The following is a 189,317-nucleotide window of genomic DNA, read 5'->3' on the forward strand; positions in this document are numbered from 1 at the left end:
AATCAATATCAAAATCAGGTGGATTTTGTCTAAAGAGATTAATGAAACGCTCAAAATAGAGGTCAAGTTCAATAGGATCTACATCTGTAATACGCAATAAGTAGGCAATGATACTATTGGCGCCACTACCACGGCCAACATAGTAATAGTCCTTGTTACGTGCATATTCTAAAATCTTCCAGTTGATTAAAAAATAGGACACAAAGCCTTTTTGCTTTATAATACTGAGTTCTTTTTCTATGCGGTTGTAGATTTTAGAATCCACACTGTTTCCATAACGGTAAGGAATCCCTTTATAGGTGAGCTTTTCTAAAAGTTCATAATCAGAATCTGCATTTTCAGTAAGGAACCGTTGATTTTTAGGTATTGGATTTTCAAAATCGAATGTAATTGAACAATTATCCAATAAGTCCTCTGTATTATTGATAAGGCTTGGAAATTCTGAATATTGGTCACACAGCTCATCATAAGGCAACATTTTATCATCTTCACTGCCTTCTTCAGATTTAGGAAGCTTGCTCAATAAGGTGTTATTGTCAATAGCGCGTAATAAACGATGTGTATTAAACCCTTTTTGATTTTGAAAAGACACGGTTTTTAAAATCACTAATTTTTCCCGGTGTGTATTCCATTTAGAAAATTTTAATTGGTTGAGGTCTTTAGGTGTAATGCCTAAAAATTCGTTTTGCTTAAGTTCAAAATGCTTCCCTTTTTGGTATGGGTAAATCACAAAACAATCTTCTAAAATGTCATCTGGTCGTTCAGGGATTTTTAAATCGTGATTATGAAGAAATTGAGACAGATAATTATTTATATTTTGAAAACCGTCGTTGTTTTTTGCAATTAAAATAAACTCTTGTTGTGCTTTGTTTCTAAAATCCACGCCAAGAACCGGTTTTACCTTGTATTTTTTTGATAAGCGGACGATATCCAAGCATGCTGAGGTTGTATTAATGTCTGTCAATGCTAAGGTTTGCACGCCATTTTCCGAAGCAATAGCAAGCAATTGCTCAGGTTTTATGGTGCCGTAACGCAGGCTGTAATATGTATGACAGTTTAAATACATGGGACTAACAAAATTAGCTACTATTTGTAGTATTAATTGCTTATATTTGTAGCAAATGATGTTAAAATTATTTTGAATGAAACTCCATAATGGGCATTTGGCAGGAAACGGTCAATACCCATCGAGACAATTAAATTGCTAACCAATAAGTTATAGTGAAACTTTAAATAGATGAAACCCATCCAATCTAATATTAAGCATCTCAGAGCTTTAAAGAAACTGTCTCAAGAACACTTTGCGGACGACTTGGGATGGTCGCGTTCTATGGTTGGCTCTTATGAAGAAGGACGAAGCGAACCACCAATTGAACGCCTTATAGATTTATCGAATTATTTTAATATTCCTATAGATATCTTGGTACGTAAAGACTTGCGAAAGGCTAAAGATACCTCGTTTATAGAGATAGGGAATAAGCGTGTTTTGTTTCCGGTAACGGTTAATGAGAATAATGAAGATCTGATAGAGATTATACCTGCAAAAGCTTCAGCAGGTTATTTATCTGGCTATGACGATCCGGAATATATAGAACAGCTTCAAAAGATAAAATTACCGTTTCTGCCTACGGGAACGCATCGTGCCTTTCCTATAAAAGGGGATTCTATGTTGCCTGTTAAAGACGGTTCGTTTGTTGTGGCAAAATTTGTTGAAGATATTAACGACATCAAAAACGGAAGAACATATATTGTTTTAACTAAAGACGACGGTTTAGTATACAAACGGATTTACAGTACAGAGGATAATAATGCGCTATTGTTAAGTTCGGATAACAAAGCTTACAAACCGTATTTGGTTTCTAAAGACACTATATTAGAGCTTTGGGAATTTACCTGTTGCATTAATACGCAAGAGTACGATGAAAAAGAGTTGAAACTAAGCAGTATCATGACCCTATTTCAAGAACTTAAAGTAGAATTGGAAGCCGTAAAGCAGTTGTAGTATGAAACAGACTATAAAATGGGGAATTATTGGATGTGGCGATGTTACCGAAATAAAAAGTGGACCAGCCTATAAAATGGCAGAAGGCTTTGAATTGGTGGCTGTAATGCGTAGAAACCTTAAGTTGGCTAAGGACTATGCAGAAAGACATAATGTACCGCGTTTTTATAATGATGCTGATGAATTGATTAACCATCCTGAAGTGGATGCTGTTTACATCGCGACACCACCAGACACACATCGTTATTATGCATTGAAAGTAGCAAATGCTGGCAAAATATGTTGTATTGAAAAACCTATGGCACCGAGTTATGCAGAATGTCTAGATATACAAACTACTTTCGAAAGACAAAACCTTCCTCTATTTGTAGCCTATTACCGTAGATCATTACCACGATTCAACAAAGTGAAATCCCTTTTAGAAGAAAAAGCGATTGGTGATGTAAGACATGTGAGTTGGTATTTAAGTCGTACACCAAGCACTTTAGATACATCTGATACCTACAATTGGCGAACCGATGGCAAAATTGCACCAGCAGGTTACTTTGATGATTTGGCTAGCCATGGGATAGACCTATTTGCCTACTTATTTGGGAATATTACATGTGCTAAAGGAGTGTCAGGAAACCAACAGAATCTATATACTGCCAAAGATATTATTTCAGGATCATGGGAGCATGAGTCTGGTGTAGTTGGAACAGGCATGTGGAGTTTTGGAACGTATAAAAGAGAGGACAAGGTGCGAATCATTGGAAGTGAAGGTGAGCTATCATTTTCAGTTTTTGGAGAAGTACCGATTGAGATAATAACCAAAAACAAAACCGAACAAATCACCATAGAAAACCCAAAGCATATTCAGAAGTTTCATGTTGCGAATATGGCTAAACATTTAAGTTCCGATTTTCAACATCCTTCAACTGGTGCAACCGCAACTCATACAGCTTGGGTTATGGATAAGATATTAGGTTAATTTTCTGATTAGATTTATCGGATCTAAGGGAAAAACGGGTGTCTAATTAAACAATAGTATTATGTTACGTGCAGTTATATTAGATCTGTTTTTTTAAAATACGAATAGAGATTAGCAGGTTTGGTCAATGGTAAACATTTGGTAATCAATCAAAAAAATTACATATGTTAAGGAAAAGTTAAAAAAAATTGGTATATTGGAGTCAACTAACTAATCATCTAATATTATGAAAAAGCTAAACCAAGATTTTCGATATTCCAGATTTTTTGATTTTATTACTCTATTAGCCATTGTTTTGTTTCTTGCATTTTTTGCACAATCAATTATTTCAGTAATGGGTGCATTTGCAACAGAGACCTATACAAATACTATGGGACAAATGGCTTCAACCATGCCAGTGCCATAAAAAAAGCGCATGTTAGTAACATACGCTTAGCTTTTACAAAACCTCAGGGATTATTTAATCTGCGAGGACAATTACCTTATTGTCTTTCATTTCGATTGTACCTGAATTTATAGCTAACCAGACACCACGGTCTGACTTAGTAAATTTATTTTTGATATCTTCTTTTAGTTGAATGTCCTTACTATTTACCTTTACATGACCTTTTTTTAGAATGGACACGATTGGTGCGTGATCTTGTAACATTTCAAATTCACCATTAACACCAGGAACAGTAACAGAATCTACTTCTCCACTAAATAATGTTGCCTCAGGCGATACAATTTCTAAGTACATAAGCTCAAAATTTAAGATTAAGCTTCAGCAAGCATTTTCTCTCCAGCTTCTATAGCTTCTTCGATAGAACCCTTAAGGTTGAACGCTGCTTCTGGTAAGTGGTCTAACTCACCATCCATAATCATATTAAACCCTTTAATGGTTTCTTTAATATCTACTAGTACACCTGGTATACCTGTAAATTGTTCAGCAACGTGGAAAGGTTGCGATAAGAAACGCTGTACACGTCTAGCTCTAGATACAGCCAATTTATCTTCTTCAGACAATTCTTCCATACCAAGAATTGCAATAATATCCTGTAATTCTTTATAACGCTGTAACAACTCTTTTACACGCTGTGCGCAACTGTAATGTTCATCACCCAAAATTTCTGGAGTAAGTATACGAGATGTTGAGTCTAATGGATCCACAGCTGGGTAAATACCAAGCTCAGCAATTTTACGAGATAATACTGTAGTTGCATCTAAGTGAGCAAAAGTTGTAGCAGGAGCAGGATCCGTTAAATCATCTGCAGGTACGTAAACCGCTTGAACCGAAGTAATAGAACCTTTTTTAGTAGATGTTATACGTTCTTGCATCGCACCCATTTCTGTCGCTAAAGTAGGTTGGTAACCTACCGCAGATGGCATACGACCAAGTAATGCAGAAACCTCAGAACCCGCTTGCGTGAAACGGAAGATATTATCTACGAAGAATAATACATCTTTTCCTTGTCCGTCGCCAGCACCATCACGGAAATATTCTGCAATGGTTAGACCAGATAATGCTACACGAGCACGTGCTCCAGGAGGCTCATTCATCTGTCCAAAAACGAAAGTTGCTTTAGATTCTTTCATCACCTTTTTGTCAACTTTCTCGAGATCCCATCCGCCTTCTTCCATGGAATGCATAAAATCTTCACCATATTTAATAATACCAGACTCTAACATTTCACGTAATAAATCGTTTCCTTCACGTGTTCTTTCACCAACACCAGCAAATACAGAAAGACCACCGTGGCCTTTTGCAATGTTATTAATTAACTCTTGGATTAATACTGTTTTACCTACACCTGCACCTCCGAACAATCCAATTTTACCTCCTTTAGCATAAGGCTCAATTAAATCAATTACTTTAATACCCGTGAATAATACTTCAGTAGACGTTGATAAATCTTCGAACTTAGGTGCTTGTCTGTGTATTGGAAGTCCATCTTCGTTAGTTTTTGGTAAATTTCCTAAACCGTCAATGGCATCACCGATTACGTTGAATAAACGCCCATATACATCCTCGCCAATTGGCATTTGGATTGGTGCACCTGTCGCAAGAACTTCTGTACCTCTACTTAAACCGTCTGATGAGTCCATTGCAATAGTACGTACTGTATCTTCACCAATGTGAGATTGTACTTCAAGTACCAATATTGAACCATCTGGTCTTTTTATTTCTAATGAATCATAAATCTTTGGAAGTTCTGATCCAGAAGCGAATTCTACATCGATTACCGGACCAACAATTTGTGCAACTTTACCTGTAACTTTTGACATTACTTAATTGTTTTTGTTTTGCTATGTTTTAAATCTGAAAAACAACGTGTTTTTCGCGCTGCAAAGATATAGTTTTATTCTAAAAAACTGTCGATTTTGAAATAAAAAAAACACGCTTTCATAAAGCGTGTTTATTATAAAAATATTTAGCCAAGGTTATTGCAATAAAGGCGAATAATTAGTTATATAATCGTCTGCCTTTGCCAGGTTACCAGATGCCTCAAAATTTGACCCATAGGTTGTATCAATAGCTTGTAAAAATGCATTAGCCATTAAAGCATAACCGCGAGATGTAAGATGTATTCCGTCTAGACTTACAAGTCCGCCAAATACTAAATCAGTAGTATGAATAAAATCATCAAATATAATACCTGTACTTGCTGCTTCTTCTAAAATAGCATTTAAGTCAACTAAAGCTAAGCCATTTGTACTAGCCACGGAAGATATGGTTGCGTTATAGGCGTCTGTAGCAACAGCTATTTCCATTTGCTCTTCAGGTACTAAAGACCATTTGTCCTCAAGCGGTAATGTTACGCCTTCTGCAGCAAACTGGTCTGCAGTTGCGGCCGGAATACCTTGAGATTGCAAAAACAATGAAAATTCAGAATTGACAGTCCCAATTACAGATGAGCTAGGCAAAACAAAAAGATCATCAGGAGTTGCTTGTCTCGCCTGTCCATAAACTAAACCTAGTAATCCTGCCACTTGAGGCGCTGCTGCTGCTGGTAAACCAAATTGAGTAATAAATGCTGGAAATTGAGGATTACCAAGCAAGGTCTGCGTAATTAATGCCGAGATATTATCAAGATTTTCATCGACAATAACAACTGCATTAGCCTGGCTGTCTGAAAATACCACAGTACGTGTGGCCGCATCGTCAATAGCACCTTGAAATTCTAAAAACGCATAGACATCATTAAGCGCGCCATATAAAGTGTTCAAAGTTGGAATTAACGGTCCAAAGGCTGGGTTTGATGGTTCTAATGGATTGTGTGGCACTGTTGTAAAATGTGATAGACTCGTTATGTCTGGTAAATTACCAATGACACCCTTTGCACCGTTGGCTGTCATACCAGCTACTATTGCATTTAGTGAAGCATCAAATGTTGCCGAATCCGTAATTGGATTTGTTCCGTCTCCACCAGATGTAGCGTATCCCAAAACATCATTTCCTCCTATTTCAGAAATTGAAAAGAAAGAAGGGTTTTGCGCAAGTGCTAATTCCAAGATTGTTGCATTTGGTGCATTACCAGTAACACGTACTGCATATGGATTTGCAGCCGCAGGGAAATTAGAAATGTTTCCGTAACCAGGAGCTACTAAATGGAAACTTTTTGCACCAGGTATACCCAAGTTGTTAAAAGGTCCAGTAGGGTTATTTAAGACAATATCAGTACCAACGGTTACAGGCCCAATAATTGATTCTAAACCCACCGGTCCTGCACCACCAAAAACCAATCTTGGATCTGCAATTCTCGTACCACCAGCTGCTAAGCCACCAAAATTGTCGCTAACTAATGGTTGTGTAAATGTTCCTCCTCCAGTCAATGCAAATTTATCAGCCATTATCTTTGGGAATGAGTTTTCTTGAGCGGCAAGAAACACCGTGCCATCACTAAATCCCGCCGTAAATGAAGCACCCAGAGCTACATAGTTCGTAAAATCTGCACTTCCCGCCGTTAATTCGGGTAATGGCTCAGTATCTGTATTACCTCTATTTCTAAGATCATCTAAAGTATCATTCTCACACGCTAAAATACCAATAGCTAAGAACGAAAGTGCTATATATTTTAAGTTTTTCATTTTCATTTTAATTATAAGTTATTGATAGTTATGGATGCGTAGTACATAGATCCTATGAAACCCGTTCCAAATGCTGTAAAATACTCATCTTGTAGCAAGTTTGTAGCACCTACTTTTAGAGTCGTTTTTAAGCTTGGAATTCTGTAGTTTATTTGTGCATCTAATACACTATAAGCAGGGACTTCACCATCTCCAAAAGATGCTTCCCAGAAGAAATTGTCACTCCATCTCCAAGATGTGTTAAATCCAAAGTTTTTGAATAATTCAGTTTTGCCAAAAGATAATTTAACCTTGTGCTCTGGCGTGTTAAAGTTTGTTCTAAAATCTGGATTTGCAGCTGTATCAAAATCTAATCGTGCATAAGTGTAGTTAGCGCTTAAATCAAAACCATCCAATACTTTAGTCGAAACTTGTATTGCTGCGCCATATGAATTTACTTCTTCGTCAGCATTTGTATACGTTTGGTATGCTTGGAAATCACCATTTGCAATTGCTGCTACGGCTAACGGCACACCATTTGGAAGGGTTTGTGTCAATTCTACATCTCCGTAAAGTGGTGCAACTACAGTTTCGTTTGCTAGGAAATCTTGATACGAGTTATAGTAAGCAGATGCATCTACAATAATATCGTCAAACTTACCTCTATATCCTAACTCGAAAGAACTTACCTGCTCTGGTTGTGCAAGGTTTGAATTTGCAATTTCTAAATCTGCAGGATTGCCTGAATTTGCAAAACCATTTAGAACTGAATTTGCAAAGAACGAGTTATTATATGCTGCGGAGGCATCTCTAGTTATAGTCTCGGTACCTGGCGCAAGACCCAATATCTGAGCACCAGCAGCGCTAATATCATAATTTCTAATATCTCTTTCAGGATTATCAAAAGCACCACCCACTAAAATGGCTCGACCAACATTTAAACCGATGTATAAATCTTGTGTGGTTGGATTTCTAAATCCAGTCTGGAATGAGGCTCTAATGTTGTGGTCTTCATTTATGGTGAAACCGGCAGATAATCTTGGCGAGAAGAAGCCATCAAACAATTCGTTTTTGTCGTAGCGTACAGAACCTGTTAATTTAAGTTCTACACTTTCAGAGAGTTCTAAAGATCTTTGTAATTGTGTGTACAATCCAAATTCATCATAATTGATTGGTCCATCAACATCAGTGTAAATTGTTCCAAAAGAGTTAAGGCTGTATCGTCTAACCGATCCACCAACCTGAATTTCTGCAAAATCCACTAAATCACCAAAATTGTAATTGAAGTCTCCATGATAAATTTTAGAATTATCTTGGAATCTAGAGCCTGTGGTCAAATCAGGATCGTTTGTCACTCTATCAAACACACGTTGAAATTCTGGTGTGCCAGGTAAAAGGCGACCCGTATCTGCAGCCTGTCTGGCAGCCACATGCGCCGCTTCGTTTGTCGCACCACTTAACGTGGCGCCAGCATATGCAGCGACATACTCACCAAACCAAGTGTTGTTGTCTTTCCATGCATTGTTAATATTAATACCAGTAAAGACCATGTCGTAAGAATCACCTGCTTTATCTTCAGTGATGTAACCTCTTACGAAGAAGTTGTCATTTCTAATTTCTAATTTATGCTGTTGTAAGAAGAAATTCTTAATGTTGTAGCGGTTAGCACCTTGGTATATAGTATTACCAGAACCAATTTTACCTACATATTGAATTTCAAAATCATTTTCCCACGGACGGAAATATAATCCCCAATCTGCTTTGATACTTTCAGCATTGTAGTTTGTAAGATCTCTTTCATTATAACCTGTTCTACTTACATCTACAGACGGCACTAGGCCTGAAATACCAGCAGGTGCCAAGCCTAAACTCTCGAGTGTTTGGGCAACATCATTAATATTTGTACTTACTTCATCACCATAAACGTTTATACCGTCATAATCGATATCTGCTCTGGTAAGTCCACGATTTAATTTATCTTCCTCACTCACAGCAGCCCAATCGGTTCCTTTTAAATAACCAAAATTAACTTTAGCCGCAAATTTCTCGCTGAACTTGTATGCCATACGAATTCCTAAATCGGTATATTCATTATCTCCGGCAGCCTCTTGCGAAGTAATCCCTCGTTTAACATAACCGCTTATACCTTGAAAATCAAATGGGTTTTTACTACGCATAAAAAGAATACCATTGAATGCGTTCGCACCATAAAGTGCAGAGGAAGCTCCTGGAAGTAATTCCACGCTTTGTACATCTGTTTCGGTCATACCTAATAAATTACCAAGAGGGAAGTTCAATGCTGGAGCAGAATTATCCATCCCATCTACAAGTTGCATAAAACGTGTATTTGCGAATGTTGCAAATCCTCTGGTATTTATAGATTTAAAGGTTAAACTATTTGTGTTTATGTCAACCCCTTTTAAATTTTCGAGGCCATCATAAAAATCTACTGATGCAGTGTTTTTGATTTCTTTTAGACCAAAACGTTCTACAGTAACCGGTGATTCAAAAATACGCTCTGGAGTTCGAGAAGCAGATACAACAACTTCATCTAATTCGTTACCTTCAACTAATGAAACATCAATTGTTAGATTGTTTGCGGTAATTTCAATAGTTTGATCTTGAAATCCAGTATATGTTACACGGATTGAAAAAGGAGGGTCTTGATTTACAGTAAGTACATAGTTACCGTCAAAATCCGAAGATGTACCGGTAGATGTTCCTACAACAACAATATTGGCTCCGGGTAGGGGTAGGCCAGTATTGTCGGTAATTTTACCTTTTACTGTGGTTTGCGCAAAAGAAACCACACAAAAAAGCATTGCAAAAAGCTTTAGAGTTGTCTTCATTTTAGAGAATTAGTTAATTATTTAGAGTATTGATTGGGCAATTTAAATAAATCTGTTTAAATGCAATAAAAAATTCTTAAAAATATGTGCCTGTATTACATGTTTAATGAACAAAAGGCCTCTAATTTTGAATAATTCTTAAAATTAGAGGCCTTTTTTAAATCTATTGTATATCATTTACTCCACAGTAACAGACTTTGCTAAGTTTCTAGGTTGATCTACATTTTTACCTAGCATCACAGCAATATGATAGGATAACAATTGAAGTGGAATTGTTGTGAGTAATGGTGTTAAACATTCAATAGTTTCAGGTACTTCTATGACATGATCAGCAAGTTCCTTAACACTTTTATCACCTTTTGTAACTATTCCTATTATTTTACCTTTTCTTGACTTTATTTCTTGAATATTACTAACTACTTTTTCATAGTGTCCTTTTTTGGTAGCAATAACAACAACTGGCATTTGTTCATCAATTAAGGCAATTGGTCCGTGTTTCATCTCGGCTGCAGGATATCCCTCAGCGTGGATATAAGATATTTCTTTAAGTTTCAGTGCGCCTTCAAGCGCTACGGGAAAATTAAAGCCGCGTCCTAAATAAAGGAAGTTTTTGGCATCCTTGTAAATTTCAGAAATTGCTTGTACATAACCATCTGATTTAAGAGCTTCCTCTACCTTGGAAGGAATGGTCTCCAATTCAATTAAATGATGTCTAAATTCCGAGCTTGAGATTGTTCCTTTTGCTCTTGCCAATCTTAAGGCCATTAATGTAAGAACTGTAATCTGCGTTGTGAATGCCTTTGTTGAAGCAACACCAATTTCTGGACCTGCATGTGTATAAGCACCAGCATTAGTTTCTCTTGCGATGGATGAGCCGACAACATTACAAACACCAAATACAAAGGCGCCCTTGGACTTAGCCAATTTTATTGCTGCTAGCGTATCTGCTGTTTCTCCTGATTGGGATATTGCAATAACAATATCTTTCTCCGTAATTACAGGATTTCTATATCTAAATTCCGATGCGTATTCAACTTCAACAGGAATCCTAGCAAGATCTTCGAAAATATACTCTGCAACTAAACCAGCATGCCATGATGTACCACAAGCTACAATGATGATACGATCAGCGGCTAAGAACTTTTTCATGTTATCCTCAACACCCGCTAATTTTATCATGGCTTCATTTGTTAGAAGCCTACCTCGAAAAGTATCTAATATGGCACTTGGTTGCTCATATATCTCTTTGAGCATGAAATGGTCATAACCACCTTTTTCTATTTGCTCGAGATTTAATTTTAGTTCTTGCATGTAAGGATCAACAAGTGTGTCGTCCTTTATTTTACGCACTTTGACTTCTTTATTTCTTCGGATAATCGCCATTTCTTCATCTTCAAGATATATGGCATTTTTTGTATATTCTATAAAAGGTGAAGCATCACTAGCAATGAAAAACTCGTCCTCACCAATACCAATGGCAAGTGGGCTTCCGAGTCTTGCAACTACAATCTCATTAGGTTTACTCTTATCAAAGACCGCGATGGCATAAGCTCCAACAACTTGATTTAAAGCAATTTGTACAGCCTTACCTAGCTTTATATCTTCATTTTTCTTTACGTCTTCAATAAGATTTACTAGTACTTCAGTGTCAGTATCAGATTTGAAAACGTAGCCTCTTTTACTTAACTCTTTTTTAAGTGTATCATAATTTTCGATTATTCCGTTATGAATAATCACAAGATCACCTGAGTTCGAATAGTGTGGGTGAGAATTAATATCATTTGGAACACCATGTGTAGCCCATCTCGTATGGCCAATACCCAAAGTTCCTGAAGTAGATATTTCGTCTTCTAGTTTATTTCTTAAGTCTGAAACTTTCCCTTTTGTTTTAGAAAGTTTAATATTAGTGCCGTCGTATAGTGCAATACCAGCACTATCATACCCTCTATATTCAAGTCGTTGAAGGCCTTTAATTACAATGGGATAAGCATCTCGATGCCCAATATACCCTACAATTCCACACATAGGTTAAAGATTTAGTTATTTGGTTCCGTGTAATATATTTCTAAATACACTTTTTTGGTTTCATCCTCAGTATTATTACCATGTAAAACTGTGCCACGCGGACTTAGAACCGAGCTGAGAGGTGAAGTTAAATTTTCTTCTTGAGAAATGATTTCTCTTTGCGGAAAGTTCTCTTCTAAATTTACGTTTAAGGATACAGACAAACCTAAATCCACATTAGTAGAATCCCTTAAAAGCAGATTATTAATATGCTCAGTAATTTCAAGTTTATATTTAATGCCATCTCCTTCAGGTTCGTCATCAATACGTTGCAACGGTCCTAAATGGTTTAATACTGATATCGAAGGTATTGCATTTACTATTCCATCTAAAAAATAATCTACTAAAGGTATTTTATTCTCTATGTCATACAAATAAATACGATTTGGTTCATTGCCGTTTACAATATTTTGATCAACATGAAATATTAAATTGGCCTCGTTGACCAATCGTTTTGACTTTACAAAATTTCCTTCTTCATCTGTTTCGACAAAATCATTTTTCCAAATTTCGAACGCATTGAAAGTATCATTGTCATCATCAATATCAGTACCATTAAATAATTTTATTCTCGCAATGGCGCCATCACCACCTTTAAGGTAAAGTCGACTATCACCATTTGTGTCATCACCATCATCAATTGCAAAATTAAAATCATTCTGTAAGAAATTAACACGTGTTGGACCGAAAGACAATTGATAAGTTTCTTGAACAGTTTGAACCTCATCATCATCGTCAGCAGTTTCATCATCCCTCGTATAGTACAGTGTAATATTAGTAACAGCGGTACCTATATTAAGAATTAAAAAACTACCTTCATCATCTATGGGTTCTGCTTTGAAATACAGACCTCTGAAATATTCTGACAAGTTGTTTTGGCTACTTAGAACCGATTCCCCTTCCTGATTAATAATTTTTTCTTGCCAAAATTCTGGTTTCAACATTAATCTTAGACCAGGTGTAAGAGTCTGTACTACTTGAGGATCTTCATCCTCATCTTCATCTGTATCTGGTGTTGTTAAAATAATAGCCTTATTTGATATAGTAACAATATTTTCAGTATTTACTGTACCATCCTCATTGAGATACTCTATTGGAGTACCTTCTAACAAGGATTCTGGTATTGTAGATGAGTCATCAAGTGTTTTATTTGAGAAATAAGCCACGGTTTCATTAAACTCGCCATCAGGCACAAAATCCCTTAAAAAATAGTTGCTTTCAAAAATGCTCAACTTAAACGGTTTGTCACCAAATACAGAGTCATTGGTGTAAATCAGCTCGCCATCATCGTCAAAGTCTGTGGCTCTTGAAAAAAATGGGATATATAAAGCAACAGAGTCTAGGACCACATTTGTTCCAAATGTAGGTGAGAATGTAGATGTGGTTATTTGAGAGACAAAACTAGCTGTTGTCCTACCGTAGGCATCATCATAGATACCAAGTAAGTTAACATTCAACCCATCAGATTGCATTGGGCCAAGTCGTTTTGTATAGGTGATAATATCAAAACTATCTTTCTTTATATTAAAATCAGTTGCTGTGTCTGGACTAAGGACATCAGAGTCTATTGTTGCAAAATCTTTATCGCACGCTATAAATGACAGCAGCAGGAAGCTTAAAGTAAGAAGGTTAAGCGCAATTTTAGTGTTTTTCATGGGTTTTTTTAGCCGTTAAGAACTGTATTTTTGTAAAATTCAGTGTATGGTTCAGCAAATTCCTCTATTGTGTGATAATCTAGTACCGGTTTTTCAAGGCCGTTAATATAGTCATCTATATCTTTCGGCAGCTCTGCAGACGCTTTGATAACGGCATCAGAATTGTCTATAGCAATTTTCATTAAACTACTATAGTCAGGTTTACTTAAAGGTTCTATAGCTCCATCATCTAGACCATCAAATTTTACTTTTGTTATCATATCTTTATCTAACGTACCATCAAAGCTTTGATTGTATACTGATGTAATTATTTTGCTCTCTGTAAAGAGAGGTTCAGTTTTGTAAAACTCCTTAAGATATAATGGTAATAAAGAAGCTAACCAACCGTTTACATGGATTATATCAGGAGCCCAGTTTAACTTCTTCACGGTTTCTATTACGCCTTTTGCAAAAAAGATTGCTCTCTCATCGTTATCTGCAAAAAGGTTTCCATCCTCATCTGTTAATGTAGCTTTTCTTTTAAAGTATTCTTCGTTATCAATGAAATAAACCTGAATTCTTTCTTTTGGAATTGATGCTACTTTGATGATCAAAGGCATATCCAAATCGTTTATGACAAGATTGATACCAGATAGCCTAATTACTTCGTGTAATTGATGCCGTCTTTCGTTTATGTTTCCAAAGCGAGGCATGAATATTCGTATTTGCCCTCCTTGCTTATTTACCATTCTAGGTGCTTCAAATGACATTGAAGAAATTTCTGTTTCTGGTAAATATGGAACTACTTCCGAAGACACATACAATATTCGCTTATCTTTCATAAATCAGATGCTTTTAAAATTAAAAGTAAAAAACATGCAAAATTACAAAATTTTGTGCAGATTGCCAGTAAAATATTAAGTTTGCACGCGTTAAATTTTTAAAACGGAATTGAAATTATATCATAAAAAAAACGAGCTGTCGCTTTTTATTGAAGAGGCTAAAGCTGAAAACAAGTTGGTTGGATTTGTACCAACAATGGGAGCGCTTCATGATGGCCATTTATCTCTGGTCAACAAGGCGTTGATACAGAATGATGTTGTGGTTATTAGTATTTTTGTTAATCCTACACAATTTGATAAACAAGAGGACCTTAAAAAATACCCAAGAACATTAGAAGCTGATGTCTCACTATTAAAATCTTTGAAAGCAGAGAATATCGCTGTTTATGCGCCAAATGCAGAAGATGTTTATGGTGATAAAATAATGTCCATGTCATTTAATTTTGATGGACTAGAAGATGAAATGGAGGGTGCGTTTAGAAAAGGTCATTTTGATGGTGTTGGAACAATTGTTAAGCGATTGTTTGAAATCATTAAACCAGATAATGCTTATTTTGGAGAAAAGGATTTTCAACAATTACAGATAATTAAAAAGTTGGTTGAAAAGCACAAAATGCCCGTAAATATTGTTGCTTGTAAAATCCATAGAACAAAAGACGGATTAGCAATGAGTTCTAGAAATACGAGATTAACTAAACAACAAAGAAAAGTGGCCCCATTTATTTTTAGAATCTTAAAATCTGCCAAAATAAAGTTTGGCACAAAAAGTGCTAAATATGTAACGGAATGGGTTGAAGCTCAATTTAGGAAACAGCCACTCTTAGATTTGGAATATTTTACTATTGCAGAAGCATCTTCCCTAAAACCAGTAAAAAGAAAATCCAATAAAAAGTCATATAGGGCATTTATTGCTGTATATGCAGGTGATATAAGACTAATAGATAATATCGCATTAAATTAATTATTTTTGCCTCATGCAAATTCAAGTAGTAAAATCTAAAATTCATCGCGTTAAATGTACTGGTGCAGATCTTAATTACATCGGAAGCATCACTATTGATGAAGATCTAATGGACGCAGCTAATATTATTCAAGGAGAAAAAGTTCAAATTGTAAATAATAACAATGGGGAGAGACTAGAAACCTACTGTATTCCAGGTCCACGAAACAGCGGTGAGATTACGCTGAATGGCGCAGCCGCAAGAAAAGTTGCTGTTGGTGATGTTTTAATACTAATCACTTATGCATTCATGGATATTGAAAAGGCCAAGGTTTTTAAACCCTCCTTGGTATTCCCAGACGAAGAAACAAATCTTCTAAAATAGCCTTTTGACTAATTCAAAGTCCATTTATAAAATTGTACTTCCGCTTTTGTTAGGAGTGCTTTTAGTTTGGTATTCACTATCTCAGATATCAGTATCAAAGTTGCTTCAATACTTTAAAGAAGCAGAATATATTTGGATAGTTATTGGCGTTGTTCTTGGTATTCTCAGCCATACTTCAAGAGCATATAGGTGGCTTTACATGGCAGAACCGCTAGGCTTTAAGCCAAGACTAGCAAATAGTTTTATGTCGGTTTATTCAGCATATTTAATAAACTTTACAATTCCACGAGCTGGAGAAATCGCCAGGGCATCTATACTCACAAATTACGAGGGAATACCTTTTGAAAAAGGGTTTGGAACAATTGTCGCAGAACGCGTGGCAGACACAATTATGTTGTTAGTCATAATTTTTATCGCACTGTTTTTAGAATATGATTTTATACTAGGCTTTTTTCTTGATAAGTTTAAACCAATCACTCTCGTTATATTAGGTTCAATAGTAATTTTAATTGGTTTAATAGTTTATCTTTTTGTTAAAAGAAGTGAGACTACACTCGCATTAAAAATTAAAAATTTTGTCAACGGATTAGTTGAGGGGGCGCTAAGTATTTTTAAAATGAAACGAAAATGGGCGTTCATTTTTCATACAATTTTCATTTGGACTATGTATTTGTCCATGTTTTATGTAACAACGTTTGCCTTACCTGAACTAAATGATATTTCAATTGCACCTGTTCTAATCGGTTTTATTTTGGCCAGTTTTAGTATAGCCGCCACAAATGGTGGTATTGGATCTTTTCCTGAGGCCATAGTTATTGCTTTTATGATTTTTAATCTTCCAGAGGACCCAAGCAGAGCATTTGGTTGGATAATGTGGTCTTCTCAAACATTTGTAATAATATTACTGGGTGGCCTATCACTTTTATATTTACCCCTTTACAACCGAAAGCAAAAAAGAGTATAGAAATATTTTTTACCTTGCTTTACCTTTAACTTATTTGTCAGATGAAGAAATTATTTACTTTCATTTTACCAATCCTATTTTCATCTCCATTGTATTCTCAAGCCATCTATAAAACTATAGATTCTGAAAAACTTGATGATGCTAGGGAATTAAAAATTCAATTACCACGTAATTACGATTCAGAAAGTAAAAGAACCTACCCACTAGTTATAGTTCTAGATGGAGATTATCTTTTTGAGCCCATTGCAGGAAATATTGATTATCAAGCCTATTGGGAAGACATACCGGATTGTATTGTTGTAGGTGTTAATCAGGCAAATACGCGTGAAGATGATTTTTTGTACGATGACGATACTTATTTGCCAGTTAATGAGGGAGCCAATTATTATGAGTTTCTGGCTTCAGAACTTATTCCGTTTCTTGAGAATAACTATAAAGTTTCCAGTTTTAGAGTAATTGCTGGACACGATTTAGGCGCAAATTTTATAAACTACTTTTTATTTAAAGACAGGCCATTGTTTAGGGCATACATTGCTTTGAGTCCCGATTTGGCACCGGAAATGGCAACGAGGCTTAAAGACCGACTATCTGAGATAGAACAAGAAACATTTTATTACATGGCAACGGCAGATGCTGATATAAGCTTTTTAAGAAACGCCATCATAGAATGCAATGCAATGCTTAATACTATTGATAATCAGAACCTAAAATATAAGTTTGATAATTTTGAAGATGCCAATCATTACTCCCTCGTTGGCAGAGGAATTCCCAAGGCTCTAAATGAAATCTTTTCTTTATACAAACCCATAACTGGGAAAGAGTACAAGGAACAAATTATTCCGTTTGAAGGGTCACCATATGACTATTTAGTTAAAAAGTACAAGGACATAGAATACTTTTATGGATTTGAAAAGCAGCTTATTGAGAATGACATACGAGCAATAGCGGCTGCATGCAATAAAAAAAATGACTTAGACGCATTAGAAAATCTTGCCAAAATGGTTAAAAAGGAATTTCCTAATTCAATGCTTAGCGCATATTATATGGGAATGTTTCATGAAAAAGAAGGAGATTATAAAAGAGCATTATTACGCTATAAAGCTGGATTATTGCTTGAGCCCTCACAATACATTGATAAGGATATTATGCTAGACAAAATGTATGAAGCCCAAGACGCTCTAAAAAATTAGTGCATTTCGTCGAAAAAAGTTTACAACTTGACGATTAATTACTATGTTTGGATATCCAAATCTTAACCTACTAATTAATGCAAAAGACTATTCTTTTAGTTTTTTTTAATGTACTTTTTTGTCAGTTATTTGCTCAAATTACCTATGATGAAATTGCATCGTCAAAACTAAACGCTGTTCGTCAGTTAAAAGTAAAACTGCCGGCTAACTACAATCCAGAATCAGAAATAATCCATCCTCTTATTATTGTTTTTGATGGTGATTATTTATTTGAACCAGTGGTTGGCCAGTTGCAATTCCAAACTTATTTTGATGATATGCCTAGTTCTATAGTTGTTGGAATCGTACAGGCAAATGAAAGATTTTATGACGGATATTGTGATGAGGTAACAGGCCTTCCAAAAGAATCAGGATTGCGGTTTCATGAGTTTGTTGCTGAAGAATTAATTCCATACCTCGATAAAAAATACAAGACAAGTAAGTTCAAGGTTGCTGTAGGTCATGACCTTATGGGTAATTTCATAAACTCCTTTTTATTTAAAGAAGAGCCGTTGTTTAACGCTTATGTTTGCCTAAGCCCTGACCTGTCGGGTACTGTTAAAGATTATTTAGGCGAACGTTTGGAATTTTTCAAGGACGATATCTTTTATTATTTAGCAACTTCAGATAAGGATTTACCATACATTAGAAACGCTGTACTTACTGCAAATAGTCAAATTTCACAAGTAAACAATCAGTATTTAACATATTACTTCGACGATTTCAACAACGATACCCACTATACGTTAGTAACAAGTGCGATAGCAAGATCTTTCGATAAAATCTTTGAACTCTATAAGCCCTTAAGAGAGAAAGAACTAAGAGAAAAAGTTTGGCCTTATGAAGGCCCATTAGATAAGTATTTGGTAGACAGGTACAAGAGGATTGAAGATTTATTTGGGATTAAAAAACCAATTACTGAAGAAGAATTTGAAAAAGTGGTTAAAATAGCCGAAGAACGCGAGGATATTGAATCTCTTGAACGCATTGGTAAATTGGCAAAAAAATTAGAACCAGAATCCTTATTAGGTACTTATTACCTCGCACAGCATGCAGAGAAAATCGGAAAAACAAAGAAAGCTAAAAAACTATATGAGTCTGCATTAACACTTAATGATGTAAGTCATATAAATAGAGAATTTATTTTTTCAAAGATTGATGAACTAACAGTTGTAGATACAGATAACCAAAAAGGAGAGGAGGAAGACGATGAGGACAACTAAAAAAAGAACACCTTCAACAGATTACTATTTTGAGGCGTTGTATGACAAGGCTAAACTATTCATTACAACAAAATTATCATCAAAATTTACGGCACTAAAAATCTTCACAATTATAAATTGGTTTAAAGACATCAATTAGAAAAGAGTTAACTTAGCCAAGTTCGAAAACATAAACATTGAATCGTTAATGGGTTTTTAGGTATGGCTAAGATAAAGACATCATTTTTTTGTCAAAACTGTGGCACTCAATTTGCAAAATGGCAAGGCCAATGTACCTCTTGTAAAGAATGGAACACAATTGTAGAAGAGGTTATTCAAAAACCCGAAAAGACCAGTTGGAAAACCAATGATACTAAATCCTTAAGAATTTCAAAGCCATTAAAAGTATCAGAAATTGATACGTCCAAAGAAGCTAGGATAGACCTGCGAGATAGCGAGTTCAACAGGGTTTTAGGAGGTGGAATGGTAAAGGGTTCATTGATCTTGTTAGGAGGTGAGCCAGGAATAGGTAAGAGCACTTTATTGCTTCAAATTGCTTTAAGGGTTAAGCATAAAATACTTTATGTTTCTGGTGAGGAAAGTCAAAAGCAAATAAAAATGCGTGCGGAGCGCATAAATCCAAATAGTGATAATTGTTATATCCTAACCGAAACAAAAACACAGAATATTTTCAAGCAGATTGAGAATTTACAACCAGAGATCATAATTATAGATTCAATACAAACACTGCACAGCGATTATATTGAATCTTCGGCAGGTAGCATCTCTCAAATAAAGGAATGTACTAGCGAGCTTATTAAATTTGCTAAGGAAACTGCTACACCAGTTTTGTTAATTGGTCATATAACAAAGGATGGTAATATTGCAGGGCCAAAGATTCTTGAGCATATGGTTGATACTGTTTTGCAATTTGAAGGGGACAGGAACCATGTGTTTAGGATATTAAGAGCCAATAAAAACAGATTTGGGTCTACTAACGAGTTAGGTATTTATGAAATGCAAGGCTCTGGCCTTAGAGAGGTTTCTAATCCTTCTGAAATATTAATATCGGAAAAAGATGGCGAATTATCAGGTAATGCCGTTGCCGCAACTTTAGAGGGATTACGACCACTGATGATTGAGGTTCAAGCATTGGTCAGTACAGCAGTTTATGGTACACCACAGCGCTCAGCTACTGGGTTTAATGCAAAGCGCTTAAATATGTTATTGGCAATTCTCGAAAAAAGAGCTGGTTTTAGATTGGGAGCAAAAGATGTCTTTTTAAATATTACAGGTGGAATTACAGTAGATGATCCTGCTATAGACCTAGCTATAATTGCGGCGATTTTGTCGTCTAATGAAGATGTACCAATTCAAAGTGATTATTGTTTTGCTGCAGAGATTGGATTATCGGGTGAAATAAGGCCAGTTCAGAGAATAGAACAACGCATATTAGAAGCCGAAAAATTGGGATTTAAGGCTATTTTTGTATCAAAATATAGTAAACTACCAGAGAGCTCGTATCAATTAGGCATACATAAGATTTCCAAAATTGAGGATTTAGTTGAAATTATACTGTAACTACCTTAAATACAGTGTTTTTAAACGATATTTTATTACCTTTCAACTTTTGTAAAACACACTTTATCGATAAATATAAGCATTTAATCGAAAAAAAATCCCTGTTTTCTTGTCAGGTTAGTTGTTTTAGCTTACTATTGTATTAGTGATTAGCTCTATCCCTCCTTTTATTTCCCTCATTTGGATTAATCTTCTTAATTAGATCCTGTTCTAAAGAAAAATTTGAGTACATAATTATAATGTCCCAAACAGTTATTAATTATGAAACCAAATTTACTGTTCCTATTTGTTGCTATACTTTTACAGCAAATTATAACGCAAAAAATTGAAGCACAAACGTGCGAGTCATACTCATTTAATCCACCGTCTGTTCCTTCATGTACATATACCTATACTTCTTCTGGTTGGTTTGATAGTGTTGGTAATCCTATTAGTCCACCCTCTACTGTCAACAGTTCTGATACTGTATGTATCTTAGCAGATAATAACGATACGTTAGCTTCTTCCGGTTTTAAAGGAAACCTATATGTCGCTTCTGGTGTAACCTATTCTGGTAATATTTCGAGTATAAATGGTGCAACAGTTTATGCTGAAGGGACCTTGTCATTTCCAATCAATCCATCTTTTCAAAATGCAACAGTTTATGTTTATGACACTGGAGAAGTAAGTGTGCCTGGTACATTTAATCCATCGGGTTCCTCAACGATATTTAATAATGGCGTTTTTAATATAGGTGATGAGTTACAAATGGGCGGTAATGCAACATTTATAAACTTTAATGGAAGTAAAGTTAAAGTTCAAAATAATGCAAGTGTAGCTAGTGAGTTTGCCAATTGCGGGATTTTGGAAGTTGTTGGATCATTATCCTCTGGAGGATCTAGTGCCTTGGTTAATAATTGTTCGCTTTACGTACAAGGTGATATGTCATTAAATTCTGATTATACAAACAATGGATTGTTTGTGTTGGATGGTAATTTATCATTTGGGACAGCAACTTTCTATAATTATGGAACCATGTTGGTCAATGATATAAATTTAAGTAATGATAATATTATTGGTGATGACATTAATTCGGTTTTAATAGTAAGAACAAATTCGGCATTAGCAAGTGGTGGCGGTATAACAGGTCATATGTTTTATGATGTTGATGATGGTGGAGGTTTTGATTCGAGCTGTGGATCTTGTACGGAAGATATCGATGTACTTTTAGATGTTACCATTCCATCTTCAACAGATTTGATTTTGGAAAACTGTGGAGCTAATATTGAAATTAATCCTTTTTTAGTAGAATCTAGACTTGATTTTGACGGGATAGATGATTATTTATCTACACCAGAATTTATAAATGGTCAAAATCAGGTTTCTATAATGGCTTGGGTTAAATCAGACTCAGGTAATACAAGTAATATGACGATTGGTGGTGAGGATACAGGATGTAAATTATGGTTGCAAAGTGGTAATGTGCCTTCTTTTACTATATCTACTGTTGGTAATTCGCCAGCTACCATTTCAACTAGTGCAATAAATTTTGATGAATGGCATCATATTTCAGGGACCTATACGAGTGCAACGGGTAAATTGAATCTCTATATAGATGGGGAATTAGTTAACTCAGGAAGTGTTGGTGGTAGTGGAGCTGTAATTCAAAGCAGTGGTACAGCTAATGGAAATTTTGAAGTAGGTCGAACATCTGCCGTAATCGCTAACCGACAATACTTTAAAGGAGATATTGATGAAGTAAGAGTTTTTGATAAAGCTCTTACTGATTCGCAAATTCAGCAAATGGTATATCAAGAGATTGAAGAAGGGTCTGGGAATGTACAAGGAAAATCAGTGCCTAAAGCCATTGAAGACGATATGGATTCTCAAAAAATTTCATGGAGTTCTTTGTTAGCTTATTATCCAATGACAGACATTATTTCTTATGAGAGAACAACTGATTTCTCTCAAAGTGATAGGTTAACAAAACTTCACAATATTACTTCCATGCAACAACAGACGGCACCCATGCCATATGAGACTGTCAATGATGGAGATTGGAGTGCTGAAGGTACTTGGGCTCATGGTAATGTTTGGGATATTGAGGATATTTCTAGTAATAAAGATTGGAGTATAGTTAAGATTAAAGATAATGTCACCACATCAAGCTCTCACACAAATCTTGGTCTTATCATTGATTCAGGTGCTGAACTGGTTGTAAACGGAGACTATAAAATTGAGAACACCTATTATCTAGAGCTTAACGGCACATTAGATCTTATGGGTGATTCACAACTTATCCAAGGCTCAAGAAGTGATTTGGTAACATCATCAGACGGTAAAATTAAAAGACGACAAGAAGGTACTTCAAGCCATTACTGTTACAACTACTGGGGCTCGCCTGTGGGCAGCCTAGGCGCAACACCGTTGGCGGACAACAACGCCACGGGCAACAACCCGAACAACGGTACTTACAACCTCGGTATGCTCAGGAAGCCAGACGGCACGAGCTTTGAGTTTACCGGGGCTTTGCAGGAAATGGGTAAAATCAGTGTTTTCTGGTTGTACACCTACATAAACGGTGTGACCTACAACGACTGGGGCTCTATGGACGCTAACACGCCGCTTCCTACGGGAGTTGGCTACACCCAGAAGGGAACCGGTATTGCGGGCACCGAGCAACAGTACCTTTTCGAGGGCAAGCCCAACAACGGTACAATCGTCATTGACGTTACCGATACAGGTGGAAGCGGTTCTGTACCTGCTGTATCAAAGACCGATTATTTGATGGGCAATCCCTATCCGTCGGCATTGGACCTTCACCAATTTATTGACGACAACGTAGGTGTCATTGATGGTACGATCCAACTTTGGCAGCAGTGGAGCGGCAGTTCGCATATTCTTAACGAGTACAATGGTGGTTATGCCCAGGTTAACAAGACGGGCTCGGTAAGGGCCTACCAGTTTGTGGGTCTCGAGGGCGCCAACAACGGCAGCCAGGACGGAACGAAGAAGCCATCACGCTATCTACCAGTTGGTCAGGGCTTCATGGTAGAAGTAATAGCGGACGGTCAGGTAAGGTTTAACAATGGACAAAGGCTTTTCATTAAAGAATCAGACCATGACGGTACTTACAACAACGGTTCGATTTTTTTCAAAAATGGAGTAACAGGAGGGAAGTCACAAAATGAAGAGGAACTTATGCAAACCATACGTTTAGAGTTTACTTCGGTGGACGGTCCCGACACGAGACGTGAATTATTGCTAGGTTTCAGCAACTTTACCACGGAGGATTTCGACTACGGTTACGAGGCCAAGAATACGGATGAGGGGAACGACGATCTTAACCTTGTCTTTAACGATGAACTAATGACCATACAGGCCTACAGTGCGATATCGGAAGATAAATCCGTACCTTTAAAACTCACAGCTTCCGGTAACTACAACTACGCAATAAGGTTGACCGAAATGGAAAATATCGGAGAGGACCAGGAACTATATTTGAGGGACAACCTGACAGGTACATATTATGACCTAAGAAACAGCGAACAGCCTTACGAGTTTACTTCCGAGTCGGGCGAGTTTGCGGACAGGTTCGAGGTGGTGTTTTCGCAACAATCTGAAACACTTTCACAGACAGAGCATAAAATAGAGGAACTTAAGCTTTACTACGCTATGGGCCGGAAGAAGATTGTTGTACTTAACCCTAATAGTGCTGAAGTATCAAATATTAGTGTGATAGACATATTGGGTAAGACGGTTTATAGCAACAACAATCCCTACCCGGGATCTTACGGCGAATATGATATGCATGGGCTGGTTGCTGGGACATACATTGTACAGTTAATAACGGCTGATGGTTTTAGTGTGGCAAAAAAAATCATTGTAAAATAGCCAATAGTATATCAGTGATACTCACTTAATTGCACAATTCGTCTAAATAAATTACATATTAAAGGGTATAATTTGTATCTCTTGGAAAATATTTAGAATATTAGAGTAATTTAAATTTTGAATCATTGAATCATTGAATCATGGGTGACCCTAACTTTGATTATCTAAAATCAAAATTCCATGTTTCTGAAGATACTTACAAGATCCTAAAGAATATTGCTTTAATTCGGAGTCTTAATGCTGGAGAGAAACTGGTGGAACAAGGAGGGAAAAGTAATAAAGTGGCTTTTTTGTCCAAGGGATTAATGCGTGCATATAGTACTTTGGAATCTGGTAAAGAAATAACTAAAAACCTCTTTACTCCGATTAGTTTCGTTGGAGCACTTTCCTCTCTCATAAATGATAGACCTTCAACATATTGCTATGAAGCTTTGGTTGACTCTTTGATTTTTGAAATTAATTTTCACGAGTTTATTGAAATTTCAAAACACAACATTGACATTAGTAATTTGTACAATAGGGTATTGGAGTATGTATTCATTATATATGAACAAAAGCAGTTGCATCTTGTTGCTTTAAATGCTACAGATCGCTATTTAGATTTAAAAAGACGTATACCAAACATCGAGAAACTGATACCACAATATCAAATAGCGTCGTATCTAAATGTTTCACCTGTTCAATTAAGCCGGATAAGAAAAGCATTAAAGTAATTTAACATATGTTAATTTATAGTTGAATTATTCCTCCTAACTTTGTTTTAGATTAATTTTTTACCAACAAGATTAATTAATTACCCTAACAAGAAAAAGCAAACCAATAAGGTTTGCTTTTTTTTATTTAAAAATCAATCCTTTAAAGAGAAATTCTTAATTTCGCGATTCCTAAAGAAATTTGATAGAATGAGTAAAAAGTTCACTGAATATAAAGGACTTGACTTACCGAAAGTTGCACTAGAAATTAGTAATTATTGGGATGCCAATAATATTTTTGAAAAAAGCGTAACGACTAGGGAAGGTAAGAAACCCTTTGTGTTTTTTGAAGGCCCACCTTCAGCGAATGGCTTACCAGGTGTTCATCACGTCTTGGCACGTGCTATTAAAGACATTTTTCCGCGTTATAAGACTATGAATGGGTATCAGGTTAAGCGAAAGGCAGGCTGGGATACACATGGTTTGCCAATAGAGCTTGGTGTTGAGAAAGAATTAGGCATTACCAAAGAGGATATTGGCACAAAAATTTCCATCGAAGAATACAACGAAGCTTGTAGAAAAGCTGTTATGCGTTACACAGATATTTGGAATGACCTCACAAAAAAAATGGGTTATTGGGTAGATATGGATGACCCATATATTACCTACAAGTCCAAGTATATGGAAAGTGTATGGTGGTTACTCAAACAGATTTTTGATAAAAATTTATTGTATAAGGGCTATACCATTCAACCCTATTCGCCAAAAGCAGGCACAGGTTTAAGTTCGCATGAGCTCAATCAACCAGGAACGTATCAAGATGTTACGGATACTACGGTTGTGGCACAATTTAAAGCAATACAAGAAACTTTACCCGATTTTCTTAAGGAGGAAGGAGATGTTTACTTTTTAGCTTGGACAACCACACCATGGACGCTACCAAGTAATACCGCACTAACGGTTGGCCCTAAAATAGATTATGTTTTGATTGAAACGTATAATCAGTATACCTATCAACCAATTAATGTAATATTAGCAAAGGGGTTGGTAAACTATCAGTTTGACGCTAAATTTAACAGGGTTGAAACTAAACCAGAGTTACTTGACTATATAAAAGACGACAAAAAGATACCGTACTACGTTATAAAGGAATTTAAGGGTAAAGACCTAGTTGGTATAAAGTATGAGCAATTATTAAATTATGCACTACCAAACGACAATCCTGAAAATGCGTTTAGAGTAATATCTGGAGACTTTGTTACCACTGAGGATGGTACAGGTATTGTACACACGGCTCCTACCTTTGGTGCAGATGATGCTTTGGTAGCTAAACAAGCAACACCAGAAGTACCACCATTACTGGTAAAAGATAATAATGACAATTTAGTGCCACTTGTGGATTTACAAGGGCGTTTCAGACCAGAAATGGAAGAATTTGCAGGGAAATACGTAAAAAATGAATATTATGAAGATGGTGAAGCACCTGAGAGGTCTGTTGACGTAGAACTTGCTATTAAGTTAAAAATTGAGAACAAAGCCTTTAAGGTTGAAAAATATAAGCACAGCTACCCAAATTGCTGGAGAACTGATAAACCAATTTTATACTACCCATTAGATTCATGGTTTATCAAGGTGACGGAGGTAAAAGAACAAATGGTAGCGCTTAACGATACTATTAATTGGAAGCCAAAATCAACTGGAACAGGTCGTTTTGGAAATTGGTTGGCTAATGCTAACGACTGGAATTTATCGCGTTCCCGCTTTTGGGGAATTCCCTTGCCAATTTGGAGAACGGAAGATGGAAAGGAACAATTATGCATCGGTTCAGTTAAAGAGTTAAAAGCTGAAATGGTAAAAGCTGTAGAAGCTGGTGTAATGTCTGAAGATATTTTTGCAGAGTTTGAAGTCGGTAATATGTCTGATGAGAACTACGAAAAAATAGACCTTCATAAAAATATTGTAGATAAAATTGTTTTGGTATCACCTTCAGGACAATTAATGAAACGCGAAAGTGATCTGATAGACGTATGGTTCGATTCTGGTTCTATGCCTTATGCACAATGGCATTATCCATTTGAAAACAAAGATCTAATTGATAAGAACGAAGCATTTCCTTCAGATTTCATCGCAGAGGGAGTTGACCAAACACGCGGATGGTTTTACACGCTACATGCTATTGCTACAATGGTATTTAATTCTGTAGCCTATAAGAATGTAGTCTCCAATGGATTGGTTTTAGATAAGAACGGACAGAAAATGTCTAAGCGTTTAGGGAATGCTGTAGATCCTTTTGAAACACTTGCTACTCACGGAGCAGATGCTACACGTTGGTATATGATAAGCAATGCCAACCCTTGGGATAACTTAAAGTTTGATTTAGATGGTATAGAAGAAGTTAAGCGTAAATTCTTTGGGACATTATACAATACGTATTCATTTTTTAGTTTATATACCAATTTAGACAACTTTAATTATAATGAAGCGGATATACCTTTAGAAGAAAGGCCAGAATTAGATCGATGGATTATTTCAGAATTAAACACTTTAATTGAAAAGGTAGACAGTTACTATGATGACTATGAGCCAACCAAAGCAGCACGAGCAATTTCGGACTTTACACAAGATTATTTAAGTAATTGGTATGTTAGATTAAGCAGAAGACGTTTTTGGAAAGGTGATTACCAAACAGATAAAATATCGGCATACCAAACACTTTATACTTGTATGAATACAATTGCAAAGTTGGGAGCTCCAATTGCACCTTTCTTTATGGATCGTTTGTATCTAGATCTAAATTCTGTGACTAATAAGGAGTCTTATGAGAGTGTTCATTTAGCCGAGTTTCCAAAAGCAAATAAAGAAGCTGTAGATAAAATACTTGAGCGAAAAATGGAAAATGCTCAAACAATATCATCATTGGTTTTATCGTTACGGGCTAAAGAGAAGATTAAAGTAAGACAACCGCTTCAAAAGATTATGATTCCTGTAGATACCAAAGCACAAAAGCAAGAAATAGAAGCTGTTTCAAATTTAATTAAACATGAAGTTAATATTAAAGAAATAGAACTTTTAGAAGATGCATCTGATATTCTTGTGAAACAAATTAAACCTAATTTTAAAGTTTTGGGTCCAAGATTTGGAAGGGATATGAAATTGATAACGAGTGAAATAGCTAAACTAACTTCTGACGACATTAAAAAAATAGAACAGAATGGTTCTATTGAGCTCGATATTAACGGAAAAAACGTTACATTAGGATTAGATGATGTTGAGATAACCTCTCAGGATATAGAAGGATGGTTAGTTGCAAACGAAGGTTCATTAACAGTTGCTCTAGATGTAACCGTAAGCGATGAACTAAGGAGAGAGGGTATAGCAAGAGAGTTAGTAAATAGAATTCAAAATTTGAGAAAAGATTCTGGATTTGAAGTTACGGACAGAATAGTCGTGCAACTTCAAAAGGACGACAATATTCTCGAGGCTATAGCATCTAATGAAGCATATATTAAAACAGAAACACTAACAGAAGAATTACAAATAAAAGAAACAGTAAACAATGGTATAGAAATTGCTTTTGATGATGTAAATACCAAATTGTTTATTCAAAAACATTAATACATATGGCAGCAGAAACTACAAACAGATACTCAGACAAAGACTTAGAGGAATTCAGAGTATTGATTCAAGAAAAAATAAATAAGGCAGAGCACGATTTGGAGCTTATAAAAAGTGCTTATATGAACGATCATGATAATGGTACTGACGATACATCACCGACTTTTAAGGCTTTTGAAGAAGGAAGCGCAACGATGAGTAAGGAGGCTAATTCAGCCTTGGCTATTCGTCAGGAGAAGTTTATTCGAGATTTAAAAAATGCGATGATACGCATTGAGAACAAAACGTATGGTGTTTGCCGTGTAACAGGAAAGCTAATCAAAAAAGAGCGATTAAAATTGGTGCCTCATGCTACGCTTAGTATTGAAGCAAAAAACATGCAGAAATAAATTCTGTTTACTATGAGACCTAGTCTCTAATGCAATCGTATTTTGGATAGAAAAAAAATTACAAAGCCTTGGAAAATCTATTTCAAGGCTTTTTTTGTGTTTCTATTTGTGAATATGTCATTGGGACAGAATACTGTGATTAAAAATATAGATGCAGAAACCATATCTACAATAAGTATTGATGGTAATCAAATTTTTGACATCGATATTACAACATCAAACACAAATTACATTTCGTGCAAATCCGTTGTAGACGGAGAATATGAAAATATGTTTCAAGTAATAAGCAACATCAATGGAGCTAGCTTAGAACTTAAATTGGAGCAATACCAATACACAATTATTAATGATGATAAAAGAAATGCCCATAAAGTAGTTGCAGTTAAATTAATTCTTGATATACCGGAAAACATTAATCTTAGTATTGTCAGTGATATTGCTAATATAAAACTTAAAGGAAATTTTGATTCTGTTAATGTTAGGTTAGAAGAAGGGTTTTGCAATCTGTCTGGGCAAGTAAAGGAAGGTATTATCCAGACGATTAATGGTGATATAATTGTGACAACAGATAATGCAGAAATATACGCTCAGTCTAATAAGGGTAAAATTACTTTATTCCCTTTTAAAATATTTAGGTCCAAGTTGAATTTAAAATCTATAAAAGGTAATATCAATGTAAGGCAATCTCAATGATATGTACAATTACAAATCTTAGCCTATGACAAGTAGAAAAGCACTATTCGTTATCATTCTCATTTTACTTGTTGATCAAGCCAGTAAAATATATATCAAAACCAATTTTATTTTAAATGAAGATGTTCCTATCTTTTCTTGGTTTAAAATCGCATTTGTAGAAAACGATGGGATGGCTTGGGGTACTAAAATAAGTGATTTTATTTCTGTAATCTCAGATAGAAATGCAAAGCTTTTTTTAACCTTATTTCGAATTGGAGCTGTTACAGGCATAGCGTTTTGGTTGATAGATGTTGTAAAAAAAAGGAAATCAAAAATACTAACCTATGCTATAGCAATCATCTTTGCTGGCGCCCTTGGTAATATTGTAGACTCTGTTTTTTATGGAATTCTTTTTAGTGATAGTACTATGGAAGTAGCTAAATTTTTACCTGAAGAAGGCGGGTATGCAACTGTGATGCACGGAAAGGTTGTTGATATGCTACACTTTCCTATTTGGAGTGGTGTTTTGCCAGAATGGCTACCGTTTTTTGGAGGTAAGTACTTTTCATTTTTTGATCCAGTTTTTAACATTGCAGATATTGCAATTAGCTCAGGAATCGGTATATTGATAGTGTTTAACAAAAAAGCATTTACAGAAAAGGTAAATGCTTAGTTGGTAATTATGCACAAAAAATACGGTCTAATTTATTTTTGCATTCTTTTACTTGTATTGTCTTCATGTACGAGCAATGATATTAATACGACTAATAATTCCTATAAAATACACGGTAAATCAATTTTATATAACAAGGAACCAATTCAATTTGTTGGAGCAAATGCGCTTCATTCCTTTGCTGTCGGCAGTGCAGATATGGTTTCTTGGAACCTTAATATTTCACGCGAATTTATAGGGAATATGAATGAAAATCCGATTGTAGGGTCACCCATTCAAGATTCTAATGGCCAATTTTTGTATTCTTTGCAATCAATTGTAGATGATAACAGGTCAAATAATTTGGTTACAATTCTTACACCATTCGGCTGGGATGGTACAGAAGAAAAACTTTTAACGGGAAAGTTTCCAACAGAAACAGCCTTTTGGAGCGATTTTAAATTGAAATTAGAATTATGGTCTACTCATTTCAAAGATCAATCCGATGTGTGGATAGAAGTTTGGAACGAACCATTTATCTACGACAGGTCAGATGGCTATACGGATAGTATTTGGAAATCTACAATGAACGAGCTTTATACTGTCGTAAGATCTACTGGCAACGATAATATTATATTGATTCCTTGTGCAGAGCAAGGCCAGGACGAAAGTGTGCTTTTACATTCTGGAGCAAATTTTTTGGTCAATAAAAAGAATGTGCTTTATGATATACATGCCTATGAGAAATGGCTTTTAGATACTCCAAATAATATCAATGTGCGCATAAATGCTTTAATTGAACTGAATGTGCCTGTCTTTTTTGGAGAAGTTGCTCCTGTTAATAGTGGTGTTTTAATGAATCCGCAATACTTTTTAAATGTTATTCATGCACATAATATGTCATTTGCAGCATGGTTATGGAAATATGATGAGTCAGACCAAGACGCATTATTGACTGCCGAAGGCTTGCCGAATAACTATAATAACAACAATTGGGGAAGTTTGTACAATGAGATTGCCCTTAGAGCGCGATAGATGCTTTATCATTTACTCAAATTTGTAAATAGAATTTGGTGTAACACAATAATCTAATGTTATATCTTCTATTGTTGTGTTTATTATTTCTTTTTCGGGATTAAAAAGGGATAATCCAATTTTTATGATTTCCGGTTTGCAACTTGCCAAAAACCTATCGTAAAAACCTTTGCCATATCCAATACGGTTTCCCATCACGTCGTAAGCTAGTAGAGGAATAAACACCACATCTATTGATTTACTTTCAATTGAAATCCCACTGATGGGTTCAGGTATATTGTATTTATTTTTTTTAAATCTCGTGTTATCAGTTAGAAGAAAGTGAGACATTGAAATGTCACTAAAATTGCTTTTAGAAACAATAATATTCTTATCCTTTCCAGCAAGAATATTCAAAATATATTCTGTATTAATTTCGTTTTGTTCTTCAATAGGAAGAAAAATATGATAAAAGGAGTAATCCCATATAGCTGATTCTAAAAGTTGGTTAGCAATTGCAAGACTCTTTTCCTCTATTTCATTTTTTGTGAGGTTTTGACGTAGTTGTTTGTATTTTTTTCGTAGTTCTTGCTTTGTCAAGATTCAATTTTTGTAGAAATATGAAAAATAGCATCACCTTGGTATATGATAGGCGACTCGTTTACATTAAAAATATAACCATCGCTAGGCGCTTTTACAAATTGATTAAAACTACCATAAGGATCAGTAATGTGGCCAAGCAGATCGTTCTTTTTAACAAATGTGTTTACTGAAACTCTAGATTTAAACATTCCGGAATGACTTGCTCTAATCCATTTGCTATCTAATATTTTAATCGCATTTTTTTTCGGGTTAGATACTTTAAACTTGCTATTAAGCATTTCAAGATGATTTAACACACGCTTTATGCCGTTAACTCCAGTATTTGTAACGGTTTTGTCAATGTTAAAGGATTTGCCTCCTTCAAACAACAACATGGGTATACCAAGTTTGTAACAACTATTTCTGAAAGATTTATTGAGGTTTTTTGTATAAAAAATAATAGGTGCACCAAAAATTTCAGCGAGTTCATCTAGAACCACTTCGTTTTTTACAATCCTAATTTGAGCCGCATTAAATCGGTCTGCACCACCTGTATGAAAATCTAGAATTAAATCGGCATGTGGTACAATTTCTGTCATGAGCTTATTGGCAACTCTACTTGCTAATGAACCACTTTTGCCACCTGGGAAAACCCTATTTAAGTCACGGCCGTCCGGAAACTCACGATCCATATGAATAAAACCAAAAACATTAATTACAGGAATACATATTATTGTCCCTTTTTTGGGTTTATTTATTCCTTTAGCAATTACTTGCCTTACAATTTCAACACCATTTATTTCGTCACCATGTATTCCTGCAGTAATTAACACAGTAGGACCTGGTTTTTTAGATCGCTCAATAATTACAGGTACGTCAATTTTATTCTGCGTGTGTAGTTTGGCAACATTGAAGCTTACCTTAGCGCTTTTTCCTAGTCCAACTTTGACACCTAAAATTTCAAGTACTTCTTTATCGCTCATAATTATATTCCGTGCAACTTTTACTCCTAGTCCTTAACGTCTGTTTCTCTCAATAAATGTAATTATTGCTCTAGCAATATTTTTTTTGGTAGCACCTTCTATGCCTTCTAGACCTGGAGTTGAATTTACTTCCATAATTAGCGGCCCACGTCTAGATTGTAACATATCTACACCACAAACAGGAAGTTTTAATGCCCTTGCCGCCTTTATCGCAAGTTTCAGCTCATCTTCTGTAAGCCTAACTAAATTAGCCTGACCGCCACGATGAAGATTAGACCTAAATTCACCTTCTTTACTTTGCCGTTTCATGGCACCAACAACTTGTCCATCTACAATTAAAGCTCTTAAATCTGCTCCTTTCGCCTCTGCAATAAACTCTTGAACTAAGGCTCTTGCTTGTAAACCATTAAATGCTTCTAGTACAGACTCTGCCGCATTTTTAGACTCTGCCAAAACTACTCCTAATCCTTGGGTACCTTCCAGTAATTTTATGATAACCGGTGGCCCTCCAACATGATTTAAAACTTCTTCTACATCGCGAGAGTAGTTTGTAAATACGGTTTTTGGCATACCTACACCTGCCTTGGATAAACGTTGAAAACTTCTTAGTTTATCTCTACTTCTAATTATAGCATCTGATGTTACAGTGGTAAAGACATTCATCATTTCAAACTGGCGGACAACAGCACATCCAAAAAAGGTAACAGATGCGCCAATTCTTGGGATAATTGCATCTACATAGTCTAGATATCTGTCCTTATAGTAAATTGTAGGCTTTTCCTTTTCAATAATTATATCACATTTAAGAGGGTCAATGACTTCCATCTCGTGTCCTCTGTTTTCACCTTCCTCGATAAGGCGTCTTGTAGAATATAATTGTGAATTACGAGAAAGTATAACTATGTTCATTAACGGTATGCTTAAACGATTGGTTTTCTAAATCGACATCAACCAAAAATTTTTGTTTCAAAAATTGGCGCCCTATTAAAACAGGATATTTCATGTCGTCTCTAGTGCTTAAAGTTAAGTTAATCTTATAGGTTTTTCCAAAGAATACTGCCGTAGTTTTGATTTTATAACGATTTTCTTTGAAACCGTTACTGCTCTTTACATCGGTCAGGGAATAGTTAGTAAACGTGACAGATTTTCCATTAAAGTTGGAATGTCCCTTGCTCTCAAATACGCAAAATAGTTTACCACCCTCTTCTTTAATTAAAGCGCAATGTATGGCAGATGTGTATGCCCCTGTATCTATTTTAACATCAATATCTTTTAAATGTAAATCAGGAAAGTCAATTACATCGGTACGTCCCAAGATTTTTTTCATAATCAATTTTTTTTCTAAAAAAGTGGCGCAAGATAGTCATAAAGTTTTTTGAATTGATATAATTTTTTTTCACAATTCTTACCTTTGATTTAATGCCAGAAACTGCCTTAGATATTCAAATAAAAACCTTACCTCATCAGCCCGGTGTTTATCAATATTTTGACCAGGACAAAAACTTAATTTATGTTGGTAAAGCCAAGGATATTAAAAAACGGGTAAGTAGTTACTTTTCTAAAAACCATGAGTACGGTAAAACAAGAGTCCTTGTAAAAAACATTTCTTCAATTAAGCATATTGTGGTTGAAACTGAAAATGACGCGCTTCTATTAGAAAATAATCTCATCAAAAAGTACCAGCCTAAGTACAATGTAATGCTTAAGGACGATAAATCTTATCCTTGGATTTGTGTAAAGAACGAAAGATTTCCTCGCATTTTTCCCACGAGACGGGTAATAAAAGACGGGTCTGAATATTTTGGACCATATACAAGCATGAAAACTGTTAAAACACTTTTGGGTTTGATAAAGGGTCTTTATCAATTACGAACGTGTAATTATGATTTGTCCGAAACCAAAATTGAAACCGGAAAATATAAAGTTTGTTTAGAGTACCATTTGGGCAATTGTAAAGGTGCTTGTGAAGGGAAAGAAAGCGAGGTAGAATATCATTCTAATATAACAGCAATAAGAGAAATTCTTAAAGGAAATTTTAAAGATTCTTTACAACAATTTAGAAAACAAATGAAATTGTTTGCGGAGAACATGCAATTTGAAGATGCTCAGAAGATCAAGGAGAAATTAGAAATCTTAGAGAATTATCAATCAAAATCTACTGTCGTAAATCCAAAAATTAGTAATGTAGATGTGTTCACTATTGTGAGTGACGAAACTTACGCATATGTTAATTTCCTTCAACTAAGTTACGGATCTATAATACGTTCTCATACCTTAGAATTAAGAAAGAAACTCCAAGAATCTGATAAAGACCTTTTAGAGTTGGCTATTACAGAGATAAGGCAACGTTTTAATTCCAATTCTAAAGAAATTTACGTCCCATTTAAGGTAAATCTTGGACAGGATATTAAAGTTACCGTACCTAAACTTGGAGATAAAAAAAGTATTGTAGACCTATCTAGGCGAAATGCCATGTACTTTAGAATGGATAAGCTAAAACAGATAAAAATTGTTGATCCGGATAGACATGCCAATCGTATTATGGCTCAGATGAAAGCAGATTTACGATTGCAGGAAGAACCAAGGCATATAGAATGTTTTGATAATTCAAATATCCAAGGTACCAATCCTGTAGCGGCTTGTGTTGTGTTTAAAAATGGTAAACCAAGCAAAAAAGATTACAGGCATTTTAATATTAAAACAGTTGAAGGTCCTGACGATTTTGCCTCAATGGAAGAAGTTGTACACAGGAGATACAAAAGGCTGTTAGAAGAGGATGAACCACTGCCACAACTTATAATTATAGATGGTGGAAAAGGTCAATTGTCCTCTGCTCTCAAAAGTTTAGAACTGTTAGGCTTACGTGGAAAAATTGCAATAATCGGAATCGCAAAACGATTAGAAGAATTATTTTACCCAGATGATCCAATTCCACTATATTTAGACAAGAAAAGCGAAACGCTTAAAATAATTCAACAGTTACGTAATGAAGCCCATAGATTTGGTATAGAACACCACAGGAATAGACGAAGTAAAGGAGCGCTTAAGACAGAGCTTGAAAATATTTCAGGTGTTGGTGAGCAAACAATAATTGATTTAATGAAGCATTTTAAAACAGTTAAGCGTATTGCAAATGCCAAATTAGATGAGCTGGAAGTTGTAGTCGGAGTTTCAAGGGCAAATAAAATTTATAACTATTACCATCAGGAATAACTTGGCTAGATTTAGACCATATTGTAAATCAACTCGGCAATTTATATGTATTGCCACATTTTTAATAAGCTATTTTTTTTGCTTCCAGTCCTCTGCTCAAGAGAACGAAGAACCAAAAGTAGGACTCGTATTAAGTGGTGGTGGCGCGAAAGGTTTTGCTCATATTGGTGTACTTAAGGTAATTGATAGTCTTGGGATAAAGGTAGACTACATTGCTGGTACAAGTATGGGTGCTATAATTGGATCGCTCTATGCTACCGGCTATTCTGGGGTACAGCTAGAAACTTTTTTTAATAGTATAGATTTTGATGTGTTAATTAACGATGAGTTTGAACGTTCATCAAAAACATTTTATGAAAGAGAAAATGCTGAAAAATATGCGGTGAGTCTTCCTTTTGACAATTTTAGTGTCAGTTTGCCATCAGGGCTTTCACGAGGTCAAAATGTTTATAACCTATTGTATCAATTAATGCTTCCTGTAAGTGATATAAAAGATTTTAGCAAACTGCCAATTCCATTTTTTTGTATCGCAACAGACATAGAAACAGGTGAGTCGTTGATAATGGATAAAGGAAGCTTGGCTGAGGCAGTTACCGCTAGTGGTGCATTACCGTCTTTATTTCAACCGGTAGTAATAAATAATAGAATTCTAATTGATGGAGGTGTAACCAATAACTTTCCGGTTCAAGAACTAAGAGCGAAAGGTATGGATATAATTATTGGAGTAGATGTACAAGATGCATTAAAAGACAGGGAATCTCTAAAGACAGCGCCAGAGATTTTAATACAGATTAATAATTTCCGCACAATAAATGCAATGAAAGAGAAGGTTTCATTAACCGATATTTACATAAAGCCAGACATTACTAATTTTTCTGTAATCTCATTTGATGAAGGCCGAAACATTATTGAAAATGGAGAGATAGCGGCAAAGAATAAGATAACCCAATTAATTGATATCAAGAATAGACAACAAGTTACTGTGTCAACACCGCCAATAATGCCTTTAGATAGTCTAAGAATTGCTTCGGTTGAAATAAATGGGAATAAACGATTTACGCGGTCTTATATTTTGGGTAAGTTCAAATTTAGAGACGATAGAAAAATAAGTTATTCAAAATTTAAAAAAGGAATTAACAACCTTATTGCAACAAATAATTTTGAGACGTTTCGATATCAACTTGAGACAGCAGATAATGAGGATGCTTATCACTTAAAGGGTAATATAAAAGAGTCTGAAACATCTACATTTTTGAAACTAGGTGTGCATTATGATGGTCTTTACAAAAGTGCTGCCTTGGCAAATCTCACAAAGCAACAACTACTCTTTAAAAATGATCTAGCGTCATTGGATATTATTTTAGGGGATAATTCAAGGTATAATTTTGATTATTTTATTGATAAGGGATTTTATATTAGCATTGGTGTAAAATCAAGATTTAACCATTTTAGCAAGGGTATAAATCCAGCTATTGCCTTGGGAGACGATTCGCCATTGCTGGGGACCTTGAACAGGATTGATGTAGATTTAAATGATTTTACAAACCAAGTATATCTTCAAACTATTTTTAGAAAAGATTTTGCATTGCGACTAGGCGGTGAGTACAAACGTCTAAAAATTACATCTGAAACTCTTTTCGAAGAAAACCAAGATCAAGAAGTAACATTTGACAATACCGACTATTTTAGTCTTTACGGAAATTTGGTTTTTGATGACTATGACAATCCCTATTTTCCAAAAAACGGATTTTATTTTAATGGTGATTTTCATTGGTATGTAGGTGTAGCTGGTTTTAATACAGATTTTGAACCATTTTCAATTGCAAAAGCGGATATTGGTTATGCTTTTAGTTTATCTGATAGAATGGCATTTAAGGCTGAAACAAGTGGCGGATTTAATATTGGTGAAGGTGCGACAAACACATTAAACTTTGCTTTAGGTGGCTATGGTCGAAATTTTATAAATAATTTCTTTTCATTTTATGGCTATGATTATTTAGATCTTACAGGTGATAGTTTTGTAAAAGCTTGTTTTACAATAGATTATGAGCTGTTTAACAACCATCATTTGCTATTAGCAGCTAATTACGCAAATGTTGAAAATGGTCTTTTTGAAACGGGTAATTGGCTTTCTGCTCCTGATTTTACGGGATACGCGTTAGGATATTCCTTAGAAACTTTCCTTGGTCCATTGGAAGGGAAATACACCTACTCTCCAGAAACGGGGAATTCCTACTGGTTTTTTAATCTGGGATTTTGGTTTTAAATTTAAAATTTTGCAACTTTAGCTCAATTATGAAACTATTCTGGGCAGACATAAAACTACATTTACATTTCCTCATCAAAAGGAATCCAGAATAAATACGCATTTTTTGTACCTTTAAAACAGTGTCGTTGTATCCTAAAATATGGGATAATTCAATCAACTTTTAAACTATAAGAAAATGCCATTTTATCATAAACTCGGAAAAATTCCACCAAAAAGACATACACAATTTAAAAAGCCAAATGGTGACTTTTATTATGAGCAGTTATTTGGGACTATAGGTTTTGACGGTATGTCTACCAACAGCTATCACGAGCAACGTCCTACGCAGGTCAAAGAAATTAAAGCACAGTATAGTATTGCTCCAAAGGTCGCTAAAGCCAATAATATGCAATCCTATCGGTTTCATGGGTTTAAGGTTAACCAAGAAGACGATTATTTAGATAGCAGAAAAATTGTACTAACTAATAGCGACTGTAATATAATTTTGGCAGCGCCTAGAAAATCAACAGAAGATTATTTTTATAAGAACACGGATGCTGATGAGTTAATATTTATACATCGTGGTACTGGGAAATTACGAACACATCTCGGGAATCTCGATTTTAAATATGGCGATTATCTCTTGGTGCCAAGAGGAATTATTTATAAGATAGATTTCGATACGGTGGACAATAGATTATTCATTGTTGAATCTTACAGGCCTATATACACACCAAAGCGTTACCGAAATTGGTTTGGACAGTTATTAGAGCATTCACCATTTTGCGAACGTGACCTAAGACAACCACAAGAATTGGAAACCTACAATGAATCAGGTGATTTTCTTATAAAAATTAAAAAGCAAGATGAAATAATTGAAATGGTGTATGCATCCCATCCGTTTGATGTGGTTGGCTATGATGGCTATAATTATCCGTATGCGTTTTCAATTCACGATTTTGAGCCAATAACAGGTAGGGTACATCAGCCGCCTCCAGTACATCAAACTTTTGAGACAGATGCTCTTGTAGTATGCAGTTTTGTGCCACGTTTATATGATTATCATCCACTAGCTGTGCCTGCACCATACAACCACAGTAATATTGACAGCGATGAGGTTTTGTATTATGTAGATGGTGATTTTATGAGTAGAAATGATATTGATGCAGGGCATATATCATTGCATCCAGCTGGGATACCTCATGGACCGCATCCTGGTGCAATGGAGCGGAGTATTGGTAAAGTAAAAACAGATGAATTGGCTGTGATGGTAGATACCTTTAAACCTTTAAAGGTAACGGAAGAAGCTTTGAAAATCGCAGACAATGATTATTACAAATCGTGGTTAGAATAACATTGATTTTTATAAATGCACTCGAGTAAATTAGCAGCAGATCCGTTAGCATTAGTACTAGGGATATTATCATTAGTGCTTGGTATCGCTGGATGTTGCTGTTATGGCATTACAGCAATTATTCCACTAGTATTGGCAATCGTTGGGCTCGTGTCTGCAAACAAAAGTTTGCGAGAATATCGTGAAAATCCTCAAGCTTTTTCACCACAATCGGCCAGTAATGTCAATACGGCTAAGGTTTTAAATATTATTGGAATTGTTATCAATGGTTTTGTTGTGTTAATTTCGGTAGTAATTATTGCATTTTACGGCACCATGCTTTCATCAGAAATTTTTGAAGAAATTAGAAATAATTCTAGGACTACTGATGATTATTATGAAATTGAAGTAGATACCTCTAACACCAAGGGCCATGAAAATTATTTTAAGGAAGAACAAGATTCAATCAATATAGACGATTTATTGCAAAAACAAACAGAAAAAGTAACACTAGAAATCAATTAATATTATGGCAAAAGAAGTAAAAAGCGTTAATTATGGCTTAGAGAAAATATTTGAGGAGGCACAGGATTTTTTACCGCTCTTAGGTACCGATTATGTGGAGTTTTACGTGGGCAATGCAAAACAAGCTGCGCATTATTATAAAACAGCATTTGGCTTTCAATCATATGCCTATAAAGGCCTAGAAACGGGTTCAAGGGACTCAGTAAGCTATGTGTTAAAGCAAGATAAAATAAGGCTGGTTCTTACAACACCATTAAATAGCAAATCCCCAATTAACGAGCATATTGTTAAACATGGTGATGGCGTTAAGGTAATAGCACTTTGGGTAGATGATGCAAGAAAATCTTATGAAGAAACGACCAAGCGTGGCGCAAAATCTTATATGGAACCAATGGTCGAAAAGGACGAATACGGTGAAGTGGTTAGGTCTGGTATTTATACCTATGGTGAAACAGTTCATATGTTTATTGAGCGAAAAAATTATGAAGGTGTTTTTATGCCAGGATTTGTAGAATGGAATAGTGATTATAATCCAGAACCTGTTGGCCTTAAGTTCATTGACCATATGGTAGGTAATGTAGGTTGGGGACAAATGAATAAATGGGTAAAATGGTATGAGGAGGTTATGGGATTCGTGAACTTCTTATCCTTCGACGACAAGCAAATACATACCGAATATTCAGCGCTTATGAGTAAGGTTATGAGTAACGGTAATGGAAGAATTAAATTTCCAATTAACGAACCTGCTAAGGCAGCCAAAAAATCACAGATAGAAGAATATTTAGACTTCTATGAAGGGTCTGGTGTACAGCATATTGCCGTTGCCACAGATGATATCATTAAAACCGTTGCACAATTAAAAGCGAGAGGCGTGGAGTTTCTTCCGCCACCACCACAATCCTATTACGACATGATTCCAGAACGTTTAGGTGATCATATGGAAATGATGAATGAAGACATCAGTGAATTACAAAAACTTTCTATCCTTGTTGATGCTGATGAGGAAGGGTATTTGCTTCAGATTTTTACTAAACCTGTCGAGGATAGACCAACACTATTTTTCGAGATAATTCAGCGTATGGGAGCCAAAGGGTTTGGAGCAGGTAACTTCAAAGCACTTTTTGAGTCTATTGAAAGAGAACAAGCCAAAAGAGGTACACTTTAGAAGCTTTTAGTTATTGTTTTGCATCCATAATTTAGATTTGTAATTTTGGAATGGTAATTGTAAATATGCTTGGTATTAACACATATTAAGACAATTGTAACACATTGGTAACGTTACATTATTTACATTTATACTAAAAGCGTTATGAAATATATTTTTGTATTTATACTGTTTTTTACTGGCCTTAGTACTACCGGAGTCCAAAATGATTCATCTTTTCAAAAGGGAGAATGGTTTAAATTTAGAATGAGCTATAGTGGTTGGTTCAAAGCAGGTGAGGCCACATTGAAGATGGATGAGAAAGAGCTTAATGGAAAGCCTGTGTTTCACGTTGTTGGTAAAGGAAAAACCACGGGATTAATTAATGCTTTTTTCAAGGTGAGAGATCGCTATGAAAGTTACTTTGATAAAACAACAGGTGCCCCATATAAATTTATTAGAAAAATTGATGAAGGCGGTCATACTAAGGATATTGAGATTAAGTTTGATCACGAAGAACAAAAGGCGATCGTAAACAATAAAAAGCGCAATAAGATTACTACACATACTACGGAGCAAGATGTTCAAGATATGGTTTCTATGTATTATTATTTGCGGAACAATTTAAATACAGACGGCTTAAAAATTGGAGATGAGATTAGAACCAACATGTTTTTTGATGAAGAAAACTATGGATTTAAACTTAAATATTTAGGTAAAGAGACCATAAAAATAGAACTGAACGGATCCAAGGTACGCATTAAATCACTAAAGTTTAGACCTTATGTAATGGCTGGTAGAGTTTTCAAAGAAGAAGAAAGTTTAACCTTGTGGGTCAGTGCAGATAAAAACAAAATACCTTTAAAAATTAAGGCAGACCTTGCAGTAGGTTCTCTAAGGGCAGATCTAGAAGCATTTAAGGGGCTTAAATATTCTTTTCCCGTGGAATTTGATAATTAAATTATGGACGACCAACCTAATTTCGACGCTATTTTAAAACAGCTTCAAGAGAAGTATAATCAAATAGACCAAGATACTGATGATCATTTATACGGCTTGCTATACAGCAAGCCGATTACATATTGGGACTATATACAAACAGATGCGCTTTTAAACCTTCAGATTCAGCGTACTACCTTACCAGATGAAATGGTGTTCATAGCATACCATCAAATTAATGAGCTTATTTTTAAAATGATTCTTTGGGAGATTGAGCAAGTTGCAGATAGCAAATCACTCGATGTTACATTTTTTGAGAATAAAATAATGCGAATAAGTCGCTATTTTGATATGCTAACCACTTCATTTAACATAATGAGAGAGGGAATGGAGATAGAGCAATACATGAAATTTAGATATACATTAACACCTGCCAGCGGATTTCAAAGCGCACAATACAGATTAATTGAGTTTGCTTCTACAGAATTAATAAACCTTATAGATTATAGATTTAGAGCAACAATTAATCGTGAAACACCATTCACGCACGCCTTTGAACATTTGTATTGGCAAGCCGCTGGAAAAGATCATAAAACTGGAAAAAAATCAACACTTTTAATTAATTTTGAAAACCGTTATAAAGAGGAGTTTTTAAGATTTATGCAAACCTATAACACCAAAAATCTTTGGACGCGGTTTAAGGAATTACCAGAGGAAGACCGTAAGGATAAAAATCTGGTAAAAGCCATGAGACATTATGATTATACGGTAAATGTTACTTGGGTAATGGCGCATTACAATACTGCGGTACATTACATTGAAAGTGGTCTTGGAGATGGAGAAGCAACCGGTGGTAGCGATTGGAAAAAGTATATGCATCCAAGATACCAAAGGCGCATTTTCTTTCCGGAATTGTGGACAGAGGAAGAATTAAAAAATTGGGGAAACAACATATAATAAATGCATTAATGCACTTAAAAAGATTAGTAGCAATAGCTGGAATAGCAGTGATTTTTTTCACCTGTAAGAATGAAGATCCAGCCAAAGCATATGAAAAAGAATTTGCTGAGATTGTAGAAGAAGAGAAAATCCTAGAATTTGGTTTTAACCTAAAGGATTATATTGTAAAGCGCGATACCATTAAGAAAGGTGATAGTTTTGGAGAAATAATGGAGCGCAATAAAATAGGATATCCTAAAATCTTCGAAATTGCAGAAAAAGCAAAAGACACTTTTGACATCGCAAGACGACTCATGCCAGGAAGACCATATACCTTACTGTGTTCTAAGGATAGTCTAGAAATACCATCAACATTCATTTACCAGCCTAGTGTAGAAGATTACGTTGTAATTAATTTTAAGGATTCAGTAGAAGTTTATACGAGTAAAAAGCCTATTAAATATGTAGAAAAAACGGCTACCGGAATTATTGAGAATAATATATCTCAAACATTAGATGAAAAAGGATTAAGTCAAGTTCTTGCTAATAAAATGGCAGACGATATTTATGCGTGGACGATAGATTTTAGGAGACTTTATCCTGGAGATCGCTTTAAAGTTATTTATACAGATAAGTATATTTCAGATTCTATTTATGCAGGTGTTCATGAAGTTAAAGCGGCCTATTTTGAACATAATGGTGATTCGCTTTATGCTTTTCAGTTTGTAACGGATACGTTAAAAGGAATTAAGGACTACTTTAATGAGGATGCCAAAAATCTGAGACGTGCCTTCTTAAAAATGCCGGTTAAATTCGGTAGGCTTTCATCAAGATATAATCTTAAGAGGCGTATAGCTTACTATGGTTACAAGGTTAGACCTCATAAAGGAACAGATTTTGCTGCTCCTGTTGGCACACCAATTATGGCAACAGCTAATGGTACTGTTATAGAATCTACCAGGCGAGGTGGTAATGGCAAATATGTTAAGATTCGCCACAATGATACTTATACCACCCAATACTTGCACATGAGTCGTCAAGCAGTAAAAAAAGGAGAATATGTAAAGCAAGGGGATATTATTGGTTACGTTGGGATGACAGGGAATACAGGTGGTCCACACGTTTGTTATCGTTTTTGGAAAAATGGTAGACAAGTAGATCCCTTTAAACAAAAATTACCGGAAGCTAAGCCTATTTCAGATAGTTTAAAGGAAAGATTTTTAGTTCATATCAAGCCAATAAAGCAACAACTAGATAACATATTCTTCTTGGAGGCAGAGCCTAAAAAAGTTGAAACCACTATAACCGAAGATCCAATTTTATAAAAATGGCATTAAAATCAACCAATCCTACCAAGACAGAATCTTGGAGCAAACTACAATCACATTTTAATTCAATTAAAGACAAACATCTTAAAGACCTTTTTTCTGGTAATCCTAATAGAGCAAACCAACTTACAATAGAGTGGGAAGATTTTTTGGTTGATTTCTCAAAGAACAGGATAGCGACAGAAACAATTGATTACCTCATTGAACTTGCTAATGAGGTTGATTTAAAAGACGCGATTAAAAAATATTTTCAAGGTGACATTATCAATGCCACCGAAGGAAGAGCTGTATTGCATACAGCACTGAGAACAAAACAAGATTCAAAAGTACTTGTGAATGGCGAGAATGTTGTGCCTGGTATTTTTGCTGTTAAACAAAAAATTAAAGATTTTACAGAAGCAGTCATAAATGGCACACACAAAGGGTATACTGGTAAAGCGATTACCGACATTGTAAACATTGGAATAGGAGGATCGGACCTCGGGCCAGCAATGGTGGTTGATTCATTGCAATTTTATAAAAACCATCTCACTACGCATTTTGTAAGCAATGTTGATGGAGATCATCATAAAGAGATTATCAAAAATTTAAATCCAGAAACCACTTTGTTTGTGATTGTTTCAAAGACATTTACAACACAGGAGACGCTATCTAATGCAAACTCAATTAGGGCGTGGTTTTTAGAAGCACTTCCAACTGAAGCTGTTTCTAAACATTTTGTTGCTGTTTCTACCAATATAGGAAGTGTTAAGGCCTTTGGTATAGATGAAAACAATATATTCCCAATGAAAGATTGGGTAGGAGGACGCTTTTCCCTATGGAGTTCTGTTGGCCTTTCAATAAGCTTGGCTTTAGGATACCAAAATTTTGAAGATTTGTTGAAGGGTGCGCAAAAAATGGACGAACATTTTAGAGCAACAGATTTCAAAAAAAACATTCCTGTTATAGCAGCACTTTTGACAGTTTGGTATAACAATTTTTTTAAGGCAGAAAGCGAAGCAATTATTCCTTATACCCAGTACTTAAATCAGTTTGCAACCTATCTCCAACAAGGAATTATGGAGAGTAATGGAAAAAGTGTTGATAGGTCAGGGAAAAGAGTAGATTACCAAACTGGAACATTGATTTGGGGTGAACCTGGAACAAACTCGCAACATGCTTTTTTTCAATTAATTCATCAAGGCACTAAATTGATACCTACTGATTTTATAGGATTTGTTAAGTCATTACATGGTAACACCGAGCATCATGATAAGCTTATGTCAAATTATTTTGCCCAGACAGAGGCTTTAATGAATGGGAAAACAGAAGATGAGGTTTTAGCTGAATTAAATAGTCAAGGATTAGATGAAACAGAAATCAACAAACTACTGCCTTTTAAAATATTTGAGGGAAATAAACCAACGACTTCAGTTTTAATAAATAAACTCACTCCTGAAAGTTTAGGAAAGCTTATAGCCATGTATGAGCATAAAATATTTGTTGAAGGGATTATTTGGAATATCTATAGTTACGACCAATTTGGTGTAGAACTAGGCAAACAACTGGCAAAAACCATATTAAATGAGCTAGATGATAGCTCTGTTAAACATAATCATGATGCTTCAACCCAACATTTGATAGATTTTTATAGAAAGAATAAATAAATAGTGTTAAAAAAATTAAGAATACATTATTTATTAATTCTATATTTTGATAATACCACAATTAACGTGCATTTGCATCATTTCTTAACATTTAGTTAATGTTTTAATTAGAGTTATACGTAATTTTGCACCACTAATAGAAACCAATTAACTTAAATTTTATATGAAAAAATTTAACTATTTTTTATTGACAGCTGTATTAACGTTGTTTACTACAGTAGCTTTTGCTCAAAGTACAATTACCGGTAAGGTGATTGACGGCGAGATGAATGCACCACTGCCTGGAGCAAACATAATTGTGAAGGGTACTACAAATGGCGCAACTTCAGATTTTGATGGTAATTTTACTATCACAGCACAATCAAATTCTGGAGAATTAGAAATTTCTTATGTTGGATTCGCGACACGAGTATTAAAATTTAATGGAGACACAAACTTGGGTAACATCGTATTAGAATTGGATAATTCTTTAGAGGAAGTTATCGTTGTTGGTACAGGTGTAATTGATATCGCTGAAGCGAGACAAACACCAGTGGCTGTTTCTACTATTAAAGGAAAAGACATTCAGTTGAAAATTTCAGGTAACACTGAATTTACTGAGTCTATGAAAAATACTCCTTCTGTTTACGTTTCTAACCAAGCAGGTGGTTTCGGTGATAGTAGAATTTTTCTTAGAGGATTCGATGATACAAACACTGCTTTCTTATTAAATGGTCAACCAATTAATAGTGTTGAGGACGGTAGAATGTTTTGGTCTAACTGGGCAGGTATGGCAGATGTTGCTAATGCTGTTCAGGTACAGAGAGGTCTAGGGTCTTCTAAACTTGCTATTTCATCAGTAGGTGGTACGGTTAACATTGTATCTAAAACGACTGAACAAAGAGAAGGAGGATTTGTTAGATTTATGGGAGGTAACGATAGTTTCGCAAAAGGAACATTTGCTTACAACTCAGGCGTTAATGACAAAGGATGGGCTTTTTCTGTATTAGTAGATCACTGGCAAGCACATAGAAAGTACTCAATTGGTACTGCTGGGCAAGGGCAAAACTACCTTTTTTCTGTAGGTTATAAACCAAACGAAAGAAATACGTTTAACTTCTTAATAACAGGTGCACCACAGTGGCACGATCAAAACTTCTCAAGTGATTTAGAAGAGTTTGAATTATATGGTGAGAAGTACAACCCAAATACTGGTTTTAGAGATGGTGAGCGTTTTACAGAAAGACGTAACTACTACCACAAGCCTGTTGCAAACCTTAACTGGGATTTTGATATAAACGATAATTTAGATTTATCTACTGTGCTCTACGCGTCTTGGGGCCGTGGTGGTGGAACCGGAATGTTAGGTAGCAGTGGAAACAGAGTTAGATTAGAATCTAACGGACAAATTGATTTTGACCAGATAGTTTTAAATAACCAAGCTGCTGCAGATTCTAATGGATTTGCTGGGTTCAGCGATGGATTTGTAAGACGTTCATCTGTAAATAACCACAACTGGTACGGTTTATTATCTAACTTAAATATTGAGTCTGGTGAAAACTGGAACTTTAATGTTGGTTTTGATGGTAGATTATATCGTGGTGACCACTGGAGACAAATTAATGATTTAATGGGTCTTGATGGTTTTACTGATAACTTTAGAACAGATCGTCCTGACGACTATGTATTTACTAATACATTTGAGGCTAACCCATGGTCCGCATTATTTGATTTTGCGGATGAAGCAGAAAGAACCCAGTTTGATTATTCTGAGAATATTAACTATATCGGTGGATTTGGACAGGCAGAATACGCAACAGAGGATTTCTCAGTCTTTGTTCAAGCTGCATTATCTACACAATCGTTCCAGAGAACAGGTAGATTTACAGGTAGAACTGTAAATGGTATAGATGGTCTTGGTGAATCTGAGAAAGTAAATAAAACAGGGTATCAAATTAAAGGTGGTGCATCTTACAACCTTGATGAAAACAACACATTATTTGCTAATATTGGAACATTCTCAAGACAACCGTTCTTAGATAACATCTTCGCAGACATCAGAAACTCAAATGCTTTAGTAGAAGTTGAACAACCTGATGGATCTACTAGTGGAATTGACAATGAAGAAATCGTAGGGTTTGAAGCTGGTTACAGATTTAAAAACAGTACTTTCAGATTTAATATAGACGTATATAGAACAGAATGGGGTAACCGTTTCTTAACTTTTGGTACTGCGCTACCAAACGATGAATTTGGTATTTATCGTTTCACTGACGTAACGCAAATTCACCAAGGTGTTGAATTTGATTTTGAGTACCGTCCTGTTAGTGGTAATATATCGTTTAGAGGTTACGGTTCTATTGGTAACTGGAAATACGAGGGTACAACACCATTTACATTGCAAAATGATGATACACAGCAGTTCTTAGAAGATGCTGGTACAGTAGATATCACTGACGTAAAAGTTGGTAATGCACCTCAAACATCTTTTGGTGCAGGAGTAGTATGGAATATCACAGAAGGTTTATCTGTAGATATGGACTATAATATCTTCGCAGACCTTTACGAGTTTGTTGATGTAGATGAAGCAGTAGAAGATGCCCTTAATGGAAGAGTTTACGAATCTCAAAGATTACCATCTTATACTTTAGCTGATGCAGGTTTGACTTACAGATTTTCTTTAGGAGACAACAGAATGACTTTTAGAGCAAACGTTAACAACTTGTTTAATACACCTTACATTAGCCAAACAGATAACTTTGGTACATTCTTAGGAATTGGAAGAATTTGGAACGCAAGTTTACGTTACAACTTCTAATTTTTAATAATTATAATACTAAAAAAGCAACCTTAAATGGGTTGCTTTTTTTGTTTAGTATATATGGTTTCTGATTGCTATTGTTTCCAAACAAGAGTTTCCATAAGTCGTTTAATATCCTTTTTTAAATACTCTGAGGCAGGATAAATAGAATCATAATTGGGTTTGGCATAAAAGTATAAAGAACCACTTATAAAGTGACTTATACTGTCTGTTAAGTAAAATTGAGATTGTGAAGCAGCATCGCCACCAATTTCATATAGCATGCCGTACACTTTATTTTCTGGGCTTAAAAATTCCTTTGGGAGAATCTCATCTGCTTTTATAGTGTGTGTTTGGGTTAGGTTTTGCGCATCTCTCAGCAAACTATCCAAGTTGTTATTTCTTATTTTTTGATACGTGAGATATATCGTAGCCTTCATTGAAGGATATTTTATATCAATACCTTTTATTTCGCCAGTTGTTTTGATGTTTTTAATTGGCTCTGACATTTCATTTTTATCAAATTCAAACGGTAAGGGAATTTTGGACTTGTTATATTTGGCGGTAGGGTAATCTAGTCTAAGGTAGCCATTTGGTTTAGGAAGACTGTCGTCACCACAACTGAATAATGTCAGGAAAAATAATGGAAATAAAACTTTTTTCATTCCAATGGGTTAAGTAGGGTTAATTTAATCTGTTTAATGCGTTTACGCTCAAGTGCTTCTACTGTAAAAACGTAATTTTTGAAATTTATTTTGCTCCCTATCCTTGGAAAACCTCCTGATATTTCTAAAACAAATCCCGCTAGTGTTTCGGCGTCTCCTTTCTTAGCTTCAAAATGAACTATATCCTCTTCGATTCCAACTATTTTGTAAACATCCTTTAAAGGTGTTTTACCTTCAAAACTATAGTTGTATTCGTCAAGTTTTGTAAATATTAAATCTTCATCGTCATATTCGTCACTTATGTCACCCACGATTTCTTCAATAATATCTTCTAACGAAACAAGTCCTGAAGTGCCACCATATTCATCCACGACGACAGCGAGATGAACTTTTTTTTCTTGAAATTCATCCATAAGATCATCAAGCTTTTTATTTTCAGGCACAAAAAAAGGTTCTCGTAAAAGTTTGGTCCAATTGAATGTTTTTTTATTGAGATGAGGTAAAAGATCTTTCACGTAAAGTACGCCTTTTATGGTATCAATATTTTCTTCATAAACAGGTATTCTCGAGTAGCCGTTTTCAATGATGTCGTCAATTATAGATTCAAATGGCGTATTAATATCTAATGCAAATAAATCCATCCTGGGGCGCATTACTTGTTTGGTGTCAGTATTGCCAAAAGAGACAATACCCTTAAGTAGTTTCTGCTCCTCTTGAGTTGTCCCATTGTCATGTGTTAATTCTAATGCTTGGGATAATTGATCTACACTTAGATTAGATTTTTGTTTGCCTAAAGTGTTTTGCATTTTAATAGTCACAAACCGCATAGGAAGACTAATTGGAGAAAAAATTACATCCAATACTTTTAACGGTTTTGCCATGAATGAAGAGAATTCAACACTATTGCGACTTGCATAGATTTTTGGTATTATTTCGCCAAACAATAAAATTAAAAAGGTAGCGCTAACCACTTCAAGCAGAAATCTTACAAGTGAACTTGAAATATTTTTAAATATAGTCTCGCCTATGTAGGCAAACAATAAAACAATAGCTATGTTAATAAAATTGTTTGCTACTAGAATAGTGGCTAATAGCTTTTTTGGACGTTCCAATAAATTGGATATAATCTGCATTCTTGCAGATTTGTTTTCGATACCCTCATCTATTTTTGCTTTCGTTAATGAGAATATAGCCACTTCTGCACCAGATACCATGGCGGAACAAGCAAGGAGTATTATTAACAATACGATGCTTGTTATGAAAGATGTGTTACTTGCTATTAGGGATATAATTAAAACCGTGGGTTCTGGATCCAAGTTTATTTATTTATAGTATTTAGAATGGTAAATCATCATCCTCGTCAGGTACTACGCTCTTAGCTTCTGGTTGCTGTGCTTGTTGCGATGTCATGGTATTTGTTGAAGACTGATTTGGTTGCTCATTCTTGTTAGTCAAAAATGTAAAATCAGTACATTGAATTTCCGTAGAGTAGCGTTCCATACCCTTGTCATCAGTCCATTTTCTAGTTTTTATACGTCCCTCAATGTAAACTTTGTCACCTTTAGTAAGGTATTTTTCGCAAATTTCTGCAGCTTTGTTCCTAACTACAATATTATGCCATTCTGTATTTGTTATACGTTCGTTGGTCGTTTTGTTAGTATAGGTTTCGTTAGTTGCCAGAGGAAAGCGGCCTACGCAATTTTTATCGTCAAAATAATGCATTTTCACTTCATCCCCTAAATGCCCTATTAGCATTACTTTATTAAGCGTTCCTGACATAATGGTGTTTTTTAAATAATTTTGTGTTTTTAGTTATAAATAAAGGTACTAAAAAAAATGTGATGTTATACCGTCTCAAAATTGAACTCGTCTATAAAATTACTTATCAAAACAGGCGTAGGATAGTCTGTTAAGTCTTTAATAGATATTGAATCTTTTGGCAATTCATCCAATTCAATTATCCAAAATTTAGTAAATAGATGTTGATGGGATAATTTATGGATTTTATCTTTCTCATTATACAAACTATAATCAAATTTTAAATTTTTTAAAAATGAATGTTTTAAGACCAATTTATTAAATGACTCAGCGGTGATACTTTCATTGGATTCAATCATGGGAAACTGATACAGATTTCTCCAAATCCCTTTTTTTGTCCGTTTTTCTATTAATGTTCTGCCTTTTTTATCAAAGCAAACTAAAAAGTTTATATAGCGCGTTTTAATCTTTGTTTTTTTAAGTTTAACTGGTAACTCACTCACAATATTCCTGCGATGTGCTTCACAACTGTTAGTTAATGGACAACTGTTACAATCTGGATTTTTGGGACGGCATTGTCTCGCTCCGAATTCCATAATTGCTTGATTATAATTTCCGGGATCGTTAACATTAATTAGATCTGTTGCTAACGCTTTAAACTTTTTTATACCATCTGAAGTGTTAATTGGCGTATCAATACCAAAATATCGAGAAAGAACCCGGTACACGTTACCATCGACAACAGCATGCGACTCGTTAAACGCTATAGAGGCTATTGCACTTGCGGTATAATCACCAACCCCTTTAAGCTTGAGTATATTTTTATGGTTTTTAGGAAAAACACCATCAAGCTCGTACGCAATATGTTTTGCTGTAGTGTGGAGGTTACGCGCCCTTGAGTAATAACCTAGTCCCTGCCATAGTTTTAGGACATCTTCTTCAGAAGCTTTTGCTAAATCAAAAACAGTTGGATATTTGGTAACAAATCTTTCATAATAGGGTAATCCTTGTTTTACTTGAGTTTGTTGCAAAATAATCTCAGAGAGCCAAATATTGTATGGGTTCTTGGTATTACGCCAAGGCAAATCTCGCTTATTTACTGAATACCAGTTAGTTATTTCTTTTTGAAAAATCATTGACAAAAAAACAGATTTGGCAAAATTAAATCTTTATCGTGTTAAATTTTAATTAATTACGCTTGAATTATTGAAATTAAATTACCTATATTTGCAACCCTTAGAATTTATAGTAACCCTAAAACTAATAACAATGACAAAAGCCGATTTAGTAGCTAAGATCTCTGATAAATTAGGTATGGAAAAAGGAGATGTACAGGCTACAGTTGAAACTTTTATGGAAGAAGTTAAATCATCATTAGAAAGTGGTGATAACGTATATTTAAGAGGTTTCGGAAGTTTTATAATTAAAACAAGAGCTGAGAAAACAGGTCGTAATATTTCCAAAAACACAACGATTAAAATACCGGCACACAACATACCTGCTTTTAAGCCTGCTAAAGTATTTTTAGAAGGTGTAAAATCTAATGTTGAGGTTAACTAAAAGTAGGAAACAAAAATATTAACTAAAAAGCATTACAAACTATGCCAAGTGGTAAAAAAAGAAAAAGACACAAGGTAGCAACGCACAAGCGTAAAAAGCGAAGACGCGCTAATCGTCACAAAAAGAAATAAACTGAAAAAAGTAGTTTTAAAACTACTTTTTTCAGTTTAAAAGAAACGTTCTTTGATATAGAATTTATGAAGCATTTTTAATAGATGCCATAGATTTGTTGGATATTACATCCTGTGTCAAAAAATTTAGTAGAATCCATCCCGATATTATTGGGATTTAAATTAATATTATGAACAAGGAATTAATCGTAAGATCGAGTTCTGATATTGTTGATTTTGCCTTATTAAAAGATGGAAAACTTGTTGAATTACATAAAGACGAAGAGGATAATAACTTTGCTGTAGGTGATATATTTATTGCCAAAATACGTAAGGTTGTACCAGGTCTAAATGCTGCGTTTGTTAACGTGGGTTACGAGAAAGATGGTTTTTTACACTATCATGATCTTGGACCTCAATTAGCTTCTCTTTTAAAATTCATTAAACGTGTAAGCACAGGAAAATTAAGAGACTATAGACTCAAAGACTTTCCGTTTGAAAAAGATTTAAATAAGCACGGTAAAATTGCCGACGCACTTAAATCCAATCAATCTATTTTAGTACAAGTAGTAAAAGAGCCAATTTCTACCAAGGGGCCTCGCATTAGTTCAGAATTGTCTATCGCAGGTAGATATATCGTATTAGTGCCTTTTTCAAATCGTATTTCAATCTCTCAAAAAATTGAATCGCAAGAAGAAAAAGATAGATTAAAACGACTTGTTAAAAGTATCACACCCAAAGGATTTGGAGTAATTATTCGTACTGTAGCAGACGGTAAAAAAGTCGCTGAGCTTGATAACGATTTACAAAATTTGCTGAGTAGATGGACAGCAATGTGTAAAAAATTGTACAAAGCACATCACCCAACAAAAGTACTTGGAGAAATGAATAAAGCATCCTCTATATTAAGGGATATTTTTAATGATTCGTTTTCTGGTATTATTGTAGATGATGAAGAATTGTACATACAAGTAAAAGATTACGTGCAACAAATTGCACCGAAAAAAGAGTCAATTGTTAAGTTTTACAAAAACGGAGTGCCAATTTTTGAGAAATATGGTATCGAGCGTCAGATAAAAACATCATTTGGACGTACCGTATCAATGGCAAAGGGAGCATATCTAGTAATAGAACACACAGAAGCTATGCACGTTATAGACGTAAATAGTGGCAACCGTTCTAATAAGGAAAAAAACCAAGAAGATACAGCTCTAGAAGTGAACTTAATCTCTGCAACAGAAATTGCCCGACAATTGCGATTGCGTGATATGGGTGGAATCATTGTAATTGATTTCATTGATATGGGTAGAGCAGAGAATAGGAAAAAACTTTACAATCATCTTAGAGATGAGATGAAAGACGACAAAGCAAAGCATAAAATATTGCCGCCGAGTAAGTTTGGTTTAGTGCAAATAACCAGACAACGCGTTAGGCCAGAGCGCAATATTAAAACTAAAGAAGAAAATCCTAACCTAGTTGGTGGAGACGAAATAGAAGCACCGATTAAGGTTGTAGCTAGAATAAGTCAAGACCTAGAACGGATTTTTAAAAAAGACTACAAAAAGGTAACCTTAAATGCACATCCTTTTATAGCAGCCTTTTTAACCAAAGGGTTTCCATCAGTACGTTCAAAATGGTTTTTTGAATACAAAAAATGGGTAAAAGTCTTGCCCAGAGATGCTTACACTTATCTTGAATATCATTTTTTTGATAAAAATGGTAACAAAATCAAATAATATCTATTAAAAAAAGCCCTTCCAATTTGGAAGGGCTTTTTTGTTTTTTATGTCGCCGGGTTTGGAATAGCGGCATGCACCTTGTCAATTTCTTTCATGACTTCATTTGAAAGCGAAATATATATGCTATCAATATTTTCTTCTAATTGTTCCAAGCTAGTAGCACCAATAATGTTACTCGTTAAAAAAGGTCTTTCATTAACAAAAGCTAAGGCCATTTGTGCCAAGGATAAGCCATTATCTTCTGCAATTTTCAAATAACGTCTTGTAGCTTCAGTAGCTTGTTCACTACTGTAACGTGCAAATCTCGGAAACAATTTTAGTCTGGCATTATCTGCGGCAGTTCCTTTTATGTATTTACCGGAGAGTACACCGAATGCCATGGGTGAATAGGCTAACAAGCCAATATTTTCGCGATGTGCTATCTCGGCAAGATCGCCTTCAAAAGGCCGACATAACAAAGAATAAGCGTTTTGAATGGTTATCATTCGAGGTAAATTATGATGTTTAGATTCTTCTAAATAACGCATAGTTCCCCACGCTTTCTCATTTGATAATCCAACATGTCTTATTTTTCCGGACTCAATTATTTCATTAAGAGTATGTAGTATTTCATTAAAATTATCTTCCCAGCCATCATCAGGATTATGTGTATAATCTCTTACCCCAAAAGTATTAGTTTGACGCTCTGGCCAGTGCAATTGGTATAAGTCGATATAATCTGTTTGTAAACGTTTTAGACTATTATTTACGGCATCATGTAGCGCTTGCTTACTGAAACCAGTAGTTCTGATATGTGCTGTGTAGTCTCCTGGTCCAGCAATTTTTGTAGCTAATATAACTTTGTCTCTATTACCAGTTTTAGTAAACCAGTTACCAATGATGCGTTCTGTATCGGCATAGGTCTCTGCGGTTGCAGGTACTGGATATAATTCTGCAACATCAAAAAAGTTTACACCTTTATCTAATGCTAAATCCATTTGAGCAAACCCTTCTTCTTGGGTGTTTTGATTTCCCCAAGTCATAGTTCCAAGACATATTTTGCTCACTTTTATATCGGTGTTGGGAAGTGTAGTGTATTTCATATTCATTTCCCACGAAAGTGGGAATCTTTTTAATTATACTTAAGTTTCTATTACTTAGATTGCCACGCTTCGCTCGCAATGACATTAGAATAGCAAAAATAAGAAGACCTTTCAGGTCAATACAATAGGAAAGGTCTAAATATATGTTAAGTTTTATTGACTAAATATCATTGAGCAATTTTGAGATTTCATCTAGTTTTGGTGTTAAAATCACCTCAATTCTTCTGTTTTTTGCTCTACCTTCTGAAGTATCATTAGGAGCAATTGGCGCATATTGACCACGACCAGCTGCAGTCAGATTCTCAGGATTAATTGCGCCATTTTCTCTTAGAATATTAACAATAGCCGTAGCACGTTTTGTAGATAAATCCCAATTGCCACTAAGTTGGGCGTTGCCTTTGTAAGGCACATTATCAGTATGTCCTTCGATTAAAATAGCTATATCTGGATTTTCCGCAAGGACATTTGCCAATTGTTGAACTGCCTTACGTCCTTCTGATCCAACAGACCAACTTCCAGACTGAAAAAGTAATTTGTTCTCCATTGAGACATAAACCTTGCCATCGCGTTGCTCTACGGTTAAACCCTTGCCTTCAAAATTAGTTAGTGCTTTTGAAATAGCATCTTTCAATGCTCTCATATTTGCATCTTTAGTTGCTATAACACTTTCTAATTCCGAAACGCGTTTAGATCGGTCTTCTAATTCTTTTTTTAGTTTTTCTAATCTTGCATTTTCACTTGCGAGCGCTTGCTCTTTAGCTTCTAGTTGTGCTAATAACTCTCTATTCTTTTTTGAGTTTTTTGCAATTTCCGCTGAGCTGTTTTTTTCTAAGGCCTCATAGGATGCTTTGAGGTTGTCAAAATTAGATTTAGTGGCTACTAATTCTGATTTTAAGGCACCAAGTTCTTCAACTGCTTTATCATACTGAGACTTTAAAGTATTGAGGTCGTTTAGCATTGCATTGTTTTCACCATCAAGTTTCTCAACCTGATCATTCAGGCTCCTATTTTCTTTCTTGAGGTTTGCGTATTTATCCTCTAGGTCTGTATAGATTTTCTTTGATACACAAGAGCTAAATAAGCTAACTATTAGTACTAACAAGCAAATTTGTTTTATCATTTTTTACGTTTTATTGATTGAAAATTAAACTATAGATTCAATTCTAATAGAATAGGGCAGTGATCACTATGAACTGCTTCGGTAAGTATAACGCTACGTTTTATTTTTTCTTGTAATGGTTTGCTAACCATTGCATAATCTAAGCGCCAACCCTTGTTGTTTGCTCTGGCATTGGCGCGATAGCTCCACCAAGAAAACTCTTGTTTTTCTGGATGTAAATATCTAAAACTGTCTATGAATCCGCTATCTATAAAATTGCCTAACCACTCACGTTCTTCAGGCAAATAACCAGAGACTCCTTTCATTTTTGGATTATGAATATCTATAGGCTCATGACAAATATTATAATCGCCACAGACTACTAAATTTGGTAATTTTTTCTGAAGTTTATTAAGGTAATCATGTATTAAATCCATGTACTCAAACTTGTGCTCCAATCTTGCATCATTTGTTCCAGAGGGCAAATACATACTCATTACGGATACCTTATCGTAATCTACTCTTATGTTTCGGCCTTCAAAATCCATTGACTCTATTCCGGTACCAAATTCAATATGCTTTGGTTCGTTTTTACACAGTATTGCGACGCCACTATAACCCTTCTTTTGAGCGCTAAACCAGTAGTTGTAATCATACCCGATTTTAGTGAATAAGTTTAAATCTAACTGTTCTTCTAGTGCTTTAATTTCCTGTAGACAAATAACATCTGGACTGGTAGCATTTAACCACTTTATAAATCCTTTGTTTATTGCTGCGCGGATTCCATTTACGTTATACGAAGCGATTTTCATCTTTCAATATTAAGGTTTAAGCGAAATTAAATAATACCCTACTTTTACACTATTGTTTTGAGCCTATTTTAACAATAAAATATTTTGCTGTTTAACTAGTTATTAGTCTACATGAAGCAAGCATTGGTCTTATTTTTACTACTATTTTCTTTTCTTGGAAAAGCCCAGGAAAATAGAGGGAATTATAGGACCAAGAAATTGGCGGTTAGAGACTCCATTAAAATCGATACAGTAAGTATAAATCCTTCCTATTTGGTGGTGAAGAATAAAACAGGTGCTGTCTTAGATTCTACTCTTTATAGTATCGACTTTTCTAAGGCGACAATGAGTTTAAGAGCCCCAATTTCTGCCGATACCATTGTAATAGATTATTTACGCTATCCAAACTTTATTACAAAAGAATATAAGCAGTTAGACGAGAGTATTATTGTAAGCCGAAGTTCTAGCTTAAGAAAACTCTATCAGCTTGAAAATACTAGTGGAAAAGATATTTTTACGCCTTTTGACGGATTAACGACCTCTGGAAGTATCTCTAGAGGTGTAACTGTTGGTAATAACCAAAATTCTGTTTTAAACAGCGAATTAGATTTACAGATTTCTGGGAAGTTAAGCGATAAGGTTTCACTGAGAGCTTCCATACAAGATGCCAATATTCCATTACAAGAAAGTGGCTATTCACAACGATTGGACGAATTCGATCAGGTGTTTATTGAGTTATTCAGTGATAGTTGGAATATAAGAGCAGGAGATATTGATCTTATTAATAATGAAAGTTATTTCGCGAAATTTACCAAGAGAGTTCAGGGCTTGCTCGTAAATGCCAATATAAATGAAAAGATTAATGTATTCGCTTCTGGTGCATTGGTAAGAGGGCAATTTACAACAACTCAGTTTGTTGCTCAGGAAGGAAACCAAGGGCCATACAAATTAAGAGGGCCCAATAATGAACTTTTTGTACTCATAGTTTCTGGTAGTGAAACGGTCTATGTTAATGGCGTACCTTTGGAGCGTGGCGAGAATAGGGATTATATTATTGACTATAATGCTGGTGAGATAATCTTTAATTCTACCTTTCCCGTAACCTCAGAAATGCGAATTACGGTAGACTATCAGTTTAGTGAACGTAATTACAGCAGATTTACTGTTTTTGGTGGAGGAAGTTATACATCTGAAAAGTTCAACCTTAATGTGTCGGTATACTCTGAGAGTGATGCAAAGAACCAACCTTTACAACAAAATCTTTCTACTGAGCAGACTCAAATACTTGCAGACGCTGGTGATGATAGGGATTTAATGGCTGCCCCATCCGCTGTGTCACAGAGCTTTTCCGAAAACAGAATTTTATATCGTAAAGAGTTAGTAGGGACAGAAGAAATATTTGTTTTTTCAAATGATCCAAGTGTTGAGTTGTTTAGTGTGAATTTTACCTTAGTTGGACCCAATCAAGGAAATTACGTATTAAGCAATGATAATGCAGTAACCAACATTTTTGAATATGTTCCTCCAGTTGCTGGAGTACCACAAGGTAATTATGAACCCATTGTACAATTGGTGGCGCCAGAACGATTACAAATTGCAGTGCTAAATGGTCGTTACAAACCATCTGAAAAAACAAATGTCTTTTTTGAACTTGCTGGAAGCAAAAATGATCTAAATCTATTTTCTAGTTTAGATGATGATGACAATGATGGTTTTGCAGGTAAACTGCGAGTAAACCAGAGTATTATAAAATCAGATAGTCTATGGAATTTAGAGGCACTAATAGATACCGATTTTATCCAAAAGGATTTTAGAACAATACAGCGACTTTATAGAGCAGAGTTTAATCGTGATTGGAATTTGGAAGATCAGAGAGATGACCAAGGCAACTTTAATCTTGGTGATCAACTTCTTTTTACCTCAGGCCTTCAACTTTCTCATTTAAAAAAGGGTAGAGCGTACTATAATTTTGAATATTTAGACTATGCCAGCAATTTTAATGGCAATCGTCACAATTTTGGAGCTAATCTCAGATTGGGAAATTTTACAGTTTTTTCAAATACAAGTTATCTCAATGGGGAGAGTACTATAAATAGTTCCACTTTTTTGCGGTCATTTAATCGTGTGGTATATGGTAAAAACAATAAATGGGCTGGTGCAAAATTAGCATTGGAGGACAATGAACAAAGTGTCTTGGCAACAGACTCCTTAACGCCATTGAGCCAAAAATATAAGTCTTATGAGGCTTTTGTAGGTGTTGGCGACAGTACAAAGGTCTTTGTTGAGCTTGGTTATATAAATCGTGTAAATGATAGCGTTAGAAATAATCTTGTACAACGTGTAAACCGTTCAAACACCTATTATTTAAAGTCAAGACTTATCCAAAACAAGGCAACCAATTTGCAATTGTTTGTTAACTACAGAGCTTTAAAAGCTAATGTAGAGGATTCTCAAAACGAACAAAGCTTGAATAGCAGGTTAAACTTTAACCAAAAACTATTTAAGAATATCCTTATTTGGAATACTAATTTTGAGACCAACTCAGGAACTTTACCGCAACAAGATTTTACTTATGTTGAAGTAGAAGCAGGTCAAGGTGCTTATACGTGGTTTGATTATAATGAAAATGGCGTGCAAGAACTGGATGAATTTGAACTGGCGCAATTTGCAGATCAAGGTAATTACATACGTGTACTTTTACCAAATCAAGTCTTCGTGAGAACTCATCAAAACAGATTAAGCCAAACAGTTACAGTTAACTTACAACAATTAAGTACTTCAAAGGATAAATGGAATAAATTCTTTTCGCATTTTTACAATCAAACGTCATTTTTAATTGATCGAAAAGTGAGGCGTGACGGTAACAATTTTAACTTAAATCCATTTGAATCGAATGAGGATAATGAATTAGCATTGAATAATAGTATTAGAAATGTTCTTTTTTACAACAGAGGTAAACAGCGTTTCACAACGTCATATACGTTCTTAACAAATACGAGTCGTAATTTACTTTCAATTGGCTTTCAAGAAAACAAACTGAATAATCACCAATTTAACTTTAACCATAAGTTCGCCACAAATTGGCTCATTAATGCATTAGGAAGTTTTGGTACAGAAGAAAGTTTGAGTGAAAATTTTGCGAATAGAAACTTTAACATACAAGAAGAACGATTTCAACCTAAATTGTCTTATTTATTTAACGAAAACGCGCAGTTTGATCTTTTTTATCAGTATACCTCCAAATCTAATACCATTGGTAGCCTAGAATCACTATCACAGAACAATTATGGTTTATCATTTACGTATAACAATGCACAAAAAATAGCACTTACTGGAGCGTTTAATTATTTTCAAAACGACTTTGAGGGTAATCCAAATACTCCTGTAGCCTACCAAATGCTCGAAGGATTACAGCCTGGAAAGAACTTCACTTGGAATTTATTAGCACAAAAAAAGTTAACAAAATTCTTGGATTTAAATTTGTCTTATTTTGGTCGCAAAACCGAAACAGCTAGGACCATACATACGGGCACAGTACAATTAAAGGCTTATTTTTAAAACAATTTAATTTCTTACGCAACCAATTAGTAATAATTGCATCTAAAGGTATATTGTTACAACTAAAATCAATCTTAAATGAAAAAACAAATTATTGTAATCCTTTTGGGGCTATTTTTATTTAGTAGCCACGCTCAAGATACTAATAATACTGAGCCAACTAAGAATAACGAGATTTCTTTAAATCTTTTAGATCTTGTAGTTGCTGGAACCTTGGGCATTAATTACGAACGTATTTTTGAAAACAACCAATCGCTGTTTTTAAGTGCAAATATTTTTGACACATATGGTTACTATGATGTAGGTTATATTGAAGATAATTCTGCATTTACCCTAAGAGCTGCTTATCTTGTTTATTTTTCCAAGGAGAAGGATCATCACGGTTTTTTCTTTTACCCACAATTTAAATTTAGAACAGGAGAAATAACCACCGAGGATTATTATTTCTATGATATAGCGACAGAATCAGAAATTACAGAAGAATTTACCTATGACATTGGTGGTGCTTCGGCAGGATTTGGCATTGGTCATAAATGGATGTTTGATAACAAATTTACCTTGACTTTAAATGGAGATATAGCTAGGAACTTAGGAAACTTCAAGGATGATTATCTCGAAAATATAGAGCTAAGATTTGCAGTTAATTTTGGTTATAGATTTTAGTCTGCTTAAGCGTTTTACTCAGGTGTAGATTCGTCGGGCCAATCTTTTTTAAACTTATCCCAGTAGTCTGCCACAGTTTGCTTCATATCTTTACGCAACATAAGGATTCCAAATAAATTTGGTAAAGTCATTAAGGCTATTGTTATACCCGATAATGTCCAAATAACAGTTGTATCTGCAAAGGAAGCAATAAAAAAGGCTATGACATATACGATGCGATAGTATACAACAGATTTAGAACCTAACAAATAGGTCATTGCTCTTCCTCCATAGTAAGACCAGCTTATAGCTGTGCTAAATGCAAACAACAAAAGACCAATGGAAACAATATACTGGCCATACTTTCCAAAATAACTTCTTGTAAAGGCTTCTGCAGTTAAAGGCGCGCTATGAACTAAAGATAGTCCTTCAAATGAGAGTGAGGTATCATTTGGTTTGCCGTTTACAATTTTGATTTCTTCCGTTATTGGAATTAAATCTCGTTTTACAACTACTTTTTCAGCCAGAGACCTTGCATTAATTATAGATATATCATTTTGAATAACGCCGTCAACAACTTTCAAATTTCCGTTAAATAATGGAAGCGTTGCTACTTCGCTAATGTGATTAGCAAGCATTATTTTACCTTCACCAGTCTTATCTGTGTAGCTTTCTGCAAGTATTTGCATATCTACATAGTCAAATTTGTTCTGTAATTTTTCAGTCCAGACTCCAGAAGATAAAAGAACAAGAGCGGTAAGCGTACAAATAAAAATAGTGTCAATAAACGGCTCCAGGATAGCTACAAGACCCTCCGAAACTGGTTGATTTGCTTTTGCTGCCGCATGTGCTATGGGAGCACTACCTTGTCCTGCCTCGTTTGAGAAAAGGCCTCTACCAACACCTTTGTTAAAAGCAAAAGCTATCGAAGCACCAAGAAAACCACCTGTCGCAGCAGAACCAGTGAATAAATCTGCAAAGATAGAAATGAATGAAGGTATGATATTATCATAATTATAAAGAATTACTGCTAAGGCACCAACTAAATAAATAAATGCCATTGCAGGGACCAATCTTGATGTAACCGCAGCAATTCGCTTTATGCCACCAATTATTACCAAGCCTAACAAAACAGCCAGTACACCTCCAACAAGCATTTCATTTAAACCAAATGTTGCATTAAGAGAAGCCGAAATACTATTTATTTGAGGTAAGGAACCAGTACCAAAAGAGGAAAGAATAGTTGCAAAAGCAAAAATCCCAGCAAGCCATTTCATGTTTAATTTATTTTTCATGTAATACATGGGGCCTCCTGCCATAGAACCATCTTCTGCTTTTTCACGATATTTGTGTGATAGGGTCACTTCCACAAATTTTGTACACATACCTAATGCTGCCGTCATTAACATCCAGAAAACAGCAGCTGGGCCACCAATATGCACTGCCAGTGCAACACCTGCTATATTCCCTGTGCCAACTGTTCCAGATAGTGCTGTGGTAAGTGCTTGAAAGTGATTGGTATCGCCCTCATTGTCAGCTTTATCGTATTTACCGCTTACAACACGTAATGCAAATCTGAAATATCTTATTTGAGGAAACTTTAGGTAAATGGTAAAAAAGAGACCTGTACCTAAAAGAACATAAGGAAACCAAATAGAACTTCCTATATAACTATCTATAAGAGATAAAAAATCATTAATCTCTCCCATTTATTTTTGGTTAGTGTTTAAATGTTGAGTTGCAAACATAAAAATTGTCAAAGCAAAAAAGCACCATTTGGTGCTTTTATATTTTTTAATTGGATTTTCGAGCTACATTTTTTTGAGCCAATGTTTCATGTCAACCTCTGCTTTAATTAGATTACTGAGCTCTTCAATTTTTACACGTTTTTGTTCCATAGTATCCCTATGGCGAATAGTTACTGTATTATCTTCTAAGGTATCATGATCAACAGTGATACAGAATGGTGTGCCAACAGCGTCTTGTCTTCTGTAGCGTCTTCCAACCGCATCTTTCTCATCATAATCTATATTAAAATCCCATTTTAGTTCTTCAGCAATGCGCCTTGCTATGTCAGGTAAACCGTCTTTTTTAACCAATGGTAGAACGGCTGCTTTTGTTGGTGCTAAAACAGCAGGCAGTTTTAAGACAGTTCTTGTCGTACCATTATCAAGTTGTTCCTCTTGTAAGGAATTTGAAAAAACAGCTAAGAACATCCTATCTAATCCTATTGATGTTTCAAGTACATAAGGGGTGTAGCTTGAATTGTCTTCAGGATCAAAGTATTGTAATTTTTTACCTGAGTATTCTTCATGCTGACTTAAATCAAAATCAGTACGAGAATGGATGCCCTCAAGTTCTTTAAAGCCAAATGGGAACTTAAATTCAATGTCAGTAGCAGCATCCGCATAATGTGCTAATTTCTCATGGTCGTGAAAACGATAATTTTCGTTGCCCATGCCCAAAGATTTATGCCATTTAAGCCTGGTTTCTTTCCAATAATCAAACCATTCTTTCTGAGTACCTGGTTTAATGAAAAATTGCATTTCCATTTGTTCAAACTCACGCATTCTAAAAATAAACTGCCTTGCTACAATTTCGTTTCTAAATGCTTTACCTGTTTGAGCTATACCAAACGGAATTTTCATTCGGCCAGTTTTCTGGACATTCAAAAAATTAACAAATATTCCTTGGGCCGTTTCCGGTCTTAAATATAAGTCCATCGCAGATTCTGCAGACGCTCCAAGCTTGGTTCCGAACATGAGATTAAATTGCTTTACCTCGGTCCAATTACGGCTACCAGTCAACGGATCTGCTATTTCCAGTTCCTCGATCAATGCCTTTACATCTGCTAAATCCTCATTTTCAAGAGATTTTGCAAGACGTTTTAATGTGGTTTCAATTTTTTCTTTGTATCCAAGAACACGACCATTAGTGTTTACAAATTCGTGTTCATTAAAATCATCGCCAAAACGCTTTGCCGCCTTAGCAATTTCCTTGTTAATTTTGCCTTCTAGTTTTGCGCAGTAGTCTTCTACTAAAACATCTGCTCTATAGCGCTTTTTTGAGTCTTTATTGTCAATAAGAGGATCATTAAAAGCATCAACGTGACCTGAAGCTTTCCATGTCGTCGGATGCATAAATATTGCGGCATCTATACCTACAATATTTTCGTGCATTTGTACCATAGCTTTCCACCAATAGTTGCGGATATTATTCTTTAACTCAGCACCATTTTGAGCATAGTCATAGACAGCACTAAGTCCGTCGTAAATCTCACTGCTTTGAAAGACATAACCATACTCTTTTGCGTGAGATATTACCTTTTTAAATGTATCGTCGTTTGCCATGTCACAAAAATATAAAACCACTCTAATTTTTAGAGTGGTTTTAGGAAAATTATGTTTTCGTATTTACTTTAATTTTAAGCGCGTGTTTCCAAGTTTGATATTTTCATGAAATACATTGATAAAATAATCGCCTTTTTGAAAAGGTTTATCATCTTCATCTGCAACAATTGCAACACAAATCTCCAGGGTTTCGTTATTGTATTCTATAACTTCTTTTTCACTGTATATAAGAGAAAAATCTCCAAAAAATACTTCGCTTTTATCAGCGATAATATTACCGTCAGGGCTTACAATTTGGATATAAATATCTTTTTCACCTTTTTCCGTTAATGGATTTTCTGCTAGTAAAACACAAACATCGATGGCATTTGCTCGTCTGGCTTTTGTTGTAAACCTTTTTTTAGAGCCACTTAGTTTATAAGATTGTGCTTTGACATCGCTTGCTTTTAGTATGGCCGCATTGTCAATCACTTTGTTTAATAAATCATTTTTTGAGGCTAAATCATTCAAGGCGAAGCTTTTTCTTTCAATGGTATCCAAAGCATCTTTATTCTCTTTCTGAAGCTTCTTGTTGGCAACATTTAAAGAGTCTATGGTACTTAAAAGTATTTTATTCTTAGATTTAAAAATTATAAGTTGCTCCTTGAATTTAGTGATTATCGATAAATCACTTTTTAATAACCTTAAGGAATCCAAAGCGTTTTTAGTTTCCAGTTTTGCCTCTTGGAGCTGAGAAGCCATAAGATCATAGTCTTGGCTCAGTTCGTCATAACTTAGAATCATTTCTGATAATTCTTGCTCTATCAAAAACTTTTCTTGCTCTAGGAATTCTTCGTAGGATTTTATGGATTTATAATTTGTAAAGCTATAAATACCAAGAGCAGTTAAAACAACTAATAAAGAACCTATAATTAATCTGTAGTTAAATAATTGAGGGTTAACTATCATAATTAATTGCTATTTTCAATGCAAAATTATGGCTAATTGAATGGGCATTTTATTTTAATCGATTAAGTGGTAAAAAATTTGTTGAATTTGTTTTTCCCTCAAGTGTGTGAAGCTTGTTACAACATCTTGAAAGATAGGGAGACTACAGTGTGCATTTCATGTAGGCATCAATTGCCGGTAACAAATTACCATTATGATAATAACGATGCTGTAAAAAAAGTACTTTACGGAAGAGTACAATTACAAAATGCAACAGCACTTTTGCACTTTACAAAAAAAGGAATTGTACAACAACTAATGCACAATTTAAAATACCGTGGCCATGAACAAGTAGGTGGTTTTTTTGGAAAATGGCTTGGGGGCGAATTAAAAAATATCGATGCATATAAATCCATTGATGTTGTGGTTCCAGTACCGTTGTACAAAACTAGATTAAGAGAGAGAGGTTACAATCAAGTGGAGAAATTTGGTAGAGCAATTGCAAAGGCTTTGGATGCGGAATATAACGACAGGGTGTTGATAAAGACAAAAGCAACAAGAACACAAGTTTTTAAAGGCAGGCTAACACGCTCTGACAATGAAAAATCTGTTTTTGATCTTAGTCAAAATCATGCATTGTCAGGTAAGCATATTTTATTAGTTGACGACATCATTACTACTGGTGCAACGGTTGAATCCTGTGCGTCTGTTTTGTTAAGAATTGATAATATTAAGTTAAGTTTAGCAACAATGGCAATTGCAGATTAAATTTTTCGTTGATAACTATTAAAATTGTTTCTTTGTCTTAAATTCTTCTTTCTTAATGTATTCAACTTTGCAACGCATATTTATTGGCTTATTTTTTATCGCTTTAATTGCAAGCTGTGCCAATAGAGGTTCACCATCTGGTGGGGAAAAAGATACCGAGCCACCAATAATCCTTAAATCCGAACCTGAAAATTTTTCCACAAATTTCACAGGAGATGAAATAAAAATTTACTTCGATGAGTATGTAAAGATAAAGGATTTGCGAAGGCAATTAATTATTTCACCTCCCATGGATACTGAGCCTACTATTATTCCAATGGGAGGTGCAAGTAAATATATTTCAATAAAGATTAATGATACATTAAAGTCTAATACAACTTACGCTTTTAATTTTGGAGAAAGTATTGTCGATAACAATGAAGAAAACCCTTATCCATATTACAGATATGTGTTTTCAACTGGCGAAACTATAGATTCCTTATCAGTAACAGGCTATGTCGAAGATGCATTATTGGAAAAACCAGATGAATACATTACCGTAATGCTTTATGAGGTCGATTCAAGCTATTCAGATTCTCTGGTGTTTAAAGAAAAGCCACGTTATGTTACAAATACACTTGATAGTTTAACAACCTTCAGAATTGATAATATCAAAGCTGGAACCTATAAACTCCTTGCTCTTAAGGATAAAAATTCTAATTTTATTTTTGATCAAAAAAATGACAAAATAGCCTTTAAAAATGAATTTGTCACTATTCCTTCAGACACCTCCCATAGACTGACACTGTTTAAAGAAGAACTAAATTTTAAGGCATTTTCAACTAAACAGGATGGCGAATATCGTATTATGTTTCCTTATGAAGGCAACTATAAGACTATGAAAATTGAACTTTTAGGAGACAAGCCTGAAGGTTTTGAGCACAGAATTACCAAGGATAAACAAGCAGACACGCTTTATTATTGGTATAAACCAAAAATTGAAATTGATACGGTACTTTTTGAGATTACAAACGAAAAGTACGTTGATACGGTTAAGCATAGATTTAGAGCTTTAGAAACAGATTCGCTCACCATTAGGGCGGTAAATTCTGGCACATTAAATTTTGATCAGGATTTTTCACTAGATGGTAATATACCGTTTGTAAAAATTGATAAATCAAAAATTAGTTTGATCAAGAAAGATTCTTCTTCAGCTGATTTTGAAGTAGAATACGATTCTCTTCTAAACAAATACACCTTTCCGGTTGAAAAGGAAGAAGGCCAGAGTTATGTGTTTACAATGTTGCCAGAGACTTTTGAAGACTTTTATGGTGGGGTAAATAAAGACACTCTAAATTTTTCTTTCAGAACTAAAATGAAGTCAGAGTTTGGTAACTTAAGAGTGCAATTAAGAAATGCCGAATATCCGTTAATTGTCCAGCTTGTTAATAATAATGGTGTAGTAATATACGAGCGTTATACAACAGGTAACCCAGTGGTGGATTTTAGGGATGTTGCGCCACGAAAATATGCCTTAAGGGTTATCTATGATACCAATGCAAATGGCAAATATGACACAGGAAACTATCTATTAGGGATTCAGCCAGAGCGTGTAAGTTACGCACCTTCTGAAGATGTGGAAGAAATAAGAGCTAGCTTTGATTTTGTTATTGACTTTACGCTTTTAGACTAAATGTATCTCTATCATTTAAAAAATTGAGCTTATTTCTGTATCGGGCTATTAAAGTTTTTTCAAGTTTTACAACCTCTACAATCTCCTCATCGGGTTTTATGTGCTCTATTTTGTGTCCTAGCACATCATATGCACCAGAATGTCCAGGATATTCATGGTCAAGACCATCCAAACCTACACGATTTACACCAATACAGTAGCACATGTTTTCAATGGCTCTGGCCTTAAGCAATGCGTCCCAAGCATTTATTCTAGGTTTTGGCCAATTTGCAACATAGATTAGAAGGTCGTAGTCTTCAGTATTTCTAGCCCACACAGGAAAGCGTAGATCGTAACATATTAAGGGACAAATTTTCCAACCAAGGTAATCAAAAACTACTTTTTGAGTACCTGCAGTATAGACCTTGTCTTCACCGGCCAGGGTGAAGGTATGTCTTTTGTCGTATTCTATTAATTCGCCATTTGGTTTTACACAAACCAAACGGTTATAAAAGTTATTGTTTTCAGAAATGACTAAACTTCCAATAATTGCAACGTTTTTATGATTTGCAATTCGTTTGAGCCAATTTATGGTTTTACCATTCATGGATTCTGCAACCTTAATAGCGTTCATTGTAAACCCTGAAGTAAACATTTCTGGTAAAACAATCATGTCAATATCCTCTGTGACTGTATTGATTTTCTCTTCAAGATTTTCCCGATTGCTTTCTGGATCTTCCCAAAATAATTTGGTTTGGACTATCGCGACATTTAAGTTGCCTTTGGTCATTACAGTTTCTTTTTTGCCTTTGTTAATTTAGATTGAAGTTTCTCAATTTTTTCTAGCCATTTTTGTTCATCAACTGGAGAAAGCTTTCCTTTTTTCTTGAGCTTATTGTATTTTTTTTGTGTTTTGTCAAGGCTACTCTGTAGTTGTTTAACACGATTTTGATTTTTCTCCTTTTTGTTTAAAGCTTCTTCAGCTCGTTTTTGACCTTTTTCAGCTTTTTTCTGTGCTTTTTCAGCCTTTTTTGCTTCTTTTTCAGCTTTTTTAGCCTTTTTTAAGGTCTTTTCTTTAATTTTTAATTCTTCAGAAATGGCATTGGCTTGTTTAATAATAGCCTTATTTTCTTCAATATTTAAGATGTCGGTTACATCCTTCCCATCCAAAAAAATCCGGTCTTTTTTAACTTGGTATACTTTCCCATCTTTTTTGACTTCTTGTGCATTAATTGAAAATGAAAGAGCGAAAATTAGAAGAAAAACAAATTGTTTCATCGTATAAAGTTTTAGTTTAAATATGAGACACAGAAATTTACAAAAAGTAACTCATATTTTACAGAGAATCTCTGCTGCCTTTATTAACGTTTCATCAGTTTTTGCAAAACAAAATCGTAAGGCCTTATCATTCTTCTTTTTATCATAGAAAACAGATAAGGGTATCGATGCGATTTTATCTTCTTTTGTTAAGCGCTTTGCAAAATCTACATCATATTCATCTGTGATATTAGAATAATCCAAAACCTGAAAATAAGTGCCTTGAGAGGGTTTGAATTTGAATCGAGAATTTTCAATTAAGTTTAAAAACAAATCTCTTTTTTGTTGAAAGAATTCAGAGAGTCCCAAATAAGTGCTTTCGTCTTCCATATAATCGGCAAGGCCTTTTTGAGCGGGATGATTTACCGAAAACACATTGAATTGATGCACTTTTCTAAACTCTTCCATGAGTGCTTTGGGTGCACAGCAATAGCCTATTTTCCAACCTGTGTTATGAAAAGTCTTACCAAAAGAAGCTGTTATAAACGAACGCTTTTTTAAATCTTCAAACAGACAAACACTATAATGCATTTCATTATCAAAAACAATATGTTCATAAACCTCGTCACTAAGTATTATAATATTCGTATTTTCTGTTAGCGATTGTAATTGCAGTAAATCTTCTTTTGACCAAATTGAGCCTGTTGGATTGTGAGGCGTATTAATAATTATCATCTTGGTTTTAGATGATATTTTGGTTGCTACTTCCTCCCAATCTACATTATAGTCAGGAGCGTTCAATTCTATACCAATAGGTTTACCTCTGTTTAATATGACCGCTGGTTCGTAGCAATCATAAGCGGGTTTAAACAGGATTACTTCGTCATTTTCATTGATAAATGTTGAGATTATAGTAAAAATGGCCTGGGTGGCACCTGCAGTTATAGTGATTTCATTTTCAGGATGATAGGTGCTGTCGTAAATAAGGTTATACTTATGGGTTATAGCTAATCGTAAGTCTAAATTACCAGCCATAGGCGCGTATTGGTTATAACCATTGTTCATAGCCTGTGAGACAAGATCGTTTAGCTTGCTATCACTAGGGTAATTTGGGAAACCTTGAGAAAGATTCAGTGCATTGTATTCGTTAGCAAGGGTACTCATAATCGTGAAAATGGTAGTGCCAGTATTAGGGAGTTTGGACTGATGTTTCATGTCTTACAAGTTACTTTAAAGCCTGAAAATACTAAAGTTTTGCACCCTCTTTTTTATATTTACACTAACCAAATAAAATTAATAATATGCGACTCATTAAGATTTTAATTCTGTTTATTGTATTTCAAGTTTCTGCCCAGCAAGGCGGTATGTGGATTCCTTCACTCTTAGAAGGAATGAACGAAAAAGAGATGCAAAATCTTGGAAGTAAACTAACTGCAAAAGACATATATGATGTTAATAATTCTAGTCTCAAAGATGCTATTGGACATTTTAATGGTGGTTGCACCAGTGAAGTTATTTCTCCCAAAGGTCTGTTATTGACCAATCATCATTGTGGTTACAGCCAAATACAATCACATTCATCCTTAGAAAATGATTATATAACAAATGGATTTTGGGCCATGTCACTAGAGGAAGAAATTCCAAACGAAGGTTTGTTTGTAGAATTTATTGTTAGGATTGAAGATGTAACTGAAGCAATGTTACGCAATGTATCAGACGCAATGAGCCCAAGGGAAAAACAATCTCAAATAGACAGGAACAGAAATGTAGTTGAAAAGAATGTTCAAAAAGAAGAATGGCAAGGTGTAAAAATTACTCCGTTTTATAGCGGTAATCAGTATTATTTGTTTGTTACAGAGCGGTTTGAAGACGTACGATTAGTAGGTGCTCCGCCAGTAGGTATCGGAAAGTTTGGAAGTGATACGGATAATTGGGTCTGGCCAAGACACACTGGCGATTTTTCATTGTTTAGAATCTATGCGGATAAAAATAACCGACCAGCAAAGTACAGCACAGACAATGTGCCATATAAACCTAAACATTTTTTACCTGTGTCCTTAGATGGTATTGAAGAGGGAGATTTTACGATGGTATTTGGATTTCCTGGACGTACTAATGAGTATTTGCCAGCTGTGGCCGTAGAGCAGATTACCCAAAAAGTTAATCCTGTCAAAATTGCTATTAGAGATGCAGCACTTAAAGTAATTGATGCTTATATGAAGTCCGATGATCAAATAAGAATTCAATATGCATCAAAACAGGCCAGAATAGCCAACGCTTGGAAAAAGTGGATTGGCGAAAATCAGGGTATTCAGAAAAGTGGTGCCATTGATATAAAGAGACAATTTGAAGCTGACTTCACAAAAGCATTAAAAGCCCAAGGTAAAGAGGGTCAGTACGGGAACCTTCTTTCAGAATTCAATAGGCTATATAGTGAATTTGAACCTATAAACGTAGAGCGATCAAAGTTTATCGAAGTCTTTTTACGGACCAGTGAGCTAATGCAAATGATGTTGCGGTTAACACAACTTGAAATGTCTGCTAGGCAAGGCGATGAAACATTTAATCAGGCAAAAGAAAACACTATTAATTATTTGACGAGACTTCATAAAAATTATAACAAAGATGTAGATAAAGGCGTTTTTAACGCAGTAATTCCTTTGTATAAGAAAACCTTTGATGATAAAATTTATGATAAAACCGCATTTACAGACTTAGAAAGCGCTTTGAAGCTATTGGAAGGAGATACAAATGAAGTTATCACCAAACTCAATGAAGATGTTGCTTATCAATACGCAAAACCATTAGTCATAGAGTTTTATATGACTTTAGAGCCAGAATTTCAACGCCTTAACATTGAAATTAATGATCTTCAGACTAAATATATGAAAGCTTTAATGGAGGTAATGCCAGAAGAACGCTATTTCCCGGATGCTAATAGTACGCTCAGAGTTACCTACGGTAAAGTTAATGGTTATGCACCAAGAGATGCGGTATATTATAATCCGGTGACCTATCTGGAAGGTGTTATGGAGAAATATGTTCCCGGAGATTATGAGTTTGATGTGCCGCAAAAATTGAGGGAGTTATACGATACAAAAGACTTTGGTCAATATGCAGCCGAAAACGGAAAACTTCCAGTATGTTTCCTAGGGACTAATCATACTACTGGAGGGAATTCTGGAAGTCCAGCTATCGATGCTGAAGGTAATCTGGTAGGCTTAAATTTTGATAGAGTTTGGGAAGGGACAATGAGTGACATATATTACGATCCAGAAATTTGTCGCAATATCATGGTAGATATGCGTTATGTCTTATTCATAGTCGATAAGTATGCAAATGCCCAGCATTTAATTAATGAGATGAAATTAGTACATCCAAAGAAGTAAACTAATTCTTTAAACCTTCCATGTACAGATAAAGCATTACATCATTAAGACATGTGTTGAGTCTATCTTTTACTTCGTGTGCCCAAAAACGAAAGACTGTATAGCCCAAGTCATTTAGCTGTTGCGTAACCTCTTTATCACGTTGCATGTTGCGCTCAATTTTAGGAATCCAAAATCGCCGATTGGTTTTTACTTTAGGCTTGCGTTCATCCCAATTATAACCATGCCAATATTCACCATCTATGAAAATGGCAAGCTTATATTTTTTTATACTAACATCTGGTTTTCCTGGTAATTGTTTATTGTTAATTCTATATCTAACACCTTTTTTCCATAGTGCACTACGGAATACTAATTCTGGTTTTGAATTTGTACCGCGAATTTTGCTCATCATTTTAGAGCGTTTTTCGCTGGTGTAGAAACCAGCTTCTTCACAAAAACGAGGGACTTTAATTTTTTCTTGTGTATATGACATTGTTCTTATAAAGATAAGTCAACTTATTTGCAAAAAAAATCCCAAGCGAAAAGGCTTGGGATTTTCAGTATTATTTCTGATAATATTAATATCTGTAATGTTCGGGTTTAAAAGGACCTTCAACTGTTACGCCTATATATTCAGCTTGGTCTTTCTTTAACTCGGTTAATTCAACACCAATTTTTTCAAGGTGTAATTTTGCCACTTTTTCATCAAGATGCTTTGGTAACATATATACCTTGTTTTCGTAGTTCTCTGAGTTGTTCCAAAGCTCAATCTGTGCTAAAGTTTGGTTTGTAAACGAATTACTCATCACAAAACTAGGATGACCAGTTGCACAACCAAGATTTACAAGTCTGCCTTCCGCTAATACAATTATATCTTTACCATCTATGGTATATTTATCTACCTGAGGTTTAATTGTGTTTTTTGTATGGCCGTAATTTTCATTTAACCAAGCCATTTGTATTTCATTATCAAAATGACCAATATTACAAACTATGGTTTTATCCTTCATTGCTTTAAAATGCTCAGCTCTTACGATATCCTTATTTCCCGTTGAGGTAATAATAATGTCAGAGTTGCCTACTACTGTTTCTAATCGCTTTACTTCAAAACCGTCCATTGCAGCTTGTAACGCACAAATGGGGTCTATTTCAGTAACTGTTACAATACTTCCTGCTCCTTTAAATGAAGCTGCAGTTCCTTTACCCACATCGCCATAACCACAAACAGTTACACGTTTGCCTGCTAACATTACGTCCGTAGCTCTTCTAATTGCGTCTACTGCAGATTCTTTACAACCGTATTTATTATCAAATTTAGATTTGGTCACAGAATCATTCACGTTAATTGCAGGCATTGGTAAAGTACCATTTTTAAAACGCTCATATAAACGGTGTACACCAGTAGTTGTTTCTTCAGATAGTCCTTTTATTCCTGCTGTTAATTCAGGGTATTTGTCTAAAACCATATTGGTTAGGTCTCCACCATCATCTAGAATCATATTAAGTGGCTTCCTGTCCTCACCAAAAAACAAAGTTTGTTCTATACACCAGTCAAACTCTTCTTCTGTCATGTTTTTCCAGGCATAAACAGCAGTGCCAGCTTCCGCAACGGCAGCAGCAGCTTGATCTTGTGTTGAAAAAATATTACAAGAACTCCAGGTAACCTCGGCGCCTAATGCCTGTAACGTTTCAATTAAAACTGCTGTTTGTATTGTCATGTGTAAACAACCTGCAATGCGAGCACCTTTTAAAGGTTGCTCATCTTTATATTCTTCTCGCAAGCTCATTAAGCCTGGCATTTCTGCCTCAGCTAATTCAATTTCTTTTCTTCCCCACGCTGCAAGCGACATATCCTTTACTTTATAAGGAACATATGCAATTTTCGTACTCATCGTTGTATTTACTTTTAAAGTTTTATTTGCCTTTGGGTTTAAGCCTTAAATAACTAAATTCGCTAAGTCAAATAATACCATATTGACCTAAGGCGATGCAAAGGTAAACAATAGGTTTTAGATTATTAAATGCCGCTATACAAATCCATTAGTGTAAACTCACAAACCTGTGTTAAAATCTGGAAGATTGAAGAGTCCTACAATGATTTAATGAAACCTCTAGACTTAAAACCAAATAGTCTGGAACGTGTTTTAGGCATGAAAAGCGAATTACACCAACGAGGATTTTTAAGTGTTAGACATTTGCTTCGAGAATTCGGTTACACAGATCAGGACTTATATTATGATAACTACGGTAAACCACACCTTAGAGACGGTAAACACATATCAATAACGCATTCATTTACATTCTCAGGCGTAATTATTAGTGACCATAAAGTAGGTATAGATATTGAAATGCAAAGGGATAAAATTGCCATTATTGCAAAAAAGTTTGTGGATTATGAATTTAATTATCTTAAATCTGATTCGGAAGATTACATTAATAAATTGACTGTAATTTGGGGCATTAAAGAATCGTTATATAAACTTTTTGCTACACCTGGAATGCTATTTAAGAAACATTTTTTAGTTATTCCTTTTATGATTGAAGATGGCCAAACCGTAGCATGGATAGATTATGACAATAAAAAATATAGATATAATACTGCTTTTTTTGAATTTGAAGGATTCACCTGTGCATATGTAGTACCTTAATGAATAGTTTGTATCAAAATATCATAATAAACTCAGAAGTTGGTAAAACACAACTGGCCGTATTAATTGATCCTGATAAAATCGAAATCGAAGAAATTCCTTCATTTATCAGAAATATAAACCGGACAATTGCGACTCATATTTTTGTTGGCGGAAGTGATGTAAAAATTGATAACCTCGATGAATTAATTTCAAACATTAAACTACACACTAAACTTCCTGTTATTCTCTTCCCTGGAGATGTAAACCAAATATCAAATAAAGCAGATGGCGTTTTATTTTTATCTCTTATTTCGGGGAGAAATCCAGATTATCTAATAGGCAAACAAGTTAAAGCAGTAGAAAGATTAATTCAATCTAATTTAGAGGTTATCCCAACGGGATATATTTTAATTGAAAATGGAAAAAAGACTTCTGTAGAAAGCGTAAGTAACACTAGCCCAATTAATAGAACAGATATTGAGCTCATTAAGCATACTGCAAAAGCTGGCGAATTTCTAGGCATGAAATTAATTTACCTTGAGGCCGGGAGTGGTGCTCTAAACCCGATTTCAGCTAAAATAATTGAACAGGTAAAACAAGCTCTTAATATACCACTTATTATTGGAGGCGGGATTAGATCTAAAGTGGCCTTGCAGACTGCTGTGAAAGCAGGTGCTGATTTAGTTGTAATCGGTAATGCTTTTGAAAATGATAAGCTGTTTTTTGAGTGTTTACTTAACCCCAATTCTAAGATTACAACAAAATAAAAATTGCAATGAAAGTATCTGTAGAGCTGACACTAACACCACTAAAAGACAATTACGAATCTCATATAATAGACTTTATTAAGGACTTGAGAGCATCAGAATTTACCGTTTTAGAAAACCCTCTAAGTACTCAAATTTACGGTGATTATGATGCGCTAATGCCTTTCTTAACAAGAGCAATTAAACGTTCTTTTCTGGATATAGATATTGCTGTCTTGAATATGAAAGTTGTTAAGTCAGACCGAAGCGACTATGAACCACATTTTTGATTTCTTTTTTGGTCAATACGCAGATTATCAAACGGTGGATATCGTATTAGAGATTATTGCTGTAGTTTTTGGTTTCTTATCTGTTTGGTTCTCAAAACAGAACAATATTTTGGTCTTTCCAACAGGTATGATAAGTACAGCAATCTTTGTTTACCTATTGTTAAAATGGGAATTGTTGGGCGATATGATGATTAACGGTTATTATTTCGCCATGAGTGTTTATGGTTGGTACGTATGGACACGAAAAGTTGATGCCACGCATGTTACGCCAATAACCACTACCACAAAGAACGAGAGACATATAGGGTTAATCATATTCTTAGCTACATTACTTTTTGTTTTTATAGTTTATGAAGCATTTGATAAATGGGTAAGTTGGGTTGCCTATGTAGATACCTTAACTACCGCTATATTTTTTGTTGGCATGTGGCTTATGGCAAGGCGAAAAATAGAAAACTGGATATTTTGGATAATAGGAGACGTCATATCTGTACCTTTGTATCTTTATAAAGGACTCACCTTTACCAGTTTACAATATTTAGGTTTCACAGTAATTGCCATTTTTGGATACCTTGCATGGAAGAAGCACTTAAACAACAACCTTCAGGCTGCCTAAAAGTAGTTTTGTTTGGGCCTGAATCTACAGGCAAAACCACCTTATCTAGACAATTGGCTCGTCACTATAATACGGTTTGGGTACCAGAGTATGCACGTGACTATTTACAAAACAAATGGAATAACGAACGTAAGACATGCGAGCCTAAAGATTTAGTGCCAATCGCAAAAGGTCAGATGAGGTTAGAGAATGAATTAGCAAAAAAAACAGACACTGTTTTAATCTGCGATACAGATCTACTAGAGACTAAAGTTTATAGTGAAGCCTATTATTCAAATACATGTGACCCGATTTTAGAGTACTATGCTCTAAAAAATTCGTATGACCTCTATTTTTTAACTTATATTGACACACCTTGGGAACCGGACGACCTAAGGGATAAACCCAATGAAAGAGAACGCATGTTCAAGGCCTTTGAAAATGCATTAATTAGATACAAAAGACCTTATGTGCTGTTAAAAGGGGATAAAAACGAACGTCTTAAATCAGCAATTAAACACATCGATAACCTACTAAAAAATCAATCATGACATTTACTGAAAGTGATTTGCAGCAAATTAAAACTAAAGGATTGTCTGCAGATCAAGTTAATTCTCAAATCGAACAATTTAAATCTGGTATTCCATTCACTAATATTTATGAGGCAGCTACTATTGGAAATGGAATAGTAGCACTAAACCATGATAATATTGCGTCTTCAGTTTCTTATTTTGAAGACAGAAGACATAGTTTGTCTTTAGTAAAGTTTGTGCCAGCTTCTGGTGCAGCAACGAGAATGTTTAAGTTTCTTTTTCAGTTCTTAAAAGAGTACAATCCAGAAAAAGAATCACTTAATTCATTTATAAATAAAAATAAGCTCAAGGATTTTTCTCTATTTAGAGTTGGCTTAGAACAATTCCCATTTTATAAGATGGTAATGGAAAAAATCAAAAATGGTACTGTTGATTATGAAAATTTGTCCTCTGGTGAGAAGGCTATTGAATTTGTCAATACCATGCTTAACGAAAAGCATCTCAATTTTGGAAATAGCCCAAAAGGTTTGTTGCCGTTTCATGAGTATAAAAACAATCATATTTCCACGGCTTTTGAAGAGCATTTGTATGAGGCGGCTTTGTACGCATCAGATAATAAGGAGGCCAAGCTTCATTTTACGATTTCAGAACAATACAAGGATAAATTCAAGAAAGAGTTTCAGCGTATTGAAGAATTTGTAGAAAACAAAACAGGTGTATCTTTTGATATTTCTTTTTCATATCAACAACAATCAACGGACACGATCGCGGTAACTTTGACTAATGAGCCTTTCAGGGAAGAGGATGGTTCGCTTTTGTTTAGACCTTCAGGACATGGTGCTTTACTTAAGAACTTGGACACCTTGGACGCCGATATCATTTTTATTAAAAACATTGATAACGTTGTGGTTAAGCAGTATAAAGATGAAGTCGCAACATATAAAAAGGTACTTGCCGGCATTCTGTTACAGTTACAGGAAAAAACATTTAAATATCTTAATGACCTAGAATCTGATAATATCGCAGAAGAACACTTGGTAAAAATAGCGGAATTTTTGACCAGAGAACTTAATGTTAGAATTTCTGAAGAATTTGAAAAGTATTCTGAAAAGTACAAAATTGAATATTTGACAGAAAAATTGAATCGTCCAATACGTGTTTGTGGGATGGTTAAGAATGAAGGAGAACCTGGAGGTGGCCCATTTTGGGTTAAGGATCAAAACTCAAATATCTCACTGCAAATAGTTGAGTCTGCTCAAATTAATCAAAAGGATAAAGGGCAGAAAGATATTTTAATGAATGCGACACACTTTAACCCTGTTGATCTCGTTTGTGGTGTTAGAAATTATAAAGGCGAAAAGTTTAATCTTGAAGATTTTGTAGATCATAAGGCTGCATTTATCACTAAGAAAACCAAATTTGGGAAAGACTTAAAGGCATTGGAATTACCTGGACTTTGGAATGGAAGTATGGCATTTTGGAATACGATTTTTGTAGAGGTGCCTGTAAGAACATTCAACCCTGTTAAAACGGTTAATGATCTTTTAAAAGACACTCATCAAATTAAATAATAGTGAATGAAAAAGGATTAATATCTGAACTTACCTTCAACGCAATTCGTAGCTCTGGCAGTGGCGGTCAGCATGTAAATAAAGTTGCGACAAAAATTGTACTTTTTTTTGACTTAAATAATTCTAGTTTCTTAGATGAAAATGATAAGAGACGCTTACACTCATTTCTAAGCAATCGAATAAACAAGGAAGGTATATTAATATTAAGTTCAGGCCAAAGTCGCAGTCAACTAAAAAACAAAACTTTGGTTACGCGTCGGTTCATAAGTCTTATAAAGCAGGGGTTAAAAGAAGAGAAACAGCGAAAAAAGACTAAGGTCCCTTTATCAATTAAACGAAAAAGATTAGAAACTAAGCGTCGTGTATCAGAGAAAAAAGCAAACAGAAAACCTCCTCGACTCAATTAAAAAATTATTTCTTTATCATTTGTCGTTAAGAATTAGTAAACTATCTTTGCATCGTTCTCATTAAAGGGGTGCCAATAAATGGCTGAGATCATACCCATTGAACCTGAGCAGGTAATGCTGCTAAGGAATCGAGCTTCTGGCTCAAATAAATCAAGTATCAACAAAGAATAATTACCTCTTTTTATTCGATTAGTATATAATCGTAATGAAAACTTTATTCACAAATTGGATTAGATTAAACAAATTACTGTTCTTGTTATTGGCTTTATTAAATTTTAGTGCAATAAGCGCTCAAGAGAAGCAACAGGATACCACAGAAGTAGAAAAGTTGGATGAAGTCCTTGTAAAAGCCGTGCGAGTAGACGCAAAGTCTCCTATAACTCACACCAACGTAACAAAAAAGGAAATTGCAAAACGAAATCTGGGACAAGACATTCCAATTCTACTTAACTTTTTACCTTCGGTTGTTACGACATCAGATGCTGGCGCAGGTATTGGCTATACAGGAATAAGAGTAAGAGGTGTAAGTCCACAATCAACAAACATCACAATTAACGGGATTCCCTATAATGATGCTGAGTCACTAGGAACGTTTTGGGTCAATTTGGGTGATTTTGCATCTTCTGTAGAAAGTTTGCAATTGCAACGCGGTGTAGGTACTTCTACAAACGGTTCGGGTGCATTTGGAGCGAGTATCAATATTTTAACCGATGCTGTTACTAAGGAAGCGTCAGGAGAAATTTCAAATTCATTCGGAAGCTTCAACACAAGAAAGCATACTGTTAAATTTAGCACTGGTCTGATAAATGATCATTTTGAAATTGCTGGTCGTTTATCTAACATTGCTTCAGACGGTTATATTGACAGGGCATCTGCAGACTTAAAATCTTATTTTCTACAAGGGTCTTTCGTAGATGATAACACATTAATAAAAGCTATAGTTTTTGGCGGAAATGAAGTCACTTATCAGTCCTGGTTTGGTATCGATAAGGAAACTTTGGAATCTGACCGAAGGTTTAATCCAGCAGGTATTTATACAGACGATGACGGAAACACGCAATTTTACAATAACGAAGTAGACAATTACAGTCAGGATCATTATCAGTTACACTGGAACCAGCGCTACAACAATTATTGGTCTACCACAGTTGGTTTAAATTATACCTATGGAAGAGGCTATTTTGAACAGTTTAGAGAAGATGACGATTTTGCAACCTATGGATTTGAAGAACTAGTGGTTAATGGTGAAACGGTTAATACTACAGATTTAATTCGTCGTCGTTGGTTAGATAATGATTATTATGTCATAAATGCCAGTGCAAACTATAAAAATAATGGTTTAGATATGATTTTTGGTGGTTCATTCAGCCATTACGATGGTGACCATTTCGGTGAAGTTATTTGGGCAGAATTTTCAAGTCAATCCGAAATTAGAGACAGGTATTATGAGGGAAACGGAAAGAAAAATGATTTTTCAACCTTCGCAAAAGCTAATTATAGATTGAATGACCAAATTCAATTGTATGCTGATTTACAAATAAGAAATGTTAATTACGAAACTTCTGGTATCAACTCAAACCTTACACAATTTAACGTTGACGAAAATTATACGTTTTTCAATCCAAAAGCAGGTATTACCTATCAAGTAAACGACAATAACGATTTCTATTTCTCTTATGCAAGAGCAAATAGAGAGCCGACCAGAGATGAATTTGAAAATGACCCTGATATTGAACCTGAGCAACTAAATGATTTTGAATTAGGGTGGCGACATAGAAATGGTAATTTTAGTTTTAATGCCAACGGTTTTGTCATGTTATATAATGAACAACTTGTTCTAACGGGAGAAATTAATGATGTGGGTGCCCAGCTAAGAAGAAATAGTGGTGAAAGCTATCGCGCGGGTGTGGAACTAGAAGCGATAATTCCTGTAACCCCGAAGCTAACCTTACAACCAAATATGACAATAAGCACTAATAAAAATAGAGAAACCATAGTTTCTCTTAATGGTGAACTGCAAAATTTAGGTAGCACAGACATTTCATTTTCACCAGATTTAGTTGCTGCGAATGCCATAGTTTGTCAACCTTTGGATAACCTTCAAATGTCACTGCTAAGCAAGTTTGTTGGCGAACAGTATATGGGCAACACTGAAAATCCTGAATCTAAATTAGACAGCTTCTTTGTTAACGACTTTAATATAACGTATACACTAGAAACAAAAACCATCTTTGATTCGATTGTATTTACAGGATTGGTAAATAATATTTTTAATGAAAAATATGTTTCTAACGGTTACTTTGGATCTTTTGATTTTGAGGACCCTAATAGCCCAACGGGAATTACGACAGGGTTTTTTGCTGGGTTTTACCCTCAGGCAACAACCAACTTTTTATTAGGTGTAACCTTAAACTTTTAGTTAGAGATAAAATACGTTTCATTGCCCAGTAATTCTACCCTGTATGGTTTTAACGTGCATGGGCTGGAGTTTCCTTCTAATCCTTGGCCAGTGAGTAAACTGTATTGGTTGGCATCATCACAGCCAGATTCCACAATACCTCCACCGACATCAGTTAATGTGGAACAAGGTGCGGGTGGCCGACTGGGATCTGCGGCATCCCAAGCTAACAATGTAGCAGAATTTAATCGCCATAACCAAATCCCATTGTTGCCTTGACCAGACACATATACGCCATTGCTTGGAAATTGTAATTGACTAAATTGAGGTAGATTTGTATTAACGGTTAAGTTTACACCAGCGTCAAACAAAAAGTTACAATTGCTATTAATGTCGTCATCTCTATTACACGACAATAAAACCAAAGTAATTATTAGTAAGAGTTTTTTCATATTAATTTTTGAATCTCAATTTACGATTATTTCAGCTATGCCGTAAATATTTTATATATTTGCAACGTAATCTTTTTTTAAGGATTTTGAAATAACGCTGAACTTAGTTCGGCGTCTTTTTGTATATACAAAAACGAATGAATTATGAGTAAAGTATCTTATTATACACTAGAAGGACTTAAAAAATTGAGAGAGGAATTAAATCACCTCAAAGATGTTGAGCGTCCAAAGGCATCCCAAGCCATAGCTGAGGCCAGAGATAAAGGTGATCTGAGCGAAAATGCTGAGTATGATGCGGCAAAAGAGGCGCAAGGCATGCTAGAAATGAAGATCTCAAAGATGGAAGAGACTTTGGCGAATGCTAGAGTTATAGACGAGTCGCAATTAGATACTTCGAAGGTTCTTGCTTTATCTACAGTAAAAATAAAAAATCAATTGAATGGTATGGAGATGACCTATACGCTCGTTGCCGAAAGTGAGGCTGACTTGGCTTCAGGTAAAATATCGGTAAACTCTCCTATTGGTAAAGGATTACTGGGTAAGTCTGTTGGAGATATCGCGGAAATACAAGTGCCAAGCGGTATTATGAAGTTTGATATCTTAGAGATTTCAAGATAAAAACTATAATTTTCACTTTTCAATTGTAATAGTGAAAAACAGGTCAATAAAAAGATTCCTAGCTATGGGAATCTTTTTTATATTTATAATATGGCAACATTGTTTACTAAAATAATTAAAGGCGAAATACCTTCCTACAAAATTGCAGAGACTGACCGGTTTTTCGCATTTTTAGACATTAATCCAAATACAAAAGGCCATACGTTATGTATTCCTAAAAAGGAGGTAGACAAGATTTTTGAATTGGATAAAGAAACGTATTTAGGATTAATGGAATTTTCACGCAAGGTGGCACTAGCAATTGAGAAAAGTGTTCCTTGCCAACGCGTTGGCATGACAGTTATTGGATTGGAAGTTCCGCACGTACATGTCCATTTAATACCGCTTCATAATATGGAAAGTGCCCGTTTTACTACAAAACAACAATTATCGCCTGAAGAGTTTGAGACCACAGCAAAATTAATTGCATCTCATTTTGAAGACAATGATTAGAGCGTTCTCAATGTAATTTGAATCGTTGTTCCTTTGTCAATCTCAGAGTGCAAAACTTTTATTTTTCCTTTGTGATAATCTTCAACAATGCGTTTCGCTAGTGATAGCCCAAGTCCCCAGCCACGCTTTTTAGTTGTAAAGCCAGGCTCAAAAATTTTTTGAAACTGACCTTTTGAAATACCTTTTCCTGTATCAGAAATATTTACAAAAACCTGTTTGTCATCTTGAATGATATCTAAGGTTAATTTGCCTTTACCTTTCATAGCATCAATCGCATTTTTTACCAAGTTTTCTATGGTCCAACTGTAAAGCTGAGAATTTAGATTAACGTGCAATTCTATATTGGGTTTGTTTAATTCAAAATCCACTAATTTTGAAGAACGTGATTGCAAATATTCAAAAGACAAAGTTGTAGCCTCAACAATATTGGTTTTCACTAATTTTGGTGCAGAACCAATTTTACTGAAGCGTTCCGTAATGGTTTGCAATCGGCTTATGTCTTTTTCAATCTCTGAAATGTATTCTGGTTTAATATTTTCTGATTTTAAAATCTCTGTCCAGCCCACTAAAGACGATAAAGGTGTTCCTATTTGATGTGCAGTTTCCTTGGCCATTCCTGTCCAAAGTTTATTCTGTTCGGCATTTTTAGAACTTCTGTAAAAGAAGTACACTACCGCTGCAAAAAGCAGAATTATTAACAATAGTGCTAAAGGATAATATTTTAATTTGTTAAGCAATGGGGAATTGCCATAATATATGGTTTGAATGGTCTCTTGGCCAACCTTTACCTCAATGGGTTGATTTTCGTTTGAAAATTTTGTTATTAAACGCTGAACTTTTAAAGAGTCGCTTAGTCTGGAATCTTCAATATTTATGTAATTATTCACATTCCCACTAGCATCAATAACCAACATTGGTGTACTTGTGGTCATTTCGGTAAGGACATGAGAGGTAACGTTATTTACATCTTTATCTAAATCGTCTATATTTTGTAATAGATCTATTTGGGCAACCGACCATGTATTCATTTTTACGCGTTCCTCTGCCTTAAATTTTTGAAAAAAGGTATAGGTATTCCAGAGTATAAGTGATATTATAATAAAGGAAGAAAGTATTATAATCCATCGGATTACATTTCGATTTAAACTTAACATTGGTTAGCGCAATTTCATTTTTAAATATAATGGAATTCTGTTGATAATATTGTGTTTCAATATGCATAAAATGCTTCGTGTAGCATAACAATATACTTATCTTTGTTGAAAATCAGAGTGCTATATGATTTCGATAAATCCACAAGATCTTTCAACTGCAAAATTGCATGGCTATCTATTAAGCGCAGTTGCGCCAAGGCCTATTGCATTTGCTAGTACAATTGATGCTAACGACAATCCTAATTTATCACCTTTTAGTTATTTCAACGTATTTAGCACTAACCCTCCAGTTTTGATTTTCTCGCCTGCTAGACGCGTTAGAGATAATACCGTGAAACATACACTTACTAATGCCGAAGAAGTTAAGGAGGTCGTAATTAATGTGGTTAACTATGATTTAGTGCATCAAATGTCACTAACGAGCACGGAATATCCTGAGGGTGTGAATGAGTTCGAAAAAGCTGGATTGACCATGTTGCCATCAGAAGTTGTAAAGCCATTTAGAGTTGCAGAATCTCCTGTGCAATTTGAGTGCAAAATAAATGATATCGTTTATTTGGGAAAAGAAGGTGGTGCAGGCAATTTAATTGTATGTGAAGTTGTAAAAATTCACATTACCGATGAGGTTTTAAATGGCGATGGATCAATTAACCAAGAGGCATTAGACCTTGTGGCCAGGGCAGGAGGCAATTACTATAGTAGAGCCAGAAAAGGGTTTTTTGAAATACCAAAACCTCTAAAAACAATGGGTATTGGAGTAGATGCCATGCCTAAACATGTAAAAAATAGTATGATACTTACGGGCAACAACTTAGGGATGCTTGCCAATGTTGAAGCTTTACCGTCAAAGAAGGACGTAAACGATTTTATAAATCACATAAGTGAGCGTTACCCGGATATTAAAATTGCCTCTCATAGAAAAAAGCATAAACTCGCCCAAAATTATTTAAGCTATGGCGATGTAGAAAGTGCATGGAAGTTATTACTTTCGTAATGTCAAACAAGAATCAATATTTAAATAACATAGATTAAACAAAAACATGGAAGTACAAGGAAGAATTAAGGTGATTGGAGAAACACAGACTTTTGGAAATAACGGCTTTAGGAAGCGTGAGGTAGTCGTAACTACTGAAGAGCAATACCCTCAGCACATTATGATAGAGTTTGTGCAGGATAAATCCGAATTACTAAATAATTTTCAAGTAGGACAACAAGTAAAAGTAAGTATAAACCTTAGAGGTAGAGAATGGGTAAATCCACAAGGGGAGACCAAATATTTTAATTCTATCCAAGGATGGCGAATAGAAGCGTTACAGCCTGAAGCTGGCAACGCAGATATACCACCAGTACCTCCAACTGATGCTTTTGAGCCAGTAAGTGAATTAAACGAGGAAGATCATGATGATTTACCGTTTTAAATAGCCTATTTCAAATAGATTTTAGAAGACTTGTTTTTATTTAAATCAAGTCTTTTTTATTTTTAGTCCATAAAAAAAGTCCTGATGGTTAATCAGGACTTAATATTGTGGTTTTAGGTTTGACCTTTACAAACAAACTTAAAAAAAGCAATGATGAACAAAAATTTATACATAAAAGTCAAGTCAAATATCAATAAAATTAAATTACTGACAAAACCAAATAACCGATTTAACAACTAAATTGTCTAAAAAATTACTGCAGAAGCCTCTAAAATGCATTTTTTAAGCAAAAAAATCGAATTTCCAGATGTAAGTGAAGCGACCTCAGATGGTCTTCTCGCCATGGGTGGCGATTTATCTTCTGAGCGTTTAATACATGCCTACTCAAATGGTATTTTTCCATGGTATAGTGAGGAAGAACCGATATTATGGTGGTCTCCAGACCCGCGTTTTGTACTATTTCCTCAAGATTTAAAAATTTCAAAAAGCATGAAACAAGTGCTTAACAAAGGTCAGTTTGAAGTGACATATGATAAGGCCTTTGTTGAGGTTATTAATAATTGCGCTGAGGCAAAGCGCGAAGGTCAGCGAGGCACTTGGATTACTGATGAGATGATTGATGCCTATATAAAACTTCATAAACTAGGCTATGCAAAATCAGTAGAAGTGTGGAAAAATATGACTTTGGTTGGAGGACTTTACGGTATTGATCTAAAGAATAAAGTCTTCTGTGGAGAAAGTATGTTCGCAAAAGAAAGTAATGCAAGCAAGCTGGCATTTATTACACTTGTGAAATATGGTGATTATAAGCTGATTGATTGCCAATTACATACCAAACATTTGGAAAGCTTAGGTGCAACAAATATTCCAAGAACTGAATTTTTAAGATTTTTGAGGTAAGGGTTTATACTTCATTATACCTAAAGCACGATACCTCATGGTCATTAACCATTCCTGTTGCTTGCATATGTGCATATACTACGGTGGTTCCAACAAATTTGAAACCTCGCTTTTTAAGGTCTTTACTAATGGTGTCGCTAAGTGCTGTATTTGCGGGTGCTTTTTTGTAATCTATTAATTTGTTCTTAATGGGTTTTCCATCAACAAATTGCCAAATATAACTTGAGAAAGTACCAAATTCCTCTTGAATTTTGATAAATGCTTGAGCGTTAGTTACTGTCGCCTTAACCTTCAATTTATTCCTTATTAATCCAGCATCTTGTAGGAGCTCATCAATTTTAGACTGATTGTAATGTGCAATTTTTTTATAATCGAAATTATCAAAGGCTTTTCTAAAGTTTTCGCGCTTTCGTAATATAGTAATCCAACTTAAACCTGCTTGAAATGTTTCTAAAATTAAAAACTCAAACAACTTGTCATCTTCATAAAGTGGGACTCCCCATTCTTCATCATGATAGGTTTCATATAAAGGGTCACCAATGCACCAGCCACATCGAGAAATTTCCATTCTGTAAGGTTTTTAATTCTGTGCTACTAATGTAACAACTGTTGCAGTAAAATCAATAGCTTAACCTTAAGTTTGCATCATGAAAATACAAGAGAAAGTAATGATTAAAGATATAATTTCAGATAGCTTATCTAAAAGCATAAGTTATTCAGAATATAGAGCCCTCGTTGGTCAACTTGTAGAAGATAAGTCTACAACCGGGAATGAAAAAACAGAAGCGCTAAGTAATTATACCATGCTTAATGACCGACGAATGAAGCGTTGGGATAAGACAGTTAAGTTGTCTGATGAAGCTATTTCTAACATAAAGTCGTTTGACAAAAACACAACATGGCTAGTTATTACGGAGAGTTGGTGTGGTGATGCCGCACATGTAATGCCTGTAATTAATAAGGTTGCTGAACTCAATGATAAAATTGACTATAGAATTGTGATGCGCGATGAAAATGATGCACTTATGGATTCATTTTTAACCAATGGCGGACGTGCTATACCAAAGTTGATTATGATTGATAACGCTACAAATGAAGTTCTGAATACTTTTGGTCCAAGGCCTTCAGTTGCCACGGAAATGGTAAATGAATACAAGAGTCTTCATGGTAAATTAACACCAGAATTTAAAGAAGATTTACAGCGTTGGTACAATAAGGACAAAGGCCAATCAACTGTAAGTGATTTGGTCAATTTACTTAAGTAATCTAGCTTTTTCCCTTAAACAAAAAAGTAATGGTTCCGAGCTGGTCCTTTCGATCTGAAGTATCAAATTGAACCGACTTGGCATAATCTATAGCATGATCAATTAGACATTGATTTGAGGAGTTGGAAGAGCCATTAATATAGGCATCGAAGACATTCCCATCCTCGTTAACCCTAATAGAAACCACTATTTTCCCTCCGTACTCACAGAGATATCTTGGTATTTTGTAATAGCCTAAAGTACGTCCTTTCAAGGAGTAGGTTAAGGTACTCCTACTCTTGGCGTGCTCGTCTGCTATCTTTTGATTTTCTAGCCGTTTATTCAATCGATCTTGTAATGCTTTAAAAGATTCGGTTTCATCCTTATTTAGACCAAAAGCCTTATTTCCAATGACAGATTTGTTTAAGCCAGTTTCCTCAGTAAGTTCTTTTTTATCCTCAGCTTCTTCTAACTGCTCTGTAGTTGTCTTAAAATCATTTGAGGCAAGTGTTTTAAAGTTGCGCATCATTTCCTTAAACTCTTGGTCTTCGTTATAGGCTTTATTTGTTGATGGTTGGTTTAAGTCGGTCAACTCTTCGTAGATTTTTTCGGCCTTTTCAGGTTCTGGTTCAATCTCATAGTAGCTTTCAGAAATGAGATTACCCTTTTGCTTTAATTGAATTGTAAACAAAAGTAGTATTACAATCCCTGAAATTAGAAAAGTGATTATAGCTGCTTTATGTTTATCGATTAATTGCATTTATTAATTTCTCTAGTATTGAATATACGAAAAATACCTTGAGTTGGTTGTTATGGTTAGGATTGTCTAGAGTCTTGGTGGTAAATTTTTAATAAATTTTTCTGGGGATATTGCGTCCTCAATTTTAAAATTACCAATTCTTGTCCTGCGTAGTTCGGTTAAGTGTGCACCTGAATTTAAAGCCTTACCAAAGTCATGCGCTAACGATCTAATATAAGTGCCCTTACTACAGACTACTCTAAATGTTAAGTTTAAACCATCAATTTTTGTAATTTCAAATGCTTTGATTTTGATTTGTCGTGATTTAATTTCTACTTCTTCGCCAGCCCTTGCAAATTCATAGAGTCGTTTACCTTCTTTTTTTACTGCTGAAAAAATAGGAGGGTATTGTTCAATTTCTCCAATAAATTTTTTCGTCGTTTCATGGATAAATGATTCCGTGATGTGTTCCGTAGAGTAAGTTTGATTAATCTCAGTTTCAAGATCGTAAGATGGTGTAGTACTACCTAGTTTTATTGTGCCTGTATATTCTTTTTCTTGACCTTGAAAGGTGTTGATTTGCTTGGTCATTTTGCCGGTGCAAATCACCAATAAGCCGGTTGCCAAAGGGTCTAAAGTGCCAGCATGTCCTACTTTGATTTTTTTAATATTGAATGTTATTCGTATAGCCCAACGTAATTTATTTACAACCTGAAAAGAAGTCCATTCAAGAGGTTTGTCAATTAACAGAACTTGTCCGTTTTTAAAGTCTTCTGCTGTAAACATCACACGAGTTTAATTTATTGACTCATGGCCCAAATAATAGCAACAAGCCCAACAATAGCACAATAGATGGAGAAATAGGTGAGTTTACTTTTCTTTACGAGGGCAATCATCCAAGTGCAGGCAAATAAGCCTGCAATAAAGGCCGCTACAAAACCGATGCTTAGTGGTAAAAAGTTAGAGCTCTCATAAGTTAATTCGCCACTGAGAATGTCTTTGGCAATTTTCCCAAAAATTAAAGGAACGACCATTAAGAAAGAAAACCGTGCAGCTTTGGTCTTATCATTACCCAATAATACTGAAGTAGAAATTGTTGCACCAGATCTGGAAATTCCTGGTAATATTGCTATGGCTTGTGATACCCCAATGACAAAGGCGTTAGAAAAAGATACGCTCTTTTCAGTGTTTTTCGCTCTATCTGCTAGGTACAAGAGTAAAGCGGTAATGATGAGCATAAAACCAACTAACGCTATTTGGCCGCCAAACAAAAGTTCTAGTTCTTCTTCAAAAAACACACCGATTAATGTTGCTGGAATCATGGAAACAATAATTTTTGTTAGAAACTTCATGTCCTCGTTCCATTCAAATTTTAATATCCCTTTGATGATGTCGAGAATGTCTTTTCTAAAAACAACAATCGTACTTAGTGCAGTTGCAAAATGAAGTACAACTGTAAACAAAAGACTTTCCTTTGGAACAGAATTATCACCTAAAATGGCTTTACCAAGTTCTAAATGACCACTTGAAGAAACTGGCAAGAACTCAGTAAGTCCTTGTATTATTCCTAAAATAATTGCATCAATAACTTCCATGGAGCAAAAGTATCAATTAGAAACAAGTTTCAAAGCAAATGGCATTAAAATCGTATTTCCTAAATTTTGTTTTAAATTTATAACATACTAACTAACAAAACTCACATCATTTAATTTTCCATGGACAAACAAAATTTGATTAAAGGTGCCAAAGCGGTCCTTAATTCTAATTTTAATGAAGACAAAGGTTTTACCATTCCATGTGAAGGTTTATATCCTTTTCAGTGGCATTGGGATTCGGGATTTATTGCGATTGGTTATGCACATTATGATATGGAGAAAGCTAAGCGAGAAATTGAGTCCTTACTCAGTGGTCAGTGGAATAATGGGTTTATACCTCATATAGTATTTCACAATCATAGTGATACTTACTTTCCTGGGCCAGATTATCATAGATCAGATTTACATCCTGCGGCTCCAAAAGATATAAAGACGACTGGGATTACACAGCCCCCAGTACTGGGTTTTGTTTTAAAGGAGATTTATGAAATAGCTCAAGATAAGACAGAAATACTAGAATTTATTAAACGAAATATTGATAAGGTTTATAAAAACCATCAGTATTTTTATACCCATAGAGATCCATACAATGAAGGATTGGTTTATATATATCATAACTGGGAATCTGGAACAGATAATTCACCAATTTGGGATGAAATATGGCAAACCATGGATCCACCAAAGTATAAATATGAACGAAAGGATACCACTCATGTAGATGCCTCTCAACGTCCAACAAACAGTGAATACGACTGTTATTTACACCTTTTGGAAATTGCAAAAGCACATAATTATAGTGATAAAAAAATTGCTGAATTATCTCCATTTTTAGTACAAGACCCTCTGTTTAATGCAATACTTATTAAATCCACCGAAGCACTCATAGAATTATATGAAATAATTAGTGGTCATTCAGAAAAAATCGAATCACTAAAGAACTGGCTAGAAAAGGCTAAAAAGAGATTTGAAGAAAAACTTTTTGATATACATTCCAATTCATATGTATATTACGATTTACGCAACCAAAAGCACATAGTTCATACAACATCTTCCTCATTTACACCACTTTTTGCTGGTATACCTAATCAGGAACGCGCAAATCAATTAGTAAAGCAGTTAGAGACTGTTTTTGGTAGTGATAATTTATTTCTCTGTGCGTCATTTGATCCAACCAGCAAGCATTACAGTCCAATGAAATATTGGCGAGGACCTATTTGGATTAACTTAAATTGGTTGATATACAAAGGTCTTAAACGCTATGGATATTTTGACTTGGCAAGGCGGATTAAGGCAGAAACTATTAATTTCATAGAGAAACATGGTTTTTATGAATACTTTGATGCTAGAAAACAGAAGTTTGAAACTGCCGCTTATGGAGGTAATAATTTTTCATGGAGTGCAGCGTTGATTTTGGATTTAATAAAGGAATAAACATATGAATTGGTTAGACTATACCGTAATCGCAATTTATCTCATTGGGTTCATTGCTATGGGCTATTTCTTTAAGGACAATAAAGATTCAAAAGATTATTTTTTGGGAGGTAAGAGTTTGGGCTGGTTTCCCTTAAGTCTATCTACAATGGCAACGCAGCTTTCGGCAATTAGCTTTATTTCTGCCCCTGCTTTTGTTGGTTTGAAAGCCAATGGTGGTATGAAATGGTTAACCTTTGAATTCGCCGTTCCATTGGCTATGATTGGAATTATGTTTTTCATCATTCCACCTTTATATAAATCTGGAATAGTCAGTATCTATGAATATTTAGAGCAACGTTTTTCAAAAACTACACGAAAATTAATAAGTGTTGTATTTCAAATTAGTCGAGCTTTAGGTACCGGCGTAATGGTGTTTACAATGGCCTTAATTATACAAGCTGTTGTTGGGATTAGTTTTCATTATACATTGATAATTATTAGTGTTGTTACACTAATCTACTCATATCAAGGCGGTATGAAAGCTGTAGTTTGGGGTGATGCCATACAAATGATAATTTTATTTGCTGGTTTAATTATTTGCCTGCTTGTTGGATATTCTATGCTCAAGGACACAGGAACCTTTAACGGGTTTGATGCGGAAAGGTTGCAGGTAATTGATTTAGATAATTTCGGAATTTTTAATGGTGACGAATATGGCTTTTGGCCAATGCTTTTAGGAGGTCTGTTTTTGTATTTATCTTATTATGGAACTGATCAGACACAAGCGCAACGCCTACTTTCTGCAAGAGATGAAGGCACCATTAAAAAGCTATTAATGGCCAATGGATTATTACGTTTTCCTGTAGTATTAGTGTATTGTATAATGGGATTGATTATAGGATATCTTGTAAGCAGTATTCCTGAGTTTTATGAAAGTATAAAAGAGACAACAAGGCTTCACTATCCCGGAGAATATGCAAAATCAGGTATAAAACCAGACCTAATGATTCCTGTCTTTATTACTAATTATTTGCCAAACGGTTTGATAGGAATTCTTATGGTGGGTGTAATGTCTGCGGCAATGTCTTCCTTAAGTTCAACCATTAATTCATTAAGTGCTGTAACCATTGAAGATTTTTTCAATAGTGGTGAAAAGAAATTAACCGGAAAGCGGTATATGTTTATATCAAAGGGATTAGTTGTTTTTTGGGGTTCCGTATGCATATTGGCGGCCTATTTATTTGGGAACAGCGAGAGTACGGTAATTGAATTGATTAATGCAATTTCGTCCTTGTTCTTTGGACCAATATTGGCTGCATTTATAATTGCTATTTTCTTTAAAAGGGTAAACCACATAGGTATGAATGTTGCTATCATTACCTCTGTTGTTGTTAATTTGGTATTTAAGTATTTACCGGACCTAGTCTATTTTTTTAACAAAGGAAGTTTTTTCAATGGAGATACGTCTATCCATAGTGCTTTAGCGGACCTTGGGATTACAAATGTTCCTGATTTGTTTTGGATTTGGTATAACCTTACAGGTTTTCTTATTGCAGTTGCTTTGGCTGTTGTTGTAAGTAAACTTTCAAGTAAAGTGCCAGCGAAAACAATGGAATTACAATACACATTTAACTCGAGAGAGTTTTTACAAAAAGAGAGTATCATATTGCTATCATTCTTTGTACTCATTCTTGTTTTTAGTTTCTTCTTACCAACTATTCTGGGTTAACGAATGCAAATAATATTAGCACCAGATAAATATAAAGGTTCGATTACGGGAATGGAATTCTGTGATATTGTAGAACCAATTCTGCATGAAAAACTCGGTGCAGATGTTTTAAGATTGCCGTTGGCTGATGGTGGTGATGGAACCATTGAGGTCATTAATTTTTACCTAAAAGGGATATTTAAAATTGTTGAGGTTAACGATCCATTATTTCGTCCTATAAAGGCATCCTATTTGTATTCTGAATCTACCAAAATAGCATTTATTGAAATGGCTGAAGCTTCAGGCATAAAGCTTCTAAAATCTAAAGATCAAAACTGTATGAACACCACAACCTTTGGCACAGGAGAATTGATTTTGAGCGCGATAAGTGAAGGTGCAAATCATATCATTCTGGGTATTGGAGGCAGTGCAACTAACGATTGTGGTATTGGTATGGCAACGGCTTTAGGCTATGAGTTTTTTGATAAAAGGGGTAAAATCTTAGAACCTGTAGGTCGAAACTTAATACATATTACCAAAATTAGAGCTGATAATGTTGATAGTAGGATAAGAGATGTCAAGGTTCAAATTGCTTGTGATGTTAAGAATCCGCTATATGGGCCAAAAGGCGCCGCACATGTCTATGCGAAACAAAAAGGTGCAAATCCATTAGAAATTGAATACCTAAATGCAGGATTAAGACATTTTTCCGGTCTTTTAGATGATTATTTCAATATAAAAACCCAACAAGTTGAAGGTTCAGGTGCTGCTGGTGGAATGGGAGCTGGTACCGTTGCGTTTTTAAATGGTGAATTGTTACCTGGTATTGAATTGATTATGCAGATTGCCAATTTTGAGGAAAAAACAAGAAATGCAGATTGGATAATTACTGGAGAAGGCCGATTAGATGATCAAACCCTTTCAGGCAAAGCCATAAGCGGTATAATTGAAGTGGCCCAGAAACACAATATTAAGGTAGCTTCTTTTTCGGGGAGTTCTGATTTAAGTGCTGTTGAAATAAAAGGTATGGGAATAGACTATAGCTCCACGATCATGGACAAAGCAATAAGCTTAGATGACGCTTTAAAAAACACTGAAACTTATTTAAAGCAATTAGCAATGGATTTTACTTCTTCTTTTTAGAGTCTGTTTTGTCTGGATTAAGCAGAATGGCGTAAACCTGAATACCAAATCCAATAAGAACTAAGGTTGGTGCTAAACGAATACGTCTCCAACTGAAGATTGATGGATCAAAAACATTAGGATCATCACTACCACCGCCAGCCATCAAAATGAAACCTAAAGCAATAAAACCCAAACCTATAAATAGCCACTTATAATTTTTTTTGCCGAAAATAAATTCAGCTTTAGCGTCTTCTTTACGTTTTTTTTCTCCCATTAGTTGTCAAATTCAGTAAAAATAATCTCGTCTCCAAGCGCGAGTTGCGAAATATGTTCGGATGTAATACCTCCTAATACTTTAGCCAAGTGCAAAGTAACAGTTTTATTTAATACTATTCTCTTAAGAGAATCTAAATTTAAACCTTGTTCTAAACCACGATTGATGTAATAAAAATCAGTGCCATCATCATGAAATACAATATCGTAGCTACTACCTTCAGTAATTCTAGTAATTTTTACATCAATTACTACACAATCCTCTGGTTTTGGATTATAAATAATGCAGGAGCTAAAGAACAAAAGATAAATAACCAATAGGAGAGAAGGCGTTTTTTTCATGATTGGTAATTTTTTGATGAAACGAATCAAACAGGTATTTATTATAGCTAGGATCTAATAATACAATTGATCTGTCTTCAGGTTAAGGAAACGCTGTGTGGCAATAAACGTACTTATCCACGTAATGACAATCCCTAATAAAAATATACCAACAAATAATCCTATAATCAGAATAGTATTTCTAAGAAGTTCTAATTCTGGGAAAGTTAAATCTAAATAATAAAGTACAACAGCCATTCCTATTAAAGCAACAAAAGCACCAATAATTCCAAGTTGTACACTCTTCCAAATAAAGGGTTTTCTAATAAAACTCTTTGTCGCTCCAACCATTTGCATGGTTTTAATGATAAATCGCTTAGAGTACACGGCCAATCGAATAGAACTATTAATAAGAAGTACGGCAATTAGGGTAAAAATACCACTGATAATTAGCACCCAGAAGGTAATTTTTTTGACGTTATCGTTCATCAGCTCCACTAAATCATTGTCATATCGAATTTCTTCTATAAAGGATTTATTAGACAAGCCTTCCGAGATTTCTGAAAGACTTTCGGTAGTAACATAATCTGCCTTTAAATATACATCTATAGAATTTTTTAAAGGATTGTAACCAACAAAATCCATAAAATCTTCTCCAGTTTCAGCTTTCATAATTGCAGCAGCATCTTCTTTTGATACGTATAGTGCTTCTTTAGAATAATCTGCCATTACCAAGCTTTTTTTCAGCTGATTCACCTCAACATCTTTCGCTGTATCATTAAGGTAAATGGTCATTACAACCTGTTCCTTAAAATGATCGGCAACTTTTTTGGCATTGATAACCAATAAACCCAAACAGCCTAATAAAAATAGAACTAAAGCAATGCTTATAACTACAGAAATATAAGATGAAATAAGTTTTCGCTTTTGGTATTTGTCAAATGATGAGGCCATTCAAAAATTGGATTAATGCAGTAAAAATAAAAAACAATTTAGTTATCTCGAGTAATACAACGTTTAGTTTTTAATTGTGTTGTAATACCACTAAATTTGCACCTTATTTCAAGGGTATTGCTATAATGAGATACGATTTTAACAAGATTGAAGCCAAGTGGCAAAAGTATTGGGCCGATAATCAAACTTTTAAAGCTGAAAACGATTCGGATAAACCAAAATATTATGTCTTGGATATGTTTCCCTACCCAAGTGGTGCAGGTTTACATGTTGGTCATCCATTAGGCTATATTGCTAGTGATATTTATGCGAGATATAAGCGTCACAAAGGCTTCAATGTGCTTCACCCTCAGGGTTATGATAGTTTTGGTTTACCTGCTGAACAATATGCCATTCAGACGGGTCAACATCCGGCTATCACTACTGAGGCTAATATAAAAACCTATAGAAGGCAATTAGATCAAATAGGATTTTCATTTGATTGGACTAGAGAAGTGCGTACCTCAGACCCTAAGTATTACAAATGGACACAGTGGATTTTTATTCAACTTTTTGAGTCATGGTATAATTATGATAGTGACAAGGCAGAGGATATTGATGCCCTGATTAAAATATTTGAAGCTGAAGGAAATGCAAATGTAAATGCAGCCAGTGATGACGATGTTACTGTATTTTCAGCTGACGATTGGAAAAGGTTTTCTTCTGAAGAAAAACAAGGACTTTTATTAAAGTACAGGTTGACCTATTTGGCAGAAACTGAAGTTAATTGGTGTCCAGCATTAGGTACCGTATTGGCGAATGACGAAATCGTAAATGGTGTATCAGAGCGTGGTGGGCATCCTGTAATTAGAAAAAAAATGACACAATGGAGTATGCGAATTTCTGCCTATGCAGAGCGACTGCTTCAAGGGCTAGAAACCATAGACTGGACAGATTCACTTAAGGAAAGTCAACGCAATTGGATAGGGAAGTCGGTTGGTGCCTCAGTGACCTTCAATGTAATAAATTATGATGCTAATATTGAAGTTTTTACCACGAGACCCGATACTATTTTTGGTGTTTCATTTATGACTTTAGCACCAGAACATGAATTAGTGTCAAAGATTACCACAGATGACCGAAAGGAAGAAGTCAATGCTTATATCGATGCCACAGCAAAACGCTCAGAACGGGATAGGATGGCGGATGTCAAGACTATTTCAGGAGTGTTCACGGGTGCTTATGCCGAGCATCCATTTACAAAGGAAGCTATTCCAATATGGATTGGTGATTATGTTTTGGCAAGCTATGGTACAGGAGCTGTAATGGCTGTACCATGTGGTGACCAACGCGATTACGATTTTGCAAAACACTTTAATATTCCTATTCCAAACATTTTTGATGGTGTTGATATTTCGGAAGAGGCTTTTGCATCGAAGGATAATGTAAAAATTGGGAATAGTGATTTCCTTGATGGTTTAAACTATAAGAAGGCAACCAAACGTGCTATTTATGAGTTAGAACAAATAGGCCAAGGACAAGGTAAAACCAATTACCGACTGCGAGATGCTGTGTTTTCACGTCAACGCTATTGGGGCGAACCCTTTCCAGTGTATTACAAGAATGGCTTGCCACAAATGATTGATGTGGAGCACTTGCCCTTAAACCTTCCTGAGGTTGAAAAGTACTTACCAACTGAAACAGGAGAGCCTCCTTTAGGAAATGCAAAAGTTTGGGCTTGGGATACGACTACTAATGCTGTAGTAGAAAATGATAGAATTGATAATGAGACGGTCTTTCCTTTAGAATTGAATACTATGCCAGGTTGGGCAGGCAGTTCTCAATATTTTAATAGGTATATGGATCCTCATAATGATGAGGAGATTTTCTCGAAAGATGCTATAAACTATTGGCAACAAGTGGATTTATATATAGGTGGAAGCGAGCACGCAACGGGTCATTTATTGTATTCACGTTTCTGGCAAAAATTTATGTTTGATAAAGGCTATGTGCCACACGACGAATATGCCAAGAAGTTGATTAACCAAGGCATGATTTTGGGGACAAGTTCATTTATATTCAAGTGGAATACAAGTCTCAAGAAGAATGACAAGCCAATTCTTATATATACTAACTTTGAAATAATTGACGAAATTATTCACAAAAACATGAGATTTGAGGAGTTGTTTTCTGGTGAGTTAAAAGAATTGTTTGATACCAATTTTCATATTTCTAGTAAGGCTAAATATGAAAATTTTTCTCCAATGCATGTGGATGTTTCATTAGTAAATAGCAGCAGTTTAGTTGAAATAGACGATTTAATAAAATGGAGACCAGAACTAGAAAAGGCACATTTTATTGGGATAGAAAATGGCTGTATTAAGGTTAAACATGATGTCGAAAAAATGTCTAAGTCTAAGTACAATGTTGTTAACCCAGATGAAATCTGTGAGCAATATGGTGCAGATAGTTTGCGCTTGTATGAGATGTTTCTTGGGCCATTAGAGCAATACAAACCATGGAATACGGCTGGTATTACAGGCGTGCATAGTTTCCTCAAAAAACTATGGAAATTGTACGTTGGCCAAGATGGTTTAAATGTCACTGATGCAGAGCCAACGAAAGATAATTTAAAAACGCTACATAAAACCATAAAAAAGGTTGAGGAAGATGTTGAGAACTTCTCGTTTAATACTTCGGTTTCTACCTTCATGATTGCTGTTAATGAGTTAACCGCCCAAAAATGCACGAGTAAGAAAATACTAGAGCCTTTATTGATTTTGATTTCACCTTATGCACCACATATTGCTGAAGAATTATGGGAAACATTGGGGCATACCAAATCTATATCAACAGCGCCTTTCCCAATATTTGATGAAAAGCATTTGGTTGAGAGTAGCAAGAATTATCCAATTTCTTTTAATGGTAAGATGCGATTTACTCTAGAATTACCTTTAGATATGAGTAAGGAAGATATTGAAAAGACGGTATTAGCTTACGAAAAAACTCAAGAGCAACTGCAAGGTCGCACTCCAAAAAAGGTAATCGTTGTGCCTGGTAAGATTGTAAACATAGTTGGATAATTTATGGGTAGTACGCTAGATAGAATTAAAAAAGTAAGCTTCATATTCTTTCTAGCAATTTTAATTGGTTTGTCACTAATTTGGATGTTTGAGGATGATTTTGATGCAAATCAGTGGCGAAGTAAACCGGATGAGCGCTATAAAATGGCCAATGATATAATTGAGCACAATTTACTTGGTGAAAAATCAAAAGAAGAAATCATTCAAATTCTGGGAATTCCAAGAACTTCAGATTCAAATACGTTAATTTATGACTTAGGCACACCGCCAAGTTTTTTCGATTCAGAACCACAGCGTCTCGTTATAAAACTTAGAGATGAAAAAGTTGTCAGGGTGACTGTAGTACAGGATTAATAGTCAAGATGTTTTAACCATATTTCCATTTGTCGATGCAATTTTACCTTCGTCTATTGCTGTATTTCTTTGAAAATGAAATTATTATTGAAAAAAGTTTAAATAAGTTTCCTTTATTTATTAATTCCGTAAAAATTGGCCTCAATTCAAAACGAAATTTGGATAGCTCAATTTTTTGATAGTAATTGACATGGCTATTAAACTCAAAATCTAATACTATGAATATTGGCGTTCCTAAGGAAATCAAGAACAATGAAAACAGAGTTGGTATGACACCTGCTGGCGTTTTCGAACTCATTAAAAACAATCATACCGTTTACGTTCAAAAAGAAGCTGGTTTAGGAAGTGGTTTTTTTGATGATGATTATCGAGAAGTTGGTGCAGTAATATTAGAAACAATTCAAGAGGTTTACGCTTCTGCAGATATGATTGTGAAAGTTAAGGAGCCGATTGAAGAGGAGTATCCCCTAATAAAATCGCATCACGTGGTTTTTACCTATTTCCATTTTGCATCTAGCGAACCGTTAACTAAAGCCATGATAAACAGTAAAGCGGTATGCATTGCTTACGAGACTGTTGAAGATGAAGACGGTACGTTGCCCTTATTAACGCCAATGTCTGAAGTTGCTGGCAGAATGGCAATTCAACAAGGTGCCAAATATCTAGAAAAACCAATTAAAGGTAAGGGTGTTCTATTAGGAGGTGTTCCTGGCGTGCCTCCAGGTAAGGTTCTCGTACTTGGAGCAGGTACTGTAGGAATCCAGGCGGCTAAAATGGCCGCAGGTTTAGGTGCGCATGTAACGATTATGGACATTAATATGAAGCAATTGCGCTATGTGAATGATATAATGCCAAAACATGTGGTTACAGAATTTTCTAGTGAATTCAATATTAGAAATAGAATAAAAGATCACGATTTAATTGTTGGAGGCGTTTTGATTAAAGGTGCAAAAGCCCCTAAATTAATCACAAGAGACATGCTTAAAGAAATGCATCCAGGAACTGTGATTGTGGATGTAGCAGTGGACCAAGGTGGTTGTATTGAAACAACTAAAGCAACCACACATGAAAATCCTACATTTATTGTCGATGATGTTGTACATTATTGTGTTGCCAACATGCCAGGGGCAGTGCCATACACGTCGACCCTAGCGCTAACAAACGTCACATTGCCATATGTTTTGCGACTTGCAAATCAAGGTTGGGAAGTTGCATGTGCAAAAGACCAATCTTTAAGAAAAGGCCTCAATATAGTTAATGGCAAGATTGTGTATGAAGAAATTGCAGAAGCTTTTAATTGGTCATTGGAAGCGATGTAATTTGGGGATTAGTAAATCAAAAACTGACATTATTTCTTAACTCAAATTTGGCTTATTTTTTGCTGTTCATTTCGTAATTTTACAATAAAAGTAACGATAAAATTATGTTTGGATACTATATATTAATTGGTGCAATTGCACTAGTAAGCTGGTTAGTAAGTAATAAACTCAAAAAGAAATTTGCCTTCTATTCAAAGCGTCAACTTCAAAATGGTATGAGTGGACGGGAAATTGCCGAGAAAATGTTGTCAGATCATGGAATTTATGATGTAGAGGTAATTTCTGTAAGAGGTCAATTAACAGATCATTACAACCCAAAAAATAAAACTGTAAACCTTAGTGAAGCTGTTTATAATCAGCGTAATGCCGCTGCCGCTGCTGTTGCAGCACATGAGGTTGGGCATGCCGTACAGCACGCACAAGCTTATGGTGCGTTACAAATGCGCTCTGCATTGGTGCCTGTTGTGAGTGTTACATCTGGTATGTCTCAATGGTTGGTTATTGGAGGTCTTATTATGGGAGCTGCCGCAGGAGTAGGCATGGGCTACTGGATTGCCGTTGCCGGACTTGTTTTCATGGGAGCAGCAACCTTATTTAGTTTTATTACTTTACCTGTTGAGTACGATGCAAGTAATAGAGCCTTGGTTTGGTTAAAGAATAAACATATGGTTAGCCAACAGGAATATGAAGGTGCGGAAGACGCCTTAAAATGGGCTGCTAGAACTTATCTAGTCGCCGCAGTAGGTGCATTGGCATCACTTCTATATTGGGCACTCCAAGTTTTTGGAGGAAGAGATTAAGAAACAATATTTATATGGAAAGCACCGTATTTCACACGGTGCTTTTTTAAGATTATATTTTTATTTGTCTATCTATCTGTTGTTGTAAGGATATAAAGGTTTCAGTTCTGGAAACACCTTTAATGGTTTGAATTTGAGAATTAAGAACATGCATTAAATGTTCATTGTCTTTTGAAAGTATCTTTATAAAAATACTCCATTCTCCTGTTGTATAGTGGCATTCAATTACCTCTGGCACCTTTTGTAATTGTTTAACAGCATCAGGATTACTTACCGCTTTATCCAAGTATACACCAACAAATGCCATGGTAGTATAGCCTAGTACCTTTGGGTTAATAATAAATTTTGAGCCTGCAAGCAAACCAGATTTTTCAAGTTTTTTTAGTCTTTGATGTATTGCAGCGCCGGAGATGCCGACATTTCTGGCTATTTCTAGAATAGGCGTTCTAGCATCTTCCATTAGAGCCCGTAGTATCTTTTTATCAATACCATCTATAAAAATGCCCTTTTCATTAACTTTCATGAATGTTTCTATTTATAAATGAAAGTTAAAAATAAAAAAAGGATTTCAAATTGTAATTATTCTAGATTTAATGGATTATAGCCAAAGTATGGCACTTTTTTCTCAATGAATTTTACACCATAGTGTTTTAACTCTTCAAGGAGAGGTGTATAGATTTCTTTGGATATGGGTATTTGTACACCGGGAGTAACAATTTTTTTATTTAGGATATCAAGTGTTGCCATGGCTACGGGTAGTCCTACTGTTTTTGCCATAGCGGTATAGGTTTGGTCTTCTCCCAAAACAACCATTGTAGAATCAATCTGTCGTTTTTCGCCATTAATTGCGTATCCAAACTTATGATACATTACAATCATATCTTTATCATCTTCATCAAGTGTCCAACTGTCCATCAATATTTTTTGTAATATTTGGGCTGGTGTAGCTTTTTTAAGTCCTACCATTTTTATTGAACTAAATAAGTCTAATTCCAAAAACTTGTCCCAGACAATGTCGTCTTGATCAATTTTTAGAGCGTGTCTAAACTTAAGTTCAACAGAATCAGTTGGGCTATAGGGTAAAAATGAATTGACAAAATCGCGATAGCTCATATTTTCACTATCATCAATGGTATAACTATCATCGGTCATGCCTAACTGAACAAAAACATGCCATGCTTTACTAAAACCTACTCTTCGCATTGTGCCACGGTACAAGGTTTTAATATTATCTAAACCATAGGCATGTTGGTATTTGAGCGAATCTCTATTAGCATAAGCTTCAAATCTACCATAGCCTTCAATATCCAAGAATTCTGTGCGCCTAAAGAGCCTATGGTAAGGGATATATTTGAACTGATTTTCCTGTAAAAATTTTGCCGCACCACCTTGACCAGCTACGACTACATTCCTTGGGTTCCAAGTAAATTTATAATGCCATAGATTAGTATCGCTTTCGGGAGCGATTAAGCCTCCTGTAAAAGATTCAAATAACAACATTTTTCCACCGTTGTCTCGAATTCGATCTATAACCTGCATTGCGCTCATATGGTCAACACCAGGATCTACTCCGATCTCGTTCATGAAAATCAATCCATTTGCTTTTGCTTCTTCATCTAGTTGTTGCATTTCTTTGCTCACGTAAGAAGCTGTAACCATATGCTTACTATAAGTAATACAGTCTTTTGCAACTTCAATATGCATTCTAGCAGGAAGCATTGAAATAACAATATCAGCATTTTTAATAGCCTGTTGTCTAGAATCGGAATTAAAAACATCCAAATGAATGATATGCGTATTTTTTGTCTTTTCTCCCAATAACTTAGAAGCATTATCAACATTTATATCACCTATTGTAATTTCAAGATTTTCTGAAACAGATTTGTCTTTGAGATATTTTATAAGGTATGATGAAGACTTACCAGCACCGATAATTAAAATCTTTCGCATAGTGGCTTTATATGACTAATTTTGTATTGCACGAATGTAATAAATAGTACATTTAAATTGAACTTAAATGAATGTTTACTTATGAACAAAACAATATTAATTGTTGCCACAATATTTGGGATTTTAGCCATTATACTTGGGGCTTTTGCCGCGCATGGTTTAGAAGAGTTAATCGATGAAGATGCTATAAAATCATTTGAGACTGGAGTAAGATATCAAATGTATCACGCCTTTTTACTCTTGATTCTGGGAGCTACAAATATGGTCAGCCCAAAGGCTAAAAAACAAGTATTTTTCTTTGTGATTTTGGGCCTAATTTGCTTTTCTGGTTCAATCTATGGTCTTGCAACTAATGACCTTACAACTTTTGATTTCAAGAAAATAGCTTTAATAACGCCTTTTGGAGGTGTGTTCTTAATTATAGCCTGGGTAACGCTACTAATTGGTATTATAAGAAATAAGGCCGATTAATGTTTTAGTTCCTTCCTATTATAAAATATATGTTTTAATTTTGCGCCTTAAACAATACAAAAATTATGACAAACCATACCAAATCAACGAAATCGATTTCGTTGGAAAAATATGGCATTAATAATGCTCAAATCCACTATCAATTATCACCTGAAGATTTACAACAAAAGACCCTGGAAGGCGGCATGGGCAAGGAAACTAAAAATGGAACGCTAGCCGTCAATACCGGTAAATTTACTGGTCGTTCACCAGAAGACCGGTTTTTAGTCAAGGACGATTACACTAGCGATAAGATATGGTGGGGCGCTTCTAACAAACCTATTTCTCCAGAGAATTTCGATTTCCTTCAAAATGAGGTTGAGAATTACTTAAGTGGTAAAGAACTATATGTTAGGGATGGATATGTTTGTGCCGACCCAGACTATAAAATGAATGTTAGATCAATCACTGAATACCCTTGGTCTAATATGTTCATTTATAACATGTTTTTGAGGCCAGATGATAATGAGCTTGATAATTTCCAAGAGGAATGGTTGGTTTTATGCGCACCTGGATATGTTTGTCCAGATCCAGAGGCACATGGTTTGCGTCAAGGAAATTTTTCGATATTAAATTTCACTAAGAAAATAGCACTAGTTGCTGGTTCTGCCTACACAGGAGAAATGAAGAAAGGTATTTTCACGGCCTTAAACTTTATCCTTCCAGTCGAGAAGAATGTGTTACCAATGCATTGTTCGGCAAATGTTGGTGAAGACGGGGAAACTGCAATTTTCTTTGGGCTATCTGGTACTGGAAAGACAACATTGTCTACGGACCCGAACAGGAAGTTAATAGGAGATGATGAGCATGGTTGGACAGCAGAAAATACCATTTTTAATTTTGAAGGTGGTTGTTACGCAAAGGTTATAGATTTAAGTGAGGAAAAAGAACCTGACATTTACAGAGCCATTAGGCCTGGAGCCATTTTAGAAAATGTAATTTTCAAAGAAAATGGTGAAGTAGATTATATGGATAGTACAATAACGCAAAACACACGTGTTAGTTATCCTATTTATCATATCGACAATATTAAGCAGCCATCTTATGCTTCAAATCCTAAAAACATATTTTTCTTAACAGCTGATGCATTTGGTGTGTTACCTCCAATTTCTAAGTTAACACCTGCACAAGCAGCTTATCATTTTATTTCTGGCTATACTGCAAAGGTGGCTGGTACTGAGGCTGGTGTTGTTGAGCCCCAACCTTCATTTTCCGCTTGTTTTGGGGCGCCGTTTATGCCGTTGCATCCTACAAAATATGCGGATATGTTAAGCAGAAAAATGAAAGAAGCAGGTGTAAATGTTTGGTTGGTTAATACCGGATGGACAGGTGGACCATATGGAGTTGGAACACGAATGAAACTTAAGTATACACGCGCTATGATTACCGCCGCCTTAAATGGCGAATTAGGAAACTATACTTATGAAGACTATCATATTCATTCCGTTTTTGGAGTAGCACAGCCGCGAACATGTCCTGGTGTACCCACAGAAGTTTTAAGCCCAAGAACAACTTGGAATGATGATGAGGCCTATTACAAAATGGCCTTTAAATTATCCAATTCATTTAGGGAAAATTTCAAAAAGTTTGAATCGTATGCATCAGAGGAGGTTAGACGCGGAGGGCCTCAACGCTATGCATTTTAGACATAATATATCCATTTAAAAGCGATTCATTAGAATCGCTTTTTTTATGCCCTAATCATTTGATTGCAAATTATTTATATATTTAGGACTGATAACAAGACTTTTAACATTCATATCTACTATGAAAAATAGCTTGCTTTTAGTTCTTTTTTTGGTCTCAATTCAATTGTCATTTGGGCAGTTAAAAAAGAAATATTCAATTTTTCTCAATTTTGACGCCTCCAAGAACGAGATGATTGTCTCTGAAAAAAAGATGAGCGATTCTATCTGGGTAAGAACTTACAAATTTTCAAAAGATACATCCAAAGAAAGTTGCAAGTTTGCGTTACAAATCAATCAAGAAGGTGAACTCATTAAAAGAGGTGAAGCTAATAAACTCATTAAAGCGGAAGAGACTGTTACCTTATACCATTATTCTTACAGAAATAGGGTTGAAGAATTAGATAAAATGCCAAATAAAAATGTCATTAACTACAACGACTTTATTAATTCTGAGTTTAAGAGTTTTAATAAAGTCCTTAAAAATGCTGAACATATCTATGTTATTGACAAGAGCTTTACTTCAAAGAATACAGGAAAAATAAAAGCGTACCAAATTGTATTTTAGGGCATAAAAAAACCCAACAGAAGATTGGGTTTATCAGTTTAGTAGGTATTCTATTACTTACCCTTATTTACAGAGTCAATATATTTTTGCAAAGCCATTGTCATTGAAGGTGTTTCTGGCGTTGGTGCTGCAATATCCACACGCAATCCCTTTTCTTTTACAGCTTTAACAGTAGTGTTTCCAAAAACCGCAATACGCGTGTCATTTTGTTTAAAATCTGGGAAATTATGGAACAATGATTCGATACCTGAAGGACTAAAGAATACTAATATATCATAGTAAACATCAGCTAAATCAGACAAATCGCTGATTACGGTTCTATAAAATGTGGCTTGTGTCCAATTAACACCTAAATTATCCAAAATTTCAGGGATAATAGGTTTTACTTTATCTGTTGTTGGTAGCAAGAATGCCTCTCCTTTGTATTTTTTTATTAAAGGACTAAGGTCTTCAAAGTTTCGTTTACCAACATAGATTTTGCGCTTTCTGTAAACGACGTATTTTTGCAAGTAATAAGCAACAGCTTCAGACTGGCAGAAGTATTTCATTGAGTCAGGGACCTTAAAACGCATTTCCTCGGCAACTCTAAAAAAATGATCTACCGAGTTTCTACTTGTAAGTATAATTGCAGTAAACTTGCTTAAATCTACTTTTTGTTGTCTTATTTCCTTTGCGGATACGCCTTCAACATGAATAAAAGGTCTAAAATCTACTTTTACCTTTTGTTTTTCTTGAAGATCAAAGTATGGAGAGTTCTCTATTTTAGGCTCAGGTTGCGATACTAAAATTGTTTTCACTTTCATACGTCTATCTTTGTTTTATACGTTATAGTCCCTAATTACCTTATATAAAATAATATATGGTCCAATTTCGAGAGCGCAAAGATACAACAAAAAATAAAATATATTAACATAAATTAAGTTTTGATACGTTTTAAACGAACTGAAAAAACCAATAAGATTAATAAGACAAATTAGACCTATTGTTGCGATAATAACAATGTTTTTAGGAATAACAGTGTATAATAAAAATACGTTTGAAATCAATAAGATTAGACCTGAATAGTTTTTAAAGGTAGTTTTCTGGAAAAGGTAGGTGTCAATGATTGCATCTATCTCAAAAAGACTTGCAACTAATCGCTCCACAAGTACCTTTATGATTAAAATAGTGGCAATTGCAAAACTTATTTTTAGAAAGGTAATTAAATCAAAGCTTAATGTCTGTATATAATTGGAATAGGCTAGATAAATAAAAATACTAAGAGAAACGGCAAAGTTGACAAATAAAAACCCATCGAATATATCCACGAACTTTTGATCTCTTGAGTAGATTTTGAGATACTTAGAGTTTCCGATAACGAAAATAAAATCGTTAAAACGCAGGGCGTTAAGAGATTTTGCAATTACCACACAAATAAAGGCTAGAATTAAAAAAACAGTAAACCATTCGTTAGTGACAAATTCTCTCATATTGCTAAATTAAAAAGAAATAAGGGCATTTTAGAAATTTGTAATTACTAAGAATCAAAAAATTAATAACATAATTTAATCGGTTAAAAACTTTACTTTTGTCGAAATTTATCAATCTATAAAACTAAAATAGTCACCTTAATGTCTGACTCCTTAGTCATTATACCCACATATAACGAAATAGAAAATATTGAAGCTATTGTAAGAGCTGTATTTTCTCAAGAAAAGGCATTTCATATTTTGGTTGTTGACGATAAATCTCCGGATTATACAGGTAAAAGAGTAAGACAATTACAAGAAGAATATCCTAATAATCTTTTTTTGCTAGAACGAAGGGACAAAAAAGGTCTAGGCACTGCTTATCTAGACGGATTTAAATGGGCACTTAATCACTCCTATGAGTACATTTTTGAAATGGATGCCGATTTTTCCCATAATCCTAATGATTTAATTAAGCTGTATAACGCCTGCGCCCTTAATGGAGCGGATCTTGCTGTTGGTTCTAGATACGTCAAAGGTATTACAGTTGTTAACTGGCCAATGTCCCGCATCTTACTTTCTTATGGAGCTTCGAAATATGTGAGAATTATAACCGGTATGGACGTTAATGACTCAACAGCAGGTTTTATATGTTATAAAAGAGCTGTTCTAGAGCAAATAGATCTTGATAAAATAAAATTTGTAGGATATGCTTTTCAAATAGAAATGAAGTTTAAAGCCTACAAAAAAGGATTTAAAATTGCAGAAATACCAGTTATCTTTAAGGACAGAACAAAAGGAAAATCAAAAATGAGTAGCAGTATTATTTCTGAAGCTGTTTTTGGAGTAATAAGTTTAAAATTAAAAAGTTTATTTGTTAAGCCACAATAATATGAAACGAAATACCCTCATAAAAAATGCGAAAATCGTTAACGAAGGCAAAATTACTGAAGGCGATATTCTAATTGAAAACGATTTGATAGCAGAAATAGATTCTTCTATCAGCGTGAAGTCCGCAGACGTGACCGTTATTGATGCAGAAGGCAACTATGTAATACCTGGTTTAATTGATGATCAGGTGCATTTCAGAGAGCCAGGTTTAACCCATAAAGCAAACATTGAAACCGAATCTAAAGCTGCCCTTGCAGGCGGGATTACGTCATTTATCGAAATGCCAAATACGAATCCTCAAACTACAACTGTAGAAAAACTAGAAGAGAAATTTGCTATCGCGGCAAAATCATCACATGCCAATTACTCATTTATGTTTGGTGGTACAAACGATAACTTGGAGGAGATACTTAAAGTAGATACAAAAACAGTAGCAGGTCTCAAATTGTTTTTAGGATCTTCCACAGGTAACATGCTTGTTGATGATCCGCAAGTACTCGAAAAAATATTTTCTAGCACGGACATGGTAATTTCTGTTCACTGTGAAGATGAATCTACAATCCGAAAAAACTTAGCAAAGTATAAAGAACAGTATGGCGATGATATTCCTATGGAACTACACCCTATCATACGTAGCGAGGAGGCGTGTTATTTATCGTCTTCTAAGGCAATTGAATTGGCCAAAAAAACGGGTGCGAGATTACATGTATTTCATCTATCTACGGGAAAAGAAACGAATTTATTTACAAATAAAATTCCACTTAAAGAGAAAAAGATTACATCCGAAGTATGTATACACCATTTATGGTTCTCGGATGAAGATTATAAAACAAAAGGGAGTCGTATAAAATGGAACCCAGCAGTAAAAACGGCTAAAGATAGGACGCAACTATGGGAAGCGTTACTTGATAACAGAATTGATGTTATAGCTACAGATCATGCGCCACATACAATTGAAGAGAAAAATAATCCATACACAAGTGCACCATCAGGAGGGCCTTTGGTACAGCACGCCTTAGTTGCTTTGCTAGAAACACATCATAAAGGTAAAATTTCGCTTGAAAAGATTGTAGAAAAAGCTTGCCATAATCCGGCGATACTATTCGATGTAGAAAAGCGTGGCTATATTAGGGAAGGCTATTTTGCAGATTTGGTAATTGTAGATTTAAATAGTCCATGGACTGTAAATAAGGCCAATATCCTATATAAGTGTGGTTGGTCTCCATTTGAAGGCAATACATTTAAAAGTAGGGTAACGCATACATTTGTAAACGGACAACTGGCTTATAATAATTTCAAAGTATTAGATGTTAAAGCTGGAAAAAGGCTCACCTTTAATAGATAGCATGTTAAAAAACCTAATAATAGTATTGGTATTTGGTGCATTTTTGTGGTCTTGTAGCAAAGATGATAGACCACCAAAGCCTAACAATCTTATCACAAAAGAAAAGATGGCCGATATTCTATTTGATCTTTACATAATTAATGCAGCTAAAGGAGTAAATCGAAAAGTTCTAGAACAAAGTAATCTCGTCCCAGAATCCTATCTTTTAACTAAATATGCTATTGATAGCACCCAGTTTGCGGAGAGTAATAACTATTGGGCTTTTAACACAAAAGATTATAACGCAATTGTAGAATCGGTGAAATTTAAATTAGCAAACAAAAAGAAACAATTAGAGGATTTACAAATAAAAGAACAAGAGGATGCAAAACGCAGACGTGACTCACTAAGGCGTAATAATAACCAAAAAACCAAGAAAGATTCTTCTTCTATTGGTTAGCCTAGGCTTCTAAATCCTGAAGATAGAGATTACAGACCTCATTTATGGATTTGTCAATGGCCTTGAATTCAAAATTCAGGGTTTCTTTAATTTTAGAATTGTCATATTTGGTAACACTCACAGCAGATTTGGCAGCTTGCTTAGATAAACTTCTACGTTGGCCAAATAATTTATGCTTTAGCCAATCTAAACGCCACGCTATTTGGAGCAACCATGGTTTTGCCTCCTTTTTTGGAGGATCCACACTCATTGCTTTGGCAACTTTGTTTTGAAATTCCTGAAAGGACAAGTTTTCTGATATCAAAATAAAGCCTTCTTTTGAAATGTTGCTTTTCATTAATTGAAGCATTGCTTCTACTACATCAAAAACATCAACATAACCTACAACTCCTTTTACGTAATAACGCATCCCGTTATAGATTTGTCTAAATAAATTACCGCTACTGCCACCGTTCCAGTAACCAGCACCAAGTACTATACCTGGATTAACAATAACTGCAGTTAGACCTTCTTGTGTTCCACGCCAAACTTCGAGTTCTGCACCATATTTGGTAATAGCATAAACACTGTTGTCTTCCTCAGGATTCCAAGCTGTTTTCTCATCAATTAGTTCATCTGGGTTTTCATTATGGCCCAAAGCCGCAATTGAGCTAACATAGCAAAGCTTTCTAACATTGTTGCTCAGTGCAAGATTTACAATGTTTGCCGTGCCTTCTATATTGATTTTCCTAAGTAGTTTGTATTTGTCAGGTTCAAACGAAACAAAAGCAGCACAATGATAGATATGAGTAACACCGTGAAAGGCGTCTTGTAAAGCTGGAACATCATTAATATCAGCTTTAATCCATTCAATCTTATTAAATAATTCTTCTGGATTATCCGAGAAATAGGTAAAAACATGTTTGACGCGACCAAGTGTTTTTTCACGTCTGTAAACAGCTCTTACTTTTTCACCATTTGAAGTTAGTTTATAAAGCAAATGAGAGCCTATTAAGCCAGTACCACCAGTAACTAATATCATAATGCTAAATTACGTTTTTTAGAATTGTCTTTTGTCTTTACTACTGGAAACATATCTTTGCTAAAATTTTTAAAAAGACTACAGCATAATGGGACAAGATTTTGTTGAGGAATTAAAATGGCGAGGTATGTTGCATGACAGTATGCCAGGTGTAGAAGAGCACTTAAATGAGGCAATGCGTAGCGCATATGTTGGTTTTGATCCAACCGCAGATTCTTTACACATTGGTAATTTAGTTCCAATTATGTTGCTAGCGCACTACCAGCGTTGTGGTCACAAACCTATTGCTTTAGTTGGCGGTGCTACGGGTATGATTGGCGACCCTTCAGGTAAGTCTACCGAGCGAAATCTATTGGATGAGAAAACCTTACGTCACAATCAAGAAGCCATTAAAAAACAGTTGTCTCATTTTTTGGATTTTGAGAGCGAAGCACCAAATGCGGCCGTATTGGTTAACAACTACGATTGGATGAAGGACTTTTCATTCTTGGACTTTATAAGAGATGTTGGAAAGCATATATCCGTTAACTATATGATGGCCAAAGACTCGGTTAAAAACAGGATTTCTGGTGAAAATTCCAATGATGGAATGAGTTTTACCGAGTTTACTTATCAGTTAGTTCAAGGGTATGATTTTCTCCATCTTTTCAGAGAAGAGAATTGTACAATTCAAATGGGAGGGAGTGACCAATGGGGAAACATCACAACAGGCACAGAGCTTATAAGGCGTATAGGTAATGGTAAAGGTTTTGCTATTACGTGTCCTTTAATTACTAAAAGTGATGGTTCTAAGTTTGGTAAATCTGAAGGTGGCAATGTTTGGCTAGATGCTAATAGAACGTCGCCTTACAAATTTTATCAATATTGGTTGAACTCGAGCGACGAGGACGCTGCCAAATACATTAAAATTTTTACATTTTTATCTCAACAAGAAATAGAACAGCTCATAAAAGAGCATTCTGAAGCACCTCATTTGCGCTTGTTGCAGAAAAAACTAGCAGAAGAAATCACCATTTTGGTCCATTCTCAAGAAGAGCTTGAAAATGCGGTTAAAGCGTCTCAGATTTTATTTAGTAAAAGCTTTAAAGACGATATTGTTACTTTAAATGAAAAGACATTTCTAGACGTTTTTGAAGGTGTAAAGCAGGCCGAAATTTCAAAAGCTGAATTTGAAGAAGGTTTAGATATGATTGGTGCACTTGCGGCAAAGACCAATTTTTTAAGTTCAAATGGAGAAGCTAGACGAGCGTTAAAGGAAAATGCAATAGCGGTTAACAAGGTTAAAGTAAATGAAGCGTATCAGCTTACCTCAGAGGATCTAATAAATAATAAATACATCATCTTAAGTAGGGGTAAAAAGACCAACTTTATCATTAAGGTAAACTAAAATAAGCAACGCCCAAATATTTTAGGCGTTGCTCATCTAACCAATCAATCAACTTATGAAAAATCTACTTGTCATAAGTATTTAATTAGTCGTAAAATTGTTTAATTACTTACAATACCATTAAATTACAACCTCTTATATCTGAATTGTCAAATCTGCCAATAACTTCAAAGGAACCATCGTGGTTAACGCGACCTAAATCCTGTGTTGCAATGAAGGAACACGAGTTAATATTAGCAAGATCAATAATATTCAATCCACCGGTTTTTTGATTGCTTTGAATTGTGAGTGCATCTTCGGTGTCACGCGTAAAAACACGCATCCATGGTGGTGTTTTAAAAACTCCATGACCATCGGAATAAGCCTGACTTAACAACTCTGTCATTCCATATTCGCTGTGAATATTTGCAACTCCTAAGCCTTGTTTTAAGATGCTATGAAGTTCCTCTCGGATTAATTCTTTACGTCTACCTTTCATACCTCCAGTTTCCATTACAATGGTATTTTTTAAATTAAATTGGAAAGACTCAACCAAGTCGAGAAGCGCAAAAGATACGCCAATTAATAATGTCTTTTGTCCTATATTTTCAAGGTACTCAAGAGTTGTAGCTAATTCATTTCGATTGTTTAAATAAAAAGCACTTTTCGGATGGTTGGAGCGTCTTATTAAATAATCAACCATATAGATAAGTGAGGATCCTTCCCGCTCAAGGTAAGACGGTAATAATCCAAGAATGGCATATTCTCCAATGTCACCATAAAAGAACTCAAAAGCCTTTTTGAAACTAGTTTCATAAATACTTAAGTCCGTTACATAATGTTTACTTGTAATACTTTCTGTTGTTCCTGAACTTGTAAATAGTTTTTCAGGGTCCTTGCAAGAACTTAAAACCCTATGGGATTTAAAAAACTGGATAGGTAGAAAAGGAATTTCAGAAATGGATTCTATATCTGAAGGATGTTTGTATAATAAGTCGCAAAAGGACCTGTAGACAGGATTATTTTCAAACTGAAACCGAAATATCTGGAGTGCAACAGCCTCAAATTCTTCTTGCGTTTTAATATTGAAAATTTCGTCCTTTAGTAGCATCATGCAAAAATATGGAAAATAAAAAAGCGCAACTTGACTTTTCAAGTTGCGCTTTCCATTAAAACAATGCTCTTATTTTATAACGAGCTTTTTAGTAACTGACGCATTGTTTTGCATAATCCTTACAATGTATAAACCAGATTTAAGGTTAGATACATTTAGGTTATTATTTGTAATTCTTTGATTAATCACTTGCTTACCTAAAACATCAAATACCTGAACATCAATGGCTTGACTAGTTGTAGAAGTAATTGTTACACTTCCAGTATTTGTAGGGTTAGGATAAATTGAAAAATCAAATATAAATTCTTCAGTAATAGACAACAGATTTCCAGAAGGATAAGGACTAGTTGAGTTATTGTTTAATGTACCATCTAATTGTCCAGTACCACTAAAACTCCAGTTGGCCAGCACAAATGTAGAACCGTCTGGACCTGTGCCAACATTGCGGTATGCCCAACCATCTACATAATCCCATGGCTCACCAGTACCATCTACGTTTATATCACCAAAAACATCAATTACCTGTCCATTTTCAAAAAGTTCTATTGCGTCATCACCATTGATGAAGGCTGCACTTGATTCATATGGGGTAAGACTTACGCCAAAGAACGTGTTGAAATCAGCTGATTGCCCAGAACCTACTATGTAAAGCAGATCTCCGGTTAATGCTGATACCGCTGGGAATGTAAATTCCTCTCCGTCTGTTCCTCCACCATTATTGGCGCTGCCAACACCAAAAATACTAAGATCGGCAATATCACTTAAAACTTCTATCTCAATTCCTTTAGGACTACCGTTAGTTAATACATCAAATACGCCAGAAATCTTTAGAGCATTGGTCAATGCAGCAAAAACGGAGCCACTTAGACTTACAGTTCTATCAGTTGCTCCAGGACTGGTAACAAGTACATCCTCATTATAATTACCAATAGCAAGACCAGATATTAATCTTGTATAAATAGTTGTAGATGCAACAGTACCACCTGTTTGAGTTAATACTATAGGCGTAGTTACATATCCACTTCCAGAAGTAGTTGAAATCTCATAGTTAGTTGGTGGAGTAACAGTAATATCATCAGTAAGGTCCGCTCCCTCAACTGTAAAGGAACCCTCAGCAGATGGACCAGCATTAAATTCATAATTTAATCCTGCCACATCTGGTCCCGCTGTGATATTTGGTGATGCCGCAAAACCGTCAACAACTCGAATATTATCCACTGCAATATCCTCGTCACCAGAATTGAATGTAAAAGTTAATCTTATATCTAAAATAGTACCAGAGGAAATAGAAGCAACAAACTCTTGAAATGTTGATGTTATAGCAGTCCCATCGCCTGTCCCATCAAAATCAGAATCTATAGCTGGTTCAGAATTGGAAGCTCCAGTTCCTTCAACAGCAATAATCGGAGTGTAACCTCCTGCATCAACTTGAACTTCAATAATTAAATTATCTGTTTCGTCCCAATCTTGATTTGTTCCATCATCATCTTCGGCAAGCAAAATGGCCAATGAGAGATTAGAAAAGCCATTAATATTAATACCAGTAATTTCAAGCGTTTGAGTTGCACTTCCGCCGGATCCAGTCGCATTGGCTGCATCTAAATCCATACCGGCAAAACAAAAATCTCCATCAGTACCAGATAGTGTATAGATATTGCCAACTATTAAATCCGCAGCATCCTCCGCTGTATCATTAAGGTTGGTTCTGCCAAAAAAATCACCAAATCCATCACTGAATTCTACCTGACTTGTGGTGTATCTGGAACCATTACCATCAGTTTCAAATGACTCTTGAAAGACTGTTGTCTGTCCAAATGACAAACTACACAGTAATAATAAACTAAAAAGTAAAAAGTAAAGTTTTTTCATAATTGATTAAAAATTTAATTAGACCTTAAATATAATAACAAATGATGAGTATGAAGAATACTTTTTATCAACAAAGGTCTATTTTACAATAACATAACATAAGGGTGCCATTCCAAACTTAGCAATTAGGGAATCATATAGTTTAATGTTAGCGAATTGTTATCAATTTATTATTATACCAATGATAAAAGAGATAAATTTTATATTTACAAAACTTAATAAACTCAAACTGTGAAGAAAAAGGATATTAAAATTCTCTTGGTTGACGATGAGCCAGATATTTTAGAAATCGTTGGTTATAATTTGTCTTCCGAAGGCTATCAAGTGATTACGGGTGAAAACGGTGTTGAAGCCATAGAAAAAACCAAGAAACACAAACCCCATCTTATAATTTTGGATGTCATGATGCCAGAAATGGATGGTATTGAAGCCTGTGAGCGAATTAGAGAATTACCGGACCAGGACAGTACAATAATAGCTTTTCTAACAGCACGAGGCGAAGATTATTCCCAGGTTGCCGGTTTTGATGCTGGTGCAGATGATTACATTGCAAAACCAATAAAACCCAAAGTACTTGTTAGTAAGGTAAAAGCACTTTTAAGACGATTAAAGGATACTGAAGATTCTGGGGACACCACAGTAAAAATTGGCAATCTTGTAATTTATAAAGATGAGTATAAAATTACCATCAAAGGCAAAGAAATCACATTACCAAGAAAAGAGTTTGAATTGTTATCTTTGCTTGTAACCAAGCCCGGTAAAGTATTTAAGCGTGAGGAAATCCTGGATAAAGTCTGGGGGAATGAAGTCGTAGTGGGAGGAAGAACGATTGACGTACATATTAGAAAACTTCGTGAAAAAATTGGCGATAAATCCTTTAAAACCGTAAAAGGCGTTGGTTACAAGTTTGTTGACTAATGCAAAAAAGTAACTTAAAGAATACTTATAAATTCGCTATAAGAACATCGCTCTACGTGACGGTGTTTACCACACTCCTAGTGAGTGTTTTTTTATGGTATTATCATAGTTTTAGTTGGCACTTAATTTATTTTGTACCAGTTTGTTATATTCTATGCTTCATTATTATCCAATATCGAGTTGAGCGTTTTATCTACAGAAGAGTTAAAAAAATATATGATGACTTAACACTTCTCGAGTCGACTAGCCTGAGACAACAGCCCATAACAACAGATATGGGTACACTGACAAAAGAAATTGATAAATATGCCAAGGATAAAAAACTCGAAATTGAAACACTTAAGGTAAGGGAGGAATACAGAAAAGAGTTTATGGGTAATGTGTCTCATGAGTTAAAGACACCTTTATTTACTGTACAAGGTTATATTCTCACGCTTTTAGACGGAGCAATGAATGATGAAAAACTTAGGAAAAAGTATTTAACAAGAGCTAGTAAGGGTGTAGAGCGACTCATATACATCATTAAGGATTTAGACATGATTACCAAGCTAGAGGTTGGAGATTTAAGGCTAAATAAGGAGATTTTTGACATAGTTGCTGTTGTTAAAAGTGTTTTTGACCTATTTGAGATGAAGGCTGCCAAAAAGAAAATTACCCTGACCTTTGATATGGATTACAACGATCCTATAATGGTTAATGGTGATAAGGAGCGCATTCAACAAGTATTAACCAACCTTATTGTTAATTCCATTAAATACGGTCACGAGAAAGGAACTACAGAAGTAAGCATTGAAAATCTAATTAAAAATAAAGTTATTGTCCGTGTAACCGATAATGGCGAAGGTATTGACGAGAAAGATTTACCTCGTTTGTTTGAGCGTTTCTACAGAGTTGACAAAAGTGGTTCCCGTAAAGAAGGTGGCTCAGGTCTTGGGCTCTCAATTGTTAAGCATATTATTGAGGCGCATGAAGAGAGAATATATGTAGAAAGTCAACTAGGTGTGGGTAGTGAATTCTCATTCACATTAGAAAAGGCTGAATAATTTCCTGTAATTTATTTCAAACGCATCTGTTTTGAATCCTGTAAAATCAGAAACCGTATTTAGCATTTCAATTTTAAAATTATCTTGATGACTATAGGGCGTAATGCCTTTTGCGTATAATATTTTAGCTAAATATTCTTGTTCAAATTGCCCAGGTGTTGGAATAAAAAATGCTCGCTTTTGTAACTTCGCCAAATCCATTATGGTGGTATAACCGGATCTGCTTAGTACAAGGTCACTTTTATTTATAGCATCTTCAAGTTCACCACTGGTCATGTAGTTATAAATGGTTATATTATTTTGAACATCTTTCTGTTGTTGTGCTTCGAACTTACCTCTAACAAAAATTACTTTACCTGTGTAAGATTCAAGATCTTTAAGTAGTTTATTTTCAAGATATGTACGTTGTGGTTCTGGCCCTGAGAGCAATACCATTAAATTGAAGGTTGGTTTATGATAAGTATTGTTAAACCTACTTAAAGGGCCAATATATTTTACATTTATTTTGTCAAACTTACAATGGCCTAATGCACCGCTTAGATTATTTTCACCTCCATGATCGGGTACCCAACACTCATCAAATTTCGAAATTATTTTTTGATGTAATTTGGTGCTTAACCAAGTTGTATTACCACTTAAAACCTTCAATTGATGGGTAATAAAAACTGAAGGCACATCTTTGTGTCTCACTCCAAATCTGTTGTCTGAGATAATACCTGAAATATTTTCGGATTCAACAAATTCCTTAATTGCTTTTTTTTCGTTTTTGATTGTTTTTAAAAGATGCGGGGAATCTTTTATTAGTTTTCTTTTAAAATTACTTCCTTTTTTGGAGTAAGTAATGTTATAGGATGGCAACTCAAAGTGCTTTTGTCTAGGAAATTCTTTCCTTAATAAAGTCAAAGCTTCACCATCACTTGCAATAATTGGTTCGTACTTATTTTGAATTAGGGCATTGACAATTGGGATGCATCTTGTGGCATGTCCAAGTCCCCAATTTAATGGCGCTATTAGTATTTTTTTTGTTGTTTTAGAATCCAATTATTTTCAAATTATAAATTAGTACGAAACAACTCCAGTTTGCAAAGATAAACCTAAAATGTTTCCTTAATTTTACGGCAGTATTAAACTACTGGATTAAAGTGGGAAGTAAAAATAAACTTAAACGATTTAAAGAAAACGAAACGTTTCCAAATGTGTTTCAGCCTTCTCGTGACGAATTATTACAAGGTCTATTTGAGTATAAAGGAAAGTGGAGAGAAAAGATATTTAAGAATGACAAACCCATTGTACTTGAACTTGGTTGCGGGAAAGGCGAATATACTGTCGGATTGGCAACAAACGATACATCAAAGAATTACATAGGAATTGACATTAAAGGAGCTCGATTTTGGCGCGGTGCAAAGACAGCAATGGAGGAAAATTTAGATAATGTTGCTTTTTTACGAATACAAATTGAGTTAATTGAATATGCTTTTGCAAAACATGAAATAGACGAAATATGGATTACTTTTCCAGATCCTCAAATAAAGTATAAACGCACAAAGCATCGGCTTACAAACTTGGATTTTTTGAAACGATACAATAAGGTACTTAAGCCAGAAGGAATTATTCACTTAAAAACAGACAGTGAGTTTATGCATGGCTATACCTTAGGGTTGCTTCATGGTCGTGGTTACGACGTGTTGTATGCAAATCATAATGTTTATAAATTAGAAGGAAGTCCTGAGGAAGTTACTGGGATTCAGACTTTTTATGAAAGCCAGTATTTAGAACAAGACAAAGCAATTACGTATATTAGATTTAAAATCAACTAAAATTTGAGTATTACCGTTGTTTTTTTCCTCGGGCTTTTCGTAGCATTAATTGGTGTAGTACCGCCTGGGCTTCTAAACATGACAGCTGCAAGAATAAGTTTAAAAGAGGGGCCAGGTAGAGGGATCACTTTTTCTTCAGGCGTTTGTTTAATCGTTTTTATACAAACTTATATCGCAGCAATTTTTGCGAGATATTTATCCAATAGACCTGATATTGTCGAAATTTTGCAGCGAGTTGCTTTTGTCATATTTGTTCTGATTACAGTTTACTTTTTGGTAATTGCCAAAAACCAAAAAGAATCGAAAATAAATCCAGATATTCGAAGTAAAAAAAGTCGTTTTTTTCATGGTATGTTTTTGTCGGCCTTAAATGTATTCCCAATACCATACCAAGCATACATGACAATAACATTAGCTTCTTTTGGTTGGATGAATTTTGAACGTCTAAGTATAATTACATACGTTACAGGAGCTGCAATGGGAACCTTTGTGATGCTGTATTTTTACATCTTCTTTTTTGACAAGATTAAAGACAGATCGTTTACCTCACAAAAAAGCATGAATTATAGTATCGGTATCATTACAGGTATTGTTGCTCTTATTACCTTCATTAATATTTTAAAGGAGTTGTAATGAAGCCGGAAACTTTAGGTTTTTTTGAAAAGGTATATGATGTTGTAAGAGAAATCCCCTATGGTAGGGTAACAAGCTACGGCGCCATTGCTAAGTATCTAGGCGCCATAAAAAGTGCCCGAATTGTAGGTTATGCCATGAACGCCTCACATACCAAAGATGTTCCGGCTCATCGTGTGGTTAATAGAAATGGTCTTTTAACAGGTAAGCATCATTTTGAAGGGAGCAACTTAATGCAACAGCTTTTAGAAAATGAAGGTGTTTTGGTAGAGGAAAATCAAATTCAAAATTTTAAAGCAATTTTTTGGGATCCTTCCAAGGAACTTAACTGATATTCTGGTTATTATCAAATTAAATCCTACTATTATTCATTTCAATTTAAGGGTTAAAGAATCTAAACTTTTCGCAGTATCTTTGCATTTAGATTAAATCTAGATAACAGTGAAACTTAACAAACAAGATATCATTAATGCTCTGAAAACTATTACGGTTCCTGGAGAAGGGGAGAATATGATTGATAGCGGAGCAGTAACCAACGTTGTAACCTTTGCAGATGAGGTTATTGTAGATATAACCATAAAGAATCCAAGTTTACAGGCTAAAAAGAAAACTGAGGTAGAAATTCTTCAGACCATTCATAAACAGGTATATGAGAAGGCTAAGATTAAGGTAAATCTCAAGGTTGATGCGCCTACAAAAGCACCAGTAAATGAAATAAAGGGAAAGCCAATACCAGGTATTCAGAATATAATTGCAGTTGCATCTGGTAAAGGTGGCGTAGGAAAATCTACAGTAACAGCTAATTTAGCTGTCTCATTAGCAAAAATGGGTTTTAAGGTTGGTGTGTTAGATGCCGATATTTACGGACCTTCCATACCTATAATGTTTGATGTTATTTCAGAACGACCGCTGTCAGTTGCAGTTGATGGGAAGTCTAAAATGAAACCCATCGAAAATTATGGCGTGAAAATATTGTCTATAGGATTTTTTACAAAACCTGATCAGGCTGTGATTTGGAGAGGGCCAATGGCATCCAAAGCTCTTAATCAAATGATCTTTGATGCTGCTTGGGGTGAATTAGACTTTTTGCTGATTGACCTGCCTCCTGGAACCGGAGACATTCACTTAAGTATAATGCAGGCCTTACCAATTACTGGAGCTGTGGTAGTCAGTACGCCTCAGAACGTTGCACTTGCAGATGCAAGAAAAGGTGTAGCAATGTTTCAACAAGATACGATTAACGTACCAGTTTTAGGTATTGTTGAAAACATGGCTTATTTTACTCCTGAAGAACTGCCAGAAAACAAATATTATATTTTTGGTGAAGGTGGCGCAAAATATTTAGCAGAAGACTTAGAAGTGCCATTTTTAGGCGAAGTGCCAATAGTTCAAAGTATTAGGGAAGCGGGTGATGTTGGTAGACCTGCGGCATTACAAACGGCAACGCCAGTAGAGGAAGCTTTTGAATCAATTACTAGGGAAATGGTACAACAAGTAGTTTATAGAAATGAAGCACTACCTGCTACAGAAGCAATTAAGATCACAACAATGGCGGGTTGTTCTGCTGTTAAAAAGAAATAAATGAACTCAGAAGAATTAATATTAAATGTTGAAAAGGCACTAGATGAAATCCGTCCTTTTTTGCAAAGCGATGGTGGCGATATCAATTTACTTTCTATAGAAGAGGGTAAATTTGTTAAAGTACAACTTGTTGGGGCTTGTACGGCTTGCAGTGTTAACCAAATGACATTGAAATCGGGCGTAGAAATGACTATAAAAAAATACGCACCACAAATTGAACGAGTGATTAATGTAGAGTAATAATGTGCAAAAAGCCACATTAAAATGAAATTGCAGTATCTGTATTGCATCCAATTCTTAATTCATGATTACAACTGATATACTAATTATAGGAGCTGGTCCTACGGGATTGTTTACGGTTTTTGAAGCAGGTTTGTTAAAACTGAGATGTCATCTTATTGATGCGCTACCACAACCTGGAGGGCAATGTTCTGAATTGTACCCTAAAAAGCCTATTTATGATATTCCTGCTTATCCAGAGATTCTAGCAGGTGATTTAACAGATAAACTTCTTGAGCAATGCAAGCAATTTGAGCCAGGATTTACTCTGGGTGAACGTGCCGATACTATTGAAAAGCAAGATGATGGTAGTTTTGTTGTTACTACCAATAAGGGTACCAAGCATAAGGCACCTGTTGTAGCTATTGCCGGTGGCCTTGGAAGTTTTGAACCTAGAAAACCATTGATTGACAATATTGCAGCATATGAAGATTGTGGGGTTGAATATATGATTAAAGAACCAGAGATGTATCGTGACAAAAACGTAGTCATTGCTGGTGGTGGTGATTCAGCTTTAGATTGGAGTATTTTCTTAGCCGATGTAGCAAAATCTGTAACTCTTGTTCATAGGCGTAATGAGTTTAGAGGTCATTTAGATTCAGTAGAGAAAGTACAGGAATTAAAAAATCTTGGGAAAATAGATTTAATAACTCCAGCTGAGGTTACTGCAATACATGGAAAAGGCAAGGTAGAAAGTGTTGATATAACCAAAATAGATGAAGAACCTGTTTTAATTGAAACAGATCATTTTATTCCATTATTTGGGCTATCTCCCAAACTGGGTCCTATTGCAACTTGGGGTCTAGAGATTGAAAAGAATGCTATTAAAGTTAATAATGCCTTAGATTATCAAACTAATATTCCAGGCATTTTCGCTATCGGTGATGTTAATACTTATCCAGGAAAGCTAAAACTTATTCTTTGTGGTTTTCATGAAGCAACCTTAATGTGTCAAGCAGCGTTTCAAATTATTAACCCAGGCAAAAAAAACGTTTTAAAGTATACTACAGTGACTGGTGTAGATGGATTTGACGGAACTCGTAAAGAAGCACCAAAACAGGTTGTAAAAACAATAAATTAATTTTAGTATATATAAAAGAACAGCTATCTCACAAAAAGATAGCTGTTCTTGTTTACATCAAATTTAAATTTACATATTTCTGAAAAGTTCTAGTCTTTCCCATTTGGTATTGACTTCCTCTTGGGCTTCTTTGAGAAGTGCAGCACCAAGTTCTTCGTTGTCTTTGGCAACTCGTGTAAATCGAGTTTCATTATACATAAATTCTTCAATTGGTATACTTGGCTCTTTAGAATCTAATCTAAACTTCTTGCCTTTAGGTTTAGATGGGTCAAACCTGAATAAAGGCCAATAACCAGACTTAACAGCTTTTTCTTGATGTAATGCACCATCTTTTAAATCGTAGCCATGTTCCCCACAATGGGAATAAGCTACTATTAATGAAGGACCAGGATAAGCTTGAGCTTCTTCTATAGCCTTAAGGGTTTGAATATCTTTACTACCCATAGCCACTTGAGCTACATAAACGTTACCATAAGATATAGCTTGTAAGCCAAGGTTTTTTTTGCCTGTTCGTTTACCGGATACTGAGAATTTCGCACTTGCTCCCAATGGTGTAGCTTTAGAGGTTTGCCCTCCTGTATTAGAATATACTTCTGTATCTAGCACCATTATATTGATATCCTCTCCAGATGCCAAAACATGATCTACACCACCATAGCCAATATCATAAGCCCATCCGTCTCCGCCAACAATCCATACAGATTTTCTGCGGAGGTATTCAGTTAATTGGCTCAGCTTTTTAGCTTTTTCTAAATGAGTTAGATCTAAAAGCTTCTCTTTTAATATAGCGAGGTCATCATCTTTCTGTTTTTTCTCAGCCTCTGTTTGCTCTGGATTATTAAGAATTGAATCAACCAATTCACTACTAACCTCTTTTTCCAATGATTTTAATAAATCAACAGCTATTTCCTGTTTCTTAGATAATGCCAATTTCATTCCTAAACCAAATTCAGCATTATCTTCAAATAGTGAATTTGCCCAAGCGGGTCCTCTTCCTTGTTTATTCTTTTTGTATGGAGTCGTTGGTAAATTGCCACCATATATTGAAGAACATCCTGTTGCATTAGCTATTAGGATACTGTCACCATAAAGTTGAGTTAACATTTTAATGTATGGTGTTTCGCCACATCCTGAACACGCTCCTGAAAATTCAAATAACGGTTCTAAGAATTGTGAACCCTTAACATTGGTTATTTGCAGTGCTGTTCTATCGTAATACGGAAGCTTAGTAAAATAGTCCCAATTGGTATTTTCCTTGTCTTCAACATCAAGTTTCTTCCTCATATTGATAGCTTTGAAATCTTCGATTTCTTTGCTTTCCGCTGGACATACAGCAACACATAAATCACAGCCGGTGCAATCTTCTGGTGAAACTTGCAATATGTAAGATTCAGTGGCACTTGTGAATGGTCTTCCTTTTGCCGCAACTGATTGTAATGATGAGGGGGCATCCGCTAATATGCTATTAGGAACAACTTTAGCTCGTATAGCTGCATGAGGACAAATAGCAACACACTTATTACATTGTGTACACAGATTTATGTCGTCCCAAGTAGGTATAAAATCTGCAATACCTCTTTTTTCGTATTGTGTAGTTCCTGTTGGGAATGAACCATCGACAGGGAAAGCACTCACTGGTAAATCATCTCCTTTTCCTGCAAGTATGTTGCCTAGTACTTCTTTTACAAATGGATCGTCTGTTCCAGTCATCATAGGTTCTAATTCCTTATCGCTTGTAATAGTCTTAGGATATTTTACGCGTTGGAGATTACTAAGTGCCATATCAACGGCCTTAAAGTTCATCTGTACAATTTTATCTCCTTTGTGTGAATAGGACTTAACAATAGCATTTTTGATTTTTTCAATTGCCTCTTCTCTAGGTAAAACACCTGAAATAGCAAAGAAACATGTTTGTAAAACCGTATTGGTTCTTTTACCAAGGTTAGCTTTTTGAGCTACTTTTGAGGCATCAATGACATAGAATTCCAATTCGTTTTCGACAATTTCTTCTTGCATTTTTTGTGGGAGTCTATCCCAAATTTCTTCATTGGAGAATGGAGAGTTAAGCAAGAATGTACCACCCTTTTTGATATTTTTCAATATGTCATATTTCTCGATGAAGTTAAATTGATGACACGCAATAAAGTCTGCTTTGTGTATGAGATAAGTAGAAAAAATTGGTTCAGGTCCAAATCTTAAATGCGATACGGTCTGAGCACCTGCTTTTTTTGAATCATATACAAAATAGCCTTGAACATAGTTGTCCGTGGTCTCACCAATAATTTTAATAGAGTTTTTGTTAGCACCAACTGTACCGTCAGAACCTAGACCATAAAACATACAATTGAAAGTAGATTTTACTGTTTTTAGGCGATTTCCAATTTCTAAACTTGTATTTGAAACATCGTCATTAATACCAATGGTGAAATGATTTTTAGGGTTTTCTTTGTCCAATTCGTCATAAATAGCCTTAACCATTGCAGGGTCAAATTCTTTTGAAGATAAACCGTAACGCCCACCTATAATTTTTGGTGTTTCCCTTGGGCTTTCAACAAAGGCTGAAACTACATCTAAGTATAATGGCTCGCCAGTACTTCCAGGTTCTTTTGTTCTATCAAGAACAGCAACAGATTTTATAGTTTCCGGTAGTACACTAACAAAATGTTCTATAGAAAATGGTCTATATAATCGTACGATTAAGGCACCAACTTTCTCTCCATTTTTAACCATAGTATCAACTGCCTCCATAACTGGTCCTTGACCAGAACCCATTATTATGATTAGCTTTTCCGCTTCTGGATGTCCTATGTAATCAAATAATTTGTACTGTCTTCCAGTATGTTTGTAAAACTCATTCATTGTTTCTTGAACTATTTCAGGAACTTTACTATAGTACTGATTGGCAGCTTCTCTAGCTTGGAAAAATACATCTGGATTCTGTGAAGTACCTCTCACCAAAGGATGGTCTGGATCCAAAGACCTTTTTTTATGCTCCATTACTTTATCGTCTGGAACCATTGCTTCAATAATATCATCTGGAATTGAATCAATTTTAGAAATTTCATGAGATGTTCTGAAACCATCAAAAGCATTTAAAAAAGGAATTCTAGATTTTAATGTGGCAACTTGAGCGATTAATGCAAAATCTTGAGCTTCTTGAACAGAGCCACCAAATAAAATGGCAAATCCCGTTTGCCTTGTGGCCATTACATCCGAGTGATCTCCAAAAATAGACAGCGCATGAGTTGCTACTGTTCTTGCTGCCACATGAATAACCGAAGGTAATAACTCACCGGCTATTTTGTACATATTTGGAATCATCAATAATAATCCTTGCGATGCAGTGAACGTTGTTGTGAGAGCACCTGCCTGTAAAGAACCATGAATAGCTCCGGCAGCACCACCTTCACTCTGCATTTCTACAATTCTAGGAATGTTGCCCCAAATATTTTTTTGACCATTTGAACTAAATACGTCTACATGCTCACCCATTGGTGATGCTGGGGTTATTGGATAAATAGCACAAACTTCATTTGTCTTATGAGCTATTCTAGCGACGGCCTCATTAGCATCACATATCAGTTTTGGAAATTTAGTTTTCATAATGCATAAATTACTGTTAAGGCCATTCCCATAAGTACTTACAGGTGGTCTAAACGTTGTGAATTATATAAAACAGGGTTACTAGGCGTGTTTATTCGCCATGTAACCATGCCTTTTTCTCTAATAGTTGTTCTTCCGTTTCCACATTATTGTCGTCATCTACACAACAATCAACAGGACAAACCGCAGCACATTGAGGTTCGTCATGGAATCCTTTACATTCGGTACATTTTTCTGGTACGATATAGTAAAATTCATCTGATATTGGGTCGTTTTGAGCGTCTGCATCAATTTCTTCGCCGTTTAAGCCTGTTACTGTTCCGCTTAAGGCAGTCTCATCTGCATAGGACCATTCCTGATCTGGTTCATAAATTGCGTTGTTTGGACATTCTGAAATACAAGCATCACAGTTGATGCATTCGTCTGTAATAATAATAGCCATAGTTGCTTGATTTTACAATATTTGTTTTTAAAAGTAATCATTCCCTACTATTATTAATATGACAAAAATCATGTTACATATTTGCTCGAGAAACTATATTTGATAGTTCGGCAAATAGTCCGTTTTATTTATAAAAACTAGAAGGATTCAAACATGGATATGATTAAGAAAACGATGCAACCCGAAGTACTAGAAGCGGTTGTTATTAGGTTTGTTGGTGATTCCGGTGATGGAATGCAATTAACTGGAACCCAATTCTCAGATACCTCAGCAATGTTTGGGAACGACGTTGCAACATTTCCAAATTTCCCATCAGAAATTAGAGCGCCTCAAGGAAGTCTATATGGTGTTTCCGGTTTTCAAGTCCATATAGGCAGTGTAGAAATTAGTACCCCAGGAGATGAGGTAGATTTATTGGTCGCGATGAATCCTGCTGGTTTAAAAACCAACTTGTATGCTGTAAAACCTGGGCAAACAATTATTGTAGATATTGATGCTTTTAATAAAAAGAACCTGCAGAAGGCACTGTACGAAACAAATCCACTTGAAGATGGTAGCCTACAGAACTATAGAGTTATTGAAGTATCTATTTCATCATTAACCAAAGAAGCTTTAAAGGGCGTTGAAGGTTTGGATAACAAAAGCATAACCCGAAGCAAAAACATGTTTGCTCTGGGCATGGTTTATTGGATGTACCATAGATCTACCGAATATACCATAGCTTTCTTTGAAAAGAAATTTGCTGCAAAACCTGAATTAATCGAATCAAATACAAAAGCACTTAATGCGGGCTATTATTATGCTGAGACGCTTGAATTAATACCCAGTTCATATTCCATTTCTCCGGCAAAAATGCCGTCTGGCACTTATAGGATCATAAGTGGAAATACAGCTACAGCTTGGGGCTTTTTGGCAGCCGCAGAAAAATCGGGCATAGAATTATTTTTAGGTTCGTATCCAATAACGCCAGCAACGGATATTTTACATGAGCTTGTAAAGCATAAGCATTTTGGAGTTAAAGCCTTTCAGGCAGAGGATGAAATTGCAGGAATCACATCGGCGATTGGCGCGTCATTTGCTGGTGATTTAGCTATTACAACTACTTCTGGTCCTGGCCTATCCCTAAAGGCAGAAGCGCTAGGGCTAGCCATGATGATAGAGTTACCTTTAGTTGTTGTGAACGTTCAACGTGGAGGCCCTTCAACGGGATTACCAACTAAAACAGAACAGTCTGATTTAATGCAAGCAATGTATGGAAGAAATGGTGATAGCCCTGTTATAGTAATCGCCGCGAGTACTCCAGCAGATTGCTTTTTTTACGCTTATCAAGCTTCGAAATTAGCGCTAGAGCATATGACTCCGGTTATTCTATTAACAGATGGATATATCGCTAATGGATCTGAACCCTGGAAGATAAAAAGAGTTTCTGAAATGCCTGAAATTAAGAACAACAAGGTTACAGAAGTTGTTGAGAATTGGCATCCTTACAATAGAGACGAAAAAACACTTGCACGAAATTGGGCAATCCCTGGAACAAAAGGTTTGGAGCATAGAATAGGTGGTTTAGAAAAAGACAAAATTACGGGTAACGTTTCGTATGTTCCGGAGAATCATGAGTACATGACAAGAATAAGAGCTGAAAAGATTAAACGTGTTCAGAATTATATACCCGATTTATTAACAGAGTATGCGGACTCTGGAGATTTACTGGTAGTTGGATGGGGAGGAACTTACGGAAGCTTGCATTCGGCCGTACAAAAACTGAACAGTCAAGGATTTGGAAATATCGGATATGCACACTTTAACTACATAAATCCTTTACCGAAAAATACAGAAGAAGTATTAAGTAAATTTAAGAGGATAATAGTTTGTGAATTAAACAATGGCCAGTTTGTACATGTCTTGCGTATGAATTTTGGTCATCTAAATTTCTTGCAGTTTAATAAAATTCAAGGATTACCTTTTGGTAATACAGAATTAATAAACAAGTTTAAACAATTACTAAGCTGATTATGGAAAGTACAGTAGAAAAAAAATATACATTTAAGGACTTTGCGAGTGACCAAGAAGTAAGATGGTGTCCAGGATGTGACGACTACGTTATTTTGCGTTCTATGCAGAAGGCACTTCCAGAAATGGGTGTCAAGAAAGAAGATGTAGTTTTCATTTCTGGTATTGGCTGTTCCTCCCGTTTTCCATATTACATGGATACATATGGTATGCACGGCATTCATGGTAGAGCTCCAGCAATTGCTTCTGGAGTTAAATTGGCTAATCCTGAACTAAGTGTTTGGGTAATGACAGGTGATGGTGATTCAATGGCCATTGGAGGCAATCATTTTATACATCTTTTACGACGAAATATCGATCTGAATATCATACTCTTTAATAATGAGATTTATGGCTTAACAAAAGGACAGTTTTCTCCAACATCTACGGTAGGTCAAAAAACCAAATCGTCGCCTTATGGAAATACGCAACCACCATTTCAGCCTGGTGAATTGGCTCTTGGGGCACAAGCAAGATTTTTTGCTAGAGTAGGAGGTAATACGCCAAAAGAAATGACACAAATATTTATAGAGGCAGAAAAGTTTAATGGAACTGCTTTAGTTGAGATACTTCAAAATTGTGTCATTTTTAATGACGGATGCTTTTCAAACGTCACCGATAAAAACAATAGAGAAGACAAGCAACTATTTGTTGAACATGGCAAACCTATGATTTTTGGGCAAAACAAAGACAAGGGCTTAGTTTTAAATGGATTAAAATTAGAGGTTGCAACTATTGGCAAAAATGGGATAACAGAAGAGGATATTCTAGTACACGACGCGAAAGAAGAAAATCCTACTTTGCATAAAATGTTGGTTAGATTGGAGTATCCATTAGTTACAGGAATAATTAGAAGTTTTAATGATGTTACTCTAGAGGAGAGAGAAGATGCATTGACGGAAGAAGTTAAAGCAAATTCAAGTTTCACCAAAACGGATGATTTATTCTTTTCAGGAGAAATATATCAGGTGCATTGAAGTTAAACTAGTGCAGCAAAACCAAGAAAAGCTAAGGACAACAAACCCGCCACCAACAAATTAATTGGTACACCTTTCATTCCTTCAGGGATATTGGCCAATTCAAGTTGTTCTCTTATACTGGCAAATACTATTAATGCCAAGGCAAAACCTATTGAGTTAGAGACGGCAAAAAATACAGCCTTTAAAAGACTCGCGTCTTCGAGACCTAAAGCCAATATTGCCACACCCAGTACAGCACAATTTGTTGTTATTAGGGGAAGAAAAACACCAAGTGCTTGATATAACGACGGACTGACTTTTTTTAGGATTATTTCTACCATTTGTACCAAGGCAGCTATGACCAAAATGAAGGTTATAGTTCTTAAATAATCTAATCCTAGCGGTACCAGAATATATTCATTTAACAAGTAGGTAACTGTTGTGGCAATTGTCATAACGAATAAAACAGCTCCTGACATACCAAAGGAGGTTGAAACTTTATTAGAAACACCTAAGAATGGGCAAATCCCTAAAAATTGTGATAACACTATATTGTTAACAAAGACAGCTGCTATGAGTATAACTACATAATCCATAATTAACTAGTTTTTAATGTTAACCTATTAAAGACCAAAGAGAGATATGCTAGGGCAATAAAGGCTCCAGGAGGTAAAATAAAAAGAATAAAACTATTACTGTCTTCTGGAATAAATGACAGCCCAAAAAAGCTACCATTTCCTAAAATTTCGCGAACAGCACCTAGACTTGTTAATGCCAAAATAAATCCAATACCCATTCCTAAAGCATCAAATATTGAGGATTGTAAGTTGTTTTTAGATGCGAATGCTTCAGCTCTTCCAAGTATCAAACAGTTAACAACAATTAAAGGAATGAATATTCCTAGTTGTTCATATAGAAATGGTATGAAAGCTTCTAGAACCATTTCTACGATTGTGACAAAAGATGCAATTATTATTATGAACGCAGGAATCCGAACTTTGTTTGGAATCTGGGATTTGATCAATGAAACTACAATGTTTGACATTAATAGCACAAATAATGTAGCAACACCCATCCCTAATCCATTAAATGCAGTAGATGTTACACCTAAAGTTGGGCACATACCCAGTAACATCACAAAAACAGGATTTTCTTTGATTATCCCTTTCAGTAAATTTTGTTTTTGATCTAATTTTTTGGTCATCTTACAGATTAATTTGGAGTATATTTTGTCAGATATGCCATGAATTCATCATAGGCCATTTTGAGAGATTCATTAAAAGCTCTGGTTGAAATAGTGGCTCCAGCAATGGCATCAACATCACCACCATCTTTAGAAACATCTAAATTGAAGACTGATGGATTTTGACCTCTAAATTGTTTCAAAAAAGAGTTGTTTTTCAATTTTGTGCCTAGCCCAGGCGTTTCTTTTTGCTCAATAACTTCAATGTTTTGAATACTACCGTCGGGTTTAAATCCTGCCATAATTTTAATCAACCCATTATACCCTTTATTTGAGTATCCAGATAATGCCGCTCCAATAAACTCATTGTTCTTATAAGCTGGATATATTTCTATGCTATCATTAAATTTTGAAGATGGGATTTTTATAACGTCCTCAATGGGATTATTGTCAAATTCTGGTAAGACCTGTTTTATGGCATTTATTTTTTTTTCAAGCCTTGCCTTTGCCTTTGGTTCTTGGGTAATATCATTTACATAGCCCAAAACAAATCCAGAAACTAGAGTTATCATAACAAGTGAAATGACCATTGTGGCAAATGTTGATTTCTTCTTAACCATTATTGTAAAATTTTGGCTTTAATTTTTGTTCCAAAACGTCTTGGTTTAAAATATTTGTCGATTAATGGCACAAAAGCATTCATGATTAAAATTGCAAACGAAATGCCTTCAGGATAAGCGCCAAAAAGTCTTATAACCACTGTTATAACGCCAATACCAATAGCAAAAATCACCATACCCTTCTTAGTCATTGGACTTGTTACAAGGTCAGTGGCCATATAAAATGCACCGAGAATTGCACCGCCAGATAAAATATGAATCATTGGGTTTGCATATTGTTCTGGGTCAATTACCCAAAAGATACCTGTCATGATGCCCATTGTGACCAAGACTGTTATTGGTATATGCCATGTAATTACTTTTCTTGCCAATAAATAAATACCGCCTAGCAAAAGGGCTAAACCAGAAATCTCTCCTAAAGAACCACCAGTAAAACCAAAAAGCATATTCATAGTAGATGGAATTCTCGTGCCAATTTCAGTCATTGTTTCACCTGCCATCAGCCCTTCTTTTATTGCGCCTAAAGAAGTCGCGCCAGTAATAGCATCAACAAATGATGTATTATTCTCAATTGCCGTTGGCCATAGTGTCATTTGAACTGGGAACGAAATCAACAAAAATACACGACCAACTAATGCAGGATTAAAAATATTGTAGCCTAAACCACCAAAGGATAATTTGGCAATACCAATAGCTGCAAGACTACCAACTATTACCATCCAAATAGGTAGATTGGATGGAAGGTTAAATGCTAACAAAATACCAGTTATTAAAGCCGAACCGTCACCAATTGTTATATTAGTTTTTAAAAGGTATTTCTGGATTACGTATTCAAATACCAGACAGGAGACAATTGCAACAGCGGTAACAATAAATGCACTTATTCCAAAAACATATAGCGACACTAAAAATGCAGGAACTAATGCAAATAAGACATCATACATTATTCGCTTTGACGTCCTGTCCGAATGTACATGCGGTGATGCAGAAACAATAATTGGTTGGGTATCCATAGATAGCTTTAAACTGTGTTTAATTGTTTAACAATGCTCTTGCCAAATCTTATATAGTCAAGTAGTGGTCGGTTTGATGGACAAACGTAACTACACGAACCACACTCAATACATGTTAAAATATCTTCATCGTTAGCACGGTCATATAGGCCTTTTTCAGAAAGATTCATCAACAGATGGGGCTCGAGTCCCATTGGACAAACAGTGACACAATCACTGCATCGTATACAGTTTTTTACTTCACCTCTACTGGCTTCACCTTCAGGAATAACTAAAATACCAGAGGTGCCTTTTGTGACAGGAACATCTAAATTTTTTATGGCTTGACCCATCATTGGACCGCCATTAACAATTTTTCTTGTACCTTCAGGTAGTCCTCCGACTTCGTTGACCAAATCCTTAATTGGAGTACCTATCTTTACCCAATAATTGGATGCATTCTTAAGATTTTTACCTGTAACGGTTACAACGCGTTCTGTTAATGGTATGTTGTGCTGAATAGCTTGGTAGATTGCGAAAATTGTTCCTACATTATGAACAATGACACCGACATCTAGAGGTAGGCCATTTTTAGGAACTTCCCTGTTTAGTAGCGCTTGTATTAGTTGCTTTTCGCTACCTTGAGGATACTTTACCTCAAGTGAAGCAACTTTAATTCCTGTTTCGTTTCTAGCTAATTCTTTAAGGACTTCAATAGCATCCCTTTTATTATTTTCAATTCCTATGATTGCCTTATCAACATGCAGTGCAGACATTAAAATCTTTATTCCGACAATGATTTCTTCAGCTTTTTCCAACATCAATCTGTGGTCTGCAGTCAGAAAAGGTTCACATTCAACACCATTTACAATTAAGTGATCTATTGCAACACCTTCTTTTATGCTCAATTTTACGTGTGAAGGAAATGTAGCACCACCTAAACCTACAATACCAGAATCATTTATTTTGTTCAAAATTTCATCAGAACTCAAGTCAAAATTCTTTTTTAGTGTTAAGGTTGGTTCTTCAAAATTCGATGCGTTCTTTGGATCAGTACGTATAACAATACACTGCTTTTTATAACCTTTTGTATCAACTATTTTATCTAATTTGGTTACAGTCCCGCAAACGGGAGAATGAATGTTAGAAGAAACAAAACCTCCTGATTTTGCTATAACCTGACCTATTTCAACTTTGTCTTTAATATTAACCACTATCTCCGCTGGAATACCTATGTGTTGCGATATGGGTACATATACAACTTTAGGAACTGACATCCGTTTTATTGGCTTTGATGAAGTAAGTTTATTTTCTGGAGGATGAACACCGCCTTTGAGAAACGTTTTAAGCATCAGTATTGATTTTTACAGATTCAACATTGACCTTTTTTTCGGCTGTGTCCTTCTTTACTTTTTTTGGAGGGAAATTCGTTTCTATAATAGAATGGGTTGGACAAACCTCAACACATTTTCTGCATAATGTGCACGCAATTGGATCTATATAGGCTAAATTATTTGTCATTGTTATGGCATCTTTTGGACAAATATCCTCACATTTTGAACAACCTATACAAGCTACATTGCAAGCTTTTCTGGCAATACCTGCTTTGTCTTCATTTAAGCATCCAACAAATACTTTTAAGTCTCTTTTTTGTTTTGGACGCATTTCAATAATACCTCTCGGACAGGCATCTACACAAGCACCACAAGATGTACATTTATCAGATATGACTACTGGTAATCCAGTATTTATATCCATATACATGGCGTCAAATTTACAGACTTGCACACAGTCACCATCACCTAGACAGCCGTACTGACAGTCCGTTTCACCGCTATAAATAATCGATGAAATTGCACACGATCTCGGCCCTTGATATTCCGTTGTCTTCGGTCTTACATCACAACCTCCTTGACATCTAACGACAGCTAGTGTTGGATCTTTTTCAACGACTTCTTTACCTAAAATAGATGAAACCTGAGCCATTATTTCATTTCCTCCAACTGGACAAAACAACTCTGATATATCTTCAGTATTTACGAGTTTTTCTGCAAACGCTTTACATCCTGGTGAGCCACAGCCACCACAATTAGCAGCTGGTAATATATCTTCAACTTCAGAAATTAATGGGTCTTCGTAGACGTAGAATTTTTTGGATACCACAAATAAAACTACTGCCGCCACAGATCCAAGGGAGGATAATAAAATAACACTATTTAAGATTGATTCTTGCATAATGAAATTAAGTTTTTAGGATCGAAATTCTGAAGGAAGACTTTAATTTGTTCTTTAAAACATAAAGTATCGTATAGTAAGGCATTAAGACAAAAAGCGATAATACACCTGCTACCCATTCCTTAACAAAAAGTGATGTTAATACAAGGGTAAAAACCATTAATAAAAATGGAAAAACATAAGCCCAGAACACCGCTATTAATCCTGTTGTCTTTCTCAAATTAACTTTGACTTTTTCATTAATTTGAAATGAATCATTTAAAGAATGAACTTCAATTTGTTTTGTGTCAGATCCGGAAACCCCGCAGCTACCTTTTGCATGACAAGATTCACAATGTATGTTTGGTTCTAATGTAACTGTTATAGAATCCTCAGCCACTCTCGATATAAATCCAGAATGACTAAAAAATTGATCTGATTTTTCTAAGGATTTCATAAATAGTACAGTTTGGTTCCAATTCAGGTACTAAATTACTTATTTGGTATCTAGGATTATATGACATATGTCATCTTAAATAAGGCGTTAAAATTTCATAAAATTTAGTATTGATAGGCCATATGGACTTATCTATTGTCATGTTTTTAAAAAGATTCACTTATTTTTGCACGTATTTTTAAAAAAATGGACATTACCATTAAAATAACAGACAGAGATGGCGTTCCTCATGAGGTTAGCGCGCCTACAGATATGGCTATGAATCTTATGGAGGTTGTTAGGACCTATGAATTGGCTCCAGAAGGAACTGTTGGCACTTGTGGCGGTATGGTGATGTGTGCTTCTTGTCAATGTTATGTATTGAGTGATACTGATTTACCAGAAATGCAAGACGACGAAGAAGCGATGTTGAGTGAGGCATTCTATGTAAAAGCTAATTCAAGACTCGGATGTCAAATTCCTATAACACCTGAACTTGAAGGTTTACAGGTAGAATTAGCACCAGAATCCTAACCTACTATTCAGTTTTATAATCCAAAAGTGGTGTTGGGCCTTCCAAGAGAACTCTTACAATTTGCAACACACCTTCTTCATTAGTGGCAATTTGCCATTTAATCAATGAAATTTTACCATCTTCAATTTCTAATCCTGTTATACTTCTTGGGTGAACACAGCTCCCATCGTTAAAAAATGCAATATCTCCTGGTTCTGGAAAGCGAGGCCTATGTGTATGTCCTGCAATTGTAATTAAATTATTATTCTCAATAATCCACTTTTTAGTTCTGCGTTCTACCTTAATGAGTTCTTTATAGTTTTTGGCAGGACTTGTTGGGTCTGCAATACCCATAACATTCAAAGGTTTCCATAGTACACGTACCATAAATCTGCTCCATTTCCAAAAAAGGTAATTCCACCAATCAGCTTGGTGACCATGGCATAGAAATATTTCTTGATTGGTTTCGGTATGTTTTAAAACAATTCCCTCATGATATACAATATCACAAAATAAATCTTCGTCATTGCCGGTTTTGGGATCAAAATAAGTGTTGAGGTATTTATTGACATAGTCTTTTTTTCGATAGACCATATCATGGTTTCCCCAAATCATATGTAGTCGTTCCTCATCATGAAATTGTTTCATGAGCAAGTAGACATTTTTGTGAGCATGAAGTATCGAGGTGAAAGACAGGTTTTCCCACAACTCATCACCATCGCCTAATTCGCAATAATGAAAACCTTGGTTGTAGTAGTGTTTTAGTGCATGGAAGTAAATATTTCTATTATTGGCGAAATCGTCAGCAAAGCTATTGTCACCTCTATGACAATCACTAAATAGAATAAATTTAGAATTGTCATTAAAAGGAATGCGGATAGCTTCGTTGTAAGCCCTATTTAACCTATGCGTTGTTGAAAGCATAAATCGAATTTACACAATTTATTCTAATAGGATTTCATAGGCCAATGGAAGCAACTGTGTTACGAGTTGAGAGTATGCAAATTCTGATGGGTGTAAATTATCTGGCGCTAGTAGCTCTGGATTTGTCAAGCCTTCAAAAATCAAATCTTGGGCATCGATAAAACTGTAGTTATTTAAATTACAAAAGTTTTCAATAAAGGTATTATAATTGATTAGTTCCTCTGTAATTTCAGACCCTCCAAATGCTTGTCCAAAACCAGTATTTGCATAATCTGGAATAGTAATTACGATAACATTTGCTTTTTCACCTTTTGCAAGTTGTGTTGCGGTATTTACGAGTTCTGGAAAATCTTCTTCGAACCAAGAAAAAGGTCTGTTTTGAAATTGATTATTGACCCCAATAAGTAAGGTCACTAAGTCAAAATCACTTGAAGGATTTTCACTTTCTATTCCGTCTTTTAAATTTCTGGTATTCCAACCTGTTTGCGCTATAACTTGCAATTCAAAAGTATCTACCGCATTAAATCTTAGGCTTAAACTATCAACGAGTTGCTCAGGATATCCACAGGTTTCACAGACAGCTTGTCCAAAGGTATAGCTATCACCTAATGATAAGATTTTAAAATATTTAGGGGTAACGGGCTTAGAATCATCAGAATTGCAGCTAAACAAACAAATGATAATTAACAATATATATGTCTTTTTCATAACTGTAAAGATACAATATGACTAAACTAAAAATGCTTCCAAATCTTGGAAGCATTTTGATGAATTGTTTCATTAAATTATTTGAATGCATTTAATCCGGTAATATCCAAACCTGTAATTAATAGGTGAATGTCATGTGTTCCTTCGTAAGTGATAACACTTTCAAGATTCATCATATGTCTCATTATGCTATATTCTCCTGTAATTCCCATTCCACCAAGAATCTGTCTTGCTTCACGTGCAATTTTTATAGCCATGTCAACATTGTTACGCTTGGCCATTGAAATCTGTGCTGAGGTCGCTTTATTTTCGTTTTTTAGTTGCCCTAATCTAAAAGCAAGTAACTGGGCTTTTGTTATTTCGGTTATCATTTCAGCTAGCTTTTTTTGCTGTAATTGAAACGCTGCTATGGGTTTGCCAAATTGAATGCGTTCTTTTGCATAGCGCAATGCTGTATCGTAACAGTCCATTGCGGCGCCTATTGCTCCCCAAGCAATTCCATATCGTGCTGAATCTAAACATCCAAGTGGTGCGCCCAATCCAGATTTATTTGGTAATAAATTTGCTTTAGGCACTTTTACATCTTGAAAAATTAATTCTCCTGTTGCTGATGCTCGGAGCGACCATTTATTGTGAGTTTCTGGCGTAGAAAAACCTTCCATACCGCGTTCTACTATTAAACCATTAATACGACCCTCTTCATTTTTAGCCCATACGACTGCAACATTACAGAAAGGTGAATTACTTATCCAAAGTTTGGCACCGTTTAGAAGATAATGGTCACCCATATCTTTATAATTTGTAGTCATTCCACCCGGATTACTTCCATGATCTGGTTCGGTAAGACCAAACGAGCCCATCCATTCACCAGATGCCAATTTTGGTAAATATTTTTGGCGTTGTTCTTCTGTTCCGTATTTCCAAATTGGATACATGACTAAGGAGGATTGAACTGATGCTGTGCTTCGCACACCAGAATCACCGCGTTCAATTTCTTGCATTATTAATCCGTAAGAAATCTGATCTAAACCAGCACCGCCATACTCTTCGGGAATGTAAGGACCAAATGCACCGATTTCGGCTAGGCCATTAATAATTTGTTTAGGGAATTCAGCACGTTGGGCATAATCCTCTATAATAGGGGAGATGTCTCTTTTTACCCATTCTCTAGCAGCATCCCTAACTAATTTATGTTCTTCTGTTAATAAATCATCAAGATTGTAGTAATCTGGAGCTTCAAATAAATCTGGCTTCATAAGTGAATTAAAATTTATAAAACAAAAGTAACGAAATCGTTTTCATTGCCCAACGAATACATTACATTTTGAGATAAAATTCTTTCGTTAATTCCATATACTCGGATGTGTATTGATGTCGTTTGTTTTCTATAGTGATTTCTGAAATTTTGTGTGGTAATGGCCTAAAAGAAAAGGACAGTAAACTCCGTTTGATTTCCGAATCTTTGTTACCTCTTACCAATGTGTGTTTGGTTATTTGGAGATTGACTTGTTTTGCTAATTCAACAAACTTATTTTGCTCTTTAAAAGGAATAATTGTGCAGAAAACACCATAATCATCTAAGAGCCTTGCTACTGCATAAATGAGATGTTCAAAAGGCATAGCATCACTGAATCTCGCTAAGTCTCTTGCCTTATTATTTGTTTTATAATCTTCAGAATAGAAAGGTGGATTACATACAATAAGATCATATTTATCTTCTGCTTCTTCTACAAATTCAAGTAAAGAAGCATGATAGCAGAACAAACGGTCTGCCCAAGGGGAATTTTCAAAGTTTTCCGTACATTGCTCAAAGGCTTCAGAATCAATCTCAATAGCTTCAATAAAACTTTGAGGTACTCTTTGTGCTAGCATTAAGGAAATTACACCTGTACCAGCACCAATATCTAATATGGTTTTAGGATCGTGATTTATTTCAGACCAAGCACCAAGTAAAACCCCATCTGTACCAATTTTCATGGCGCATTTGTCTTGCTGAATGCTAAATTGTTTAAATACAAATGGTTTGCCCATTACCCTTCAAGATATAAATCAATCAGCCCATCAGGTGTATTAACAAGTATGGTTTTATTGTGTCTATTTACCTTCACGATAAATTCGTCGTTCATTGGGATCAGTATTTCAATACCGTTTCGGTCAATTTCAAATAGAGATTGAGCTGTAGAGTCATTAATGGCTTTAATAACACCTACCTCTCCAAAATTTTTATCTAGAATTTTATATCCTATAATTTCATGAAAGTAGAATTTGTTACCTTCAAGTTTAGGCAATAATTCTAAAGGCAAGTAGAGATCGCATTTGAGAAGTGCGTCTGCATCAGCTTCTGTTTCAACATCTTCAAATTTTAATCGTAACAGTTCTGATTTGTGTAACTGAGCTCGTTCAATAAAAAAGGGTACAAGATTGCCTCGTAAATCAATGAAAATAGCGTCCAAATTGTCATATAAGTCAGGTTCGTCAGTATCTAATTTTGCAAGTAGCTCTCCTTTAAAACTGTACTTTTTTACAATCTTACCTAGATAAAAGCAATCGTCCTTTTTCATGATTATTTGAAATAAAAAACCCTGACGATAAGGTCAGGGCTAAAAGTATAAAAAATTAATTTTTACTCTTCTTCGTTTGAAGCTACTGTTTCCTCGGCTTCTTCCGCTACTTCTTCAACTACTGGTGCAGCTGCAGCGATTCTTGCTTCATTTACAGCTTTCTCAGCTTCTAAAGCTTTTGCTTTAGCGTCAGCTTCCGCTTTTGATAAACCGTCAGCTTTAGCTTTAATTTTAGATGCTTTTTCGTCTAACCAAGCGTTGAATTTCGCTTCAGCTTGTTCTTCCGTCAAAGCGCCTTTTTTAACACCACCAGCCAAGTGATTTTTCAATAGCGCACCTTTATAAGATAAAATTGCTCTAGCCGTTTCAGTTGGTTGAGCACCGTTCTGCAACCATTCTACAGATTTGTCAACATTCAAATCAATAGTTGCCGGGTTAGTGTTTGGGTTGTAAGCACCTAATTTTTCTAGATATTTACCATCTCTTTTTGCGCGTGCATCTGCCGCCACAATCCAATAAAAAGGTTTCCCTTTCTTACCGTGTCTTTGTAATCTGATTTTTACAGGCATAATAATTAATTAGTGAGGTTCTCGACCTCTGTTATTAATGAGGGCGCAAAGATAATATATTTTTTTAATTTTCAATGCATTAATGACCATAAGTGAATATCAAAAATTATTATACTTTTGACATTCTTGATTCGTTATATTTGAATCCTACATTAATACGCATTTTTAGAATGAAAAAAATATTCCTAATATCTCTCACGTTCTTTTTAATGTTCAGTTGTGGTGACGAAATCCAATTCAATAACCCAGCCTTTCAAGGCGACAGAGAAAACGAACTCTGGAGAGCACAGGTTTTTTATGCGGGCATTGAGGCAAATGGATTTTTAACCATAGTTGGCACCAATAACATAGAAACAGTTGAATTGAAAGTACCTACAGCCTCAGAAGGTACTTATGTTTTCGGTGATGTTAATACAATAGAGGCCGTTTATAGCGATGCGTTTGATACAAGATACTCAACTAACAACAGACCAGATGAAAGCGTTTCAGTTTATCCGGAACTTGGAGAGATAGTCATTGAAGAAATTGATTTGGTTAATGCAACGTTTACAGGCACTTACCGATTTTTGGCTTTTGATGATTCTGGCTTGAATTCAATTGGCTATGCAAATGGCATTTTCTATAAAGTCCCATTAGAATTTGGTGAGTTTCCTGTAGATCCTATAACTTGTGAAGACGTTCAGGCAGATGCACTCACTGCGAGATTGGCCTATGAAGCTACATTTGATGCTAGTCTAGATTTTATTGACAGTGCTGCACTTGCATTAGCATGCAACAATTATGTTGCAGCGTTAAATACCCAGCGCAATTATTGCGGTGATGTGGATGGGGCCATACAGAACATGATTGATAGTTTGGGTGAATGCCAAATTACTTGCGAACAGACTATAGCAAATCGGTTGGAAGCTGAGTCGCAATTTAGTGGCGCTACAATTGGCAATTACATAGAGCTCTGTAACCAATACAGAACATACCTTTTAGAAGAAATAAGTGTTTGTGGTCAAGGCAATACGGTCGCGCAGTCTATTTTAAACGATTTAAATTGCTTTGATTCAGATGGGGATGGTATTGCTAATGTATTCGAAGATTTCAACGGTGATGGAAATTTTAACAATGATGACACTGATGGTGATGGTATAACGAATTACTTAGACGATGATGATGATGGTGATGGCATATTGACAATCGATGAAGCTTACGATGCCAACGGTGATCCTATTGATACTGATGGAGATGGGGATGTAGACTTTTTAGATAATGACGATGATGGCGACGGTTTATTGTCAAACTTTGAAACTGGCGATAGTGATGGTGATGGTACGCCAGACTATCTCGATAACGATGATGACGGTGACGGTATTTTAACCATAAATGAAAACGCAGATCCTAACGGGGATGGTAATCCGGCAGATGCTGTTGATACAGATGGTGATGGCATACCGGATTATTTAAATGCATAGGGATTCATCATAAAAACAGATACAAAAACGCTACCTCTTAGGGAGCGTTTTTTGTTTACAATTGTTTATAACTTCATTTTAATTAGGTGGCATTATTTACTAATTTTAAAGTTCGGATTTTTAGCAAAAGAAGAAAGAATGTATTTAATATTTGACACTGAAACTACGGGTTTACCCAAGCGTTGGGATGCTCCAATTACAGATACCGATAATTGGCCAAGGGCAATCCAGATTGCTTGGCAATTGCACGATGCAATGGGTAATTGTCTCGATCACCAAGATTATTTAATCAAGCCGGACGGTTTCAATATTCCTTTTGATGCAGAAAAAATCCATGGTATTTCTACAGAGTTGGCCCAAGAGCAAGGAGTGCCATTATTAGAGGTTTTAGAAAAATTTAATATTGTCCTAGAACAATCCAAATTTGTTGTTGGTCAAAATGTTGGGTTTGATCTAAATATTATGGGTGCTGAATTTGTTCGCGAAAATATAGCCAATCAACTTCAGGAATTACCGGTATTAGATACATGTACAGAGCACACAGCCGAGCTTTGTCAAATACCAGGTGGACGAGGTGGTAAATTTAAACTGCCAACATTGACAGAGTTGCATGAGTTTCTTTTTGACGAGCCTTTTGCAGAGGCACACAATGCTACTGCAGATGTTGAAGCTACAACACGTTGTTTTCTAGAGTTAATAAGGCGTAGTGAGTATACGAAGGAGGAGTTGGACGTCCAGCCCGATTATTTTGAAGAATTTATTCAAACTAATCCACAGCCTATTCAATTGATTGGATTAAAGCATATTAATCTGAAACAAGAAAGTGCAAAGATTAATCTTCGCCTTCAAGAAGAACAAACAGATTTAGATATTGTCCAAACGAGTGAAGAAACAAAACAACAATTAGCAAATGTAGATTTTGTTCATCTTCACAACCATTCGCAGTTTTCCATTTTACAATCTACAATAAGTATTAAGGATTTGGTAGATGCAACTGCTAAGGAAGAAATGCCTGCAGTGGCCTTGACCGATCATGGAAATATGATGGGAGCTTTTCATTTTGTTAGTGCTGTGGCAAATCACAATAAACTAGTAAAATTAGAACACAAAAAAGCCGAGGAAATAGGGGAAGAAAAAAAGGGGAAAATCATTAAACCGATTGTTGGATGTGAGTTTTTTGTATGCGAAAACCATCAAGACAGGACCAGAAAAGATAATGGTTACCAAATAGTGCTTTTGGCAAAAAATAAAAGCGGGTACCATAATCTGGCAAAGTTGTCTTCGATAGCATTTACTGATGGATTTTACTATGTCCCAAGAATAGATAAATCATTAATTCAAACTTACAAGAAGGATTTAATTTGTCTTACAGGAAATCTATATGGTGAAGTTCCCAGTAAAGTTTTAAATGTTGGTGAGAAACAGGCAGAGGAAGCGCTTTTATGGTGGAAGGACACTTTTGGCGATGATCTCTACATTGAGTTAATGCGTCATAGTCAAGAAGATGAAAACCGCGTAAATCAAGTGTTAGTTCAATTCTCAAAAAAGCATGGAATTAAACTGGTTGCTACCAACAACACCTATTATGCTGAGCAAGAAAATGCCAATGCACATGACATTTTATTGTGTGTAAAAGATGGCGAAAAACAATCCACTCCGATAGGCCGAGGACGAGGTTACCGTTATGGTTTGCCAAACCAAGAATACTATTTCAAATCTTCTGAAGAAATGAAGGCCTTATTCAGGGATATTCCTGAAGCTATAATTAATATTCAGGAGGTAGTAGATAAAATTGAACCTTATCAGTTGGCTCGTGATGTATTACTTCCGGCTTTTGATATACCAGACGAATTTAAGGATTCTAAAGATCTTGAGGATGGTGGCAAACGAGGAGAAAATGCGTACTTAAAGCATCTTACTTTCGAGGGAGCCAAGAAACGATATGGAGACATAACTCCTGAAATAAAAGAACGTCTGGATTTTGAACTCAGTGTTATCGAAAATACTGGCTATCCAGGTTATTTTTTGATTGTTGAAGATTTTATAAGAGAGGCTCGAAATATGGATGTATCTGTAGGTCCTGGTCGTGGATCTGCTGCAGGCTCTGTTGTAGCTTATTGTCTTTGGATAACCAACATAGATCCAATAAAATACGACCTTCTTTTTGAGCGTTTTTTAAATCCCGATCGTGTTAGCATGCCAGATATAGATATTGATTTTGATGATGAAGGACGTGGTCGTGTAATGCAATACGTAATCGATAAATATGGTGCTAATCAAGTTGCCCAAATTATCACCTATGGTACAATGGCGGCAAAGTCTTCCATTCGTGATACTGCTCGTGTTTTAGATCTACCTCTTAATGAGGCAGATCATATTGCCAAGTTAATTCCTAACATGTCCAAGCTCGGTAAAATATTTGGGAAGACCGAAAAGGAGTTGGCACAAAAGTTTCGACAAGAGGAATTACTAAAGGTTAATCAATTACTCAATATTTCCGAAGGTGAAGATTTACAGGCAGAAACTGTAAATCAAGCGCGCGTTTTAGAAGGGTCAGTTAGAAATACAGGTATTCATGCTTGTGGCGTTATTATTACACCTGGAGATATTACAAATTATGTTCCTGTTGCAACAGCCAAAGATTCAGACTTATATGTTACCCAATTTGATAACTCTGTAGTTGAAAGTGCTGGACTTCTTAAAATGGACTTCCTAGGCTTAAAAACCCTGACACTGATAAAGGATACAGTAAAAATTGTAAAAGCAAAACATGGCATACAGCTAGATCCTGAGAACTTCCCGTTAGATGACGAAAAAACTTATGAGCTCTTTCAGCGAGGTGAAACCGTTGGGATTTTTCAGTACGAATCGCCTGGTATGCAGAAGCACATGAAACATCTTAAACCAACTGTTTTTGATGATTTAATTGCCATGAATGCACTTTACAGGCCTGGACCTATGGAATATATTCCAAGTTTTATTAATCGTAAACATGGCAAGGAAGAAATAATTTATGACTTGCCAGAAATGGAAGAATACCTTAAGGAAACTTACGGTATTACGGTTTATCAAGAGCAAGTTATGCTTCTGTCACAGAAGTTAGCTGATTTTACCAAAGGTGAAGCTGACGTTTTACGTAAGGCTATGGGAAAAAAGCAACGTGCTACACTAGATAAAATGAAACCAAAGTTTCTAGATCAGGCTGCAGCAAAAGGCATGGATCGCGAAAAGTTGGAAAAAATATGGAAAGACTGGGAAGCCTTTGCAAGTTATGCCTTTAATAAGAGTCATTCTACTTGTTACGCTTGGATAGCTTATCAAACCGCATACTTGAAAGCCCATTATCCTGCAGAATATATGGCAGCGGTTTTGTCAAACAACATGAACGATATTAAGTCGGTAACCTTTTTTATGGAAGAGTGTAAACGCATGCGTTTACCTGTTCTAGGGCCAAGTGTAAATGAGAGTTATTATAAGTTTTCTGTAAATAAAGATAATGCCGTAAGATTTGGAATGGGAGCAATTAAGGGGGTAGGTCAAGGCGCTGTAAAAACCATCGTAGAAAATAGAAAGAAGGACGGAAATTACAAATCTATTTTTGACTTAGCTAAACGGATAGATTTAAGAGCTGCAAATAAAAAATCATTCGAAGGACTGGCAAACGCAGGTGGTTTTGATTGTTTTGAAAACACACATAGGGCGCAGTATTTTGCTCATGATGGGGATGGGATTACCTTTTTAGAAAAAGCACTTAGGTACGGTGCAAAGCATCAGGAAAACGAGAACTCGGCCCAAGTGAGCCTCTTTGGTGATTCAAGTGATGTTCAAATTGCAGAGCCAAAAGTACCACCATGTGAAGAATGGGGTACAATGGAAAAACTTTCAAGAGAGAAAGAAGTAGTTGGTATTTACATAAGTGGTCATCCTCTCGATGATTTTAAAATTGAAATGCAAACTTTTTGTAATGGTGATATTTCGGTATTTAACAATCTTGAAGCTGTCATAAATAGAGAAATTACATTTGGTGGCGTAGTTACAGATGTACAACATAGGGTGAGTAAACAAGGTAAGGGGTGGGCCTTATTTACAATTGAGGATTATTCGGATAGTTATGAATTCAGAATTTTTGGTGAGGAGTATTTAAAATTCAGGCATTTCTTCGTTGTTAATTCATTCGTATATGTTAGAGCATTTGTAAAAGAAGGCTGGACAAACAGGGAAACAGGAAAAAAAGGTGAACCACGAATTCAATTTAATAATTTCCAACTGTTGCATGATGTTATGGATACCTATGCCAAAAAACTTTCCGTTCAGCTAAACATAGATGACCTAGAGAAGGATAAAATAACAGAGTTGCAAGATGTATTTAAAATGCATAAGGGGAAGCATGCGCTTAATTTTGTAATCTATGATCATGATGAGAAACTTAAGTTGAATATGCCGAGTCGGAAGCAAAAAGTTAAAATATCACAAGAACTTCTTCAGGAACTCGAAGATTGTGATGTAAAATATAAGTTGAACTAACACCCTAAGAATGCTTCTGCAGTCTGTAAACAACTGATTTCAATCATTGTAGAATAGTATTGTAATTAATAAGTTAAAAGTCAATATTCATATTAACTTTTGAAAGCTATTAATTATGAAACGATTTTTACCAAGTCTTATAATGATGTGTTTGGTGGTAGTAGCTTTAAAGGCTCAAACCATAACATGGACAGGTGCTGGAGATGGCACAAATTGGGAAGATGCCAATAACTGGGATTTAATAGTTGTTCCTTCAATTTCAAACGATGTTATAATACCTGAAAGTAATGACATATCGGGATATAACGATATTACCATAAATGATCATGCCTATGCAAGATCAATAACCTTGAATAGACTTAGTGTGCTAAACATTTATAATGATATAACATTTACTGATCCGTCTTTATTTGATTATTTTTCCGTTATCAACTGGTATAGTGGTGATATTAATTCTGGGGAAACAGGTGCCAGTGCACATATAAGTACCCTAACAAATAAAGGCGCTATTTATATTCATTCTGGGGCAATGTATGCATCTTCTTTAAGTTATTGTATTCTAAATAATGAAGGGGGATTAAGTCTGCAATACTCAGCCGTATTGTTGCTTTTGACCGGGTCAGAGCTAATTAATTTACAATATGGGAGTGTGACATTACATGACCAAAGTGATATTCTTCCTACGATTCCAATACCTGGGTATTATACAGTTGGCGCAATTACTAATTATGGTACTCTCGAGGCCTCGCAGGATTCTGGTTATGTTGATATTATGGTTCCTGTGGATAACTTTGGGACTATTGATTCTAAACAAAGTGTTCTCAACTTTTCTAGTTCGTATTTGAGTAATCATACTATTGGGATTTTAAAGGGATCAAATACCATTAAATTACCAGATTCTGGAACCTTTGTCAATAATGGTAGGCTAGAGCCTGGAGGTTCAGCAGGAGTTTTAACGTTAATAGGTGATTTCACAAACTCACCAAGTTCAAAATTAGATGTAGAACTCTATGGCTATGCACAAGGGATGAGTTACGACGTCATAAACATTCAAGGTAATGTTGTATTCAATGGGCAGGTTAATGTGTTGTTAGATTTTGAACCCCTTATCAATACTGAGTTTAGTGTGGTTACCACAACGGGTTCGATTACAACATGTAATTTAGATACACAAGCTTTTGCCGTTTATGGTGGTCATATTTATGAGTTTAGTGTGGGTTGCCATAACAGCAATGAAGTTGTGATAGAGGTCATTGATATTATACCAGCACCCGCCATGGTGACCTGGACAGGTAATGGCGATGGTTATAATTGGAATGATGCATATAACTGGGAGTATTTAGCCGTGCCCAACAGTGATAATCATGTTATGATCCCTGATGGAAGTACTGTAGAAATAAATGATAACGTTCAGATCAAGTCTATAACAGTTGAAGGTAATACTGTTATGACTTTAAATGCTGGTATAGCTTTTTTAGAGCCTTCCTTATTTGATGAAAATGTAACAGTGAATTGGAATTTAGGAGCAATTGGAAGTTTTTGGCCAGATTTTGAGGGGATCTTAACCAATAAAGGAACAATCAATATAAACCGACCCTTTCCAACATTTGGGGCGCCACAATTCATAGGTGCAATTGTTAATAATGAAGGAATTATAAATCTCGTTAATGGTTATCTTATCCTTTGGGTAAGTACATTTAACAACCAACCAACAGGCTTAATTGATATTCAATCTGTTGAAAGTGGTATTGGCTGTAGCCTCAGTGGTTGCGGTGTTTTGAATAATTATGGAGTTATTAGAAAATCTTTGGGTTATGGAAATTCTAATTTTAGTGGTATTGTTGAAAATATGGGTTTAATTGAGATCCTAATTGGTGGTATAAGTTTTAGCGACAGAATTGGTACTTCTTTTATTAATACTGACCAAGGAACGGTAAAAGGTATTGGGGCTTTTGACACAACCGGTTTACCTAGCTATGCTAATAATGGTACTTTTGAACCAGGAATCTCCCCAGGAGCATTGAATTTTATTGGCAATTTCAGTTCTTCAACAAGCTCCACATTGGCCATTGATTTAGACGGACTGTCGCAGGGTACAGATTACGATCTATTGGCAATTACTGGTAATGCCGAATTTAATGGACTTATTGAGGTAACGATGGGTTTTGAAGGTGAAATTAATGATGAATTTATTATTTCTACTACAACAGGAATTATTAACTCCTGTAGCTTGCCGACTCAGGTCAGTGCAATATTTGATGGAAATTTATATGAGTTTGAGGTGACTTGCAGGAACAATAAGGAGTTAGTGCTTACGATTACCAATAAACTGCTAAGTGTAGATTCTTATGAGTTATCAGCGAAGACCATACAATTATTTCCTAATCCAACTAGAAACCAGTTTACAATTAGGAATAACAGCAATCAGAATTTAAGTATTATCTCAATACTAGATATTAATGGGCGGATTGTTAGGAAAATTGATTTAACAGAAAAGAAAAGGGATGTTGTTGTAAGTCTACAGGGACTACCCTCAGGTCTTTATTTAGTCAAACTTAGTTCTATGAGCAGCAGTGTTGTAAAGAAACTACTTAAAATGTAATATTGGCCAAGCATGTTGCAAATTCCTACTATAATGACAAACAATTAAGCTATAAACAAATCAAATATGTGAGATGTAAGGTTTGGTGTTTTTTTTGACTAATATTGCAAATCAAAGAGAAGTAAAATACTTTAAATTAAATATTATGGCATTAGAAATAACAGATGCAACGTTTGAAGAAACAGTATTAAAAAGTGATAAGCCAGTAATGGTAGACTTTTGGGCCGCATGGTGTGGACCTTGTCGCATGGTAGGGCCTATTATAGATGAAATTAGCAAGGAGTATGAAGGCAAAGCGGTAGTAGGTAAAGTAGATGTTGATTCAAATCAAGAGTTTGCTGCTAAATATGGTGTTAGAAACATTCCTACTGTTTTAGTTTTTCAAAACGGTGAAGTAGTGGGACGTCAAGTAGGCGTAGCGCCTAAAAACGCTTATGCAGAAGCAATAGACGCTTTACTGTAAGCATCAATCACAAAGAATTGATAAAAGGTTTGTCAGTACGGCAAACCTTTTTTAGTTTCGGCATGTAATGGATTTACAGTCACAGTTAAATAAAGTAGGCGGATTCAAGAATCTTGAGTTATTGGCCAAACAAGTTGTGGAGGGCTTTATCGCAGGGATGCATAAAAGTCCTTTCCACGGTTTTTCTGCAGAGTTTGCTGAACATAAAATCTATAACCACGGTGAAAGCACAAAGCATATAGACTGGAAATTGTACGCAAAAACAGATAGACTTTACACCAAACGTTATGATGAGGAAACAAACTTAAGATGTCATCTAGTTGTAGATAATAGTAGTTCTATGCATTACCCTAAATCTGCAGGGACAACCATAGACAATCTCAATAAAATAGCATTTTCTGCCTTAGCAAGTGCATCTTTAATGAATATCCTTAAAAAGCAACGTGATGCAGTCGGTTTAAGTATTTACAGTGATAATTATGACTTTTATTCGCCAGAAAAAGGTAGTGAACGCCATCATCAGATGTTGTTAACAAAGTTGAGCGAAGCTGTGATATCCAAACCAAAAACAGAATCAACGGAAACATACCGCTACCTACATCAAATAGCAGATAAAATCCATAGAAGGTCTCTGATTTTTATTTTTACGGATATGTTTCAAACTTCTGAAGATGATGAGAAGTTGTTTGAAGCACTGAGGCATTTAAAACACAACAAACATGAGGTTGTATTATTTCATGTATTTGATAAAGAGAAAGAGCTCTCCTTCAATTTTGATAATAGACCAAAACGTTTTATTGATATAGAAACAGGAGATTATATAAATCTTTACCCAGATAGTATTAAGGAAAATTACGAAAACGCCGTGGCCGAATATTTTAAAAATTTACGATTAAAATGCGGGCAGTACCGCATAAAATATGTCGAAGCAGATATAAATTCTGGATTTAATTCAATCCTTACAACCTACATGATAGAGCGTCAAAAATTTGTCTAGACAAATGACGTTTTTTTATCTTTTTTATTTGTGATATTAAAAATGCAATGTATATTTGCCCTCGCAATAATGCAACGGTCTGGTAGTTCAGCTGGTTAGAATATCTGCCTGTCACGCAGGGGGTCGCGGGTTCGAGTCCCGTCCAGACCGCTTCTTTAAGAAGTTGTGTTGTTCAGAGATAAAACTCTGAAGGTAGTTAAGCCGAGTTAATACAAGGCTTTCCAATGAAAGGCTTTCCTTTTTTCTTTATCAGAAAATCGGGATGCTTTTTTGTTTTAGGTATGGATTAATGATACTCGTATTATAAAAAAGAATCTTTATATGCTATCATTGAGCTATGATCTTATTAAAAAACTCTTCGCAATTCAATGGTACAACAAGATAGATTAAGAATAATCTTACCATAAATGTTAAAAAAAAGCGTATTACATCGAAAAAATAAGTAATACAACGATTTAAGACCTTCGTTATTTAATTTTGTTCGACCGCTAAATCAATTAATGAAATTTTTTAATAGGTATATGTACTAATCATTTTAAGAAAAATAAGCCCCAAAAAACCTAACCGCTATGAAAACTTTGAAGATTCTTTCAAGTTTTAAAATACTATTTGTTTTATTTCTATTTACTCCGTTCTTTCTTGAGGCGCAAGTTATGCAACTCGAGATTACTGGTGGTGCTGTAGTGACCCAAGGTTCCACAGTAACTGTGAATTCTGGAAATTTCATTCAGTTTACCATAACAAACGTCGAAACCAATAACTGTAGAAATCTGCGTATAAGAGATGTTGATATTTCAAACACTGCAGATTTTGACATTAATCCAAATAACCCAAGACGAAATATAAAACCTGAAACCTGCAATGGTGGTAGGAAATTTTTAAATTTTGATATCACCAAGATTTCTGGGAGTTGTAATTTTGCAAGTACACTTGTAACTGTTGAAATTAGAAATCAACCTGATTTTACGTTTACACTAGAGTTTACAGGATCACCAGAAATTTATGTACTTGGAGGAGATCCTTTTACGGATATTTTTAATGGAGATGTAACAACAAATGAGACCAATGGAACCTTTTTTGGAGTCGTTGATGAAGGGAATTCAGTTACTAGGACGTTTATAGTAGCTAATATTGGTAGCTGTCCATTAGATATTAATGCATTAAATAGTTCTAATGGCGATTTTGTTATCTCAACACCTTATACGATACCCTTTATAGGATTAGACCCCTTTTTCTTTATATTTTTTGACGTTACTTTTACTGCACCAGTGGGAGGAACCGGTACTCAAACTTCAACAATTACCATTGATAATTCGGATACAACAACCTTTACATTTAACGTTGAAGCAGAGATGTTCAATGAAAATATTCCAGGTCCTGGAGGTGTTACTGCAGATTTTAGACTCTGGCTCAAGACCACAAGAGGTATTAATGAAACGGGTTCTAAAGTTTCAATGTGGGAAGATTTAGGGACAAACGCTAAAGATGCTATTCAACCTAATGGCCCAAACCAACCCACCTTTTTAGATGACCCTGCTTCAAATATTAATTTTAATCCTGTTATTAAATTTGAAAACGACGGAGCAACAGTAGAGCAGTTTCTTTACAATACGACCAATGGATTTTATAGTCAAGATATTTTCGTTGTAATGATTCCTGATGCGACAATAGATAATACTTCAACAAAAAATACAATTTTCGCTGGCACATCAAGTGGAAACGCCAATGATATTACAGGAGTAGGTTTAGGAGACTACTCTACAGAATTTACCAATGAGGTTATTTCTTATAACCAGGATGTTGCAGGAGGTGGAAGTTTTAATGGTTATGCAGAGCTTAATACATCATATTCCAATGCTGGTATTATCAATATTAGAAACAACGATCCCACAGCGCCAACAGGCCAAGAGATACTATACAACTCCAATGTTCTTACCACTGCGAGTGTTGATGATATTGCTTTTGTAAATGTAGGGACTCCTGGTCCACCTGCAGTACTGGGAACACCTTATTGGATAGGTAAAAACTTTGATCAACAAGGAACGCTAAATGGTAGAGTTGCTGAAATATTCACATTTGCAGAACGCGTGGCAGATGCTGATAGACAAAAAATCGAATCTTATCTCGGTATTAAATATGGGATTACGCTCGGTCCAAATCAGGAAGCAACCAAAGATTACATTAATTCCTTTGATACAAAAATTTGGGATGTAGTGGCCAACTCTGGTTATAACTATCATGTTGCTGGAATAGGTCGAGATTCTATATCAGACTTAAATCAAAAGCAATCCAAGACCTTAAATCTATTAAATGAAGTTACAATTGGGCTAAATAATCTTTACACAAAGAATAGCGACAATCCTAATGCGTTTAAATACGATGGCGATTTTTTAGTTTGGGGGAGTAATAATCTTGCTTATACAGGTAGTGCAACCAACACTGTAAGTTTAAAAAATGGTATTACAACCCAGCTTACACGAATTGATAGAAAATGGAAAATTGTAGAAAGCAAAGAAAATATTAATGGTGATGTCGGCTTCGTTTATATGTCAATACCAGAGGGCGCTTTAGCTGGATTTGTCAAAGGCGCTGATGAGGAATATGCTTTAGTAGTTTCTGTTGATGATACTTTTGCAAATGACAAAATAATAGATGTAATTCCATTAAAACCTGATGGCAGTGGCAACTTAGAAGTATGGTACGATTTTGACGGAACAAAATATTTTTCATTTGCAAGAGCGCAGCAAACGGCTGGTGATTATGCAATGAATATTACCGCAGGAAATTATTTGGTGGGTGAATCCAATCTCAATTTAAATAGTGATAATTTCACAATTTCTGCGTGGGTAAGAAGTAATCCTACAAATCAAATCCGAACTGTAATGTCTAAAGGAGATAAGCTACAGTTTAGACTTAATACCCAAAATCAGGTAGAAGTATTAATTGATGATGCTACAACGCCTAAGTTTACATCTACAATTCAAATTAATGATAACCATTGGCATCACCTGACCTTTGTCTATAGAAGTGGAACCATCTTTCTTTATATTGATGGGATTTTGGACAAAACGGAGTTGGATGTTGTTGCGCCTTCACCAAATTTCAACAGATTTGCTGTTGGTGCCTTATTTATTGATAAATCAAATATTATAAACCCACTTCTGGGAGAGGTAGATGAGATCTACGTTTGGGATACACCATTAAACCAAGATCAGGTCAGATATTTAATGAATCAAGAAATTGAACGATTAGATATTGCTGGTGTAGACTATGTATCAGGAAAAGCATTGCCTGGAAATTCAATAAGTAATCCAGTAATTGATATTAACTGGAGTAGTTTAAGAGCATATTACAATTTTAATTCAATCTATGGGTCTACAGTAGAAGGACAGACTGATGCGAGGAATTTTCTTAGGATAAACTATCTGTCAAATAACAAAGAAGTTGTTGAATCCCAGACAGCGCCATTACCCTATGTAACAGCTGCAAATGGAGTTTGGGATAATCCTACAACATGGCAAAATGCAACTGTTCAGCCAATACCTAACTCTTTAGGTTTGGATGGTGTTACAATGATCGATTGGAATATCGTAGAAATTAATCACGATATCACTTCAGGTGATAGAGATTTAAAACTACTTGCCTTAACCAATACTACAAAACTTACAGTAGCAAATCCGAATGAAAATCTTGATGAAAACAATTCAGGTCAGGCACTGATAGTAACAAATTACCTTGAAATAGATGGAATAATTGACTTAGTTGGTCAATCTCAATTAATACAAACGGAGGGTAGTATACTAGATGCTGATAGTGGCGGATTTATAGAACGCGATCAGCAAGGCGTAGCAAATAGTTTTAATTATAATTATTGGTCTTCTTCCGTCGGACCTATTGTTGGAAATAGTGCTACTAGAGGAACAGGTATAGCTCTTGGTGCTCAGAACGCACAACTAGAAGATGTATTATTTGATGGAACAAATTCAGCAATCTATCAAAATATAAACTTTGATCCATCTGCTTTTGCGGCTGACGGAGGTGCGTCAAGCCCGATAACAATTAGTTCATATTGGTTATATAAATTTTATGGTCCTACTGATGATTATGGGTCTTGGAATTCCATTAATGAAACAACTAGTTTATTGCCTGGAGAAGGTTTTACTATGAAAGGTTCTTCTGGACCGGCTGATCTTTTTACGGAAGTTCAGAACTATGTGTTTAAAGGACTTCCTAATAACGGCGAAATTTTGATTCCGCTTGATAAAAATATTACTGCACAAAACCCAACAGGAAATGTTGATAGATTAATCGGAAACCCATATCCATCCGCAATAGATGCGACTCAATTCATTTTAGATAATATGAGTATAGCGGATGGTGGAAACAATGAAAATGGAACCATATTCAATGGTGCAATCTATTTTTGGGATCACTTTGGAGAAGAGAATTCGCATCAGCTTGGAGATTATGTGGGTGGCTACGCCACGAGAAATTTGCTAGGTGGTGTTGCAGCTATTTCAAATGAGCCTCAAATTAATAATACCTCAGATGGCGGTAATCCTGCTACAGGGACAAAAATCCCTGGACCTTACATACCAGTAAATCAAGGTTTTTTTGTTTCCACAGCTATAGATGGATTTGAGAATGATAACGGTACACCATTGGTAACAGTAGATGGTGGTAATGTGGTTTTTAACAACGGACAAAGACTATTTGAGCGAGAGTTTGTTGGTAATTCAACATTCATGAAATCCAATTTAACCACCACAAGCTCTCAAAATGAAATTGAAGACACGCCAATGATAAGACTATTGTTTAAATCTCCAACTGGTTTTAAAAGAGAAATAGCTATAGGTCTTAATCCTAACGCGTCAGATGGATTTGATTTGGGTTATGATGCATTTTTAGCCGATTTAAACATGGAAGACATGTATTGGGTCCTTGACAATAATAAATTTGTTATCCAAGGCGTAAATAATTTCAATTTAAATCAGGAATTTCCTTTGGGTGTAAAATTGGGAGCATCAGGTATTTTTTCAATTAAATTAAAAAGTATCGAAAATTTAGATCCAGAGTTAGACATTTATCTAAAGGACAAATTGACCAATTCATATTATCTACTTAATAGTTCGATTTTTCAGCTATTTATGGATAGTGGTGATTATGAAGATCGATTTGCTATAACGTTTAATCAGCAAGAAAGCCTTTCGGTTAATTCGGCTGATTTGGATGAATCTATTCTTAACGTCTTCTATAAAGATCAAAATGAAAGTGTCTTTATATCAAATCCAAATAATATGCTTATTGTTGAAGCAACAATTTATAATATTATGGGACAAGAAGTATTGCGAAAGGTTTTTAATAATACTGATACTTTGAGTAGAATTCCGTTAAAAGTGTCTAGTGGTACTTATATAGTTAAACTTTATACCGATCAAGGCACGATATCTAAAAAGTTAATTATTAACTAGTTAGAGTATTATTAGTGCATTACAACGATAAAATTATACATTTAATCGTTCAAATATTTGCAAATTTACTAATAACATGTATATTTGATGCTCTTGAAAGCCCTAATTATCTCTTTCCAAGAAAATCCATTTTACTTTAAGACAAAACGTCCCTCGTTTTATTTAGTACAGTTTAGGTTTAATACCTGTAATAGTTAATTATCCATTCCCCTCCCTCATTACGGCGAAAACCGTTGTAATTATTATTAACTAATTGAAACCCTAAATTGACGAATATGAAAACTCTAAAAATTACTTTAACTTTAGTAGCAATCGCTTTATTAACAGTTTCTGGTATACAATCTGAAGACATTGTAACAGAGAATAGCGATACGAACCAACCTGAAAAGATTGATTTACTGGCTAGCGGTAAAAAAGGAGGACAATTACCTACACAAGGGTAAACTCACTTTATAATATATAAATGCCTATAACTCTTTGAGCTATGGGCTTTTTGTGCTTTTTTATATCACATTCAATTTTTATCTACGTTACCTAAAAAATTATAACTTTGAGAGTAAATAAAATATTTACTGTTGAAGCTTAAACTGCTATTTATATTTTCAATTTTTGCGATACCTTTTTTAACGCAATCTCAAGAAAATAACTCACTTCTAGACTCTGTATATATATTAAGGGATTTATCTGTGGATAACACTTTATCCAAAGATATGCGTATTGAATATGGTAAACAGGCGGTAGAATTATCAAAACGTACAAAATCTGATTCTACAACCTTAATTAGTGAACGTAAACTGGCGTTTGTTTATTTGCTTACAGGCGAATATGAGCTTTATGAAAGCAACTCCCTAAACAATCTAGAGACAGCCAAGAAACTGAATGATTCTTTGGGTATTGCCTATATAAATGCTGGATTAGGATATTTAAATACTTATATAAATCTTAATAACGAACTGGGCTTTAAATATTATTTGGATGCTTTAAAATATTTCGATGCTCTAAATAAATTTAGTGATAAGGCCAATGCCCTATATAATATTGCCTACATTCAAGATGACGAGAAAGATTATCTGGGGAGTGAACAGAATGCTATATCAGCCTTGAGAATATTAGATGGTTTGGATCTTAAAGGCAATGATTTATTGAAGTATAGAATTTTGAATCTGTTGGGATTGGTGTCATATAAGCTTGAAAATTTTGAAGAAGCCATTGCATTCCATAATCAAGCCGTAAAGGTTGCTGAAAACTTGGATAATGGCAAGCAACTAGCCATAGAATCTTTGAATAATATTGCCATAACCTATCGTGAAAAACGAGAGTTTGATAAGGCTCTTGAACTGTTTTCAGAGATTTTTCAAAATCCCCAAATTAAGGAAGATATGTCCTTTTATGGACTGGTCTTAGCTAATTATGCTTTCACTAAATTTTTAAGCAGTAATTATGACTATTATGATGTAGAAAAAGACCTTATAAAATCACTAAGTATAAGTGAGGAAATTGAGGATGATTATGTAAAATTGGTAGCTTCTTTAGACCTGGCAAAATTTTATGAAGCTAACAAAATTGCAGATTCTTCAATGAAGTATGCTCGTCAGACCTATAAAATAGCAAAGGCTATACCAAGAAATGACTATTATTTAGAGGCCATGATTATTTTGGCCCGACTCACAGATGGTGAAGAAAGCAATTCGTATTTAGAGCAACACATTAATCTAAGTGATAGTTTGCTCGGTGTAGAGCGAGCAACACGTAATAAGTTTGCTCGAATAGAATATAAAACTGATGAGCTTGAAGCAGAGAATGAACAGATCTCAAAGGAAAACCTTTATCTATTGATTTTGTCCATAGGACTTTTATTAACAGCAATAATTGTCTATTTGGTAATATCCCAACGTGCAAAGAATAGAAAACTTAAACTCATACAAGTGCAGTCCAAGGCAAATGAGGATATTTATAATCTTATCCGTGAACAACAAGATAGGGTTGATGAGGCAAGGACTACAGAAAAAAAACGTATTTCTGAGGAATTACATGACGGTATACTTGGGCGCTTATTTGGTACACGACTTAGTTTAGATAGTATTAATTTTAAGGATGGTAAAGATGCTATGACTACAAGAGCGGCATATATAAGCCAACTCAAAACCATAGAAGAAGACATAAGGAAAATTTCCCATGAATTGAATACCGATTTTGTCGCTGGTGCTGGGTTCGCGGATATTGTTTCAGAATTAATTGCCAATCAAACCAATGCCTATAATTTGGAATATGAATTTGACCATGATGATGAAATTGATTGGGAAATGGTGAATAACAGAGTTAAAATAAACATTTACAGGATTATACAAGAGGCCATGCAAAATGTTTATAAACACGCCAATGCAAAGGCAATAAAAATTAGTATTTCCCTTCAAAAAAATGTAATTTGCTTAGATATCATTGATGATGGTGACGGATTTGATACATCAAAAGGCAAAAAAGGCATTGGGTTAAAAAACATGACTTCTCGTGTAACTGCTATTGATGGTAAAATTGAGTGGTCATCACAAGTTGGAAATGGTACAGTTGTTAATGTTAGGATTCCCTATTTAAACCAATCGACATGAAGCATATTAACATACTTATGGTAGATGATCACCCTATAATAATAGAGGGCTACCAAAATGTGTTAATGGCAACCAAGGAAGACGATCAGACTTTACTTATTGATACGGCTAATAATTGCGATACAGCCCAATTAATGATTAATAGGGCTGCCAAAAATACGCCTTACGATGTCTGCTTTTTTGATATAAGTTTACCTGGTTCTGAAGATGGAAAATATACATCAGGTGAAGATCTAGCGCTTCTTGCCAAAAAGGTTATGCCAGACTCAAAAATCATTATTCTTACAATGTTTAATGAATCTTTTCGAATTCATAATATTATAAAAGAGATTAATCCTGACGGTTTTTTAATAAAGAGCGATTTGACTTCTATGGAGCTTGCGGATGCCTTCCAACAGATCTTGCGGTTTCCGCCATATTATAGCAGTACAGTTAGTAATTACATAAAAAAGACTATTTCGAGCGAAATTTATGTAGACGATATCAACAGGAAAATACTTCATTTGCTCTCACAAGGTATAAAAACCAAAAGCCTTAGCGAGTATATTCCCCTTTCTACAAGTGCCATCGAAAAACGAAAGAAACAGCTTAAGTTACTGTTCTCTGTCAGAGACGGAAAAGATGAATCTTTGCTTCAAGAGGCACGAGAAAAAGGCTATTTGTAGTAAAATCGCAAAAAACAGGTCATTATTGTAGTGTTTAAAGACGCTCTAAAGTACTGTCATTCCTATAAACTACGGTTTTCCCACATCAAGTTTGCGGATTTACCACAGCAAAAAGTTAATGCCGTAACCTATATTTACGCCAGTCAACAAGAATTAATTAATCCTCTTAAGTCATTGTTGAGTTAATAGCAAGAAAATGAACCTGGAAGCGCCTGCTTCCAGGTTTTTTTATTAATGCTAAAACCAGGGCCCGGAATGCTCAGAAAGTTTAATGATAAAAAAGCCGAGGAAAATAATTGCAACAATAAATTTTAGAAATGAAGAGGCAATAAAACCGAGGAAAGAACCAAAGGCTGCTTTAGTAGCTTTTTTCATATCGTTTCTATGAAGCATTTCACCAATTAGTGCCCCAATAAATGGCCCTATTATTATACCAAATGGGATAGGTGATAATAAACCAACAATCAATCCTAGTGTTGTTCCAATCATTCCTGATCGACTGCCACCAAAACGTTTGGTGCCTAATACAGGTATTATGTAATCTAATACAAAGATAAAAACAGCAACAGCCAAGGTTGTTATTAAAAATGTTTGACTCAATTCTACGCCATCGGTAAAGTGTAACACTAATAAACCTGCCCAGCTGGTTAGAGGTCCTGGAAGTACAGGCAAGAAACTACCTAGAATTCCGAGTAACATTAGAAGTAGTGCAATAAATATTAAGAATAATTCCATTAAAATAAATTCTATTCAATGGTATGACGTTATGTTAAATAATATGTTACACATGTTATTTCTATATTATGAAATTGTACGTAAAAAATCGTACTTTTCAGCAACTTAACTGTGCTAATGAGATTTGTTGCTTCTCTTTTTGTGTTGTTTTTTGTGACATCCTGCAACTACTTTGAAAAGGAAAAAGTGTATTCGGAAGATTTGTTAAAGGAAGAGTTGCAGACGTTTAACTGGAATGAGGTAGACACCTATCCAACATTTTCTACTTGCGATTCACTCACCAGAAAAGAAGATAGCAAGCGCTGTTTTCAAAATACCCTGATAACTAAAGTAAACACTTATTTGAACGAACAGAACTTGGTGGTTACAAATGATGTGAGTGATACTATAATACTTCAATTAACTATTGATAAATCTGGCAATCTTTCAGTAGAGTCCATTGCATACAAACCTGAGACTAAAATGGAAATTCCTGAAATAGACAGTTTATTAATTAACAGTCTAAAAACCGTTCCCAAAATATACCCAGCGATTAAACGTGGACAACAAGTCACGACATCGTTTGAATTCCCAGTGGTAGTTAAAATTAATTGATTTATTAGATTAAAACCTAATGGCTAGTTTTTGCATTAAGCGCAATACTTCAACATAAAGCCAAATTAGCGTTGCCAGAAGTCCCCAAGTGGCAAGCCATTCCTTATATTTAGGAGCCTTGCCTTTATAGCGTTCAATGTAGTCAAAGTCTAAAAGTAATGCAAATGAAGCCACAATGGCTGCCAAAATATTAAATGCAATTGCAAACCAAGATGTTCCCCAGATATAAGATTTAATCCCAAAAAAGTTGAGGATAAAAGAAATAATGTAAACTACCATTATACTTATGGTTGCCGTTATGATGACACTTCTAAGTTTCTTGGTCACAACTATTATACGGAATTGATAAAGTAGTAGCATTACAAAAAAGGTAACAATGGTTACACCAATGGCTTGATAGGGTAGATCCGGAAAATTTCTATGTGCATAGGACGAGAAACCTCCTAAGAAGAAACCCTTTGCCACAACATACAAAGGCACTAAGATATGTGCCCAATGTTTTCTCAGAGAAATGACAATGCTAATGACTATTGCGCCTAGCATACCGCCTAAAGTGAACCAGCGCATGTGCATGCCACCTTCACTAAGTTTCCATAGGTAAGCCGTTATTGCGGCGATTATTACAATACCTGCCATGGACTTGATAAAAATTCCTAGGACCGACATGGTTTTTGATGAGGAACGATCATCCTCCCAAAAGTATCCATTAAATACTGGATTGGAAGTTTTAAAATTTCGTAAGCTCATTAAAGATTGAATTTATAACCTAAAGAAATATCAGTGGAAAAATTACCTTGATTATCTAAAAATACCCCAAATAATTCGCCGTAAATAATAGTAATGAAATTATTCGCACCAACTTTAATATCTGAACCGATGCCAAAAATTAGCGGAAGGTCAAAAGCCGTTTCACTAATGTCCAATTCGCTATTACTGCTTCCAATTACTGTGGCATTGGTAAAATTTAGAGTAGCCACCTTTACTTGACCATAAATTGAAAAAGCCGTTTTATTTACAATGCGATATCTATAACCAAGAGAGAATTCTGTAGCACTGTATTTAAATTCATCGCTTTCAAAGGTATGTCGCGCTTGCAAGAAACCCGAATGTCTAGGAAGCTTACTCTCTTCAAAAATTTCAACTTCGGCACCGATTAGCGGAACAGTTTTATTATCAGGATTGCTAACAAACGGATTGTTGGTTGCACCTCCGGAAAATCCAAGTCTAAAATCTATTTTACTATCCTTTTGTACTGAAATATAATTGCTGTCTATGGAGCTATTATATGCGTCAATAAATTTCTTTAAATCATACACGGTAAGTTTTAATCTTGAAGTATCCAAGCCACTAGTAAGTTTTTTGAGTATGGCCTTATATTCTTCTTGAAACTTCTTATCCGAGCCTCTGGTGTTTTTTAATTCGGTGATTGTACCATCTTCAGTACGGACAAAATAGCGATAGACACTATCAAATGTGTTCCATAGAAAATCTAATTTTCCGTTCACTTCCGTTTTTAATTCTAAGTTCTCATTACCTACGGTATAGGTCTCCTGACTATGGCTTAATTGAAATACAATGACTAAAAAGAGTAGACTAAAAATCTGTTTCATTATAGAATTGATTTGGTTTTAGTAAATCTACCAAAAATTATCTAGATGTCATTTCCTAAAGGTTCTTCCTTTCCAATCATAGCTTGAAAAAAGACTTAAAAAAACGATATATACACTGAACATTGGATATATAAAGCTTGAGAGCAAGAACGAATTCAAGCAATTCTCCCTATTGAAAAAACGAGCTGCCTTAAACAAGAGCAAAAAATCAATACTCAATTTTATAACAAGAAGCGCAATGGCAACTCTATTCCCAACAATATTAAAGATTACCAATGGAAGGAGCATAATAAGACTTAGATTGCCCATAAATACAATTAATCCAACAATCTTTGTAAGCCAGTTGCTGTAATTGCTGTTTTTGGAGGTCCATCTGAGACGTTGCTGAATTAGCCCCTTTAGGGTATTTTCAGGTTTTGTCAGGACAATAGCACTTTCTGCTTTTAAATAGTGGACCTTGTTTTTAAATCGTTTTGTCAGCTTTTCTAGCAAAAAAAGATCATCACCACTAGCAATGTCGGTATTACCCTCAAAGCCACCACATTCGTAAAAAGCAAATTTTGAATAGCAAAAGTTGGCACCATTGCACATTAAAGGTCTTTTAATACCAAATCCGCCTATTGTAGCACCTTGAAGTGCCAGTATCTCTAAGGACTGAAATTTATTAATGAAGGCATTCTCTTTTATTAAGGTAATCGGACCAACTATAGCCACAGCATCTGTCAATTGAATTTTTTCATCAAATACATCTAACCAATATTTTGGCAGTATGCAGTCTGCATCAGTCGTTAAAATCCAATCATTTTTTGCCTTTTTAGCAGCCAAAGTAATTGCATCTTTTTTGGGAGAATCCGTATTTCTAATATTGGAAATGACGCGAATGTCAATATTCAGTTTTGAATTCTCTAATTTGAGAAATTCATTTATAATATTATCAGAATTGTCAGTTGAATCATCATTAATTAGTAGTATTTCAAAATGCGATTTTGGGTATTCTAATTCCGAAAGCGATTGTAATAACGCTGGCAAATTTGCGGCTTCATTTCTAAAGGGTATCACAACAGAAAACTTGGTCTTAGCCTTCTTGTCACTCAATTTAAAAACAGCCATTCTATCAAAACCATAAACAAGACTGCTCATTACCAAAAGGTAAAATAAAATTGCAATAATGAATAATGTTTCGGCCGTCATGACTCGTTGTTAGGGAGTTTAAAATTTAATACAAAATAACTTCCAAATAAACTTGGTATTGCAAAATTAAGTATCCACATTGTGGTGGTAATTGATAACACGGTAAGTTCATTCACCTTTAAAAACCCAAAAAGGAATACCGCGACACTTCCTTTTATTACAACATCAAAAATAGAAATGGAAGGAATAACCGATGCTATAAAATACATGCTGGAAATCACTACCATTGCATCAAAATAGTACAGCTTTACACCAAATATATTTAGCAAAAAATAAAACTGGAATGAGAAGATAAGATACCTAACAAAGGAAAGGACAACGGTGTTTACATGAATACTAATGTTTATCTTCTTTATAAATGAAATAATAGCAGAAAAGTCGTAACCTTTGACCTTAAACTTTTTGTGTTTTACTCCAAAAAAGGATAAAACCGCAATAATTAAAAGAATAAAAACAAATCTAGCGATACGGTAATAATCAATTTCAATATTGTACTTGGTAACAAAAACAAGAAGTCCAATAACACCTAACAGTGTAGTCACTGCCATTTGTGAAATATTACCAACTAGATTTAGAAGAACAACTTTTTCTCTTGCATTAGAAGTATAATAGATAATTTTAGCACCGTAATCGCCAATCCTGTTTGGCGTAATTAGTGAAGCGGTGAGGGCGCCTAAACTTTGTTCTAGTGCATTTTTAAATGTAATTTTTTGAATACTACCTATTAATTTTTGCCATTTTAAAATTTCAAAAAACCAGTTAAAAATGGTCAAAATGATTAAAATGAAGCCATTTTTTGCCGAAAAAGGGTCATTTTCGACCATAAATGCAATATAATTACTAAAAAGTAAGTTTTCGTTTCTTACAAGTTTAGTATAGATAAAATAACTTGCCCCAACAACAATACTTAATTTAATAAGTACAAATAAGAATTGCTTAGTTTTGTAAGGCACATCATAATGCATAATGCAAAATAACTTAAAAAATAATGATGCTTAACCTCAGCAAACAATATATACTGTTTTTTTGCATGGTTTTTTGGCTATCCAGCGGTAATGCACAATTGAGGGAATCTGGCAAATGGAGAGCACTCATTGCATTGGGATTTAACAACCCTAATGATGCTGGATTTGTTGAGGGAAGCACGGCCCAAACCTTAAATTTTCCAACAGTAAATCTAGGTATACAACACATGTTTAAACGCGATTACGGTGTCAAGCTAGATTACGGCTTCAATAGATTTAAAAATGAGGACAATACACCTGAATTCAAGGTCAATTATTCTCGTATTAACGCTCAATTTGTGTTTATTCCAACAGAATATTTAGCATTTCTTCCGCAGCGTATGAGTACTGTATTGCATGCAGGTCCCGGTTTATCGTTTGTGAAGCCTTTAGGGACTTTGGGAGATAACAAACAAACTTATCTAAATCTTTTAGGGGGATTGGAGATTCACTATGCGATAAACGAAAAAGTAGCATTCTATACTGATTTCGCCTATCTATATGGATTGACATCATTAGATAATTATAATCCTGTATTAGACGGATTAGGTGCCTTTAATGGCAATTTGTTTAATGTAACATTTGGATTATCTATTGCCTTAAGTGGCTGTCAATATTGTGATTAAGAAAATGGGAAAAGAGAAAATAATATTAGGCATTGATCCGGGAACCACAATCATGGGGTTTGGATTGATTAAAATTGTTGGCAAGTCAATGGAGTTTATGCAACTTAATGAACTTCACTTAAAAAAATATGAAGATCATTACCTAAAGCTTAAGCTCATTTTTGAACGTACAGTTGAGTTAATAGACACATATCTTCCAGACGAAATCGCAATTGAGGCTCCCTTCTACGGTAAAAATGTGCAGAGTATGCTGAAGCTTGGGAGGGCACAAGGTGTTGCTATGGCAGCGGGATTATCTCGCGAAGTACCAATAACCGAATATTCTCCAAAAAAAATAAAAATGGCCATTACCGGAAATGGTAATGCAAGCAAAGAACAAGTTGCAAAAATGTTACAGAGTTTATTGCAACTAAAATCGCTTCCAAAAAATCTTGATTCTACAGATGGTTTGGCCGCAGCGGTTTGTCACTTTTATAATCAGGGCAGAGTAGATGTTGGTAAAAGTTATTCGGGTTGGTCTGCATTTGTAAAGCAGAATGGCGATAGGTTAAAAAAGTGAAATGGCAGGCATATATATCCATATACCATTTTGCAAGCAAGCGTGTTATTATTGCGATTTTCATTTTTCAACCTCACTAAAAAAGAAAGATGAACTTTTACATGCATTGGCCAGGGAATTAGAACTTCGTAATGAGGAGTTTAAGCAAAATAAGGTTGAGACCATATATTTTGGTGGTGGCACGCCATCGCTTTTAACCAATGAAGAGTTATCCAAGTTAATTGCAACGGTTTACGACAATTATGATGTCATTGATAATCCCGAAATTACACTAGAAGCAAATCCGGACGATTTAACACCTAATCGTATTGAAACGCTTGAAAAATCTCAAATCAATCGTCTAAGTATTGGCATCCAATCCTTTTTTGATACCGATTTGAAATTGATGAATCGAGCTCACGATGCAAAGGAAGCTAAAGCATGCCTATCGCTTGCTAAGGCGTGTTTTAATAACATTTCAATTGATTTGATTTATGGCGTTCCCGGTGCTTCCAATGAACAGTGGCTTTCAAATATCGAAATGGCATTGGACTACAACATTCCGCATATATCAAGTTATGCACTTACAGTAGAGCCAAAAACGGCACTTGCCGCATTTATTGAAAAAGGGATCATTGACAATGTAGATGACGACCAAGCCCATAAACAGTTCCATATTTTGAAGGATAGACTTGAGGAAGAGAAATTTATACATTACGAACTATCAAATTTTGGAAAAGAAGGTTTCTTCAGCAAAAATAATTCGTCTTATTGGCAAGGAAAATCCTATTTAGGCATTGGGCCTTCTGCACACTCATTTAATGGGCAGCAGCGAGGATGGAATGTTAGTAATAATACCAAATATATAAAGGCGTTGCAACAAAATGTAGTGCCAATTGAGATTGAAACATTGACCACTACTGATAGGTACAATGAATATATTATGACTGGTTTAAGAACCATTTGGGGTGTTTCTTTAGAAAAGGTAGAGACTGAATTTGGGAAAATTTACAAAGACTATCTAATTGAACAAGCCAATGTTTTTATAAATCAACATTTATTGTATATTGATAATAGACACTTAAGAGTAACTAGAAAGGGGCAATTTCTCAGTGATGGGATTGCTTCAGAATTATTTAAACTAAACTTGGCGTGATTGCACAAATTCAATTCGGAACCCGAAAACTAAAAATAGATTTAACACAGCCCTTAGATATTTCAATACCAATTAAAGGAAGCGCTTCAAACGTAAATGCATGGTATATTGGTCCGCCAAAAATTGAACCTGAAGTATTTGATGGGGATAAAATCAGTGTCTCAGAAGGTGCTTCTGTAAATTTTAATACCATTACGTTTAATCCGCATTCTCACGGTACCCATACAGAAACAGTAGGTCATATCACCGAACAAAACTATCCCATAAATAAGTATTTAAAACAGTCTTTCTTTATAGCTGAGGTAATTAGTGTTGCTCCAGAAAAAAAAGGAGAAGATTATGTGGTATCGGCAAAACAATTGCAGTTTGCCATTGGGAACAAAAAACGCGATGCAGTAGTTATAAGGACACTCCCAAATACTAATGACAAAAAAACAAAACAATATTCCAATACCAATTGGACCTATTTTGAAGAAGACGCTATAAAACTTTTGGTAAAAAAGGGTGTAAAACACTTGCTTGTAGATTTACCAAGCATTGATCGGGAAGAAGATGGCGGTGAGCTTAAAGGGCATAATGCATTTTGGAACACTAGTGGTAAAGTAAGAACGGATGCTACTATTACCGAGTTTATCTATGTGTCTAATAAGATAGAGGACGGCACCTATTTTTTAGACTTGCAAACAGCACCTTTTGTTAATGATGCTTCACCAAGTAAACCCCTCTTGTATAAGATAATTGAATCCTAACTGTGACGCCATCGAGTTAAAAAGTGTCTTAAATAAAGACTATGGAAACATTTTTTTTAATCATAATAAGCATACTCGTAACTTTGGGTCTTGTTACGGTTTACAGGCAATGGCAAACCAGAAAAAAGACCAATGCACAATCCTTAATTTTATTAGATAAAGTAAAACGCGTATGTAAATTTATAACGGTAGAAGGCGATTTTGCTGAGATCTACCATTATGAAGATGTTAAGGAAAAATTTTTAAAACTTATTTCAAGTCGAAAGAAAGCGCTTGTCGTAATAAATGCTAAAGCGCACGTAGGATTTGATCTTAGTAAGGTAAAAATGACCTCTAACCCAAAGACAAAAACTGTGGTGCTTTCTCATTTCCCACATCCAGAAGTGTTGTCTATAGAAAGCAATATCAATTACTACGATAAAAAAGATGGTATGTTCAATAAATTTGATGCTTCAGATCTAACGGATTTGCACGAAAAAGCAAAGGAACATATTAGAGAAAAAATTCCTGAAAGTGGATTGTATAACGTCGCCCAGCAAGAAGCCTTAGAAGCAATTAATCTTATTGAAAATTTAGTACAGACCATTGGTTGGACCTTAGACTATACGGCCCTAAAAATTGAAGACAAAGACAAAAACCTTCTTAAATGAATATAGAGGATTTCAGAAACTACTGTATGGCCAAAAAGGAGGTCACAGAGCATTTTCCCTTTGATGATGATGTCTTGGTCTTTAAAGTTTGTAATAAAATGTTTGCACTGGCTTCACTATCAAAATGGGAAGAAGGGAATGGTTTTATAAATCTAAAGTGCGATCCTGAGTATGCCCTAGAATTAAGAGCAGAATACAATAGCATAGAACCTGGATATCATATGCACAAACATCAGTGGAATAGTGTTTTTATACACACAGGAGAATTGCCTATTCAATTGATAAGAGATCTTATTGATCATTCCTATGATATGATTGTAAAAAAGTTACCAAAAAAGTTAAGGGAGAAACTAAATTAGAGCGATCGGGTCTTTTAAATAAGGTTGGTAGCTAACCAACGCTTCCAAACGTTCATTCAACGAAAAACATAAACTTTCCCATTAGTCCAGACTTAGTTTTATCATCAAATTTGAAAATTAATTAATCCTTTGTTTATGATTCTCCTCGCTATTTATGCTGGGCTAATGGTTATTTTTCTGACTGTTTATCTAATTAAGAAAAATCGCCTGGTCAAAGATGACGTTTTTTTAATTAGAGATAGTATTAAGGGTATTTTGAATCCTAAGAATGAGTCAATAAAAACGCTTACCACGAGTAATGAGTTAGATAATTATGGTCATAATCTACACTCAAGTACAATCTTAATTAAAAGTTTAAGACATTTGGATTTTATGTCGCAACTAGAAAACTATCTAGAAGAATCAGAAAATTCCAGATTTAAGAAAAAAGTTTTGTCAGAATTTGAGGTAAGTAAATTAGAAACTCAAATAACTGTTCTAAAGGTGGCAAAATTGCTTAGTAAATCAGAAGAAAAAGCCGCATAATAAGGTCTTTTATATAAGTGCCATTCGTCGACACTTATCTACCATCCGGCGACACTTAAACTCTTATGGCCGAATATTATCATTAGATAGACCTTTTTAAAGCTAACTTATCAGCTTAAATAAACTGGCTTGAAAATGAAAAACTTAAATATCTTGCTCATCGAAGATGACATGATTGAGGTAATGAAGCTCAACAGAGCAAAAAGTTCACTCCAACTTAATCATACCATTTCAGAGGCAAGTAATGGAGAGGAAGCTTTAAAATTGCTAGAGCAGAAGGATAATTTACCTGATATCATCCTCCTAGACTTAAACATGCCAAAAATAAATGGTATTGAGTTTTTGAAAATCTTAAAAGCAGATGAGCGCTTAAAGTACATACCCACTATAGTATTAACTACTTCAAACAACCAACGCGATTTATTGGAGTGTTATAAGATTGGTATCGCAGGCTATGTTCTAAAACCTTTAAAATATGAAGATTATGTTTCTAAAATAGAAAAATTATTATCATATTGGAGTATTAATGAATTGATAACGGCATAATGAAAGGTATAATTTTTACAGAGTTTTTAGATCTCGTTGAAGATAAATTTGGTTTGGAAATGGTTGATACAATTATTAACCAATCAGAACTAAAATCAGGTGGCATTTATACGGCTGTTGGCACCTATGAATTTGGAGAGATGTTGCAATTGATATCACATTTAAGCAACAACACAGAAATTTCTGTCGACGATTTACTTTTAGTTTATGCCGAACACTTATTCCAAGTTTTGGTAAAATCGTATCCTCAACTTGTAAGTCATTACAAGGACCCTATGAGTTTATTAGCGTCAATTGAGAACCACATCCATGTAGAAGTACAAAAAATTTACCCAGACGCACAATTACCTACTTTCGAGTTAGAGGAGCGCTCAGACACCAAAATGGTGATGGTTTATAGATCAGAAAGAGCTTTATATATGCTAGGTAAAGGCTTAATGTTAGAAACCTTCAAACTGTTTGATGTGCCTGTAAATATCGACTACGAAAAATTGAACCCAGACGGCACAGAAGTTCGATTTTTCATAGAAAAGGAAGTATGAGTGAAAAGGAAGTAAATATCCTTAAAAGAGCACTTGAACGCGAACGTGCGTCAAGAAAAGCAGCGGAAAAAATCCTTGAAGAAAAATCTGCTGAATTATTCAAGGTAAACAAAATGCTCGAGCAATCGTATAGCGAGTTAACGTCTCTTTACAATAAGACCTCTTCTCAGCTTCAAGGGGTATTTGAAAATATTGTAGATGCCTATGTCATTATGGATTTATCGGGCAATATCCTTAAAATGAATGATGCAGCAGTGGAGATGTTTGGTTTTAAATCAACTCAAGAAGAAGAAAATCTCAATAATCTAGTAAGCCCGTCTGATATAGACATCGTTAAACCTGCCTTCAAAAAATTGATAACGGATGGGTTAATTACAGATTTTAAAATTAATATTACAACCAAGCATAACGTTCCTAAAATTGTACATATTAATGCCAGCATCATAGAGGAAAATGGTGAGCCTGTCGCCGCCCAAGGGATTGTGAGAGATATAACGATGGAGAGAGAAGCGCAGGAAAAACTTATTGAATCAGAAAACAGGTTGTCCACACTAATTAAGAGTCTTGATACAGGTGTTTTATTAGAAGATGAACACCGCAAAATTGTATTGACCAATAATAAGTTCTGTGAGTTTTTTGGAATACCGGTTAGCCCAGAACTACTTGTTGGACAAGATTGCTCAAAATCTGCAGAACAGAGCAAAGACTTATTTCAAGACCCAGATGGCTTTGTATCGAGAATTAACGAAATTTTATTTAATAAAAAGTTAGTGCTTGGTGATGAGCTTAAAATGACAAATGGTAAAATTTTGGAACGCGATTATATTCCCATTTATCGATCGTCAGAGTACCAGGGCCATCTTTGGAGTTATAGGGATGTTACAATGCAACGTCAATATAGTTGGGGAATAGAAGCAGAACGCGAAAAGTACGGAAGTATTATTGCCAATATGCACTTGGGCTTGGTAGAAGTTAATAATGATGATGAAATATTGTTGGTAAATCAGAGTTTTGTAGAAATGTCTGGTTATAACAAGGACGAACTTATTGGTAAAAAAGGGGGTGAACTACTTCAGGCCGATAAAAGTAATGATATTATTACTGCCGAAAACGAAAAACGAGCGCAGGGCTTATCCAACTCCTACGAGTTAAAGGTGCGAACAAAATCGGGAGAAATACGTAATTGGTTAATAAGTGGTGCCCCTAATTACGATATTAATGGAATAGTTAAGGGTTCAATAGGAATTCATTTGGATATTACAGAACTCAAAAATCTTCAAATTCAAAAAGAAAAACTTCTAGCAAAACTCGAAAAAAGTAATGAAGAACTTCAGGAATATGCGCACATTGTATCACACGATTTAAAATCGCCTTTAAGAAGTATAGACGCCTTGGTTAGCTGGCTTAAAGAAGATAATAAAGACAATTTAGATGAGGCGAGTCATAAAAATTTGGACTTAATTCAATCTACATTGGAGAAGATGGAACAACTCATTTCAGATGTTCTTAATTACTCTAGAGTGTCAACGGAAAATAAGGTCGATGCTGAGGTAGATGTACAACAATTGGTAGAAGATGTTATTGAATTGGTATATGTGCCAGAACACATACATATTTCAATATTAAATAAATTACCAGTGGTTAATGGTGATAGTACAAAGTTGCAACAGGTCTTTCAGAATTTGATCGGTAACGCTATAAAATTTAATGATAAAGAAAAGGGACTTATAGAAATTGATGTTTTAGATGAAGCGACACACTATAAATTCTCAATAAAAGATAACGGCATTGGTATAGAACCACAATTCCATGATAATATATTTAAAATTTTCCATGCTTTAAACAAGCGCAAAGATTCTTCTGGTATAGGGCTCTCCATTGTCAAAAAAATTATTGGCCTACACGGAGGCAATGTATGGTTGGAAAGTACACCCAAAATGGGTACCACCTTTTATTTTACTTTAACAAAATAATATGCTAATTACATCTACAAACAATACAGAAATTGTAAAAGCGATTTCGGAGCATGTCAATAAGAATGCGGCGCTAATATCTATTGGAGAACATACCGAAGTTGATATCAATGCACTGATATCGGATTTAAATGACTACGGCATAAAATTTATGGGAGGGATTTTCCCTAGGGTAATTCATGGCAACGTTGTATTAGAAAAGGGTATTGTAATAAACACGCTTAACGATGTCGATATACTTTATGTCATTGAGAATATTAGCACAAAGAATTATAGTATTCCAGAGGTAAGTTTTGATGAAAATAAAGACTATAGTCTTTTCACCTATGTTGATGGCTTAACCGCCAATATTTCTCATTATTTAGGTAAGCTATATGAAAATTACGGTATGCAGACCAACTATTTTGGTGGAGGTGCAGGTAGTTTAACCTTAGAGCAAAAACCTTGTGTATTTACTAACGAAGGCATATTTCAAGATGCTGCTGTTTTTTGTATACTCGACATAGCTTCTAGAATTGGTGTGCGTCATGGATGGAATAAAGTAGAAGGGCCTTTCATAGTCACAAAAGCTGAAGGAAATATCATTAAAGAGATTAATTGGCAAAACCCATTTAAGGTTTATAAATCAATAGTTGAAAAACACTCTGGTAAGACATTTACAGCTGATAATTTCTTTGATATTGCAAAAGGATATCCATTTGGAATCCTTAAAGAAGATGCAGAGTGTATTGTAAGAGATCCGTTAATGGTAAATGAAAATGGTGAATTAGTTTGTGTTGGAGAGTTAGAAGATAACATGGTCGTAGATATCCTTAATGGAAACGAAGCAACGTTAATTGAAGCCTCTAGGAAAGCTACTGAAGATAGTTTGAAACAAGCTACTCAACCACGAAAGGCCATTTTAATTGACTGCATATCAAGAATTCTCTTTCTCGAAGAAAATTTTGATAAAGAATTGACGACTATAACAGAAACCATTATATCTAAGTTTCCAGAGGTTTCTATCGGAGGAGCTTTAACCTTAGGTGAAATTTCATCTTATGGTGAAGGCTTTTTAGAGTTTTATAATAAAACCGTAGTCGTAGGCTTATTTGAGTAATGAAGATAGAAAACCACGTACTTAATATTTTGCAGCTATACGAATATGCAATGGCTATTGGTAAATCTTTGGACTATAAAGAGAGTTGCGATCTTTTTTTAAAATTAGTCCTTAAGCGCAAAAATCTTAATGCTGCATGGATTTTAGAACCCCATGATTCTTATTTAAGATCTACGTATGCTATACCTTTTGGTGTCGAAATAAACACCAAATTAAGTGATGACCTTAGTACTCTGCTCCGCGATATTGAAATAAGTAAAATCATAGAGGCTAATGCTATGGTGTCAACTATCTCTCCTTTCAAAATTCACGGTGGCTGTGTAGCCGTATTCAATTTAAAGGAACAAGGCTATTTGTTCTTATATTCAAAAAAGGACAATCTATCACATAAGGATTTATCACAATTAGAGCCGGTGATTGATAAATTTTCTATAAACCTAAAAGCTTGCAAAGCATTTAGACAACAGCAAATGCTACTGCATAGTTTAGAGGTGCAAAATCAAGAGTTGAGTGATTATGCACATATGGTGTCGCATGATTTAAAATCGCCTCTACGTAGCATAGATACACTTACAACTTGGTTAAAAGAAGATTATGCTGAAAAAATTGGCGTTGCTGGCAAACAACAAATTAATACCATTAGAAATAGTGTTGAAAAAATGGATACCTTAATCAATGGGATATTAGACTATTCAACAATTGGGAAAAATAAAATTGAAGCGTATCCTGTTGAGTTAAATCTTTTGCTTAGAGATATTCTGAAGATTATTGAAATTCCAGATCACATTACGGTAGATGTCAAGGATCTTCCGGTCGTTAAAGGCGATAAGTTTAGGCTCCAGCAATTGTTTCAGAATTTAATCAGTAATGCAATTACTTATAATGACAAACCGGCAGGTAAGATTGAAATTGGTGTGGCTAACAAAGATCAGTATTGGGAGTTTTATGTTAAAGATAATGGCAAGGGAATTGATAAGGTATATTATGAGAAAATTTTTGAAGCTTTCAAAAAATTAGAAAATAATGTCAATTCTACTGGGATTGGATTATCTATTGCAAAGAAAATTGTAGATGTTTATGGTGGTAAAATTTGGTTAGAGTCTCAAATAAACATAGGCACGACCTTTTACTTTACCCTAAAAAAATAAGAATGGAAGAACCAAACTTATCTTACATACACAGCATGTCTGGTGGCGATAAGACATTTGAGGAAAAGCTTATAGGAATCATTAAAAAAGAATTTCCTTTAGAAAAACAAGAATACTTTGATAATATTACAGCCAGGAATTATAAACGCACCGCGGCTAATGTTCATAAACTTAAACATAAAATTAGTATTTTAGGACTTGAGAAAAGTTATGAGGTTGCAGTTAATTATGAGGATAATTTAATTGAGAATAAAACCGATGGGCGTGAAAATTTTGAAGCCATCTTGCAAATCATGACTGATTTTTTAAAGACGCTATAATCTGAATTTATGAATTGTATTATTATTGACGATGAGGCTACTGCAAGAGCTATCATTGCACAGCTTTGTACCAACATTCCAGAATTAAATGTTTTAGAAGAATTTCCTAATGCAATTCAGGCCATAAAATATCTCAATCAAAATGAAGTAGATCTGATTTTTTTAGATATCCACATGCCAGATTTTACAGGATTCGATTTCATAGAGACCTTAAAGAATCCACCCAAAATAATTTTAACAACATCAGATCCAAATTTCGCTATTCAGGCTTTTGAGTACGATTGTATTGTAGATTATTTGGTAAAACCAATTGGCTTAGAACGATTTAGTAAAGCCATACAAAAAGCTGAAGCTGTAAAGGGCACAACAAAACCAAAAGGAGATTCTAATAAGATAGAAACCAGTTCGGGTAATGATCTGTATGTAAATATAGATCGTCGTTTAATTAAAATAGATATACCAAGTATTTACCTTGTGGAAGCCAAGGGCGACTATATTCAGGTTAAAACAGAAGATAAGAATTACACAGTCCATTCAACTTTAAAGAAAATTGAGGAAAAATTACCAGACCATCTTTTTTTGAAAGTACATCGTTCTTACATTATCAACGTAGATAAAATTATAGATATCGAAGATAATAGCGTATTGATTAAAAAAGACGTTATTCCCGTTAGTCGTTCTAATCGACCAGAGTTAATGAAACGCTTAAATCTATTGTAGTATTCCAATTCATCGATAGTTTTAAGTCATCCGCCTTTAAATTGTCACAGCCTGTCGAAAAACGCAATGAACGTAATTAGTTAAAGTTACTTTTGGATAGAATTCCCTAAGAATTATTGATTATATAGCGATTAAGAGGCAATAGAGTATACTGTTGTCTTTTTTTTATGTAAATCTATTTTAACACCTTATTTTAAAATCCACTCATCGAAACTTTAATACCATCCAACTTTGTAAAATCTTGTTCAATCGAAAATTAAAGAATATGGAATAACACGAGTTTAATTTTGTGGCTAATAACATAAGTCATGAAAAAAGTATTCCTATTTAAAATAGCAGCTCTATTTGTTTTTACAGCACTAACAAACAGAAAAATAAACGCTCAAGATATTCCGTTCAATTGTGATTATAATGCTTATTTATTTCAATACAATGATGTTTATGCTATTGACTTGGCGTCCGGTAATTCATATCAAGTGGCGACGGACGTTACACCTGGGAGTATTAATGCGGCCGCTTATAATCCAGCCGATGGCTTTATTTGGGGCTCTTTAAGTTCACCGGCTAGATCTATAGTAAGAATCGGTAAAAATTTCACAACCACAGTTTATACAATAAATGAATTGCCAACGAGTAATCGCTATATTGGTGACGTTAGTGCAGAGGGAATTTACTTTTTAAAAGGAGGAGGAACAACTTACTATAAAATTGATCTTAATCCAGAATCGCCAAATTATACACAACACCAAGAAACGGCAACGCTATCTCAAAGTTTAAGTATTCATGATTGGGCCTTTAACGCAGTAGATGGCCAGTTATATACAGTCGAAAAAGGGACTAATCTTTTATACAGGATTAATCCTTTGAACGGTCAAGTGTCAACGCTTGGGGTAGTGCCAATATTAGATGGTAACAATTACACCTATGGTGCGGTTTATTTTGACGCAGACGGTCGTTTTTATGTTTCGGCAAATCAAACAGGTACTATCTACGTCATTCAAAATGTACAAAACATTAATAGTGCTTTAGATATAGATTCTAACTTATTTGCATTCGGACCTTCAAGCGCTAGTAATGATGGTGCGCGTTGTCCTACGGCCCCAGTACCTCAAGAAATTTGTGACAACGGTATTGATGATGATGGCGATGGTTTAATAGATTGCGAGGATCCTTCATGTTCTGGTTATGGAACGTGTGAAGTTATTGCGCCACCAACATCAGGCGGAAATGATGGCGGTTTGGAGAGTAACAATAGACTTTCGGAGAAAATCAATAAAAGAAATTTCAAAAGAGCTAAAACCAACTATAATTTTGATAGGGCAACAGCGCCACGATTAACTAAGGGCTTAAGCTATGCAAAACGCAATGCTGAATTTACACTAGAAGATTTTATACCTTTAAATGTTATTGGTGAAACAGAAACAATAAATTCAACACCTCAAGATCTGTTAGCTATAACCAATGCAACGGAAATTTTTGCGGTGGACTATATGAATAATGAAGTGCCATTTGCTTCTATACTTGCCTTAAAGACCGAAGATGGTGTCTATGAGCATACCAAGTATATTTGTGACCGCTTATTGGGTGCTGAGTTAATTTCCGTTTCAACCATTTCAATAAACGAGCAGCCTTTTATAAAATCTATTATTAAAAATGTAGATGGCACCAATGAATTTGTGCTTAGTCTTTCAGCAAAGGTTGTAAATAATGATGATAATTTTGCAATAGATAGTCATTGGAATCTTGATCAATATGAGGACAATGTTACCTATTATAATTTTCAGATTTGGACAAACACGGTAGACAATTTATATCTGCTAGGTGAAGAAGTACTTAACCTGCTTAATGTTGAAAAGCCTATTTCAACCTACAATAATTCTGCACCTCCGACCGTATTTGTTAGAAAAGGCAACTACAGCAATGGCAGTTTAGAATTGCAAATTGTGAATACAAACGCAACAGAAACTGTAGGTATAGATGCCGGTTTTAGAACAACGGAAACCAATGATTTTGAAAATTTAAATAGTACCCTAACCTTAGGTCAGCAATACATCACCAATCACACTTTAGAAACTGGAGGTTTGTTTGATATTGGTTTTAGAATTGGTGATGGTGTTGCTACACCAGATGATTTATTTATGTCAGATGGACCTTGGGGAATAGACGACTCACAGGATGGGACCGATGTAGGTCTGTACTCTGTTACTCAAAATACATTTGACTTTGCGGAAGATGATTTCCCGATAGAGCGGAATGTAGACTTAAGAGCAACAACAAATAGTTATGTCGCAGTTTATAGAGCGCTTACACCAAGATTTAAAGCGGTAGACCTTTCGGATTACAACAGTTTAAAATTAAGTGCAAAAGGAACAGGAAGCTTAGAAATAACTTTTGTAAAGCAAAGTATTACCAATTGGGAAGACCAGTATAAGACAACCATACCGCTAACTGGTCAAATGCAAGATTATATATTGCCGTTGTCTGATTTTTACTCAGAAACTGAAACAAATCCAGTTTTAGATGATGTTGTAACTATCGTATTTACCATGGTTTCTGAAACAGGAGAGACCACTTCAAAGTACTTAAACTTGAACAATTTAAGATTATCGCAAGACCAAGCCTTATCTGTAGCGACTATTGACAATGATACTAAAACAATTAAGGCATATCCCAACCCAATGACATCGAGTACAAGCTTAGAGTTCCGTGCACAACAAAATGAAAACATGCAATTGATTATTTACAATCAATTGGGCGAGGAGGTACTTGTAAAACGGATAGATGCTGTCCCTGGCATCAATAGGATAACCTTAAACAGAAAAAATTTAAGTACAGGTTTATATATCTGTAAACTCATTAGTAAGCAGTACGAGATTTATCCTTTAAAACTGATAGTTAATTAACCCTTAGATTGATAGCGAATTTCATTAGGCAAAGGCTAAGGTCTTTGCCTTTTGTTTTTAAACCTTCAATGAAAACTCATAGAAGTTTAAGCCTTTGTCATAGTGCAATTGGCCATGCCGAAAAATCTAGACTTGTTTTGATTGAAAGTTTTTTGCTAGGTTACCAGGCAATTCTGATGGACTTCCCGATAGTTTGCTGACTTCCTCAATGGTGATTGCCACTCGTACAAGTTGATCTAAAATTTCCTTCATTAGGGGTTATAGGGTTACTTCTATTTGGATTCGCCTAAATCTACTTTAAGTGTTGGTGCACCAACGATATCGAATGTAGCGGAAGCAAGTGTTACTTTGCCATCAGTTTTATCAATTGCATTAAGGATGTTTTTATATAATGTGTCTTTTGTAATGCGTCTTTTTTTGTAGTCCACCACATAGCGTAAGTTAAATTCAGCCCAATTATCGGTCAACTTAAGGCTTAGAGTTGGTTCTACATTTGCATTTTCAATAAGGTATTTTTTTACCATTTTTTTCCAATGATTTTTGGCGAAACTGGCGTAGTCCATCAACAAGGATTTTGCAAGATCCATGATAATACTATTTGCAAGTTGGATATCAGAACCATAGCGAATAGGTAAGTTGATTTCGTCCCAAACAAAAGGGAAGTCTGTGGAATAGTTGTGTACCGTTCCTTTAAATACATAAGCGTTACTTACTTGCACAATACGACCAGTATAGTTATCACTATTAACCCACTCGCCGAGTTCCATTAGAGTAGTTTTAGTTATACCAATATCAATAACATCACCCTTCACATTATTTATTTCAATACGGTCACCAGGTTTATAAATATTAGTACTAAAAATAGCAATCCAACCAGCAACACTTAAAATCACTTCTTGTAAGGCAAATGCCAGTCCAGCACTTATTAAACCAATAGCTATGGTAAAGTATTGTACTTTGCCAGTAAAAGTGATTATTGCTAATAAGATAATAAGTATGTAGCTGATAAAACGCGTTGCTTTCTTAGCACGATAGCGCATTGTGTTGTCTTCAATTGTTCTGTTTATTCCTTTGCGTATTAGCCAAGTAACAAGCACAATGAAAAACACCCAAAGCAAGAACTGGACGAACTGCAAGAGTAGGCCTTTTGATTCTAGCTGCTCAAAACCTTTTACAAATTCCTCTAACTGGATCATTTTTAAACTAATTAATTTTCTTTGATTGCATTTTGGTACTTAAGAATCTAAGAAACTACATCTACCCTAAGATAAAAATGCGGTGGAATAGGTTAGAAAAACTTCCACCGCAATAAAGTATAAAACTTGTTTTTAGCTATTAAACTTATGCCATCCTATCCTTTATAGCTAACCACTAAAAATTTAGCTTCAGTAGTTCCCTTGTTTTCTAAAGCATGCTTACAAGCTTCATACCAGTGAATATCGCCAGACTTAAATGATTTATCCATTGTTCCCTCAACATTGGACTCATATTTTAATTCATAGTCAGAGAGTGAATAAATTATTCGATTTATGCCAGAATGCGTCCTGATTTTTTTTCCAGAAGGTAAAGTAACTTGAGTTAGTTTAAAACGGTCGTTCTCAAATAAGGTTTCTGTTAAATCGGAGGACACTGAGGTTACGTCATTTTCAACAGTATTTTCTCCACAATCTGGTAATTCTGTATTCTTTTTTGAAAAAACCAACCACTCAGCAACTGTATTACCATTGTTTTCTGCAGTGTGCATACCAGGTTCGTGGAAGTGAACTTCTCCTTTTTTCCAAGTTTTTAAACTAGAAGTGTTACCCACTTCGTGCCAGTTTATGGTATAATCTGTAAGGGCATAGATTAATCGTGATTCACCATCATGTGCTGGTTGGGATTCACCTGGTTGAAGGCTGATCTTTGAAACTTTTGCATAAGCATTTTCAAAAAGTACAACCGGCTCTACTGTCTTTTTAACCACTTCTTCTGTGGTTGCTTCTTTTTCAAGGTCTTTCTCCTTATTATTTTTACATGAAATAAAGATTATTGGTAATGCAAAAAGCATTAAAACTGTTAGGATTTGGTTTGCGCCTCTCATGGTCTTTATAATTTTTTGTACAACCTTCCACTACTAATTAAAAGCGTGTTCAGTTGCTGTTTTTATTTCAATTTTGAAGCGAAGGTAAATAGAAGGCTTATTTTTTTAAATGATTTTAGTCAGTGTTATGAAGATTTTTGTGATTGGATTATCATAAAAATTGAGGAGAAATAGGAAAGTTAATACTTGAAAATGCCTATGTATTAATGGCATCATTAACTTCAATCCAATACCCATCTGGATCTTGAAAATACACTTGTCTTATACCATCATCCCGCACGTAATCTTTGTTAGGTGTATTTCGCCAGTCAGAGTATACAATATTTAAGGATTCTAACATAGAGACAAATACATCAAATTGATCTGTTGTATAGGCAAAATGAAGCGCTTTGTTGGTTTTTAGTGCTTCGTTTGGACGAGAAATAAGATGCAATTGTTTGCCCTCTCCAATGGATAACCATCTTGTTTTAGATTGAGAGGCTGTGTTTTTAATTTCTTTGAAGTTAAAGAGCTTTTGATAGAAATGTACTGACCTAGTAACATCTTTTACTGAAAGTGCGATATGATTAAATGAAAACTTGGTCATATTATATATACTGTGACACTTTTCCTTTTTCTAAAAGTTTATTTCTTAATATTCGAAAAATTCTCATTCTGATTTTTTTACTTGCAATCGGTTTAAGTCTTATTAACTGTTTTTACTATATAACTAGTTTTGAAATTGTTATCGCTGTTACTATCTAAAATGCTATAAAATCACCGTCATTTGGTATAAAAACTTTATTTGCCAAACCTGTTTTCGCAACCTTATTCTTTAATTTACTTCGTTTGGTTGGGCAATGATTTACAGCTTCCAAATGATTTGCAATTACTTTTCCCGGAGCAGTTTTCATAAACTTTAGAATGTCATCCATACGCATTAATAAAGGTTGATAGAGGTCTAGTTGAGCGGTACCACAGGCAACGACAGAAATATCTGGTTTTAATTCTATTAATGCTTTATGCACATCTTCTGTATAAATCGTGTCAGAACTTAAATATATTGTTTTTTCGTTAGGTAGCTCCACAAAAAAACCCATGACATTTCCCATGGGTTTGGAAACATAACCATAACCGTGTTTTGCCGGAATGCCTTGAATTTTCCCACCAAGAAATTCAGTAGTCTTCCAGTAGTTTACAGTATGTACAACATTAAGGCCTTTGGCTTTTAACGCTTTTTCATCATTGATACTGCATGTAATAGGAATTTGACTTTGGCGCAGAAAATCTTCCCCTTTTTTATCAATGTGGTCTGCATGAAGATGGGTTATCAAACAATGTGTTACCCTATTAAGAATCTCATTTGCATTTGAGGGTAAATCAATAATCGGATTTCTTCTTGGCCAAAATCTAATAAAAGCAAATGGAGGGGCTGCCTCACCTTTTTTGCCAAGCATTGGGTCTACTAAAATTATTGAATCATTGGTTTCGATAACCATTGTTGCATTTCGCAAATGGTGTATTTTCATTGACTGTTGCTATTTTATGAGATGTTTTTTTATGTTTTACCTATTCTGAATCTGACAGCTCTAAAGGTAAATTGGTGTTCCATATATTGCTATAGATCTTCCATTGGCCATTAACATTTTTCCAGATGTTAATATACTTTCCGTTGTCAATGGTATTTTCTTCTCCATATTTTAAATAATACATTCCTTCGTCAATTATATAGTCTTCATTTCCATATATTGCTGTTGAGACTTCTTCAAATTCATATATACCATAGTTAACCCAATCCGTATTCAATTGGGAAATAGCTTTTATTCCAGAAACTGCCTCAGAATTTGGGGGAAATACCCTAGCGTCTTTTGTAAATATGCTATTTAGGTAAGTTGTATCCTTTATAATGTGAGCTTCTGTAAATTGCTTTGTTTTCTCCTTTATTAGTGTTTTTGTTGTATTTAAATCAAAAAGGTTGGTTTTAGTTTCAACTGTGTCAGGTTTTGTATTGCGCTTTTTATCACAAGAATTAAGTAAAATTCCTAAAACTAATAACATTAGAATTAGGTTAGAATAGTGTTTCATTTTAATCTAAGGTATTATAATTTTTAAATGGACGACTTTAATCAAATCTTACAATTGGCGTTTGCCAGGTCACGGGATCTCCTACTATGCCGCGTGAATGACTTAAAATCTCCATCCAATCGGGTGATACCTTAATTAAAACATAACTGTCTTTATTAGGATAGAATGCTTCCCATTCTTTTTTCCACTTTGTCTGTTTAATTTTTTCATCTTCTACGATTTGAGCTTTACCATGTATTACAACATAGCCTGAGGCGTCACTATCTTGGTAATAAAGTGTTACATTTGGGTTGTTTTTAATTTGATGAACTTTTCTGCTTTCAGATTTAGTTCCAAACCAAATCGTAAAATCATTCTCAGGTGGGAATGGGTCCATTATCCTCACCCTTGGAATGGATTTTTCATCTAAAGATATTAATGCACAGGTGCCCGAGGCCTTAATGATTTCACGAGCAGCTAGGGTTAATTTATTTTTAGTTGAATCCTTTATATGAACCTCTTGTCCAATGAGATTTAGTGGAATAATTAGAGCGAAAAAGGTTAAATGTAAAATGAGTTTTGTGATTTGATTCATGATTGTTTAGTAAGCTTATGATGAACTAAATTTGCCTCGATATTTAAAGTTAATGATTTAAGGTCAGATTTCCATTATCGAAATGCCTACTATTGTTAAAGAACAATAAATAATTTAAAGCATAGCAAACTCAACAGCCTCTTGAGCATGGATCGTTGTAGTATCAAATATTGGAATTGAGCAATCGTTTTGCTTTATAAGAAGTGGTATTTCTGTACAACCTAAAACAACGCCTTTCGCCCCTTTAGTAATAGATTTCTCAATGATGTTTTGATACGCTGCTCTGGACTTTTCCGTAATTATGCCATGGACTAATTCTCCATAAATGATGTTATGAATAATATCTCTATCGGATGCACTAGGGATTAGGACTTCTATGTTAAATTGTTCTTTGAGGATGTGTTTGTAAAAATCACGTTCCATTGTAAATTTTGTTCCAAGTAGAAGTACTTTATCGATTTCCTGCTTTTTTATGGCACTTCCGGTTGCTTCAGCAATATGAAGAAAAGGAATCGTAATGTTGTTTTTAATATGGTCTGCACACAAGTGCATCGTATTTGTGCAAAGTATAATTAGTTCTGCGCCAGCATTTTCAAGATTTTCTGCTGCTACAGCCATCTCGGTATTGAGCTTTTCCCAGTCGTTATGTTTCTGATAGTACTCAATTTCAGCAAAGTCTAAAGATTCCAAAATACAATGCGCAGAATGAAAACCGCCTCGTTTTGTTTTAATGATTTTATTGAGAAGTTCATAATAAATGGCGGTAGATTCCCAACTCATTCCTCCAATTAATCCAATTTTTTTCACGCTTTGCTTTAGTTTGTTTTTTGAAAACAAGAATGATTCTACGAGGTAAACCGAAGATAGTAAATTTGCGAGGAATTGCCGCCAGCAAAATCAGAAGCAATGAATTATACACATTGTTGTGCTTTTGTTATTTTTCTAATTCAGTTTCCAATTGAGCTATTAGTTCTTTAATTTGTTTTATACCCATGTCTAAAGCCTGAATGGTATACTCGTTATTATACTTCTGTTCTCTAATCAATTTTAAAAATTCATTATTTTGAATCAGTTTTTCATAATCTTGAGGTTTAAATGATACATATAACCCTTCTAAATCACGTTTAAAATTTTTAAAATAAAATTTATAACTAGGATTAAATTGCTCTAAACTTACTTTGTTATTCATATCTCCTAAATCATCAATAAAATCAACCCACCTATCATAGATATTAATAATGGACTTCCTTAATGAATCGTTTGATATTATTTCAAATCCGCGGGATTTTAGATTTTCATAACCACCTGTATTAAGGGTAAACTGTGTGTTATATTGAATGTTTCCAAAATGTATGTCCAACGAATCATTATAAGGTCTTTTGTTTATTAGAATATCACTAATCAACATATTAGAATTAATAGCTCTTTGATTTAAAAAGATGTCTTCTTCCAAACTTAAAAGGTTTGTTTTAGAATCACTTAAAAGTTCCTTAAGTACAGAAATTTCTTCCTTTTTGTTTTTCAGGTTTTCGTTCCAATTGTTAATAGATAGAGCTATTAAAATTCCAATAACCACGAGAATTATTTCGCCAACTGCGTACAACAAATACTTACTAAATTTATTTTCAGAGAGTAGTTTTTGTCTAATTTTTCTAAAGAATTTTATCATTGGTTAGTTATACATAATTTAATCATATTGAGTTTCCAAAAGAATTTTATCAATCAATAGGTCTAATTCTATAAATACATCTTTGTTAAGTGTCATCCAGTATAAAAATCCGTCAGTAAGGTTTTCGAATTCAATATCTTTAAAAATTTGAAGTTTATCCACCTTCAGGTTTGATTTTTCTTTCCAATTTAATGGACTATAGGCATCGATATCTTTCCAGGAATATTTTTTTGATAAGTAGGGAAAAATCTCGTTATCAGATATTGCAGTAAATCTTGTTGTTCTATCTGTCAAAGCCTTCATCGTTCGTCCCCAATTATAAATTAAATTAACTAATTCCTTATTTTGAAGCAAATCCAAACGTCCCGATTGTATGAGACCAGAAATGGTGTTTTCCGAGGGTCTGAATATAGGAGAATCAAAGGCATAATAAAGTAAACTATCAATATTTTGCTTTTTAAGATATTCTTCGTCTTTGCCCATAATATTCATTAATTGTTTAAGGCCTGCCTCACATACCTCAGCTTCTTCGATTCTTCTTTTTAAAATCGTTTTGTTTTGCAAAAATTCAGCATGAATGTTCTTTATAATAGTTTGTTCTTCATTCACCTGGATTCGTTCTAGGTTCCAATTATTTATCTGAAGTGCAATCAGAATTCCAATAACAACAAGAATAATTTCTCCAATAGCATATAGAAGATATTTACTGAATCTATTTTCTGCCAATAAATTTTGACGAATCTTGCGGAAGAATTTTAACATCGGTTAGCGGTTTCTGATAATGAAGTACATCTTTTCGTGTATGCGTAGTATGCCCGTTTAGGGCATATTATCGCATACACATGTTAGCTTTTCGCCTTCTTTTTATTTAAAATGTAAAGTTAATTTGTTAGCTCTACCAATTTAATTATTCATTCATTGAGTCGAATAAAGTCAAATCTAAAATGAATGAATAACCAATTAGTTAGGTTTTAATTATTGCACTCCTTTTTTTCGATTACAAAAACTTTACAATGCTTTGGAATTGCCCTATACAAGGTGGTCCTTTTTAAGGAGTTCCTTTTTTCTTTTTTGCTTTGCCTTCTTCATAAAAATTACGGATCAATAGTATTATTGGTAATCCAATTATCCATCCCCATTTCAGGTCTTCAATTACATATGTTTCTTTATAAAGAAATGGAGCCGCTTCTAAGGCTAACACAATTCCGAAAAGTAAAATTGATTGAATGTACTTGTTCATTTATTATTATTTTTTTGGAGAAAGCTAACGGTCTTGTATAACCGTCAGTTACAGATTCAAAGTTAATAATTTTCGATTAAGCACTGACGTTAGCAATTCCGAGTGGATTCGGACGTAGTCGAATCCGCCGACCAGAGCATAGCGACTGATGAACACCTTAAAAATAAACATTAGTGAGTAAATTGCGGTTATACATTGTTGTGCTTTCGTTATTTTCCATTTTTTGTCAATTCTGCTCTAATTTTCTTCTGAACTATTTCATTCTCTCTTATTCCATTTCTATAATTTCGATTCATCCATTGATAAAACGAAATTGCTCGTTTTAGTGCTTCTTGGAAATATATATTATTTTGGGCATCGGAAAGTTTGACTGGTTCAGCTAACCCTCTGTTATCGTTTGTTTTAAGAGTCGTTTTCGTATTTTTAAATATTTCACTCATATGAAAATCTTTTATAGGCTCGTAGTCCATTCGTAAATCTTCAGTGACGTAGAAATACTTGAAATCATATAATTCAGAAATAGAAATTCTAAGCGAGTCATTTCGGATGATATTTATTCCCTTAGATTTCAAATTTTCATAGGCGACAGTTATCGGTTCAAATGTTCCTCGCCCTGTCAATCTCGCATAAGAAAATCTTAATGAATCTGTCAAAGGGGTTTTTAGAATTAAATGTTCCAATACTGCCGAATTATGTTTTATTGCGTTCTCGTTATATGTAATCTTTGAATTAAAGTTAAAAACGTCCTTCTCAAGATTAGTTAGAATTTCACTTAACATATTCAATTCAAGTTCACGCTCGATATTATCATTATTCCAATTATTAATCTGTAATGCTATTAATATTCCAATAACCACAAGAATTATCTCTCCTATTGCATAAAGGAAATATTTACTGAACTTGTTTTCAGTCAACAGTTTTTGTCTAATTTTACGAAAGAATTTTATCATTGTTACGCTTTCGTTATTTTTTTAATTCTTGTTCGATTAACTTTAGTATTTCTAAATTATTTAGTCTAATTTTTTTTAGTTCTCTTATATAATTGTTTGAGTAATAAAACATTTGTTGGGTATAATTTTCAAATAGTGGATCCCTAAATAAACCAACGAAATTAGATGAGTGCTTGCTACCTTTATCATTGGGTATTTTTTTAGCAATATCCCTTGCTTGGGTATAGCTATGTATCAATCGATAATATGGGTCTGAACCGTAACTTACAAGAAGTTCAATCTCTTCATAAGAATCAATAACCAAGTCCTCCCAAGTGAATAATAATTTAGTTAAAGGCTCTCCTTTAATTAAATGAATATCTCCTGAGGATATAGCAGAACGCAAGGCCCCGTTAAATGGATTAAAACTATCTGCATACCCACCATGTCCCAAGTTTTCTTTTAACACTGTATTGTCTGTGATATCATTTATAGAATCGATCAAATCTCTTGTTTTCCGAAATTTCCAAAAGCTTTTTTCTTGGTTTTCTATTTTTCCGTCTAATTGTTTAAGATTCTCTTCAAAATCTAATTTTAAGGCCAATAATACTTTCTGTTTTTGTTTGGTGTTTATGCTATCGTTTCTCCATTCATTTAATTGAATGGCTATTAAAATACCAATAACAACGAGGATAATTTCGCCAATCGCATATTTTAGGTATTTGCCTGTTTTGTTTTTCTCCATAAGGTCATAGCGTATTTTTCTAAAGAATTTTATCATTGGTTAATAGTTTCTAGAAAGGTAGGATAATTAATTAATACGAGTTCTGGATAATGAAGCACAACAGAGCGCTAAACGCAGTTCTGCTTTGAGAATGAAAAGATAATAAATTCCTTAGCAATAATTGGAGAATGGGTCTTCCTTATACTCTCTAA

174 protein-coding genes and 1 tRNA gene (1 of these 175 cut by a window edge) are annotated in these 189,317 nt (G+C 34.9%); 98 read left to right on the forward strand and 77 right to left on the reverse strand.

The genetic code is table 11. The annotated features are described in order from the left end of the window. Nucleotides 1–1,066: the 5' end (the start) of a DNA polymerase III subunit alpha gene (locus tag LBU54_RS02535; protein ID WP_224525305.1), read on the reverse strand. 1,961 nt of this gene lie to the left of the window's left edge; the window shows 1,066 of its 3,027 coding nt (coding positions 1–1,066); it begins with the start codon at nt 1,064–1,066; its stop codon lies beyond the left edge, outside the window. Between the two features lie 171 nt (nt 1,067–1,237). Here LBU54_RS02535 and LBU54_RS02540 point away from each other — a divergent pair, with 171 nt between their 5' ends. The 3 genes from LBU54_RS02540 to LBU54_RS02550 all read left to right on the forward strand — a co-directional run bounded on the left by LBU54_RS02540 (nt 1,238) and on the right by LBU54_RS02550 (nt 3,378). Next, a complete protein-coding gene (locus tag LBU54_RS02540) occupies nt 1,238–2,002 on the forward strand; it encodes an XRE family transcriptional regulator (RefSeq protein WP_224525307.1) in 765 nt (254 codons plus the stop codon). A gap of 1 nt (nt 2,003) precedes the next feature. Next, nucleotides 2,004–2,972, forward strand: a complete 969-nt coding sequence (locus LBU54_RS02545) for a Gfo/Idh/MocA family protein (RefSeq protein WP_224525310.1) — start codon at nt 2,004–2,006, stop codon at nt 2,970–2,972. Between the two features lie 226 nt (nt 2,973–3,198). Next, nucleotides 3,199–3,378 carry a hypothetical protein gene (locus LBU54_RS02550; protein WP_224525313.1) on the forward strand — a complete coding sequence of 60 codons (180 nt, stop codon included), beginning with the start codon at nt 3,199–3,201 and terminating at the stop codon, nt 3,376–3,378. A 54-nt stretch (nt 3,379–3,432) separates the two neighbouring features. Here the strand turns inward: LBU54_RS02550 and LBU54_RS02555 are convergent, their stop codons facing one another. The 7 genes from LBU54_RS02555 to LBU54_RS02585 form a co-directional block, all read right to left on the reverse strand. Then, on the reverse strand, nt 3,433–3,711 hold the full coding sequence (locus LBU54_RS02555) for a F0F1 ATP synthase subunit epsilon (protein WP_224525316.1): 279 nt from the start codon (nt 3,709–3,711) through the stop codon (nt 3,433–3,435). A gap of 17 nt (nt 3,712–3,728) precedes the next feature. After that, complete coding sequence (gene atpD, locus LBU54_RS02560) at nt 3,729–5,237, reverse strand: F0F1 ATP synthase subunit beta (protein ID WP_224525319.1); 1,509 nt, start codon at nt 5,235–5,237, stop codon at nt 3,729–3,731. A 156-nt stretch (nt 5,238–5,393) separates the two neighbouring features. Further along, nucleotides 5,394–7,040, reverse strand: a complete 1,647-nt coding sequence (locus tag LBU54_RS02565) for an SGNH/GDSL hydrolase family protein (RefSeq protein ID WP_224525322.1) — start codon at nt 7,038–7,040, stop codon at nt 5,394–5,396. Nucleotides 7,041–7,051: 11 nt separating this feature from the next. Beyond that, the gene (locus LBU54_RS02570; RefSeq protein ID WP_224525324.1) at nt 7,052–9,868 is read right to left on the reverse strand and encodes a TonB-dependent receptor; all 2,817 of its coding nucleotides are present in this window, start codon (nt 9,866–9,868) and stop codon (nt 7,052–7,054) included. A 177-nt stretch (nt 9,869–10,045) separates the two neighbouring features. Further along, on the reverse strand, nt 10,046–11,893 hold the full coding sequence (glmS, locus tag LBU54_RS02575; protein ID WP_224525327.1) for a glutamine--fructose-6-phosphate transaminase (isomerizing): 1,848 nt from the start codon (nt 11,891–11,893) through the stop codon (nt 10,046–10,048). Between the two features lie 11 nt (nt 11,894–11,904). Further along, on the reverse strand, nt 11,905–13,587 hold the full coding sequence (locus LBU54_RS02580; RefSeq protein WP_224525330.1) for a DUF4270 domain-containing protein: 1,683 nt from the start codon (nt 13,585–13,587) through the stop codon (nt 11,905–11,907). Between the two features lie 8 nt (nt 13,588–13,595). After that, on the reverse strand, nt 13,596–14,408 hold the full coding sequence (locus LBU54_RS02585) for a glycogen/starch synthase (protein ID WP_224525333.1): 813 nt from the start codon (nt 14,406–14,408) through the stop codon (nt 13,596–13,598). Between the two features lie 109 nt (nt 14,409–14,517). Here LBU54_RS02585 and panC point away from each other — a divergent pair, with 109 nt between their 5' ends. From panC to LBU54_RS02650, 13 genes are all read left to right on the forward strand, one after another. Next, nucleotides 14,518–15,369, forward strand: coding sequence for a pantoate--beta-alanine ligase (gene panC, locus LBU54_RS02590; protein ID WP_224525336.1), 852 nt, complete (start codon nt 14,518–14,520; stop codon nt 15,367–15,369). 13 nt (nt 15,370–15,382) lie between these two features. Beyond that, the gene (gene panD / locus LBU54_RS02595; RefSeq protein ID WP_224525339.1) at nt 15,383–15,733 is read left to right on the forward strand and encodes an aspartate 1-decarboxylase; all 351 of its coding nucleotides are present in this window, start codon (nt 15,383–15,385) and stop codon (nt 15,731–15,733) included. A gap of 4 nt (nt 15,734–15,737) precedes the next feature. Beyond that, nucleotides 15,738–16,697, forward strand: a complete 960-nt coding sequence (locus LBU54_RS02600) for a lysylphosphatidylglycerol synthase transmembrane domain-containing protein (protein ID WP_224525341.1) — start codon at nt 15,738–15,740, stop codon at nt 16,695–16,697. A gap of 41 nt (nt 16,698–16,738) precedes the next feature. Next, nucleotides 16,739–17,887, forward strand: coding sequence for an alpha/beta hydrolase (locus LBU54_RS02605; RefSeq protein ID WP_224525343.1), 1,149 nt, complete (start codon nt 16,739–16,741; stop codon nt 17,885–17,887). A gap of 77 nt (nt 17,888–17,964) precedes the next feature. Further along, complete coding sequence (locus tag LBU54_RS02610) at nt 17,965–19,149, forward strand: alpha/beta hydrolase (RefSeq protein ID WP_224525348.1); 1,185 nt, start codon at nt 17,965–17,967, stop codon at nt 19,147–19,149. A gap of 201 nt (nt 19,150–19,350) precedes the next feature. After that, complete coding sequence (gene radA / locus LBU54_RS02615; protein ID WP_224525350.1) at nt 19,351–20,709, forward strand: DNA repair protein RadA; 1,359 nt, start codon at nt 19,351–19,353, stop codon at nt 20,707–20,709. 261 nt (nt 20,710–20,970) lie between these two features. Then, nucleotides 20,971–24,582 (forward strand): LamG-like jellyroll fold domain-containing protein, encoded by a 3,612-nt coding sequence (locus LBU54_RS02620; protein WP_224525354.1) that lies wholly within the window; start codon nt 20,971–20,973, stop codon nt 24,580–24,582. 140 nt (nt 24,583–24,722) lie between these two features. After that, nucleotides 24,723–25,295 (forward strand): Crp/Fnr family transcriptional regulator, encoded by a 573-nt coding sequence (locus tag LBU54_RS02625; protein WP_224525357.1) that lies wholly within the window; start codon nt 24,723–24,725, stop codon nt 25,293–25,295. Nucleotides 25,296–25,484: 189 nt separating this feature from the next. Then, nucleotides 25,485–28,889 (forward strand): isoleucine--tRNA ligase, encoded by a 3,405-nt coding sequence (ileS, locus tag LBU54_RS02630; protein ID WP_224525361.1) that lies wholly within the window; start codon nt 25,485–25,487, stop codon nt 28,887–28,889. A gap of 5 nt (nt 28,890–28,894) precedes the next feature. Continuing rightward, entirely contained in the window at nt 28,895–29,278 is a 384-nt protein-coding gene (locus tag LBU54_RS02635; protein ID WP_224525364.1) for a TraR/DksA family transcriptional regulator, read from the forward strand. Nucleotides 29,279–29,320: 42 nt separating this feature from the next. Further along, a complete protein-coding gene (locus LBU54_RS02640; RefSeq protein ID WP_224525377.1) occupies nt 29,321–29,971 on the forward strand; it encodes a DUF4097 family beta strand repeat-containing protein in 651 nt (216 codons plus the stop codon). A gap of 25 nt (nt 29,972–29,996) precedes the next feature. Continuing rightward, nucleotides 29,997–30,626, forward strand: coding sequence for a lipoprotein signal peptidase (locus LBU54_RS02645; protein ID WP_224525379.1), 630 nt, complete (start codon nt 29,997–29,999; stop codon nt 30,624–30,626). 9 nt (nt 30,627–30,635) lie between these two features. Further along, a complete protein-coding gene (locus LBU54_RS02650) occupies nt 30,636–31,640 on the forward strand; it encodes a cellulase family glycosylhydrolase (RefSeq protein ID WP_224525381.1) in 1,005 nt (334 codons plus the stop codon). A gap of 12 nt (nt 31,641–31,652) precedes the next feature. On the opposite strand, the gene LBU54_RS02655 is transcribed toward LBU54_RS02650, so the two are convergent. Genes LBU54_RS02655 through LBU54_RS02670 form a run of 4 tightly spaced genes read right to left on the reverse strand, consistent with a single transcriptional unit; the run spans nt 31,653 to nt 34,514 of the window. Next, nucleotides 31,653–32,219 carry a 5-formyltetrahydrofolate cyclo-ligase gene (locus LBU54_RS02655; protein ID WP_224525383.1) on the reverse strand — a complete coding sequence of 189 codons (567 nt, stop codon included), beginning with the start codon at nt 32,217–32,219 and terminating at the stop codon, nt 31,653–31,655. Continuing rightward, a complete protein-coding gene (locus tag LBU54_RS02660; protein ID WP_224525386.1) occupies nt 32,216–33,184 on the reverse strand; it encodes a succinylglutamate desuccinylase/aspartoacylase family protein in 969 nt (322 codons plus the stop codon). Before LBU54_RS02660 ends, LBU54_RS02655 begins: the two co-directional genes overlap by 4 nt. A 33-nt stretch (nt 33,185–33,217) precedes the next feature. Then, nucleotides 33,218–34,093, reverse strand: a complete 876-nt coding sequence (gene rimK / locus LBU54_RS02665; protein ID WP_224525388.1) for a 30S ribosomal protein S6--L-glutamate ligase — start codon at nt 34,091–34,093, stop codon at nt 33,218–33,220. Beyond that, entirely contained in the window at nt 34,068–34,514 is a 447-nt protein-coding gene (locus LBU54_RS02670) for an ATP-dependent zinc protease family protein (protein WP_224525898.1), read from the reverse strand. Before LBU54_RS02670 ends, rimK begins: the two co-directional genes overlap by 26 nt. Before the next feature lie 89 nt (nt 34,515–34,603). Between LBU54_RS02670 and uvrC the strand changes: the two genes are divergently transcribed. From uvrC to LBU54_RS02720, 10 genes are all read left to right on the forward strand, one after another. Then, entirely contained in the window at nt 34,604–36,397 is a 1,794-nt protein-coding gene (uvrC, locus tag LBU54_RS02675; RefSeq protein WP_224525390.1) for an excinuclease ABC subunit UvrC, read from the forward strand. A 1-nt stretch (nt 36,398) separates the two neighbouring features. Beyond that, nucleotides 36,399–38,663: a patatin-like phospholipase family protein gene (locus LBU54_RS02680; protein WP_224525392.1), complete on the forward strand. Its 2,265-nt coding sequence runs from the start codon at nt 36,399–36,401 to the stop codon at nt 38,661–38,663. A gap of 178 nt (nt 38,664–38,841) precedes the next feature. Then, nucleotides 38,842–39,999: a homogentisate 1,2-dioxygenase gene (locus LBU54_RS02685; RefSeq protein WP_224525395.1), complete on the forward strand. Its 1,158-nt coding sequence runs from the start codon at nt 38,842–38,844 to the stop codon at nt 39,997–39,999. 15 nt (nt 40,000–40,014) lie between these two features. Then, complete coding sequence (locus tag LBU54_RS02690) at nt 40,015–40,503, forward strand: CCC motif membrane protein (protein ID WP_224525397.1); 489 nt, start codon at nt 40,015–40,017, stop codon at nt 40,501–40,503. Between the two features lie 4 nt (nt 40,504–40,507). Beyond that, nucleotides 40,508–41,668, forward strand: a complete 1,161-nt coding sequence (gene hppD, locus LBU54_RS02695; RefSeq protein ID WP_224525399.1) for a 4-hydroxyphenylpyruvate dioxygenase — start codon at nt 40,508–40,510, stop codon at nt 41,666–41,668. Nucleotides 41,669–41,812: 144 nt separating this feature from the next. Further along, on the forward strand, nt 41,813–42,607 hold the full coding sequence (locus LBU54_RS02700) for a DUF3108 domain-containing protein (RefSeq protein WP_224525402.1): 795 nt from the start codon (nt 41,813–41,815) through the stop codon (nt 42,605–42,607). Nucleotides 42,608–42,610: 3 nt separating this feature from the next. Beyond that, nucleotides 42,611–43,543, forward strand: a complete 933-nt coding sequence (locus LBU54_RS02705; protein ID WP_224525404.1) for a tryptophan 2,3-dioxygenase family protein — start codon at nt 42,611–42,613, stop codon at nt 43,541–43,543. Nucleotides 43,544–43,554: 11 nt separating this feature from the next. Continuing rightward, on the forward strand, nt 43,555–44,850 hold the full coding sequence (locus LBU54_RS02710) for a M23 family metallopeptidase (protein ID WP_224525407.1): 1,296 nt from the start codon (nt 43,555–43,557) through the stop codon (nt 44,848–44,850). Nucleotides 44,851–44,852: 2 nt separating this feature from the next. After that, nucleotides 44,853–46,499, forward strand: coding sequence for a glucose-6-phosphate isomerase (gene pgi / locus LBU54_RS02715; protein ID WP_224525410.1), 1,647 nt, complete (start codon nt 44,853–44,855; stop codon nt 46,497–46,499). A 163-nt stretch (nt 46,500–46,662) separates the two neighbouring features. Continuing rightward, complete coding sequence (locus LBU54_RS02720) at nt 46,663–49,296, forward strand: TonB-dependent receptor (protein ID WP_224525413.1); 2,634 nt, start codon at nt 46,663–46,665, stop codon at nt 49,294–49,296. Nucleotides 49,297–49,373: 77 nt separating this feature from the next. Here the strand turns inward: LBU54_RS02720 and gldD are convergent, their stop codons facing one another. From gldD to mutY, 4 genes are all read right to left on the reverse strand, one after another. Continuing rightward, nucleotides 49,374–49,943, reverse strand: a complete 570-nt coding sequence (gene gldD / locus LBU54_RS02725) for a gliding motility lipoprotein GldD (RefSeq protein ID WP_224525414.1) — start codon at nt 49,941–49,943, stop codon at nt 49,374–49,376. After that, nucleotides 49,940–51,259, reverse strand: coding sequence for a gliding motility-associated protein GldE (locus LBU54_RS02730; RefSeq protein ID WP_224525416.1), 1,320 nt, complete (start codon nt 51,257–51,259; stop codon nt 49,940–49,942). Before LBU54_RS02730 ends, gldD begins: the two co-directional genes overlap by 4 nt. A gap of 19 nt (nt 51,260–51,278) precedes the next feature. Further along, entirely contained in the window at nt 51,279–51,722 is a 444-nt protein-coding gene (locus LBU54_RS02735; protein ID WP_224525418.1) for a single-stranded DNA-binding protein, read from the reverse strand. A gap of 65 nt (nt 51,723–51,787) precedes the next feature. Then, complete coding sequence (gene mutY / locus LBU54_RS02740) at nt 51,788–52,837, reverse strand: A/G-specific adenine glycosylase (protein WP_224525420.1); 1,050 nt, start codon at nt 52,835–52,837, stop codon at nt 51,788–51,790. 133 nt (nt 52,838–52,970) lie between these two features. Here mutY and LBU54_RS02745 point away from each other — a divergent pair, with 133 nt between their 5' ends. Both LBU54_RS02745 and LBU54_RS02750 read left to right on the forward strand, forming a co-directional pair. Then, the gene (locus LBU54_RS02745) at nt 52,971–53,261 is read left to right on the forward strand and encodes an HU family DNA-binding protein (RefSeq protein ID WP_076619727.1); all 291 of its coding nucleotides are present in this window, start codon (nt 52,971–52,973) and stop codon (nt 53,259–53,261) included. Between the two features lie 301 nt (nt 53,262–53,562). Beyond that, complete coding sequence (locus LBU54_RS02750; RefSeq protein WP_224525422.1) at nt 53,563–55,107, forward strand: Rne/Rng family ribonuclease; 1,545 nt, start codon at nt 53,563–53,565, stop codon at nt 55,105–55,107. Nucleotides 55,108–55,154: 47 nt separating this feature from the next. Here the strand turns inward: LBU54_RS02750 and LBU54_RS02755 are convergent, their stop codons facing one another. From LBU54_RS02755 to LBU54_RS02765, 3 genes are all read right to left on the reverse strand, one after another. Beyond that, nucleotides 55,155–56,192 carry an aldo/keto reductase gene (locus LBU54_RS02755; protein ID WP_224525424.1) on the reverse strand — a complete coding sequence of 346 codons (1,038 nt, stop codon included), beginning with the start codon at nt 56,190–56,192 and terminating at the stop codon, nt 55,155–55,157. A gap of 160 nt (nt 56,193–56,352) precedes the next feature. Further along, complete coding sequence (locus LBU54_RS02760; protein WP_224525426.1) at nt 56,353–57,312, reverse strand: OmpA family protein; 960 nt, start codon at nt 57,310–57,312, stop codon at nt 56,353–56,355. 29 nt (nt 57,313–57,341) lie between these two features. Continuing rightward, the gene (locus LBU54_RS02765) at nt 57,342–58,103 is read right to left on the reverse strand and encodes an exodeoxyribonuclease III (RefSeq protein ID WP_224525428.1); all 762 of its coding nucleotides are present in this window, start codon (nt 58,101–58,103) and stop codon (nt 57,342–57,344) included. 111 nt (nt 58,104–58,214) lie between these two features. Between LBU54_RS02765 and LBU54_RS02770 the strand changes: the two genes are divergently transcribed. Next, on the forward strand, nt 58,215–61,640 hold the full coding sequence (locus tag LBU54_RS02770) for a hypothetical protein (RefSeq protein WP_224525430.1): 3,426 nt from the start codon (nt 58,215–58,217) through the stop codon (nt 61,638–61,640). A gap of 78 nt (nt 61,641–61,718) precedes the next feature. After that, nucleotides 61,719–62,303, forward strand: coding sequence for a hypothetical protein (locus tag LBU54_RS02775; RefSeq protein WP_224525433.1), 585 nt, complete (start codon nt 61,719–61,721; stop codon nt 62,301–62,303). 14 nt (nt 62,304–62,317) lie between these two features. Here the strand turns inward: LBU54_RS02775 and LBU54_RS02780 are convergent, their stop codons facing one another. The 3 genes from LBU54_RS02780 to LBU54_RS02790 all read right to left on the reverse strand — a co-directional run bounded on the left by LBU54_RS02780 (nt 62,318) and on the right by LBU54_RS02790 (nt 66,580). Continuing rightward, nucleotides 62,318–63,991, reverse strand: a complete 1,674-nt coding sequence (locus tag LBU54_RS02780; RefSeq protein ID WP_224525436.1) for an alanine/glycine:cation symporter family protein — start codon at nt 63,989–63,991, stop codon at nt 62,318–62,320. A 102-nt stretch (nt 63,992–64,093) separates the two neighbouring features. Beyond that, nucleotides 64,094–65,632, reverse strand: coding sequence for a glycine--tRNA ligase (locus LBU54_RS02785; RefSeq protein ID WP_224525454.1), 1,539 nt, complete (start codon nt 65,630–65,632; stop codon nt 64,094–64,096). 63 nt (nt 65,633–65,695) lie between these two features. Further along, on the reverse strand, nt 65,696–66,580 hold the full coding sequence (locus LBU54_RS02790) for a hypothetical protein (protein ID WP_224525456.1): 885 nt from the start codon (nt 66,578–66,580) through the stop codon (nt 65,696–65,698). Nucleotides 66,581–66,706: 126 nt separating this feature from the next. Here LBU54_RS02790 and LBU54_RS02795 point away from each other — a divergent pair, with 126 nt between their 5' ends. Both LBU54_RS02795 and LBU54_RS02800 read left to right on the forward strand, forming a co-directional pair. After that, on the forward strand, nt 66,707–67,327 hold the full coding sequence (locus tag LBU54_RS02795) for a ComF family protein (protein ID WP_262899706.1): 621 nt from the start codon (nt 66,707–66,709) through the stop codon (nt 67,325–67,327). A gap of 55 nt (nt 67,328–67,382) precedes the next feature. Beyond that, entirely contained in the window at nt 67,383–68,999 is a 1,617-nt protein-coding gene (locus LBU54_RS02800) for an Ig-like domain-containing protein (protein WP_224525467.1), read from the forward strand. Here LBU54_RS02800 and LBU54_RS02805 read toward each other — a convergent pair. Genes LBU54_RS02805 through LBU54_RS02815 form a run of 3 tightly spaced genes read right to left on the reverse strand, consistent with a single transcriptional unit; the run spans nt 68,983 to nt 71,450 of the window. Then, entirely contained in the window at nt 68,983–69,768 is a 786-nt protein-coding gene (locus LBU54_RS02805) for an amidohydrolase (RefSeq protein WP_224525469.1), read from the reverse strand. The two genes, LBU54_RS02800 and LBU54_RS02805, sit on opposite strands and share 17 nt — an antisense overlap. Next, the gene (locus tag LBU54_RS02810; protein WP_224525471.1) at nt 69,768–70,256 is read right to left on the reverse strand and encodes a hypothetical protein; all 489 of its coding nucleotides are present in this window, start codon (nt 70,254–70,256) and stop codon (nt 69,768–69,770) included. Before LBU54_RS02810 ends, LBU54_RS02805 begins: the two co-directional genes overlap by 1 nt. Nucleotides 70,257–70,307: 51 nt before the next feature. Then, nucleotides 70,308–71,450 (reverse strand): methionine aminotransferase, encoded by a 1,143-nt coding sequence (locus LBU54_RS02815; protein ID WP_224525475.1) that lies wholly within the window; start codon nt 71,448–71,450, stop codon nt 70,308–70,310. 86 nt (nt 71,451–71,536) lie between these two features. On the opposite strand from LBU54_RS02815, the gene LBU54_RS02820 reads away from it, so the two are divergent. Then, nucleotides 71,537–73,624: a S46 family peptidase gene (locus tag LBU54_RS02820; protein ID WP_224525478.1), complete on the forward strand. Its 2,088-nt coding sequence runs from the start codon at nt 71,537–71,539 to the stop codon at nt 73,622–73,624. A 1-nt stretch (nt 73,625) separates the two neighbouring features. Here the strand turns inward: LBU54_RS02820 and LBU54_RS02825 are convergent, their stop codons facing one another. Both LBU54_RS02825 and ahcY read right to left on the reverse strand, forming a co-directional pair. Further along, nucleotides 73,626–74,099, reverse strand: a complete 474-nt coding sequence (locus LBU54_RS02825) for a very short patch repair endonuclease (protein WP_224525481.1) — start codon at nt 74,097–74,099, stop codon at nt 73,626–73,628. 85 nt (nt 74,100–74,184) lie between these two features. Next, nucleotides 74,185–75,498, reverse strand: coding sequence for an adenosylhomocysteinase (ahcY, locus tag LBU54_RS02830; protein ID WP_224525494.1), 1,314 nt, complete (start codon nt 75,496–75,498; stop codon nt 74,185–74,187). 129 nt (nt 75,499–75,627) lie between these two features. Here ahcY and LBU54_RS02835 point away from each other — a divergent pair, with 129 nt between their 5' ends. From LBU54_RS02835 to LBU54_RS02870, 8 genes are all read left to right on the forward strand, one after another. Continuing rightward, nucleotides 75,628–76,254 (forward strand): 4'-phosphopantetheinyl transferase family protein, encoded by a 627-nt coding sequence (locus tag LBU54_RS02835; protein ID WP_224525497.1) that lies wholly within the window; start codon nt 75,628–75,630, stop codon nt 76,252–76,254. Further along, the gene (locus tag LBU54_RS02840; protein ID WP_224525501.1) at nt 76,254–77,003 is read left to right on the forward strand and encodes a geranylgeranylglyceryl/heptaprenylglyceryl phosphate synthase; all 750 of its coding nucleotides are present in this window, start codon (nt 76,254–76,256) and stop codon (nt 77,001–77,003) included. Before LBU54_RS02835 ends, LBU54_RS02840 begins: the two co-directional genes overlap by 1 nt. Nucleotides 77,004–77,011: 8 nt before the next feature. Then, nucleotides 77,012–77,272 (forward strand): hypothetical protein, encoded by a 261-nt coding sequence (locus LBU54_RS02845; RefSeq protein WP_224525504.1) that lies wholly within the window; start codon nt 77,012–77,014, stop codon nt 77,270–77,272. Next, nucleotides 77,256–77,888, forward strand: coding sequence for a nicotinamide riboside transporter PnuC (gene pnuC, locus LBU54_RS02850; RefSeq protein WP_224525507.1), 633 nt, complete (start codon nt 77,256–77,258; stop codon nt 77,886–77,888). The genes LBU54_RS02845 and pnuC overlap by 17 nt, the downstream gene beginning before the upstream one ends. Beyond that, nucleotides 77,849–78,418, forward strand: a complete 570-nt coding sequence (locus LBU54_RS02855) for an AAA family ATPase (RefSeq protein WP_224525511.1) — start codon at nt 77,849–77,851, stop codon at nt 78,416–78,418. The genes pnuC and LBU54_RS02855 overlap by 40 nt, the downstream gene beginning before the upstream one ends. Then, the gene (locus tag LBU54_RS02860; RefSeq protein WP_224525514.1) at nt 78,415–79,971 is read left to right on the forward strand and encodes a DUF4301 family protein; all 1,557 of its coding nucleotides are present in this window, start codon (nt 78,415–78,417) and stop codon (nt 79,969–79,971) included. Before LBU54_RS02855 ends, LBU54_RS02860 begins: the two co-directional genes overlap by 4 nt. Before the next feature lie 2 nt (nt 79,972–79,973). Beyond that, on the forward strand, nt 79,974–80,378 hold the full coding sequence (gene arfB / locus LBU54_RS02865; protein ID WP_224525517.1) for an alternative ribosome rescue aminoacyl-tRNA hydrolase ArfB: 405 nt from the start codon (nt 79,974–79,976) through the stop codon (nt 80,376–80,378). Nucleotides 80,379–80,583: 205 nt separating this feature from the next. After that, nucleotides 80,584–82,797, forward strand: a complete 2,214-nt coding sequence (locus LBU54_RS02870; RefSeq protein ID WP_224525520.1) for a TonB-dependent receptor — start codon at nt 80,584–80,586, stop codon at nt 82,795–82,797. Here LBU54_RS02870 and LBU54_RS02875 read toward each other — a convergent pair. Further along, nucleotides 82,794–83,228: a hypothetical protein gene (locus LBU54_RS02875; protein WP_224525524.1), complete on the reverse strand. Its 435-nt coding sequence runs from the start codon at nt 83,226–83,228 to the stop codon at nt 82,794–82,796. The two genes, LBU54_RS02870 and LBU54_RS02875, sit on opposite strands and share 4 nt — an antisense overlap. A gap of 144 nt (nt 83,229–83,372) precedes the next feature. On the opposite strand from LBU54_RS02875, the gene greA reads away from it, so the two are divergent. Both greA and LBU54_RS02885 read left to right on the forward strand, forming a co-directional pair. Continuing rightward, the gene (greA, locus tag LBU54_RS02880) at nt 83,373–83,846 is read left to right on the forward strand and encodes a transcription elongation factor GreA (RefSeq protein ID WP_224525527.1); all 474 of its coding nucleotides are present in this window, start codon (nt 83,373–83,375) and stop codon (nt 83,844–83,846) included. Nucleotides 83,847–83,936: 90 nt separating this feature from the next. Beyond that, nucleotides 83,937–84,338 carry an HIT family protein gene (locus LBU54_RS02885; RefSeq protein ID WP_224525530.1) on the forward strand — a complete coding sequence of 134 codons (402 nt, stop codon included), beginning with the start codon at nt 83,937–83,939 and terminating at the stop codon, nt 84,336–84,338. Here LBU54_RS02885 and LBU54_RS02890 read toward each other — a convergent pair. Continuing rightward, nucleotides 84,335–85,492 (reverse strand): sensor histidine kinase, encoded by a 1,158-nt coding sequence (locus tag LBU54_RS02890; protein WP_224525532.1) that lies wholly within the window; start codon nt 85,490–85,492, stop codon nt 84,335–84,337. The two genes, LBU54_RS02885 and LBU54_RS02890, sit on opposite strands and share 4 nt — an antisense overlap. A gap of 124 nt (nt 85,493–85,616) precedes the next feature. Between LBU54_RS02890 and LBU54_RS02895 the strand changes: the two genes are divergently transcribed. The 3 genes from LBU54_RS02895 to aat all read left to right on the forward strand — a co-directional run bounded on the left by LBU54_RS02895 (nt 85,617) and on the right by aat (nt 87,810). Next, the gene (locus tag LBU54_RS02895; RefSeq protein ID WP_224525535.1) at nt 85,617–86,486 is read left to right on the forward strand and encodes a flavin reductase family protein; all 870 of its coding nucleotides are present in this window, start codon (nt 85,617–85,619) and stop codon (nt 86,484–86,486) included. Nucleotides 86,487–86,532: 46 nt separating this feature from the next. Then, nucleotides 86,533–86,910, forward strand: a complete 378-nt coding sequence (locus tag LBU54_RS02900; RefSeq protein WP_224525537.1) for a DUF3127 domain-containing protein — start codon at nt 86,533–86,535, stop codon at nt 86,908–86,910. 273 nt (nt 86,911–87,183) lie between these two features. After that, nucleotides 87,184–87,810, forward strand: coding sequence for a leucyl/phenylalanyl-tRNA--protein transferase (gene aat / locus LBU54_RS02905; RefSeq protein WP_224525541.1), 627 nt, complete (start codon nt 87,184–87,186; stop codon nt 87,808–87,810). A 4-nt stretch (nt 87,811–87,814) separates the two neighbouring features. On the opposite strand, the gene LBU54_RS02910 is transcribed toward aat, so the two are convergent. Further along, complete coding sequence (locus tag LBU54_RS02910) at nt 87,815–88,378, reverse strand: DNA-3-methyladenine glycosylase I (protein ID WP_224525544.1); 564 nt, start codon at nt 88,376–88,378, stop codon at nt 87,815–87,817. Between the two features lie 79 nt (nt 88,379–88,457). Between LBU54_RS02910 and LBU54_RS02915 the strand changes: the two genes are divergently transcribed. Beyond that, complete coding sequence (locus LBU54_RS02915; protein ID WP_224525547.1) at nt 88,458–89,075, forward strand: thioredoxin family protein; 618 nt, start codon at nt 88,458–88,460, stop codon at nt 89,073–89,075. 1 nt (nt 89,076) lies between these two features. Here the strand turns inward: LBU54_RS02915 and LBU54_RS02920 are convergent, their stop codons facing one another. The 3 genes from LBU54_RS02920 to LBU54_RS02930 all read right to left on the reverse strand — a co-directional run bounded on the left by LBU54_RS02920 (nt 89,077) and on the right by LBU54_RS02930 (nt 91,388). Continuing rightward, nucleotides 89,077–89,814, reverse strand: a complete 738-nt coding sequence (locus tag LBU54_RS02920; protein ID WP_224525551.1) for a hypothetical protein — start codon at nt 89,812–89,814, stop codon at nt 89,077–89,079. A 66-nt stretch (nt 89,815–89,880) separates the two neighbouring features. Beyond that, nucleotides 89,881–90,579 carry a tRNA pseudouridine(55) synthase TruB gene (truB, locus tag LBU54_RS02925; RefSeq protein WP_224525553.1) on the reverse strand — a complete coding sequence of 233 codons (699 nt, stop codon included), beginning with the start codon at nt 90,577–90,579 and terminating at the stop codon, nt 89,881–89,883. A 14-nt stretch (nt 90,580–90,593) separates the two neighbouring features. Further along, complete coding sequence (locus tag LBU54_RS02930; RefSeq protein ID WP_224525556.1) at nt 90,594–91,388, reverse strand: undecaprenyl-diphosphate phosphatase; 795 nt, start codon at nt 91,386–91,388, stop codon at nt 90,594–90,596. Nucleotides 91,389–91,508: 120 nt separating this feature from the next. On the opposite strand from LBU54_RS02930, the gene LBU54_RS02935 reads away from it, so the two are divergent. From LBU54_RS02935 to LBU54_RS02945, 3 genes are read left to right on the forward strand one after another with little or no spacing between them, the layout of a single operon-like run. Next, nucleotides 91,509–92,819 carry an amylo-alpha-1,6-glucosidase gene (locus LBU54_RS02935; RefSeq protein ID WP_224525558.1) on the forward strand — a complete coding sequence of 437 codons (1,311 nt, stop codon included), beginning with the start codon at nt 91,509–91,511 and terminating at the stop codon, nt 92,817–92,819. A gap of 4 nt (nt 92,820–92,823) precedes the next feature. Further along, entirely contained in the window at nt 92,824–94,530 is a 1,707-nt protein-coding gene (locus LBU54_RS02940) for a sodium:solute symporter family transporter (protein WP_224525560.1), read from the forward strand. A 3-nt stretch (nt 94,531–94,533) separates the two neighbouring features. Further along, nucleotides 94,534–95,652, forward strand: a complete 1,119-nt coding sequence (locus LBU54_RS02945) for a glycerate kinase (protein WP_224525563.1) — start codon at nt 94,534–94,536, stop codon at nt 95,650–95,652. Here the strand turns inward: LBU54_RS02945 and LBU54_RS02950 are convergent. From LBU54_RS02950 to LBU54_RS15360, 3 genes are read right to left on the reverse strand one after another with little or no spacing between them, the layout of a single operon-like run. Continuing rightward, the gene (locus LBU54_RS02950) at nt 95,636–95,908 is read right to left on the reverse strand and encodes a DUF3098 domain-containing protein (protein ID WP_224525566.1); all 273 of its coding nucleotides are present in this window, start codon (nt 95,906–95,908) and stop codon (nt 95,636–95,638) included. The genes LBU54_RS02945 and LBU54_RS02950 overlap by 17 nt on opposite strands. After that, nucleotides 95,908–96,249, reverse strand: coding sequence for a hypothetical protein (locus tag LBU54_RS02955; protein ID WP_224525567.1), 342 nt, complete (start codon nt 96,247–96,249; stop codon nt 95,908–95,910). The genes LBU54_RS02950 and LBU54_RS02955 overlap by 1 nt, the downstream gene beginning before the upstream one ends. A gap of 54 nt (nt 96,250–96,303) precedes the next feature. Then, on the reverse strand, nt 96,304–97,182 hold the full coding sequence (locus tag LBU54_RS15360; RefSeq protein WP_262899707.1) for a cell division protein FtsX: 879 nt from the start codon (nt 97,180–97,182) through the stop codon (nt 96,304–96,306). Between the two features lie 125 nt (nt 97,183–97,307). Here LBU54_RS15360 and LBU54_RS02970 point away from each other — a divergent pair, with 125 nt between their 5' ends. From LBU54_RS02970 to LBU54_RS02985, 4 genes are all read left to right on the forward strand, one after another. Then, a complete protein-coding gene (locus LBU54_RS02970) occupies nt 97,308–100,244 on the forward strand; it encodes a leucine--tRNA ligase (protein ID WP_224525571.1) in 2,937 nt (978 codons plus the stop codon). A gap of 3 nt (nt 100,245–100,247) precedes the next feature. After that, complete coding sequence (locus tag LBU54_RS02975; RefSeq protein WP_224525573.1) at nt 100,248–100,598, forward strand: hypothetical protein; 351 nt, start codon at nt 100,248–100,250, stop codon at nt 100,596–100,598. A 218-nt stretch (nt 100,599–100,816) separates the two neighbouring features. Beyond that, entirely contained in the window at nt 100,817–101,917 is a 1,101-nt protein-coding gene (gene ald / locus LBU54_RS02980) for an alanine dehydrogenase (protein ID WP_224525577.1), read from the forward strand. A gap of 104 nt (nt 101,918–102,021) precedes the next feature. Next, nucleotides 102,022–102,717 carry a zinc metallopeptidase gene (locus LBU54_RS02985; protein ID WP_224525579.1) on the forward strand — a complete coding sequence of 232 codons (696 nt, stop codon included), beginning with the start codon at nt 102,022–102,024 and terminating at the stop codon, nt 102,715–102,717. Nucleotides 102,718–102,769: 52 nt separating this feature from the next. Here the strand turns inward: LBU54_RS02985 and LBU54_RS02990 are convergent, their stop codons facing one another. Next, the gene (locus LBU54_RS02990) at nt 102,770–103,240 is read right to left on the reverse strand and encodes an Lrp/AsnC ligand binding domain-containing protein (RefSeq protein ID WP_224525582.1); all 471 of its coding nucleotides are present in this window, start codon (nt 103,238–103,240) and stop codon (nt 102,770–102,772) included. Between the two features lie 56 nt (nt 103,241–103,296). Then, nucleotides 103,297–104,667, reverse strand: a complete 1,371-nt coding sequence (locus LBU54_RS02995; RefSeq protein ID WP_224525585.1) for a saccharopine dehydrogenase family protein — start codon at nt 104,665–104,667, stop codon at nt 103,297–103,299. Between the two features lie 81 nt (nt 104,668–104,748). Here LBU54_RS02995 and LBU54_RS03000 point away from each other — a divergent pair, with 81 nt between their 5' ends. From LBU54_RS03000 to LBU54_RS03010, 3 genes are all read left to right on the forward strand, one after another. After that, nucleotides 104,749–105,138: a DUF423 domain-containing protein gene (locus LBU54_RS03000; protein WP_224525588.1), complete on the forward strand. Its 390-nt coding sequence runs from the start codon at nt 104,749–104,751 to the stop codon at nt 105,136–105,138. Nucleotides 105,139–105,203: 65 nt separating this feature from the next. Continuing rightward, nucleotides 105,204–106,823: a phosphoenolpyruvate carboxykinase (ATP) gene (pckA, locus tag LBU54_RS03005; RefSeq protein WP_224525593.1), complete on the forward strand. Its 1,620-nt coding sequence runs from the start codon at nt 105,204–105,206 to the stop codon at nt 106,821–106,823. A gap of 121 nt (nt 106,824–106,944) precedes the next feature. Then, a complete protein-coding gene (locus tag LBU54_RS03010) occupies nt 106,945–107,430 on the forward strand; it encodes a hypothetical protein (RefSeq protein WP_224525595.1) in 486 nt (161 codons plus the stop codon). 53 nt (nt 107,431–107,483) lie between these two features. Here LBU54_RS03010 and LBU54_RS03015 read toward each other — a convergent pair whose 3' ends face one another. Beyond that, entirely contained in the window at nt 107,484–108,233 is a 750-nt protein-coding gene (locus LBU54_RS03015) for a uroporphyrinogen-III synthase (protein WP_224525597.1), read from the reverse strand. A 15-nt stretch (nt 108,234–108,248) separates the two neighbouring features. After that, complete coding sequence (locus LBU54_RS03020) at nt 108,249–108,899, reverse strand: DUF4271 domain-containing protein (protein WP_224525600.1); 651 nt, start codon at nt 108,897–108,899, stop codon at nt 108,249–108,251. A 141-nt stretch (nt 108,900–109,040) separates the two neighbouring features. Between LBU54_RS03020 and LBU54_RS03025 the strand changes: the two genes are divergently transcribed. From LBU54_RS03025 to LBU54_RS03035, 3 genes are read left to right on the forward strand one after another with little or no spacing between them, the layout of a single operon-like run. Then, nucleotides 109,041–109,769 carry a polyprenol monophosphomannose synthase gene (locus tag LBU54_RS03025; RefSeq protein WP_224525602.1) on the forward strand — a complete coding sequence of 243 codons (729 nt, stop codon included), beginning with the start codon at nt 109,041–109,043 and terminating at the stop codon, nt 109,767–109,769. A gap of 1 nt (nt 109,770) precedes the next feature. Continuing rightward, the gene (locus LBU54_RS03030; protein ID WP_224525604.1) at nt 109,771–111,114 is read left to right on the forward strand and encodes a dihydroorotase; all 1,344 of its coding nucleotides are present in this window, start codon (nt 109,771–109,773) and stop codon (nt 111,112–111,114) included. Between the two features lies 1 nt (nt 111,115). Beyond that, nucleotides 111,116–111,553 (forward strand): DUF4296 domain-containing protein, encoded by a 438-nt coding sequence (locus LBU54_RS03035; RefSeq protein ID WP_224525607.1) that lies wholly within the window; start codon nt 111,116–111,118, stop codon nt 111,551–111,553. A 1-nt stretch (nt 111,554) separates the two neighbouring features. On the opposite strand, the gene LBU54_RS03040 is transcribed toward LBU54_RS03035, so the two are convergent. Then, nucleotides 111,555–112,574, reverse strand: coding sequence for an NAD-dependent epimerase/dehydratase family protein (locus LBU54_RS03040; RefSeq protein WP_224525611.1), 1,020 nt, complete (start codon nt 112,572–112,574; stop codon nt 111,555–111,557). 88 nt (nt 112,575–112,662) lie between these two features. Here LBU54_RS03040 and tyrS point away from each other — a divergent pair, with 88 nt between their 5' ends. After that, nucleotides 112,663–113,961: a tyrosine--tRNA ligase gene (tyrS, locus tag LBU54_RS03045; protein ID WP_224525614.1), complete on the forward strand. Its 1,299-nt coding sequence runs from the start codon at nt 112,663–112,665 to the stop codon at nt 113,959–113,961. Between the two features lie 109 nt (nt 113,962–114,070). On the opposite strand, the gene LBU54_RS03050 is transcribed toward tyrS, so the two are convergent. Together LBU54_RS03050 and LBU54_RS03055 are read right to left on the reverse strand one after the other, a co-directional pair. Beyond that, a complete protein-coding gene (locus LBU54_RS03050) occupies nt 114,071–115,051 on the reverse strand; it encodes a LuxE/PaaK family acyltransferase (protein ID WP_224525905.1) in 981 nt (326 codons plus the stop codon). Between the two features lie 72 nt (nt 115,052–115,123). After that, the gene (locus LBU54_RS03055) at nt 115,124–116,923 is read right to left on the reverse strand and encodes a T9SS type A sorting domain-containing protein (protein ID WP_224525618.1); all 1,800 of its coding nucleotides are present in this window, start codon (nt 116,921–116,923) and stop codon (nt 115,124–115,126) included. Nucleotides 116,924–117,154: 231 nt separating this feature from the next. Between LBU54_RS03055 and LBU54_RS03060 the strand changes: the two genes are divergently transcribed. Together LBU54_RS03060 and LBU54_RS03065 are read left to right on the forward strand one after the other, a co-directional pair. Next, nucleotides 117,155–117,841, forward strand: coding sequence for a response regulator transcription factor (locus LBU54_RS03060; protein WP_224525621.1), 687 nt, complete (start codon nt 117,155–117,157; stop codon nt 117,839–117,841). Further along, nucleotides 117,841–118,884, forward strand: a complete 1,044-nt coding sequence (locus LBU54_RS03065; protein WP_224525622.1) for a sensor histidine kinase — start codon at nt 117,841–117,843, stop codon at nt 118,882–118,884. The genes LBU54_RS03060 and LBU54_RS03065 overlap by 1 nt, the downstream gene beginning before the upstream one ends. Here LBU54_RS03065 and LBU54_RS03070 read toward each other — a convergent pair. Then, nucleotides 118,867–119,925, reverse strand: a complete 1,059-nt coding sequence (locus tag LBU54_RS03070) for a glycosyltransferase (RefSeq protein ID WP_224525625.1) — start codon at nt 119,923–119,925, stop codon at nt 118,867–118,869. The two genes, LBU54_RS03065 and LBU54_RS03070, sit on opposite strands and share 18 nt — an antisense overlap. Before the next feature lie 101 nt (nt 119,926–120,026). Between LBU54_RS03070 and trmB the strand changes: the two genes are divergently transcribed. The 6 genes from trmB (at nt 120,027) to LBU54_RS03100 (ending at nt 124,275) form a co-directional block, all read left to right on the forward strand. Continuing rightward, nucleotides 120,027–120,701, forward strand: a complete 675-nt coding sequence (gene trmB / locus LBU54_RS03075) for a tRNA (guanosine(46)-N7)-methyltransferase TrmB (RefSeq protein WP_224525628.1) — start codon at nt 120,027–120,029, stop codon at nt 120,699–120,701. 3 nt (nt 120,702–120,704) lie between these two features. Continuing rightward, nucleotides 120,705–121,334, forward strand: a complete 630-nt coding sequence (locus tag LBU54_RS03080) for a LysE family transporter (RefSeq protein WP_224525630.1) — start codon at nt 120,705–120,707, stop codon at nt 121,332–121,334. Continuing rightward, nucleotides 121,334–121,666: an MGMT family protein gene (locus tag LBU54_RS03085; protein ID WP_224525644.1), complete on the forward strand. Its 333-nt coding sequence runs from the start codon at nt 121,334–121,336 to the stop codon at nt 121,664–121,666. The genes LBU54_RS03080 and LBU54_RS03085 overlap by 1 nt, the downstream gene beginning before the upstream one ends. 109 nt (nt 121,667–121,775) lie before the next feature. Beyond that, nucleotides 121,776–122,915, forward strand: coding sequence for an Mrp/NBP35 family ATP-binding protein (locus LBU54_RS03090; RefSeq protein WP_224525646.1), 1,140 nt, complete (start codon nt 121,776–121,778; stop codon nt 122,913–122,915). Further along, on the forward strand, nt 122,916–123,155 hold the full coding sequence (locus LBU54_RS03095) for a NifU family protein (protein WP_224525648.1): 240 nt from the start codon (nt 122,916–122,918) through the stop codon (nt 123,153–123,155). Nucleotides 123,156–123,219: 64 nt separating this feature from the next. Further along, nucleotides 123,220–124,275 (forward strand): NAD(P)/FAD-dependent oxidoreductase, encoded by a 1,056-nt coding sequence (locus LBU54_RS03100; protein WP_224525652.1) that lies wholly within the window; start codon nt 123,220–123,222, stop codon nt 124,273–124,275. Between the two features lie 69 nt (nt 124,276–124,344). Here LBU54_RS03100 and nifJ read toward each other — a convergent pair whose 3' ends face one another. Continuing rightward, a complete protein-coding gene (gene nifJ / locus LBU54_RS03105; protein ID WP_224525655.1) occupies nt 124,345–127,878 on the reverse strand; it encodes a pyruvate:ferredoxin (flavodoxin) oxidoreductase in 3,534 nt (1,177 codons plus the stop codon). Between the two features lie 91 nt (nt 127,879–127,969). Next, the gene (locus LBU54_RS03110; protein ID WP_224525658.1) at nt 127,970–128,320 is read right to left on the reverse strand and encodes a 4Fe-4S dicluster domain-containing protein; all 351 of its coding nucleotides are present in this window, start codon (nt 128,318–128,320) and stop codon (nt 127,970–127,972) included. Nucleotides 128,321–128,479: 159 nt separating this feature from the next. Here LBU54_RS03110 and LBU54_RS03115 point away from each other — a divergent pair, with 159 nt between their 5' ends. Together LBU54_RS03115 and LBU54_RS03120 are read left to right on the forward strand one after the other, a co-directional pair. After that, nucleotides 128,480–130,330 carry a 2-oxoacid:acceptor oxidoreductase subunit alpha gene (locus LBU54_RS03115; protein WP_224525661.1) on the forward strand — a complete coding sequence of 617 codons (1,851 nt, stop codon included), beginning with the start codon at nt 128,480–128,482 and terminating at the stop codon, nt 130,328–130,330. A gap of 2 nt (nt 130,331–130,332) precedes the next feature. Then, complete coding sequence (locus LBU54_RS03120) at nt 130,333–131,346, forward strand: 2-oxoacid:ferredoxin oxidoreductase subunit beta (protein WP_224525664.1); 1,014 nt, start codon at nt 130,333–130,335, stop codon at nt 131,344–131,346. Nucleotides 131,347–131,348: 2 nt separating this feature from the next. Here LBU54_RS03120 and LBU54_RS03125 read toward each other — a convergent pair whose 3' ends face one another. From LBU54_RS03125 to LBU54_RS03155, 7 genes are read right to left on the reverse strand one after another with little or no spacing between them, the layout of a single operon-like run. After that, on the reverse strand, nt 131,349–131,924 hold the full coding sequence (locus tag LBU54_RS03125) for an electron transport complex protein RnfA (RefSeq protein ID WP_224525667.1): 576 nt from the start codon (nt 131,922–131,924) through the stop codon (nt 131,349–131,351). 2 nt (nt 131,925–131,926) lie between these two features. Then, entirely contained in the window at nt 131,927–132,532 is a 606-nt protein-coding gene (locus LBU54_RS03130; RefSeq protein ID WP_224525670.1) for an RnfABCDGE type electron transport complex subunit E, read from the reverse strand. Between the two features lie 8 nt (nt 132,533–132,540). After that, nucleotides 132,541–133,131, reverse strand: coding sequence for an RnfABCDGE type electron transport complex subunit G (locus LBU54_RS03135; RefSeq protein WP_224525673.1), 591 nt, complete (start codon nt 133,129–133,131; stop codon nt 132,541–132,543). Beyond that, the gene (locus LBU54_RS03140; protein WP_224525675.1) at nt 133,131–134,144 is read right to left on the reverse strand and encodes an RnfABCDGE type electron transport complex subunit D; all 1,014 of its coding nucleotides are present in this window, start codon (nt 134,142–134,144) and stop codon (nt 133,131–133,133) included. Before LBU54_RS03140 ends, LBU54_RS03135 begins: the two co-directional genes overlap by 1 nt. A gap of 8 nt (nt 134,145–134,152) precedes the next feature. Beyond that, entirely contained in the window at nt 134,153–135,475 is a 1,323-nt protein-coding gene (gene rsxC, locus LBU54_RS03145; RefSeq protein ID WP_224525678.1) for an electron transport complex subunit RsxC, read from the reverse strand. After that, the gene (locus LBU54_RS03150) at nt 135,468–136,358 is read right to left on the reverse strand and encodes a Fe-S cluster domain-containing protein (RefSeq protein WP_224525681.1); all 891 of its coding nucleotides are present in this window, start codon (nt 136,356–136,358) and stop codon (nt 135,468–135,470) included. Before LBU54_RS03150 ends, rsxC begins: the two co-directional genes overlap by 8 nt. Nucleotides 136,359–136,365: 7 nt before the next feature. Further along, nucleotides 136,366–136,794, reverse strand: a complete 429-nt coding sequence (locus LBU54_RS03155) for a SoxR reducing system RseC family protein (protein WP_224525684.1) — start codon at nt 136,792–136,794, stop codon at nt 136,366–136,368. A 186-nt stretch (nt 136,795–136,980) separates the two neighbouring features. Here LBU54_RS03155 and LBU54_RS03160 point away from each other — a divergent pair, with 186 nt between their 5' ends. Continuing rightward, nucleotides 136,981–137,307: a 2Fe-2S iron-sulfur cluster-binding family protein gene (locus LBU54_RS03160; protein WP_224525686.1), complete on the forward strand. Its 327-nt coding sequence runs from the start codon at nt 136,981–136,983 to the stop codon at nt 137,305–137,307. 4 nt (nt 137,308–137,311) lie between these two features. Here the strand turns inward: LBU54_RS03160 and LBU54_RS03165 are convergent, their stop codons facing one another. The 6 genes from LBU54_RS03165 to LBU54_RS03190 form a co-directional block, all read right to left on the reverse strand. Beyond that, nucleotides 137,312–138,211, reverse strand: coding sequence for a metallophosphoesterase family protein (locus LBU54_RS03165; protein WP_224525689.1), 900 nt, complete (start codon nt 138,209–138,211; stop codon nt 137,312–137,314). Nucleotides 138,212–138,229: 18 nt separating this feature from the next. Next, on the reverse strand, nt 138,230–138,919 hold the full coding sequence (locus LBU54_RS03170; RefSeq protein WP_224525690.1) for a GDSL-type esterase/lipase family protein: 690 nt from the start codon (nt 138,917–138,919) through the stop codon (nt 138,230–138,232). A gap of 77 nt (nt 138,920–138,996) precedes the next feature. After that, nucleotides 138,997–140,175 carry an acyl-CoA dehydrogenase family protein gene (locus tag LBU54_RS03175; protein WP_224525693.1) on the reverse strand — a complete coding sequence of 393 codons (1,179 nt, stop codon included), beginning with the start codon at nt 140,173–140,175 and terminating at the stop codon, nt 138,997–138,999. Nucleotides 140,176–140,236: 61 nt separating this feature from the next. Next, nucleotides 140,237–140,950, reverse strand: coding sequence for a tRNA1(Val) (adenine(37)-N6)-methyltransferase (locus LBU54_RS03180; protein WP_224525695.1), 714 nt, complete (start codon nt 140,948–140,950; stop codon nt 140,237–140,239). Further along, on the reverse strand, nt 140,950–141,480 hold the full coding sequence (gene rimM / locus LBU54_RS03185) for a ribosome maturation factor RimM (protein ID WP_224525699.1): 531 nt from the start codon (nt 141,478–141,480) through the stop codon (nt 140,950–140,952). The genes LBU54_RS03180 and rimM overlap by 1 nt, the downstream gene beginning before the upstream one ends. Nucleotides 141,481–141,542: 62 nt before the next feature. Further along, the gene (locus LBU54_RS03190) at nt 141,543–142,049 is read right to left on the reverse strand and encodes a 30S ribosomal protein S16 (protein WP_224525718.1); all 507 of its coding nucleotides are present in this window, start codon (nt 142,047–142,049) and stop codon (nt 141,543–141,545) included. Nucleotides 142,050–142,219: 170 nt separating this feature from the next. Here LBU54_RS03190 and LBU54_RS03195 point away from each other — a divergent pair, with 170 nt between their 5' ends. The 10 genes from LBU54_RS03195 (at nt 142,220) to LBU54_RS03240 (ending at nt 160,837) form a co-directional block, all read left to right on the forward strand. Beyond that, nucleotides 142,220–143,509, forward strand: coding sequence for a DUF6252 family protein (locus LBU54_RS03195; protein ID WP_224525721.1), 1,290 nt, complete (start codon nt 142,220–142,222; stop codon nt 143,507–143,509). Nucleotides 143,510–143,647: 138 nt separating this feature from the next. Continuing rightward, nucleotides 143,648–148,033, forward strand: coding sequence for a DNA polymerase III subunit alpha (gene dnaE / locus LBU54_RS03200; RefSeq protein WP_224525724.1), 4,386 nt, complete (start codon nt 143,648–143,650; stop codon nt 148,031–148,033). Between the two features lie 115 nt (nt 148,034–148,148). After that, a complete protein-coding gene (locus tag LBU54_RS03205) occupies nt 148,149–150,635 on the forward strand; it encodes a T9SS type A sorting domain-containing protein (RefSeq protein ID WP_224525736.1) in 2,487 nt (828 codons plus the stop codon). A gap of 145 nt (nt 150,636–150,780) precedes the next feature. Next, nucleotides 150,781–151,098, forward strand: a complete 318-nt coding sequence (gene trxA / locus LBU54_RS03210; RefSeq protein WP_224525738.1) for a thioredoxin — start codon at nt 150,781–150,783, stop codon at nt 151,096–151,098. 67 nt (nt 151,099–151,165) lie between these two features. Next, the gene (locus LBU54_RS03215; protein ID WP_224525740.1) at nt 151,166–152,095 is read left to right on the forward strand and encodes a DUF58 domain-containing protein; all 930 of its coding nucleotides are present in this window, start codon (nt 151,166–151,168) and stop codon (nt 152,093–152,095) included. 76 nt (nt 152,096–152,171) lie between these two features. Beyond that, nucleotides 152,172–152,245: transfer RNA gene (locus tag LBU54_RS03220), tRNA-Asp, on the forward strand. Nucleotides 152,246–152,664: 419 nt separating this feature from the next. Further along, a complete protein-coding gene (locus tag LBU54_RS03225) occupies nt 152,665–157,566 on the forward strand; it encodes a LamG-like jellyroll fold domain-containing protein (RefSeq protein WP_224525741.1) in 4,902 nt (1,633 codons plus the stop codon). 275 nt (nt 157,567–157,841) lie between these two features. Continuing rightward, the gene (locus tag LBU54_RS03230) at nt 157,842–158,009 is read left to right on the forward strand and encodes a hypothetical protein (RefSeq protein WP_224525750.1); all 168 of its coding nucleotides are present in this window, start codon (nt 157,842–157,844) and stop codon (nt 158,007–158,009) included. A gap of 132 nt (nt 158,010–158,141) precedes the next feature. Continuing rightward, nucleotides 158,142–160,172: a tetratricopeptide repeat-containing sensor histidine kinase gene (locus tag LBU54_RS03235; RefSeq protein ID WP_224525754.1), complete on the forward strand. Its 2,031-nt coding sequence runs from the start codon at nt 158,142–158,144 to the stop codon at nt 160,170–160,172. Beyond that, nucleotides 160,169–160,837, forward strand: coding sequence for a response regulator (locus tag LBU54_RS03240; RefSeq protein ID WP_224525757.1), 669 nt, complete (start codon nt 160,169–160,171; stop codon nt 160,835–160,837). Before LBU54_RS03235 ends, LBU54_RS03240 begins: the two co-directional genes overlap by 4 nt. Before the next feature lie 237 nt (nt 160,838–161,074). Here the strand turns inward: LBU54_RS03240 and LBU54_RS03245 are convergent, their stop codons facing one another. Next, entirely contained in the window at nt 161,075–161,572 is a 498-nt protein-coding gene (locus LBU54_RS03245) for a DUF456 domain-containing protein (protein WP_224525760.1), read from the reverse strand. Between the two features lie 117 nt (nt 161,573–161,689). On the opposite strand from LBU54_RS03245, the gene LBU54_RS03250 reads away from it, so the two are divergent. Next, a complete protein-coding gene (locus LBU54_RS03250; RefSeq protein WP_224525763.1) occupies nt 161,690–162,166 on the forward strand; it encodes a hypothetical protein in 477 nt (158 codons plus the stop codon). Nucleotides 162,167–162,175: 9 nt separating this feature from the next. Here LBU54_RS03250 and LBU54_RS03255 read toward each other — a convergent pair whose 3' ends face one another. From LBU54_RS03255 to LBU54_RS03270, 4 genes are read right to left on the reverse strand one after another with little or no spacing between them, the layout of a single operon-like run. After that, the gene (locus LBU54_RS03255) at nt 162,176–162,913 is read right to left on the reverse strand and encodes a Bax inhibitor-1/YccA family protein (protein ID WP_224525765.1); all 738 of its coding nucleotides are present in this window, start codon (nt 162,911–162,913) and stop codon (nt 162,176–162,178) included. After that, nucleotides 162,913–163,776: a hypothetical protein gene (locus tag LBU54_RS03260; protein ID WP_224525768.1), complete on the reverse strand. Its 864-nt coding sequence runs from the start codon at nt 163,774–163,776 to the stop codon at nt 162,913–162,915. Before LBU54_RS03260 ends, LBU54_RS03255 begins: the two co-directional genes overlap by 1 nt. A gap of 48 nt (nt 163,777–163,824) precedes the next feature. Continuing rightward, nucleotides 163,825–164,967 carry a glycosyltransferase family 2 protein gene (locus tag LBU54_RS03265; RefSeq protein WP_224525771.1) on the reverse strand — a complete coding sequence of 381 codons (1,143 nt, stop codon included), beginning with the start codon at nt 164,965–164,967 and terminating at the stop codon, nt 163,825–163,827. Beyond that, nucleotides 164,964–165,932: a hypothetical protein gene (locus tag LBU54_RS03270; protein ID WP_224525774.1), complete on the reverse strand. Its 969-nt coding sequence runs from the start codon at nt 165,930–165,932 to the stop codon at nt 164,964–164,966. Before LBU54_RS03270 ends, LBU54_RS03265 begins: the two co-directional genes overlap by 4 nt. A 65-nt stretch (nt 165,933–165,997) precedes the next feature. On the opposite strand from LBU54_RS03270, the gene LBU54_RS03275 reads away from it, so the two are divergent. The 15 genes from LBU54_RS03275 (at nt 165,998) to LBU54_RS03345 (ending at nt 179,825) form a co-directional block, all read left to right on the forward strand. Continuing rightward, entirely contained in the window at nt 165,998–166,597 is a 600-nt protein-coding gene (locus LBU54_RS03275; protein ID WP_224525777.1) for a cell envelope biogenesis protein OmpA, read from the forward strand. 4 nt (nt 166,598–166,601) lie between these two features. Continuing rightward, complete coding sequence (gene ruvC, locus LBU54_RS03280) at nt 166,602–167,156, forward strand: crossover junction endodeoxyribonuclease RuvC (protein ID WP_224525780.1); 555 nt, start codon at nt 166,602–166,604, stop codon at nt 167,154–167,156. A 1-nt stretch (nt 167,157) separates the two neighbouring features. Then, nucleotides 167,158–168,291, forward strand: coding sequence for a radical SAM family heme chaperone HemW (hemW, locus tag LBU54_RS03285; protein WP_224525783.1), 1,134 nt, complete (start codon nt 167,158–167,160; stop codon nt 168,289–168,291). Then, nucleotides 168,288–169,040, forward strand: coding sequence for a cyclase family protein (locus LBU54_RS03290; RefSeq protein WP_224525786.1), 753 nt, complete (start codon nt 168,288–168,290; stop codon nt 169,038–169,040). Before hemW ends, LBU54_RS03290 begins: the two co-directional genes overlap by 4 nt. Before the next feature lie 41 nt (nt 169,041–169,081). Beyond that, nucleotides 169,082–169,690 carry a DUF4230 domain-containing protein gene (locus LBU54_RS03295; RefSeq protein WP_224525788.1) on the forward strand — a complete coding sequence of 203 codons (609 nt, stop codon included), beginning with the start codon at nt 169,082–169,084 and terminating at the stop codon, nt 169,688–169,690. Further along, nucleotides 169,687–170,049 carry an MmcQ/YjbR family DNA-binding protein gene (locus LBU54_RS03300; protein ID WP_224525791.1) on the forward strand — a complete coding sequence of 121 codons (363 nt, stop codon included), beginning with the start codon at nt 169,687–169,689 and terminating at the stop codon, nt 170,047–170,049. The genes LBU54_RS03295 and LBU54_RS03300 overlap by 4 nt, the downstream gene beginning before the upstream one ends. A 135-nt stretch (nt 170,050–170,184) precedes the next feature. Next, nucleotides 170,185–170,574: a hypothetical protein gene (locus LBU54_RS03305; protein WP_224525792.1), complete on the forward strand. Its 390-nt coding sequence runs from the start codon at nt 170,185–170,187 to the stop codon at nt 170,572–170,574. 135 nt (nt 170,575–170,709) lie between these two features. Further along, nucleotides 170,710–171,120 (forward strand): response regulator, encoded by a 411-nt coding sequence (locus tag LBU54_RS03310; RefSeq protein ID WP_224525794.1) that lies wholly within the window; start codon nt 170,710–170,712, stop codon nt 171,118–171,120. Then, nucleotides 171,120–171,662, forward strand: coding sequence for a heme NO-binding domain-containing protein (locus LBU54_RS03315; RefSeq protein WP_224525797.1), 543 nt, complete (start codon nt 171,120–171,122; stop codon nt 171,660–171,662). Before LBU54_RS03310 ends, LBU54_RS03315 begins: the two co-directional genes overlap by 1 nt. After that, a complete protein-coding gene (locus tag LBU54_RS03320) occupies nt 171,659–173,635 on the forward strand; it encodes a PAS domain-containing sensor histidine kinase (protein ID WP_224525799.1) in 1,977 nt (658 codons plus the stop codon). Before LBU54_RS03315 ends, LBU54_RS03320 begins: the two co-directional genes overlap by 4 nt. Nucleotide 173,636: 1 nt before the next feature. Then, complete coding sequence (locus tag LBU54_RS03325; RefSeq protein WP_224525801.1) at nt 173,637–174,734, forward strand: FIST signal transduction protein; 1,098 nt, start codon at nt 173,637–173,639, stop codon at nt 174,732–174,734. Continuing rightward, nucleotides 174,734–175,882, forward strand: coding sequence for a sensor histidine kinase (locus tag LBU54_RS03330; RefSeq protein ID WP_224525803.1), 1,149 nt, complete (start codon nt 174,734–174,736; stop codon nt 175,880–175,882). Before LBU54_RS03325 ends, LBU54_RS03330 begins: the two co-directional genes overlap by 1 nt. A gap of 2 nt (nt 175,883–175,884) precedes the next feature. Further along, nucleotides 175,885–176,202: an Hpt domain-containing protein gene (locus LBU54_RS03335; RefSeq protein WP_224525813.1), complete on the forward strand. Its 318-nt coding sequence runs from the start codon at nt 175,885–175,887 to the stop codon at nt 176,200–176,202. A gap of 9 nt (nt 176,203–176,211) precedes the next feature. Continuing rightward, entirely contained in the window at nt 176,212–176,922 is a 711-nt protein-coding gene (locus tag LBU54_RS03340; protein WP_224525815.1) for a LytR/AlgR family response regulator transcription factor, read from the forward strand. A gap of 308 nt (nt 176,923–177,230) precedes the next feature. Next, a complete protein-coding gene (locus tag LBU54_RS03345) occupies nt 177,231–179,825 on the forward strand; it encodes a DUF6923 family protein (protein ID WP_224525818.1) in 2,595 nt (864 codons plus the stop codon). A 126-nt stretch (nt 179,826–179,951) separates the two neighbouring features. Here LBU54_RS03345 and LBU54_RS15365 read toward each other — a convergent pair whose 3' ends face one another. The 13 genes from LBU54_RS15365 to LBU54_RS03405 all read right to left on the reverse strand — a co-directional run bounded on the left by LBU54_RS15365 (nt 179,952) and on the right by LBU54_RS03405 (nt 189,162). Beyond that, on the reverse strand, nt 179,952–180,077 hold the full coding sequence (locus LBU54_RS15365; RefSeq protein ID WP_262899708.1) for a hypothetical protein: 126 nt from the start codon (nt 180,075–180,077) through the stop codon (nt 179,952–179,954). Nucleotides 180,078–180,097: 20 nt separating this feature from the next. Next, nucleotides 180,098–181,021, reverse strand: coding sequence for a mechanosensitive ion channel family protein (locus tag LBU54_RS03350; RefSeq protein ID WP_224525822.1), 924 nt, complete (start codon nt 181,019–181,021; stop codon nt 180,098–180,100). A 155-nt stretch (nt 181,022–181,176) separates the two neighbouring features. Next, on the reverse strand, nt 181,177–181,905 hold the full coding sequence (locus tag LBU54_RS03355) for a hypothetical protein (protein WP_224525827.1): 729 nt from the start codon (nt 181,903–181,905) through the stop codon (nt 181,177–181,179). Nucleotides 181,906–182,101: 196 nt separating this feature from the next. Next, complete coding sequence (locus LBU54_RS03360) at nt 182,102–182,491, reverse strand: VOC family protein (RefSeq protein ID WP_224525830.1); 390 nt, start codon at nt 182,489–182,491, stop codon at nt 182,102–182,104. 154 nt (nt 182,492–182,645) lie between these two features. Continuing rightward, nucleotides 182,646–183,413: an MBL fold metallo-hydrolase gene (locus LBU54_RS03365; protein WP_224525833.1), complete on the reverse strand. Its 768-nt coding sequence runs from the start codon at nt 183,411–183,413 to the stop codon at nt 182,646–182,648. A gap of 40 nt (nt 183,414–183,453) precedes the next feature. Continuing rightward, nucleotides 183,454–183,942 (reverse strand): nuclear transport factor 2 family protein, encoded by a 489-nt coding sequence (locus LBU54_RS03370; RefSeq protein ID WP_224525850.1) that lies wholly within the window; start codon nt 183,940–183,942, stop codon nt 183,454–183,456. Nucleotides 183,943–184,006: 64 nt separating this feature from the next. Continuing rightward, on the reverse strand, nt 184,007–184,543 hold the full coding sequence (locus LBU54_RS03375; protein WP_224525853.1) for a pyridoxamine 5'-phosphate oxidase family protein: 537 nt from the start codon (nt 184,541–184,543) through the stop codon (nt 184,007–184,009). Between the two features lie 114 nt (nt 184,544–184,657). After that, nucleotides 184,658–185,350 (reverse strand): aspartate/glutamate racemase family protein, encoded by a 693-nt coding sequence (locus tag LBU54_RS03380; RefSeq protein WP_224525856.1) that lies wholly within the window; start codon nt 185,348–185,350, stop codon nt 184,658–184,660. A gap of 127 nt (nt 185,351–185,477) precedes the next feature. Further along, a complete protein-coding gene (locus LBU54_RS03385) occupies nt 185,478–186,212 on the reverse strand; it encodes a DUF6090 family protein (protein ID WP_224525859.1) in 735 nt (244 codons plus the stop codon). An 18-nt stretch (nt 186,213–186,230) separates the two neighbouring features. Continuing rightward, the gene (locus LBU54_RS03390; protein ID WP_224525861.1) at nt 186,231–186,974 is read right to left on the reverse strand and encodes a hypothetical protein; all 744 of its coding nucleotides are present in this window, start codon (nt 186,972–186,974) and stop codon (nt 186,231–186,233) included. A 286-nt stretch (nt 186,975–187,260) separates the two neighbouring features. Further along, nucleotides 187,261–187,452, reverse strand: a complete 192-nt coding sequence (locus LBU54_RS03395) for a hypothetical protein (RefSeq protein WP_224525864.1) — start codon at nt 187,450–187,452, stop codon at nt 187,261–187,263. A 209-nt stretch (nt 187,453–187,661) separates the two neighbouring features. Further along, nucleotides 187,662–188,402 carry a DUF6090 family protein gene (locus LBU54_RS03400; protein ID WP_224525866.1) on the reverse strand — a complete coding sequence of 247 codons (741 nt, stop codon included), beginning with the start codon at nt 188,400–188,402 and terminating at the stop codon, nt 187,662–187,664. A gap of 13 nt (nt 188,403–188,415) precedes the next feature. Beyond that, nucleotides 188,416–189,162 (reverse strand): DUF6090 family protein, encoded by a 747-nt coding sequence (locus tag LBU54_RS03405; RefSeq protein ID WP_224525868.1) that lies wholly within the window; start codon nt 189,160–189,162, stop codon nt 188,416–188,418. Between the last annotated feature and the right edge of the window lie 155 nt (nt 189,163–189,317).

The organism is Winogradskyella alexanderae, assembly GCF_020166335.1.
Classification (GTDB): Bacteria; Bacteroidota; Bacteroidia; order Flavobacteriales; family Flavobacteriaceae; genus Winogradskyella; species Winogradskyella alexanderae.

Excerpts from the sequence above, each read along its gene's own strand:
- LBU54_RS02540 (WP_224525307.1), top strand. The coding sequence starts at position 1,238 with ATGAAACCCATCCAATCTAATATTAAGCATCTCAGAGCTTTAAAGAAA.
- LBU54_RS02545 (WP_224525310.1), top strand. The coding sequence starts at position 2,004 with ATGAAACAGACTATAAAATGGGGAATTATTGGATGTGGCGATGTTACC.
- LBU54_RS02550 (WP_224525313.1), top strand. The coding sequence starts at position 3,199 with ATGAAAAAGCTAAACCAAGATTTTCGATATTCCAGATTTTTTGATTTT.
- LBU54_RS02555 (WP_224525316.1), bottom strand. The coding sequence starts at position 3,711 with ATGTACTTAGAAATTGTATCGCCTGAGGCAACATTATTTAGTGGAGAA.
- atpD (WP_224525319.1), bottom strand. The coding sequence starts at position 5,237 with ATGTCAAAAGTTACAGGTAAAGTTGCACAAATTGTTGGTCCGGTAATC.
- LBU54_RS02565 (WP_224525322.1), bottom strand. The coding sequence starts at position 7,040 with ATGAAAAACTTAAAATATATAGCACTTTCGTTCTTAGCTATTGGTATT.
- LBU54_RS02570 (WP_224525324.1), bottom strand. The coding sequence starts at position 9,868 with ATGAAGACAACTCTAAAGCTTTTTGCAATGCTTTTTTGTGTGGTTTCT.
- glmS (WP_224525327.1), bottom strand. The coding sequence starts at position 11,893 with ATGTGTGGAATTGTAGGGTATATTGGGCATCGAGATGCTTATCCCATT.
- LBU54_RS02580 (WP_224525330.1), bottom strand. The coding sequence starts at position 13,587 with ATGAAAAACACTAAAATTGCGCTTAACCTTCTTACTTTAAGCTTCCTG.
- LBU54_RS02585 (WP_224525333.1), bottom strand. The coding sequence starts at position 14,408 with ATGAAAGATAAGCGAATATTGTATGTGTCTTCGGAAGTAGTTCCATAT.
- panD (WP_224525339.1), top strand. The coding sequence starts at position 15,383 with ATGCAAATTCAAGTAGTAAAATCTAAAATTCATCGCGTTAAATGTACT.
- LBU54_RS02605 (WP_224525343.1), top strand. The coding sequence starts at position 16,739 with ATGAAGAAATTATTTACTTTCATTTTACCAATCCTATTTTCATCTCCA.
- LBU54_RS02610 (WP_224525348.1), top strand. The coding sequence starts at position 17,965 with ATGCAAAAGACTATTCTTTTAGTTTTTTTTAATGTACTTTTTTGTCAG.
- radA (WP_224525350.1), top strand. The coding sequence starts at position 19,351 with ATGGCTAAGATAAAGACATCATTTTTTTGTCAAAACTGTGGCACTCAA.
- LBU54_RS02620 (WP_224525354.1), top strand. The coding sequence starts at position 20,971 with ATGAAACCAAATTTACTGTTCCTATTTGTTGCTATACTTTTACAGCAA.
- LBU54_RS02625 (WP_224525357.1), top strand. The coding sequence starts at position 24,723 with ATGGGTGACCCTAACTTTGATTATCTAAAATCAAAATTCCATGTTTCT.
- ileS (WP_224525361.1), top strand. The coding sequence starts at position 25,485 with ATGAGTAAAAAGTTCACTGAATATAAAGGACTTGACTTACCGAAAGTT.
- LBU54_RS02635 (WP_224525364.1), top strand. The coding sequence starts at position 28,895 with ATGGCAGCAGAAACTACAAACAGATACTCAGACAAAGACTTAGAGGAA.
- LBU54_RS02645 (WP_224525379.1), top strand. The coding sequence starts at position 29,997 with ATGACAAGTAGAAAAGCACTATTCGTTATCATTCTCATTTTACTTGTT.
- LBU54_RS02650 (WP_224525381.1), top strand. The coding sequence starts at position 30,636 with ATGCACAAAAAATACGGTCTAATTTATTTTTGCATTCTTTTACTTGTA.
- LBU54_RS02660 (WP_224525386.1), bottom strand. The coding sequence starts at position 33,184 with ATGAGCGATAAAGAAGTACTTGAAATTTTAGGTGTCAAAGTTGGACTA.
- rimK (WP_224525388.1), bottom strand. The coding sequence starts at position 34,093 with ATGAACATAGTTATACTTTCTCGTAATTCACAATTATATTCTACAAGA.
- uvrC (WP_224525390.1), top strand. The coding sequence starts at position 34,604 with ATGCCAGAAACTGCCTTAGATATTCAAATAAAAACCTTACCTCATCAG.
- LBU54_RS02685 (WP_224525395.1), top strand. The coding sequence starts at position 38,842 with ATGCCATTTTATCATAAACTCGGAAAAATTCCACCAAAAAGACATACA.
- LBU54_RS02690 (WP_224525397.1), top strand. The coding sequence starts at position 40,015 with ATGCACTCGAGTAAATTAGCAGCAGATCCGTTAGCATTAGTACTAGGG.
- hppD (WP_224525399.1), top strand. The coding sequence starts at position 40,508 with ATGGCAAAAGAAGTAAAAAGCGTTAATTATGGCTTAGAGAAAATATTT.
- LBU54_RS02700 (WP_224525402.1), top strand. The coding sequence starts at position 41,813 with ATGAAATATATTTTTGTATTTATACTGTTTTTTACTGGCCTTAGTACT.
- LBU54_RS02705 (WP_224525404.1), top strand. The coding sequence starts at position 42,611 with ATGGACGACCAACCTAATTTCGACGCTATTTTAAAACAGCTTCAAGAG.
- LBU54_RS02710 (WP_224525407.1), top strand. The coding sequence starts at position 43,555 with ATGCACTTAAAAAGATTAGTAGCAATAGCTGGAATAGCAGTGATTTTT.
- pgi (WP_224525410.1), top strand. The coding sequence starts at position 44,853 with ATGGCATTAAAATCAACCAATCCTACCAAGACAGAATCTTGGAGCAAA.
- LBU54_RS02720 (WP_224525413.1), top strand. The coding sequence starts at position 46,663 with ATGAAAAAATTTAACTATTTTTTATTGACAGCTGTATTAACGTTGTTT.
- gldD (WP_224525414.1), bottom strand. The coding sequence starts at position 49,943 with ATGAAAAAAGTTTTATTTCCATTATTTTTCCTGACATTATTCAGTTGT.
- LBU54_RS02735 (WP_224525418.1), bottom strand. The coding sequence starts at position 51,722 with ATGTCAGGAACGCTTAATAAAGTAATGCTAATAGGGCATTTAGGGGAT.
- mutY (WP_224525420.1), bottom strand. The coding sequence starts at position 52,837 with ATGATTTTTCAAAAAGAAATAACTAACTGGTATTCAGTAAATAAGCGA.
- LBU54_RS02745 (WP_076619727.1), top strand. The coding sequence starts at position 52,971 with ATGACAAAAGCCGATTTAGTAGCTAAGATCTCTGATAAATTAGGTATG.
- LBU54_RS02750 (WP_224525422.1), top strand. The coding sequence starts at position 53,563 with ATGAACAAGGAATTAATCGTAAGATCGAGTTCTGATATTGTTGATTTT.
- LBU54_RS02755 (WP_224525424.1), bottom strand. The coding sequence starts at position 56,192 with ATGAAATACACTACACTTCCCAACACCGATATAAAAGTGAGCAAAATA.
- LBU54_RS02760 (WP_224525426.1), bottom strand. The coding sequence starts at position 57,312 with ATGATAAAACAAATTTGCTTGTTAGTACTAATAGTTAGCTTATTTAGC.
- LBU54_RS02765 (WP_224525428.1), bottom strand. The coding sequence starts at position 58,103 with ATGAAAATCGCTTCGTATAACGTAAATGGAATCCGCGCAGCAATAAAC.
- LBU54_RS02770 (WP_224525430.1), top strand. The coding sequence starts at position 58,215 with ATGAAGCAAGCATTGGTCTTATTTTTACTACTATTTTCTTTTCTTGGA.
- LBU54_RS02775 (WP_224525433.1), top strand. The coding sequence starts at position 61,719 with ATGAAAAAACAAATTATTGTAATCCTTTTGGGGCTATTTTTATTTAGT.
- LBU54_RS02780 (WP_224525436.1), bottom strand. The coding sequence starts at position 63,991 with ATGGGAGAGATTAATGATTTTTTATCTCTTATAGATAGTTATATAGGA.
- LBU54_RS02785 (WP_224525454.1), bottom strand. The coding sequence starts at position 65,632 with ATGGCAAACGACGATACATTTAAAAAGGTAATATCTCACGCAAAAGAG.
- LBU54_RS02790 (WP_224525456.1), bottom strand. The coding sequence starts at position 66,580 with ATGATAGTTAACCCTCAATTATTTAACTACAGATTAATTATAGGTTCT.
- LBU54_RS02800 (WP_224525467.1), top strand. The coding sequence starts at position 67,383 with ATGTATTCAACTTTGCAACGCATATTTATTGGCTTATTTTTTATCGCT.
- LBU54_RS02805 (WP_224525469.1), bottom strand. The coding sequence starts at position 69,768 with ATGACCAAAGGCAACTTAAATGTCGCGATAGTCCAAACCAAATTATTT.
- LBU54_RS02810 (WP_224525471.1), bottom strand. The coding sequence starts at position 70,256 with ATGAAACAATTTGTTTTTCTTCTAATTTTCGCTCTTTCATTTTCAATT.
- LBU54_RS02815 (WP_224525475.1), bottom strand. The coding sequence starts at position 71,450 with ATGAAACATCAGTCCAAACTCCCTAATACTGGCACTACCATTTTCACG.
- LBU54_RS02820 (WP_224525478.1), top strand. The coding sequence starts at position 71,537 with ATGCGACTCATTAAGATTTTAATTCTGTTTATTGTATTTCAAGTTTCT.
- LBU54_RS02825 (WP_224525481.1), bottom strand. The coding sequence starts at position 74,099 with ATGTCATATACACAAGAAAAAATTAAAGTCCCTCGTTTTTGTGAAGAA.
- ahcY (WP_224525494.1), bottom strand. The coding sequence starts at position 75,498 with ATGAGTACGAAAATTGCATATGTTCCTTATAAAGTAAAGGATATGTCG.
- LBU54_RS02835 (WP_224525497.1), top strand. The coding sequence starts at position 75,628 with ATGCCGCTATACAAATCCATTAGTGTAAACTCACAAACCTGTGTTAAA.
- LBU54_RS02840 (WP_224525501.1), top strand. The coding sequence starts at position 76,254 with ATGAATAGTTTGTATCAAAATATCATAATAAACTCAGAAGTTGGTAAA.
- LBU54_RS02845 (WP_224525504.1), top strand. The coding sequence starts at position 77,012 with ATGAAAGTATCTGTAGAGCTGACACTAACACCACTAAAAGACAATTAC.
- pnuC (WP_224525507.1), top strand. The coding sequence starts at position 77,256 with ATGAACCACATTTTTGATTTCTTTTTTGGTCAATACGCAGATTATCAA.
- LBU54_RS02855 (WP_224525511.1), top strand. The coding sequence starts at position 77,849 with ATGGAAGAAGCACTTAAACAACAACCTTCAGGCTGCCTAAAAGTAGTT.
- LBU54_RS02860 (WP_224525514.1), top strand. The coding sequence starts at position 78,415 with ATGACATTTACTGAAAGTGATTTGCAGCAAATTAAAACTAAAGGATTG.
- LBU54_RS02870 (WP_224525520.1), top strand. The coding sequence starts at position 80,584 with ATGAAAACTTTATTCACAAATTGGATTAGATTAAACAAATTACTGTTC.
- LBU54_RS02875 (WP_224525524.1), bottom strand. The coding sequence starts at position 83,228 with ATGAAAAAACTCTTACTAATAATTACTTTGGTTTTATTGTCGTGTAAT.
- greA (WP_224525527.1), top strand. The coding sequence starts at position 83,373 with ATGAGTAAAGTATCTTATTATACACTAGAAGGACTTAAAAAATTGAGA.
- LBU54_RS02885 (WP_224525530.1), top strand. The coding sequence starts at position 83,937 with ATGGCAACATTGTTTACTAAAATAATTAAAGGCGAAATACCTTCCTAC.
- LBU54_RS02890 (WP_224525532.1), bottom strand. The coding sequence starts at position 85,492 with ATGTTAAGTTTAAATCGAAATGTAATCCGATGGATTATAATACTTTCT.
- LBU54_RS02895 (WP_224525535.1), top strand. The coding sequence starts at position 85,617 with ATGATTTCGATAAATCCACAAGATCTTTCAACTGCAAAATTGCATGGC.
- LBU54_RS02900 (WP_224525537.1), top strand. The coding sequence starts at position 86,533 with ATGGAAGTACAAGGAAGAATTAAGGTGATTGGAGAAACACAGACTTTT.
- aat (WP_224525541.1), top strand. The coding sequence starts at position 87,184 with ATGCATTTTTTAAGCAAAAAAATCGAATTTCCAGATGTAAGTGAAGCG.
- LBU54_RS02910 (WP_224525544.1), bottom strand. The coding sequence starts at position 88,378 with ATGGAAATTTCTCGATGTGGCTGGTGCATTGGTGACCCTTTATATGAA.
- LBU54_RS02915 (WP_224525547.1), top strand. The coding sequence starts at position 88,458 with ATGAAAATACAAGAGAAAGTAATGATTAAAGATATAATTTCAGATAGC.
- LBU54_RS02920 (WP_224525551.1), bottom strand. The coding sequence starts at position 89,814 with ATGCAATTAATCGATAAACATAAAGCAGCTATAATCACTTTTCTAATT.
- truB (WP_224525553.1), bottom strand. The coding sequence starts at position 90,579 with ATGTTTACAGCAGAAGACTTTAAAAACGGACAAGTTCTGTTAATTGAC.
- LBU54_RS02930 (WP_224525556.1), bottom strand. The coding sequence starts at position 91,388 with ATGGAAGTTATTGATGCAATTATTTTAGGAATAATACAAGGACTTACT.
- LBU54_RS02935 (WP_224525558.1), top strand. The coding sequence starts at position 91,509 with ATGGACAAACAAAATTTGATTAAAGGTGCCAAAGCGGTCCTTAATTCT.
- LBU54_RS02940 (WP_224525560.1), top strand. The coding sequence starts at position 92,824 with ATGAATTGGTTAGACTATACCGTAATCGCAATTTATCTCATTGGGTTC.
- LBU54_RS02945 (WP_224525563.1), top strand. The coding sequence starts at position 94,534 with ATGCAAATAATATTAGCACCAGATAAATATAAAGGTTCGATTACGGGA.
- LBU54_RS02950 (WP_224525566.1), bottom strand. The coding sequence starts at position 95,908 with ATGGGAGAAAAAAAACGTAAAGAAGACGCTAAAGCTGAATTTATTTTC.
- LBU54_RS02955 (WP_224525567.1), bottom strand. The coding sequence starts at position 96,249 with ATGAAAAAAACGCCTTCTCTCCTATTGGTTATTTATCTTTTGTTCTTT.
- LBU54_RS15360 (WP_262899707.1), bottom strand. The coding sequence starts at position 97,182 with ATGGCCTCATCATTTGACAAATACCAAAAGCGAAAACTTATTTCATCT.
- LBU54_RS02970 (WP_224525571.1), top strand. The coding sequence starts at position 97,308 with ATGAGATACGATTTTAACAAGATTGAAGCCAAGTGGCAAAAGTATTGG.
- LBU54_RS02975 (WP_224525573.1), top strand. The coding sequence starts at position 100,248 with ATGGGTAGTACGCTAGATAGAATTAAAAAAGTAAGCTTCATATTCTTT.
- ald (WP_224525577.1), top strand. The coding sequence starts at position 100,817 with ATGAATATTGGCGTTCCTAAGGAAATCAAGAACAATGAAAACAGAGTT.
- LBU54_RS02985 (WP_224525579.1), top strand. The coding sequence starts at position 102,022 with ATGTTTGGATACTATATATTAATTGGTGCAATTGCACTAGTAAGCTGG.
- LBU54_RS02990 (WP_224525582.1), bottom strand. The coding sequence starts at position 103,240 with ATGAAAGTTAATGAAAAGGGCATTTTTATAGATGGTATTGATAAAAAG.
- LBU54_RS02995 (WP_224525585.1), bottom strand. The coding sequence starts at position 104,667 with ATGCGAAAGATTTTAATTATCGGTGCTGGTAAGTCTTCATCATACCTT.
- LBU54_RS03000 (WP_224525588.1), top strand. The coding sequence starts at position 104,749 with ATGAACAAAACAATATTAATTGTTGCCACAATATTTGGGATTTTAGCC.
- pckA (WP_224525593.1), top strand. The coding sequence starts at position 105,204 with ATGACAAACCATACCAAATCAACGAAATCGATTTCGTTGGAAAAATAT.
- LBU54_RS03010 (WP_224525595.1), top strand. The coding sequence starts at position 106,945 with ATGAAAAATAGCTTGCTTTTAGTTCTTTTTTTGGTCTCAATTCAATTG.
- LBU54_RS03015 (WP_224525597.1), bottom strand. The coding sequence starts at position 108,233 with ATGAAAGTGAAAACAATTTTAGTATCGCAACCTGAGCCTAAAATAGAG.
- LBU54_RS03020 (WP_224525600.1), bottom strand. The coding sequence starts at position 108,899 with ATGAGAGAATTTGTCACTAACGAATGGTTTACTGTTTTTTTAATTCTA.
- LBU54_RS03025 (WP_224525602.1), top strand. The coding sequence starts at position 109,041 with ATGTCTGACTCCTTAGTCATTATACCCACATATAACGAAATAGAAAAT.
- LBU54_RS03030 (WP_224525604.1), top strand. The coding sequence starts at position 109,771 with ATGAAACGAAATACCCTCATAAAAAATGCGAAAATCGTTAACGAAGGC.
- LBU54_RS03035 (WP_224525607.1), top strand. The coding sequence starts at position 111,116 with ATGTTAAAAAACCTAATAATAGTATTGGTATTTGGTGCATTTTTGTGG.
- LBU54_RS03040 (WP_224525611.1), bottom strand. The coding sequence starts at position 112,574 with ATGATATTAGTTACTGGTGGTACTGGCTTAATAGGCTCTCATTTGCTT.
- tyrS (WP_224525614.1), top strand. The coding sequence starts at position 112,663 with ATGGGACAAGATTTTGTTGAGGAATTAAAATGGCGAGGTATGTTGCAT.
- LBU54_RS03050 (WP_224525905.1), bottom strand. The coding sequence starts at position 115,051 with ATGCTACTAAAGGACGAAATTTTCAATATTAAAACGCAAGAAGAATTT.
- LBU54_RS03055 (WP_224525618.1), bottom strand. The coding sequence starts at position 116,923 with ATGAAAAAACTTTACTTTTTACTTTTTAGTTTATTATTACTGTGTAGT.
- LBU54_RS03065 (WP_224525622.1), top strand. The coding sequence starts at position 117,841 with ATGCAAAAAAGTAACTTAAAGAATACTTATAAATTCGCTATAAGAACA.
- LBU54_RS03085 (WP_224525644.1), top strand. The coding sequence starts at position 121,334 with ATGAAGCCGGAAACTTTAGGTTTTTTTGAAAAGGTATATGATGTTGTA.
- LBU54_RS03095 (WP_224525648.1), top strand. The coding sequence starts at position 122,916 with ATGAACTCAGAAGAATTAATATTAAATGTTGAAAAGGCACTAGATGAA.
- LBU54_RS03100 (WP_224525652.1), top strand. The coding sequence starts at position 123,220 with ATGATTACAACTGATATACTAATTATAGGAGCTGGTCCTACGGGATTG.
- nifJ (WP_224525655.1), bottom strand. The coding sequence starts at position 127,878 with ATGAAAACTAAATTTCCAAAACTGATATGTGATGCTAATGAGGCCGTC.
- LBU54_RS03110 (WP_224525658.1), bottom strand. The coding sequence starts at position 128,320 with ATGGCTATTATTATTACAGACGAATGCATCAACTGTGATGCTTGTATT.
- LBU54_RS03115 (WP_224525661.1), top strand. The coding sequence starts at position 128,480 with ATGATTAAGAAAACGATGCAACCCGAAGTACTAGAAGCGGTTGTTATT.
- LBU54_RS03120 (WP_224525664.1), top strand. The coding sequence starts at position 130,333 with ATGGAAAGTACAGTAGAAAAAAAATATACATTTAAGGACTTTGCGAGT.
- LBU54_RS03125 (WP_224525667.1), bottom strand. The coding sequence starts at position 131,924 with ATGGATTATGTAGTTATACTCATAGCAGCTGTCTTTGTTAACAATATA.
- LBU54_RS03130 (WP_224525670.1), bottom strand. The coding sequence starts at position 132,532 with ATGACCAAAAAATTAGATCAAAAACAAAATTTACTGAAAGGGATAATC.
- LBU54_RS03135 (WP_224525673.1), bottom strand. The coding sequence starts at position 133,131 with ATGGTTAAGAAGAAATCAACATTTGCCACAATGGTCATTTCACTTGTT.
- LBU54_RS03140 (WP_224525675.1), bottom strand. The coding sequence starts at position 134,144 with ATGGATACCCAACCAATTATTGTTTCTGCATCACCGCATGTACATTCG.
- rsxC (WP_224525678.1), bottom strand. The coding sequence starts at position 135,475 with ATGCTTAAAACGTTTCTCAAAGGCGGTGTTCATCCTCCAGAAAATAAA.
- LBU54_RS03150 (WP_224525681.1), bottom strand. The coding sequence starts at position 136,358 with ATGCAAGAATCAATCTTAAATAGTGTTATTTTATTATCCTCCCTTGGA.
- LBU54_RS03155 (WP_224525684.1), bottom strand. The coding sequence starts at position 136,794 with ATGAAATCCTTAGAAAAATCAGATCAATTTTTTAGTCATTCTGGATTT.
- LBU54_RS03160 (WP_224525686.1), top strand. The coding sequence starts at position 136,981 with ATGGACATTACCATTAAAATAACAGACAGAGATGGCGTTCCTCATGAG.
- LBU54_RS03165 (WP_224525689.1), bottom strand. The coding sequence starts at position 138,211 with ATGCTTTCAACAACGCATAGGTTAAATAGGGCTTACAACGAAGCTATC.
- LBU54_RS03170 (WP_224525690.1), bottom strand. The coding sequence starts at position 138,919 with ATGAAAAAGACATATATATTGTTAATTATCATTTGTTTGTTTAGCTGC.
- LBU54_RS03175 (WP_224525693.1), bottom strand. The coding sequence starts at position 140,175 with ATGAAGCCAGATTTATTTGAAGCTCCAGATTACTACAATCTTGATGAT.
- LBU54_RS03180 (WP_224525695.1), bottom strand. The coding sequence starts at position 140,950 with ATGGGCAAACCATTTGTATTTAAACAATTTAGCATTCAGCAAGACAAA.
- rimM (WP_224525699.1), bottom strand. The coding sequence starts at position 141,480 with ATGAAAAAGGACGATTGCTTTTATCTAGGTAAGATTGTAAAAAAGTAC.
- LBU54_RS03190 (WP_224525718.1), bottom strand. The coding sequence starts at position 142,049 with ATGCCTGTAAAAATCAGATTACAAAGACACGGTAAGAAAGGGAAACCT.
- LBU54_RS03195 (WP_224525721.1), top strand. The coding sequence starts at position 142,220 with ATGAAAAAAATATTCCTAATATCTCTCACGTTCTTTTTAATGTTCAGT.
- dnaE (WP_224525724.1), top strand. The coding sequence starts at position 143,648 with ATGTATTTAATATTTGACACTGAAACTACGGGTTTACCCAAGCGTTGG.
- LBU54_RS03205 (WP_224525736.1), top strand. The coding sequence starts at position 148,149 with ATGAAACGATTTTTACCAAGTCTTATAATGATGTGTTTGGTGGTAGTA.
- trxA (WP_224525738.1), top strand. The coding sequence starts at position 150,781 with ATGGCATTAGAAATAACAGATGCAACGTTTGAAGAAACAGTATTAAAA.
- LBU54_RS03215 (WP_224525740.1), top strand. The coding sequence starts at position 151,166 with ATGGATTTACAGTCACAGTTAAATAAAGTAGGCGGATTCAAGAATCTT.
- LBU54_RS03225 (WP_224525741.1), top strand. The coding sequence starts at position 152,665 with ATGAAAACTTTGAAGATTCTTTCAAGTTTTAAAATACTATTTGTTTTA.
- LBU54_RS03230 (WP_224525750.1), top strand. The coding sequence starts at position 157,842 with ATGAAAACTCTAAAAATTACTTTAACTTTAGTAGCAATCGCTTTATTA.
- LBU54_RS03240 (WP_224525757.1), top strand. The coding sequence starts at position 160,169 with ATGAAGCATATTAACATACTTATGGTAGATGATCACCCTATAATAATA.
- LBU54_RS03245 (WP_224525760.1), bottom strand. The coding sequence starts at position 161,572 with ATGGAATTATTCTTAATATTTATTGCACTACTTCTAATGTTACTCGGA.
- LBU54_RS03250 (WP_224525763.1), top strand. The coding sequence starts at position 161,690 with ATGAGATTTGTTGCTTCTCTTTTTGTGTTGTTTTTTGTGACATCCTGC.
- LBU54_RS03255 (WP_224525765.1), bottom strand. The coding sequence starts at position 162,913 with ATGAGCTTACGAAATTTTAAAACTTCCAATCCAGTATTTAATGGATAC.
- LBU54_RS03260 (WP_224525768.1), bottom strand. The coding sequence starts at position 163,776 with ATGAAACAGATTTTTAGTCTACTCTTTTTAGTCATTGTATTTCAATTA.
- LBU54_RS03265 (WP_224525771.1), bottom strand. The coding sequence starts at position 164,967 with ATGACGGCCGAAACATTATTCATTATTGCAATTTTATTTTACCTTTTG.
- LBU54_RS03270 (WP_224525774.1), bottom strand. The coding sequence starts at position 165,932 with ATGCATTATGATGTGCCTTACAAAACTAAGCAATTCTTATTTGTACTT.
- LBU54_RS03275 (WP_224525777.1), top strand. The coding sequence starts at position 165,998 with ATGGTTTTTTGGCTATCCAGCGGTAATGCACAATTGAGGGAATCTGGC.
- ruvC (WP_224525780.1), top strand. The coding sequence starts at position 166,602 with ATGGGAAAAGAGAAAATAATATTAGGCATTGATCCGGGAACCACAATC.
- hemW (WP_224525783.1), top strand. The coding sequence starts at position 167,158 with ATGGCAGGCATATATATCCATATACCATTTTGCAAGCAAGCGTGTTAT.
- LBU54_RS03295 (WP_224525788.1), top strand. The coding sequence starts at position 169,082 with ATGGAAACATTTTTTTTAATCATAATAAGCATACTCGTAACTTTGGGT.
- LBU54_RS03300 (WP_224525791.1), top strand. The coding sequence starts at position 169,687 with ATGAATATAGAGGATTTCAGAAACTACTGTATGGCCAAAAAGGAGGTC.
- LBU54_RS03305 (WP_224525792.1), top strand. The coding sequence starts at position 170,185 with ATGATTCTCCTCGCTATTTATGCTGGGCTAATGGTTATTTTTCTGACT.
- LBU54_RS03310 (WP_224525794.1), top strand. The coding sequence starts at position 170,710 with ATGAAAAACTTAAATATCTTGCTCATCGAAGATGACATGATTGAGGTA.
- LBU54_RS03315 (WP_224525797.1), top strand. The coding sequence starts at position 171,120 with ATGAAAGGTATAATTTTTACAGAGTTTTTAGATCTCGTTGAAGATAAA.
- LBU54_RS03320 (WP_224525799.1), top strand. The coding sequence starts at position 171,659 with ATGAGTGAAAAGGAAGTAAATATCCTTAAAAGAGCACTTGAACGCGAA.
- LBU54_RS03325 (WP_224525801.1), top strand. The coding sequence starts at position 173,637 with ATGCTAATTACATCTACAAACAATACAGAAATTGTAAAAGCGATTTCG.
- LBU54_RS03330 (WP_224525803.1), top strand. The coding sequence starts at position 174,734 with ATGAAGATAGAAAACCACGTACTTAATATTTTGCAGCTATACGAATAT.
- LBU54_RS03335 (WP_224525813.1), top strand. The coding sequence starts at position 175,885 with ATGGAAGAACCAAACTTATCTTACATACACAGCATGTCTGGTGGCGAT.
- LBU54_RS03340 (WP_224525815.1), top strand. The coding sequence starts at position 176,212 with ATGAATTGTATTATTATTGACGATGAGGCTACTGCAAGAGCTATCATT.
- LBU54_RS03345 (WP_224525818.1), top strand. The coding sequence starts at position 177,231 with ATGAAAAAAGTATTCCTATTTAAAATAGCAGCTCTATTTGTTTTTACA.
- LBU54_RS15365 (WP_262899708.1), bottom strand. The coding sequence starts at position 180,077 with ATGAAGGAAATTTTAGATCAACTTGTACGAGTGGCAATCACCATTGAG.
- LBU54_RS03350 (WP_224525822.1), bottom strand. The coding sequence starts at position 181,021 with ATGATCCAGTTAGAGGAATTTGTAAAAGGTTTTGAGCAGCTAGAATCA.
- LBU54_RS03355 (WP_224525827.1), bottom strand. The coding sequence starts at position 181,905 with ATGAGAGGCGCAAACCAAATCCTAACAGTTTTAATGCTTTTTGCATTA.
- LBU54_RS03360 (WP_224525830.1), bottom strand. The coding sequence starts at position 182,491 with ATGACCAAGTTTTCATTTAATCATATCGCACTTTCAGTAAAAGATGTT.
- LBU54_RS03365 (WP_224525833.1), bottom strand. The coding sequence starts at position 183,413 with ATGAAAATACACCATTTGCGAAATGCAACAATGGTTATCGAAACCAAT.
- LBU54_RS03370 (WP_224525850.1), bottom strand. The coding sequence starts at position 183,942 with ATGTTATTAGTTTTAGGAATTTTACTTAATTCTTGTGATAAAAAGCGC.
- LBU54_RS03375 (WP_224525853.1), bottom strand. The coding sequence starts at position 184,543 with ATGAATCAAATCACAAAACTCATTTTACATTTAACCTTTTTCGCTCTA.
- LBU54_RS03385 (WP_224525859.1), bottom strand. The coding sequence starts at position 186,212 with ATGATAAAATTCTTTAGAAAAATTAGACAAAAACTACTCTCTGAAAAT.
- LBU54_RS03390 (WP_224525861.1), bottom strand. The coding sequence starts at position 186,974 with ATGTTAAAATTCTTCCGCAAGATTCGTCAAAATTTATTGGCAGAAAAT.
- LBU54_RS03395 (WP_224525864.1), bottom strand. The coding sequence starts at position 187,452 with ATGAACAAGTACATTCAATCAATTTTACTTTTCGGAATTGTGTTAGCC.
- LBU54_RS03400 (WP_224525866.1), bottom strand. The coding sequence starts at position 188,402 with ATGATAAAATTCTTTCGTAAAATTAGACAAAAACTGTTGACTGAAAAC.
- LBU54_RS03405 (WP_224525868.1), bottom strand. The coding sequence starts at position 189,162 with ATGATAAAATTCTTTAGAAAAATACGCTATGACCTTATGGAGAAAAAC.